The sequence below is a fragment of the Cytobacillus pseudoceanisediminis genome (genome assembly GCF_023516215.1).
Classification (GTDB): domain Bacteria; phylum Bacillota; class Bacilli; order Bacillales; family Cytobacillaceae; genus Cytobacillus; species Cytobacillus pseudoceanisediminis.
On record NZ_CP097349.1, the window covers coordinates 1,441,018 to 1,671,703 of the forward strand.

The following is a 230,686-nucleotide window of genomic DNA, read 5'->3' on the forward strand; positions in this document are numbered from 1 at the left end:
TGAATCCGTGCTGGGGTTATCGATTGAAAAGCATTGCGTAATTGTACCTGAGGAAGCTGAAGCAGCTGTCGAGGCTCTCAGCAAAAAAGAGATAGATGTCCTGATTGGGAAAAGTATTTTTACGAACAAAGTCAAAAATAATTCGATAAAAACAGTGATATTAACGTCTGGAGTGGAATCGGTCATCCAGGCCATTCATGAAGCAAGAAGCCTGATTGAAGTAAGGCGCACAGAATTGAAACGAACCAAGGAACTCCAGGCAATTCTTGATTTTATTGCTGATGGTGTAATTGCTGTGGATGAAAAAGGGGTTATTACAGTATGCAATCCTTCCGTTTACAGTATCTTGAACCTGCCATATGATTCTGTAATCGGTAAGCAGATTGATGATATCCTCGTTAATTCACAAATGAAAAAGTTCTTTCGACTGGTAAGGAAGAACTGAACCGCATTCAGGATGCCAATGGTGTAAAAGTGGTTGCAAATCGAATACCCATCAGGCACGAGCAAAAGGTGTTTGGAGCTGTCTGTACGTTTCAGGAGGTTCATAGACTTCAGCAGCAGGAGCAGGAAATCCGTAAAAAGCTCCTTCACCGCGGCCATGTCACAAAATACAGTCTAAATAATATTGTCGGGGAAAGTGAGATGTATCAGAAAGCGATCGAAAAGGTGAAGAAATATTCTCAGGTGGATTCTACTATTCTCCTGACGGGTGAAACAGGTGTGGGAAAAGAGGTATTCGCCCATTTAATCCATAGCTTCAGCAAGCGAACGGAAGGGCCATTCGTTGCAGTGAATTGTGCGGCTATCCCTGAAAACCTGCTGGAAAGCGAATTATTCGGCTACGTCGAAGGAGCCTTTACGGGAGCGAAAAAGGAGGAAAAACCGGGTTATTTGAATTGGCTCATCAGGGAACCATCTTCCTTGATGAAATTGGCGAACTCGCTGAATCCCTCCAGGCCCAGCTCCTCAGGGTTTTGCAGGAAGGGGAAGTGATGCGGCTAGGGGATGAAAGAGTGATCCCCATTAATATTCGGGTAATCGCTGCCTCGAACCGTGATTTTGAGAAGATGGTCGAAGATGGGAGCTTCCGGGCTGATTTGTATTATCGCCTCAATATTCTTGATATCCCAATTCCGTCCTTGCGTGAAAGGATCCTTGATATTCCATTGTTATGCGATTTTTTCATAAAAGAATTGGAACCGGGCATTCGGAGAAATATTAAGGGCTTCACTGCTGAAGCTATGAAGATTATGCAAAGCTATCATTGGCCGGGTAATATACGCCAGCTCAGGAACATTGTTGAAAGAGCGATGATTCTTTCCCCTGAGAAATTGATTGATTCAGAAACTGTTTTAGCTGCAGGCGGGAAAGACTTTTCCAAATTGCATGTGCTGAAACAACACAGCATTAATGAAGTAGATGAAGAAACGAAGCTTCAAAACTATGAGAAAGAGTATATACTGAACGTGCTGAAGCAGGTAAACGGCAATAAAACAGAAGCCGCAAAGATTCTGGGGATCGGCAGGACGACCCCTCTGGCGAAAAATAAATAGTTTGTAAGGAGGAGAAAGAATGAATGAAACAATGACACCGCCTCCGCTGGATGAAAACGTGATATCCCGATTAAGAAATATCTTCGGAGACGACCGGCTATTAACCAATTGCACTGATATGATGACCTACTCCTATGATGCATCCTTTGAAACACAGCTCCGTCCGAAACTGCCTCAAGTGGCCGTTATTGCTCTGTCAACTGAAGAGGTCAGTGAATGTGTCCGGCTGGCCAACGAATTTAAAATACCGTTATACCCGAGAGGGGCAGCCACCGGGCAAACAGGCGGAGCCGTCCCGGTTAAAGGCGGCATTATGCTGGATTTATCGAAAATGAACCGAATCCTGGAGATTGATCACAGGAATATGCAGGCAGTGATTGAGCCGGGAGTCATCCAAAATGATTTAAATGAGGCTTTGAAGTCTTATGGACTAAGATTCCCTCCTGACCCGGGAAGCGCAAATATGTGCACAGTGGGAGGAATGGTTTCCAACAATTCAAGCGGGCTGAGGGCAGTCAAATACGGTGTTACCCGCCATTATGTCCTGGGAATGGAAGTCGTACTGCCCACCGGTGACATCATTGTGACTGGCGGAGCAAAATCGAAGGCGCTTAAATCGGTCTCCGGCTACGACCTTGCCCATTTAATGATTGGTTCAGAAGGCACTCTTGGAATTGTAACGCGCCTTCGTCTGAAATTATTGCCGCTCCCTGTCACACGAGGTATTGTTTTATGCTCATTTGAAAGATTGGAAGATGCGGGAGAGGCGGTTAACGCTGTTTTTTCTTCAGGCCTGCAGCCATCAGCCATCGAAATCATGGACTTCAATTGTACGAAGGCTGTCAACATGATGAAGCCTGAGCTGAATCTTCCCCTGGATAATGAAGCTATTCTTGTTTTTGAAGTGGATGGTGCCAAAGAGGAGGTAACCTCCCAGGTGAACCGGCTCAGGAAGGTAGTCGAAAAATTTACGAATTATATAAAGTTCAGCGATGAGCCGGATGAGTGTGAAAAGCTCTGGCAGGCAAGGAAGCTTGTTGGTGCTGCGGTTGGACTTTTAAAGCCGGGCGGTTTCCGGGTGTATGGCGGCGAAGACATCTGTGTGCCAATTTCGAGACTCCCTGAAACACTCCGGGAGATTCATAATATCGCAGAACGATATGGCATCATCTGCGGAATATACGGTCATGTTGGTGATGGAAATATGCATACCGGACCGGTAGTGAACATGAATAATGAAATTGAAATGGAAAATGTGCAGAAACTGATCGACGATATTCATGAACTGGCAATCAAAATGGAAGGAACGACGACAGCCGAGCATGGAGTTGGAATTGTCCGTGCCAAATATATGGATGTAGAGCATGGTCCTGCCATGGAAGTGATGCGGGCCATTAAAAGGACGCTTGATCCAAATAATATTTTAAATCCAGGCAAGATGGCATTGCCTAACTAGGTTGGAGGTGAATGTAATGAAATTGCTGACGGCGAAGGAATCCATGCAAACATGCGTGCGCTGCGGTGCCTGCCGCAATGTTTGTCCTACCTTAGATATCACAGGCAGGGAAGCTGATGGTCCCAGGGGCAGAGTATTGATGGCAAGAAGTCTGATTGAGGGCAATATCCCCGTAAATCAGGAAATCAAAGATCAGCTTGATCGCTGCCTGCTTTGCTCAGCCTGTGTGGATGCATGCCCTATTGATGTTCAGGTCCCTGATATCGTCATGCTCGCCAAGGAGCGAATAGCAGCAGCCGCTGAAGCACCTGTACAAACAGATATTAAAAAACCTGCATATCCGGTAAGGACTTTTAAAGATTACTTCTTTGACCATGTTCTTGCCAACCAAAAAAGGCTTAATACTGTTGGCAATCTTCTGTGGTTTTATCAAAAAAGCGGGCTTCAGTATATAACTAGAGGACTGGGCATTTTGAAATTCTTCCCAGAGCAGATGAGGCAAATGGAAAGAATCACGCCTTCCATTTTACCGCCTTCAGGGAGGAAACATCATGCTGAGTTTACTCCGAGGGCTGATGAAGAAAAGGCAGCAAGGGGCCGGGTAGCCTTTTTCCATGGCTGCATCATGGATGTCATGTTCAGAGAAACAAACGATAATTCCATTAAACTGCTGTCGAAGACTGGATTTGATGTGGTAACCCCTAAAGCGCAGATGTGCTGTGGAGCACTCCACCATCATAGCGGAAAAAGACAGGGCCATTGAAATGGCCAAAGCGAATATTCAGGCTTTTGAAAAAGCAAATGTGGATTATATTATTACCAATGCCGGAGGATGCGGTGCTGCACTTGCGGAATATGCAGATTTATTCAGGGGGATCAACATTGGCTGGAGAGGGCTAAAGTATTTTCTGCCAAAATAAGGGATATCAGTGAGATCATATATGAAAAAGGAGAAATGCCTGAAACTGCCGGCAGAGGTGAAAGAGTAACCTATCAGCCTTCCTGCCATCTGCAATATGTAATGAAGGTGAAGGATGCTCCAGCTAAATTGGTGAAGGAAATTCCAAACTCGGAATATGTGGATCTCCCTGAAAAGAAATATTGCTGCGGGTCTGCCGGAATTTATAATTTATTGCAGCCAAAACTTGCGAATGAAATACTGGATAAGAAAATGTCCAGAGTCAAAGAAACTGAATCAGCTGTTCTAATAACAGCCAATCCAGGCTGTTTCCTCCAAATGAAACTGGGGGTTCATCGTGAAGGAATGGAGGATCAGATTGAAACAAAGCATGTTGCCGACTATCTGATGGAGTCAATTGAAAGGGCAGAATCTGCAGGAAAACAATAAAAGTTTCAAATTGAAACAGAAGAGTGGACAATTTGTTTCAAAAGAGAACAAAAATGATTGATAAGTGTATTGGAAGGAATTCAGAATTTAAATTCATTAAAAGTGTGAATGTCCCATTTAATTTGAAACCGCTTACGATTTTGGTTCCCGGTAAAAAAGTTAATCGAGTTATTTGCTTTTCGGCACAAAAATTGCATTGAAGTTTAATGAAACATGACATAAACAGGGAGGTGACGATCCAGATCGAGGAATAGGTCCATGTCTGATTAAGTAATCTTCATTCTAAGTTGTTTTATAGGAAATAATACGCTTTTAATTTACAGAAATTTAAAACTTTTCTTAATATGGGGGAAAATTAACATGAAATTAAAGAGGATTTCGTTTTTGTCTCTGGCAATTGCATTGGTATTCTTTTTGCAGGCATGTAATTCTTCACCTCAGGGAGCAAGCTCGGAGGAAAAGAAAAGCAGCGGCAACTTTCCCGAGCGGCAGATTGAAATTATTGTTGGCTTTGGCGCGGGCGGCGGGAGTGACAATTTTGCCAGGGCCATTGCAAAAGAACTTAAAGATATTCTTGGTGTAAACATAAATGTTGTGAATATGCCTGGTGCGGCGGGGATTAATTCGGCTGACCATGTGGCAAGGCAGCCGGCTGATGGTTATACCATCTGGTCTGCAACATCCAATCATCCCGTAAATATTGCAGCAGGAGTGGAAAAAAATGATTTGAGCAAATTAACTTCTGTCGGAAGGGTCCAAAATGATACCATGACCCTCCAAGTAAAAAGCGATGGCAAGTTCAAGGATATTGATGATCTTATCGCAAAGGCAAAGGAAAAACCTGGTGAGATCACAATTGGCGGTACAGGTTCAGCCGGCTTTGATGAACTGGTAGTCAAACAGTTTGAAAAAGCCACTGGAACAAAGTTTAATTATATCTCATTTGAAGGTTCTGGAGAGATGACAGCAGCACTGCTCGGGGGACATATCGATGTCATTGCAGAGGAGCCTGGACCATCGATTGCGCAGCTGGAAAGCGGAGATATTAAGATGCTGATTGCCTTTACTGAAGAGAAAATGGAAGGTTTTGAGGACGTTCCGATATCAACTGAAATGGGGATAGATGTAACAGACGGCCAGGGCAGAGGCTTCATGGTCCATAAGGATACGCCGCCTGAAATCATTTCAGCGCTTGAAAAAGCCCTTGAGGAAGCGAAAAATCGCCCGGACTATAAAGAGTATGAAAAAGCCAATTACTTGCACCTTCGGGATGGCTGGCTAAATTCAGAAGAGTATAATGCCGAATTTGAAAAGCTAATCGACACTTACGGTTCTCTATTAAAAGAATGATTGAATAAAATTGCCGAAAGGCAGAATATCTGCCTTTTTGCCTCCTGCAAGCTTCATGATAGATTTTCATAGATTTGCTCGATAGGCTGCTGAAGATTTTTGTCGAAGTAAAACTAGTTTTATATAATCTTGAGAGATTTTGTTCAGGTTATTGACTGCCATTCCGACTGGCAGATATGATCGCCCTTGAAGCTGTATCCAGGATACAGCACACAGTATACAGCAACAGGCAGAGATAATTCATTTAAAGGAGGATAGGCAAAGATGGTGCAGGGCCTGAAATTTACGCAGCCGCTTTATCAGCAAATCTATGACATTATAAAAAAATCCATTTTGTCAGGACAATTAAAGCCTGGTGAGAAGGTCAATGTTTCCCATCTGGCGGAAAAATATAATATAAGCCGGACCCCGTTAAGAGAAGCACTGCGCCAGCTGCAAATAGAAGGACTGCTGGTTCAGGATCAGCTGGGGCTATCTATTGTAATACTGGATGAAACTGATTTTAAGGATTTATATGAAACTCGCATTATGCTGGAACCTCAAATAATGGGACTTGTTTTGAAAGCGATTACAGAAGAGCAGCTGAATTGCATTGAAGAAATTCTTGAAAGAGCTGAAGATGCCTTTTTGGAAGGAAACCATCTACTTTTACTTGAATGGAATGCTAAGTTTCATGATCGGCTCTTGGATGCAAGCCCAAACAGGCGGGCAGTGCACTTGCTTAAGCAAGTACGTTCATTTCTTTTGCTATACCGGGCCAATATCCTAAAAAACAACGAGCATAATAGAGAAATTCTTAAGGAACATAGCCAAATCCTTCATGCTCTTAAAGCCCGGGACGAGATAGCTGTCTACCAATCTGCAGCGAATCATCTGCGCAACGATCTGGAACGCGGAATGAATATGATCTGCGAATAAAAAAAGAGCATCTCCACTCGCCAAAATAGAAATGCTCCATTCTCATGAAAATCGATTTTATTATAACATGCACAGATTATGAATGTATAGAAATGAACAGCTGCCGGTCACATCGGGCTCACTTCTGAGACAATATTTTCAAAATGGGGTGTTCTGAGTGGGACCATTACAAGGAATGAAAGTCCTTGATGCATCGCAAATCATGGCTGGTCCGTATTGCACTATGGTCCTTGCGGATCTCGGTGCGGAAGTCATGAAAGTGGAGAAAGTGAATGGCGGAGACGATTCCCGCCAAATGGGCCCTTATGTAAACGGGGAATCTACCTGCTTTTTTCAGATAAACCGAAATAAAAAAAGCATAGCATTAAACCTTAAAACAAATGAAGGAAAAGAAATTTTCTATCAATTGGCTAAAGAAGCAGATGTTGTTGTTGAAAATTACCGCCCGGGAGTAACAAAATCACTTGGCATTGACTTTGAAAGCCTAAAGAAGATTAATCCTGGGCTAGTCTACTGTTCTATTTCAGGTTATGGCCAGACTGGCCCTTATTCCCATAAGGGCGGGTTCGATCTGGTAGCCCAGGGGATGACAGGGCTTATGAGCATGACCGGAGAAAAAGGAATGCGGCCAATGAAATCAGGCATCGCCGTTTATGATATCGGGGCAGGCATAACTGCAGCCTATTCGATATTGGCAGCTTTTATCCATAAGATGAAGACAGGGGAAGGACAGCATGTGGATATTGCCCTGGCTGAGATCGGGCTTCCATGGTTTACGTGGGAGGCAGGGGCCTATTTTGCAGAAGGAACGATACCGGAAGCAACCGGCTGGAGGCACCGTGTGTCTGCTCCATACCAGGCGGTTAAAACAAAATCGGGTTATATGATGCTTGGATGTGCCAATCAAAGGACATGGGAAAGATTTTGCGAAGATGTTGCCGAAAAGCCTGAATGGCTGACAGATCCGCGCTATAAAACCAATTTATTGAGAAACAAACATGTGAGTGAACTGGAAGAAGATATTGAGGCTGTATTAATGCATCAAGATACCAGACATTGGATTGATCTCTGTGAAAAAGCAGGGGTGCCTGCGGGACCAATCAACAACTTTGCAGAGGCGGTTCAGGATCCGCATTATGAAGCAAGAGGCATGATTCAGGAAGTGGAGCATCCATTAATCGGAAAAATGAAGATGATTGGCATTCCCGCAAAATTTTCAAAAACTCCAGGTGAGGTGAAAACCCCCTCTCCTCTCTTCGGACAGGACACGATTGAAGTGTTGAATGGTTTGGGCTATGACGAAGATTCCATAAGAAATTTAACAAAATCAGGAGCTGTGAAGACCTTGGAAGAAAAGCCCATCCTGAATAAAAAATAACAGAAAGGTCGTTAGTGATATGTCTAAGAATCTGGAAGCATTCAGCAGGGAGAAGACGTACAGTGAACCGGTTTATCTTCAGGTTGAAGGAGAAATTGCATTCATATGCTTCAACCGGCCGGATAAAAGGAATGCCCTCAGTTATGAAATCTGGTTAAGGATTCCGCAGCTTATTGAGGAATGCGAAAATGATGCCAATGTAAAAGTAATCATTTTTAAAGGGACTGGATCTGCTGCTTTTTCGGCAGGCGCAGATATCAGCGAATTTAAGACATTAAGGTATACAGCAGAAGGCGCTGAAAAGTATAACAAGGCTACGATGATAGCAGAAAAGTCAATCATGAATGCATCTAAGCCAACGATTGCCATGATACAGGGCTTTTGTGTTGGCGGCGGATGTGAAATTGCGGTTGCCTGTGATTTTAGATTCTCTGATGAACAGGGCAATTTCGGCATTACTCCAGCAAAGCTTGGCCTAGTATACAATACACCGGGAACCAAAAATGTTGTAGATCTTGTCGGCCCGGCGAAAGCCAAGGACATTCTTTACACAGGAAGGCTCCTGGATGCCCGGGAAGCGTATCAGATTGGTCTCATCGATCGGATATATCCTGCAGAAGCCATTAAAGAGGAAACGGTCAGATATGCAGAGTTAATTTGCAGAAATGCTCAGCTGTCAGTCAGGGGTTCAAAAAAATCATTAATGAAGTGCTTGCCGGGGCCATTGAAGATTCACCTGAAACAGCCGAGCTTGTGATTGAATCGTTTCTTTCAGAGGATTATCGGGAAGGCGTGCGTTCATTTTTGGAAAAACGGAAGCCTGACTTTAAATATTCTTAAGTGGATAGGAAATAAAGTGTGATTAAAATGGCAGGGAGGCTCACAGCCTCCTCCAATTAACTTACTGAATTTTGGGGGCTAAGAGATGCAGCTGGAACGAAATCTTTCGATTATCATGATAGTCTTTTCGTCTTTTTTTCTGGTTATGTCACTCCAGGTGGAAAATAGGACAGGGAATTTCATTTCTGCAGGAACATGGCCGGCAGCTTTAATGATCCTGATGCTAATTCTATCAGTTATCCTGCTGATGAGGGCTCTAAAGGTGAAAAATGTTGAGAATATAAAGGGAGATGACATTGATTCAGCAGATGCAGATAATGAGGAGCAGCTCGTTCATCCGAAAAAGTTCTTCCTCTTGTTTGCAGTTCTTGCCACCTATATTTTTATTCTTGGCTATGTTGGTTTTATTGCTGCAACGATTCTGGGGATTTTTGTGATGGCGCTTTTGTTCGGTATGAAAAGCTATATTCGGGCTCTGCTGACAGGTATTCTGGCAACTGCCGGTTCTATCGTGCTGTTTCCCATTTTATTGAATCTGCCTTTCCCGCGGGGAACAGGGATTTTTTATTCACTTAGCTTGCTGTTTTATTAATAGCCAACTTTAATAAAAGAGGTGAACTTAATGATAGAAGGACTTTTAGGCGGTTTTGGGAATCTTTTTCAGCCTTTTAATTTTTTCATTCTTATGGTCGGTGTCCTGCTTGGTTTCATTGGAGGAGGGATACCGGGTATAAGCGGAACCATGCTGGTCATTATTCTTCTTCCTGTCAGTTATGCAATGGATCCGGCTGCAGCATTTTTGCTGCTGACCTCCATTTATGCCACATCTGTTTTTTCAGGGTCTATAAGCGCTATTCTGTTTAGAACCCCAGGCACACCTGAAGCGGTAGCAACCGTTTTCGACGGGTATCCCATGGCGAAGAAGGGTGAAGGGGGAAAGCCCTCGGCATTTCCATCTTCAGTTCCGCCACAGGGGGTGTTTTTGGAACGCTGGTATTAATCTTTTTGACGCCGCTTCTCGCCTCTTTTGCGCTTAGATTTTCGTCCCCGGAGTATTTTGCGCTTGCTCTAATGGGTCTGACGGTAGTAGCTTCCTTGAGTGCAGGCAACCTGGTTAAAGGATTCATTGGTGTTTCCTTCGGTTTGTTTATTGCCACTATTGGCATCGATACAATGACTGGTGTGCCAAGATTTACATTCGGTTCAGGCCAGTTAATGTCGGGTATTGACTTCATTCCTGTTCTGATTGGATTATTCGCTATATCAGAGGTGCTGAGAAGAGTTCAGCAGGTCCACAAGGTGAATGCAAAGCAAAAAGTGAGTTCCGAACTTCCAAACTGGAATGTCATGAAACGAATTTCTGGGGTCATTGGACGTTCCTCCTTATTAGGTGTATTTATTGGAATCCTTCCGGGAATAGGTGCAACTACTGCAGCCATGCTCAGCTACAGTGAAGCTGCCAGGTGGTCAAAAAGATCAAAGGAATTTGGAACTGGAATTCCAGAAGGGGTAGCTGCACCAGAGTCTGCCAATAATGCAGCAGCAATGGGTGCCATGGTTCCTTTGCTTTCCCTGGGAATTCCGGGAAGCGCCACAACCGCCATACTGCTTGGCGCCTTTATTCTGCATGGAATCCAGCCGGGGCCTTTGATGTTTACCACACAGGGTTCGCTCATTTATACCATCCTGATGGGTCTTCTTGTTGCCAACTTGCTGATTTTAGTCATTGCCAAGCCGTTTATTTCGGTATTCTCTAAAATTTTGCAAGTGCCCTACACAATCATTGGACCACTTATCGTTCTCTTTTGTATTGTTGGCACTTTCGCAGTCAGGAATTCGATTTTTGATGTGGCTATGATGCTGGTATTCGGAATTATCGGCTACTATCTGGAAAATGCCAAATTTCCGCTGGCACCTATCGTGCTTGGCGTTGTGCTCGGTCCCATTGCTGAAGAACAGTTCAGAAGGGCCATGCAGATGTCGAACAATGATATTTCCATCTTCTTCACAAGGCCGATTGCCTTAACCTTCATTGTATTATCCATCATCAGTATATTGTATCCATTCATTAATAAGTGGATTAAGAAGCGCAAAAACAATGCGAGCGATTCAGATCAAACTGTAGCTTCATAAGAAGGAGGCGTTCCGGAATTGATCTTAGATTTTGAAGGACTGAAGCCAGACGTTCATGAAACCGTCTATTTGGCACCTAACACCTATATTATCGGCAATGTAAAACTGGAGGCTGATGTGTCCGTTTGGTTCAATTCTGTCCTGCGCGGGGACAATGATTCCATCAGAATCGGAAGGGGCACCAATATTCAGGAGGGAACGATGATTCATGTCGATGAAGGTTACCCTGTGAGCATTGGACAGAATGTCACAATCGGCCATAATTGTGTGATTCATGGATGTACCATTGAAGATGGTGCCCTGATCGGCATGGGAGCGATTATACTTAACGGTGCCATCATTAAGAATGGTGCAGTCATTGCGGCAGGAGCAGTAGTAGGGGAAAATAAAGTGATTGAGAAAAACATCCTTGCAGCAGGTGTTCCTGCGAAAGCCTTAAAGCCGGTGAAGGAGGAACTGCAGGAGCGTATCATAGCAGGGGCAGAATTTTATCAAAAAAACGCTGTAAAGTTTCGCCGGGCTGGTATTGCTTCCGGGATGATTGATGCAGAAAATAAGTAATTTTTAAAAGGATGAGCTGAGACACAGGATTTCCAGCAGGTGCTATGGAAGTCTTTACTGTCTTCAGCTCTATTTAGTTTTAAGGTTTTTGGGCCGTTATAAAAGGATAAGGAGGATATGAATGAGTTATGTGAAGAGCAGCAATATTATTTCACTGGATGAGATAAGCTGGAAAAGAAACGGAAAGCAGATACTGAACAAAGTTTCATGGCATGTCAGAAAAGGAGAACATTGGGCCTTATTAGGCTTGAATGGATCAGGGAAAACAACGATTCTGAAGATGATTACCGGCTATCTGTGGCCAAATGGCGGGCAAGTTTCAGTATTAGGAAATCTTTATGGCAAGACAAATATACCGGAGCTTAGAAAATCCATCGGCTGGGTTAGCACATCCCTGGACGATAAATTTCAATTCCGTCCATCAGAAACTGCCCTGGAAATTGTCTTGAGCGGGAGATTTGCCTCTATAGGCCTTTATCAAGAAATAACACTGCAGGACCTGGAAAAAGCAAAGGACTTAATGCATCAGTTCAATATTAGCCATGTCCAGGATCAAAACCTCACATCCCTCTCACAGGGTGAAAAACGAAAAGCCATGATTGCAAGAGCCTTAATGGCTTCACCAAGGCTGCTTATTCTCGATGAACCATGCAATGGGCTTGATATCTATTCGCAGGAAGAATTGCTTCGCTCGATTGAGAAAATGGCTGCTCATCAAGATGGTCCCACAATAATTTATGTTACCCATCATATCGAGGAAATTGTTCCTTCGATAACCCATGCCATGCTGCTGAAGAAAGGAAACGTCATTTCACAAGGCAAAAAAAGAGACACGCTGACAGATTCGCTCCTTGAAGAAACATTCCGTGTACCAATAACAGTAGATTGGGAAAATGGGCGTCCTTGGGTACGGGTAAAAGCCGCATCCCAGTTTACCGAGGCTGGACACCGATGAAAACTATTTGCCTGGAAGAATGGCAAACCGTTGATTTTTAGCAAATTGTCCTTCATTATATGAAGATATCTTATACAAAAAAATGGAGGAATAGAATTGGTTCGTTTCGGTATAGTAGGCACTAATTGGATTACAGAAAGATTTTTAAAAGCGGCACTGCAGGTTGAAGATTTTCAGCTGACAGCTGTTTATTCACGAACAGAAGAGAAAGCAAAAGAATTTGCAGCCAAGTACGGTGTGGAGAGGACTTTTACTGATTTAAAGACGATGGCCGCAAGCGGCGAAATCGACGCGGTCTATATTGCGAGCCCGAATTCCCTGCATGCTGAGCAGTCCATCCTATTTATGAAAAATAATGTTCATGTCTTATGCGAAAAGCCGGTTGCTTCAAATACAAAGGAACTTAAATCTATGATAGCTGCTGCCAGGGAAAACAATGTTCTTCTCATGGAAGCCCTAAAGTCTGCCTTTATGCCTAATTTTTTGGCTGTAAAAGAAAATCTTCATAAAATCGGACAGGTGCGCAGGTATTTTGCAAGCTATTGCCAATACTCTTCACGTTATGATGCATACAGGCAGGGAACTGTGCTGAATGCATTCAATCCGGATTTTTCTAATGGTTCACTAATGGACATCGGGATTTACTGTGTGTATCCGCTTGTAGCTTTATTCGGTAAACCTGTGGAGATTAAAGCAGCAGGCTATGTGCTGGAATCTGGAGTCGACGGGGAAGGAAGCATGGTCCTTAAATACCCTGACATGGATGCGGTCATCATGTACAGTAAAATAACCGATTCCAGTCTGCCTGCAGAAATTCAAGGGGAAGAGGGAAATATCGTTATAGATAGAATAAGTTCACCTGAAAAGGTTGAATTGCATTATCGGAATGGAGAGAGGGAGGACCTCACTCAGGACCAATTAAGTGATTCTATGTATTACGAAACTAAGGAATTCATCCGTTTGGTTCAGGCTGGAAAGACTGAATCTGATATCAACTCCTACGCTAACTCGATGATAACAATGGAGGTTATTGAAGAAGCTCGGAGGCAAATTGGTGTAGTCTACCCGGCAGACCTGAATTAGAACGAAGGATCGGACATTTTATGTTCGGTCCTTTTTAGTTCTTTTTACACCTGGAAAAAAGGGATTTTTTGTAATCTAGTCTCTCAAGTGGTAATTTTGGATTAATTTTACACGATAATTTGTTAGTAAACTCCTCATTTTATACTTATTTCGGAATGCGAAATTTGTCAAAAGAATAGGCATCATACTCTATTATCACTCTTAAATTAGTTCACTAGAATTAATAGTGAAAGATAACTATTAATTTGGGGGTATGTATTTATGACTTTGAAGAAAAAGTTCTTTCTGTATCACTATCCGGTTTAATGGCTTTAGGTGCAGTTACAGCAGTGGGGATGCCTGCAGGTGCCGTTGGAAATGGTCCAGGCGCAGGCAATGGATCCATTCAGACTTCCATTCTGCATACATATGATAGTTTAACAGAATATTTGAAGACGCAGGATGCCAAGCAGGAGGCCATGCAGCTTGAAGTAATCGGCCAGACAGTAAAGGGCCGTGATATTTACATGGCAAAATACATATCCAATCCTGAAAATCCGACCATTCTATTTCTGACTCAGCAGCACGGGAATGAGCAGCTGACAACTGAAGGAGCGTTGGAGTTTATTAAGCACCTTGGCACCGGCAAGTCAGGCGGAGTCCTTAAAGATGTCAATATTCTTGTGATACCTATGCTGAACGCGGATGGAGCAATGGGAGATGTGAACTTCTCACTTGACGATTATCTTGCCGATGGCGATCGCCATTTAACCCGCTATAATGCAAATCGTGTGGACTTGAACCGGGAACATGATAAAGAGACAAGCGAAATGGAGCCTGAGGCACGTGTACTCCATGAAAACGTGTTCCAAAAATACAAAATTGATTACATGATCGATCTTCATCATCAGGGTACCTTAAGTGAAACAGAAGGAAAGCTGGTATCGGGATCCATTCTTTATCCAACTAACAGCAACGTAAAACCTGAGGTTCTTGAAAAATCCAAAAAGCTGGGTTCAGTAGTGTTTAATGCACTTCACCATACAGGCTGGGGCCATATTGGAAAATATGTCGGCGGAACAGGTGAAAACATTGGCCGAAACGGGGCTGCTGTCCGTTACGACATTTCTACCCTGCTTTTTGAAATGCGCGGAATGTCCGACCACAACTATGAGCCTTATGCCCTTGGACAAAAGAGCAACGGTTATCTCATCAAGCAAACAATCACGACACTCGATGCGGCAGTAAAAGCCATAGCAGATGGTTCAATCAATTCTGCTGACACAAGCTTCTGGGATACTTTGCCTGAACAGACAACAAGACAAAGTGAAGAAGCTGATGAGTAAAAGTGATTCACCTCCGGCCATTGCCGGGGGTGTTTTTTATGCAAAAACCAGCCTAAGGGAAGCCTTAATGAGCTGAATGGCGTATCTCTGGTTAAAGCAATAGCAACCAGCGTCAACCTAAAGCATCTTTATCAAAAGTAAAAAATATGCGTCAACCCTCAGGATATACAAAACATTTTGGACAAAGTCCAAAAGAAACTGGGTCAATCTTCAAGTTATAGCCGCTTCTCCAGTAAAAGTTATAAAATGATGCACCATCCCCATAATAGATATCACATCTCAAACAAGAACCAAAATAACTAGCGTCAATCGCTAAGTTCGATGCAGCTTCTCCAGCAAAAGTTCAAAGAAACTGCATCAATCCCCATAATAGATACTACATCTCAAACAAGAACCAAAAGATCCTGCATAATAGCCATTTCAAAACGAATATCTCAAATAACCAAGGGTGATTCAGCGTGGATAGTTCCATAAAGACCTGGTACTTTACCAAAAAATCAAGTAAGTTTAACAGTTTTCAGTGAAGAAAAGCCCATTTATCAGATTTTTATAATTTTATTTAAATAAGTTGTTGACAATTCCTATGGGTATGGTAGGATTAATCTCAACATCACCAAAAATAAACTAATAAACTTATAATTTCCTAGACTAAATAAAGGAGGCGAGCCTCACTGAAACAGGCTGACTGGGAAGAGTTATCTGCTCACTTGAAGCAGATGCTAGGGAGCATTAAATTCGGATCGATCACATTGGTCGTCCAGGATGGCAAAGTCATACAACTTGAGAAGAACGAAAAGGTTCGTCTTCAACCAAATAAGCGCGCTGACTAGACAAACTAGAGGCTGTTTTTCCTCCTGAAGGATTTTTTCAGGCGGGAAGACTGCCTTTTTTGGTTGAGAAAAAATTTTCAAGAAAGTGAAAGGAGTACTGCAAGATGAGCACTGCAGTGACATATGAAAATTGGAATCAGATCTCTGATGCATTCCGAATTGATGATAAATCAAAAGGCGCCCGAGATGTATTGGAATGGGCCTATAAAAATTATCCTGACGACAAGATTGTCTATGCATCGAGTTTCGGGGCAGAAGCCATTGTGCTGATTGACTTAATACACGAAATCAAACCTGATGCACATATTGTCTTTTTGGATACAGGGCTCCACTTCCTTGAAACCTATGAAGTCATTGATAAAATCGAGGCCCGTTTCCCAACGCTTCGGATTGAGCGGAAAGAGCCCAAGCTGACACTGGACCAGCAGGCTGCAGAATATGGTTCAGCCCTTTGGAAAAGGGAGCCCAATTCATGCTGCCAGATCCGCAAAGTGATTCCATTAAGAGAAGCATTAACACCAAAGCAGGCCTGGATTTCTGGCCTTCGGAGGGAGCAGTCGCCGACAAGAGCGAATACTCAATTCCTTAACAGGGATGAAAAGTTCAAGAATATCAAAATCTGCCCGCTGATTCACTGGACATGGGATGAAGTTTGGGGCTATATCAGGGAAAAAAACCTGCCATACAACACCCTGCATGACAATGGATATCCAAGCATCGGTTGTTTTCCCTGTACACAGGCAGTCGATGAAAATGGCGATTCCCGTGCCGGACGATGGTCCGGGACTGGCAAAACGGAATGTGGCCTTCACACGAGCTAGAGGGAGGATGATACCATGCTTACGATTATAGCGGTCACAGTCGGTTTATTTTTCGCCATGAATATCGGGGCAAGCGGAGCAGCAGCATCCATGGGGATCGCGTATGGTTCAGGTGTCCTAAAAAACCGCATTTTAGCTCTTGTTCTTTGCGGATTGGCCGTTTTCTTCGGAGCATGGCTTGGCGGAGGAGAAGTGGTAAAAACAATGGGAAGCGGTATTGTCCCTAAAGAAACCTTCACAGTTGCCATCGCGCTGATTGTGATTGCATCTGCCGCATTATCGCTGTTTCTTGCAAATGTTTTCGGCATCCCGCTGTCTACCAGTGAGGTGACAGTCGGTTCTGTTGTTGGTGCTGGAATCGTCTACCAATCCGTATTTGCCGGAAAGCTTGCCTGGATCGTCATGTTCTGGCTGATTACTCCATTTGCTGCTTTTTTAATTGCCATAGCGGCAGCCGCATTTTTAAAGAGAAACTTTGTACAGAACCTGATTAAAAAGCCTAAGGCTGCTCCGATTTTAGCCATGCTCGTCATTTTTATGGGCGTGTTTGAAGCATTCTCGGCAGGCATGAATAATGTTGCCAATGCAGTCGGCCCGCTTGTTGGTGCAGGCATTATGAGCACTGGCAGCGGAATCTTCTGGGGAGGGCTGTTTGTTGCTTTAGGAGCCATTTTACTGGGGAAAAATGTCCTCGAAACAAATGGCAAAAAAATTACAAAAATCCGTCTTGAAGAAGGCTGCGTCATTTCAGGAACAGGAGCAGGAATTGTTACGATCGCTTCCGTTTTTGGAATCCCTGTCCCTTTAACGCAAATCACCACTTCCTCCATCATCGGAATTGGATTTGTAAAGCAGGGAAGATCAGTCTTCAAGAAGGACATCGTCATTCAGCTATTAGTTGTATGGGTTGTTTCACCGGTATTATCGATGGTCCTATCCTATACGCTCATCCAGCTGCTCATTGAACAAAATGTATATCCGGTGATTGCTATGGCCGGTGTTCTAATCTCCGTATTCGGAGTGAAATTCTTAATGAATCAGGCACCAGCTGCTGCAAGTCCGATTACTGAAAAAAGTAAATCCGAAAAAGAAAGGTTGATGAAGAATGGCTCTGCCGAAACCTCATGGAGGAAAATTAATTCAAAACTATAATCCAAATTATGACCTGACAGGAATTGAAAAAGAAATTTTAATAGACGCCATAGCACTGAGTGATCTGGAACTTATAGGTGTTGGCTTATTCAGTCCTCTGACAGGTTTCCTTGGAAAAGCAGACTATGAATCTGTTGTTGAAAAAATGAGATTAGCAGACGGAACCATTTGGTCCATTCCGGTTACACTGCCGGTTTCAGCGGAAAAAGCCAAAGAGCTCACAGCCGGTGAAAAGTTTAAGCTGGTAAACGAAGGTGAAGTGTACGGAGTCATCACTGTATCAGAATGGTATGAGCCTGACTTAACCAAGGAAGCGAGCGAAGTCTACAAGACGGAAGAGCTGGCACACCCAGGAGTGAAAAGGCTTTTTGAACGCGGTCCGGTTTATGCTGCAGGCGAGGTAACGCTGATTAAAAAACCTGGTAAAGGCGTAGCGGAGGATGTATGGTTTGAGCCTAAAGAAACAAGGGCACTATTTGAAGAAAAAGGCTGGAAAACAGTGGTTGGCTTCCAGACAAGGAACCCTGTACACCGGGCACACGAATACATCCAAAAAGCTGCTTTGGAAACGGTGGATGGACTGTTTTTGAACCCGCTTGTAGGGGAAACAAAATCAGATGATATCCCTGCTGATGTCCGTCTTAAGAGCTACCGGGTCCTATTGGAAAATTACTATCCAAAAGAGCGCACCCAGCTGGCTGTCTATCCCGCAGCAATGAGATATGCGGGGCCGCGTGAAGCAATCTTCCATGCCATTGCAAGGAAAAACTTCGGCTGCACACACTTCATCGTCGGCAGAGACCATGCCGGTGTCGGCAATTATTATGGCACATATGAAGCGCAGCATATTTTCAGCCATTTTACAGAAGAGGAGCTTGGCATCAAACCGCTGTTCTTTGAGCACAGCTTTTACTGCAATAAGTGCGAAGGCATGGCATCTGATAAAACCTGCCCTCACAGCAAAGAAGACCGTGTCATTCTATCCGGCACAAAGGTAAGGGAAATGCTCCGGAACGGGGAGCTGCCGCCTTCCACTTTCAGCCGCAAAGAGGTAGTCGAAGTATTAATTGAAGGCATGAGAGAAAAAGAAACGGTATAAGGGGCGGATATAATGACAAAGGCAACAAACATCACCTGGCATGACTCTGCGATTACGAAGGAAGACAGGCGGGCTCAGAACGGCCATGGAAGTGTGGTCCTGTGGTTTACCGGGCTATCAGGCTCAGGCAAATCAACAATTGCAAATGCTGTATCCCACGAACTGTTTCGCCAGGGAATCAATGAATATGTACTGGATGGCGACAATGTCAGACACGGCTTAAATAAAGATCTTGGCTTTTCAGAAGCCGACAGAAATGAAAATATCAGGCGTATTGGGGAAGTCGCGAAGCTGTTTGTGGACAGCGGCAAGATCGTCACAACTGCCTTTATCTCTCCATTCCGTTCGGACAGAGAAACGGTTAGGGCGCTGTTTGAAGAAGGAGAATTTATTGAAGTCTTCATCGACTGTCCGCTCGAAGAATGTGAACGGCGGGACCCAAAGAAATTATATGCCAAAGCACGGCGCGGGGAAATAAAGAATTTTACAGGAATCGATTCCCCGTATGAAGCACCTGAAAACCCTGAAATCACGGTCCGATCTGACCAGTACACAGTAGAAGAAGCAGTCGGGCAGATATTAACACATTTGCGTGAGAAGAATATCCTATAAAAACCGGGAGTCTCTTTTTAATAGGAGACTCCTTTTCTGAAAAAATAATTCCTACTATTTCACCCCGAAAAATGGTATTATAGAAAACAACTAGATTATTAGCTTAGGAAAAGCATTAAAAGGCATATATTATAAGATATTACAGAAAGGGCGGTCATGAGAATGACGGGAAAAGTTTTTTTAGTAGGTGCCGGCCCGGGAGATCCGGAACTTATGACTGTTAAGGGAATGCGCTGCCTGCAGGAGGCAGATGTCATTCTATATGATCGTCTAGTGAACCGGGAGCTGTTAAATCATGCAAAAAAAGAAGCGCAGCTCGTTTATTGCGGCAAGCTTCCCAATCATCACGTCATGAAGCAGGAAACCATCAATCACTTGCTTGTTAAATATGCAAAAAAAGGTTTGCTGGTTTGCCGGCTAAAAGGCGGTGATCCATTTGTTTTCGGCAGGGGCGGGGAAGAGGCAGAAGAGTGTGCCAATAATGATGTGCCATTTGAAATTGTACCTGGAGTGACTGCAGGAATCGCGGCATCTGCTTATGCGGGAATTCCTGTAACACACCGTACCTTAAGCAAAAGTTTCGCTTTTGTCACCGGACATCAGGCCGGAAACGAAGAAGCTGAACACCAGTGGGCCCACCTGGCACATGCAGTTGACACGATTTGTGTGTATATGGGTGTTTCCCACTTGCCTAATATTGTTAAAAATCTCATTCAAAACGGAAAATCCACTCAAACACCAATTGCACTCGTACACTGGGGAACTCTTTCAAATCAGCGGACAGTTACGGGCACGCTTGCCAATATCGAGAGCAAAATAAAAGAAGCAAAAATTTCGAATCCAAGCATGATTGTCATTGGGGAAGTTGTAAAAATGCATCATAAAATTAATTGGTTCGAAGAGGAAATTGCGCCTCATCTGCCTGTGGTGCATGGATAGGTTACGATTAAGCAGTATGAAGAAAGTCCATCAAGGAAAGGAGGCGCCAAATGAAAGCTGTCCTATACATCGGCCATGGCACACGTTCTAAAAAAGGCGCTGCCGAAGCATCTCTTTTTATCAGGAGTGTCATGAAAAAGGTAGACGCTCCTATACAAAAGCTTTGTTTCCTTGAATTAACAGAGCCAGACATTGAGGCTGGATTTGAATACTGTGTCCATGAGGGCGCGGAAGAAATTGTGATTGTGCCTCTATTTTTGCTGGCTGCGGGTCATATTAAGCAGGATATCCCTGAAGCGGTTGCCCCTTTAATAAAAAAGCATCCGGCCATAACTGTAAGGATGGCGGATCCGTTTGGAGTCCGGGACAGCATTCTTGACGCAATTGCAGAACTTGCGGCAGATGAAGCACAGCCAATCCGTTCTAATGATTCGCTTTTAATTGTAGGGAGAGGAAGCAGTGACCCTTCAATTCTTAAATCCTTTGACTCAATCAAAAGGGGAATCAGCCAGCGGCTTGGTATAAGGAATGTGCAAGTCTGCTATTTGGCAGCTGCTGCGCCGTCCTTCAAGGATGGACTTGATTCCATTTGCAATGAGGCCAGAGGGAGGATCATCGTCATTCCTTATCTATTATTCTCGGGGCTTTTATTAAGTGAGGTAGTAAGAGAGGTCAATAAGAAAATAAAAGCAGGATCCTCTGTGAACCTTACTGATACTTTAGGAAAACATGTGGCCATCCAGAATCTAGTCGCTGAAAAAGCGAATGGAGAGGTGAATGTGAATGCAGCCGTTATTCATTAATTTAACCAACAAGAAGATCGTTATTGCAGGCGGCGGCAGAATTGCCTTTCGAAAAGCGAAAACACTTGATGGAGAACGGGCCAATATCACTTTTGTTGCTCCTGATTTTACCGACGATATCATTTGTCTTGCCCATCAAAGAGGGTATGAGCTCATTCAGCGGGAGGCGCATCCTGAAGATTTTAAAGATGCTTTTTTATCGATTCTGGCCACAAATATTCGTGAAACCAACCAGCAGCTGGCGAGGTCGCTTGATTTATATCAGCTTGTCTGTGTTGTCGATGAAGCAGGAGAAGGAAATGCAATCTTTCCGGCAGCTGTAAGGCGCGGTCCGCTGCAAATCGCAGTCACCTCGAATGGCGCAAGCCCCAAGCTGACCCGGATGCTAAAAAAACAGCTGGATGAACAATTTGATGAAAGCTGGACGGGATATTCAGAATTTCTGGCAAAATGCCGTGAACATATTAAAAAACTTTCTATTCATTCAGCTGAGAAAAATGAGCTTCTCGCCGAATTGCTGGATGACCGCTATCGCCTGTCGGAGGATGAGCGGGAAAGTAAATGGGCATATCTGTCCTCATTAAAATAATCAACTCCTCAACCGTGTCCTGACACACGGTTTTTTTATTTTGTTTTATTGTGCAAATCTACTATGGTACATTGATAGTAACGAAGCAGGAAGGCGGCGGGGAATGTGCATTTTTTATCTTATGAACTCGCTCAGGGAATAGTGGAGCGGACTATGAAAATTCTGAAAAAAACATAAATGTTATGAATGAAGAAGGGGTTATTATCGGTTCTGGTGAAAAGGAAAGGATCAATCAGGTTCATGATGGAGCTCTGCTGGTCCTAAAAAAGGGGAAAGTGTGGAGATTGATGAAAGAAGTGCCGCCGAGCTTAAGGGGGCCAAGCCTGGAATCAATCTGCCGATCCGTTTTCATAATCAAATTATTGGTGTTGTCGGTATAACGGGGGAACCTGAGCAAATCAGGAATTTCGCAGAGCTTGTTAAAATGGCAGCAGAACTGGTTTTGGAGCAATCGTTTCTTTTGGAGAGAGTACAATGGAAGCAGCGGCTCCAAAGTGAGATAGTGAACCTCCTTATTTCTGAAGAACCATTGAATGAAGCGTGGTTAGAAGAGAGGGCCGGCTTCCTGGGATATGACCTGAAAATCCCGAGAACCGTGATTGTGCTCAAGCTGCACGAAGACCTTGGAACCATGAATCAAAAGCTGATCACTGACATCCTTTTTGAATTGGGAAAACAGGATTTAACAGGGGTTACGTTCAATAATGAAATTGTCATATTGAAAGCAGGGGAGCCCACGGAACAAATCGCTGCTTTAAAGAGGATCGCCGGCCTTTCAAAGAGGAAGGCGGCAGTTGCTATTGGAAACACATCGGAGAACATAAGCGGATTGAAGTCCTCCTATCGGCATGCGCAGCAGCTGACTGTCCTTGGTCCAAAGATTCATCGTGACGCCGATTATTACAGTTATGAAACGTACTGGCTGGATATTAAGCTATCCATGCTCGCCCAAAAGGAAGAACATACATTTTCTTTCTATGACCGGCTCCTTGCTCAGGATAAAAAAGGGGAACTGGCACATACGCTTGATGTTTTCATAAAAGAAGGAGGCGATCTTGGCAAAATAGCGGATCACTTATTTATCCACCGCAACACCCTGAGATACCGTCTGGATAAGATAACAGAACTTACGGGAAAAGACCCGCGTAATGTAAAGATGCTATTCGAACTTTATGTGGCAAAATTAGTAAACGACTTAAATTAATTGTGCGATTGCACAATTAATAGAGAAATCTATCCGTTTTTTTCATCATCATTCACGATGTAATAGAAAAGGCAAACGCTTACAATAGATTTATAAGCTAATCATCATGGGAGGGCTAAATGTGGATGTAACTGTAAGCGCTTTAGGAGCAATAACTGCCTTAGTCATTGCCATACTATTAATCTTGAAAAAGTTCCGCCTGCTTATGGAATGGTTGCAGGTGCTTTAATAGGCGGTTTAGTCGGCGGAGCAGATATTGCAAGCACTGTTAATTTAATGATGGAAGGAGCAAAAGGCATCATACCGGCGGTGCTCAGAATCCTGGCTGCGGGTATATTGGCAGGAGTACTGATAGAATCTGGCGCAGCTTCCTCGATTGCCGAAACAATAGTTAAAAAATTGGGAGAAACCCGAGCGCTGCTAGCCTTAGCAGTGGCAACAATGATCCTGACAACGGTCGGTGTATTTGTTGATGTGGCAGTCATTACCGTATCACCTATTGCCTTAGCTATCGCGAAACGGGCAAAACTTTCCAAAACAGCCATTTTGCTGGCGATGATTGGTGGAGGGAAAGCAGGGAACATCATGTCACCCAACCCAAATGCCATTGCAGCTTCAGACGCATTCGGTGTTCCGCTTACTTCGGTTATGGCTGCTGGAATCATCCCGGCCATATTCGGACTTGCTGTTACGTATTTCATTGCAAAGAAACTTGTAAATAAGGGTTCAGCTATCTCAGATGGGGAAGTGGAAGTGAACAGTAATACAAAGCTTCCATTATTTATCACTGCCATGATTGCGCCGCTGGTTACGATTGTTTTGTTGGCGCTTCGCCCATTATTTGATATCAATATTGATCCGATGGTGGCACTTCCAGCCGGGGGAATTATCGGAGCCATTGCGATGAAGAAGACAAGAAAAATCAATGAGTATGCTATTTCAGGTTTAAACAAGATGTCAGGCGTTGCCATTATGCTTCTTGGAACAGGAACCCTGGCTGGAATCATAGCAAACTCAAGCTTAAAAGATGTGATCATTAATGGATTAACCTCTTCAGGTCTTCCAGCCTATCTGCTGGCGCCTGTCTCTGGTATTTTCATGTCAGCTGCTACAGCATCCACAACTGCAGGTACAGCAGTGGCAAGCGGTGTGTTTGGCAGTACCATTTTAGGATTGGGAGTATCAGCGCTTGCAGGCGCTGCCATGATCCATGCAGGTGCAACCGTACTGGATCATTTGCCGCACGGAAGCTTTTTCCACGCAACGGCAGGAAGTGTCAATATGGATATTAAAGAACGCCTGAAGCTGATGCCATATGAATCGCTTATCGGTTTAACTCTTGCAGTCATTTCTACACTTATATTTGGAGTCTTTAAGCTTTTTGGCTAATAGAAAGGGAGAGGATCAAATATGAAAATCGTGATTGCCCCGGATTCATTTAAGGAAAGTTTATCGGCACTTGAGGCTGCGAATGCCATTGAAAGAGGTTTTAAATTCATATTTCCCGAAGCTGATTATAAAAAAATGCCGATGGCTGACGGCGGAGAAGGAACAGTCCAATCGCTTGTTGATGCAACGGAAGGTTCGATCATAGAGCGAACTGTTACAGGACCTCTCGGGGAACCTGTTAAAGCATTCTTTGGATTAATGGGGGATGGAAAGACAGCAGTCATTGAAATGGCAGCTGCGTCAGGCTTGCATTTGGTTCCTTCAGAAAAACGGAACCCCTTAATTACTTCAACCAGGGGAACAGGAGAGTTAATCACAGCTGCATTGGACTTAGGAGTTCAGCACATTATTATTGGAATTGGCGGTAGTGCTACCAATGATGCAGGAGCTGGAATGATTCAAGCCTTAGGCGGTAAACTCCTTGACAAAACCGGCAGTGAAATCGGACAAGGCGGAGGGTCGCTTGTGCAGCTGGAAGCAATAGACATGTCAGGCCTTGATTCAAGGATCCGAGATGTCCATTTCAAAGTGGCCTGTGACGTTGATAACCCTTTAACCGGTCCAAGAGGTGCCTCGGCTATCTTTGGCCCTCAAAAAGGAGCGACACCTGAGATGGTCGAGCTGCTGGATCAGAATTTAGGGCATTTCGCAGATGTGGTCGAAAACACCCTCGGCAAATCATTTCGCCATATTGAGGGAGCAGGCGCTGCCGGAGGAATAGGCGGAAGTTTGCTTGCCCTTTTAAATGCAGACTTAAAAAAAGGGATTGAAATCGTCCTTCATGCCGTAGACTTTGAAAATGAGGTAAAGGATGCGGACCTTGTCATTACTGGAGAAGGAAAAATTGACAGCCAAACCATATATGGAAAAACGCCAATCGGTGTGGCTAGAGCGGCAAAGAAACATGGGATACCGGTAATCGGTCTTGCAGGTTCTTTATCTGACGACAGCGATATTGTTCATGAACACGGAATCGATGCTCTATTCAGCATTGTTCCAGGTGTTGTAACCCTTCCTGAAGCTTTGGAAAAGGCAGCAATATATATGGAAAGAACAGCGAGAAACATAGCTGCCAGTATGAAAATGAATGGGTCATTATAATGAGAGGCTGCGAAATGCAGCTTCTTTTTTATAGCCTTAATTCGAGTAGTCAGATTTAGCAAAAAGAGGCTTATTCTTCGCAAATATCGAATATGTTAAAGGATTACATAAATGGAGGCCAATCATATGAAAGCAATTGCAGTCACACAATACGGTAGTCCGGACGTACTAATTTACACAGAAATGGAAATTCCAAAAATAAAGCGGGATCAAGTATTGATTAAAGTGGAAAATGCAAGCGTCAATTTTGCGGATGTGAAAGCGAGAATTGGGCAGGGAGGAACTGGCCGATTTCCGTTTATTCCCGGCCTTGATGCAGCAGGGGTAGTAGTGGAAATAGGGAGTGAAATTACAAAATTCAAAATTGGAGATCGCGTCGCAGCGTTCCCTTCTGAAGGATCTTATGGTGAGTACGCTGCAGCTGAAGAAAACCTGACGTTTGCAGTGCCGGATGAAGTAGCGTTGGATAAGGCTGCAGCATCCCTGACTGTTTCTTTCTTATCTTATAAATTGCTTGCAGATATTGCAAGAATCCAAAATGGGGAAACCGTTCTGGTTCATTCAGCAGCAGGTGGGGTAGGCACTACTGCAATCCAAATGGCAAAGATATTAGGAGCAGATCTGGTTATCGGAACTGTTGGCAATGAAACGAAAGTGCCTGCTGCTGTGGAAGCAGGTTCAGATCATGTCATTGTATACGAAGAGATTGATTTTGCAAAAAGGGTAATTGAAATAACCGGTGGAAAAGGTGCGGATATTATCCTGGATTCCCTTGCCGGCAGCATAACGCAGAAAAGTTTCAGTTGTCTGGCTGAATATGGCCGACTTATCCAATTCGGCAATTCGAGCGGCAAACCAGGGATCATAAACACGAATGACCTGCATAAGAGCTGCCGTTCTGCCTTGGGCTACAGCCTCGGGACAACAAGAAAGAAGCGTCCGGAATCACTCAGGGAAACAGCACAAAAAGTCATGCAGTTTTTAAAAGAAGAGAGACTGAATATTAGAATTGGGAACAGGTTTCCTTTGGAAGAAGCAGCTGAAGCCCATAAACTGATCGAAAGCCGAATGAGTACCGGAAAAATATTGTTGGATATACAATAATAATATTATGTGAACAAGATTGAAAGGGAAATTGAAACGGGCCGCCAATCCCCTTTCAATTTCCCGTGACCAATATAAGCACAAAATACCCAATCATCGTGACCAACCCAAAAGGAACACCAAATACTGCCCACTCTTTACTCGTAATCTGCAGTTTACCCGCAGCAATAATATTGGGAATATTGCCTGGAATAAGCATTCCTCCGCTGATCAGCAGTCCAAGGAGGATGGATTGAACCGTAAAATGGTCCATTGATGGGCTAATTTCAGCAGCTGCAAGTGTTGCATTATCCAGTACGGCAGAGATCATATTGATCCAATATAATAAAAGCGGATTTAAACCTATTAAAAAGTGATTGATTAACGGTTCAAACCCGGCCCCAAGCATTGTCAGGCCCATGACAAAGAAATATATTTTCAAAGCCCTGACAAAGATTTCTTCATAGTTTTCACTAGCAGGCTTTTTAGTAAAGGACGCTTTCCCTGAAATAGGCGGCTTAACAGCAAGTGCGGCCATAATTCCGAAAAATAGGAGGGCAACGGTAATTTGCGGTCCAACCAATTCCATCAAAAAGAAGAAGTCTTCTTTCATTTTACTGATTGCAATGGTGGAAAGCGGCTCGCCAATCGGCGTCAAGGCTGCACCCAGGCCAATCGAAAAACAGGCGAGTACGGTCAGCCTGATTTCAGAGCTTCTTTCCAGCCGAAGCGCACTGACGATTAATACAAGAACTAACGCAGCGATAATAGCTGTAATAACACTTGAAATTAACCCAAGAAAAATCACAGTCAAAGCTGCAAATAATCGAAAAGGCATAATCCGGCTTACGGATAGGATGCTTCTTTCCAAATTTGCCTGAAACCATTTAAACAGCAGACCTGCAATAAAGACAGCAAGCGTAATTTTTACTGGTTCCTGTGCTGCTTTTACAAAAAGTCCGCTATTTAGAACTCCGCTTGCCAGTGCAGCTGAAAGCCCCATCACAAACAAAAACATCTCCAGATTTTTTTCCACGAACTCAGAAAGAAAAGGCATGACAAGAACAATAATGAAAATAACCACTAACAAATAAATCATAAATCCTGCTCCATTTGGTTATTTTCCAAGTTAAACACAAGGAATACTACATGCATATGCTGCGAATCGGACAAACTTGCCAAAAGAAAAGCGGAAGCGCCTTGCCCACGAAGGAACGCAGTCTAAGAACGCCGCGTCCTGTGGCAACGTCTGCATGACCCCCATCCTCCCAAAAGCTGCCGCTTTTGGTCGTGCGATGATTATGCTGACGAAGCCTTCCTTGTCCTGGGGGCATCACCTCGAGGGGGTAGGCTGCTTGCGCTAGACAGTTATCAAAGTACAAAAATAAATCCCTGCAGGAGACCCGCAGGGATTTTCACTTAGTTATAGTCATTTAATACTGTTCCGGAAAGATCAAATTCAGGTTCGATGCTTTTTATGGTATTTGTGTCAGCAGGAGTTGTACCGGCAGGCTGTATTTCGTCAACAGCAGATGATACTAGAGGGGATAAACTGCGCTCTTTCTTTGCTTGATTGTCCAACAAATGAATCAACTCCTTTACAGTATTTGTTATTTACATTCCTATTTAATTGTTATATTCAAACATGTAATTTATGGAAGTTGTTTTAGTAAGGTATTTATATTTTATCCCAATAAAGAAAATATATTTACAAAGCAGCATTTATTATTTTTAGATTATTCTATCCTTTGAGCTTAATCTATTTGGTATGTTAAGATGTTATTTTATTAAAATTTTTGAACAGCTTGATACTAGAGAGGAAGTTCAGCTTGGATAAACGCATCTATTTATTAGCAATCATATCGTTTGTTGTTGGAATGGTGGAATTGATTATAGGCGGGCTGCTGGATCTTGTAGCATCAGATCTGGGTGTCAGTTTGGGCAGGCAGGTCTGTTAATTACTGTATTCTCGCTCGCCTTTGCCATCGCTGCGCCCGTCCTGCTTACGATTACGGTTAAAATGGAACGCAGCCGTTTAATGATGATATCATTGGCTGTATTTTTGGCCGGTAATATTGTTGCCGTACTTAGCCCCTTTTACAGTGTATTATTAATTGGCCGGGTTTTAGCGGCAGCAAGCGGCTCACTGCTTATCGCATTATGTATGACAATGGCTTCCTACATCGTCACAGAAGAATATCGTGCACGTGCCATCGGCATCGTCTTTATGGGAATCAGTGCATCCCTTGTGCTGGGTGTGCCCATTGGCTTGATGCTTGGAAATGTTTTTGGCTGGCGCGCTCCGTTTGTTCTCATATCTGCACTGACAGTCATATCAATGGCAGGCGTTCATTTCTTTATGGGCAAAGTTGCTCCAAAGCCCGCTGTTCCAATAGGCAACCAGCTTAAAACCCTGAAAAGCCGCAAAATCGCTCTAACACAGATAACATCGTTCCTGTTAATGACTGGCCATTTAACTTTTTACGGTTACCTTACTCCATTCCTGAAGATGAAAATGGAGCTTGACGGCAATTGGGTCAGCATTGTTTACCTGATTTTCGGAATTGCGGCTGTCATCGGAGGAGGAATCGGCGGCCTCCTGGCAGACCGTTTTGGTGCAAAATCTGTCATTTTGACGCTTCTTGCCATGTTTGGCATTACCCTTTTCTCATTGCCGTTTGCCGCTTTTTCTCTGCCCGTTTTCCTGATTACGGTAGTCATTTGGAGTATGCTCAGCTGGGCGGTCACACCGGCCATACACAGCTATTTAATTGAAGTGACACCCGAAACTTCTGATATCCAGCAAACATTGAACAACTCCGCAGTTCATATGGGAATGGCATTCGGAAGCATGATCGGCGGCATCATGATCGAGACAACCTCAGTAGAATATAATGCGGCTGCAGGCAGTATTTTTATTATTATTGCTCTTGGCACTGCAGTTCTTTCCATGGCTAAAAAAGAGAGAAGGACTGCTGCAGCTGAATAGATATGAGTAAAATGCCAGCTTCTTGGAAGGCTGGCATTTCTATTTGCGGAAAACTGACGAACTATTTCAATTATTTTAAAAATAATCTTTCGAAATATATTGATATATTTTCCTTTCATCCACTATAATCAAATTGTCAGATGGTAAAAGAAGATAGTTGAGGAGGAATTTGTAAATCATTTTTTTATAATAATAAATGATAGAAAAAGGGGTCCGTTTCATGAGTCAACTAAGCTATATGCTCCGTACTTTAATCGTTATTATCCCGACTGTATTGATCATAAGCGTTGCAGTATGCGTTGGTAATGGATTGAAAGGCAATGCGTTTTGGATTACCATTGCTTTTATTATGATTCTCGGTTCGCTTGCTGGAATATTATCCGCATTTATGAACTACCGAAAGTTTATTGCACCCATCAGCAAAATTAATGCCTTTATCGATGAACTTGCAGATGGAAATATGTCCACAAGACTTGACGAAAAATCAGTGGGACAGCTTGGATCGATTGCTTCAGCTTTGAATCATACTGCAGCTGCCTGGCAGGAAGTGCTGAATAAAGTGGTTATAGCTTCTAACGAAGTCACACAATATGCACAGCAGCTATCATCAGGTGCCCAGCAGACAAATATGGCAACAAGCCACATAGCTGAGGTCATTGAAGAAGTAGCAGCAGGTGCCGATAATCAGGTCAAGGGGGTCGGAACTGCTTCCCATGTCATCATGCAGATGTCCGAAAGCCTGACACAGGTTGCGGCAAATTCAGAACAGGTTACAGAGCAAATCAACGATTCACTGGAAAAGGCAAATCATGGTTCTGCATCCATTTCAACAGCAGCATGCCAAATGAACTCCATTCATGTAAATGTACAGGATTTATCCAAAGTAGTAAAAGGCCTTGGCCAGCGGTCACAGGAGATCGGAAAGATTATCGAAGTGATTACAGGCATTGCCGCTCAAACAAATCTTCTGGCTTTAAATGCTGCTATTGAAGCGGCCCGCGCAGGAGAGCAGGGAAAAGGCTTTGCCGTTGTAGCAAACGAGGTTAGAAACCTCGCTGAAAAGTCTGCAGAATCCACCCTGCAAATCAGCCAGCTGATATCAAAAATCCAGGAAGAAACCAATCAGGTTGTCCAGACAATGGACTTGGTTAATCATGAAGTAACTGAAGGAATGGAAGTCATGAAGGATGCAGGTGATTCTTTCGCACAAATCCAGCAGTCAGTCAGCACGGTGACGAATCAAATGGAGGAAGTCGCTTCAGCCATTCAGCAAATGTCTGTCGGTTCGCAGAAAATGGTTCAGTCCATGGACGAAATTTCCCATGTGGCAAATGAATCAGCCATGGCCACACAAAGTGTACTTGCTTCAACGGAAGAACAGGCTGCATCAATGGAGGAAATTTCACTCTCTGCTGACCAGCTTACGAGCATGGCGGAGGATTTGAAAGGGTTGATCAGCAGATTTAAGTTATAGAGTTTAGGTCAAAAACCTAAACTCTTTTTATTATTATTGTGTATAGGAGAAGTTTTATTTGATCGAAAAAGAAAGGAGGGTACCAGAAATCATTATGCAGCTTCATGCACTTTTAAGGCGTATTCCAGAAATGGAACATGGGAGGGAGAAAGCTGCATCTGAATTAAACAAGCGCAAAGCTGGATTTATAGGTGAACAAAAGCTGGATTATTATTTAGATTTTCTGGATGAAAAGAAATATAGAATCTTTCATGGGCTGCGTCTTTCAAATAGAAAACAATTTTTTCATATGGATACTTTACTCCTTACAAAAAGATTTGCCATGATCCTTAAGGTAAAAAACTGGAACGGAACCTTCATCCTTGAACCCAATTTCCACCAGCTCATCCGAATCCATAACGAAAAGGAGGAAGCTTTCCACGACCCGATTTCCAAAGCTGAACACCAAAGCCGGCAATTAAAAAAGAGGCTGGCTGCAAATGGTTTCCCGGATATCCCGATAGAATTTGACGTCTTTATCAGCAGTCCTTCCACCATCAAAAAATCACCTTCTAAACAAACCTCCAGTAAAGTTCTTCATGCACACCGACTATTAAGTAAACTGACCTCTATTGAAAAATCATATTCTATTGAGAGATTAAATGAAAAACAAATAAAAAAATTAGCCATACACTATTGAAAAAACATGTCAGAGCATGAAATGGATGTAATGAAATTTATAAAAATAAATCCAGATACAATTCTTACTGGTGTGCACTGTCCTCAATGTGGCTCACTGCCAATGATTTATCATTGGGGATTGTGGAGATGTCCAGTATGTAAAACCACTTCCGATACGGCACATCATCAAGCTGTAGAGGATTATATTTATCTGATTAAACCGTCAATTACAAATGCTGAATTTCGCAAGTTTCCCCATTTAACATCTGTTTTTTCTGCACCAAGACTACTTGGCCAGATGAATCTTCAGCATGGCGGTGAAAAGAAGAATAGGTATTATATAAAACCTTGATTGGAGACCTCTAATTGTGAACTTTGCAAATAAAAACCTTAAACTTGCAAATAAATTTAAAAATTTGCAAATAAAAACACCAAACTAACAAACAAACCTAAAATTCAGCAAACAAATCAGTAAAACTTGCAAACAAAACTTTCAGCCGCCATCTCAGACCCAAAAAAGCCACCCGCAAAGATGGCTTTTCCTGCAATTAAGCTATTCCCGCCTTCATCAACATCCCATCAAGCGGCCGTTCCATCACTGTTTCCATCCACTTTGCTGTTTCCAGTACTGAAGGAAGGTCTGTCCCTGTATTAACACCCATTCCGTGGAACATATTGATCATATCTTCTGTACAAACATTTCCGACTGCTTTTGGGGCAAATGGACATCCGCCAAGCCCGGCAATGGAGGAATCAAAGCGGCGGACACCTGCCTGATATCCCGCCAAAACATTTGCCAGTCCCAAACCGCGTGTATTATGGAAATGGAGGCCAAGCGAAAGGTCCTTTCCAAAGGCATCAAAAAATGACTCTGCTATTTTTTGGACCTGGATGGGATAAGCCATACCCGTTGTATCAGCGAGGGTGATTTCCGTACAGCCGGCTTCTATAAATCTCTCTGCCACTTTCAGGACGTTTTCCAAAGGTACATCACCTTCAAAAGGGCAGCCGAATGCCGTTCCCAACACCCCTGCCACACCCTTTCCTGATGCAGCTCCTTCCTTAATCACTAAAGAGAGTTCTCCAACAGCCTGCTCAACAGTCCTTTTCACATTCCGTAAATTGAATGAATCACTTGTTGTTGTAACAACATGAAGAAAATCCACATCGGTCTTGAGTGCCCGTTCAAGACCAGAGCGGCTTAAAACCAGGCCGCCGAACCGGACGCCATTTCTTTTAGGAAGCGATTTCAAAACTTCCTCTGCATCAGCCATGGGAGGAACAACCTTCGGATTGACAAAAGAAACAGCTTCTATATTGCGGATGCCGGAATCAATTAATCTTGTAATCAAATCAACTTTTGTTTCCGTTGGAACAATTTTGCACTCATTTTGCAATCCATCGCGCGGACCAACTTCACAAATTTCAATCATTTTACTTCCTCCTTTAGCAGATGAATGTTTTTAATTTGTTCCAGGTGCTTCAAAACATGATCACGGCCTTGATAAATATGCTCATGCATGGCAATGCGGGCACGCTCGGGTTCCCGATTTTTGATTGCTTCCAAAATGGTTTTATGTACCTCTAGGGATTGTTTAAGCTGAAAGCTGTTATACCAATAGAAGGATCTGAACACGATTGGAACCACGACAACCTTTGAAATATGGAAATGTATATGCTCATTTTTTGAAGCAGCCACTATCGTTTCATGAAACTTCTGGTTTACCTGAACAATATCTTTCAGGCTGTCCATATCAGATTCCACATATCGGCTAATGGCTTCTTCATATAAAATATTAGCTCTTTCCATTTCCAGCAGATCATTTTCTGTCCGGTGTATCGCCGCCTGACTGGCAGCGTACCCTTCCAGAAGAGTGCGCAGGTCATAGATTTGCCGGATATCATCTTTTGTAAAATGCCTTACGCTGACACCGCGCTTTAATGGAATGACGAGGCCTTCTGCTTCAAGCTGCTTAATAGCCTCTCTAATAGGAGTGCGGCTAAGATTCATTTCTTTAGCCAATGATTCCTCAGCAAGCCGCATGCCAGGGACAAATTTCCCTTCAATAATGGCATCTCTAATAAATTCGTATGCATCCATATCAACACCTCAATTGTATTGTATACAAACAGAAGTATTATTACAACAAATATTCTGAATATTTATTATAAAACATGATTATATAAGGCTTTTTAATGAAATTTCAGAAAAATAATAAAATTTACATTGACTTATTGTATACAAACAATTAAATTTGTATACAAGATTAAGAAAATTAAAACTTAACAGTGCATTCAAGAAATATCAGGGAGGGAAATCCATGTCAGAAAAACAGCTTCCACTGGAAGATATCAGAGTCATCGAGCTGGGCACGCTTTTAGCAGGACCATTCTCCGGACGGCTTCTAGGTGACTTCGGTGCTGAAATTATTAAAGTCGAGCCTCCGGGTAAATCAGATCCCATGAGAAATTGGGGAAAATCAAAAGATGGAATAGGGCTTTGGTGGCCTATTCAATCGCGGAATAAAAAATCGATTTCGTTAAATCTCAGGGAGGAAGAAGGACAGCAGGTTTTAAGGGAGCTTATTAAAGAAGCCGATGTTGTCATTGAGAATTTCCGCCCGGGGACAATGGAAAAATGGAATCTATCCTATGAAGCACTTTCCGAAATCAACCCTAAATTAATCATGGTACGGACTTCGGGCTATGGACAGACAGGACCCTATAAGCATCGAGCAGGATTTGGCAGCGTCGGTGAAGCAATGGGCGGGCTCAGAAATGTAACCGGTTTCCCTGACAGGCCGCCATCAAGAATTGGTGTATCAATGGGTGATACGCTGGCTGCACTTTTTGCTACAATTGGCTGTCTTGTTGCATTACACGAGAGGGAGCGCTCCGGAAAGGGACAGGTTGTCGATACGGCCCTCTATGAATCTGTATTCTCCGTAATGGAAAGCATTATTCCGGATTATCTTTTAGCAGGATACATAAGGGAAAGGATGGGCAATATCCTGCCAGGTGTAGCTCCCTCCAACATTTACTTCACGCAGGACAAAACTTACATCGTTATAGGAGCCAATGCAGATGGAGTGTTCCGCAGGTTATGCGAGGCCATGGAGCAGCCGGAATTGGCAGATGACACAAGATTCGCGACCCACCATGCAAGAGGAGAAAACATGAAGCTTCTTGATTCCATGATCGAGGAATGGACAAAGACTCTCCCTGCTAAAGAAGCGCTTAAAATTCTTGAAGATAAGGGCGTTCCATCAGGGCTCATTTATACAGCTAAAGATATTCTGGAAGATCCGCATTATAAGGAACGCGACATGATTATTAAAGTAGATCATCCGCAGCTGGGAGAATTCCCGATGCCTGGCATTGTGCCAAAATTAAGCAGGACACCAGGGGAAGTGAAGCATGCCGGCCCGGAAGAAATGGGCAAGCATAATCATGAAATATACACTGGCCTTCTTGGGTTCGATGAAGAGAGATTAGAAGAATTGAAGAAAAATAATATCATTTAGGAGGGCTTCAAAATGGGGCGGACCTTATATGAGAAAATCTGGGAAAAACATGTAGTCGTGGATGAACAGGATCAGCCTTCCCTTTTGTACATTGATCTTCATTTAGTGCATGAGGTCACATCACCACAGGCATTTGAAGGCTTAAGAATTAAGAATCGCAAAGTGAGAAGGCCGGATCTGACTGTGGCTACCATGGATCACAGCATCCCAACAACCGACCGTTCTCTTCCTTTTAAAGACCAAATCGCCAAAAAGCAAGTTGACGCTCTGGCAAACAACTGCAGGGAGTTTGGCATACAGCTTTTTGACCTGGATAGCCGAAATCAGGGTATTGTACACGTCATTGCCCCGGAGCTTGGCTTAACACAGCCCGGGATGACCATTGTCTGCGGTGACAGCCATACCTCTACACATGGAGCTTTCGGGGCACTTGCCTTTGGCATTGGCACAAGTGAAGTAGAACATGTCCTTGCCACTCAGACATTAAAGCAATTTAAATCCAAAACATTAGCAATTAATATACATGGCACTTTGCCGCAAGGAACTACTGCCAAAGATCTTATACTTTCAATCATTGGAAATTATGGCCACGATTTTGCTACTGGCTATGTTGTGGAGTATCGCGGTGAAGCGATTCGTAATTTAACAATGGAAGAGCGAATGACCATTTGCAATATGAGCATTGAAATGGGAGCAAGGGCAGGACTGATTCAGCCTGACGAAAAAACCTTCAATTATTTGAAAGGGAAACAAGCATTTCCTGATGGAATGGAGTGGGAAGAGGCTCTTGCAGAATGGAAGAAATATTATACTGACGAAGATGCCGAATTTGATCTGACTGCTGACTTTAATGCAGATGAAATAATCCCGCAGGTTACCTGGGGGACAAATCCAGGCCAGGTGGCAGGTATTACAGAAGTTATACCGCTAATGGAAGATCTGCCTGCAGATCAAATAGGACCAGCTAAAAAAGCATTAAAGTACATGGGCCTTCAGCCAGGAACACCCATTACAGAAATAGGAATCAATAAAGTCTTTATCGGCTCCTGTACAAACAGCCGAATAGAAGATCTTCGAAAAGCGGCAAAAATCGTAAACGGTTACAAAGTTGCTGAACAGGTGGAAGCGCTAGTTGTTCCTGGTTCACAGCTTGTAAAAATGCAGGCAGAAGCTGAAGGTCTAGATCAAATTTTTATCAGCGCCGGTTTTCAATGGAGAGAAGCAGGATGCAGCATGTGCCTCGGTATGAATGAGGATTTGGTTCTTCCGGAAGAACGCTGTGCATCGACCTCCAACCGGAATTTTGAAGGCAGGCAGGGAAGAAATGCGAGGACCCATTTGGTCAGTCCTGAAATGGCTGCTGCTGCAGCGATTGCCGGCCGGTTTATAGATGTAAGGGAGTGGCCTGTTAAATATAGCAAGGAGGTCAGTGTACAATGAAGTCTTTTACCAGATCTACAGGCATAGTTGCTCCACTTGATGCTGCAAATGTTGATACAGATGCCATCATTCCAAAACAGTTTTTAAAAAGAATTGAAAGAACTGGGTTTGGCGAATTCCTCTTCTACGAATGGCGATACGAAGATGGCAGGGAAAAACCGGATTTCATTCTAAATCGGGAACCTTACCGGAATGCACCGATTCTGCTGGCAAGGAAAAACTTTGGCTGCGGCTCATCCAGAGAGCACGCACCCTGGGCGATTGCAGAATATGGGATTAGAGTGATCCTGGCATCATCATTCGCAGATATTTTCTATAATAATTGTTTTAAAAATGGCATCCTGCCAATAGTCTTGCCTGAAAAGGATATTGAAGTTTTGTTTCAAAAAAGCAATGAATCACCTGGTTATCAGCTGAGCGTAGATTTAGAGAATCAAAGAATTGAGGACTCCTTCGGGTACATGGTCGAATTCGATATCGTTTCTTATCGAAAAGATCAGCTGTTAAAGGGGCTGGACGAAATCGGGGCCACGCTTCAATCAGCTGAATTAATTGACTCCTATGAATCGGCACATAAGATTTTCTATAAGCTGGAGGTTTAAAATTTCAGCAAAAGGGAGGAAGCCATATGGAAAACAGAACGATAAAAGAACCTATTCGAAAAAAATGGATTTGGATAGTCCTCGCCATCATTACACTTGGAGTAGTACCCTGGTATTTTCCGGATGCAGCAGCTGAGCCCTATATTCTAGGGTTTCCGTTATGGGCATTTATTTCGACAGCTTTTTCCATTATCATGTGCGGATATTTAAGCTGGCTTTGTGTGAATGAGTGGAATATCGTAGAGGAACAGGAAGAAGCCGAAAAAGCAAAGGGGGATAAATCATGAATGATTTAGCTTTTGCAGGCACAGATGGGATCATTATTTTATCAGCCTTTGCCATAATCATGCTGTTAATTGGATACTTATCGGGCAGAGGTGAGAAGAACCTTCATCACAGTCTTTCAGGGTACTATCTTGCCGGAAGGAATCTCGGTTTTATCGCACTCTTTTTCACCTTATATGCGACGCAATATAGCGGGAATACCATTGTCGGATATGCCCCAACAGCATATAGGACAGGTTTCTCGTGGATTCAGTCCATTTCATTTATGACAATCATTATCGGAATCTATTTACTGTTTGCACCAAGATTATATGTCATTGCAAAGAAAAGAAACTTTGTTACACCTACTGACTGGATCGATCACCGCTTCAAATCGAAAGCAGTCACATTGCTTAGTATTTTTCTTATGCTTTGGGGGCTTGGAAACTATCTTTTAGAACAGCTTGTAGCAATCGGCCAGGCTGTATCAGGGATGACAGGCGGAACAATCCCATACCAAATAGCTGTTATCGTCTTTGTAGCTGTTATGCTTGCCTATGAGTGGATGGGCGGAATGAAGGCAGTTGCTTTTACGGATGTTATGCAGGGTATTGTTCTTATGATCGGAATCATTGTCTTCCTCATCGGCGGCTTGTATCTCGTCGGAGGCAATTTTTCTGATGTTACAAGGTATGTAGCAGATCTGGAGCCTGCAAAAACGGCAGTCCCTCCAATGGAAGTGAATATCAACTGGCTGAGTATGCTCCTGCTTGTTGGACTGGGAGCAAGTATTTATCCGCATGCTGTTCAAAGAATATATTCTGCGCAAAGCGAGAAAACCCTGAAGAAATCATTTGCCCGCATGGCATGGATGCCGCCAATTACAACTGGGCTTGTATTTATGGTAGGCATTATTGGAATTATGCTTTTTCCTGGACTGGATAAGACTGGGTCTGAACAGCTCGTAGGACTGATGGCCAATGAGATCGCTGCCATTAATCCATTTTATTACTGGATTATGATCATCTTCTTTGGCGGGATTGTTGCTGCCATTATTTCTACAGCCGACTCAGTTTTGCTCAGCTTTTCATCCATGCTCTCAAATGACGTATATGGAAAATTCATCAATCCTAAAGCAACTGAACATAAGAAGGTCATGGTCGGAAAAGTGTGCGGAATCATTGCCATCATCTTTCTTCTGTGGATTGCCTGGAATCCACCGGGAACGCTATATGAAATTTTCGTCCTAAAATTCGAATTGCTTGTTCAGGTTTTCCCGGCTTTTGTACTGGGCTTATATTGGCAGCGTTTATCAGGAAAGGCTGTCTTCTGGGGGATGCTGGCAGGCGCTATATTAGCAGGATTGCTTACTCTTACAGGCTATAAAACCATCTATGGAATTCACGGCGGCGTCATTGGATTAGGATTGAACTTCTTTATCTGTATTGCAGGTTCTCTATTAGGTCCTGCTGTTTCAAAGAGCAAAGTTCTGGAGGAAGATTTGTCTGCACTCAATTTAAAGGCATAAAAGCCAAAAAAGAGATGATAAATTATGAGTAATTCACTGGCAGAAAAGCAATTTGCCAGCAATGAAAATCCATGGAAAATGCTATTATTTCTTCTGCTGGCACAGCTGATGGTAGCATTTGTTGGCAGAAGCATTGGACCCTTGGGAGTTTTAATCGGGGAGGATCTTTCCCTGACCAAGTCGCAAATCGGCATGCTCCCGGCGGCTCTCTTTTGGGCCAGGCGATCATTTCAGTTCCAGCCGGCTTTCTGACTGACCTTGCAGGATCCCGTAAATTATTGGTCCTGGCGTCGGCCTTAATGGGGTTAGGCTTTCTGTTCATGACATTGCTTCATGATTTCTGGCTTGTCCTGTTATTAATTGTTATCGGCGGAATTGGGTATGGATCCATGCACCCGATCACAAATAGAGGCATCATTTATTGGTTCCCGCTCAAACAGCGGGGCACAGCAATGGGAATAAAACAAACTGGCATCACAGCAGGATCAGCTCTGGCCAGTTTGATACTGCTTCCGCTTAGTGTAACTTTTGGCTGGAGATTTGTACTTCTTACGGCTTGCCTTCTATTATTGGCGGGCGGCTTCGTCTCCTATCATTTTTACCGGGATCCGCCTGAATTGGAGCAAGCGAAAGGCAGCAGCATGAGTTTGCTCCAATTTTACAAATCAATGTTTAAAATGTTTAAAAATAAAGCTTTGATGCTGATAAGCTTTAGTGCTCTCGGTTTGAATGGCACACAAATGTGCTTAAATACGTATATTGTTTTATTTGCCTATGAACAGCTGAATATTTCCATCTTTTTATCAGGTATTCTCCTGGTTATATCTGAAATATCCGGAACTATTGGCAGGGTTGCCTGGGGAATCATTAGCGACAGGCTATTTGAAGGAAAGCGTGTTGTGATCCTAATGATCATTACCATAATGACCGCTTTGGCCAGTACGTCAGCTGCGGTCATTACTTCAGCCCCTTTTTGGGTAATGGCTCCCATTACAGCTCTCTTTGGATTTGCAGCTTCAGGCTTCAATGGAATCTGGATGAATCTTGCAAGTGAATTGGTGCCGAAAGAACAAGCTGGCATCTCAAGCGGGATCAGTATCACTCTAGGGTCAGCCGGGGCCATTATCATTCCGCCATTATTTGGTTTAATCGTGGATCAGACGGGGCAATTTTCTTCCGGGTGGTTTTTAATCACAGGTATGATGTTTATAGTTTTTACTTTACTGACAACATTAATGATTATGAATAAAAAGAATAACTTTGTTATTTAAAAATGGAAGGAGTGATCCGAATGGAATTTAATCCCTCGGAACTTGGAGAAAAAGAAGTGTACAAATTATTAACCGGATCTGTCGTCCCAAGGCCGATTGCCTGGGTTTCCACAGTATCTGAGGATGGCAGCCAGAATCTCGCACCTTTCAGTTTTTTCAGTGTTGCTTCAAGAAATCCTCCTATGCTCTGTTTTTCTATTGGTCCCGGGGTTGGCGAGAGGGAAGGTACAGAAAAAGATACATTGGTCAATATCCGGGCGACAAAAGAGTTTGTCATCAATGTAGTTCCCGCGCCATTAGGAAACCAAATGCAAAAAAGTGCAGAGAATCTCCCGAGTAATGCTGATGAGTTTGAAACAGCAGGGCTTTCCGCTGCTGAAAGTCATTTAGTCGCCCCTAAGAGGGTAAAAGAAGCACCAATCCATATGGAATGCAAACTCGAACAAATTATTAAGCTGGGAAGCGATCACCTTATTATTGGGAGAATGGTACATTATCATATTGACGATGATTACTACCTCGGTAATTATAAAGTGAATTTAGAAAAACTGCAGCCTCTTGGAAGGCTGGCAGGAAACTATAGTGAAAGCAGTGAATTCTTCAAGCTGCCGAGATAAATTTTCAAAAGCCGGACCTTATGGCCGGCATTTTTTTTGCAATGGGAGTATACCTATTTATGTATTTCCTCCAGCCAAGATGATAATATAACCTTAAAACATAGCCCCATCTGGAGGTATTCCATGGAAAACTACGCGGATCTCATTCAAAAACAAAGAAATTTCTTCACCCAGGGTAAAACAAAGGATGTCACATTCCGAATGGAAGCGCTCGGCAAGCTTCGTTCGGTCATTAAGCAGCATGAGCAGGAATTGATGGATGCGTTAAAGGCGGATCTCAATAAAAGTGAGTTCGATGCGTACTTGACTGAGATTGGAATCCTCCTGGAGGAAATCCGTTTTACCTTGAAACATTTAAAAAAATGGGCCAAACCCAGAAAAGTGAAGTCATCGATTGCACAATTCGGTTCGAAAAGCTGCATATATCCTGAACCATATGGAGTTGCGCTAATCATAGCTCCTTGGAATTATCCTTTCCAGCTGGCGATTGCACCCCTGATCGGAGCGATAGCCGCAGGGAATTGCGCCATCCTGAAGCCATCGGAATTGACCCCGCAGACTTCGGCATTGCTTTCAAAAATGATCAGCAATCATTTCCCTCAAGAATTTATTTCAGTTGTTGAAGGCGGCGCAGCAACAAGCACAGCCCTATTAAATGAAAAGGTCGATTATATTTTCTTCACAGGCAGTGTCCCTGTCGGAAAAATCATCATGGAAGCAGCATCCAGGCACCTTACTCCTGTTACCCTTGAATTGGGAGGGAAGAGCCCGTGCATCGTGCATGAAGATGCCAACTTGAAACTTGCTGCGAAGAGAATTGCCTGGGGAAAATATATTAATGCCGGCCAAACTTGTGTGGCTCCGGATTATATTTATGTTCACAGCAGAATTAAAGATGAATTCCTGAAAGAATTAAAACAATCTATTCAGGAGTTTTATGGAAAGAACCCGATTGCATCCGGCCAATTCACGAGAATCGTCAGTGAGAAGCACTTCAGCCGTCTCACCAAATTTTTAACCGATGGCACCACTGTTCACGGGGGAAGGCATGATTGGTGCTCTCTCACCATAGAACCAACTGTACTTGGGGATATTACATGGGCTGATGAGGTCATGCAGGATGAAATATTTGGACCAATTCTGCCGGTGCTGGAATATGATGACTTGTCCGGAATGATTTCAGAGGTTACAGCACGCCCGAAACCTTTAGCGCTATATATCTTCACTGAAAGTGAGGATGTCCAAAACCAGATTCTAAGCAGCATTTCCTTTGGAGGGGGATGCATTAATGATACCGTTTATCATCTTAGTTCACCGTATCTGCCTTTCGGGGGAGTAGGGGAGAGCGGGATTGGAGCTTATCATGGCAAGGGAAGCTTTGATGTGTTCTCACATGAAAAAAGCATACTGAAGCAAACCACCAAATTCGATTTGCCATTCCGATATCCGACTACAAAAGATGCATTGAAAAAAGTGAAGCTTTTTATAAAATAACCGTCTTATTTTGCAAGGCGGTTTTTTTATGCATTATTTTTCGGAGGTTTGAGCCCCTTGTTTAAATCCTGTATGGCGGCCTCTGTTTTTTTTGAGAGGTTTTTGGTATATGGCGAAACCGAGAATGTGGGGAAGTTAATATTTTTCACTTTCTTGGTCAGTTTTTTCATTGGAATCAGCCCTTTTTATCTTTATTATATGTCCCCTTCAATTGAACATGAATAGGGCGCGGAAGAAATTTCCTTCCACGCCATATAGTATGCTCAAGCCTTTGTTTTGGTATAAACGCTTATTAATCTTTTGTTCTTTTTTAATATCCGTTCGGTGTGGGGACTTACTTCAAATCCCGGCAGGCTGATCCGGGATTTTTTTGAGCGTTTTCATAGTGTTTTTAGAATGTATCTCATGATTCTCCGTTTTTTTATCCGCTGGATCCTTCATGGTCTTCGTCCTCCTGTTCGGCAGGGAGCATTAGATCGTATATTGAAATGAGTGAAGTGAAAAGCAAGTAGTCGAATTCTGTAACAAATTGATCGGAGGTAAGTTTAATTACATAGTCATCTTCAAGAATGGAAAAAGGAATCAGCGCCAGCTTTTCTTCAGCATCATAATACACTTCTCTGCGGTCCAGACGGCTATGAATCAAAGCTTTTTCGGTGTAGTGCTCAAGCAGATAGTCCTTTTCTTCCTCTGTTGTGTATTTGCATAAGGATATCTTCATATCCACTTTTTCCGCAAAGTCTGCCAGAAGTTTTTCAATGCCGGCGAGATATGCTTCCTTGTTTCCATAATAAATCTCAATGGGCTCATTTTTCAATAAATACTGAAACGATTTAAGCTTATTCATGTGTGAATTCAGCAAATCACTGTTTTCTTCGAGCAATTCCCTTGTGTCAGTAGCCAACTCGTTATTTCCAACTCTTTTCAGATAGGAACCCAGAAAAACAAAGGCATCAACCAGAGCAAATATAACCGCGACAATGAGGTAGTTCTGCCAATCAGTAAAAATGGAATCTGGTTTGTTCGTCCAATAAACAACTGCACCAAGTACATAAATGATATACCAGGTTTTCCGAATGACGGGCATTCTTTCTTTTACTTTCTTTTCCCACAACCAGACAGAAATAACATAAAAACCGAGACAAGCGACAATAATCCAAACTGCAACCTTGAAGAATATCAGCAAAAAAATCGCCTCGTCCACTCAATATTTAGTTAGAATATTCGCATATTTATTCTTGAATCCATTATACCAGAAAATATGCCAATAATTTGAATTTAAAACAAGGAATAAGAAAAAACATGATAAAATACCTAACTGGCGTCAGGCGAGATTGCATTAGTGCAGGTATAACTTCTTTTATTTGGAGAATATGATCTTTAATTACGAAAAGTAATCTTCTCCGCATTTGCTTATTTTTTTATAGAACGACAAATTGATTAATTATCCTACTATACTTGTCCATTCCAAGTCATCACTCATACATATATATATAGTAAGTCAAATGAAAGCAGACTTATGGAATCATTTAAAGCTTGTTTGTATTTGGCTGAATAATCTTTATAAGGAGTGTAAAATATGAGAAAAAACCATGGTTGTAGCAGTGGCAAAGGCCATTCTTCAAGAAAATGTCCACCAATGCCAGCATGCGATACAGCTAAATCACATGATCATTTTTGCGAAGTTTCAGGTGACGTAGTAGCAGGTACTGAAGTAGATGTTGTTATCGGACAAGTCCCTATTCAAGCTCTTACTGAATCGGAAATTCATCTTCCTGATTATGCCTCAGATATTAAAGTAATCAGAAAAAACATCTTTCTTACTCAATGCGAAGCGATTCCTTTTCGCCCTGTAGAGGGTACAACAACAACTGACGTAAAATTGTTTGTAGAAGGATATATTCATAAAAATATCCAATATGTTGAAGACTGTGACGGATATGTTAAAGACTATATGGTAAATGTTCCATTCAAGTGCTTTACACGAGTTACTTTGCCAACTCCAATCGCAATCCCAGCTTTTAGCTCTAAGAATAGTGATGCTCGTGAAATCAGAGAATTGGCCAAAGACGGTATGGGCGCTGACCGCTGTACTTTTGGTTCCAATACTTTTGAATTCTTGAATGAGCCTATTCGCTGTAAATTGGTAAGCTGGAATTTAACTGAAGCTAACTTTTTAAGTAACTTTGATAAATGGGGAAGATTCAACAAAATTACTGAAAAAGATGATATTAATCTTGTACTCAGATTATCGCAGACTCAATTTACTGCAAATGGGGCTTAATTGCAGAGGTTGGTCATAAACTTATAAAGAAAAAGGCACCGATTTCCGGTGTCTTTTTCTTTGAAGGACTGCGGGATATATCTGGTAATTGCTAACTAATGATTAGCTAAAAAAAGGGAAACGGTCTTTTTTGGAGTTACCCCCATTTTAAATAGCTTCCGGTGATAATCAACTGTTAAGTCAGCTTTCCACAATTATTCTCAAGCCCTCATCTTTCGATAAATCTCCATACCTGAGTAACCAGGATCGTTTTCAATTTACAAGTAATATCATACAAAGGTTGTTGATAGTATTCTATACCTAATCGAGTTATTTTCACATAATGGAAGCGGCAATTCAGGGTCACAAATCGCATCCAGCTTGATGGACTCTCTATTTAAGATTGCTCTTCTAATGCTTTACGCCGTTTATCCTCATGGAACATAATATTAATAGAGAAGGGAAGGAGAAAGATATGGCGGCGTGTGTGGAAATGGACATATGTTTGACGCTCGATTGTTAGGAGTGAAATAAGATGTGAAAAATCAGCCTTCTCCGCATATGCTGTTTTTATTGCAAAAATGATAAATTGATTATTTGACCTAATGAACTTGTCCATTCAAATCCATTACTCCTTACATATATAAGTAGTAAGTCAGAAGATATTAAGCTTTCTGAAACAGAACAGAGCTTAATTGAATTTGACTAAATAAAATGATAAGGAGTTTATAATATGAAAAAATAATAGTTGCGGCTGTGGCAAAGGGCATTCTCATGGTAAATGTCCAGATATGCCAGTTTGCGATACAGCTAAATCACATGATCACTTTTGCGAAGTTTCAGGTGCGGTAGTAGCAGGTACAGAAGTAGATGTTGTAATCGGACAAGTCCCTATTCAAGCTCTTACTGAATCCGATATTCATCTTCCGGATTATGCATCAGAGATTAAAGTGATCAGAAAAAATATTTTCCTTACTCAATGTGAAGCCATTCCTCTTCGCCCTGCAGAGGGTACAACAACAACTGACGTAAAATTGTTTATAGAAGGATATATTCATAAAAATATCCAATATGTTGAAGACTGTGACGGATATGTTAAAGACTATATGGTAAATGTTCCATTCAAGTGTTTCACTCGTGTAACTTTGCCTGTTGCTATTCCGATTCCTGCTTTAAGTTCAAAGAATAGTGATGCCAGAGAAATCAGGGAACTTGCAAAAGATGGTATGGGAGCTGACAGATGCACCTTTGGTTCCAATACGTTTGAGTTCCTGAATGAACCAATTCGCTGCAAATTAGTCAGCTGGAATTTAACAGAAGGCAACTTCTTAGCGAACTTTGATAAATGGGGTAAATTTAACAAATTTACTGAAAAAGATGACATTAACCTTGTAATCAGATTATCGCAGACTCAATTCACTGCAGCTCCCGCCCCAGTTACAGAGGAAGAGTAATAACTTAAAAGGAGAAAAGGTACCGATTACAGGTGCCTTTTTTCTATGAAAAGCAGACAGGGTAATCAGTTAACATGAATTGCTAAGAATGAGGCTGAAAAAAGGAAAGGGTCTCTTTTGAGATACCCTCTTTTAAATTTGTATAAATTGCTTCTGAAAAAAATCGACTGATAAAATAGCTTTACCCAGTATTTCTATACCCGCATCTCCCGATATATCTCCGTGCCAGAGAATATGGATTTTATTCAGGTTACATGTGATTTCCTCGGAAAATTGCTGAAAGTACTCTATATGGTAATCGTGTGCATTTCCATGTTGAAATATGAACTCATTTATACGCGAAGGAAGCGGTAATTCTGGAGTGCAAATCCAATCCAGCTTGATGGATTCATCTATTGAGAGTGGTATCCTGATGCTTTTCAACTGTTTATCAGCAGCGAACATAATATCAGCTATGAGTATCCCTTTAACAAAAACCGTTTGTGAGGGAAGAAGAACCTTACAGCTCAATGATTCTACTGACCATTCCATTTTAGTTATATGCTTTGCATGTATGTTCATTGGAAAGCAATCAAAGATTTGAACCTCCATATCTGTTTTGCCAATTAAAACAGGAAGTTTAACAATAACCCCTTTCCGGAAAGATTCTTTAGTAGATCGCGTGTTTTCTTCTATAATGCTGCTGGAAGAGGACTCCTCCAAATGATCATAGAGCGCATCACTGAGTCGATTTGTACTTTCGCATTCGGCTGAAAATTCATTTTTGCTTACTTCTTCACTCCCAGATTCTGATGGGAGTGAAGTGGGTTCGGCCTTTTCAGAATTGGGAATTTCATTTGAAATAACATCTTGAAGCATAGCCGAAAAGTGTTCAAGCAAAGATGATACTTTATTATATTTCACTTCCTCTCTGTCATAAGGTGATTCGGATTCTCCGCATTCACTGGATGAGAAAAACTCCTCATTTAATAATTCAAGAAACTTATGATTACTATCAGATGACTCCTCCAATAAAGCCAAAAACCTCTCCTGTAGTGGTATTGTGTCTGCGCACTTCTCATCAAGTAAGCTACAGGCTTTTTTCAGAAGGAGGGAGAATTCTCCTTCATAACTGGATGACTCTTCACTGAAATTTCCTTGCCATTTAGGGTTAAGTGAATCTTCTAAAGTTGGATGTGAATCATCTGGTTCAAGTGAATCAACTTCAATTTTATGGCGGTCATAGTCCATGTTTTTATGATTATAGGAGGAAGATTCGCTATGGTTATAAGAGGCATCTAAAAGCAGCGCAAATGCTTCATCTTGACGGTAAGGAATGTTAACTGACTCATTATCCGAAGAAGAAGACTCTTCCAGCATCGCTGCAAAGTCCTCCTCAAAGAAATTCGCGGGTTCTGATAAAATATTGCCGTTTTTAGCAAGAGTACTTACTTCAAGTTTCCCATCTTCTGATTTAAATTTTTCCATTTCAAAGCCGAATGAGAGATCATCCGTGGATTCAGCTTTCTGGAGAGTCTCTGAGGATTCTAGCATACTGATAAATTCCTGAGTCAGGTCCGTGTCTTCTATTAGAGCATTCTCATTTGTTAAATTTTCATGGTTTAATGATGATTTGCTTTCGTTTTCAGATTGTATCAATTCCTGATGAAAACGCATGATTGTTTCTTCAGCTTGAACTGCCTCAGCAGATGATATATTACCTTTTCTTTGAGTGGATTTTGTATCGTTAAGAAAAATATTATGGTTAGTATACGTACTTGGTAAAGAAGGGGTCCAGCTCAGCATAGGTGAAAAGGGCGTCAGCATTTCATTTAGGTATTTAGGCAGTTTTAATTTTTTTCTTGGCCATCCTTGCTTCTTCTTTAGCAGGTACAATATTCTTCCCTACATTACCCTTATCGGATGTTTTTTCAGGCAGTATATTAGTTTGGCTTATTTGGCGGGCTTCCACTGCAGGAGGCGGTAAAATTAATGGAAATGATTTTGGTTTTTTTTCGGAAATAGACGTACCATATCCTTTTTGGTTTTCTTCAAAGTCCATTTCTTTTATAGGTTTTTCTAAATTTGGGCTTTTTGATTTATTCCTTGAAAGAAAGATTAACTGCTGATCCGACAAATTTTCTGATTCTGTATCAATACGAAAAATTCGGTTATATGCACTTCTCATATCACTCATCTTCTTAGGAAGGTGCTGCAAATTAAGAGCATCCTCACCAGTCCCCTCCTTACCATGAATCTAGAAAGCTTTATCAATTTTAATTAGGTTTATCAGTATACACTTATGGGCAGATGTCCGGGAGTCTTGTTAACACTGAGAGATTGTGGTTCTCCCGCGACGTTTTTAGAAATTAATGGCTGCTTCATGGGATTAACCGTACTAATATATTTTTAATCGCAGTCGTAACAGTCATCGTGATCATTCGTAGTTGAAGAAACTCGTATTTGCTGTTTTTGAAGGACTTTTATGACTAATTCTAAAACCATTTTTTCTTCCAATTTTGTGAAGACACCTTCACCAATCGGTGAGCAGTTAGGCAGAGGACGGCGATCTATCGCCTCATCCCATTCAATTATTCTGCTTGAAATCAGTTCACAGAAGGGCAATTTGTTGTAGTGCTGCATGCTCTCCTGATGAAATTTGGAAAGGTCATTCGATTGAAGCTCATCTTTTTCAGGAAACCCGCAGTGCATTGGCTTTGATACATGAAAATCGAAATTGTATCGCTTGTTTATTTCCGGCATGATTGGGCAGGTAAGGAATTTCTTTATTTCAGTAACGCATTGAAAAGGCACATCGACTGTATAAGAATGTATATCAGATGCTACACTTTTATCAGAATGCATTTCAATTTCTGGACAAGGGGCAGCATATTGAATATTTTTTCGAACGAATCCTTTGACAAATAACTGGTTTGCAGGGAGTAATAGCCTGCATTGTGTCAACTTTACTGATTTTTTTATATCTTTAATTTCTAATACAGGTTCCGGAAACTTTATAATGGCATTTACGTTTAGGTGGAGTGAAAGTTCAGCTAGCACTACAGGAACCTCAGCTGTGATTTTTCCAATACTTACATGAGGATGATGGAAGGTACTCTCACACTCACAGTTTTGAGCAGAAATCTGGCATTCCGCTATATCTCGATCTTTTTGTTCTTCTGACATTTGGGCTCCTCCTGAAATCATGATAATCCCATCCTATGCATGATAATCGTCTATGTTTGGGCGTTTACCTATAAAAATCGGAAGAACTGAAAATACGAAAAATGGGTATTTAGATTTTGTTATATATGGATGAGGCAAATGAGGATAAAGTGAAATCTTTTTCAGCGTTTTTTTCACACTGCTATTTAGTTCAACTCAGGTATTTGAGTCCTTCAAATCCTCTGTTCCCTGCAATAAAGCTCTTACTGACTTGTAAAACGAGATAAAAACTAAATAGTACGGGCACAATTGGACTTCTATCACGCATAAGATTCAAAAGGAGGAGTGAGGAGAAATGGATAGACACAATTTTCTTGCTGTAGATATCGGAAACAGCTGGTATAAGGCATTAGCTTCTGAAAATGGTATTCTGTCAGAATATCAAATTCCAAATGCTATTGCTCTTTTTGATGAAGAATTTTACGAAAAGCCATACGATGATGATGATATAGTGTTTGAAGATAATTTAATTGTGGAGGTAAAGAGCCAGGCCGTTGTGGATAGAAGGGAAATTTTCTATATCGGAAAAGCAGCGGCTAAACAGCGGGACGTGAGCCTGACTGCATTCAATAACCAGAAAGTTGATGAAGACAGAACCTATTTGCTGCTGTTCGGCCTGGCAGGCTATCATGCAGTTCTTCAGCATCCGGAAGAAACAGAAATCACTTATTCTATTGATCAATTAGCTGTTTCTCTTCCGACAACACAGTATAAAGAAAGAAAAACCCGCCTAAAAGACAAACTGGCTGGAACACATACGATCATCTTTCATAAAGTTCCCGGGCTTTCTGAGCCTAAGGAGTTAACCGTTAAAGTTATAATCAATGATGTCATTGTCGGTGCAGAAGGTGCTTGTGCCTATTTGGGATTAACAAGAGATCAGGAAACTTTGGGAATCAAGGATGAAGAACTTGTTAAAGAATCACAAAAAGGGATTATCATCGGAGACCTTGGGGGAGACTCTGTCGACTTTGTCGGAATAAAAAATAATAAGCCTGTCGCATCTGTAGAGGGCGAGCCTTTCGGGATCAATCAGTTTCTTGATCACATCATTCAAAGGGTGAGTAAAAAGGAAATGTACCGATTTGACTCCCGTGCCGAACTGGAGGAAAAGTTGGCAGAAGGACCCGCAGGGTGGTATGTCGAGCCTTTTGCAGGGGTCAGAAAGGATATCAGCAAATACATTTTGCCGCAGCTGAAGTCAATGGCAATTAAATACCTGGAGCATTTTGATCGGGTGAGGAGCAGTTCATCAGAGATTAAAGGAGCTGTCCGTTATATTGCTGTTGGAGGAGCAGCCAAACTCGCCCAAAAGCAAATTCAGGAAGCTGCAGCAAAATGGTCGGATAGAGGAAGGCCAATTGAATTAACGTTTCCTGAAAATATGGAGAAATTAAATGTCCTTGGTCTTATGATTCTGGCAAAAATGAATCAGCTAAAAAGAGATAAAGGAAGTAATCATATTATGACAACCAAAGGTTAAGGATGATGGAAATGTTCAGAACCTATACCGACTATGTTAATAAGACCGCATTAACAATCCCAGATCAGTTCATTGATGTCAAAACTGGGGCATCTGTAAAAGTCTCAAAGAAGATACAGGATCAAGTCGACTATCATTCCAATAATAATACGCTGATCCATTTAGTTTTATCAGCTTTAAACAGCTATCTCCATCCCAAAAATATGAACAGCGACATCATACTCGCAGAAATTAATGAAATTAAGAAAATGATGCAATCAGGCTATGTTCCAGTCCAGACGCCAGCATATAAAGAGAAGAAGGCTCTTCATGAGTCAATTTCAGATGAGGTTGATATAAAAGAAGTAGAGGATGTGCTGGAGGCTTTTGGAGGCTAATCTGCTTAATGCAAAAAAGGTGCGCCATGCCAGAATGGTGCACCTTTTTTACTGGGCTATTCATAGTGTTAGGAATCGGCGAATCATTTAGCAAAGCCCATAATACAAGCAGGAATAGTAAAGTTCTATAAGCGGATGGCAGGCAGACAGGTTACAGCACAAAAACAGGAAAGATCCACATTTATGCATATACCTGTAGGAATGAGATCTTCTACGTTTTCACAATCGATTTGGCTGCAAGGTGAACAAAAATCTTTTGTATGTGATTTAAACGGGTCTTTAGAAGATTTACATTGCTTGAAAGTCAACAATTCCAATACAGCACATTTGCCATCAAATTCTTTAATTCTAAAAATGAATGATGTTATACAAGCAAATTTCTTTTCCTTGGAATGATGAGTGAATGTGGTCACACCTGTAGCTTTAAATGGTTCACAGCTCCCGCAATATAAAAGGAATGGAATTGTATTCTTTTTTGGTTTCTTTTGTCCTCCCATGAGGTCATCAATGGATTCCCGGCAGGAACTTCTGCATTCATCATCTAACCCTGCTTTTTTCTGGGCTTTAAAAATGGCCTCCAAAACCTCTTCAACACAATTTTCATAGAAATTTTTCCGGTGTTTACCTTCGTCCCAGTCTGGTTTTATATGACATTCACAGTCGCAATCATGCTCATGGCAAAAATCATGCCTCTCAAACTCTTTATTGTTTTTCTTCCCGCACAAACCCATGATTTTTCACTCCCCGAAAAATTAGTTCCACCATTAGCATACGGCTGCACCTAAGTTTTTGAATGAGAATGTCGCCTATTAAAAGACAATTTTTTATGATTCCTGCTATGGAAATCAATATTGCCTGGTCATGCGTACAAGCCATTTCTGCTTTTAAACATACACTATTACATGCAAGTACTTGCTGTGTTAAATTGATTTATAATGAACTGGGAAGCTCCAAACTTTGAAATATAAGAATTCAATAATAAAGGAGTGAGGACCATGAAGCTTTATTTAGACCCTGGACACGGAGGTACTGATCCAGGAGCACAGGGAAACGGAATAAGAGAGAAAGATATTGCGCTTGATATCGCAAAAAATATAAAAAATATCTTATTGGCCGGCTATCAGAATATAGAAGTTAGAATGAGCCGTGAAAATGATACAACTAAGAGTTTGAGCCAAAGGACATCTGAAGCTAATAGCTGGGGGGCTGATTTTTACCTCTCCATACACTGTAATGCCGCGAATGGTGCAGCGAGGGGCTATGAAGATTTTATTCATAACAGCCTTGGCAGCACTTCCCAGACAGCCAGCTATCAGAATATTATCCATGCTGAAGTCACTAAACTGAATAAGCTCATCGATAGAGGTAAGAAGAAAGCTGACTTTCATGTACTGCGTGAATCAGCCATGCCAGCCCTTTTAACAGAAAATGGGTTTATTGATAATTCTGCAGATGCCGCATTAATGAAAGATCCGCTGTGGAGACAAAGGGTGGCACAGGGACATGTTAATGGAATTGCAAAAGCCTTTAGCCTTAAAGCGAAACCGGCAGTCCCGCCGCAGCCGCCAAAGCCAGTCGATCCCAGTAATCTATACAGAGTGATTGCCGGTTCATTTACAAATAGAAAAAATGCTGAGGAAAGGTCTGCCGCTCTAAAAAATAAAAGCATTGAAACGGTTATAGCCACTGCTGAAATTTCAGGCACGGTCTGGTACAGGGTACAGGCCGGTGCTTTCAGTACGAAGGAAAATGCAGAAAAACAACTGGAAACAGTAAAAAAAGCGGGAATAACAGATGCCTATATACTGTCAGACGCTCCGCCGGCAGTGCCTTCTGAACCCAAAGGCTATTCCATTCTGGGAGTAACGCATTTGTCACCAGAGCATATGAATCAATATGCAAAACAGGTAAACCCGAATGCTGCCAATTTAGGTTCATTCTATTCGGCTATTGGGGAATATTATGGTATCAGAGGGGATATAGCTTTTGCACAGGCCATGCATGAAACCAACTTTCTCCGATTCACTGGTGATGTTAAACCTGGCCAGAATAATTATGCAGGAATCGGCGCAACAGGGAATGGTGCGGCAGGAGCAAGCTTTTCCACACAGGAAGAAGGCGTTTTAGCACATATTCAGCATTTATATGCCTATGCTTCTACACAGCCGCTACCTCCTAAATATCCACTGGCGGATCCGCGTTTCAGCCTTGTGAAAAGAGGTTCGGCAAAGCTATGGCAGGAACTGAATGGCAAATGGGCTGTGCCTGGAACCAATTATGCTCAATCTATCCTGAACATCTACAAAAACATGGTTAGATTTTCTGATCAGAAATTAGAAGCTGTTGTGAAGGATGTAGAAGGCAGCTAATCAAAAAAAGCGGACATGAGGGTGTCCGCTTTTTTAACTATCTGTCAGATCACATACATGAACACACAAAGAAAGTGTGCCATGCTTCCCATCATAATGAAAATATGAAAAATCTCATGAAAACCCAAATGTTTGAACTCCAGGAACTTTGGTTTAATCGCATAAATCACTCCGCCTATCGTGTATAGGATGCCTCCCAGCAAAAGAAGCATTACACCATTACTGCTTAAAGACTCAGAAAGCGGCGAAAAGGCAAAAACAATAATCCATCCCATTGCAATGTAAAAGGCTGTTGATAGCCAGCGGGGAGATCTGAACCAGATCATTTTAAACAGAATCCCCGATAAAGCAACAGCAGAAACAATGGAAAACAGAACCCAGCCGGTCACACCATTTAAAGTAATAAGGCAAAAAGGTGTATAGGAACCTGCAATCAATACATAAATCATGGAATGATCAAGCTTTCTTAAAAAGGCAATGACTTTATCTTTAGCTATCACCATATGATAGGTAGCTGAAGCTGAATAGAGCAGCATCAAACTGATTCCAAAAATAGCAACAGCAGTAATGGCAAGCGGTGAAGATGTCGTCAGTGAGGCTTTGATAACCATGGCAAGCAATCCGGCAAAGGATAAAATGGCTCCTGCTAAATGGGTCAGTCCATTTATGGGCTCCCGGATGTATGAATTCATAATATCTCCTCCTAATGTTATTGTATGTAGTTTTAATAACTACTTAATATAATATATACAAAACGTCATCTAGTCAATATTTACAACTTATGCTTTTTTAAGTAGAATTTATATAATAACAGGTGAGGATTTGAGGGATAAATATGGAAATGGGAAAACTCATTGCGGATAATCAAATTCAATTGGAAGATATCCCGCAGATAGATTTATATATGGATCAGGTAATCCAGCTATTTGAAAATACTTTTGGCAGCACGACGAGAAACGAAGAGGAAAAAGTGCTAACTAAGACAATGATAAATAACTATGCAAAAGGGAAATTGTTTTTTCCTGTCAAAAATAAAAAATATTCAAAGGAGCATCTTATTTTAATTGCTTTCATTTATCAGCTTAAAGGGGCTCTATCCATAAACGATATTAAAAGCCTATTAAATGGCGTCAACACCCGAACTGCAGAAGGAAAGATGGATCTGGACCATTTTTATCAGCTATATCTCGATTTAACTAAACTTAATGTTGATGCATTTGTGAACGATCTGGAAAATCAGGCATCCAGGGCAGCAGAGGAAGCAAAAGAGCTTAATGAAGATCAGCCAGCTGAGCTTGAAAAAGTCCTGCTGGCAACATCACTGGTTCACATGAGCAACTTATACAGAAAAGCAGCTGAACGCATTGTAGACGATGTAAAAAATGAAGCGGATTAAAAATAGGAAGGCGGGAAACACCATCAAGAAAAGAGAAAAAGAAAACCAGGGCTGCTGCGTGAGATTTTGAATGAATTCCTGGATTCCATTGTGATCTCATTACTTATTCGGATCGTACTGTGGATTCCGAGGGTAATTTTCAGCTTCTTTAAAAATTTGTTTTAATAACAAGCAATTGGTTTGGACAGGAGAAAACGACATGACGCTCATAGAGTCCGTACCTGCCACAACTTCATGTGCCAGAGTCCGAACCTGCCTTGACCTCGGACAGAAAAAGGAGAAAACCCCTTGCCAGAGTCCGAACCCGCTACGACTTCGGACAGAAAAAGGAAAAATCCCTGTGCCAGAGTCCGAACCTGCCACGACTTCGGACAGAAAAAGGGAAAATCCCTGTGCCAGAGTCCGAACCTGCCACGACTTCGACAGAAAAAGGGAAAATCCCTGTGCCAGAGTCCGAACCTGCCACGACTTCGGACAGAAAAAGGGAAAATCCCTGTGCCAGAGTCCGAACCTGCCACGACTTCGGACAGTAAAAGGAGAAACTCCCGGGCCAGAGTCCGAACCTGCCACGACTTCGGACAGAAAAGTAGTCAACCCCGGGCCAGAGTCCAAACCACTCCCGTCTTCGTCCTATAAACCAAAACAAAACCCGGGCTGTAAAGGCCCGGGTTCATTTTTTAAAAGAATATGAAATATATAACCCCTGCAAGTACAATTCTGTAAATGGCAAAAGGAATAAGTTTAACTTTATTGATCATTTTCAAAAAGAAGCGGATTGAAATCAAGGCAAAAACAAATGCACTGATGAAGCCTGCAATAAAGAAAGGAAGCGCATCGACTGAAAAGTACTCAAGATTTTTTATTAAGGATAGAAAGCTCGCGCCAGCCATGATGGGCACAGCCATGATAAAAGTAAAATCAGCTGCAGCACGGTGTGACAGGCCGAGCAGCACGCCGCCTGAAATGGTTGAACCTGAACGTGAGAACCCGGGCCAAAGTGAGAAGCACTGAATCAATCCAATAGATAGAGCCTGTTTATAGGTGATTTGATCAACTGAAACTGTTTTCGGGTCTTTGCCTCCAAAAATATCAGCAAAAATCATCAGAAATGCACCAATTACCAAGCCAATCAGTACTGTCTCAGTTGAAAACAGGTGTTCATCAATATAATCCTCAAATAAAACGCCAAGAATCCCGGCAGGAATTAATCCGACAATCACTTGAGACAATTTCAGACGGCTCTGTTTTTCTTCAGAGTTTTTGCTCCTTCCCCCAAGACCGAGCATTTCCATGAACCGTTCCTTAAAAATAATTACAACCGCTAAAATGGAACCGAGCTGAATGACAACTTTAAAAGTATTAGCTTCATATTTTGACAAAAACTCTTTTGTATTGAGCCACATATCATCCACAATAATCATATGTCCAGTAGATGACACTGGAGCAAACTCCGTCATTCCTTCAACAAATCCCAAAATAATCGCTTTTAAAATCATAATAAAATCCATCTTTTAATTAATTCTCCTTCTATTCTATCTGATTCAACTAAACTCCATTTAATGATTATAAACCATTTAAGATAGATAGGAACAATTTTTTACAAAGTAATATAGATGTAAAGTGTCCATTAATTAGCTGAGACGCACTTATGGAGCCGGCATGATTGAAACACCTGGCGATTAAAGTAATAACTCTTCTATCCTTTTAAACAATAGAAAAGTGATCACTAATTCACAAACTCTTCACAGAATTTCAAAGTCTTGTGAGAAAAATCACCAAAATCGGTCCATATTTACCATATGATAAAAGCAGATAAACCAATCGATTATAAGGAGGAAATCAAGATGAAAAAAGGAGTAAAATATCTGCTTACTTCGGCTATAGGCATAGGGTTAATATCGGGATGCAGCCAGGGGGCATCACCGGAAAGTTCCCTTCAGCCTGAGGAAAAGGTTCTGGCAGCAGTAACAGCTCAGCCCGAGGCAATCGCACCGCATAAAGACTTAAATCAGGAGCCCATTCCATTGAAAATTGATAGAGTCGGGCCAAAAGAAGTAAATGTAGAAATGACTTCCCAAATCACGGATATTGAAATCGACAAAGGCAAATTCTATAAAGCATGGACGTTTAATGGTGAAGCGCCAGGTCCTGTAGTTGTCGTTAATGAAGGGGACACACTCAATTTCACCTTAAAAAACATGGATCCGGCAATACCGCACAGCATGGACTTTCACGCTGTACACGCAGCTCCTTCAAAAGACTTCTCCAACGTTCAGCCAGATGAAACGGGAACATTCAGTTATCCTGCAAATAAACCAGGAGTGTTTATGTATCATTGCGGAACTTCACCGGTATTATCACATATAGCAAATGGAATGCACGGAACTATAATTGTAAAGCCTAAAGACGGCTATCCGACTGATAAAGAGATTGATAGAGAATATACAATTATTCAAAACGAGTGGTATAAGTACAACGATCTGGAGGATTTTACAAACGGCGTTCCCAGTCATGTGGTTTTCTCCACAAAAGCTTTAAAAAAAGGAGACCCTAATACTAATGGGGATACGTTCACACTTAAGGATAATCCGCTTCTGGCTAAAGTAGGGGATAAGGTGAGGATATATATAAATAATGTAGGGCCAAATGAAGTTAGCTCTTTCCATGTGGTGGGTACTGTGTTCGATGATGTTTACATTGATGGCAACCCTTATAACCGCTATAAAGGTCTCCAAACGGTCATGCTCCCGGCAAGCGGCGGTGCAGTAGTGGAATTTACAGTTACCAAGGCAGGCAGCTATCCAATTGTTACTCATCAGTTTAACCATGCACAAAAAGGAGCCGTCGCCATCCTGAAGGTAACTGAGACCGGACAAGACGACGGTAAGGCTACAATGAGCCATTAAATATAAATAAAAACTCAACTTAAAATAAATTATACAAGATACAAATTAAAAATGGAATCCTTTTTCCGGCGGTCTATTTAGAATTAATAGGCGGCGGCCAGAGATCATATTTCCGGGCAGGTGAGCGCTGAGTGTATAAAAAAATCGGATGGTTCCTATTATTTTTAAGTTTGATCCTTGCCGGAAAAGCTTCCGCTCAGGAAATGACAGCAGCTTCATCAAAAGAGCTGAAAGCGGCCTTGTCAGACCCACAGGTATCAGTCATAAAATTACAATCCGGAATATATGAAGGAAACATACTTATAGAGAGAAAGGTTCACATAATTGGGGATAAAGGAACAAGAATATTGGGAACAGAAAAAGGCCATGTGCTGACGATTGCAGCAGATGATGTCATTGTGGAAAATCTGGAAGTGGAGGGAAGCGGATCACAGAATGCTGGAATATATGTGAAAGGAGACCGTGCCTATCTCCATCATATTGCCCTAAGAAATGTATTTCACGGCATCTATGCAAGGAATTCCTATGGACATAGGTTTGAAAATAACCTCATTACCAGCTTCCATGGCAGGAATCGGCACAGCGGCTTTGGCATTTATTTAGTTGAAGCACCCAATACTGCAGTAAAGGAGAATTACTTCTATCACACACAGGATGGTGTTTATGTGTCCTATTCAGATTTTTGTGAAGTCACAGGGAACATCATGTTTAAAGCACGGTATGGCGTTCACACCATGGATTCGCGAAATATATTAATAGCTGACAATCAGGTAACCGAAAGTATCAACGGCCTTATGATCATGCAAAGCTATGAAGTTTTTATACTTGAAAACTACTTCTTTAAAAATACAGAGATTGACGGAGCAGGAATTTTTATTTATGACACATTCGATTCCAAAATATCCTCCAATATTGTAAAAGGCAATTTCAGAGGGATTATTCTTGAACATGCAAAAAGAAACAGACTTGAATTTAACAATGTTCTGAGAAATGATACCGGACTTGAAATTGGGAAGAATTCAAATGATAATACCATTTATTTAAATAATTTTTCAGGGAATACAAGACAAGTCATCTCGGAAAAAGATAACAGGAATCTATTCAGTAAAAACAATTATGGAAACTATTTTGATGATCATCATTTATTAAATTTGGATAATGACCATAAAGTGGACTTTGCCTATAAAAGCGGAGATGTATTTTATCAGATGGCAGATGATGAGCCTTTATTGCAGGTCTTTTATCAAAGTCCATCCGTAGAGCTATGGAATATGATTGAACAATACACCCCAATTCCATCACAAGCATTTATCATAGATGAATCGCCGCTTGCTGAACCTGTGCCTGTGAAACAGAAAAATTCATTTCAGAAAAAAATCATATCAATCATAGCCGTGAATTTCCTATAATCCTATTCTTTTTCCTGATCACTTTGGCAAGTTTGCTTATATTTAATTTTGGGAGGAAGCACAATGAAATATAGAACTATTCTCCTAATGGCGATTCTGGTGATATTGTTAAGTGCCTGCTCATCATCAGCGACGGAACCGACAGAAATTAAACAGAATCGTGATAGCTGCGATAACTGCAATATGGGTATTGCAGAGCTGGAGTCAGCAGCACAGCTCATTTTGAAAAGCGGGGAGCCTGTTTTGTTCGATGACATTGGCTGCATGACTCAATATATACAGACTGAGAATCCTGAATATGATGCTGCCTTTGTGCATGATTATCTCAGCAGGGAATGGATATCGTTTGAAACAAGCTCTTTTATACAGAACGGCCATATAGAAAGTCCCATGAGCTATGGAATTGCAGCCTTTGAATCATTAGAAAAAGCCGAGGAATTTCAGAAAAAAACGGAGGTACAGCGTATTCGAAAGATGAGATTCTAAAAGCAGATATTAAGAGCTTTAAAGGAGAAGGAATGAAACACAGCCATTAAAGCTTAATTTTCCCTCAGCATGAGGAGGAAACGATATGAATCCCAAACTATTGTATTCTATGACTAAATATGAGCTTCGGCTACTGTTAAGAAGCAGGTGGCTTTTAAATTTTATGATTCTTTTTTCTTTCTGGCAGGCCTTCTTTACTTGTATGGTCTTCAATCTGTCAAATCAGAACCCGCTGAAGTTTCATATGGACTGGAAGGTGTGAATACCAATATCGAAACCATGGGTGTTAACCCGGAATATTACGGCCTCAAAGAAATAAAGCCGGAAGAGGGGGATACGGCCGATTTTAGCCAGTCTGCCTACAATCGTTCAATTGCCATGCTGATGAATCTTTCTCTTTGGATGCTGCCCATTATATGTATGATCCTTGGCGGCAGTTCCATTATTGCCGATAAAGAAAATGGAAGATTATCCTTATACAGAACCTATCATGAATCTTCAGGATATTACCTGATCAGCAAATTCCTTTCTTTGGTTCTCTCATTATTCTTTGTGATAGGCCTATCATATGGTCTCTTCGGCTTCATTTACTCTTTGGCGGGCAGTTCCTTTGCAGCACATATTTTTCAAGTATTTTTATTGGTTAATATGTTTTTAATCCTTGTATTCTCAGCAGTATCTTTACTGATAGGAGCAATTTCCAAATCAAGGATGCAAGGACTGTCAGCAGCAATCATTTTCTGGATCATTATGGTGTTTGTATATGAATTCATCATCTTTTCAGTCACCGGGTGGATTCCTTATTCATTGAAGCAAATCAGTCTATTCTTTTTAATCCTTCTAAACCCTGTGGAATCTGTTCGCGTCTGGTCGATTTCAAAACTGAATTCCGAATATGTATTTGGTCCGGAATACTTAATGATCGAGAAGTGGGGAGCAAATGGATCTCTCACACTTGCCCTGACATTATCCATTATCCTCATTATTTTTATAACTTTCATAACATCAGCCCGGCTTTTAACGAAGAGAGGTGTGTAAAATGATTTTGGAATTGAAGGATTTATCCAAATCATATAAAAAAGACAGCATTGGCACCGTTGAATCTCCACATTGAAAAGGGGGAATGTATTGTTTTGTGCGGAGGGAATGGAGCCGGAAAAAGTACGATGATTAAAATGCTTACAGGCGTTGATAGTCCTACCAAAGGAGGTGTCGTATTCCATTCGAAACAGCAAAAAACATTTGCTTACATGCCTGACCAATTGATTTTCCCATCTGAACTTACACCTTACGAAATCCTTGATTATTACAGGCGATTTCTAAATAAAAACAAGGAATCCATCAAATGGGTATTACAAAAAACAGGCCTGTGGAGCGAACGGAACCAAAAAGCTGGAGGATTCTCAAAAGGGATGTCCCAGCGGCTTAATCTTGCTCAGTGTCTGCTTGCGGAAACGGACATTTATATCCTCGATGAACCGACAGACGGATTGGACCCCTATTGGGTAATTCAGCTAAAAAAAATAATAAAGGAACTGAAAGAGCAGAATAAAACAATCATTGTCAGCAGTCATATTATGAGAGACGCCATTGAGATCGCAGACAAGGTAATCATTTTATTTAATGGGAAGTTAAAATTCTATGGAGCACTTAAACAGGTGTATAAAGAATACGGATGCACCTCATTGGAGGAAATATTCCTTTTCATTCACAAGAATGAACAGCTATCATGATAAGTCCAAAAGGCGATTCCAATTAGGAACCGCTTTTTGGCCAGCTTTTTATTTTACATAAAACGAATATTGTTCAACATCCTTTGCCCACACCTTCGCATTTTTACCGTTGAGATCTGCAATCCATAAATCTCCTTTTTGCTGGGCAAGCTTTTTTCGGACCCATATTAATTTACGGGCATCCTTAATATAAAGAGGTTCATAATCCCCAATTGTTTTTTTGGGATAGGTAATTCTGGTTTGCTGGGTCTTGTTTAGCTGAATCAAACAAAGTGTTGGTTCGGGCCGCCTCTGAGGATCATTGGACCATTCACTTTCATCCACCCGTGATGCAACCAGCCTCTCATTATCCACCCAGGTAAAGCCCATTTCCGCAGATTTTGCTGGTGTAAGGTTCATGGTTTTAAAAGCAGGCAATTCAGTCACCTTCAATTTTTTGTTTTTAAAGCCCATCACAATTCTGCCCCCGCCAGCAATATAGCCCAATAAATTTCTGCCGGGTGCCCATTTAGGGACGTCCAAATGAAGGATCATCTCATCAAGAACTTCAAAATTTTTTCCATTTGCAGAGATGACACAGACCATATCACTGTCCATGGACCATGATGCAGTTGGATTAACAATGAATGAGATCCATTTTCCATCTGGTGAAAATTTAAATGTGGTTGCATTAATGGACATAATGGAAGCTTTGCCGTTGCCAATTTCCTTAGGAATCGTGAAAAGAGGTTCAACGTAATCGGTCAAATTTAGCTTTTCAAGATCGTTCGGCAGCTGAACCTTATATAGGATGGGACTTGTCCAGCCATCAGGCCTTAAGACAGCGCTTGAAGACACAATAAAGCCTTTTCCGTCAGGATACCAATTAAAATCATCTACTCCTAAAGCTACGTTATGGAATTCTTTCAAATCTGAAATATTTAAAACACTGTTGCTGGTAAAAGCAATCTTATTATCGGACGGTGCCCATTTAGCATTCCCGCCACCTTGAAAGATCTTTATATGCTTTTTTGCCTTTACATTGTATACCCATATCTCAGTGCTTTTTTCAATCGAAGGCAGTTCTTTCGCTTCCTTTTCATATAAAAGCCATTGTCCGTCATAGGACCACTTTGGCGTATGATTGAACTTAGCAGGGTCAGCTGTAATCTGTTCTTCGATATTTCCTGTTTTTAACCACAAATAGCCATTGCGTATAAAAGCTGCCTGCACATTATTTTCTCCCGTATCTCCCCATGCAGCTGACGGAATAATAAACAGGAAGCACCAAAGAATCAAAAAACCTTGCGCATATCTTATCCTTCTTCCTTTAGGTGATTTGCTCAAAGTATATTATGGGCAAAGAGACTTATTTTATTGAAATAGGTTCAGCCTATTCGAAAATGCTTATTATTTTCGATAAGCTTTCATTTACCTTATAATGAATGGATAATTATTCAATTTTGCAAGGCACAGTTTTTGCGTGTGCAAATTGGGTAAAAACAATTACAAATGAATGTATATAAAAAATGGAGGAAACCAAATTTGTTTATTGCTATTATGTTTTTTATGTTTATGTCTTTTTTCCTGTCAGGAAGTGAAACGGCACTGACTGCCGTTAACAAAATGAAATTAAAATCCAGAGCTGATAACAACGATAAGAAATCGCAAAGAATATTAGAGGTTGTCTCGAAACCTGATGAGATGATTACTTCAATTTTAATCGGCAATAATATTGCAAATATCATGCTGCCTACACTGGTTACCATCATTGCGCTTGATTACGGATTTAACGTGGGTGTGGCAACAGGTATTTTGACTGTAGCACTTATCTTATTTGCAGAAGTTCTGCCAAAATCAGTTGCTGCAAGCTTTGCCGATAAAATTGCCTATCTAGTGTTTCCTGTAATTCGAGTCCTCATGATTATCTTAAAGCCGGTCACTTTTTTAATATCCAAATTCACTAGAGGCATCATTAAATTCCTTTCTAAAAATCAGGCAGATTCTGTTTCTGTATCAAAAGAAGAGCTCATTACCATGGTTGATATCGCTACAAGCGAAGGGACCTTCCATGAAGAAGAAACACAACGAATTAAAGGGGTCATTGATTTTTATAACTTAGATGTCAGCGACGCACTGAAAACCCCTCGAATGGAAATTGAAGGAATTCCTTATGACGCGACAATAGAAGAGGCAAAGGATATTGTAATGAATAACCGTTTTACAAGGTATCCAGTATATAAAGACAATATGGATAATATTGTCGGAGTATTTCATTCAAAAATATTGCTCGCCTGGTCCAGTCAGCCTGAAAAAACATTGAAAGATTTTACTGACCTGGAGCCCTTGTTTGTATATGAATTTCATAGCATAGACAAGGTCTTCAAAATGATGATGAAAGAAAGGAAGCACCTCGCAATCGTTCTTGATGAATATGGCGGAACAAAAGGGATCATCTCACATGAAGATATTCTTGAAGCCATGCTGGGGCAGGAAATAGAGGATGAAACGGATGAAGGCAGCGAAATCCTTATTGATGAATTAACTGAAAACCATATTATTGTACACGCAAAACTCTCAATCCGCAGAATTAATGAAGCTTTTAAAACAAAAATCCCTGAAGATGAGGATATCCTTGCCGGATTCTTATTGAAAGAAATAGGTCATTTTCCTGCAGAAGGGGAAACGCTGGATTATCATCACCTGCATTTTGAAATAAAATCAATTGAAGACAACAGGCTTAAACTGGTGGAAATCCAGAAAAAGACGCCCTGATGAAATTTGAGCATTATTTCCTTTTGGAAATAATGCTTTTTTATATTTTAAGAAATCAGAATAAAAATGGATGTTCAATGGGGACAATAGAACCAGGAAAATAAAAATATAATTTTTATATTTTTCTGACAAAATAGGTCCTTTTCAGTATATAATAAATTAAAACAAACTATTAGGAGTGATCTTCGCATGGAAAATAAGCCATTCCATTATGATGGAAGTGTGCAAATCAATTATGAAAAAGATGATAAAGCAAGTTTAAGCATTCCTTTTGAACTGACAGACGAAATGAGAAAAAATATCGGAACCAATCCATACTCAACTGAAGAACAAGAATAATGGGAGGACCCGTAGTGGGTCTTTTTTATTTTTGATGGATAAGCATGAGCAGATAATTTGAATTTCTTTTTTATTTTGAATATGATTATCTCGGATTAAGAATAAAAATGTTCATACTGCAGATGAATACATACTTTATTTCTGATTCAAACTAAAATGTCAACTCAAAATGGAAAGGTGATTGAATTATGGCTCAAGTTTTGTATATTACAGCACACCCTCATGACGATAAGGTGTCATATAGTATGGCAGCAGGAAAGGCTTTTATTGATTCCTACAAGGAAGCCAATCCAAATGATGAAGTAGTTCATATTGATTTATACAAGGAAAATATCCCGCAAATTGATGTGGATGTATTCAGCGGATGGGGTAAACTTCAGTCCGGCAAAGGTTTTGAGGAACTATCAGAAGATGAAAAGGCGAAAGTCGGCCGCTTATCTGAATTAAGCGAACAATTCGTTGCAGCCGATAAATATGTTTTCGTTACACCGCTTTGGAACTTCTCGTTCCCTCCAGTAATGAAAGCGTATCTTGATTCTGTAGCAGTAGCCGGCAAAGCTTTTAAGTATACGGCAGAAGGTCCAATTGGATTATTGTCTGATAAAAAAGCGATTCACATCCAGGCTCGCGGAGGCATTTATTCCGAAGGACCTGCAGCAGAGATGGAAATGGGTCACCGCTATTTGACAGTATTAATGCAATTCTTCGGTGTCCCTTCATTTGAAGGACTTTTTGTGGAAGGGCACAACGCAATGCCTGATAAAGCCGAAGAAATCAAAGCAGATGCTATTGCACGTGCAAAAGACAAAGCGAAAACATTCTAAACTAAAAGCAGCGGATTCCGCTGCTTTTTTTTTCTAGGCATGTGTATGAAGAGCTCTTGTCCGTGATGAATAGTATAATAAAGGTAAATATTAGCTAGGGTGAAAGGGAGGGAGATGTGTGAAAATCTCAGAATTCAGCCCCAGTCATTTAAGTGAAAATGATATATCCAGGCTTCTGTACTATGGCATTGAGGATAATCTTCAAAAAGGGGATTTGATCTTTGTGCCAGGAAGCAGCAAGGCAGCAGAATATCGTCTTCCTGAAGCCATCAGACTTTATCAAAAAGGCAGGGCAAATAAATTACTTTTCTCCGGCGGTGTAAAGTGGTCTGGACATGAATTGACTGAAGCAGAAATGCTAATGAAAAAAGCAATAGGTTTCGGAATTCCTCCAAAAGACCTTTTCATTGAAAATATCTCTCTTCATACAAAAGAAAATGTACTTGCCTCGATGCTGGTTATGGATCGGATGTGCGGGCTGGAGAATATCTCCAATATTATCATTGTGACTGCTCCTTTTCATATGAGAAGGCTGCACATGACATTGTTGACGTATATGCCGAAGTGGATTCACTATTCTCTTGTATGTTCTGATGATGGTGCAACAGGGAAGGAACAATGGATGCAGGATCCTTATGGGAGAAAAAGAGCATTTGATGAAGCCCGGAAAATAATTGACTACGTGAAAAAGGGCATTCTAATGGATTTGGAAATCTAATCTCCCGGACTAACCCCCGCCAAAATCAAGTAGCAGTGATAATTTTTAAACGTCGATAACATACTAGCACCTTGCCCACCCCCTCGAGGAGGCCCCCAGGATGGGGGTCATGCTGATGTTGCCACAGGACGTGGCGTTCTTAGTCTGCGATCCTTTAGTGGGCAAGGCGCTTCCGCTTTTCTTAAAAAGTATTGTAAATGTTCTCGCATTCTTCCGCTGTTGGCTCATAAAAGCAATGAAGCTTGAATCTTCCTACTAAAGGCTGATTATACCATGTAGCTGGACAATCCCCAGGTGGCCTGAAATACCATAGAGCAAATTTGGCGGGCCAAATCCGTTCCCCTCTTACTGCCCTCCGTGCGAGTCTTCTTTCCACTTCTCTTGGCCTCTGATAAAAATAGCCTTTCTGGACAGCTTCAAAAGCATGCGGCTGATAAATCATTTCAGGTATAGTACGAATTCCAATGAAATCCGAACAATTGCCCCTGACTCTGTTAATTCCCACATTACCCACCATTAACATGCCCTGCTGGCCTTCCCCTTCTGCTTCAGCCCGAAGGAGGCGGGCCAGCAAATCTATATCTTGTTCACGTGCCTTCACAACTGCCATCTGTATCACCCTCGTCTCCCTAATTTTATATAGGCTGATATATGGTATGCACTCAAGGGGGAAAGGTTAAATGCGGGATTTTGCCATAAGGCTGAGGAACATAATAATTTAGAGGGGAACAACTATAACAGACACGAAAAAAAGCTCCTGCAGAAGCGGGAGCTTTTATTTTGCATAAAAGTTTTCTGTATAATAAGGCTGTGACTTTGAATTAAAAGCAACGCCAACACCTAAAAATTCATAATCGGCACGCAGAATATTTTTGCGGTGGCCAAGTGAGTTCATTAATCCTTCATGAGCAAAGATACTGCTGAATTGACCGGAAGCAAGGTTTTCCCCGGCGACCATAAATGAAACTTCATCCGCCTGCATTCTGTCAAAAGGTGATAGGCCCTGCAGGTTGGTATGATCAAAATAATTGTTCTGCGCCATGTCGCTGCTGTGCTTTCGCGCCGTTTCCTTAACAGTATCATCCCATTCCATAACGGGAACTCCGTGATTTACTCTCTCGGCATTTGTAATATCGAAAAGCTGATATTCAAATCCTTCCTTTAGAGAGCTGCTGGCATTGGCATAAAAGGAATCTTTTTGCTCTTCAAGTGCTTTACTGATTATTTGTATTGAAGTTACCGTATTGTCACGATGCTTATCATAGAATATGGTTACATAATTCCCATCCAATTCGTATAGATCATAATCCCGATTCTCTTCGAGCTGATAGATAACAAATCCCTTTCTCATTTTGTCCAGCGGTTCTCCAAGCTGCTCCCTAACTGAAGACTTTGGCGTTCCATAGGCAATCTCTTTTGATGAAGAAATCAAATCCTGATTTGTATAGATGCCGGCAGCTTTCTCTTGCTTGTCATAAGCGACCATTACAAAATTTTGATATTGATCATGATAAGCATGCCAGTCTGTTCCAAATTCATTTGCAGAGGAACGTTTCGAGGAGCCAAGCTTGCTCTCGATTTCAGACTTGTCATCGCCTATTTCTATATTATGAATAGAAAAGGTTTGCTCTTCTGGGGCTTCTAAAACCGGCTTTTCGGCTTTATCCTCTGGTGTATGATTTTTATCGCCGGTATATTGCCTGATTGTAAGAAGGAATTCATCTGCCCAGTTTTGTGCCTCTTCCATCACACCGTTTATTATAGCCAGCACTTCTTCACTGTCTTTAAAAAGCTGAATATCAGATTTTATGTTATCAATTACAGTTCCTGAACTAGATTCATCTGCCAATTTCCCTTCAGGCTGTGAAAAGGCGAAACCGATAAATAACAGGATAAAAATAAATAAAAACTTCCTCAATAAATCTCCTCCCATATACCTTTCAACCCCTATCAAAGGTATGCCCATTCATTATAAGATTTAAAAATGCGGAATTGCAAAATATTGATGCCTTCCTTATTTTTCTACCCTGTTTACCATATTCTCTAACTCTTTTGGCTGCGTGATTAGATATTTTCCGTTTTTAAAAGGATAGTTTGGGTAACATAATTATAAAAATGAACAGATGCATAGCTGCTGCAAAGGGGGAAGCATGTTGAAATTAACACCGGAACAAAGAATTGAACTCCATGGTTTTAATAATTTGACGAAATCACTAAGCTTTAATATGTATGATGTCTGTTATACAAAGACGAGGGAAGAGCGTGAAGCCTATATAGATTATATTGATGAGCAATACAGTGCGGAGCGGCTTACAAAAATATTAAAAAATGTTTCCGACATCATTGGTGCCCATGTCTTAAATGTGGCACAGCAGGATTATGTCCCACAAGGTGCAAGTGTGACCGTCCTGGTATCTGAAGGACCGGTAGTGGAAGTCCCGGATGAATCCTATGATGAATCTCCTGGCCCGCTGCCTGATAATGTAGTCATGCAGCTGGATAAAAGCCATATTACCGTCCATACCTATCCTGAATATCATCCGGACGAAGGAATCAGCACATTCAGGGCCGATATTGATGTATCCACATGCGGTGAAATCTCCCCGCTAAAAGCCCTTAATTACCTCATCCATTCCTTTGATACGGACATCATGACAATCGACTACAGAGTCAGGGGATTTACACGGGACACGGACGGAAGAAAACTTTATATCGACCATGACATCAGTTCAATCCAAAATTATATTCCTGAAGAAGTAAAAGAAGATTTTGATATGATCGATGTGAATATTTATCAGGCACATACCTTTCACACAAAGTGTAAAATAAGGGATTTTGACTTAGATAATTATTTATTCGGATACACGAAGGAAAAGCTTGATCCTAAGGAAGCTGAAGAGATCACTGAGCGGCTTACAACGGAGATGGACGAAATTTTTTACGGGAAAAATATTAACCCCGGATCTTTATCAGAGTGATCCTGAAGGCTCTCAGTTAATCGGCCTCTATTAAACCAAAACCAAATAGTACCAGATGGCGGGGAACATTAAAAGAACCAGGAGAAGTTTATATTCTCCTGGTTCTTTTAATAAATGTACCTACATTAACGGCACAAACTTAAAAATAATTACATAATCTATTTCCAGAACTCCCACCATTTTTTCTCGGGTTCCTGTGCTGCAGCCGCGCTTCGGAAGGAGACGATCATATCCTGAAAAATCTCTTCCCGCTGCTTTACTTCATGCCAGTATTGTTCCCGTTCTTTATTAATGGTATCGATATAAATTTCTCTGTCTGTGTTTAACGTTTCTATCAGCGAGCTGATTTCGGTGCTGGTCACCTCAGCTGAAGATGAAATGTAATGAATCATGGTTTTGAACTCTTCAGAAGACGCTTCCGAGGATTCTGCCAGCTTGTTTGTCAAATGGTGAATTTGATCAGAAGTACGCTTCGTACTTTTCGCCACCCTTTTGAAAGGGTTCCGAACGCTTCGGAAGTATTCTCAGAAGACTGCTCAATCCTTGCGCCAAGTGATTCAATTTCCGCTTTGGTTTTTTCTCCTGATTTATAGATCGAATCCGACAGGCTTTTAACAGTATGCAATGATCCTTTGCTAATTTCTTTCTTCACTTCGTCTAAAACTTCCTTTCGAACACCGCTGCGAATTTCATTTCTGACATCTGCAATTAAACTGTCCCTGAAACCATCCATCAATGCCATGAACTGTTCGGCGTCCATGACAGCCTGTTGCTCTGTATGTAATGATCTTTCCTGATTGACTGCCGCCAAGGATGTTTCATTTGCTTCAATACCAGTTTCAGAAGCAAAGTCCATATGTTTTTGCATTAATTCGCGGATCATATCCTTGCTTAAATTTTTATCGCGCATCTGCTTTACCTTTTCAAGCAATGCGATTTCATGGTCTGTATAAAAGCGGGCTCCCTGTTTTGAACGGGGAATAAGCAGAAGTCCGCTTAAATCCTTTTCCCATTGCCTTAATGTTCCAGGAGGCACATTCAGCATTTTCGAAACCTCTTTGATTGTATAAGCTTTCATATATTGCGTATCCATATTACTCAGCCCTTTCATAAAAAATAGATTCTGAAACATTCGGATGCCAGTTCCGAAACAACTTCTAACTAACTATTCAGCATGATATCCCGTGTTTTCCTGCCGCTTGACAAAAGCTATCAAAAGAAGACGATATTCATCAGAAAAAAGCAAAAAGGAGCCATTCTGACAAAAAACATGAAGAATTTGACAGCCAGCAAGTTATTTGTCATATACGGACGTGTATGTCACAATGAAAGCTGTGTTTAGCAAACTAGAATATTGAAAAACTGCAAGTGTTTAAAGGGAGTAGGTAAAGTGGCTAATAGAATTATTGCTTTGTCTGTTGCTACAGGGGTTGGTTTGACGCTGACCTTTGGAAGCATAAAGATGGGTAGCAGTGAACCTTCAAAAAAATGAAATACACTATAGTGCAATTCCGCATGCGGAGGCAAACCATGTACCGATTGTGAAGCAGGAAATTCAGAAAAAATCCGTTCTCCTGAATGTGCCATTGTACAATCAAATGGATAGTCCCCGTCTGTATAATGGATGTGAGATTACTAGTTTAGCAATGATTATAAATTATGAAGGCATTCAAGTATCTAAAAATAAATTAGCACAGGAAATTAACCGGGTGCCGCTTAGATATAGCGGAGGTGAATACGGGAATCCAAATGAAGGCTTTGTCGGCAACATGGAGGATGGACCAGGATTAGGCGTTTATCAGGGGCCAATTTTCGAACTGGCGAAAAAGTATTTTCCTGAACGTGCTGAGAATCTGACTGGCAAGCCCTTTAAAGTGCTGCTCGAAAAAATTGCAGAAGGTTCGCCGGTCTGGATTATAACAACTGCAAGCCTATCACCCGCAGCATCCTTCGAAACCTGGAATACACCGGGCGGACCAGTTGATGTGACATTCCAGATGCATAGTGTTGCAATTACCGGATATGACGAGGAATATATCTATATTAACGACCCGTATGGCACAAAAAATAAAAAGGTGCCCAAACAGCAGTTTATTGATGCCTGGGAGCTGATGGGTTCACAGGCCATTGTCATTAACTAGAATAATAGCAAAAGAAGGGGCTGCCGCTTGCAGTCCCTTCTTTTTAGCTTGAGGATGCTAATTTCTTAAACTTTACAAAGATCCATTTTAAAAATGGAGGTACTACAAAGAATATAAAAAACAGCCGAAATAGTTGATAGCCTGTTACTATGGCTAAGTCTGCGCCGGTTTCATGGGCGATTATGGCCATTTGGTCCATGCCTCCGGGTGCAAGACTCAAAAAGCTGGTGGCAGGGGAAAGGTGAAAAAAGTGCATAATCATAAAACTAAGCAGCACCGAACCCGTAATGAGAAGCAGGCCGCTTAAGGCAGCCAGTGAAATGGTTTTAAATTTATTTGCCAGCTTTTCAGGCTTCATCATCATGCCGATGTGAGCCCCGATTAATAGCTGTGATAAATCCAAAACAAGTGGCGGGAGTTCGGGTCCGTTTATACCGGAAATGACAAGGGCCGCTGTTCCCATAATCGGACCAAGAAGGTACGGGGTAGGGAGCTTCAGGCGTTTGCTTAGGATAATGCCGGTAAAAGAAACGAAGACAAAGAGTAAAATACCAGGGAATAAATCACCCCATAAAGGTTCTGCAGCTTCAAAACCGGGACCGACAGAGACATTCAGCCAAGGTCCGAATACTAGGATAGGGACGATGAAGATAATCATGGTCAGCCGTGCGACCTGCATAAAGGTAACAACCGTGATATCGATTCCTTTGACTTCCTCTGCCAGAAGAATCATTTGGGACAGACCTCCGGGAATACTGCCGATCAAAACTGTGGGATAGTCGATGCCCATTAATTTCGCAATAAGAAGTGCAGATATGGCGCTAAAGAGAACCATGCAAACGGTAATGAGCAAAATAAAAGGGAGCTTCTGCAGGATAAGCAGGACCGCTTCCTGTGTAAAAGAAAGGCCGATGCTGTATCCGACGATGATAATCCCGGCATCGCGAAATCCTGCTGGCCAATAAAACGGAATCCTGCTGAGCCGGCTCCCAATCATAACGGCAGTCAATGCACCAAGCAAAAAGGCGACCGGAATATGCAATAAAGAAAATAATACTGCACCAAATACAGCAGATAGTAAGGTGATCAATAAATTCTTATTCACAAAACAACCTTCTTTTTATTTAGTATACCTAAAGATATTTATACCATATAAAAACAATGAATGAATTACAAGTTTTATATAATCAAATGTTTTCATACAATTTATTAAAGAGAAGATCATTTTAGAGAAGGGGGACTAACCATGCCGGAAAAATTAAGCCATTTTGTTTTCATCTTATCGTTTATATGTCTCGGGTTATTTTTGATGCTGGGTTTTTCGCCTCTGTATGATATTTATCTGAATAAAATAGGCCATCGTCCATTTACGCTCCTCCTGCTCCTGACAGTCCTTGTCTTCTTCGTGAGTGTTTTTGTCTTAAAGAAAGTCCAAAACTGGCAGGCGGGCTTTCATGTATTATTTTCCATTATCCTCACCCTGTTTCTTTCATCCGTATTAGCCATCATCGTATTCTTTGGAGGCCTATTTAGGTAAATGTAAAGAGCCTGCACCATCAGAGGTACAAGCTCAGCAAATTTATTGGATTGGCATCCAGTTTACTTTCCATATTCCTTCCCTGTTTTTGCTTAGGCCGAAGCCAAACCCATCCTCTTCAGATATGGAAATATAAGCTGAAGAGTCATCGATAATGACTTCTTCTAAACGGGCGTTCTTCACTCGATGCAATAATGTCTGTTTTTCTGGGATAGATGAAGACTCGTTTATAGCATCAAGGTAATGATTCAGGGAAGGAAACGGTTTTCCGATATCCTGATCATGGTTAAACAATGCATATTGAGTATAATAATCCTCAATTTCCTCTGCAAACAGATAGAGCTGGAATACTTCTGCCGGGCTTAAACCTCTTAAGATTTCATCCGTTCCTCTTAAAGAAAATTCTTTAAACACATGGTTTAATGGCTCCCGAAGGACCAGTTCCATATTATTATTTAGGGCCAGCTGAAATGGAACAGCTTCCACTTGAGGATCTTTTGGAGTTGCCACCTCTAAGACTTCAGCCTGATGAACAGAGCCTTCCCCAGCGCGATATCCACCTATAATTAAAGAAGCATTCTCTTCTGTAATTGGTTCGGTTACACCGAACACCTTTTTTAGCTTCTCCTGATCCGTCTCATTAAAAGTTATTTTTATGTTCTTGCCATCCATGAGCGGCAGTACTTTTAAGGAATCATGATCAGGCAGAAAGTATACAATTTCTTCCTGGAAATCCAGAGTGCCTGTGACCTCTGCCTTCCCAGTAAAAGCTGCAGAAAGGTGCCCGTATGAGTCCTTCTCGAAATTATTCAATTTCCAGTTGTTTAGCATAGCGCCATCTGCAAGGCCGGGATAAAAACCTTTATCTGCAATGGCGGTCTCCTGTCCATTTTGCTTGTTCAATACATCTGTCTGAATCCCGGCAATCCCGCCTATCAGTATGACAAACCCGGCAGCGGCAGCTGCAGAAAGAAGTTTTGGAACATAGTCTTTTTTCTGGTTCTAACAGCAAAAGTGCCGATCCGGTTTCTAACTCTCTGTTTTTCCTCTTCTGTGAAAACAGATTCTTTCGTCCATGCAGCCTTCAATACTTTCTTCACTTCCTGATTCAGTTCAGCCATGCTGTTCACCTCTTTCTGAAGCAGATAGTATCTTCTTCACTTTTTCCTGTCCTCTGTACAGCCTTGTTTTAACAGTAGAAATAGGGATATTAAGGGTCTCACTTATTTCTGCCAGACTGAGATCCTGGTAATAATGGAGAAGGAAGACTTCCCGGTATTTTACTGTGAGGGATTCAATCGTTTTCAGCAATTCTTGATGTTCATCCCGTTCAAGAAATGATGCTTCCGGATCTTTTTCTCTAGCCTTTTTCAGGAAAAAACCTTTTCATTCATGACCATATTGCGGTAATGCCAGCTTTTAAGATAGTCTTTGCTTTTATTAATAGCAATTGTGAAAATCCATGTTTTAAAAGAAGATCTTTGCTGGAAACTTTCCAGCTTTTCATAAACAGTAATAAAGGTATCCTGTGTTAAATCACTGGCCGCATTCCAATCATTCACATAGCTGTATATCAATCTTTTCAAAACGGTACCATACTCATCCATGATCATTTCAAGAACGAGAGCACGGTCTACTTGATCAGCAATTGACCGCTTTACATACTCATCAGAGCTCACATGACTGCCTCCTTGCTAAAATGCCAGCTGCCTATTCCGGCTGCCTTTTGTTTGACTGACAGTTAGACGACAGATGCAAGAAAATCGCTTCAACTTTTTGGCATTTATTAAGCTTATTCAAAAAAAGCGGAGACCATTTAGGAGGCTCCTATATAAATAAATCTACATCAATGCATAGGTTAAGAACAGTAGGAGCAAAAATAATATGGGAGGCATTCATCAACACCTCATTTATTGAGTAATTCCAGCCTTTACATTTAGATTGGGAATAATAATCCCTATATTGAAAAAATGATTCTGCCCAAGTGCTTTGTTTTTGATGGGAGGATTGTTTATTTATATAATGGCTATATTGTGCAAGAAAGAAGGGAGATTATTATGTCACAATCAAATATTGCTCCACAGATCAAATTAATCGCTCTTGATATGGATGGAACCTTGTTGAATTCCAGAGGGGAAATTCCTGATGAAAACCGTAAGGCCATACGAGAGGCAAAGGAAAAAGGAATTGAAGTTATTTTGAGCACTGGAAGATCCAGGCTTACGGCAGGCGACCATTCCGATTCTTTGGAATTGAACTCCTACTTGATCACAGTCAACGGCAGTGAAATATTTGGCCCTGATGGTGAATCAATCTCAAGGACTCCAGTTGATTCAAAAATAATGGAGTGGATGTGGAACCTATCCCAGTCACATAAGACTAATTTCTGGGCAACAAGCTGCGAACGGGTTTGGACGAATGAAATGCCTGAAAATATTCATGACCATGAATGGCTTAAATTTGGATTTGATATATCAGATGATGAAATCAGGGAACTCATTCATAAAGAGCTTCAAACAAAAGGGGATCTGGAGATTACAAATTCCAGTTTAACTAATATTGAGGTAAATGCTCTTGGAATCAATAAAGCTAAAGGTATCCAGAAGGTAACAGAGCTTCTTGGCATTTCGATGGAAAATGTAATGGCGATGGGTGACAGCTTAAATGATATTGCCATGATCGAGGAATCAGGCTGGGGTGTAGCAATGGGAAATGCGCAGGATATTGTGAAAGAAACAGCGAATGCTATTACGGGAACTAATGATGAAGCTGGTGTTGCACAGGCAATCCGAAAGTGGGCTCTTTAAAGAATAAAAACCGGCAATCATGCCGGTTTTTGGTTATTTCGAAGGATTTTTGGCAGTTAGAATCGTTTCTTCTAATTCTACCTCTACATTACCTTTAATCGCCCTGGAAATCATACAGGATGCTTCAGCTTTTTGCGCCAGCTTGCGCGCAAGTGAATGATCCTTTTCAGTCGCATCCGCCTGTAACAAAATAACAGGGCGATGAATAATTTTCTTGTATGTAATCACACCTTTAGTTACATCTACAATACCGGTTGATTCCATCGTAAGGTTTTCTTTCTCGAGTTTACTTCGTTCCATCATAGCTGCCAGGGTAATAATATAACAAGTTGCCGCTGCCCCCAGCAGCATTTCATCCGGATTTGTTCCGATTCCGGGTCCTTCCATTTCTGGCGGAATGGAAACCTTTGTTTTAAGCCCGCCTGTTTCAATTTCTCCAACATCATTCCGAAGTCCTGGCCAATATGCTTTTAATTGGAATTGGTGTTCAGCCATTCTTTAATTCCTCCAAGTTATGTATTTCTATTTACACCTTAAAGAGGAACAGGCAGAATTGCAAGACTTTACAGATTTAACGTTTCAGGCTAAGATGAAAACAGCCAACTTAATAGTTTTACTGCTAGGGGTGCCCGATGCGCGGGCTGAGAAAGAAACCGGACTGTTTTTTACCCTTCGGACCTGATCTGGATCATACCAGCGTAGGAAAGTAGTAATTGCGGGGAACGACTAATTCTCTTAGATTATTCAGCCAGGTCCAATTGCGGATCTGGTTTTTATTTTGTTCTCTAAAACAGATGAATTGGCTATCAATAAGGAGGATTTTCTATGAATCTTAACGATCAGATTGTCATTATTACAGGCAGCAGCAGAGGGCTGGGCAAAGAAACCGCAAAAGCATTCGCGAGAGAAGGAGCGAAAGTTGTCATTAACTATTTCCATAGCGAGGAAAAAGCCCATGCTCTGCAGAAGGAAATTGGCGAAAAAGCCATTGCCATTCGTGCTGATATTCGGGACAGTGTTCAAGTGAACTCCATGTTTCAAGAGACGAAGGAACACTTTGGAGCTCCCATTACAACTATAGTCAATAATGCACTGGTAAACTTTCAATTTGACCCTATTTCGAAAAAAGATGCAGAAACAATTAAATGGGACGATTACAAAAGCCAGCTGGAAGGTGCAATTCTGGGAGCATTGAACACAGTTCAGGCAGGTCTTGAAGATATGAAAAAACTGGAGTTTGGCAGGGTAATCTCGGTCGGCACCAATCTATTCCAGCATCCAGTTGTACCCTATCATGACTATACGACCAGCAAAGCTGCTTTATTAGGCTTCACCAGAAATATGGCGAATGAGCTGGGCCAATATGGAATTACGGCAAATATGGTATCGGGAGGTTTGTTAAAAACGACAGATGCCAGTGCTTCGACCTCTAAGGAAGTCTTTAAAATTATCGAAAACTCGACTGCATTAAGAAAAGTCACAGATCCTCAAGAAGTGGCTGATGCGATAGTCTTCTTCGCTTCTCCATGGGCAAGGGCAGTTACTGGACAAAATCTGGTTGTAGATGGCGGATTAGTTATGAATTAAAGGAGGATATTAGATGAACATTCAGGAGTTTAGCAGTCTATTGGAAAAAGTAAGAGTGTCAAACCCTCTTGTACATAACATTACAAATGTGGTGGTAACAAACTTTACTGCAAATGGCCTGCTGGCAATTGGGGCATCACCAGTAATGGCATATGCACATGAAGAGGCAGCTGAAATGGCTAAAATAGCTGGTGCATTGGTTCTCAATATGGGAACACTGACAGAAAAAGAAGTAAAAAGTATGCTCATAGCGGGTAAATCAGCAAATCAGCATGGGGTTCCAGTCATTTTCGACCCGGTTGGTGTCGGCGCCACGGCTTATCGCACAGATACAGCTAAAAGAATATTAGAAGAGTTAGATATTACCATCATAAGAGGGAATGCTGCAGAAATTGCCAACGCGGCAGGACAGAAATGGAGTATAAAGGGCGTAGATGCAATTGAAGCAGCAGGTAACACTTCAGAGCTTGCTAAGTCGGCAGCAAAAGAACTTGGTGCAGTAACCGTTATTACAGGAAAACAGGATATCGTTTCAGATGGAAAATCCACTTTTGCCATTAACAATGGCCATCCTCTTCTAACGAAAGTAACGGGTGCCGGATGTCTTCTTACTTCAATAATAGGAGCTTTCGCTGCTATTGAAAAGGATCCTGTAAAAGCGGCAGTAACTTCATTGGTCGTTTATGGCTCTGCAGCCGAAATCGCAGCAGAAAAATCGGATGGCAAAGGACCAGGCACTTTCCAAATAGAGTTTTTGAATAGCTTATATAACATTTCAGCTGCAGATGTTGAATCATATGGCTCTTTTGAAAAACGACCAGTTAGGAGGCAATATAAATGAAAGTGAACAAAGCTTTAACCATAGCGGGTTCTGATAGCGGCGGCGGCGCGGGCATTCAAGCTGACTTAAAAACATTTCAGGAACTCGGTGTTTTCGGCATGTCTGCTTTAACTGCGGTAACGGCTCAAAACACCAAGGGTGTTCAAGGAGTTTATCCAATGACAGCAGAGGCAGTTTCTGCTCAAATTCAGTCGATAGGAGAAGACCTCAGACCTGACGCTGTGAAGACAGGAATGCTTTTTAGTGCAGATATAATCGAGAGTGTTTCCAATGAAATTGTGAGATACGGCTGGAAAAATGTCGTCATAGATCCAGTAATGATAGCAAAGGGAGGAGCAAGTCTTCTTCAGAATGAAGCGATATTAGCGATGAAAAAGCATCTTATCCCTCTCTCTCTGGTGATTACCCCGAATATTCCAGAAGCAGAGGTTTTAACGGACATAAGAATTCGTTCACTAGAGGATAAAAGAGAAGCAGCAAAAAAACTGCATCACCTTGGAGCGAAAAATGTCATCATAAAAGGCGGCCATGATGAAGCAAAAGACATAGCAGCAGACCTTCTTTTTGACGGAGAAAGTTTTTCGGAATTTAAAAGCAGCAGAATACAAACAGCCAACACACATGGAACAGGCTGCACTTACTCGGCTGCCATCACCGCTGGCCTCGCTGACGGTCTTACCGTGCCAGAGGCTGTTGATCGGGCAAAAAAATTCATCCAGGCAGCAATTGAAAATGATTTAGGAATTGGCAGCGGTCATGGACCTACCAATCACTGGGCGTTCAATAAAAGGAAGAAGGAGGCTGAAGTATATGGCTGTTAATCCGCAGGCAATGAGAAGCTTATTAAAAGTATACTTCATAATGGGCAGCACAAATTGCTGCCAGAATCCTGAAAATGTCCTTCAAGCAGCCATCAAGGGAGGCATTACGTTATTTCAATTCCGTGAAAAAGGAGCAGGATGCCTTCATGGTAAAGAAAAGGAATCGCTCGCAAAAAAGCTTCAAGCAATCTGCAAACAGAGCAATATCCCTTTTATTGTCAATGATGATATTGAATTGGCAGTTAAAATAAATGCAGATGGTGTCCATATAGGCCAGGACGATGAAGCAGCCGATGTGGTCCGCAGGAAAATTGGCAGCAAAATCCTGGGAGTCTCAGTGCACAGCATGCAGGAAGCGGAAACAGCGATCCGTCAAGGCGCAGATTACATTGGCATAGGGCCTATTTATCCGACATCCACAAAGGCAGATGCCAAAGCAGTACAGGGACTTACTTTTTTGACAGAATTAAGATCTGCCGACATCCAAATTCCTGTTGTAGGAATAGGCGGAATTACTTCTGAAAATGCATCTCCCCTAATTGAGGCAGGAGCAGACGGTGTTTCTGTCATTTCTGCAATCAGCCAGGCGGATTCACCAGAAAAAGCAGCCGCCAAGTTATATGATTCAGTAAATAGAATAATGAGAAATGCCCATTGATTTGGGCATTTTTTATTGTATGCATGTTTGAAATTCTAAGGTTTATCCCAATCTATTGAGGATAGCTCACTAACAAACAATAGAAACAGAGGGATGAACAATTGAAAAAGTGGATGGAATCAGGCCTCTATGTTCAAGTGGCAGCTTTCATGCTGGTCGTCTATTATGGCTTCATTTCAGGTCTTGTGGCTGAGGAAACTCATATCGCAGAATTCGAAGGTAGAATAGAGGAAAAATATCGGCAGACCTCGGTTGATAATTACTTGAGCAACTTCAGCACGCATGAAGAATATTGGATTCGGCTGGATAATGGCAAAGCCTTTGAGCTGACGGCATCATTATATGAAAGTATTAAGCGGGGTGAAAAGGTCAAATTAGTGCAAATGAATGCCGGTACCATGATATTCAGGCAATAGAGCACCGCTAATTAAAGTATGCTGCATTTGCCAGTAATTTTTGTTGTTTGCCATTCCCGTTACAGTACTTTAACTGTGCAAGTATTGAATATCCGTGGTAATGTTGTATTCAGACAGATTTTTTAACATAAGGAGATATAATAGCAATGAAACTCGTTTCATGGAATGTGAATGGCATAAGGGCATGTGTGAAAAAAGGATTCATGGATTACTTCAAAGAAGTGGATGCAGACATATTTTGCATTCAGGAATCCAAACTGCAGGAAGGACAGATCGAGCTCATACTGGAAGGCTATCACCAATACTGGAATTATGCGATAAAAAAAGGATATTCCGGTACAGCTGTATTTACAAAAAAAGAGCCGCTCTCTGTTCGCTATGGATTGGGCGATGACGAAACAGAACCTGAAGGCAGGATTCTCACGCTTGAGTATGAAGGCTTTTATCTTGTTAATGTCTATACTCCGAATTCACAGCGTGACCTGGCCCGGCTTCCATACCGTCTTGAGTGGGAAGAGCGGATCCGGGAGTATTTACTCGGCCTGGATCAGATTAAGCCTGTGATCATGTGCGGGGACTTAAACGTGGCTCATTTCGAAATAGATTTAAAAAATGCTAAATCCAACAGGGGCAACTCAGGCTTTACTGATGAAGAACGTGGAAAAATGACCAGACTGCTTGGATCCGGGTTTGTTGATGCATTCCGCTATAAATATCCCGAAGCGGAAGGAGCATATACCTGGTGGTCCTACATGGCCAAGGTAAGAGAGCGGAATATCGGCTGGCGGATTGATTATTTTATTGTGTCCGAAAAGCTAAAAGAAAGAATACTAGATTCACAGATCCACTGCGACATTATGGGCAGCGATCATTGCCCGGTAGCTCTTGAATTGGAAATATAAAGCGAAACCCCTGCCAGTTGCAGGGGTATTGTTTTAGTAAAAAAGGCAATAATTGAATTAACGTTAATCATAAAGGATGGGGTAAATGAACAAAACAGAGATGCTGAAGCTTTTTGTTCTTATTGAAAGAATATATCCGCCTTTTCGGATCAAAAACGAAATCGTTAATTATTATTTTAATTATTGCCAGCAATTCGACTATGAGATGGCTCTGAGCTGCATAATAGGTCATATAAGAAAAAGCCCCTATCCGCCATCACTCAGTCATATTGCATCGAGATGCTCATTGCATTCTTTATCAGCTGAAATATCAGACAGCCGGAATTGGGAAAAAGAATATGTCCTTGCTAATCATGTGTCTTGATATCTATTTCCATTCATTATTATGGAAAAGGGGCTTTTATTTTGTTATAATGCCAGTAAATCTAATAAAAAGGTTTTCTAGGGTTCCGCAGCAGCTGCTGGCCTGGTCCGAGAGAAAACTCATAGCTATAAAAGCTATGCCACGGAAGGATAAAAGCCTGGGAGATACTGTTCATCAGATATCTTCCGGGCTTTTTCTTTTTCCGGGAATAATATTCGTAAAAAAGGGGCTGATTTCATGCAGTGGCTGAAGGTATTTATAGCCGCATTTTTTGAAGTGTTTTGGGTGATTGGGTTAAAGCATGCGGATGATCCATTATCATGGGCAGGGACCATCCTATGCATAGCAGTCAGTTTTTATTTGATGATAATGGCTGGCAAAGTCCTGCCTGTGGGAACGGTATATGCGGTCTTTGTGGGCTTGGGCACTGCTGGTACAGTTTTATCTGAAATTGTATTTTTCGGAGAGCCTTTGAAATTATCTAAAATAATTCTTGTTCTTATTTTGTTATTAGGTGTTTTAGGCTTAAAGCTGGTGACAAACGAAGATAAAGGAGCTGAAGCTTCATGAGCTGGGTGTTTCTTATTCTGGCTGGGCTTTTTGAAATGACAGGTGTCACCATGATTAACAGCTGGCACAAAAAAGGAATTGGCAATCATTTTTCCTGCTGATTGGCGGTTTTGGCGCCAGCTTCATATTTCTTGCGCTGGCCATGAAAGAACTGCCGATGGGGACAGCCTATGCGGTCTGGACTGGAATTGGTGCCGCTGGAGGAGCCATTCTTGGCATGATTCTGTACGGAGAGCCCAAAGATGTAAAACGGATATTTTTTATTGCAATGGTATTAAGTGCTGCAATCGGACTTAAACTTGTATCTTAGATGTATAATGTAATTAAAATTGGTTTAGGCAGGTAGGAAATGAAAAAAATACAATTGTTTTTACAGGGGCGGCTCTGCCGGCCATGTGACTCCAAATATCGCCATAATAAATGAACTTTCCCAAGGAGAATGGGATATTCACTATATCGGCTCAATAAAGGGAATCGAAAAAGAATTGATTTCTGAAATGAACATACCTTATTACGGAATTAACAGCGGAAAACTCCGCCGCTACATGGATAAAGAAAATATAAAAGATCTTTTTCGTGTATTAAAAGGGATTATCGAAGCACGAAAGCTGCTTAAAAAGCTGAAGCCAAAGCTTGTATTTTCAAAAGGCGGATTTGTATCGGTCCCTGTTATAATTGCGGCAAGCTCATTAAAAATACCAATATATATTCATGAAAGTGACCTGACTCCAGGACTTGCAAACAAAATTTCTCAGCGGTTTGCAGACAGGATTTTTACTTCATTCGATGAAGCTGCGTCGCATTTTCCTGCAAGAAAGACTACGGCTATAGGATCTCCGATCAGAAGGGAAATCTTCTCCGGTGAAAAGGAGAGGGGAAGGGCGCTTCTAGGGTTCACGGATGAAAGGCCAATCTTGACTGTAATGGGCGGCAGTCTGGGGGCTAAGAAAATGAATGAAACGATCCGGGAATCCCTTCAGGAGCTGACTTCTATATACCAAATTGTTCATCTATGCGGCAAAGGTCAAAAGGATGAGAGTTTAATAAACATTAAAGGCTACAGACAATTTGAGTACATCAGCAACGAGCTTGCTGATATCCTCGCTGCTACAGATACAGTCGTCACCAGAGGAGGATCCAATGCCATTTTTGAATTTCTTGCTTTGAAGCTTCCTATGCTCATCATCCCGCTAACCAAAAAACAAAGCAGGGGGACCAAATACAAAATGCAGAATCCTTCTTAAAAAAGGATTCTCCCTTACATTGGAAGAGGAGAAATTAACAAAAGAAAGCCTTCTTGAATCCCTGGATAAACTTGAAAAAAGACGAGGACAAATCATCAATAACATGCAAGCCTCGCCAATGAGCGATGCACTAACGGTTTTGATAAAGGAAATTAACAAACACCGCAGATAATTTTGAGTGCAGGCTTTTATATGATCTTGGCGACGAAAATTCAGTGGCTTATTACTGAATGGGCGACATAGAACCTTCATGAAGACGAAAATTCAGTGACGCACCTTAAAATGGTTCACATAGAGCGTTTATGAAGACGAAAATTCAGTGGCTCATTAAAAAATGGGCGACATAGAACCTTCATGAAGACGAAAATTCAATGGCTTATCAAAAAATGGTCGACATGGACCATTCATAAAGACGAAAATTCAATGGCTCACCAACAAATGGGACCATAGAGCCTTTATGAAGACGAAAATTCAGTGGCTCACCAACAAATGGTCGCCATAGAGCTTTCATGAAGACGAAAATTTAATGCTTCACCAACAAATGGTCGCCATAGAGCCTTCATGAAGACGAAAATTCAGTGGTGCACCAACAATTGGGCGCATAGAGCGTTCATAAAGACGAAAATTCAATGGCTCACCTTAAAAAGGTCTCAATGAAGTGTTCAAAAAAACAATATTTAGTCCCCACACATAAAAAGGTCGACATAGTACGTTTATGGCGACAAAAACTGGTGGGCTCACCAAAAAGCTATTAATATCCAAGACAATTTCCCATAAAAAAATTCAGCAATAAAATAAACCTCTTCCAAACGACAAACAGTTAATAATGCTGTTTGTTTTTCTTTTTATGCATTACAATAGAATGCGAATTCTAAATATTGTGAAGGTGATTCGATGGATACAAAATTAATTTTAATCGAGGGTCTGCCTGGTTCAGGCAAATCTACTACTGCAAGATTGGTTCATGAAATTTTGATGCAAAACGGTATTGAGTCAGAGCTGTACTGCGAAGGGGATCTGAATCATCCGGCAGATTATGAGAGCGTCGCCTATTTTGAAAATGACCAGTGGCATCGATTACTGGAAGAATATAGTGCATTCAGAGACCAAATTATCGAAAATTGCATTCCGGAAGATAATGGCTATTTATTGCCTTATAAAAAGCTTGTACCTGACATTCCAGACACATTTTATGAGAAAGTATCTAAAAAGGATATCTATGAGCTTCCTTTGGATCAAAATATGAAACTTATAATCAATAATTGGGAACGATTTTCAACGCGAGCTGCCAGCGGCAAAAAGTACATATTTTTGAATGCTGTTTTATACAGAATCCTGTTACAGTCGGTATGATTAAATATGGAGCTCCGCTTACAAAGGTTCGGAATTATGTATTGGCATTGGAAAATTCCGTGAAAAAGCTGAATCCGATATTAATTTATATCAGTCAGGATAACCTTGACTACTCTTTCAGGAAAGCGATAAAAGAACGGCCACAATCCTGGTCTGAAGGTTTTATCAATTATTATACCGATCAAGGATATGGAAAGAAAAATCATTTAAGCGGGGAAGAAGGCACTTTAAAGGTTCTTAAAGCCAGGAGGCAGGCTGAAGAGGAAATCTTGAAGAAGCTGTCCATTCGAAAGGCTGTAATCAATAACTCTGCATTTGATGAGCATTCACATAAAGCCGCTTTGGAGAAGTTGTTGATAAATCACCCCGCAAAGAAAGGAAAAAATTAAATGCCGCATCAGGATCATTGTCCTTTTTGCAGTCCGCACAAGGACCCTCTTCAAAATATCATTTTTGAAAACAGCACTTGTTATTTTCTTCAGCACGATAAAGAACAGGACGTATTGGAGGGCTGTGGGGTCATAGTGCCAAAAGCGCACCATTCCGATGCTTTTCACCTGACAGCGGAAGAATGGAATGATACATATGTACTTTTGCAAAAAGCTAAGGATTATTTAGATAAAAAGTATGCACCAGATGGATATACGCTTGGCTGGAATGTGGGCGATGCTTCAAATCAATCCATTCTTCACAGCCATCTGCACGTCATTCCAAGATATAATGATGAACCACACGCAGGAAAAGGGCTCAGGCATTGGCTGAAGCAGCCCGATAATAAAAGGGGATTCTGAAAAGATGAAAAAACACACAGTGGGACTGTGTGTTTTTAAATTACTGAATTTTCGGCGGATTGCTCTTGACTTCAAGAACATCCAGCATAAATACAAACACTGGTATACCGACGATTAATCCCCAAACACCGAAGAAATGTTCAGAGAAAATCAGGACAATAAAGGTATAAAAGACCGGCAAATCCGTTTTGGAAGACATAAGCTTCGGATTTAAAATATACGCTTCAATTGCGTGGATCACCATAATGACCAGTACTATATAAAATACTTGGATGAATCCGCCGAGAGAATAGGCGATTGTACAGAGCGGGACAAGCGAAATAATGACACCTGCTACAGGAATTAATCCCAGCAGGAAAATCAGAATTGACAATCCCATCAGCTGTGGAAAGTCCATGATCCATAGAGCAAGTGTTGTCAGGATGCAATTGACTGTGGCAATGACAAACTGCGCCTCGATTACTTTCCCGAATGTTTGCACAAATTTACTTCCAAAATACTCGATTTCATTATAAAAGTCAGCGATTTTGCTGTGCTTAAATTTCAAGGTGAATTCAATCAGTTTCGGTTTTTCAAGCAGGAAAAACAAGCTAAGGATTAGAGACAGCAATACCTGTACGGCAATATGACTAATATCGGAAAAATATTGAAGCAGGAACGCAAAGCCCTGTTCAAGATATTTCGTAATTTCATTTGTTTCGAGCATTTGAACAATATATGTAATTACGATATTGTCATGTTTTTGGGTGTAAAAGCTTTCAACCTGTTTAAACAGCTGTGATATTTCAGATACAATTAAAGGGAGGTACTTGATAATCCCTATAGAAAGCAGGCCGATAATTCCCATATAAAGGGTTATGACCGTCAGTTTCCTATTCAGTTTAAATCTCGAGAGGACAAGCTTCACAAGCCTATCCATCAAAAATGAAAATATAAATGTAATCAGAATTAAATTAATCATGCTCCTCAGCAGGTAAAGAGCCAGGACAATAATTCCAAAAATAATGAATCGTTTGATGCTGTTATTATTTAAAAATGATTTTATCGTTTCCAATTTCATTCCTCCACACTTTTTAAGTTTCTTTAAAATTTCATGAAATGCGGAGATAGTTACTCTGGAACATATATGGGATCATGTATTCATTGCTTCTGTGAATTGCATGGGAGTTTAGCGCCTGAAAATGGATCCGGTATTCTTTATAATAGGTCAGCTTCGCCGTAAATTTTACTGCAGCTGCTAATGTGCTGCTCAATGCAGGGCTTTTAAGGGCAGGTGAATCAATAACAATGGCATTTCCCTTCAAATGCACATTGAAATCAATCGGCTCCTGGCTTTGCTGCAATGATGAAGACAAACCGGATACAAGCAGGAAAATGCTGAAAAATATGTGTGCCACCTTGTTCATCCTCTTATTATCAATATATTTACTATTTTATAATACTTTTTCATTTAATTATATATCTATTTACAGTCGAATTGGAAAAAATCATTACGAAGAAAGGATGATGATAGTTGGATAGGAAATATGCTGCCGTTACAGGCTGTTCCAGCGGGTTTGGAACCTTGATGGCCATTGAGCTGGCTAAGAATGATTTTCAAGTTATTGCAACAATGAGAAATACGAATAAAAGCAAATTATTAATGGAGAAAGCTAGACGAGAGGGAGTTCATGAACAGATATCCATTCACGAATTGGATGTCACCTCGTCCTCATCCATAGAAGGTTTTAAAAACCTGATCCTTCAATTGCCTTCAATTGATGTTTTAATCAATAATGCAGGCTATGCAGGAGCAGGATTTGCGGAAGAAATACCGCTGGAGGAGTATAGAAATCAATTTGAGACAAACGTTTTTGGAACGTTTGCAGTAACACAAGCGGTTCTGCCATTTATGCGAAAACAAAGAACAGGAACCATCTTAAATGTAAGTTCCATCAGCGGAAGAATCGGGTTTCCAGGCTTATCGCCATATGCCGCATCAAAATTTGCTGTAGAAGGGTGGAGTGAATCACTTAGACTTGAAATGAAACCGTTTGGCGTAAATGTTGTCCTGATTGAGCCAGGATCTTTCAGGACTGGCATCTGGACAACAGGGAAAAAGATAGCGGAACCATCCTTGAAAAAAGATTCACCTTATTATCCATATATGACAAAAATTCAAAATTACCTTGAACAAGGCGAGCCCTTTTATGAAGATCCGCTAATCGTAGCGAAAAAAGCAGTGAGCATTCTCAGGGAAAAAGAACCTTCACTCAGGTACCCGGTAGGAAAGGGTGTACGCACAAGAATACGCCTGAAAAACGTACTGAACTGGAAAAGCTGGGAGAAAATCATAATAAAAACTCTTTACAAAAAATAGAAGTTTTTTTCAAAGTTTGTTGTTTTTTACTCCAAATTTTATTTAATCTGCTGAGTTGATCTTCGCTGTGGGCACTTGATCCTTGAAAATGCATACGCATTTTCTTCGTGCGGTGATGATTCAAGGAAGACAATTCAAAGTCCTTCGGGAGGAGAGGGAGTAAGAGACCCCACAAGCGAAGCAAAGGAGTCTCTCATGCCTCCCCGCGGAAAGCAACGGACATCATTAAACACTAAAACAACAACAAATTAACTTATAAACAAATACACCGTAATTATTATCCCAACGATAAAAAAAGCAAATGTCCCTGAAAGAAACGGATTGATATGAATGAAAAATTCAGCTCTTTCTTCTTCATTCATATGAGTCATCATATTTAGCTTAATCAGCAATCACATTATTTGTCCAGGCATCATCCTGTGAAAAAGCAAATAGGCTTAATGCAAAAAGAATAAAGCTGCTGTAGGCAATGGTATCAAGCAGAGGGAAGTGAAGAAAAAACGAAATACCCGCTGCTAAAATTGATTCTAAAATAAAGAACAACAATGCCCAAACCCAGAATTTTTTTTGTCTAACCATGCAGGACCTCCTATTTTTGTTTTCTTTTATAACGAATAGGATGATAAAAAGTTTCAAAATTTTCCTTTTTTCTTCTTTTTTCTTAAGCCCCCAATCTCTGATTAATTTTCATGTATCGAGAGAAAATAAGAAAACTTATCTTAGATCATCTGGGGGAGATGGAATGAAAAAGGGAATGAAAAAATACTTAATCACGCTGTTATTATTCATAGCCCTGCTGATTGTCTGGAACCAGACGGAAGCTGAAGTCTCCGGACCGCCAACCATCCATCTGCGCCTGATGGAAACAACGGATTTGCATGGAAATATGATTGGTTATGATTACGAAGACCGCAAGAAAACAGTGGAGTTTGGGCTTTCAAGAACGGCCAGCTTGATTAAACAGGCAAGAAATGAGTCTCCTAATTCCCTTCTATTTGATAATGGGGACATTCTTGAAGGCAACGGACTCGATGAGTATGCCTATAGAAGCCATCCGCTTGACATGGCTAATGTCCATCCTGTTTTTAAAGCCATGAATACTCTGCTTTATGATGCTGCTACGGTGGGAAATCATGAATTTAATTACGGAATTGATTTTATGGAAGAAAGCCTCAGGGGGGCTAACTTTCCTTATGTCAATGCCAATATATATGTTGAAGACAGCAATCAGCTCGATGAGGATGATTTGAATTATTTTAATCCCTATACCATTATAGAGAAAGAAGTGACAGATACAGCCGGGGAGAAGCATAAGCTGAAAGTTGGAGTCATCGGCTTTATCACACCGATTGTTGCGGAATGGAATAAGGAGTATTTTCACGGAAACCTTAAAGTGAAAAATATAAAGGAAACTGCCGAGCATTTTATCCCTATTATGAAAAGCAAAGGGGCAGATATTATTGTGGCTCTTGCCCATACAGGTCTAGAGTCCGATAAAGGACTGGATGAAAAAAAGGGCAACTCAGTTCATGCCCTCAGCAAGGTTAAAGGATTAGATGCCATTCTATTCGGGCACAGCCATTCTGTTTTTCCTGTCAAAGATGAACTGCAAAAGCTGCCTGGAATCGACTTAAAGACTGGCACCATTAACGGAACTGCTGCAGTCCAAGCTGGATATTGGGGCAATCATCTTGGTCTCATCGATTTGAAAATTGTTTTCCAGGATAGCGAATGGAAAGTTAAAAGCAGTCTTTCGTCGATCAGGCCCGTTTACCGGACAATCAATAAAAAAGCAGGGAAGTAATACCCGCAGACCCAATAATTGAGCAGATTATGAAAAAAGATCATCATGATGCCCTGAATTATTTGAAAAATAAAAAGTAAAAGGCGCCCATGGGACGCCTTTTTCCTATAAAACCGAAAACTCCTCATTTTTCAAATCAGTAATAAACATATGTCCCGGAGCATGTGTAATCATAATTTCCGGCTTCACATGCATGGCAACTGCCTGGGGTGTTACCCCGCAGGCCCAGAAAACCGGTACCTCTCCATCTTTAATGGTCACAGGGTCCCCAAAATCTGGGCGTTGGATATTGCTAATGCCGATTGCTTCTGGATTTCCAATATGGACAGGGGCCCCATGGACAGATGGGAAGCGGCTTGTCACCTGTACAGCCCTAATGGCTTCCTTTTCTGTCATCGGACGCATACTCACTACCATCGGGCCTTCAAACCGGCCTGCACCCACACAGCCAATATTGGTTTTATACATCGGGACATTCCGATTTTCCTCAATATGGCGGATAGGGATATTATTTTTGAGCAATGCGTCTTCGAATGTAAAACTGCATCCGAGCAGAAATGCTACCATATCATCATTCCAATAAGATGTTATATCTGAAAGTTCCTCAGCGAGCTCTCCGTTTTTATATACCCTGTATTTTGGCAGGTCGGTTCTAATATCAGCATTTGGAGCTGACAGCATTGGCACTGGTGAACCTGGTTCAGTCACATCAATGATTGGACATGATTTAGGATTACGCTGGCAGAAGAGCAGAAATTCAAAGGCCAGCTCCTTTGGCAATATAGCCAGATTAGCTTGAATAAAGCCATTAGCCATTCCTGCAGTTGGATCATCCCAATCCTTTACACGGATTAATTTGCGCGCCTCTTCGGGATTCAATTGAGAAGGGGTGATCATATGAAAATCTCCTTTCATGCTTATTTAAATAGCTCGGGGATACCATTGATTAATGAATAAACCCCCATGTAAGACATGGCTATCACGATAATGACTCCGAAAATCGTCATCCAAAGGGGATGTTTATAATCACCGACAATTTTGGTTTTATAGGCAGCAATCAGCATTACACCTAGTGCAATCGGCAGGATAAGCCCGTTTAATGAACCAACTAAAACCAATATTTTTACCGGTTTTCCAATCAAAACAAAAACAAATGTAGAAATGGCGATAAAACCGACAATGACCCATTTATGATATTTCTCGACAGCAGGGCTCAATGTCCGAATGAATGAGACCGATGTATAAGCTGCACCGACAACAGAAGTTATGGCAGCTGCCCACATAACTACTCCAAACATCTTATATCCAATATTCCCCGCTGCCAGCTGGAAGACAGAAGCAGGAGGGTTGGATGGATCGAGTGCAAGGCCCTGTGAAACCACACCCAGTGCGGCAAGGAACAGGAAGATACGCATAATGGAAGCAATCCCGATTGCACTGACAGAGCTCTTTGTGACTTCCGGCAGAGCTTCTTTTCCTTTGACTCCAGCATCAATTAAACGATGCCCGCCAGCGAAGGTAATATAACCGCCAACCGTTCCGCCGACTAGTGTAATAATGGCCAGAATATCAATTTTATCCGGCACGAACGTTTTGACAACAGCTTCACCAACAGGAGGCTGTGCAGTAAACATTACATAAAGAGTTAATCCAATCATGACAAATCCTAAAATCTGTGTGAAACGGTCCATTAATCTGCCCGCTTCTTTTACAAGAAAGATGCCGATTGCCAAAATTCCGCTTAGAAGGGCGCCCAATTCAGGGGATATACCGAAAATAACATTTGTACCTAACCCGGCACCGGCAATATTCCCAATATTAAAAGCAAGACCGCCCATGACAATCAGGGCAGCAAGGAAATATCCCAGTCCCGGAAGGACATCGTTGGCAATATCCTGTGCGCGCTTTTCAGAAACGGCTATGATTCGCCAGATATTCATCTGTGCCCCAATATCGATAATAATAGAAATTAAAATTACAAATCCAAAACTCGCAAGCAGGGTTTCTGTAAATACTGTCGTTTGTGTCAGAAAGCCTGGTCCAATGGCAGAAGTGGCCATAAGGAATGCGGCACCCAGCAAAAGACTGGCATTAGATTGCTTTTTCATTCATTTTCCCCCAATAATTCTATTTGTGGTTATCTTTCGTGCTTCTTTTACCTTGCATCAGCACTATTTGTAATGATTGAGTTCCATTCGCGCTAGAGTATTCTTCTTCAACAGAACTATTCCCGACAATCGCCCCTAAAAGCCTGCACGCTATTTTTTAAAACCTCATATGCACTATTTCAACCCGATGAGAACATCGGAATCCCCGCAAGATAAATAAGTCTCCTTAAAGGGGCACCAACTTTTCATTACTTCCACGAATATCGGTTTTATTTCAAAAACTCGCTGATTTTCGCTACCTGGATTCCTGCTTCATTCAGTGCCTTCGGAATATATTGGGCAAATTCAAGTGCGCTTTCCCCGTCACCATGGATGCATATCGTATTGGCCTCAATGGAAACGTCAGTACCCTGGACAGAATGAACCTTTCCTTCCTTGACCATGCGGATTACCTGATTTACAGCTTCGCTATGATCTGTAATAAGTGCATTGTGTTCCCTTCTTGAAGTAAGAGTTCCATCCTCCTGGTACGTGCGGTCTGAGAACACCTCATTTGCAGAGCGGAGTCCAATTTTCCTGCCGGCTTTTACTAATTCGCTTCCTGAGAGCCCGAAAAGAATCAGTTCAGGATCCACTTTATAAACCGCTTCTGCGATTGCTTCTGATAATGGTGCGCTTTTTGAGGCCATGTTGAATAATGCACCGTGCGGTTTTACATGCTGAAGCTTTCCGCCTTCAGATTTAACAAAGGCATACAAAGCACCAATTTGATAGACCACTAAGTCATAAGCTTCCTGAGGGGTTATGTTTATATCCCTCCGGCCGAATCCATGCAGATCCTGGAGTCCCGGATGGACACCCAGGCCAACATTCTTCTCAAGTGCCATCTTAACTGTTTTTCGCATGGTCGCAGGGTCGCCGGCATGAAAGCCGCATGCAATATTGGCAGAAGTAATATAATCAAGTATTTCCTCATCGCTCCCCATCTTGTATGAACCAAAGCTTTCTCCCATATCACAATTAATGTCTACAATGTGCATCTTAATTTCCTCCTCTTGTTTTTAAAAATATGCCTTGCTTTAATTCCCTTAATTTCATTTCTCTATTAATTAATAACTGCTGCGCCTGTTCATTTGATATTTCTGCAAAACTTAAGGAGTCTCCGGGTTTGGCCTGCGCCAGAAGGGGAGGTCGACAGCAGCAACCTGTCCAATTTTTGGATAACCTCCAGTTGTTTGCCGGTCAGCCAGCAATACAATCGGATTTCCATCCGGAGGAACTTGAATGGAACCAAAATTTACGGCTTCAGATATTTGCTCAGCATGTTCTGACAGCGAAAGAGCAGGGCCTTTCAGTCTATATCCCATCCTGTCCGATTGTGAGGTAACTTCAAAGGCATGTTTGAAAAGCTGAACCTGGCTTGCTTCGGAAAATAAATCAAATTGGCGGCCCCTTGTTATTCTGATTTCTGGATTTGCCGCTGTGTCCGGTATGAGTTCTGATGCAATACCCCAGTCGTTTTCAACAAAAGTCCTATCAAGAATCTGTTTTGTCAAATACTCCGTTATTTTCAATGATTGGAGAGAAGGTTTGCCGGTTTCCAGCAGGTCTCCTGACTTTAATGCTCTGCCTTTATAACCGCCAATTCCTGCACGCAGGTAGGTGGATTTGCTGTTCATTACATCAGGTACGGCAAATCCGCCCGCAGCAGCCAGATAGGCTCGGCACCCTTTACGGCACCGGCCGAATTTAAGTTCACTGCCTTTTTTCACAAAAACGGATCTCCATGTCCGAACAGGCTGGCCATTGATGGAAGGGGAAAGGTCACCGCCGCAAATCGAAATGAGGGTATCTTTTTCAAATGTTAAAATTGGACCCATCATCGTTATTTCTAAAACAGGATCATTTTCTTCGTTTCCAGCCAGCAGATTGGCCATCCGGTGTGAAAATGGGTCCATGGCCCCGCTGGAAATCACGCCAAACTTTTGATAGCCGGTTCTCCCCAGGTCCTGAATGCTAGAAAGGAGTCCAGGCTTTAAAACGTTAATCATTGTTCCGTCTCCTCCCAATGATGGTATTCTTCCAGACTGATTGGCTTGAATTTGATTTGGTCGCCTGCTTTGAGTAGGGTAGGGGAGTCATCCGTCGGCCGAAACAATTTAACAGGAGTACGCCCAATCAGCTGCCAGCCGCCTGGCGTCTCGATGGGGTAAATACCCGTCTGCATCCCGGCAATCCCCACTGTTCTCTCGGGAATCTTTAGACGCGGCGTATCCCGTCTTGGTGCGGCAATTTGTTCTGACATTCCGCCAATAAAAGGGAATCCTGGTGCAAATCCAATCATATAGACCAGGTAGCTGCCTGAGGAGTGAATTTCAATAACTTCTTCGGGGGTAATCCCATTATGCTCTGCCACAAAATCAAGATCCGGCCCAAATTCTCCTCCATAGCATACCGGGATTTCAACAATTTCAGGTTCCGGCATATTATTTTCCGTCATCTCTTCAATAAGCGGTTTAATCAGTGAACACACGAAATTAAACGGGAGCTGGCCATTTGAAAGCTGATAGGCCTTAAATGGATTATAAAAAATGGTTACAGTTGTGTAAGCAGGTATGTATTCAATCATCCATTCGGGAGGGTACTTTTCAAGAAAGGCAGTCAGCGACTGAACTTTCTGATGAGTTTCCTTGCTGATTTCTTTCCCAAGCTCAACAAGAACAGCATCATCCCCTAATGGGTGAAGGGTGTATCTCATCATTTCACCAGCTTTCGCAGTAAATTTGTTTGTACTGAGGAATAAAATATTATTTGGTAATAATAAATCTTCATTTTTATTCAAAAAAATTTCATTCATTATTCTTTCTGAAAAAAGGGAAAATCATGTCTTCTAATGCTTGAATGAAAAACATTTATTAGTAATGTTATATATTTATGCAATGTCCTTAGCAGAAGAATATAATATTATATAATAGACTGAAAATTCTATTTGTGCAAATTATTCTGCTAGAAGGCGTACCAATATCTTCAAAGTTTAGTTTGTCCATCATTTTGGGAATAGAGGAGGTACATCACCATTTAGGGAGAGATCATATTGGAAGCAGATTTAGAAATGAACTTATCAGAAAGATTTGAGGCTGCCTTTAACCGTATTCACAAAGCCTTAAAACAATCTGCTAAAAACGCCAGAACAGATAGATTTTATAAACTTATAGAAATACAGAAAAATCATTCGCTGATTCGATTATATGAAGATGATTTGCATCAGTTTGCCAAGCTGCGAAATGCCATTGTCCATGAAAAAATAGACCTTGATTATTATATTGCGGAGCCTCATCTCGAGACGGTAGAAAAGATTGAAAGGATTGCCGGCCATTTTGAAAAGCCAAAAACCGCACTTTCCATAGCTGCAACTCCGGTATTTTATTTTTATGAAGATGGCAAGCTAACGGATGTACTGGCCATAATTAATAAATTTTCACACTCCCAATTCCCCATTTACTCGAGAAAAGAGGAATACTCATGGCTATTAACTTCGGCAGATATCGTGAAATGGATGGCAGAGCACTTTACAGAAGAAACAATCCAGTTGAAAAAGGTGAGAATTAAAGAGCTTTTCAGCAAGAAATCAAAGCATCAAATCTCGTTTGCAGGCAAACATACATCTATCTTTGAATTAGAGGATATGTTTGAGGACTGCCGAAATAAAAATGAAAAGCTTGAAGGGATCATAGTTACCGAGAACGGAAAGCCGACTGAAAAACCAAAAGGCATCATAACAGCGTGGGACCTCCTGGAAGCCGATTCAGAAAATTAAAACGCAAAAAAGGTGCAAGCAATAGCTGCACCTTTTTTGCCGGTTCCGATTATTGCAGCAGTCCCAGACGCATCAGAGTAGACCTATCCTGAATATTCATTCCTGCAGACCTTCTTATAAATGTCCCTTTTTTTGCAATGCCAAAGGAATAGCGTGAAGTCGATGTAAACCTGATCATGGCTTCAGTCCCTCCTTATGAAATTGGCGCTGCATTATTACTTTCCCGCGATTTTGAATAATAAAACTTTTTTACTGTATAAATTTAAGCCTTCTAAAAAGCCAATAAAGATGATAATATAAACTGATAGTTCAATAGCTAAATCCGTGTACACGGTAGAGGTTCTAGCTACCCTCTTTAAAAAACTAAGGAAAACAGGTCTGCTTTCTTAGTGGTCCTGTTTTTCTATTTAAAGGAGAATTTTTATATGAAAAATGATAAAGCACTCGTTGTGTTCAGTGGCGGTCAGGATAGTACAACTTGCTTATTCTGGGCAAAGGAACGTTTTGAAGAAGTGGAAGCCGTCACTTTTAATTATAATCAGCGTCATAAGCTGGAGATCGAATGTGCACAGCAAATAGCAAAAGAACTGGGGATCAGGCACCACATTCTAGATATGTCCCTATTGAATCAGCTGGCACCAAATGCACTAACCCGTGATGAGATTAAAGTAAAGGATGGGGAGGAAGGCGGGCTTCCATCCACATTTGTGCCTGGGAGAAACCTTTTATTCCTGTCATTTGCTGGTGTGCTGGCCAGTCAGATTAATGCAAAGCATATTATAACCGGGGTGTGTGAAACAGATTTCAGCGGCTACCCAGACTGCAGGGATATTTTTATAAAATCATTGAATGTCACCCTTAATCTATCAATGGATGAACAGTTTGTGATCCATACACCATTAATGTGGCTCAACAAAGCAGAGACATGGAAGCTGGCAGATGAATTAAATGCCCTTGATTATGTGCGTGAGAAAACACTGACATGCTATAACGGAATTCCGGCTGATGGCTGCGGTGAGTGTCCAGCATGCCATTTAAGGAAAAATGGCCTTGAAGAATACCTCAAGGAAAAGGAGGAGCTTTAAGCCATGTACGGTTTCAGGATTGTTGATAAACTGCAGAAGATAAATGAGGATATCAAACCCGATCAGCTGAAATACCACCATAAGCGTGTAATGGTCAGCAAGGAATTCACTTTTGATTCAGCCCATCATCTGCATTGCTATGAAGGCAAATGCAAAAACCTGCATGGGCACACCTACAAGGTGATTTTTGGCATAAGCGGATTCGTGGATGACAGAGGATTAATGATTGATTTCGGCGACATTAAAAAAATTTGGAAAAACGAAATTGAAATATTCCTTGACCACAAGTATCTGAATGAAACGCTGCCGCCAATGAATACGACAGCAGAGAATATGGTTGTCTGGATTTATGAAAAAATGGCACAAAGCCTCCAAAACAGAAAAGAGCAATATGTTGGTGCAAGAGTAGAATTTGTGCGCCTTTTTGAAACTCCTACAAGCTATGCGGAAGCAAGAAGGGAGTGGATGGAGGTTGAGTAAGATTCCTGTTCTCGAAATATTCGGACCAACCATTCAGGGTGAAGGAATGGTGATCGGCCAGAAAACGATGTTCGTCCGTACAGCAGGATGTGATTATTCATGCAGCTGGTGTGATTCATCCTTTACCTGGGATGGAAGTGCGAAAGACAGCATCCGCCAAATGGAACCGGATGAAATTTGGAAAGAGCTTAAAGAGCTGGGTGGGGATGGATTTTCCTTTGTGACCATATCCGGGGGTAATCCTGCACTTTTAAAAAATTTGAGTGAACTCATTTCTTTGCTCAAAGCAGAAAAAATTAAGATCTGCCTGGAAACACAGGGGAGCCGCTGGCAGGATTGGTTTTATGAAATTGATGAACTGACCCTATCCCCAAAACCGCCGAGCTCAGGCATGAAAACAGACTTCGATGTGCTCGGTTATATTGTGAATAATCTTCAGACCAAAAGAAAGGCAGAACAGCAGGTCTCACTGAAGATTGTTGTTTTTGATGATAAGGATTATGAATACGCTAAAAACATTCATAAGCGCTATCCCGGTGTTCCGTTTTATCTGCAGGTGGGAAATGATGACACTGTTACAGCTGACGACCGAAATTTATTGCAGAAACTGCTTGACAAATATGATTGGCTCATTGAAAAAACGATACATGACAATGATTTGACAGATGTTAAAGTACTTCCGCAGCTGCATACATATGTATGGGGCAATAAGCGGGGAGTGTAGTATCTGCTAATCCCGCACCAATTGGTGCGGTTTTTTTGTAAAGGATGTTCAACAATTTATGACAGATTCCGAGAAATTTATGATATTATACGTTTGAACTTAACAATACATTAGTGCTGTAAATTTCTATAGATAGGGAGAGTTAGATGACAGATAACACCATTATTCGATTTAATTCCGTTACAAAAAGATATGATAATGATCCGCCAGTTTTAAAAAATGTCAGCTTTGAAATTGAGCGCGGGAAGTTCTATACCCTTTTAGGGCCATCGGGCTGCGGGAAAACGACCATATTGCGATTGATTGCCGGATTTACTGAACCTTCCGAAGGGGACATTTATTTTAATGGGCGAATAATAAATAATGTTCCAGCCAACAAAAGGCAAGTAAACACCGTTTTTCAGGATTACGCTCTATTTCCGCATTTGAATGTGTATGAAAATATTGCATTCGGTTTAAAAATCAAAAAAATGAAGAATGCCGATATTGAGAGGAAAGTAAAGGAAGCGCTAAGATTTGTAAACCTTGAAGGCTACGAAAATCGTGAAATCAAAGAAATGTCAGGTGGACAGCGCCAGCGTGTTGCCATCGCGCGTGCCATTGTCAATGAACCAGAGGTTATTCTCCTTGATGAACCTTTATCCGCACTTGATTTAAAGCTGCGGACCGAAATGCAATATGAGCTGAGGGAACTGCAGAGAAATCTGGGCATTACGTTTATTTTCGTCACACATGACCAGGAAGAAGCATTAGCCATGTCAGATGAAATTTTCGTACTTAACAGCGGAAGCATCGAGCAAAGCGGAACTCCTACTGATATTTATGATGAGCCGATCAATCGTTTCGTAGCAGATTTTATTGGGGAATCAAATATCGTTGCTGGAACGATGATCCAAGACTATCTGGTGAAGTTTGCCGGCAAATTATTTGAGTGTGTTGATGGGGGCTTTGAGCCAAACGAAGATGTTGAGATCGTCATCCGCCCTGAAGACCTGGCTATTACCGCACCGGAAGATGGGAAACTGAAGGTACAAGTTGACTCCCAGCTCTTTAGGGGAGTCCATTATGAAATCAGCTGCTATGACAGCGATGGCAATGAGTGGCTGGTCCATTCAACGAAAAAGGCGACAGTCGGGGATCAAATTGGCCTTCATTTCGATCCCGAAGCAATACACGTCATGAGGCACGGGGAAACAGAAGAGGAATTTGATAAGCGTCTTGAAGCTTATGAAGAGGAAAGCCATGAGAACTAATTCCCGCAACTTTTATTTAATTCCTTATGTCCTTTGGATTGCTCTCTTTGTAGTAGCGCCATTGCTTCTTGTTCTGTATTATTCGTTTTTTGATATTGAAGGGCACTTCACTTTGGAGAATTATAGAAAGTTCTTTACACCCGTTTATTTAAAAATGACTTTAAGCTCCTTTTGGTATGCCTTTTTAATAACGTTATTTTCATTGCTGATCGCTTATCCGACAGCTTATTTGCTTACTAAGACGAAACATAAGCAGCTGTGGCTCTTATTAATTATACTGCCATCGTGGATTAATTTGCTTTTAAAAGCCTATGCATTCCTGGGTATCTTTGGAACATATGGTGCAGCGAATAGCTTTTTGGATGCAATGGGAATAGGGGGCAGGCAAATTCTGTTCACTGATTTCAGCTTTATCTTTGTGTCAGTATACATCTTTCTTCCTTTCATGATTTTGCCGATATTTAATTCTCTGAATGAACTGAATCCAACCCTTCTTGATGCCAGCAATGATTTAGGCGGGTCTTCCTGGGTAACATTTAAACGCGTAATTTTTCCTTTGACACTTGATGGCGTGAAATCGGGATGCCAGATCGTCTTTATCCCTGCACTGTCATTATTCATGCTGACAAGGCTGATTGCAGGAAACCGTGTCATCACTCTTGGAACAGCCATTGAACAGCATTTCCTTGTGACACAGGACTGGGGAATGGGCTCGACCATTGCCGTATTTCTGATTATCGCAATGGTGTTCATTATGGTGCTGACAGGCAGAAGAAAGCGGGGGATCCTATAATGAAAAAGAACAGGAAATGGCCGGCGATTTATTTGGCACTTATCTTTATCATCCTGTACGCCCCGATCTTTTACTTGATATTTTATTCATTCAACAGCGGAGGGACCATGTATCAATTCGAAGGTTTCACCCTGGATTGGTATCGGGAGCTGTTTGCTGATGCCCGATTACTCATCATTGTCCTTAACACCATTATTATTGCCCTTTTATCTGCAGCGATTTCGACCATTATTGGAGTGGCTGGAGGACTAGCCATTGCCTATGCTAGAAAACGCAGAGTGAAAAATACGCTCCTGTCACTGAATAATGTGCTGATTGTCAGTCCGGATGTCATTATAGGCGCCTCGTTTTTGATTCTGTTTACAATGATCGGACTTAAGCTTGGATTTGTATCTGTTTTGCTTGCTCACATAGCCTTTAGTGTACCGATTGTTGTGCTGATGGTTTTGCCTAAAATAGAAGAAATGAGCACGTCCATGATTTATGCAGCCATGGATCTTGGGGCAAGCAGATTCGATGTGCTGACCAAAGTCATTCTCCCTTATATTACTCCTGGAATTTTCGCTGGCTTTTTTATGGCCCTGACGTATTCCCTGGATGATTTTGCGGTAACTTTCTTTGTTACAGGCAACGGCTTTACCACTTTGTCTGTTGAGATTTATTCACTGGCAAGACGGGGAGTTTCTTTAAATATTAATGCTTTATCTGCTTTGCTTTTCCTATTTACAATCATTCTGGTAATAGGCTATTACTTTATTACGAAACGAAATGATAAGCCGAATGGAATGGGGGTAAGGCAATGAAGAAGCTTGTTCAGGCACTCGCCGCGGTATTAATTGTTTCATTTGCCTTATTGTACATCGCTTCAGGGCTGAATTCCTCCCAGGGCTACACAAGCGGAAATACTTTGACCATTTTTAATTGGGGCGACTATATAGATGCAGACTTGGTGGACAAATTCGAACAGGAAACAGGCATAAAAGTCATCTATGAGACATTCGATTCCAATGAAGCGATGATGACGAAAATTGAACAGGGCGGCACAGCTTATGATATTGCTGTTCCATCTGAATATGCGATTGAAAAAATGAAAGAGGAAGACCTGCTTTTGCCGGTTGATCATTCAAAAATTCCGAACCTGAAATATATCGATCAGCGTTTTATGGACCTGCCTTTTGATCCCGGGAATGAATATTCAATTCCCTATTTCTGGGGTACTGTCGGAATTCTTTATAACACCGATATTTTAGGAGATAAAAAAATCACAAGCTGGAATGATTTATGGGACCCTGAATTAAAGAACCAGATCCTGCTGATAGATGGGGCAAGGGAAGTAATGGGCATGGGTCTCAACAGTCTCCATTATTCGCTGAATGACAAAAATAGAGACCATTTGGTCGAAGCTAAACAAAAGCTCGATAGTCTTACTCCTAACATTAAAGCCATTGTCGGTGATGAAATCAGAATGCTGATGGAAAATGATGAAGCCGGCATTGGGGTGGTCTGGTCCGGCACGGCTCAGGAACTCATGTGGGAGAAGGATAATCTGGAATATGTACTTCCGGAAGAAGGCTCCAATCTTTGGTTTGATAATATGGTCATCCCTAAGACTGCCAAAAACCCGGAAGCAGCCCACCAGTTTATGAATTTCATCCTTGACCCGGAAAATGCGGCACAAAATACAGAATACGTTGGATATTCAACGCCGAATAAAGAAGCGCTGAAATATATGGACGAAGAAACAATTTCAGATGAACGATTCTATCCGGATGAAGAAATGACAGCTCGGCTGGAGGTTTATGAGAACCTGGGAAAAAGAATGCTTGCTTATTATAACGAGCTTTTCCTTGAATTTAAAATGCATAAAAAATAAAGTGCTGCCAGGATCAATTCCTGGCAGTTTTTGCATTGGAACTGTTTTAAAGAATCAGGGAATGCTAGCTCAAAGGAGGATGGAAAATGAAAATATTCATCAGTATATTTTTATTGATTTTTTCATTCGCAAGTATAGGGAATTCCATAAGTGCTGCCCCGCTAAAACCTGAATTGGCGATTGTCATTGACGATCTGGGAAACAACATGAAGGGAACAGCAGAAATGATGGAGCTTCCGGTGACCTTAACAGTTGCCATCATGCCTTTCATGCCAACGACAAAAGAAGATGCAGAACTGGCAAGTGAAAATGGACATGAAGTGATCGTTCATATGCCAATGGAGCCGAAAAGAGGAAAGAGGAGCTGGCTTGGTCCGGGGGCAATCACAACAGATTTAACTGATGAAGAAATCCGCAGCAGGGTAGAGAGTGCCATCAAAGAAGTGCCGCATGCGGTCGGGATGAATCACCATATGGGTTCAAGAGCCACTGAGAATGAGCGGGTCATGAGAATTGTCCTTAAAGTATGCAAAGAACACGGATTATTTTATCTTGACAGCAAAACAACCGGCAAAAGCGTCGTCGGCAAACTGGCAAAAGAAATCGGTGTACCATATGTAGAAAACAATATTTTCTTCGATGACATATACACTACTGCCCATATTACAAAACAGGCTGACAGACTTGCAGAAAAACTGGTGAAAAATGAACGCATTATCGCAATTGGCCATGTCGGCATCACAGGTACAAAGATGGTTAATGTGCTTAAAGAGTATATACCTGTTTATAAAGAGAAAGCAGAAATAGTGCCGCTCTCAGAACTGATTCCAGGCTATGAACTTATTGACGAAGGTCCTTGAACTAAAGCGGAAGCTCCTTGATCAGGGTAAACGTCAACTAAAAACCGCCACGTCCTGTGGCGAACGTTGAAGCCGGCACATCCTGTGCAAGTCCGACAGGCATATGACGAATCACGCAGGAAACCTTCCAAAGCAGCTTTGGTCGGGCGATGTATCCGATGACGAAGCGTTCCTTGTCCTGATTTCTGGAGTGATTTGGCTTATGACCCGAGGGGCTAGGCGCTGGAGGTAGATGCAATCTTTCCACAGAGTGATTCACACAGTTCCATTTTATAATTTACTATAAATAAAAGCTGCAAGCCTGGTGTGGTTTGCAGCTTTGTTCATGGTGTGTAATAAAACGGTGCAATGGTGAAATACGGCTTAAATCCTAAAAGGTGGCCGCCCACATTCCGGTCTGGTTAGTCCCGCAACGAAGCGATGTTAGAAGAGGTGGGCGACCGTGAATATAGTATATGCAGTGATGCAAAAAGGATGCAGCAAAACTTCCCTGAATACAGGAAGGTTTTGTATGATCTTACTGAACTTGTGTGGCATGGGTGTCCGGCACCTTTTTAAAAGAGATACATCATTGTAACAATGATAAGGGTTAGAATGACCGAGAAAAAAGATGCCTGAGATGTTAATGGATTTTGCTGTTGAAATGGCAAAGATGGTGCATTTATTTCTTTTGAGAAAAGGGAGCAGGCATGGAAAACGTTTTATCACGAGCTTAAGGATTTGAAAAAGGTGAAGCATCCTCATTAAAAGAAATTGCCAATCGGGGCTGCTGCAAAAGAATTGGAAAATGCAATACTCTCTGAATAAAAATATCCATCCACTGCAAAACATAACATTGTCAGAACTGTAAAAAGTGCGGCAATGTTTTTTTCATTTACTCATGATTTTGTCCCGGTTGTTAGGGGTATGTAAATATTAAATTAACAGGAAGGGGTGAATTGCATGCTTTGGACTATAGCAGGTATTTTGCTTGTATTATGGATACTCGGATTAATATTTAAAGTAGCAGGAGGCATCATTCATATACTGCTGGTAATAGCAGCGATCATCTTTGTTGTAAACTTTATAAGAGGCCGTGCATCCGGCAGGGGATAAATGAAAAAGCCTTCAGATTTTGGAGGCTTTTTTAAAGTTAATGTATTTGATCCATCACGATTAAGCTACCCTGTGCTGGCGATCATTTATTTTCGGAAAGATTCCCATTCAATGAATATGGAGTTAACTCTCATTCATACGCTGACCTCCAGACATGTTCTGGAAAGAAGGCTGCCGTATCTCTTCAGGCGAGTAATATAGAGGCAGCGAAATAGTAAAGCTGGTTCCTTTATTCTGTGTGCTCTCTATTAAATATTTTCCTTTCAAACGATTGATGATGTCAAAAGATATCATTAATCCTAAGCCGGTTCCTTTTGTTTTCGTTGAGTAATAGGGCTGACCGAGCATTTGAAGCTTTTCTTTCGACATTCCGACACCTTCATCTTTAATTTGTATATCTGCTGTAGTATTTCTTTTGAATGCTGAAACCTCTAGAATACCGCCATCAGGCATGGCTTCTATACTATTTTTCATTAAGTTTATAAATAATTGCTTTATTTCATTCGGATTACCCATGATAAAAATGCCTTCAAAAATACTTGTCCTTATTTCAACCTTTGTCATCAGTCCATATGGCCGCATAAAATCAGCCACCTCCAATAATAATCCGGAAAGTGAAACTTTACTGGTAACAGAAGTTTCCGGGCGTGCAAGTAAGAGGAAATCACTAATAATATGATTGGTTCTGTCCAGCTCTTCCAAAGAAACTTTAATAAATGTCTTTTGATCTGCAGTCAGGTTTTTTTCATTTTTAAGCATTTGCAGAAAACCTCTTACAGTAGTCATTGGATTCCTAATTTCATGGGCGACTGACGCAGCCAGCTGACTGATTGCATTGATTTTTTCGGCATTTCTCAGTTTTTCCATCATATTTTCCTGAACCAGATTCATTTCAATCAAATAGATGATTATAGAAAGCGTCATAATGGAAACTGCTGAAAACAATAGTAAGTATACAGCGTCTTCGTTTATATCCTTTTGGAGGAAAATAACATACCTGGTTATCGTAATGGGAAGATAAAATAAAACTGCTATACTGAGTTTTTGCCTAAATGTACATTTTTTATAGATTTTTGACGCATAGAAAAAAAGCACAGAAATTATTGTGTAATTTACAAGCGCAATCCAAATATCTCCTGGTGAAAAAAGCCCTTAAAAGAAATCAATGCAAAAATAGTCAGGAAGCCTGCACGGGGCTTAATGTAAAAATAGGCGACAAAAACAGGAATAAATTTCAAGTCAAAAAACTGACCGCCTGCAATTTCCACAGGAAAAGTCATAGTGAGGAAAAGTGCTAAAAAAAGAACAGATAAAAGCGGGGCAGAAGTCTTCCAGTAATCCCCCGATAAGAAGAGATTTTATGGATAAAAGGGATCATGATCATAATCAGAAAGTGAAAAATCAAGTCAGCTGTAAAATCATACAAAAGAACCATTCCTCCATTATGTAGGTAATATTAGTAATTAAACAAAAGAAAGGAAGAATCCTTTATATGGGAACATTTATTTATTCTGGTTATATGAAAGAACCATTTGTTTACATAACATTATTATGGGTTAATTTGATTATTTACAAATGACCCGCAGTTCCATTATAAAAAACCGGCCCATAGTGGGCCGGTTTCTCATCATGCCAGTACCATTTCAGTCTTCAATTCTCCAACAATCTTCTGGACTTCACTGCCTTCAAGAGTTTCTTTTTCAAGAAGGGCCTCTACCAGCGTTTCAAATTGAGGCTGATGATTTGCGATGATCAATTCGCATCTTTCCAGTGCTTTCTGGAAAAGATCCTGCATTTTTGCTTCTTTTTGACCTTTGTTAAAAGTAAGCTCAAAGCCGTTATCCAGTAACCCGGTATCAACCATTTGCTCAATGATATGCTTGGCTTGTTTTACGTCACCGCTTACTCCAATGCTATGCTCGCCAAGAATCATTCGTTCTGATACACCGCCAGCGAGAATCATGGCAACTTGATCAAGCAATTCACTTGTTGTCGATAAGTGAAGTTCTTTTTGAATGGGGGCCACGTAACCAAGAGCTTCACCTCGGGGAATGATGGTTGCTTTTCGGACGGATCCTGGTTTTGTTAAAGCAGCCACTAAAGCATGGCCAGCTTCGTGTATGGCCACCCGCTGCTTCGTGCCGGGATCCTGCAATGCACGGGTGGTAGTTCCCAAAATGGTCCGATCCAGCGCATAATCCAAATCATCCTTAGAGATAATTTCCTGGCCGTTACGGACAGCTCTGCGGCTTGCCGTTTCAAAAAGGGAATGAAGATCTGCTCCCGAGAATCCAGAAGTGCTTTCTGCCAGATCGCCAAGTGTTGTCATGACATCCTCAGCAAGTAATCTATTTTTCGTGTGAATATTGATAATCTCTCTTCGGCCCTTTGTATCCGGAAGAGGGACATTGAAGGAGAAGTCAATACGCCCAGGACGGAGGAAGGCTTCATCGAGCATATCCTTCCTGTTTGTCGCTGCAATAAATAGTATTCCATCATTGGAATATCCGCCGTCAAGCTGAACTAGCAGCTCAGTTAATGTTTTTTCACTTTCTTCCCCGCCATGCTGCTTTCTTCTGCCTGCCAGTGCATCTACTTCGTCAATGAAGACAACAGCAGGGGCATGCTTTCTTGCATTTTGGAAAAGATTTCTTACACGGGATGCTCCCACACCAACGAACAATTCATTAAAACCGGAACCGCTGGTTGAGAAAAAGTAGCTCCAAGCTCTTTAGCGATTGCCTGAGCCAGCAACGTTTTCCCCGTTCCAGGAGGCCCGTATAACAGAATTCCCTTTGGCGGCTTAATCCCCATCTTCAGGGAGCGCTCAGGTTCTTTTAAAATTGAAAGAGTCTGCATGATTTCCTCTTTCATTTCTTCCTGAATTCCGCCAACATCCTCAAGTGAAATGGAAGGAAGGGCCTTTGGCTTAGATACACTTTGCTTCATAGTATTTGTAGCGCCCATTCCGCCTTTTCCTGACTTAAACAGGTAAATGCCAATGGCTATAAACAAAAGGACTACACCGCCCAGAATCCAAGGGGTATAAGGTCCTGTGTTTGCGAACGTATATTGTATATTATAGGTTTCTACTAATTTATCAACCATCTCACTGTTGGGGGGCACATGGGAGATGTACTCGCCATCAGGGGCTGTGATCAGCAGTTTCCCATTTTTATATTCCTGTACTGCAACAGTCTTCCCATCCTGGGAGGCAATAATTTTTTCCACAGAAGAAAACGGGACTGTCACATCCTTTTTTCCTGCTTGTACGGTCCAAATAACCGCCGCCAAAATCACCGTGATCACCAATGCAATAGAAACAATCGTCGAAGGCTTCTTAAGACGTGATTTCAACTATTTCCCTCCTCATTAAACATACCTACATTATAAGGAAAAAGAATTGTTAATTACAGGGTTTTACACTTTTTAAACGTTGTAAATTATGGAAAAATAATATCTCCTTAGAGGAATTGTGCTATAACAGCATTCCAGGTGCATCATTTTATGATAAAAATGTGACAGAGATGAAGCAAATAAAATTATAAAACATAATAACAATCAAAACTATAAAATTGGAAACTGGATATGAAATAGTGAATAATAGAAACTGTGAAAAAAATATGGGAAAAAGGTGTAAAGATGGCACAGCAGGATTTTACAAAAGGAAATATATTCAAACAGCTCTTGGTGTTCTCAACTCCAATCATGCTCACTAATTTTCTGCAGGTTTCCTATCAATTTATTGATAGTCTGTGGGTTGGGAATCTGCTTGGGGCCGACGCATTGGGAGCTGTGGCGGTGTCCGGCACTGTAATCTTTACAGTTCTTTCTTTTATCATTGGAATAAACAATGCGGCGTTAACGATTTTATCCCAGCAAAAGGGTGGGGATCATGAAGAGGGGCTGAAACAATATTTGAATGCCTTTACCGTCATTCAGACAATTATGTCAGTTGCTCTTGGAATAGCCGGATTCCTGTTTGCAGAAAGAATTTTGGCCATAATGGGCACACCTGCAGGAATGGCTGAAGGTGCAGCATCCTATTTGCAGATTAACTTCATTGGTATTCTGTTTTTATTTGGATACAATTTTATAGGAACCGTACTCAGGGCGCTCGGAGACAGCAAGAGTCCACTGTACTTTGTCCTGATAGCAGTCGTATTAAATGCAATCCTGGACCCTCTTTTTATATCTGTATTCCAGCTTGGTATTGATGGGGCAGCTTGTGCTACGATCCTTTCACAGGGGTTCGCATTTATGATCGGAATGATATTCATACTCCGCAAAAAGCTGGCGCCGTTCACTATTCCTTCTTGGCCGCATAAAGAGGAAGCGGCATTAATTTTCAAGCTCGGCATCCCTTCTGGACTTCAAATGACCGTTATATCGGCTGGTGTTATGGCTATTATGTCTGTCGTCACCTCTTTTGGCGATGACGTGGTTGCGGGATTTGGTGCAGCTCAGCGTATTGACAGCATCATTATGCTTCCTGCGATGGCATTGGGGACTGCAGTCAACAGTATGGCCGGTCAAAATATAGGGAGAAATCAATGGGAACGGGTTCATCAAATCGCCTTGTACGGAGTCATTTACAATCTTGGAATCATGTTTATCATCGCTTTTGGTACGGTCCTATTTGCAGAACACGGGGTGCGCCTGTTTATACAGGATAAAGAATCAGTTCAGTATGGCACTGACTATTTAAAGATCATTGCCTTTTTTTATCCGCTCCTGGGCATTAATTTTATATTGAATGGTGTGGTAAGAGCTTCCGGTGCGATGTTTCAAGTGCTCATACTGAATATCATTTCATTCTGGATCCTGCGCTATCCTTTAACATTCCTATTTTCAAAGTTTATGGGTGATAAAGGAATTGCTGCAGGCATGGGGATAAGCTTTGCTATAAGCAGTGTCATCGCCTTTATGTATTACCGTATCGGAAAGTGGGATAAACAGGCTATATTTGGAGAGGGAAAATAATCCTTTTCACTTTCATTTATTTCATTTATACTAAAATTGGATAATACAATAACGTGCCACAAGGGGAGCATTCTGCTGAGAGTGAATAGTTCGCTGTTCTGACCCTTTGAACCTGTTAGATAATGCTAGCGCAGGAATGTGGAATAAAAGGCGGAAGGGGTTTTTCTGCCTGCTTGTTCTCCCTTGGGGTATCGTCATACGATTATAGGGGGATTTTTTTATGAAAAAATTAAGCCTGACGGCGATGATTGAAGCTTCATTTTTTGCAGCATTTGCTATTATTTTGGATTTCCTTCCATCTATTAAGCTGTCGCCTTCCATTTCGATTTCTGCTGCGATGATTCCCATATTCATTTTGGCATTCAGATGGGGCTTTAAAGTCAGCTTCATTGCCGGTCTATTATGGGGAATATTGCAGATTGCCATGGGTGATGCCTGGATTGCGACTCCGCTTCAGGCATTTATTGAGTACTTTGTGGCATTTGCCTGTATCGGTTTTGCCGGTTTGTTTTTCCGACCAATTCAAAATCAGCTGCGCAGCGGAAACAAGAAAAAGGCATTGGGCTGGGTTGTTTTAGCTGTGTTTGCCGGAAGCCTTGCCCGGTATTTCTGGCATTTCATAGCAGGTGTCCTTTTCTTTGGGAGCTATGCGCCGGAAGGGATGTCACCGGTTCTCTTTTCCTTCCTGGCAAACGGTGCAACCATGCTCGGAGCAGCTATTCTCTGCTCGATTTTAGCAGTATTAATTATATCTTCAGCTCCAAGATTGATCATAAGAAAAACGGATGAAGTTATTCAATCACAAAAACGCGCTTCCTAATATAATCAGCCTCTTTGGAAATTTCCAAAGAGGTTTTTTCTTATTTTAGGAAACTGCTCCTGAAAAATGGGTATATTACTCAAAAAGGGGAGTGATTGTTTGTCAAACACATTGCAGGGCAATATTATTACAGGTGTATATGATGCAGAAACCAGTGCCTTTGAGATCCAGAAGGTTAAAAATTTCAGCACCCAGTCTGTCCTTAACAAAAATCAATGTGAAAATTTGTATAACTATTTATCCCTTCATGAAGAGGATGAGGGAGGACAGATTATTACACTTTACGATCAAATGCCATTAATGCTGACCAGGCAGGAAATAGGCAATTTAAAGAAAGATTTGGAGAACATTAAAAAGCTATATCAGTAGAAAATTGCTTTGCACCTTTGCAAAGCTTTTTTTGCATAAATAAATTTGACAATTTTGTGACAAAAGTTTGACAAATTTGTGAACATAGTTAGAATATTAAATAAAAGGGGATGAAAATATGACTTTAAAACAGCAAAAGGTGCTGCATTTTTTTAGAAATGTTACTGCGGCCGGTATTCTTTTAGGGTTAATTGTCTTTATTTCAAGCTTTTTTGTAAGCGGTCTCACGGGTGAGTATGTTTTATCAATCGGTTTAAGCATTATGGTATCATCCATGCTAATTTTTGGATTCGGATTTTTTATTAATGTGATGGAAGAAATGACAAAGGGCAGCAAGGGAATCAGACAATACAAATAAAACCGGCCTCCAAAAGGGAGACCGGTTTTATTATCTGGCTCATGGGATGGACAAGGCGATTCCGCTTTTCTTGAATTAATGAGCCGCGTGCCCAGAAGTGAGAACCCAAATAGAACCTACTACAATTACAATAACCATAAATACGGCATAAATCATATTAACTAAGTTCGTTTTGCCGTCTTCTCCTTCTCTTAAGTGCATGAACATGAACAGCTGCATGCCTGCCTGAATGACAGCCAGCGAGCCGATGATCCACATGATCACTTTAAAAGAGAGGTTCGTTTTTAGGGCAATACCTGCTGCTGCAAATGTCAGCACAAGGGAAACAACAAATCCAATGACATGGCTTATAGGGAAGCTTTTTGATTGATGATGTTCCATTTAAGCCACCAGTCCTTTCAAATACACGAATGTGAAAATAAAGATCCAGACCACATCAAGGAAGTGCCAGTAAAGGCCGATAATAAACGTTTTTCTTGCTGTAGTAGGGGTAAGGCCTCTTTTTAAAAGCTGGATAATGACCATAGTTGCCCAGCCAATTCCCAATGTAACATGGGCTCCGTGTGTACCCAGCAGGACAAATAAGCTGGATAGGAACGCACTTGTCTGCATCGTTGCACCTTCATGGGCATAATGGATAAACTCATTAATCTCCATGAATAGGAATCCTGCGCCAAGTGCAAGGGTAATCACCAGCCAGGTGATTAGCCCTTTCAGGTTATGGCGGCGCATTTCAAAAATGGCGATGCCCATTGTAAAGCTGCTTGTCAAAAGGAGGACTGTCTGAATCATGACATCCTTGATCACAAAAATGTCTTTATGTGTTGGCCCTCCAGCAAAGCGTTCATATAAAACTCCATATACTCCGAACAGAGTGGCAAATAGAACGATTTCAGCGCCAAGGAAAACCCAGAAGCCAAGAATATTCATCCGGTCCTGTTCAGTTTGATATTCAAGGGGCAAAGAAGTATCCACTTTAGCTGACATGATCGTGCACCTCTCCTTCTGTTTTTCTCCACGCATTTTCAATTCTGTGGATTTCATCTTTTGTAACATGGAAGCCTTCATTGTAATCGAATGAACGAATGATCAATCCAGCAAAAATGCCGATGGCAGCTACAGCTGCAGCGATGTGCCATTCAAATACAAGGAGGAAGCCTGCGATGCCAAAGATGACACCCATATAAATCGGAAGCCAGGAATTGCTTGGCATATGAATCTCTTCGATTTCACTGTCATATAACGTTAAGCCTTCATTCTTTTTTTCATGTGCCAGAAAGGATCAAGGGATTTAACTTCCGGCAGTTTTGCAAAGTTATAGAATTGAACAGGTGACGCAGTAGACCATTCCAATGTTCTTGCGTCCCATGGGTCGCTTGAAATGTTTCTGTCGGCATAGCGGATGCTCCAGTAAATGTTGTAGCAGAACACCGCGAATCCGGCTGCCAGAATGATGGAACCAATTGCCGAAAGCATAAAGAGTGGTGCAAATCCAGACTCGGCAGAGTATGTGTATGCACGTCTTACAGCTCCGTTTAATCCAAGGAAGAACATAGGCATGAATGTTACGTTAAAGCCGATAACAAATAGCCAGAAATGCCATTTACCGATTTTTTCATTCAGCATGAAGCCGAACATTTTTGGCCACCAGTAGTAAAGACCTGCAAATACCGCAAATACGACACCTGGAATTAATACATAGTGGAAGTGGGCAACCAGGAATAATGTATTGTGATACTGATAATCCGCTGCACCCATTGCAAGCATTACGCCAGTAACCCCGCCTATGACGAAGCATGGGACGAATGCAAGTGCCCAAAGCATGGCGGAAGTAATTTTTATGCGGCCTTTACGCATCGTAAACAGCCAGTTAAACATCTTGACTCCAGTCGGTATGGCTATCGCCATCGTCGTGATGGAGAAGAAAGAGTTTACAGCAGGGCCTGATCCCATTGTATAGAAATGGTGGACCCAGACAACCATACTTAAAAGGGCAATTCCAAGGATGGAAAATACCATTGATTTATATCCAAACAATGATTTTCTTGAGAAAGTGGCAATAACTTCTGAGAAAATCCCGAATGCAGGAAGGGCAACAATGTAAACTTCAGGATGTCCCCAAAGCCAGAACAGGTTAGCCCAAAGCATATCCATTCCTCCGCCTGATACTGTAAAGAAGTGTGTTCCATACAGACGGTCGAATGTCATCAATGCCAATGCAACTGTGAAAATAGGGAAAGCTGCCACAATCAGAATGGATGTTACAAAGGTAGTCCAAGTGAACATCGGCATTTTCATTAGTGTCATGCCTTTTGTTCTCATTTTCAAAATCGTGACGATAAAGTTTATACCTGTCATCAGTGTCCCGATACCAGCAATTTGCAGCGCGACTGCGTAAAAATTATTGCCGATTCCAGGGCTGAATTCCTTGCCTGCAAGAGGGAAGTAAGATGTCCAGCCTGCATCAGGCGATCCCCCGATAACAAAAGAAATATTAAATAGCATAGCTCCGCTGAAGAACAGCCAGAAGCTAAGTGCATTCAGCTGCGGAAAGGCAACGTCACGCGCACCAATTTGAAGCGGAATGACAACGTTCATTAATCCAATCAAGAATGGCATTGCCATGAAAAGAATCATAATAACGCCGTGTGTTGTAAAAATTTCATTATAGTGCTGTGAATTCAGAAATTCCATTTCAGGGCGTGCTGTCTGAGCTTTCATCAGCAAGCCGTCCATCCCGCCGCGGAAAAACATCAATACTGCGGAGATGATATACATGATACCGATTTTTTTATGATCAACTGTAGTCAGCCATTCGGTCCATAGGTATTTCCACTTTTTTAAATACGTGATGGCAGCGACTGCACCAATCATCGTTAATAAAATAGCAATCTGTGAACCTAGTATAAGGGGGTCCCCAGTAATAAAAAACTCATCCCATTTAATGCCCATGATGGCCACCTCCATGGTTTTCTTGACTATCATGGCTCTCTTCTTCACCATGACCTTCAATTACGTTTGGATTCTCATTTTTATAATTGTCATCTTCTTCGAATGTTTTACCTTGATATCCATGGCCTCTGTAGAGCTCAGGATTTGTATAAGCCTTCGAATTTGGATCAGCATGGTTAACCCATTCTAAATGAGTATTGGAATATGTCAGTCTTCCTAAATGCGTAGGCTTCAGCAGCCCTTCATACTCTTTCTCAGTCAGTTTAGGTGCTGTTTCTTTAACGTCGTCAACCCATTGGTCAAAATCTTCCTGTGTTTGAGCAAGAACCTCAAACTTCATATCCGCATAGCCGCGGCCGTTAAAGTTCGTGTTCTGTCCTTCATATGATCCAGGGTTATCAGCGACAAGATACATTTCAGTTTCCATTTTGGGCATCGTATATTTCTGTCCGCCAAGTGCAGGCACCCAGAAAGATTGCATAGTGCTGGCAGATGTCATTTTAAAGAGAACCGGCGTATCTTCAGGAATATTGACATAGTTCACTGTTTCAATGCCTTCTTCAGGATAGCTGAAGATCCATTTCCAGTCAGCAGATGTTACATGTATTGTAATAGGTTCTTTTTCTTCATAGCCCTTAGGTGTTTCTTCCAGCGCATAAAGTGTTTTTACTGTCGGGATTGTTAGGGCGATGACAATTAAAATCGGAATCCCGGTCCAAATAATTTCAAGTAGTGTACTTCCATGCTCCTCAGGGGGTTCATAATCTTTATTCTCAGGTCGTTCACGGTATTTCCAGACAATGTAGCCGAATAATCCAAACACGACTGCAACGACAAGAAGCATCCAGATAAGGGACCAGTTAATTAATTCGGTAATGCTTCTTGCAACGGGGCCCTGAGGTTCAAATACAACCATATTGCAGCCGCTTAAAACCATTAAGGGCAATAGGGCTGTTAAAGAGAGCAGCATTTTCTTCATCTGATGTTTCATCTCCTTTTGACAAAAACTATTGTTAAATAATTCACAAATAATGTGCGGGTTTTCACAAAGATGCCAAAAAAATATATAGCTGGTAAACATAAGCATCCTTAAAAACCTTTATTTAACTTAGTTATCACTGTGTAAATGATATTAACATAAGCAAATGTGAAAAGTTGTGACAAAAGTGGGAAGGAAATAAATGTAAGCTATTTGGACAGCTTATATTTTTGTTCAAATAGCATTATTACAGGGTTTTGGTCATCAAAACAACTTTTGAACAAATTTTGAACTTTAATGCGACACCCTAATTATCTTATGTTACATCCATATTCAAGCAAAAAACCACCAAATAAAATTCTCCATACAAGAATTAATTAAATGAATTCTCTCTTTGTTGAAAAATACTGAATAGTACAGTAACATGGACTAATAATAGAGAAGGACAGGGTGAGGAAATGACTGATTTAAGAAGTGATACGGTTACAAAGCCAACTGAAGAAATGAGGAAAGCTGCTTATGAAGCTGAAGTTGGGGATGACGTATACGGAGAGGATCCATCAATAAATAAATTGGAAGAGACAGCTGCTGAGGTGCTTGGTAAGGAGGCAGCTCTGTTTGTAACGAGCGGCACACAGGGAAACCAGATTGCCATCTTAACACATTGCCGTCCGGGCAATGAAATTATTCTTGAAGCAGAAAGCCATATTTTTTATTATGAAAGCGGCGCTTCATCGGCCTTTGCCGGAGTCCAGACAAGGACGCTAAGTGGGATAAGAGGTGCAATGAATCCTTCAGAAGTGGAGTATGCCATTAGGGGAGAAGATCAGCATTATCCGGAAACAGGATTGATTTGTCTGGAAAATACCCATAACAGAGCTGGCGGTGCCGTAATACCTATTGATAATATGGAAGAAATATACAGAATTGCCAAAACGAATAATATTCCCGTACATATTGATGGGGCAAGACTGTTTAATGCAGCCGCAGCCTTAAACCTGCCGGCTTCTGAAATGGCCAATCATTGCGACACTGTGCAAGTATGCCTCTCTAAGGGGCTCGGAGCACCTGTTGGTTCCATTCTTGCAGGCAGCAGAGAATTTATTGCTGCAGCAAGAAAATGGCGCAAAAGATTGGGAGGGGGACTCCGCCAGGCTGGGATCATAGCAGCCCCGGGAATTGTTGCATTAACGAATATGAGAGAGCGTTTAGCCGAGGATCACGAAAATGCTCAATATCTTGCACAGCAGCTTGGACAAATCAAAGGGATTGAAATCGTAAATCAAGTAGATACAAATATCATTGTGGCTGATGTAAAAAACCTTAAAATGAACTCATCGGAATTTGTTGAAAAGTTAAAAGCTGGGGGAGTGCTTTCAGGAACTTTCGGACCTTCTTATGTGCGTTTTGTCACTCACTATGATGTTACTAAAAAGCAGCTTGAAGATGCAGTCATAGCCATACACAGAACAGCTGGTCAAATGATCTAACTGCAAATAAAAACGCATGTTTTCTGCAGCAAGCGTTTTTCCGTTTCAAATGAATCGCATATCTCAGCTTAGATGGCTCAAAAAGCACACAAATGGTTATAAGAAAATAAAAGGAAATCGGCGCATTAGCCGATTTCCTTTTTGTTGATTAAAGGTTCAAGCTGATTTTTTATATCATCAAGCAATTCATGAATGGTCACTTCATTATCTGTTTGTCCTTTATCAAGAGCGGATTCCAAAAGCTTTGCAAAATCATTAAAGTTAGTTTTCATAATAGACACCTTCAAATTGCAATGTATTTTATGACTCTATTCCCTGATAAGATTTTTAAAACTCATTATATATTATTAATTTTCCGGCTGAGGTGTGACGAATAGTGAACAGCCATTCAATCTTGTTCTTTGTATGAATGTTTAGGTCCTAAGAAATCTGGGTAATTAATACTGATAAATTTCTCAGCTGCCCCCATACCTGTCTAATACAAAGCGAATAGTATAGCAGAAAGAGATTATAGATTCATTCATTCATTAATTAAATCAGGAGGTCTGGTTATGAGATTGGTGCAAATGGATATTGATCAGCTATTGGAAGCCACATCGGAAATTGCCGAAGAAGATCTTGGCTATATGATCAGACATGTAGAAATTGATCATTTATTAGAACGAACCCAGGATTGGTAATATATATGGAAAATCCCCGCAGTCAGGAACTGAGGGGATTTTTTATGCTGAAGACTTATTTTCTTGAACATGGTTCTTAAATCGCAAAGTTTTTTTAGAAGATATAACTACCCCCAAGGTGACAATGCCTCCGCCGATTATCTGATACAAATACAATTTTTCCTCCGTAAAACACAATGCGAAAATGATAGCGAAAATAGGGAGAAGATTCAGGAAAACCCCTGCTTTGGCTGCTCCTATTAAGGAAACTCCAAAATTCCAGGATAGAAAAGCCATAATTGAAGCCAGAAAACCAACATACAGCAAGATTCCTGCGGAAGTTAAGGTGAAGACAGGGGTTTTTTCCATCACTAGATATTCAATAAGGCTTAAAGGCACCAATAGTAAAATGCCGATATATGTTGATGCATAAAAAGAAGTTAGCACAGGCAAAACGTTTGAATATTTTTTGCCAATTACCGAATACGATGCCCACATAATGACTGCTGCCAATACGTATAGATCTCCGGCATTTATTTTCCATGAAAGAAACATTTCAATCGATCCCTTTGAAATAATATATAAAATTCCAAAGACTGACAGGAGAATTCCTGCTGCCTGGTGGGCTAGAAGTTTTTCTCTTAAAATAAATATGGCTAGAATGGCGATAAAAAGCGGTGTAGTACTATTTACCACAGATGCATTAATTGATGTGGTGTATTGCAGCGCAAAATAAATGATTGTGTTGTAACCGGCAACACCTGTCACCGCCAATAGCAAAAGTATCCGCTTATGCTCCCAAATTATGTTCCAATCTCTTTTTAGCTTCTTGACCATAAAAGGAGTTAAAAGCAAGAATGCAATGATCCATCGCATTAGGGAAAAGAGCAGCGGCGGAAAATAATCGACACCAATTCTCCCTATAACAAAATTCCCTCCCCAAATCATGTTCGCTAAAATCAGCATTAAAAAACCATACTTTTTGTTTGTCCCATCCAGCATTTGAGAAAACCTTCTTCCTGCACTGTAATAAATTAAATTTTACCTTTACCGCCAGGAAAATTCATTAATTTCAGAAATTTTATAAAAATTAATTTGTAACTATTGGAAGATTCAACCCGTCAACTTACTTAAAAAGGGGTGTCTTTCATGAAGAAGAAATGGATTTTTCTGGGCGGAATCACACTGATCATTATTTTATTGGCGTACTTCTCGTTTCTTAACAGGTTAAAAATTGTCAGTAACCTGGCAGAAAATAATGAAGAAGTGACAGTTTTAAAGAATAAGGTGTGGGAAGTTACGTTTTCAAAAGAACTTAATCCAGATAGTGTGAACAACAGCTCCGTTTATATTTTGAATGAGGAGGGCGGAAAAGAGCAGGTTAAAGTCTCACTGGAAAATAATAATAAATCCATCGAAATTCAACCGCCTGATGAAGGATATAATCTAAATTCTCCAAACTATACATTGGTCCTTACTAAAGATATCAAAACAAAGGGCGGACAAAACCTGAATCAATCAGTAAAAACTGCTTTCAAAGTTATAGATACTCTGCCGGCAATCGGCTCAAGAAATAAATTGAACGATTACTTTTCAAAAATGCTCAATGAAGAAAGGACATTCCTTGCTGGAAGGGATATGGCAGTGAGCGAGGAGAGCAGCAGTGAAAAGAGCTCAGCAGATTCTGCAGGTGCAGACTTTTCCGCAACAAATGTTCAAGTAGCCGGTATAGATGAAGCTGATCTGATAAAAACGGATGGTACGCATATATACAAAATTACTGATAATAAAGTCCAGATTATTAAGGCCATCCCGGCTGACAAAATGAAGATGGAATCTGAATTATCATTTAATCAGGAATTCTCTCCCTATCAGCTATTTATAGAAGGCAATCAATTAATTGTTATGGGCCACAGCTATAAAGATGCTCCTGTTCACATAGGAAAACCTGCTTCAGAAAAAAAGATTGCACCTGCATTTCATTCCACAAAAACGATTGTTTTCAATATCGATAATAAACAAAATCCAGCACAAATCAGAGAAGCAGATATCGAAGGCAGTTTGCTTGCTTCCAGGCTAATGGATGGAAAGGTATATTTGATTACAAGTCATTTTCCCGAATATTGGATTTTGGAAAGAAATAAAAATGCAGATATGCGTCCCCGTTATTTTGATACTGCCGAGAGCAGGGAGCAGCAGATCGTCGATTATAATGAGATAAAATATTTTCCAGGTTCCCAAAACGCAAATTATATTAATGTAGCTGTATTGAATTTAAGAGCCGACAAAGAGCCACTATCAGTCACAAGCTACTTAGGCAGCGGAAATGAATTCTATATGTCCCATAATAATCTATATTTATCAGCAGCCAATTACAATAATGAAACAATCGGAGACAGACAGATGCCCCATCCGGATACGAGCATCTATAAATTCAATATAAAAGACGGAAAAGTAGAGTTCCAGACATCAACTGAAATAAAAGGCACCGTTTTAAACCAGTTTTCAATGGATGAATATAATGAAAACTTCAGAGTGGTAACAACCAAAGGAGAGGCCTGGGACGAAAGAACCCCTTCTTCCAACAGCCTTTATATTCTGGATAAGAATTTAAAAAAGATTGGACAGCTGGAAAACCTGGCTAGAGGAGAACGGATTTATTCTGCAAGGTTTATGAATGACCGTATTTATATGGTTACTTTTAAGGAAACGGACCCGCTCTTTGTCATTGATGGATCAAATCCGGAAAAACCTTCTGTTCTGGGTGAGTTAAAAATTCCCGGCTTCAGCAATTACCTGCACCCATTAGACGAAAACCACCTCATTGGCTTCGGACATGATACGAAGATAACAGGAGGCAAAGGAGCAGGCAGCCAGCCTGTTATTACAACAGACGGTGTAAAAATATCTTTATTCGATGTAAGCAATACCAATAAGCCAGTTGAAAAAGATACAGAAATAATAGGAGGACGCGGAACATATTCACCTTTAAATCACGATCACAAAGCTCTGTTTATCCATAAAAAGAAAAATCTATATGGATTTCCGATTTCAATCTATCAAAATAAAGAAGGAAGCCAGTTTGAATCAAATTTCGACTACCAGGGTGCGTTAATATACAAAATTACTGCCCAAAATGGAATCGAGCTTCAAAGACAAATAACCCATCAGACAGAAAATGCAATTTATGAAGAATGGGAAGATACAATTGAAAGGCTTATCTATATCGGCGACCACATATATAGCATTTCCCCTAAAAAAGTGGATGCCTACCATATAGATGGATTCAAAAAAGCAGGAGAACTTGAGTTAAATTAATTGGAGGAACCAGCCATTTTCTGGCCGGTTCTTTTTTATGCGCACACTGAAAAACAATAATGGAAATGAATTACCACATATTAGAATGAAAATGTCGAATAAAGGCTAATATAAAGCTGATAGTATATAAATATAATTTTACTAAAACGGCTGGTGAGAATATGAAAGGCGGGAGTACCCCTAAATTAATATCTTCTGAAATGGCCATGCTCTGGAACACCTATGTAGCTGATACAGCAGCAGTCTGCTGCATAAAACACTATATAAAAACAAATGAAGATCCGGATGTCTTGCCGGTTTTGAAATATGCGCTATCCATCGCCAAGGATCACATAGACGACATTTCCTCACTCTTTCAAAAAGAAGATTTTCCCATACCTGATGGATTCAATGAAAAAGACCTGCACAATGACACACCCAGGTTATTTTCAGACGTAACCTATATTAGATTCATGCATCATTTAGGAAGAACCGGATTGAATGCCTATTCACTTGCTAAATCAGTTTCTGCAAGAAAAGACATTCGCAGCATGTTTAAAAAATACTATGAGCAAACAGAGAAACTTTTTGATATGGCCGCTGAGGCCATGGAGGAAAAGGGAATATTCATTCGATCACCATATATAGATTATCCTAAAAAAGTAGAATATGTATCAAACCATCGTTTCCTTGGCGGAATTGCAGGCAAAAAGAGGCAGCTGCTGGCCATCGAAATCGCCCATTTGGGTACGAATATCGAGTTATCCAATATTGCTAAAACTATGCTTTTGGCATTCAGCCAGGTAGCTAAACAAAAAGTCATAAGCGATTATTTCAAAAGAGGCTATGATATGAGCCTGGAGCATGCGGAATATTTTCTCAATGTCTTAAAAAATGACGATGTGGCATATCCAAGCACATGGGATGGGTCTATTACAGACTCAACCATCTCACCTTTTTCGGATAGATTAATGATGTTTCTGATCGCCAGCATAACTGCGGTCGGCGTAATGGACTTTGGAATAGCCATCGGGGCAAGCATTCGAAAAGACCTGGCTATTCAATATGCTAAAATGATGATCAAAGTCGGAAATTTTGCAGATGAAGGAGCAAAAATTATGATTGACAACGGCTGGCTGGAAAAGCCGCCTCAATCACTTGATAGAGAAAAGCTCAGAAATAAGTAGCTGAAGCACCTTTTTGCGGGTGCTTTATTTTTTTTATGATGAATGCAGACCAAAAATTGGGGTAATAGATTACTAGCTTAGAAGAATTAAAAAAGGAGATGAACTCTTATGCGAAAATGGATGCTTGTTTTTACCGCCTGCATACTGATGACAGCATGCAGTGCAGAGGAAGAAAATAAGGAAGGAGCAAAGAATGATTCAACTAATAGCCAGGAATATAATGAAGCTGTGAATACAGAAGGTGAAGAAAAGCCTCTCTCAGTTGCTGAATTGGATGACCGCATTGATGAGGGAATGAATATTGATACTTACTCGGCCGAAGTTCAATCTTGGGCGGAAAAAGGGCAGCTTGAAATGGAAGAAACAGTTACCGTCGAAGATGAAAACACATCATCTGCTGATATCCTGCAGCTTGCGGATGGATTTCTCGGAGTAGCATATGATGAAAAAGAGGTGACAGAAGTTAAAATGTTCCAGTCGGTAGAACATGCAAAAGAATATTTTGAATCTCTGTAACTGGAAAAGTGCTGGAGCTTACCTAACAAAATAATAATTTCTAACCCAACTGATAGTAGACCTTCCGGATGGAAGGTCTTTTCTCATTCTGGACTATTTACCATAATGGCCGCCACCTGCAAAAGCCGATCATAGAATAGAGCGGATGAAGGGTTTTGATCCAGCTCCGTTTCCTTGAAAGCATCTTTCATGCAGGCAAGCCATCTTTGTGCTCTTAAAGGTGTAATATCAAATGGCAGATGCCTTTGTTTCATGGCCGGCGGTCCAAACTCCTGGCTGTAAAGTGGCGGTCCTCCAAGAAATTGCGTAAGAAACATTTTTTGCTTTCTCTTAATTTCCTCTATATCACCTTCAAAAAGGGGACTTAATACAGGATCTGCATAAACCCGGGGATAAAACGCCTCCACTAGCTTCTCAATGGTTTCAGTTCCGCCTATTTCTTCAAAAAGTGTCTTAAAATCATTCACGATTCTCACCTGACTGAATTACATTTTTTTAATTTCATTATATAGAAGTTATACTAACTTAAATGTGATTTAAATCACAGTATGATTATTGGCGAAACTTTTTTCAGCTGTGAACGTAAATTAAAGTAAGAAGTCGAAAGGGTGAGAAGATGGGCAAAAAAGGCTGTATTAAATGCGGCAGCAGTGATGCCGGCCAAAAAGAAGTTGCCATGACTGGTACAGGACTTTCCAAAATGTTTGATATTCAGCATAACCGTTTTCTGGTAGTTTACTGTAAAAAATGCGGATACTCAGAATTCTATAATAAAACTCTTCCACTGCAGGAAATGTTCTGGATTTTTTCTTCGGCGGATAAAAGTAACGGATCATGCATTGCCCATCATGCGGCAATGTTTTTCTTTTTAGGCAAAAAATTTTGTTAGCTGAATGGAATGTGAGAAAATTATCCAGTACCCTAATTAATAAAAAGAGGTGAAAAAAGAATGGAAAATTTACAATCTGCTGTATCATTACATAACGGTGTCAAAATGCCGTGGCTGGGACTGGGTGTTTTTAAAGTTAAGGACGGAGACGAAGTGGTTCAGTCAGTGAAATCAGCCCTTAAAGCAGGATATAAAAGCATTGATACGGCTGCAGTCTATCAGAATGAAGAAGGTGTAGGCCAGGCAATCAAGGAAGCAGGCGTACCTCGTGAAGAACTTTTTATTACCACAAAAGTTTGGAATTCTGACCAGGGCTATGATTCTACAATCAATGCATTTGAAACCAGCCTTGAAAAGCTGGGCCTCGATTATATCGACCTTTACCTGATCCATTGGCCTGTGAAGGGGAAATATAAAGAAACATGGAAAGCCCTTGAAACTCTTTATAAAGAAAAAAGAGTAAAGGCAATTGGTGTGAGCAACTTCCAGATCCATCACCTCGAAGATCTGATGCAGGATGCTGAAATAAATCCTATGGTTAACCAGGTTGAGCTTCATCCTTTGCTGAACCAGGCAGAGCTTAGGGACTTCTGCAAGAAGCAGGACATTCAAATAGAAGCATGGTCACCGCTGGCACAGGGAGAGCTTCTTGAAAACGAAGCATTGAAGGAAATTGCCCAAAAGTACAGCAAATCGGTGGCACAAGTGATCTTAAGATGGGATCTTCAGAACGAAATTGTAACAATACCCAAGTCAGTGAAAGAACATCGCATCATTGAAAATGCTGATGTATTTGACTTTGAGCTTTCTTCAGAAGATATGGACAAAATCAGCAGCTTAAATGAAAATAGACGAGTAGGTCCGGACCCTGACAACTTCGATTTCTAAATAATGCAGGAAACCGGCAGGCAAAAAGCCTGCCGGTTTCCTTTACTCCTCAAAATAATCCCGAAATTCTTCTGTATCCGTTTCGGCTTTATTCTTAAAGTAAGGGTTATCTTCAGTCGAATTTTCCGGATCGAGATTTGTCTTTATCACAAGTGTTGGCCCCGAAGTATGCCCGGCAATCATCCGATCATCCAGTTCTTCGAAATCCGGCAGCTTTTTGCTTCCTGGTTTTATTGGATCCATGGCTGCACCTCCCATCAATAGCGTGCAATGAGCAGGCGGAATTTATTCACATACGTTCCTTAAAAGCTAAAGAATGTTTGCATAGAGGAAAAAAGGTTATTAGGGAAGAAAACATTCTTAGGCAGATATAACGACCGTGTTTTGATGGAGGAAGAAACAATGAGTATTTTCGAGAATATTTTGGATATTTTGGAGAAAAAGGGAGCTATATCAATCCCTTCTTTGCTTGATGAAATGAATAAACTAAGTAACTCTCAGAATACCAGCCGAAAACCGCTTGAATTATCACATGTAAAATCTGTCATCAGCAGAAAAAGAGAAATTTTCCATATAAAAAATAATATTGTCACGATTGACCCTGATAAAGAGCCCATCCTTTTGAGTGTCAGCCTCGGCGGTTATCCCGGACCCTGGTACAAAGTCGAAGTGGATTTTATCAATGGACGTTTTGTATACTTTGAATGGCATTTAAGCTCGTTCTCACATAGAACTGAACTGCCTGCAGCATCAGGCAGCATTGAGGAATTTAAGAAGGAATTATATCGGCTGAAAATTTGGAAGTGGCAGAAGGAATACCAAAACCCTGGAATCATATTGGATAGTGTGACGTGGTCCATAAAGCTGATTACAAAGGAGAATATTTTTGAGAGTCAGGGGATACAGGCATTCCCTGAGGGCTGGGAAAAGTTTTGTAAGGCACTTTCAAAGCTGACAGGAAAATATATATGCTAAAAAGCTGCTGCTAAGGAATAGCTGCAGCTTTTTTAGCGTTCTGAAATCATCTTAAGGACAAAACTCTTATCCTCCTCATCAATGAAAAGGCAATATTCTTCTTCCTCTGTTATGTCAAGAAGATGCTGAAGTTCTTTTGGAATATGGATAGAGCCATTTTCAGATATAAGTCTTTTATTATGGGTTGATTCCAAATCAGCCTTCTCAATAATAATTTGATCCTGGTCGAAGCGAAGATCAGCCAGTTTTCCCGGCATAAGCCCAAATTGGCTGCGCCACTTGCTTGGGAGCAGAATTTTACCAGTTTTATTGAAATTTTTGCATTTATACATTGTTAACATGCTGATCAGCTCCTTCTATGCTTGTTAATCTATTACACATATTGGAATGTTCAAAACACATATTTTAAGCAAATTTAAAAATATCTGCCGTTCTTGCGGAAAGAATGAATAATTTTCCTTTAAATACAAAACCTTTAAAAAAAGGTGGGGTAAGATGAAAAAGAAGCTATATTTGGTGCTTATAATTCTCCTTTCCTGGCTGACTGTTCCATTCATAGGCAAAAGGGATTTTAAACGTTTTTATCCAGCAGCCATTTTTATGTGCCTTTATGTTCTGATAGAAGGGTTTATCGCTGAAAAAAACAAATGGTGGACTATTAAGGAAAGATTACTTCCAAAGCTCAGTGGTGAACTCCCATTGATATTAGGGCCGTTTTTTGCGGGATCTATATGGATATTAAAATTAACTTATGGCAGGCCCTTGCTGTATATCCTTTTGAATTCAGTTGTTGATGCCTTTTTCGCCTACCCTTTTTATACTTGGTTCAAAAAGATTGGGATTTGGAGGCTTCTCCGTTTTACACAGCTGAAGCTATTTATGCTTTTCATGATGAAGTCAATATTCATGTATGTTTTTCATATGGCATTTGTGGATAAAAAAATATTATCGGCGGCAGTTGGCGGATATAGGAATTATTTTAATAAATTCCGAATGAATGAGAGAGAGGAGAGGGGATAATGGAAAAAAGAAGAGACATGTCCTGTACAGATGATAAAGATATTCTCCATCATCTAATGGAAGAACAAATTGCTTATATCTGTGTAGAGGAAGAAGAAGAACGAATGAAGGAAGAAACCATGAATAACGGGAATAACGATTAAGATCTTTTACTGAACGAGGTGGAAAATGAAAAAAATAATTGTCAGCCTTATGGTTTTGATTGCTTTATCAGAATACATTCCCATTCGGGCATTGTCCGTAGAAGCGCATGCTGAAAGACCAGAACCAGCCTATGCTAAATGGGGCAGACTTGCTATGGAAACAGCAAAAAAGAAATATCCTAAAGCTAAAATTCTTGACTACTTGCATATCGGCAGAGAAAGGAGACAAACAACAGACATCGAAAAGTTCAAGCTATGGATAGAAGATGAGGGCAAAGAATTCGGTCTATACATTGATATTGAATTTGATTCAAAAACTGACAGAGTCATCAGGATCAATACGCGAAGATCAGCTAATTAACTTGATCAGAATAAAACCAGGGGCTTTATGATATTATAAAGTCCCTGGTTTCTTATTCTCAAATTCAAATTTTGAATAACAATCAATCGCGAAGTCTGCATAGGGGTTAGGGTTGCGGAATGCACAGGTGCTGATGCCGATCTGTCTGGCAGGCATTAAATCTGTATCCTGGTCGCCAATGGCCAGATCAATATGATAACGCCGATGAAGATATTCATAGGATTCCGGATGCGGCTTTAAGGAGAAACCATCAAATTCAGGGCAGATAACTTCTTCAAAATGGGAAGTGAGTTTCCAATACTCGAGCAGCTCCTCAGTTGATTGCCGGTTCCGATGGGTTACCAGCACGTTTACATTATTTTGCTCTAATATTTCCCTTACATATGGGAATAATGGCTTCTCATCATGCTTAAAAGTAGCTTCCATTTGACGGAAATCCGCAATTTTATCCGGAGAAACATTAAATTTCTGATAGGCTGTCCCGTTTTTAAGAGGCATAAGTACTTCATGAGGATTCAGCTCTTTACCGGATATGCGAATAAAAGCCTGAACCAATGTGGGCCATGTATCTAGAATGGTGCCATCTAAATCCCAGAGAACATTCATAAAAATCTCACCTCCTTGCTATGTAACCATTGTATAGGTATTTAAAGGGGAAAGGCAAATACCCGGCAATCTTTTAATTGCCGGGTTTAATACTATCTTAATACATTAAAATATCTTGCTTCCGGATGAGCAAAGACCATTGCAGAGACAGATGCTTCCGGTTCCATCATGCATTCTTCTGTTAGCTTAACCCCGATATCCTCAGGCTGTATAAGCTTAAATAGCTTCTTCTGGTCCTCTAGATCAGGGCACGCAGGATATCCATAAGAAAAGCGTTGTCCCTGGTACTTCGCCGCAAAACGGTCCTTCATAGTCATTTCAACTGGATCAGGGAATCCCCAGCGATCCCGTATCTGACGATGGATCAGCTCGGCAAGCCCTTCAGCTGTCTCCAAAGCGAGCGACTGCAGGGCATGGCTTTCCAGGAATCTGCCTTCGGCTTTTAAACGGTCTGCTATACCGCGTATACCTTTTCCGGCAGTCACAGTAAAGAAGGCAGCATAATCCATTTGACCGCTTTCTTTTGATCTAAGGAAGTCCGCCAGACATAGGAATGGCTCCGTTTCCTGACGCGGGAACTCAAACGTTTCAATGATCGTTTTTTCATCTTCATCATAGATATACACCTTATCGCCATCTGACTGGGCAGGGAAGAATTGATAAACTGCTTTTGGTTCAATCCAGTTTTTCTCTTTTGCTTCAGCAATCAGTTCATCAACCATTGTGTTAATCTTAATCGCTTTTTCATCTTTTTCTGCAAGCAGCTTTTGCAAGTTTCCTTTTAAGCCAAGGTGATGGCCAATCAGCATTTGCTTATTTATATACGGCTCAATATGTGAGAGGGAATATGTTTTCAGCAAATGCCGCTTTAAGTCTTTTGGAACAAAAACTGGCACTTTTGTGCTGACTGTTGGTTTAGGCTTTACTGCAACTGCAACCGATCCGCGGTCAAAAGGGACTGCATTCAGGACCGCTGCCTGTTTTTCTGCCTGCTGAATCCGCAGTTTCTCCACTTCTTCTGGCTCCTGAAGCTGATTGGCTAGAGAAAGTCCATTCATGGCATCCTTGGCATATAGCACGAGTCCATCATATTCTTTGGAAATTTTAGTATCTGTAAACTTTCTCGACAATGCAGCGCCGCCTACTAATATCGGAATATCGATTCCTGCCTGTTTCATGTCATGTGCCGTAATGACCATCTGCTGTGCGGATTTAACAAGCAGACCTGAAAGGCCGACCATATCCGGATTCTCACGCCTGATTTTTTCAATCAATTCAGCAGGGAGACCTTGATTCCCAGGTCTATCACTTCATATCCATTATTGCTTAAAATAATATCCACAAGGTTTTTCCCTATATCATGGACATCCCCTTTAACGGTTGCCAGGATGATTTTCCCCTTGGATGAAGATTGTGCAGCATCCTTTTCCATATATGGCTCCAGATATGCAACAGATGCTTTCATAACCTCTGCACTTTGAAGGACTTCTGCAACAATCAGCTGGTTATCATTGAACAATCTTCCTACTTCCTTCATTCCATTCATTAATGGCCCATTAATGATATCAAGCGGAGCAGGGTATGCTTGCAGAGCCAGTTCAAGATCAGGCAGCAGCCCTTCTTTTGTTCCCTCCAGAATATAATAGGCGAGGCGTTCCTCAAGCGTCATATCCGGGAGGACACTTTTACTTTCTTTCTTCTTATCCCGGTAAAAATCAGTGAAAATGGCAAGTGATTCATCAGTAGTTTCGAAAAGAAGCTTTTCAGCCATTAAGACCTCTTCCTTTGAAATGGAGGCAAATCTTTCGAGCTTTTCCGTATTCACTATCGCATAATCGAGTCCTGCTTGAGTACAGTGATAAAGGAATACTGAATTTAATATCTCCCTGCCGACAGGAGGGAGGCCAAATGAAACATTACTGATTCCCAATATGGTTTGAACCTCCGGTAAAGCCTCTTTAATAAGTCTTATCCCATCTACCGTTGCCTTTGCAGACCCGATGTATTGCTCATCCCCTGTGCCGACAGGAAAGACGAGGGGGTCAAAAATAAGATCCTCAGGCGGAATTTGATACTTATTTACAAGCAAATCATACGAACGCTTTGCAATTTCCAGTTTTCTTTCAGCCGTAACACCCATTCCGGCTTCATCTATAGTACCTACTACCACAGCTGCACCATATCGATGGATCAGTGGGGCAATAGCTTCGAATCTTTCTTCGCCATCCTCCAGATTAATGGAATTTATGATGGCTTTACCCTGTGAATAGGTGAGGGCCTTCTCGATAACCGTTTCATCAGTTGAATCAATGACCAGCGGAACCTTAATTTTTTTACTAATTCCTTGATAAAGTTTTCAACATCCTGCATTTCTTCACGGTCAGGATCTGCAAGGCAAATATCAATTACGTGGGCTCCGCCTTTTACTTGCGCCCGGCCTATTTCAGCAGCTTCCTCGAACTTTCCTTCAGCAATCAGTCTTTTAAACTTGCGTGAGCCAATTACATTTGTGCGCTCGCCGACCATAATGGGCCTTAATGTCGGGTCATCATAAATCAGAGGTTCAATTCCGGAAACTTTATGCACTGAATTCCCCTCATAATTTCTGGGTTTATAATCTTTAACCGATTCAGCAATCGCCTGAATATGTTCAGGGGTGGTTCCGCAGCAGCCGCCTACGATATTCAGCCAGCCTTCCTTGGCAAAGCCCTCAAGCTTGCTCGCCAGTGATTCCGGAGTTTCATGGTACTGTCCTTCTTCATCAGGCAATCCTGCATTGGGATAGCAGCTGACTGCAGTAGATGCCAATCCTGACAGAGAACGGATATGGTCCTGCATGAATTCGGGCCCTGTCGCACAGTTGAGTCCGACTGCCAGTGGTTTCATATGTTCCAGCGAAATATAAAATGCTTCAATCGATTGGCCAGCAAGAGTCGTGCCCATCGGTTCAATCGTTCCCGAAACGATAAGCGGAAGTTTTATTCCCGTCTTTTTTGATGCATTTTCAATGCCGATAAAACCAGCCTTCACATTCAGCATGTCCTGGCTGGTTTCCAGGAGAAGAAGATCGGCTCCACCGTCAATTAACCCTCTGGCTTGTTCTTCATAAGCCGCAATCATTTCTTCAAATGTAGACCCGCCGGTTACACTCAGCGTCTTCGTCGTAGGACCCATGGCACCAGCCACATATCTTGGCCATTCAGGAGTTGAAATGCGGTCTGCAGCTTCCCTGGCAATTTCAACAGCAATTTTATTTAGTTCATAAGCTTTTTCTTCCAGATCGTAATCTGCCAGAACAATGCTGGTTGCGCCAAAGGTATTGGTTTCAATAATATCTGCGCCGGCTTTTAAATATTCAAGGTGAATATGTTCGATCACCGAAGGAGCTGTTATATTTAAATTCTCGTTGCAGCCTTCATATTCTTCGCCGCCAAAGTCAGCAGCGGTAAGATCGGCCCTCTGCAGCATGGTGCCCATTGCTCCATCCATAATCAGGATTTTCTTTTTTATCTGCTCCTGCAGTGATGGTTTATGCATGTTGTTTCCTCCTTGAAAGCCGTTCGGTTGTCTCACGGGCATAGTTTGATAGTTCAACAGTCATTTCATAGCGCATAAATGGAGTGATGAGGTAAATGCCATTAAACAGCTCTGCCGCGGCATCGATCAGCGACTTGGCAATAGCTATGCCTTCAGCTCCAGCCTGTGCAGGATCATCCTTTAATGAAGCCATCCGGTTTCTAATGCTGTCGGAAATTTTGATTCCAGGAACTTCATTATGCAGAAACTCAGCATTCCGGCTGCCGGTAAGAGGCATTAGGCCTATATAAACAGGTGCTTTTAAATCTTTCACAGCCTCATGAACTTCCAGCAGCTTCTCTTCAGAAAAAACAGGCTGCGAGATGAAATAGTCCGCACCATGTTCAATTTTCTTTTCAAGCCGTCCAACAGCTTTTTCCAATGAGCGGACATTGGGATTAAAAGCCCCTGCAACTGAAAAGGCAGCTTTCTGGCCGAGATCTTTCCCTGAAAAAGATAACCCTTCATTTAACTGCTTGATCATACTGATCAATTCAAATGATGAGACATCATATACAGAAGATGCTCCTGGAAAATCACCGACACGTGCAGGATCACCCGTTACGGCAAGAATATCATTTAATCCAAGTGCGTGCAGACCCATTAAATGGGATTGCAGTCCAATAATATTCCTATCCCTGCAGGTCACATGAACAAGCGGGCGCAATCCTGTCTGCTGCTTGACGAGATATCCAAGCGCAGAGTTGCATACCCGGGGGAAGCAAGGGAGTTATCTGCAAGTGTAATAGAATCTATTCCGGCTTCTTTCAATGCTTTTGCACCTTCGAAAAAGCGTGAAGTATCAAGCTTCCTTGGAGGATCCAATTCAACAATGACAGAAGGCCTTTCCCTGACAATATCTTGAAGAGGAGGGAGCTCTCTTGATGATGATGGCTTTTCAGAAACCATGACTTTATTGATTGCCTTTGTCTCTTTTTCCTCTATTGGCGGAAGTCCTTTTAAAACGTCAGAAAACGCCTTGATATGGTCAGGTGTTGTTCCACAGCAGCCTCCAAGCAGGCGGACACCCTGATTTCGGAATTCAATCGCTGACTGCCGGAAATATTCTGCATCTCCTTCATAATGAAATTTGCCATCCGTATAGGCTGGAATACTGGCATTTGGATAAGCAGAAAGATAGGCATGCTTTGGCAAAGGCACACTTTCGAGAGTTTTCAGCATATGATGCGGACCAAGCCTGCAATTGATTCCCACAACATCCGCACCAATTCCTTCAAGCTTTGCTAAAGCATCAGCGATAGAAGTCTGGTTCTGAAGAACACCCGCTTCCTGAAGAGACACCTGTGCGATAATCGGCAAATCAGTTTCTTTCCTGGCTATGGCAAGGACAGTCTCAAGCTCTTCCAGGTCATAATAGGTTTCAAGCAAAATACCATCTACATTCTCAAGCAGCAGGCAATAAAGCTGCTCCCTGAAGCTTCTTTTTATTTCTTCAAGTGTAATCATGTTGGGCTTGAATCCCCTGATCCCGCCGATTGTACCAGCAACATATGCGCGTTCCTTGGCAGCTTTTTTGGCAATCCTTGCTGCAGCACTGTTAATCTCCTTAACGGAGTCTTCCAGTCCATATCGCTGAAGCTTCAAATAATTCGCCGCATACGTATTTGTTTGGATCAATTCAGCCCCTGCGCCTATGTATGCTTCATGGATGTGCTGGATCTGTTCAGATTGTGATAAATTTAATTCCTCAAAACAGCTGTCGGTACCATAGGAGTACAGAAGAGTTCCCATCGCGCCATCTGCTATGATGATTTCATTCTTTAATTTATTTAGGAAACTCAAAATATCACCCCCGCTGTAAAATCGAATGTTTTGTTTTTCCGGCAGCAGATAAAGCTGCCTTGAAATCTTCTATAATATCATCTGCGCTCTCCAGGCCAACAGATAGACGAAGAAGACTGTCCGTTATTCCGCGCTGCTCCCGTTCGGATGCTGGCATGGCTGCATGTGACATTTTTGCAGGGTAGGAGAGGATGGATTCAACAGCTCCCAGACTTACTGCAAAAACAGGTATTTTCGCATTTTCAACAAATGTTCTCATCGATAGCTCATCTTCAAGCTCAAAAGATAGGACGGCACCTGCGTTCACAGCCTGCATTTTCTGGATTTTATATCCGGGATGATCTGCAAAACCTGGATAATGCACCTTCTTAACAGATGGGTGATCATTAAGGAAACCAGCAATTTTCTTAGCTGATTTCACAGACTGATCAAGCCTGACCTGCAGCGTTTTAATGCCTCTCAGCACAAGCCACGCATCCTGAACACCCAAAACGGCTCCAAAGGAGTTCTGGAGAAAAGCAAGTCTTGCACCTAAATCCGGATCTTTCACAACCGCTAGGCCAGCCACGACGTCGCTGTGTCCGGATAAAAATTTGGTTGCGCTGTGCAGCACTATATCTGCACCTAAAGAAAGCGGTTTTTGAAGGGCAGGGGTCAGGAAGGTATTATCCACAAATGTCAAGGCTCCATGCTGTCTTGCAAGTGAACTGATGGCCTGTATATCTGTCACTTTCAGCAGCGGGTTGGAAGGAGTCTCTACATAGAAAACTTTCGTGTTGGGACGGATTGCTTCTTTTACTTCCTCAAGATTTGTCATATCAACAAATGTGTGCTCAATGCCAAAGCGGGACAGGACTTCTGTTGTCATTCGATAGGTTCCGCCATATACATCTTCTGTAATGACAACATGATCTCCCTGAGATAAGAGGAGGAATGCTGTAGAAATGGCAGCCATTCCAGAAGAAAAGGCAAACCCTCTAATACCTTCTTCAAGCTCCGCGATGACTTCTTCAAGTGCTTCCCTTGTTGGATTCAGGCTGCGGCTGTAATCATATTTTCCGAACACATCAATATCTTTTTGATGAAAAGTGGAGGCATGCTGGATCGGTACACTGACAGCTCCTGTTTCCGGGTCGAATTTTTGATTATTGTGAAGTAATTTCGTTTGGAATGTGTAATTCGAACTCATCGTACTGCCTCCTTAACAACCTTAGCAAAAGCATGTTCAAGATCCGCCTTCAAATCTTCTGCATTTTCTATTCCAACCGAGAAACGCAGAAGCCTATTACAGACACCGGTTTCAATACGGATTTCTTCAGGAATGTCCGCATGTGTCTGGGTTGCTGGATAAGTTATGAAACTCTCGACTCCTCCAAGGCTTTCAGCAAAGGAGATAAGGGAGAGGCTCTGCAGAAATGGATTCACCCAGGATTCATCCTTGATTCGGAATGATATCATTCCGCCCTTGCCGGGATAAAGGACATCTGTTACTGCATCGTGGCCCGATAAAAATTCTGCTAATTCCTTCGCATTTTCTTCATGACGTTCCATGCGGAGAGAGAGTGTCTTCATCCCTCTGATCAACAGCCATGAATCAAAAGGGCTAAGGACAGCACCTGCGGCATTGTGGTTCATCGCCAGTGCCTCACATAACTCTTTGCCTTTTGCAACAATTAATCCGGCAAGGACATCATTATGCCCGCCAAGATACTTGGTTGCACTATGGATCACAATATCAGCTCCAAGCTTTAACGGCTGCTGAAGGAGAGGGGTATAAAACGTGTTATCAACTATAAGGAGGATATTATGCTTTTGGGCAATGTCTGCTATCAATTGAATGTCAGTCTGTTCCATAAGCGGATTAGTTGGAGTCTCCAGAAATATTGCCTTGGTCTTTTCCGTGATTAATAGTTCAACATCTTCGGAATTGCTGGTATTTACATATTTGCACTGAAGTCCCCACTTCTTGAAGCCCTGTTCAAGCAGACGATATGTACCGCCATATAAATCCTTTGATACAATCCATTCATCTCCGGATTTAAAAAGAGAAAGAATGGTAAGAATTGCGGCCATTCCAGAACTGCAGGCATAGCCTTGGTCGCCTTCTTCCAGATCGGCGATTGCCTCCTCAAGCAGCTGGCGGGTAGGGTTGCCTGTTCTGCTATAGTCAAAGCCAGTTGACTGGCCAATGCCTTCATGGCGATATGCCGTGGAAAAATATACGGGCGGGTTGACAGCACCTGTTGCTGACTCGCTCCTGTTTCCGATTTGCGCTAATCTGGTGTCAATATTATACATGCTTGTAACCACTCCTTATAAAAAATAAAAAAAGCCTTCTATAAGAAGAAGACTTTTTAATGTGATCAGCCATTCTTCTTATCTTTCAAGTTTTAGAAACTTGCAGGAATTAGCACCTTTTCAATCAAAAAAATGATTGCTGGTTGCTGAGGCGTCGTCGGGCCTTACCCTCGACCTCTCTGGATAAGAAATCAAATATTAAATTTTCTCTAAACTTTACTACAGTAAACCGCTAATCGTCAACACTTTTTTGAATATTTTATGTTATAAAAAATATCCGACCAGGTATCTTGGGTCCTTTTGCCCTCAGTCTCCATTTTTTAGGGGGAATGAGGAAAATTTTGAACAAAAAAACTTCCCATCAGATTCTGGAAAGTTTTTTTGGGGTATTCATTCTTCAATCAAATCGTTAACCGGCACATCCATTTCTTTTTCAGAATCTGCTTTTGTGTAAACACGTGCTGTCTTAGTCTGCTCATCTACATGCTGAATGATGATCGGGATGCCATTCAAAGTAACACTGTGCATTTCAGCAGACTCAGCAATCTCTTTTGCTCTGCCAATATTCATGGAAAAACCTCCTGAATTTGAATAATTTTAATGTGTCTTAAAAATACACAAATTATTCTTTTGAAAAAAACCTGGCATAAAATGTTAGAAGGGGATCACTTTAAAGTTCAGAATATTTGTTTTATAATGAACGTAAATGAAATTTTTCTTGGAGGGGAGCTAATATGCGTGAACATAGCCACTGCCGCCACCGGTTTGCGGAATCCGAGGGTCCAGCAGTATTCCAGACCATGGATGGCATTGAAGTAAATGTTTCTGGTTCCATGTTCGAAAAATGTACAACTTGCGGCCATTTTGATTTTCCTGTGGAAACGAGAGAAGCAATTGAATCTTCCCTAAAAGAAAACAGAAAAAATGCGAATGCAGTGAAACAAATCTATATTAACTTAGTTGAGACTTTTTAAAGCCGGACGACTGCCGGCTTTTTTATTTTGTCTTCTATATAAGAAAGTGCTTTTACAAAATGTTTTTGAATTTTTGCTTGAACTTAGTTATTAACCTGAACTGATCATCGCTATGGGCACATGATTCTCGAAAATTCATCCGCATTTTCGTCGTGCGGTATTAGTCAAGGAAGCCTTTTTAAATGTCCTGCGGCAGGAGAGGGAGCGGGAGACCGCGCAGGCGGAGCTGAGGACCTCTGTTCCTCCCGGCGGAAAGAAGGTCCCGTGCTGAAATCAGCGGGCAACATTTTAAGTATAATAACAATCTAAAATGAACCCCTAAAAACCACCCAGTTATTTCTTATTTATAATTGTTTAACATTTAACAAAACATTTTATTAGAATAAGTAATTACTAAAAAAAAATTTTTAATAGTTTTCCACTATATTCATGTTTTTATCTTTGTACAACTAGATTTTCCGTGTTAGAATAACTGTGGAAACGTTTTATCCTCTGAAAAATATTATTATTCGTAAAAATAAAACGTTAATGCATCATATAGACGGGTATTGTATTTTCAGGGGAGAAAAATGTATTTGAATTATTTACTTAAAAACAGTTATGGAGGTAATTTTCCATGAAAAAGCCATCGAATGGTGAGGGACCTTTTGAACAAGGATTTCATGGCCCCAACCTTGGCTACGTTATTGAACTATATGAAAGATACTTAGAGGATCCATCTTCTATCGATCCTGAAATGAAAGACTACTTTGAAAGAAATGGTTCCCCTCTAGCGAGTGAAGGAACTCCGCAAATGGCTTCATCAGCAAATCAGCCAATGAATGCCGGACAGCTTGAAAAAACACTTGCTGCGATTCGCCTTGCTGATAATATTCGCACATATGGCCACTTGGCTGCAGATATTTATCCGCTGGGTAACAATAAATCTGAAAGTGCATTATTCGAACTGAGCAAATATGGCTTAACTGAAAATGATTTAAAAGAGATTCCTGCCGGTGTTATTACTAAAGACGCCACCTATCCATTACGCAACGGACTTGAAGCAATTGAATTCCTGAAAAGCGCTTATATGGGACCAATTGCGTTTGAATTCCAGCATATATTTGATGAAAACGAAAAAGACTGGCTTCGCCGTAAAATAGGGGCCAACAGCCATAAACTGTCAATGCAGAAGGCAGAAAAACTGAAAGTTTTAAGAAGACTGACTGAAGTTGAGGAATTTGAAAAGTTCCTTCATAAAACATTCGTTGGCCAGAAAAGATTCTCAATTGAGGGTCTTGATACAATGGTTCCTTTACTGGATGAAATTGTTTCTGAATCCGTTTCTGATGGAGCCAAAACGATTAACATCGGCATGGCCCACCGCGGAAGATTAAATGTTCTTGCCCATGTGCTTGGAAAGCCGTATGAAATGATCTTCGCGGAATTCCAGCATGCGCCAAATAAAGAACTGGTTCCTTCCGAAGGATCGATCGGAATCAATTACGGCTGGACAGGCGACGTTAAATATCACCTTGGTCTTGATAAACAGATCAAAGATGAGAATACGACCATAGCCAGACTGACATTAGCTAACAATCCGAGCCATCTTGAATTTGTAGGTTCACTGGTTGAGGGCTATACCAGAGCTTCACAGGATAATAGAACAAAGGCCGGTTATCCTGAAGTAGATCCAAAAGCTGCTTTAGCCATTATCATTCATGGAGACGCAGCATTCCCAGGACAGGGAATTGTAGCAGAAACACTGAACCTTGGACAGCTGACTGGCTACAATACGGGCGGTTCGATCCATATCATTGCCAATAATACAATTGGTTTCACAACAGAATCACATGATTCACGTTCTACCAGATATGCAAGTGATCTTGCCAAAGGTTATGAAATGCCAATTCTGCATGTGAATGCAGATGAACCTGAAGCAGTAGTTGCAGCGGCAAGAATTGCTTGTGAATATCGTGCGAAATTCCAAAAGGATATCCTTATCGACTTAATCGGATACCGAAGATTTGGGCACAACGAGATGGACGAGCCTATGACGACTAATCCTCTTATGTATAACATTATTCGCAAGCGTCCAACCGTGAAAGCGCTGTATGCTGATAAGCTTCTAAATGAAAAGATCATTTCCAAAGAGGAAGCAGAGGGCATTCATCATGAAGTACTGGAAAAAATGAAGGCTGCCTATGAAAAGGTTCCAAAAGAAAAGAAAGAGGCGGAGTTAACCAATCCACCTGAAACAGTCGAAAAGGGTCTGCCAAAAATTAAAACAGCTGTGTCTGTCGATAAATTAAAGCAAATTAACGAAGAATTATTAAAATGGCCAGAGGATTTCAAAGTGTTTGATAAACTCGGCAAAATCCTGCAGCGCAGATTGGAAGCGCTTGAAGGAGACGGCAAGATTGATTGGGGACTTGCCGAAACACTGGCTTTTGCAACCATTTTATCTGATGGTACCCCTGTCAGACTGACTGGCCAGGATTCCGAGAGAGGTACATTTGCACAAAGAAACGTTGTTCTGCACGATCATACAACTGGAAAAGCGTATTCACCTTTGCACAAGCTTTCAACAGCTAAAGCATCATTCGCTGTCCATAATAGCCCATTATCTGAAGCTGCTGTCGTAGGCTTTGAATATGGATATAATGTATTCGCTCCGGAAACGCTTGTTCTATGGGAAGCTCAGTATGGTGATTTTGCCAATGCGGCACAGGTAATGTTTGACCAGTTTATTGCTGCTGGCCGTGCGAAATGGGGCCAAAAATCAGGTCTTGTCATGCTTCTTCCACATGGCTATGAAGGACAGGGACCTGAACATTCAAGTGCCCGCCTGGAAAGATTCCTGACTCTTGCAGCAGAAAACAACTGGACAGTTGCTAATCTATCTTCTTCAGCACAGTACTTCCATATCTTAAGAAGACAGGCTGCCATTCTCGGAAAAGAGGAAGTTCGCCCGTTGGTGATCATGTCTCCTAAGAGTCTGCTGCGCAATCCGAATGTCGCTTCAAATGGACTCGAATTGAGCGAAGGAGAATTCAAGTCTGTTATTGAACAGCCTGGCTTAGGCCAAAATCACGAAAAAGTGAAACGCATCATTCTTGGAACAGGTAAGATCACAATTGATTTATCCGAAAACCTGAAAAACTACCAGGATCAGGATTGGTTCCATATTTTACGAGTGGAAGAAATCTATCCGTTCCCAATGAATCAAATTAAAGAAATTTTAACCCGCTATCCTAATGTAGAAGAAATCGTTTGGATTCAGGAAGAACCAAAAAATATGGGTGCATGGAATTTCGTTGAACCTAGACTGAAAGAAATCGCAGGCAGCGATATCGATGTCAGCTACATTGGAAGAAGACGCCGTTCAAGCCCGGCTGAAGGTGACCCGACTGTTCATAAGAAAGAACAAGCACGTATAATAGATGAGACCCTAACACGGAAGCAAGAAGGAGGAAATTAAGGTGGCAGAAATCAAAGTTCCAGAATTGGCGGAATCCATTACAGAAGGTACGGTGGCACAGTGGCTAAAACAGCCTGGTGATACAGTAAATAAAGGGGATTATGTTGTAGAACTTGAAACAGATAAAGTAAATGTTGAAATCATTTCTGAACATAGCGGTGTTTTACAGGAAATTAAAGCACAGGAAGGCGACACGGTTAATGTTGGTGAAACCATTGCTATCGTTAATGAAAGCGGACAAGCTGCACCTGCTCCAGAAAAAACGGAAGAAAAACCTGAGGCTCCTAAAGCTGAACAGCCTAAAGCAGAGGATCAGCCCGAACAGCCAGCAGCTGAAGAAAAAGCTGGCGGACAGCGTCCGATCGCTTCTCCGGCAGCACGCAAGCTGGCAAGAGAAAAAGGGATTGACCTAAGCCAGGTGCCGACAGCTGATCCACTGGGAAGAATCAGAACCCAGGATGTTGAATCCTTCAATCCAAATCAAGCAAAACAGCAAGCTCAGGCACCAAAACCGGCAGCAGCTTCTAAACCTGCTGAACAGCCAGCCGCCGGAAAAGAAGTGGAACGAATCAAAATGTCACGCCGCCGCCAGACCATTGCAAACCGCCTTGTAGAAGTTCAGCAAACTGCAGCGATGCTGACAACGTTCAATGAAGTGGACATGACAAATGTGATGAACCTTCGTAAGAACCGCAAAGATAAATTCTTTGAAGAAAATGATGTTAAGCTTGGCTTCATGTCATTTTTCACAAAAGCGGTAGTAGCAGCCCTTAAGAAAAATCCTTATTTAAATGCTGAAATTCAAGGCAATGAAATTGTCCTTAAGAAATTCTATGACATTGGTATTGCCGTGTCAGCACCAGAAGGTCTTGTCGTGCCGGTTGTACGTGATGCAGACCGCAAAAACTTTGCTGAAATCGAAAAGGATATCATGGACCTTGCGGTTAAGGCGAGAGACAATAAACTTGCTTTATCAGATCTGCAGGGTGGAAGCTTCACTATCACTAATGGCGGTGTATTTGGCTCCATGATGTCTACTCCAATCCTGAACGGACCACAGGTTGGTATTCTTGGAATGCATTCCATCCAATTGCGCCCGGTTGCAATTGATGCTGAAAGAATGGAAAACCGCCCAATGATGTATATCGCACTTTCCTATGACCACAGAATTGTTGACGGTAAAGAAGCTGTCACATTCCTGAAACGCGTCAAGGAACTGATCGAAGATCCTGAAAGCCTTCTTTTTGAAGCATAATAAAATAGAAACCAGAGCGGAATCGGCTCTGGTTTTATTTTTTCTTTATTGAAAATTATTTGCATTAAGGAAACATTGTACTTGTTATGCATAATATATTAAAAAGCAGGTGATGAGCTTGAGACGAAGACAAATGAAGATACTGCAATACAGTACGGTTTTAAAGAAACTCGGTGTTCTCAGTGAACAGGAATATGAAAATATTAAAAAGGCTAATAATCTTTCAGCATACTTGCGGAAATATTAAAAAAAGCGGGAATAGCTCCCGCTCCTACATATTTACTAAGTATTTGGCAAATTACTATTAAGTTGAAACTTACTCTTTAAACGGCTTCAATCCCCGTTTTTGAATTTCAGTTTTTAATATCCTAATCCATTCCTTTTCAGACCCTGACTTCAATGCATCACGATACGAGACGACCAGCTGTTCATTACTCATAATTTTCATTATGCATACCTCCTGGTTAAATGGATTGAATATTCTATTTTTAATTATTGTAAAGGTTTTTTAAGTTTTTGTGAACCCTTTATAAAGAAAAGATTTATTTCATTATGATGACATTTTTTGCGGCGCATTTCAGCAGCTGATAGTGGACTCGAATACAAACCGAAGGTAAGATTTATATAAATAGATTGCTGAAAGGAGGAAGCCGCTAATGAATCTGGCACTAGACCATCTCGTACACTTTATTAAAGCTGAACCATCTGAACCAGTGAAGAAATGGGGGAATGTGGGATATAAAGCAGTATTGGGAGGAAGCCATGAGAACTGGGGGACATATAACAGCCTTTTATATATCGGGCAGTCATACATTGAATTTTTATCAATTGAATCAAATCATATTGCCGCTGCTGCTGAAAACCCGCTCATTAAACAGCTGACAGATGAACTCCCGTCAGGGGAAGGCATCGGGCAGCTCTGCTTCCGAACCAGTAATATTGAAGAGCTAAAGGCTGAATTAAAGAGGAAAGGCTTTGAGTCCCTTCCAATTTTTGAAGGAAGCAGAAAGAGGCAGGATGGAAGCTTGCTTTCGTGGAAGATGCTGTTCTTTAAAGAAAACCCACATTATAAATATCCTTTCTTTATTGACTGGGGCGTGGAAGACGATAGAAGATTTGAAGAACTGCGACATCTTGGCTTTATTGATGAAAACCTTGAAAATAAAAAAATCGAAGAAGTGTTTATAGCCTCCAATGACTGTGAAAAGTCTGCGGAGTCATGGAAGGCGATTATGCCGAATTTCATGGCTGATGTTTACATAAACAGCAATGGAAAAGAGAAGAGAGCATCCATTGGAATTGGATCAGTAAAACTCACCTTTTGCCAGCCATTACTGGATGAAGGAAGGGTTTTGGAAGTTCTGAAAAAAGAGGAGAGAAGCCCTTTGCTGTTCAGCTATCGCCTGGCCTTGAAAAAGAAATAACCCTATTTGAAGCTGTTTATTTTTAAAGGAGGAAGCCCATTGTTAAGGAAATTCACTGTAAACACTTCTGAACGAGACCAGTTTCTCGAAATAACTTCAGAAGTACAGGCATACATTAACCAGTGCGGAATCGCTGAAGGAGCAGCAATCGTCTATTGCCCGCATACAACTGCCGGCATCACCATAAATGAGAATGCAGATCCGGATGTTAAGACAGATTTGATCCGCCGATTCGATGAAATATATCCTTGGGATCAGCAAAAGACCTTCATATGGAAGGGAATACCGCAGCGCATATGAAAGCGGTCACTGTCGGTTCCTCACAGCATATCGTCATTACAGAAGGACAGCTGCTTCTGGGCACCTGGCAGGGTATTTACTTTTGTGAATTTGACGGACCAAGGACGAGGACATTTTATGTAAAAATTTAAGATTGAACATAAAAGAAGCTGCTCCTATATTAAAGGGCAGTTTTTTTATTATGGAGAATCCACATTAGATGAATCTATAGTTATGAGAATTGAGCCGGAAAAATTTATAAGTTATCAATATATGAAAATATTGAATATTCAGCAATATATGATAACATAAAATGTAAGCGTTTTAGATCAGCATCTTAGGGAACTCTTTACACAATGAATAGATCATCATATACCAAGGAGGATTTCTGGATGACGGAATTATTGAACCTAACAGTAGGGAAGCTCCTGGAGGAGAAAGCCGGCCTTCACCCGAATCACGAAGCAGTAGTTTACGCAGATCGCGGGCTCCGAATGAGTTATAAGGAGTTTAATGAATATTGCAGGCTTGCTGCCAAAGGGTTTATGAAGCTGGGTCTTGAAAAAGGAGAGCATATTGCCGCATGGTCAACCAATACGCCCGAGTGGCTTACATGCCAGTTCTCAACAGGCAAAATGGGGGCTGTCCTTGTAACAGTTAATACAAACTATCAAGCTGCTGAGCTTGAATATCTATTAAAGCAATCTGACAGTACAACCATTGTTCTGATGGAAAAGTTCAGAGAAACCTCCTACATAGAAATGCTATACAGTATCGTCCCGGAACTTAAGGATTCTGAGCCAGGGCAGCTGAAAAGCAAAAGACTTCCTTTTTTAAAAAATGTTATCGTGATGGGAGAAAAACGTTTTCCCGGAACTTACAGCTGGGAAGATATGATCAGGATGGGCGAATCAGTTCCAGACGCAGAACTCAATGAGCGTATGGAGAGCCTGGATCCGGACGATGCCATCAATATGCAATACACATCAGGGACGACAGGCTTTCCAAAAGGGGTTATGCTAACCCATAACAACATTGTTAATAATGGCTATAATATTGCAAATTGCATGCGTTTAACAAAAGATGACCGCTTATGTATTCCTGTTCCGTTTTTCCATTGTTTCGGGTGCGTGCTGGGAACGATGGCATGCATATCCGTCGGCGCAACCATTGTGCCGGTCCAGGAGTTCAGTCCTAAAGCCGTTCTGAAGACGGTCCAGGATGAGAAATGTACAGGCCTGCATGGGGTGCCGACAATGTTTATTGCAGAGCTGAATGATCCCGACTTCTCAAAGTATGATCTATCGACTCTCCGCACTGGCATAATGGCTGGATCCAATTGCCCTATTGAAGTCATGAAAGGCGTTATTGAAAGAATGGGTGCAAGCGAAATAACCATTGCTTATGGACAAACAGAATCCTCTCCCGTTATTACGCAGACACGGACGGATGATCCGATTGAGCTGAGAGTGGAATCTGTGGGAAGAGCACTGCCGAATGTGGAAGTAAAAATTGTGGAACCAGGCACCAATAATGAAGTACCTACTGGAGAACAAGGGGAATTGTGTACAAGGGGCTATCATGTCATGAAGGGATATTATAAAAATCCTGATGCTACGAAAGAAGCCATTGATGAAGAAGGCTGGCTCCATACAGGTGATCTCGCTGTAATGGATGAGAACGGGTACTGTAAAATCACTGGAAGACTAAAGGATATGATCATTCGCGGAGGAGAGAATATATATCCCCGCGAAATTGAAGAATTTCTTTATACGCATCCAGCGATCCTGGACGTTCAGGTAGTTGGAGTCCCAGATGCCGTATATGGTGAGGAAGTGGTCGCCTGGATAATCCTTAAAGAAGACGCTGAATTAACACCAGCCGACCTTCGGGAATACTGCAAAGGGAAAATTTCACGCCATAAAATCCCCCGCTATATTGAGTTTACTAAGCAGTATCCAATGACAGCATCCGGAAAAATCCAGAAATTCAAATTGCGTGAACAGGCTAAAGAAGTCATTGAAAAAGCAAATACATTGAAATAAAGGACATTTAACCTGTTGGGACTTTTCCAGCAGGTTTTTTTATGGAACTCCGCCTTCCCTCATTCATAAGTCTTAATAAATCTCAATCTCCCAGCCAATGTTTTACTGCGTGAAAGTATATAAAATGAGATTAAAGATAAAGTGAAGGGAGAAATGGAAAATGTATGAGGACATCTATGTCATAGAAATTTTAAATAAAGCTAAGCTTAAGGAAATTGCTGAACTAAACACGGCTGATCCATTTCAGGAAAATACGAAGGAAAAATTGTGCTGCAGGCTTCCTTTAGCAAAAAAGTTCACAGTATGCCAATGCAGCTAGGACGGGGAATATTCTCCGTCCTATTTTTTTGAAAAGAATCTTCTGAAAATGATAGTATAATAAACAAAAGAGAATAAAAAGGGGGAGCAAGTGCTAATGACAACACAAAAGCTGTTTGTTTATGGAACCTTAAGAAAACATGAGTCAAATCACTTTGTTTTAAAAGGCAGTCCCTGCATTGCCGAGCAGGCATGGGTATATGGGGAGTTATATGATACTGGACTCGGCTATCCCTCTATGAAACCATCACTTGACCAAAAAGTATATGGAGAGCTTTATGAAGTGCATTTAGATCATTTCACTGACCTGGATGAACTTGAAGATTTTATCCCGGGCAGGAAAGATAATTTATATGATCGGGTGGAACAGACTGTTCATACTGATGCAGGAGAGGCAAATGCACTAGTATACGTCTCTTGCCGGGATGATCTTTTAGCCGAACCCATTCTTTATGGAGATTGGAAGCTCTACCGTTTAATGAAGGATAAGCCCGAAAAGACCTTTTATTTTGCATACGGTTCCTGCATGGATGATGAGCGGTTTTGTGTGGCAAAGGTAGATCATCATTTTAAAAGCATTGTCGGCGGGGGACGCTCACCGGTTATTCGATGCAATACCTATTTTCCAGGGATGATGGAGGAAGGGCGGACATTATAGAAAATGGCGGCGTCACAGAAGGAGTTCTATATGAACTTCCTTATGAAGGAGTTGAATACCTGTTCCATAGAGAAGGTTTTTATGGTCAATGGTATCGTCCTGCCTTTGTGAATGTCAAAGTTGGAGATAAGTTATATGAAGATGTCCTGACTTTTCATGTCTACAATAAAAAGGGCGAGCTTCCCCGCCAGATCATTACGCTCTTGAAATTCTCCGGGGGCAAGAGGCAGAGTAAGTGACGATTATTACCGGAAGCTTGAACAGCAGCTGGAAACACTGGGTGTTCAAATTAGATTGGATGCATAGCAGCATAAGACTTAAGGATGAGCATATGTTCATCCTTTTTTCTATATTGTATGGCTGCTGATTCTTCTACAATAAAGGCAGTTAATATGGAATAGGAGGACCATACCATGCATGGAGCAAAATTATATGAAGCACATCTTGATTCAGCCAACTTGGAACGAAGCATCGAGTTTTATGAAAACCTTGGCTTTAAAGCAGCGTACAGAATAGAAGACAGGAAAGCAGCATTTTTCTTTTTGGGGGAAAATAAAGAAACATGCTGGGCATCTGGGAAACAAAAGACTCCCCGATTAAGAGAAGTCATATTGCGTTTTCCGTTTCGCCAGCCAAGCTGCGGGGAACTATGCCTTTTTTAAGGAAAAAGGAATCGAGGCGAGGGAATGCTTTGGCCTACCACCGAAAGAGCCGATTGTCCATACTTGGATGCCAGCTGCTTCGGTATATTTTTATGATCCAGACGGCCATTCATTAGAATATATAGCTGTCTTAGAAGGGGAAGCAAGACCTTACTTGAATCCAACGTACTTAAGTGAATGGGAAGGAATAAAATATGCAAAATTTTTAATTGGTGGTTTGAAACAGGCTAAGCGGGTGGTATATTACCTTTGCCATCATCTTAGAAAGAAGGTCATCAAAATGAAAATTATAGCAGATAATGGCTTTTATGAAGTGGAATATGATAACGAACATTATGACAATTTAGAGTTTGTACGAATAGACCAAATCTGTGAAATTAACTATGTAACAATGAAAAACACAATAACGGGAGAAGTGTATACCTTTGAAGCGGATAAAATCAGGAGATTCCGGAAATTAATGAAGTTAATGCCAGAAGTTAAAGAGAATCTTATTGCAGACAGCAGTTCGTATTCTTTATAATAAATACTAATCAATAAAGTATGCAGACTGTGAAGGAGTGGCAATTATGATTCATTTAAAATGGCATGAACGAGAAACATTGAAAAAGTAAAATGCGTGCATACAGATGCAGCAAAATACATTGTAAACCGGGCTTTAACAGCAGGGAATATCTATAACGTAAAAAATGAAACTGAAGAATTCTATTTCATCGAAGACAATTCCGGAAAAGTAAGCGGATTTTATAAAGACTATTTCCAGGATGCTTAATTCATTAAAGAAAACGGCCTTATGAAGGCCGTTTTCTTTTTTACCTTTGTGCAGGGAAAATTCTGCGGACAGTTTCTGTAAATTCATCAAAAAATCCTTCGATTGGCTGACCAGCTCGAATGTCCTCTGTATATCCTGTCATTCGATCATAAAAGTCGGGGTTAACAGAAACGTATACATTATCAATATCCTGATCGACTGCTTTAACCTGATCTGAAATCTTCCCCTCGACATCCTTAGTCAAATCTCCATTTCCATCACTCAAGCGTGCGGCAACATAGGCATTATTATCTGTCACGATTACATTCGCAGTCTCAACCTCTGGAATGGAAGTAATTTTATCGGCAGCTTTATCAGCAACCTTCATTCGCGGGGATTCATTTTGATTTTCATTGTCCGTTCCTGTGCGGGTAAGATCAATCCCCGGTTCAGTTGTGCGTCCATTTTCGCCATAGTTGCTGTCGTTTACTTTTGTAGGCTCTGTCAAGTCTCTGTTTCTTTGAGCTGTTTCATTCATATCCGCGTCATTCATGCCGCAGCCTGCAAGCAATGCAGCTGACAAGGCCCCTGCCAAAAATAATTTCCTCTTGATCATTCACTTTCCTCCTTCCGTTTTCCCCCTTATCTTTCCATGAATAGGTGCTCTTATACAGATTCTTTAATAAAATAAACAAAAAAGGAGCAGGGCATTAAGCCCGCTCCTCATATAATTATGATTCTGACATGATCTGCACAGCATCAGGTTTATCTTTTGTATATAATCTTCTGCCAAGCCATGATTGAAAAACTAAAAATATTCCGCCCGCAGTCCAATATAGCGGCAAAGCTGCAGGTGCATTTAAAGAAACCAGCATAATCATTACAGGAGATAATAAACCAATCAATTTCATTTGCTTTGGCGTTTGAGCAGTCATATTAGTTAGAGTGAACCGGTACTGAAGATAGTACACAATTCCTGCAATGATTGTGATCCAAATATCAGAATGACCAAGATTGAACCAGAGAAACGAATGTGCAGCAATTTCCTGATTTCCTCTTATGGCATAATAGAACCCCATCAGAATGGGCATTTGTATAAAGATTGGCAGACATCCTGCAGCATTCAAAGGATTTACTCCATGAGATTGATACAAACCGAACATTTCCTGCTGCAGCTTTTGCTGCTCCTGTGGTTTTTTCGCTGTTTTCAGCTTTTGCTGGATTTTTTCAAGTTCAGGTTTTAACTTATCCATTTTTTCTTTCATTAAGCTTTGATTTTTATATTGTTTGAGCATTAATGGCATTAATATCAGCCTAATCATTATGGTAATGAAGATAATAGCCAGGCCGAAATTGCCATGAAAGAAAACAGCTGTTCCATGTATTGCCAATGCAAACGGATCGACAAAATAATGATGGAAAAAGCCTGTTCCTTCTCCTCCTTGTGCCTGACAGGCAGATAAGAATATAGGCAGTACAGTAATCATGGTAATGGCTAGCAACAGTTTAATTTTTCTCATACAGGTCAAACCTCCCGCTATAATTTTTTTAAAATAGGGGAGAGACCTTCTGGCTCATCACTTTGTTCACCTTTTTTCAGTATAAGTTTTGCAATCCAGGACTGAATCGAATCGCAAATAAAGCCCCGATCCATGCGGAACTCTGGAAGGCTTTCATATTCTCTTTGTTCATTCTCAATATATCTGCTACTGTATAAAGTCGGCTCTATTTTCCAAATGATTAACAGCTTGGCAGCTAAACCAATGATATATGTTAAATACAGAGTATATTCTGATGAAATAAAAGACGATTCAGTTATTATTTCAAAGATATTATTTCACCTCTATTCACAGATTTAAGTATAATTGAATGCTCTATTGAAAACAATTGCAGATGTAACCAATTGCAAAAAGTTATCGTTTGTCCATTCTATTGTACCTATACAGGAATATAATAGGAGAAAGTATATATATTATCGGCTTAGTTTGATACACTCTATCAGGGAGATTAATTAATCATTATCTCTAGTTCAATACATGAATGGTGGGGTATTTTGTCTTTGTTAAAACAAAAAACAATTATAACACTTTCCAAACTCCTCGTACCCTTATTCATTTTGCTGATTGTCATGGTGGAGGCAAAAGGGATATTCATTGATTTTAATTGGGCTCTCCTTGAGCTTTATATTGACCGGCTAACCTTCCAAAGGCTATTTTTTATCGTTTTATTGGGACTGGCTGCACTTTTTCCAATGTATTTTTATGATGAAATACTCCAAAGGCTTTTCAGAATTAGAGTGCCTAAAAAAAGCTATTATTTTATTCTTTATCTGCCAATGCATTCTCTAACTTTCTCGGATTTGGGGGTGTGGCCGGAGCTACACTCAGGTCCTATTTTTATAAGGATTACCTGACTGCCAATACTCCGTATATCAAAATAATTGCCAAGCTGTCGCTTTTTTACCTAACCGGCTTGTCCATATTGTCATGGATCGTCCTTTTTACAGATTTACATTTATACGATGATGTTAAACTTATAAAGATTGCAGTCTGGGCCGTTGCAGCTTATACACCTCTGCTGCTGTGCGTTTACTTTTTTAAGTCGTCTTTTTGGAATACGAAGCACATCAAAAAAGGATTTGCAGGGGAATTGCTGGCTGTTTCTTTATCAGAGTGGCTATTTATCATCATTTGTATCTGGGGAATAGCCCGGGCACTTGAAGTATCGATTTCATTTTTTGTTCTGTTTCCCATTGTCATCATTTCAGCTTGCGCTGGCATTGCGAGTATGATCCCTGGAGGAATTGGTTCATTTGATTTTGTATTTTTGATCGGACTGGAATCACAAGGTGTTCCCACCGAATTGGGGCTCTTGATTCTCATGTTCTACCGTCTCAGCTATTATGTAGTTCCTGTGTTTATTGGCACTCCCTTTGTCATGAACCAGTTTTGGAATAACAGAATGCCGAAAAACAGCTTCAAAATATAAAAGAGCCTTTGTGGGCTCTTTTTTGCTGTCTAGCTCCAGCGGCTCCTAGAAACTCGGGATCATAAGCCGATTCCTTTCAGAAGGAAAAACGCCTTCTCACAGGGAGCGGCTTATGCCTGAGGCACGCAGGACAAGGAAGGCTTCGTCAGCATAAACATCGCACAACCGAAAGCGGCAGCTTTTGGGAGGACGTCGCGATCTTAGTCTGCATTCCTTCGTGGGCAAGGCGCTTCCGCTTTTCTTACTCACCAAAGAACATCAAGTATATCTTTGTTGAATAAATTTGTATCAATATTGCATGCCTTCGCATCAATTCCGTACTGCCAGCCTGCAATCAATGAATTTGCAGGAGCTTCTGGTTTATATCCAGGCGCCTGTTCCTGCTTAGTAATTCCTGCATTTGGCGCAGCTGTCCATATGAATGTATTTTCAAGAAGGGAAGAATTTTCGGCTGCTGCTTGACTGAAAGATTTAGTCAGGTCCTGTTCCTTATCAAAAATCCCATATATGCCAGGATGATAGGGTGACTCCTCCATTGCTTGATACCAGCCTTCAATGAAGGCAGAATCAACAGGATAATCGGGCTCAAAATCCGCGAAAATCGCTACACCCTCCGGGATTCCCAGCTCCTTTGCCAATTGGACAGCTGCATTCGCCTCACTCTGTCCATTTTCCAGGCCAGTTGCCTCATTAAATCGATTCCAAATCACGAGTAATTTAATATCATTCCTTTGCAGAAGTTCAGCCTCTTGGGGTGTAATGCCTGCAGATACACCTTCTTTTTCACCTAAATAGCGTCCCCACACTTTAGGTGACCCGAAGTTTTCCCGAACGCATGAAAGCAAGTCGCTTGTGGTGAGACTTGCAGAGTCTACACCCCAAACGACTTCATCATCCTCTGACTTGCCATCCTGGTCATTTTTCGCACCTTTATCTCCGCTGCTGTCTTTGGTGCCGCTATTTTCATTTCCATTACCTGTTTGATTGGAGTCCTGATTTTTATCAGCCTTATTTTTGATTGTATTTGTTACATTAACATCCACATTTACCTCAATGTCATTCGTAACATTATTGTCGATTTGACTATCTTCACCATTATTCAAATCGTTGTCGATTGAGTTATTTACATTAGCTTTATTTCCTTTTATATTATTTTTTACTTGATTACTGATATCACTGTCATTGCTTTTGCTTTGGCCATCTGTAGTAGTCTGGGTTTTTGGCGCGTCATCCTTTGAATCCATGAGGGAGAAAGCAAAGAGCGAAATCATTACGGCAAAAAATGCGGTCACAACGAAAGGCAAAAGGCCCCGTCTTTCCATATCCCACAGTCCTCCTTGTCAGTTCATGACATCCTATGCGGAGGGCAGAAAGTTGGTGATTGCCGTAATAGGCAAGTGCAGTCCGAGGGAATATTCCTGCATCTTATCTCAATATAATATCCCAGCATGTGACACTCGGGAAATAATTTCAAAGCGTTATAACAGGATAATATCATCATTCAATATAACGAACAGCCGCAGAAGAATGTGTAAAAAAATCCTTAACGGGTAAATAACCGTATGCCTGGAGGTTGAAAAATTTGATAAAGACGGTAAACTTCACTACTATAAAAATAATAGCCAAATTTTTCATCCATTTAAGAGGATAAAAAATTGAATGGGGGAAAATGGGGATAATAGCAGATAACAGATTTTTAAAAGGAATTGTTATATTTGTCACAGGAGGTTTTCGATAATGCAGAGGGAATTTGCGGATGATAGTATAGCCTTGCATACTGATCTGTACCAAATAAATATGGCCCAGACCTACTGGGAAGACAACATACATAATAAAAAGGCGGTCTTTGAAGTGTTCTTCAGGAAGCTGCCCTTTGGCAACGGCTATGGAATTTTTGCCGGCCTGGAAAGAGTTATAGAGTATATAGAAAACTTTAGATTTACAAACAGTGATCTGCAGTACTTAAAAAACGAATTGAATTATGAAGAAGGTTTCCTCGAATACTTGAAAAATATGAGGTTTTCAGGGACCATCAAATCAATGGAAGAAGGTGAGCTTGTATTCGGCAATGAGCCCATTTTGCGTGTAGAAGCCCCGCTGGCTGAAGCACAGATTATTGAGACAGCTATTTTGAATATCATTAACTACCAGACATTAATTGCTACAAAAGCAACCCGAATCAGAGAAGTAATTGGCGATGGAACAGCCATGGAATTCGGTTCAAGAAGAGCCCATGAAATGGACGCAGCTATCTGGGGAACAAGAGCTGCCTATATCGGCGGCTTTGACGCAACATCTAATGTTAGAGCAGGCAAGAAGTTTGGCATTCCTGTTGCAGGGACACATGCCCATTCATTTGTACAGGCTTACCGGGACGAGTATACAGCTTTTAAGAAATATGCCCAGACCCATAAGGATTGTGTTTTTCTCGTCGATACGTATGACACTCTTAAATCCGGAGTCCCGAATGCAATTAAAGTGGCGAAGGAAATGCAGGGTCAAATTAACTTTAAAGGTATAAGGCTTGATAGCGGGGACTTGGCTTATCTTTCTAAAAAAGCAAGAAAAATGCTGGATGATGCGGGTTTTCCTGAAGCAAAGATTATCGCTTCAAATGATCTGGATGAATACACCATCATAAACCTGAAAGCTCAAGGAGCGAAAATCGATATTTGGGGCATTGGCACAAAACTCATTACAGCGTACGAACAGGCTGCATTAGGGGCTGTTTATAAACTCGTTTCAATAGAAGATGAAAATGGCAAAATGGCTGACACCATAAAAATAAGCGGCAACCCAGAGAAAGTGACAACTCCCGGATTAAAGAGGGTTTATCGGATTATTAACAGAGATAACCATAAATCAGAAGGGGACTACATTGCTCTGGATCATGAAAATCCTCAAGCTGAGCCAAAGCTTAAGATGTTCCATCCTGTTCACACATTTATAAGCAAGTTTGTTACAAATTTCGAAGCCAGGGAACTGCATAAAGTGATATTTCAGGAAGGCAAGCTTACCTATAAAATTCCATCTTTAAAAGACATGCAAAGCTTTGCAAAGGATAATCTCAATGTATTATGGGATGAGTACCGCCGTTCCTTAAATCCAGAGGAATACCCAGTCGACCTTAGCCAGGAGTGCTGGGATAATAAGATGAAAATGATCAGCCAGGTGAAAGAAAATATAAAAGGCTGAAGCTTTAAGAAGAGGGAGGAACCTGCAATGAATCTGCAAAAAGAAATTATGGAAAGTTTAAATGTAAATCCGAATATCAATCCAAAGGAAGAAATAAAGAAAAGAATTGAGTTTCTAAAGGATTATCTTGTTAAAACAAATTCAAAAGGTTATGTACTAGGCATAAGCGGCGGCCAGGATTCCACTCTTGCCGGAAGACTTGCGCAGCTTGCGGTTGAAGAGCTTCGAAAAGAAGGGAAGGAGGCAACATTCATAGCAGTCCGCCTTCCGTACGGCGTTCAGCAGGATGAGAAGGATGCACAGCTTGCCCTTTCCTTTATTCAGGCCGACAAAGAAGTGGTCTTTAATATTAAAAATGCAGTCGATGAAGTGAAAACCGAGTATGATCGTATAATTCCGGAAGAACCCCTGAAGGATTATCATAAAGGCAATGTTAAAGCCCGCATGAGAATGATTGCCCAATATGCAATTGGCGGCCAATACGGCTTGCTGGTCATTGGCACGGATCATGCTGCAGAAGCAGTGACTGGATTCTTCACAAAATACGGCGATGGCGGAGCAGATGTCCTGCCGCTGTCCGGACTGACAAAAAGACAGGGAAAAAACTTCTTAAAGAGCTTGGGGCAGAAGAAAGACTATACTTAAAAGTACCTACAGCCGATCTTCTTGACCAGAAACCCGGACAGGCTGATGAAACTGAATTAGGTATCTCATACGATGAATTGGATGACTACCTTGAAGGGAAATCAGTAAGTCCGGAAGCTGCAAAAAAATCGAAAAACGCTATATGGTTTCTGAACACAAGCGCCAGCTGCCTGCATCGATGCACGATAACTGGTGGAAATAAGCACACTTAAAAAGGAAAATCCATTTAGGGATTTTCCTTTTATTTTTGGTTCAGCCTATTCAGCATTTCCCGATAAAACCGTTCTGGTTCATCCACATTCAGCACGATGCGGCTGGCCTTTCTTTTTAAGCCATACATTAATTCATAAACCTGGGGATCTTTCAGCAGAATTTCTAACATCGGCTTTTCTTGAATTAAATCAGGCACTCTGGCATCAAATAGATCATTCATTTCTTGTCTGCTGAACTTTTCAGGGCCATCATAGTACATGATTTCTTTAACATTTTCCAATGGAAGGTACATGCTTTTTGAGAATCCGGACTGCAGCAGCAAGTGAGAATCAGTAAGCACGAAAGGTGTTAAGCGAGTGGCGTTTATCTCGGCCAGAAAGTACAAAATACCATAAATATTTGCTATTAATACGATATATGCTGCAATAGCATTCCATGAATGAAGCCAATAATGCAGTCCGATTGATTCAATTGCAATCGCATGGATCAGCATGATATAAACGGCATTCACACTTGTTTTTTGATGGTAGGTAAAAGAATCGCCATACTTTATCGAAGTTTTCTTTTTCCATGAAAACAGGGCGTAATTTACCATGGCGAATTCAGTCACAAAAACAGACCCTATTTTATGGTTGGGTAAATGCTTTTCCGCAGATCTCTTGGCATTAAAGAGAAAAAGTGAATTGTTTCCACTCAGCCTGCGATATTCTCTTAAAAGTCCTGGCAGCTTAGTTAGAATCTTATAGGCAATAAACAGCTCCAACCCAATAAAAAGCATATCGGAAAAAACAATTAAATAGGGCAAAAAGGGAAATTGCGGGAAATGCCTGGCAGGGATAATAAGATAAGCGGCAGCGTATCCTGCTAAAATGACTGCTCCTAAATACTTCAACGAATATCTCTTGCGCAGTACGAGGAAATACGCCAATAGCGGTACAACGACCAGAAAATCAAGCAGGGAGCCCAACGCCGCTACGTCTGGAACCGGATCAAAAAGGGTGGTTCTATATAGAGTATAGTTGGAAAGCAGAATCAAGCATGTAAGTACACCAAACCATAGCCATTTAGGCCTTTCCAAGGAATTTGTCATAATTATCCACCTCAATTAAATTATAGCTTAGAAAGAGGATGAAATGATACTGAAATCAAGCTAAATTCGGACTCAGCGTGTATCTGATTACGATTTTGTGTCCGAACACCAGTCAATTTCGGACTCAACGACCAGCCGTTTGCGGTTTTGTGTCCGAACACCAGTCAACTTCGGACACTACGACCATCCCTTCGCGATTTTGAGTCCGAACACCAGTCAACTTCGGACTCAACGACCAGCCGTTCGCGGTTTTGTGTCCGAACCCATGCCAACTTCGGACTCAGCGAGCATCCGTTCGTGATTTTGAGTCCGAACACCAGTCAACTTCGGACTCAACGACCATCCGTTCGCGGTTTTGAGTTCAAACACCAATCAACTTCGGACTCAAAGACCATCTGTTCGCGATTTTGAGTCCGAACACCAGTCAACTTCGGACACTACGACTATCCCTTCGCGGTTTTGAGTCCGAACCCATGCCAACTTCGGACACTACGACCATCCCTTCGCGATTTTGTGTCCGAACACCAGTCAACTTCGGACACTACGACCTTCCGTTCGCGCTTTTGAGTCCGAACCCATGCCAACTTCGGACACTACGACCATCCCTTCGCGGTTTTGAGTCCGAACACCAGTCAACTTCGGACTCAACGACCATCCCTTCGCGATTTTGTGTCCGAACACCAGTCAACTTCGGACACTACGACTATCCCTTCGCGGTTTTGAGTCCGAACCCATGCCAACTTCGGACACTACGACCATCCCTTCGCGATTTTGTGTCCGAACACCAGTCAATTTCGGACTCAACGACCAGCCGTTTGCGGTTTTGTGTCCGAACACCAGTCAACTTCGGACACTACGACCATCCCTTCGCGATTTTGAGTCCAAACACCAGTCAACTTCGGACTCAACGACCATCCGTTTTGTGTCCGAACCCATGCCAACTTCGGACTCAGCGAGCATCCGTTCGCGATTTTGTGTCCGAACACCAGTCAACTTCGGACTCAACGACCATCCGTTCGCGGTTTTGAGTTCAAACACCAATCAACTTCGGACTCAAAGACCATCCGTTCGCGATTTTGAGTCCGAACCCGACACCTATACTGCAAAAACCAACAAATACAAGATACAAACAAAGCCCCAACAGCAATTGGGGCAAACCACGTAAAACGCTGTATCTAAAATCATAAATCAAAACCAACTTTTTAAAACCCAGTCAAAAGCTGATATGCCCATTCTGCCATTTCCTCACTTGGCGGCTGAATCTCCTTCAGCGGATATTCCAATCCGAGTGCTTACCATTTGTATACACCAAGCTTGTGATAGGGAAGGACCTCAATTTTTTTACATTCTTCAGCTTTTTAATGAACCCCCCAGCTGTTCCAGATCACTATGATCATCAGATATTGCAGGCACAAGAAACGTGCCGGATCCATACAGGCACCTAATGAAGAAATTCTTACAATCAGCGCCAACAATTACCTGTTTAATAGAATAAGAGATTTTGATTAAATATAAATATGAAAACATTATCAAAAATTTCATTCATTCTAATGTTGTCTGTCGCACTTGTCTTTGGATTCAATTTCGATGCAAAAGCATCAACAGTACATACCGTTCAGCCAGGGGATACAATGTGGAAGATCGCCCTGAAGTATCAGGTGGGAGTTCCTGAAATCATTAATGCCAATGGGCAGATTTCGAATCCGAACTTCATTTATCCTGGGCAAAAGGTGAATATCCCTGCATTATCAAAAGCTACCACAAGTGTGGAAGAGCAGGTAGTTCAGCTTGTAAACCAGGAAAGGGCAAAGTATGGATTAAAGCCCTTAAAATCAAATTGGGAGCTTGCGAGAGTGGCAAGATACAAATCTCAGGATATGATCAATAAGAAGTATTTCGATCACAACTCTCCTACATACGGAAGCCCGTTTGATATGATGAAGAGCTTTGGAATTACTTACAGAACCGCTGGAGAAAACATTGCTGCAGGTCAAAAAACACCTCAGGAAGTTGTAACAGCATGGATGAACAGCGAGGGCCACCGCAAGAACATCCTATCAGCCAATTTCACAGAAATCGGAGTGGGATATGCACAGGGCGGTTATTATGGACATTATTGGACACAGATGTTTATTGGGAGGTAAGAGAAGAAGAAAAGCGGAAGCGCCTTGCTCACGAAGGAACGCAGACTAAGAACGCCACGTCCTCCCAAAAGCTGCCGCTTTTGGTCGTGCGATGATTATGCTGACGAAGCCTTCCTTGTCCTGGGACCTCATCCCGAGGGGACAGGCTGCTTGCGCTAGAAAGTTTTCGAAGTAAAAAGTTTTCTTTTTATTTAGAAAAGCACCGGATTATCCGGTGCTTTCCCTTTTCCCATTAGTTAGTCTACTACAATATAAGCAATCATTGGTCCGCTATTATCCTTATCCGGATGAGTAAGACACACTAGACGGTAAACGCCCTCCTTATCAAATTGAAGTGGGACAACCGTTTCTTCTGCTTTTTTTACCACACCTTTAATATCAGTCCCTTCTATGATGTATGGATGCTCCATTCCATTAACTCCCCAAATCTTCAAATTTACCTTTTCATCTTTTTCCAGAAAAATAGTTCCCGGATCCCAGCGATAAGCTTCAAATTCTTTGCCATCAGGCAGCTTGGCTTTAAATTCTCCTGTAACCATATGAATTTCCCGGACTTTTTCGCCCTCCGTCTGGTTGAATACTGTCAAACTATCAGATTTTGAAAAAAACCATACTGATGCAGAAACGATGACTGAAAATATGATGACAAATGCAATGATGCTGCGTTTCTTTAATACAAGAAAAGGCATGCTCATACTCCTTCCTAATTGGTTGTCCATATATAGATATGCAGGAAGGGCATCATAACTTGTCTAATATTTCTGAGATTTTTACGATAATTTCTTTACAACTGTCAAAATATTATTTCATAATAGAATTAAAAAAGGATGTGGCAGCATGTACAAAGTACTTGTGGCCAATCGGGATGAGTACGATACGAAAGGCATAGAGTGGCTTCTTAAATCTTCTATGAACGCATGGCAGGTAGAGTCAGCACAAAATGAATCAGGGCTTATTAAGAAGCTTGAAACTTTTCAGCCAGACCTATTGATTTTTGAACTTGATCTGATAAATGAAGAAAGTTATGGTTCATTTTTAAAAACCACTCAGATCATAGGGCCGGATTTGATTGCCTTAACAATGGAAGCGACCTTTTCACAAGCAAAAAGAGCCATCGACATGGGTGTATCTGATTTAATACTTAAGCCGATTTCAGCAGATATTTTATTAAAATCAGCGCGAAAGATTCATAGGCGCAATCAGATGATTAGTCGGACTGCAGCACAAAAATCCAGTCAGAAAGCTGAAAAAGACTTCAATTACCAGGATTTATTTATAGAAGAATCTAATTCGGCTGAACCACTTGTATCTATCGGAATTAAGACCAAAAATCCTCTGGAGCTTCCAAAGCTGTTTAAATTTCTTGAAAGCTATACTTTCCAAAAAACAGTTCACTATTTTATTTTGAATGATATGATTTTGATTATTGCTGAGAAATCTGATGTGGTCTGGAAAGAGGAGAGCCTGAGATTTATGAGAGATTGGCAGGAAACGTCGGCAGAACAAATTGCGATCAGCATTTATACTGGTAAGGAGGGCAGCGGAACCGTCAGAAGCCACTATCTTGCGAACAGGAAGCTGATGGAGTTAACTTTTTACAGGGGATTTAATCAGGTAATTGAGGAGAGCTCATTGCCTAAATGGCTATCAATTGATCCATTCTTAACCCCCGAGGAACAGAGCAGGTGGATTGATTTCCTGAATCAGTCTGATTTAGAAGCACTGAAGTCATGGTTTTACGAGGAGTTTCTTATTTTGGCAGACCCTTATCCGGAACCAGGACTCATCAGAATTCGGCTGACCAGTATTCTTGCGCAAATTCGCAGGCATATGAAGACTTTCCGGCTGGCAGACGGGGATATGGAGAAAGAATATCTTCGTTTATTCCAGACTATCCTATATTCCCCCTTGATCTACCAGGTCATTAACGAAATGATTAGCTTCATTTCCTTTGTTTTTGAAACCATACGCTCTGATAAAAAGCTGAAGCTGGAACTTACTGACAGAGTCCTATTCTTTATTGAGACGAATTACTGGGACCCTAAGGTTACTCTTGAAAGGGCAGCTGAATATGCAGATCGAAACCCGAATTATATCAGCTCCATGCTCGCAAAAAAATGCGGCAAGTCGTTCCGGGAGCTGCTTAATGAAACCCGGATTAGGCAATCTGCGAAGCTTTTGATGGAATCAGAAATAAGCATTAAGGAAATCGCATCTGTCTGCGGTTTTCGCAATCAGCAATATTTCAATAAAGTTTTCAGTAAGATTAAAGGAATGCCGCCAAATCAATTTAGAAAGAGCATGCATAAAACCTCCGTGTAACCGGAGGTTTATTTTTTTGTTCTAATTATAAAAATACTAATATTTATATAAGATTCATAAAAATACACTATAAAAATATAACAAAATTATAAAAAATCAAACTTAATTATTATACTTTTCAGATAGTTCTCGTTATAAAATCTAAATATGAGATAACATTGGAGGGATAACAATGAAAGCGGAAACAAAAAGAGAAATAAAAAACTATCAAGGCAGTGAGCTTCATGCTAAGGGCTGGATTCAGGAAGCAGCACTCCGCATGCTTATGAATAACTTAGACAAAGAAGTTGCAGAGATTCCTGAAGAGCTGGTTGTTTACGGTGGGATTGGGAAGGCAGCACGAAATTGGGACTGCTATAACGCGATTGTCAAAACATTGCATGAATTAGAAGACGATGAAACACTTCTTGTCCAATCCGGCAAGCCGGTTGCGGTCTTTAAATCACATAAAGATGCACCGAAGGTATTGATCGCCAATTCGAATCTTGTGCCTGCCTGGGCGAATTGGGATACCTTCCATGAGCTTGATAAGAAAGGCTTGATGATGTACGGCCAAATGACAGCTGGAAGCTGGATTTATATCGGAAGTCAGGGAATCGTGCAAGGAACCTATGAAACCTTTGCTGAGCTTGGCAGACAGCACTTCTCCGGTTCACTGAAACAGACCATTACTTTAACAGCAGGACTTGGAGGAATGGGGGCGCTCAGCCGCTTGCAGTAACAATGAATGATGGTGTCTGCATTGCTATTGATGTAGATGAACACCGCATTGACCGCAGACTTGAAACCAAATATCTGGATACAAAAGTTTATTCAATTGAAGAGGCTATTAAATTAGCAACAGAGGCAAAACACGAGGGCCGCCCGCTTTCTATCGGCCTCTTAGGCAATGCAGCTGAAATTCTGCCAAAAATGCTGGAAATGAACTTCATCCCGGATGTCCTGACTGACCAGACTTCTGCACATGATCCTTTAAATGGCTATGTTCCAATCGGCTATTCTTTAGAAAATGCAGCTGTTCTGCGAAAGGAAAATGCTGCTGAATATGTTCAGAAGTCAAAGGCCAGCATGGCTGTCCATGTTCAGGCTATGCTGGACATGCAAAAGAAAGGTGCAGTCACATTTGATTACGGAAACAATATCCGTCAGGTGGCAAAAGATGAAGGTGTTGAGAAAGCATTTGATTTCCCTGGATTCGTGCCTGCCTATATCCGGCCGCTATTCTGTGAAGGAAAGGGACCTTTCCGCTGGGTAGCACTATCGGGAGATCCTGAAGATATCTATAAAACCGATGAAGTGATCCTGCGCGAATTTGCTGATAACGAACACCTTTGCAAATGGATCAGGATGGCACAGGAGAAAATCCAATTCCAGGGCCTGCCTTCAAGAATTTGCTGGCTTGGATATGGGGAGCGCGCCCGATTTGGAAAAATAATTAATGATATGGTGGCAAAAGGTGAATTGAAAGCACCTATCGTTATTGGCCGCGACCACCTCGATTCTGGTTCCGTTGCATCACCGAACCGTGAGACAGAAAGCATGAAGGACGGCAGTGATGCAGTGGCAGACTGGCCGATCCTGAATGCACTGATCAATGCGGTCGGCGGTGCAAGCTGGGTATCCGTCCACCATGGAGGCGGTGTAGGAATGGGCTACTCACTTCATGCAGGAATGGTCATCGTGGCAGACGGCACAAAGGAAGCAGAACAGCGCCTTGAACGGGTGCTTACATCTGATCCGGGCATGGGAATTGTGCGCCATGTTGATGCGGGCTATGACCTTGCTATCAAAACAGCAAAAGAAAAAGGCGTAAACATTCCGATGATGAAATAAAGATTTTTTAATGTATTTTATAAACTTTGCAAATGATGGCGGAAAACAAGCAAAGAAAACCCAAATCAGCAAATAAGCCATGCAATTTGCAAATAAGCCAGTCAATTCAGCAAAGAAAACTCTTAAACTGGCAAATAGCCTTTTATATTTTCTAATAGGAAGCACTCCAATCCGTTATTATTTCGGATTGGAACTTCCATTTTTTAAGGAGGAGCACATTATGCACTCAAAACCTATTTTTATCAAACATGCAAATCAAATGATTACATTAAAGGGCAGCTCCGCACAGCCCTTGACGAAAGAAAAAATGAGTGAACTTCACATCATAGAAGACGGGGCGGTATGGATCGAAGAAGATATTATCAAATCAGCAGGTACAACAGCGGAACTGGAAGCTGACTATCAAAGCCGGCTTCATGATGCTGAAATCATTGATGCCTCAGGGAAAATTCTTCTCCCAGGACTTGTTGATCCGCATACACATCTAGTTTATGCAGGCAGCAGGGAAGAGGAGTTCAATATGCGCCTGAACGGGGCGACGTATATGGAAATTATGAACAATGGCGGCGGAATTCACGCCACCACTTCAATGACCAGAAAAGCATCTGAAGAGGAATTGGTAGAAGCGAGTCTTGTCCGTCTGGATCGCTTTCTTAAACACGGAGTAACAACAATAGAGGCAAAAAGCGGATATGGCCTGGATTGGGAAACGGAGCGCAAGCAGCTGACTGCAGCCCGGAAAGCGGATGAACTGCATCCGGTGGATATTGTCCGCACCTTTATGGGTGCACATGCGGTTCCTGCAGAATACAAAGAGAATCCAGACGCTTTTGTTGATTTGGTCATTGAAGAAATGCTTCCGAAAGTAGCGGAAGAAAAGCTTGCCGAATTCAACGATATTTTCTGTGAAAGGGGCGTATTCACTCCAGAACAGTCCAGAAAGCTGCTTGAAGCAGGGAAGAAGCTTGGCCTGATTCCAAAAATCCATGCTGATGAAATCGAACCATATGAGGGAGCGGAACTTGCCGCGGAAGTCGGTGCCATTTCTGCAGATCATTTGCTTAGAGCATCTGATAAAGGCATGGAAATGATGGCTGAAAAGAGAGTAATCGGTGTGCTTCTTCCAGGCACAGCTTTCTTCTTGATGGCCGAAGCCGCCAGAGGACGCCGGATGATCGATAAAGGTGTGCCGGTTGCTTTATCAACGGATTGCAACCCCGGCTCTTCTCCAACCTGCTCCATGCCTTTTATGATGAATCTTGCTTGTATGCACATGGGTTTAACGCCTGCAGAAGCCATTACTGCCGCTACAATTAATGCAGCACATGCCATCAATCGGGCAAAAGAAGTGGGAAGCATTGAAGCGGGGAAAAAGGCTGATCTGCTGCTGCTCAATGTACCAAACTACATGCAAATGCAATACCACTACGGAATGAACCATACAGACACCGTGATTAAAAATGGGAAAGTGGTCGTTAAAGGAGGAAGCTTATGCTGCCAACAATAAATCCTCCCGGGTTCTTTTGGCCACAAGCCGAATTAGGAACTGACGTTAAGGTTAATGAATGGATACGCCAAATCCAGAGGGAAGAGGAGTTGAAAAAGAAAAATGGGATGTCGTGCTATTTGGTGTCCCTCTTTCCCGCTCATCCATAAGCCCATCAGGAGCATCTGAATTCCCTGAATCATTCAGGAGATCCTGGAAAGGCTTTTCCACATACAATCTGGATTTTGAAAGTGATCTTCAAAAGATGAAGGTTGCAGATCTTGGCGATGTAAAAATGCATTTCACGGATATTCCTCAATGCCATTCCAATATCAAACAGACAATGAAAGATATAAGAAAACAGTTTCCTGATTCATTTCCAATTGCGATTGGAGGAGATCACTCCATTACAGCCATGCTTGTCAGCGGTCTGAAAGAACTGGAGCCAGAAAAAGAAATCGGCATACTTCAGCTCGATACTCACCTTGATCTCAGAAGCCTTGAAGACCATGGGCCGACTAATGGGACACCAATCCGCAACCTGATTCAGAACAGCATGATTAAAGGGGAAAATGTCTATAATATTGGCCTTCATGGCTTTTTTAACAGCCAGTCACTTATCAGTTATGCAAAAGAGCACAAACTCAATTATATTACGCTGAAAGAAGCCAGAAGACGGGGAATTGAAGAAACGGTTAAAGAAGCACTTTTACAGCTGGAGTCAAAAGTGGATAAAATTTACGTCACGATTGACATGGACGTGCTTGATATAGGCTTTGCTCCTGGGGTTCCTGCATCCACACCAGGCGGCATGAGCACCGAAGAATTATTCAGTGCGGTATATGCTGCAGGACTTTCTTCCAAAACTGCAGCCATGGATATAGTTTGCCTCGATCCAACAAGAGATCACCAGGCACAGCCAACGGTGAAAGCAGGCACTTACACTTTTCTGACCTTTTTGACAGCATTAATGAACAGGAGGTAAGGGGCTGATTTTGCTCCTTACCGCTAAATTACTAGGGGGAATGAGAATGGAAAAAGAAACTGCAGTGAATCAATCTCACCAGCCTGAGCTCAAGAATCCAAATGCAGCTTTGAAAAATAAGGTTAAATTTTTTCTTTTCAGCGCAATTGGCCTATTTATGTTTTTTGTTCCCGTCACCGTTAATGAGAAATCCTCCATTATGCTTGACCATATTGTCACAGCCATTCAGACTTCCATACCTGCAGCTGTCCCTTATTATGCCTTACTCGTCATCCTGCTTGGCGCCATTTATCCTTTCTATACAAAATCCTGGAACAAGAACAAGGTAAATATTGTATTTTCCATTTTTAAAGTGAGTGGGTTATTTGTCGCCATAATGATCGTCTCCGGCTATGGCCCTGACTGGCTATATGACCCGAGTATGGGGCCGTTTTTGTTTGACAAACTCGTCGTGCCTGTCGGGCTGCTCGTTCCAATCGGCTCCGTTTTTCTTGCACTGCTGGTTGGATATGGTCTCCTTGAATTTTTCGGTGTCATAATGCAGCCGATTATGAAGCCGATCTGGAAAACACCCGGGAAATCTGCAATCGATGCAGTGGCTTCTTTTGTAGGAAGCTATTCAATCGGGCTGCTCATTACAAACAGGGTATTCAAAGAAGGAAAATACAGTATTAAGGAAGCTGCCATTATAGCTACCGGATTCTCAACGGTCTCCGCAACGTTCATGATTGTTGTTGCCAAAACACTTGGATTGATGGAAATCTGGAACACATATTTTTGGACGACCTTTGCTGTAACCTTCATCGTAACGGCTATTACGGTAAGAATCTGGCCTCTTAGATCAATGAGCGAAGAATATTACAATGGACAGCTGCCTCCAAAGGAAACCTTTTCAGGGAGCCGTCTGCAGGCAGCCTGGAAAGAAGCGATGGATACAGCCGCTCAGTCCCCTGGATTATGGAAAAACATCAGAGATAATTTAAAAGATGGGTTTGTCATGACGATGTCCATTTTGCCATCCATTATGTCAGTAGGTTTATTAGGCTTGGTTCTTGCAGAATTCACTCCTGTTTTCGACTGGCTTGGATATATCTTTTATCCTTTTACGGCTCTAGTGCAGCTGCCTGAGCCATTATTAGCAGCAAAAGCAAGTGCAGTGGGGATTGCTGAAATGTTTTTGCCGGCATTGCTTGCAGCAGAGGCAGCACTGGCCACTAAATTTGTTATCGGAGTCGTTTCAGTATCAGCTATCATTTTCTTTTCTGCACTTGTCCCGTGTATTTTATCAACAGAGATCCCGATCACCATTCCTCAGCTGCTTGTCATCTGGGCAGAAAGAACAATTCTAACGATACTGATTGCTGCGCCTCTAGCCTATATATTGCTTTAACTGGAAAATCCCCGACTAATGCAGCGGGGATTTTCCGCATAGAATTTTCCTGCACAACCAAACTAGTAGAGGAATGAGTCTAAGAATAGCAGGTGATTGATATTGTACAGGCTGTATACACATAATGACCTTGATGGCGTCGGATGCGGCATCGTTGCAAAGATTGCTTTTGGAAAAGATGTCGAGGTACGCTATAACTCTGTAATGGGACTTGATCATCAGATTGAAAAATTGTTTGAAAATGAAAAGAAATTGAAGGATGACTTTTTAATTATCACGGATTTATCTGTTAATGATGAAAACTTGATAAGGCTTGATGATCTGGAAAAAGGCGGCGGCAAAGTCAGATTAATTGACCATCACAAAACAGCCCTGCACTTTAATGATTACAACTGGGGCAGAGTGAAGGTTCAATATGATGATGGCAGGCTCACAGCTGCAACCTCTTTGCTGTATGAATATCTCTTAGAACATGAACTGATTAAATCATCCCAGGCCCTGGACGAATTCGTTGAACTTGTCCGCCAGTATGATACTTGGGAATGGGACCAAAATGATAATATTAAAGCAAAGAATCTGAACGATCTATTCTTTATGGTTTCCATTGAAGAATTCGAAGAAAAAATGACGGAAAGAATCATAAACTCAGATCATTTCGAATTTGATGATTTTGAACAAAAATTACTGGAAATGGAAGAGGAAAAGATTGAGCGTTATGTTAGACGGAAGAAGCGGGAAATTGTCCAAACGTTCATTGGTGAATATTGTGCTGGCATCGTCCATGCTGAATCCTATCATTCTGAATTAGGAAACGAACTTGGCAAAGATTTTCCCCATTTGGATTATATCGCTATCTTAAACCTTGGGGGCAAAAAAATCAGTTTCAGGACAATTCATGACCACGTTGATGTATCTGCCGTCGCCGGAAAGTTTGGAGGAGGAGGACATGCAAAAGCGTCAGGCTGTTCGATGGGAAAAGATGCTTATAAACTATTCGTTCAGGATATTTTCCCTCTGGATCCCATGAGGCAGGATGCATTCAGGAACAAATACAATAATAAAAGTTCTATGCAGGGATCACTTTACGAAAATAAGAAAGGAGACAAATTTTTTATTTTTGCTGCAGGCGAGGACAATTGGATTCTGGAAATGAACGGAAAGCCCGTCCGCGAACCCTATCAGAACTTTCAGCAGGCAGAAAATTATATTAAAAGAAAATACCAGGCATGGCTTGTTCATGATGATATTTATGTAGAATTTTTAAAGCGTTATTATATAAAGACAAAAAATTAGCTATCCCGCCTTATTTGGCGGTTTTTTTGAAAACTACCCCTGCTAAATATTGTAAATTTCATATATAATTGAAACATATATATAGATTGGGGGAGGTTCTATGGAAATATTTTTGTTTATTTTTGGTGTGATTTTTGCTGCCATTTTCATTAAAGTTATAGTTACTGGTTCGAAAAGAGATCCATTTATTAAAGATGAGCCATTTCCTGAACATTTGGGAATTCAGTCCGACGACTATCTTCCAATGATTCAAAATTTAGAAAAATCATTACCTGAAGGGTACAGGGAGAATATAAAAAATCGTGTACTGAGGGAGCACCCCAAATGGAAAGACTACGCATATGATTGGACATTTTTTGAACTAAAAAGATATTTTGTGATGAATGCCATACTGAAAACAGTGCCTATGTTCAGCAGTAAAGCGGATGATATTTGGCATGAAATGCTCATGTTCACCCGTGATTATGAGCATTTTTCAAAAACTTCTTTGGTGAATACCTGCACCATTCCCCAAATATGGACAGCACCCCTATACCAGGTGAAAGGGCTTTTTTTGACTGGGTGTATTTAAGTCTTTTTGAAGCAGGCCATAATAGCAGAAGAATTTGGGGAAGCTTTTTGCAAAATCCGATTAAAAAGGAAATACTTGATGATTTTAGAAGCATGAATGAGACTGAACTGTTAAATAAGTATTTCAGGGCAGGAAATGATTGGCTTGAACTGAAAAAGAAAATGATAGAAAAACTGAAGCATGAAATTTCTGAATCAGAATCAATGAAGCTTGGGAAGAAGGCGCTGGAATTTACGAAGCCCGCATCTGTCAGCCAATATTCCTATCTGTTGTTTCCAGCCGTGTATTTTTCGGTTTATGAACCAGATGGGTTCGAGGACAATATGAACGAACTTCTTCCCCCGAACTCGCAAAAGACAGTGCTTCCGGAATGGTTTACTGCTCCGGCTTCTCTTGCAGCAGCCATAGTGATCATGATTCAGGAGGAGGACATGATTCAGGCGGCTCCAGCTGTTCGAGCTGCGGAGGCGGATGCTCTAGCTAAAAAGCAGTCCAATTGGATTGCTTTTTTGTTTTTCAAAATTTTAAGTTCTTGTTGTTTTGGAAAAGATAAAAGCAGGTCATTTCCTTTCATTATCAATCTTCTCAAATTACGGCATTAAATTTTCAATTATGTAACAATTGATAAACACCATATAAGTATGCATGAATTGTCTGGTACAATCAGTAATGATTATCGGTTTGAATAGGATGTGTATTCATGAAGAAATTGCTTGTATTCATCCTGCTTTTATTCAGTTTTCCAACTGCATATGCAGCAGCAGAGGAACCAAAAGACCCTGCAATTATCAGTGAAGCCGCAATTGTAACAGATTCTGAATCAGGTGCAGTTCTGTATGCAAAAAATGCGGATAAAAAGATGTACCCGGCCAGTTTGACGAAAATAGCAACTGCCATATATGCCATTGAAAATGGAGACTTAAAGGACATAGCAACTATAAGCAAAAAAGCAGCAGAGGTTGAAGGAACACGAGTTTATTTGGAGGAAGGAGAAAAATTGCCTTTAATAAAACTCGTTCAGGGAATGCTGATTAATTCAGGAAATGATGCTGCATGGAGCATTGCTGAGCATCTGGACGGCAATATGAAAGCATTCTCAGAGAACCTTAATCACTATCTTGAAGAGAGTGCAGGCTTAAAAAATACTCACTTTGTTAATCCTCACGGTTTGTTTGATGAAAACCACTATACAACGGCAGGGGACCTTGCAAAATTAACTAATTACGCCCTGAAAAATGAGACCTTCCGAGAAATCTACGGAACAAAGGAAATGAAGTGGGCAGGAAAGTCATGGGACACCACCATCTTTACTCATCACAGGATGCTTAAAGGTGAGGTTCCATTCGAAGGAGTGACAGGGGGAAAAACCGGTTTCGTAGATGAAGCTAAGCAGACCCTCGCCACTTCTGCCGAAAACGATTCAATAAAGTTAACGGCCATTGTATTAAAAGCTGAATTCAAGCGGGATATTTATAATGATACAAAAAACCTTTTGAACTATGGGTTCAGCAACTTTGAAACCTCGACACTGAGCAGCACTGACGTTTTTCCTTCTGATGGAAAAACCTATACAACTGGCGGTGAAAATGTAGCCATAACATTGCCAAAAGGAATCTACGAAGAAGACATTACATCAAAAGGAAAGCTGCAGATTAAGAATGAAAACGGAAGGATCATTCAATCTGTAAAGCTTCTGGAAGACAAACAGGATGAAGTGGTTTCCAGCCAGCTGAAAACAGAAAAGGAGACTGGGAAAGAGACAACTGGATACTATGGCAGAGCAGGCTTAATAATATTTTTATTTGTAATCTTTATACTAATATTAAGGAAAAATCTAAAAGCAAAAGCCAGAAGAAGAAGACGGGTTTAATGCACGTCTTTTTTTATGAAAAAAGACTAAAGAAATTCTCTTTAGTCTTTGGACAATCTTTTATTGCATTCTTTGCTCCACCTGACGGCATACCTCATCAGCCGATAGGCCGCTAGCTTCAATGACAGAAGCTTTTGTAGAAACATCCTGCATACCCATCACATTTGAATCAACACCGCTCACTACACAGCAGGAGCAGTTCTCAGCATCATGCGCCGTCTTCATATCAACCACTTCATAACCTTTTTCGCGAAGCGCTTCCGAAACATTTGTTAAGGATTGTTCAACCGCTACTCTTTTCGTCAATGTTAACACCTCCTCCGTTTGTTAGATTGGCTTTTGTACTCCATTTTTATTCCATGGATAAAATTAGCCATAACACGAAACAGTAAGAAAGGAGGTGTTTAACATGAGCAAACGCAAAAAAGACCCTTCAAAGGCTGGACTAAGTTCCCCAAACATCGAAGGTCAAGGTACAACCAATATGGAAACGGGCAGCAGAACAGCTTCTTCTGCACGCCATAAAAAGAAAAAACAAGACTTTTAACAAAAATTAAAAGCAGGAGGTTATTCCTCCTGCTTTTACTGTCTACTGATACATATCAGCAACTTGTTTTTGAATGGATGAATCTTCTAAATACTCATCATAAGTCATTTGCTTATCGACGATGCCAGCCGGTGTAATTTCAATAATGCGGTTGGCAATGGTTTGAATGAACTGATGGTCATGTGATGCAAAAATCATAGACCCTTTGAAGTTAATTAGCCCATTGTTCAATGCTGTAATGGATTCCAAATCAAGGTGGTTGGTTGGCTCATCCAGCATAAGTACATTTGCACCGCTAAGCATCATTTTGGAAAGCATGCAGCGGACTTTTTCTCCACCTGAGAGAACGCTTGCTTTCTTTAGAACTTCCTCACCAGAGAATAGCATTCTTCCAAGGAAACCTCTCAGGAAGCTTTCACTATCATCAGCAGGTGAGAATTGGCGCAGCCAGTCTACAAGATTCAAATCAGAGTTTTCGAAGAACTCCGAGTTATCTTTCGGGAAATAGGATTGAGATGTTGTAACACCCCACTTATACGTTCCTTCATCCGGCTCCATTTCACCAGTCAATATTTTAAATAATGTAGTCTTCGCCAATTCGTTTGGGCCAACTAACGCAATTTTATCATCTTTGTTCATGATAAAGCTGACATTATTCAGAACCTTTACGCCATCAATTGTTTTGCTGATGCCGTCTACTCTTAGCAAATCATTCCCGATTTCACGGTCAGGCGAAAATCCGACATACGGATATTTTCTGGAAGACGGTTTGATGTCGTCCAAAGAAATCTTATCAAGAAGCTTTTTACGTGAAGTTGCCTGCTTGGATTTTGATGCGTTCGCACTAAAGCGGGCAATAAAGCTTTGAAGTTCCTTGATTTTTTCTTCCTTTTTCTTATTGGCATCCTGAGCCATCCTTTGTGCAAGCTGGCTCGACTCATACCAGAAGTCATAGTTCCCGACGTAAATCTGAATTTTCCCAAAGTCAAGGTCGGCAATATGAGTACATACTTTGTTTAAGAAGTGACGGTCATGGGATACAACAATAACAGTATTTTCAAAGTTGATCAGAAATTCCTCAAGCCATTGAATTGCTTTGATATCCAAGTGGTTTGTCGGCTCATCCAGCAAAAGAACATCCGGCTTGCCGAAAAGGGCTTGCGCAAGAAGAACTTTCACTTTTTCAGAACCGGAAAGGTCAGCCATTTTTTTGTCATGAAGTTCTTCTTCGATGCCCAGCCCTTTCAGCAAAATAGCTGCTTCAGATTCCGCTTCCCATCCGTTCAGTTCTGCAAACTCACCTTCAAGTTCAGCAGCCTTCATTCCATCTTCATCAGTGAAATCGGCTTTCATATAAATCGCATCTTTTTCCTGCATTACTTCATACAGGCGGGCATGTCCCATGATGACTACTTTTAATGCTTCAAACTCTTCGTATTCAAAATGATTCTGTTTCAGGACAGCAAGGCGCTCGCCGGGACCTAAATGAACACTTCCCGATTGTGCCTCGATTTCACCGGATAAAATCTTTAGAAAAGTTGATTTACCGGCACCATTTGCTCCAATCAAACCATAGCAATTGCCAGGTGTGAATTTAATATTAACATCTTCGAATAGTTTGCGGTCGCCGTATCGAAGACCTACATTACTGACAGTTATCATATTATTTTTATTCCTCCAAATACATAATCCTTAAAAGTATACCACTTTTAGCGCTTAATCGCGAATTCTTCATAATGCAATTTGCCGTCTTCTTAAAAGTTCAGAAAATTAAAAGGAAGCAGAAGGTAAAAGTCGAATACATAAAGATTATAAACATGATGAGAGGAAGTGCTTTTTGTAATGGAATCTCTTTTAAAAGAAGATGTAAAACTAAAACCTTTCCGCTTCACAATTGAGAGGGGGAAAATCAAGGAATTTGCTATGGCAATTGGAGACAGAAATCCTATTTATTTTGATGCGGACATCGCGAGAAAAGAGGGATACCGTGACATCCCCATTCCGCCTACATTTCCGACGGCCATAGAGATGTGGGGAGGATTGGATTTCGAAACCCTAATCAGCCTATTCGGCCTTGACCCGCTTAAGGTTCTTCACGGAGGACAGGAATATCGCTATATGGGGGAATTATGCGCCGGCGATACAATAACTGCCGCTCCTCAGTTAATCTCAGCATTTGAAAAGAGGAATCTGCGTTTTATCACTATAGGAATTCATTATAAAAACAGTGAAGGAATCAAGGTTCTATATTCGGAATCTACCATTATCGAAAGAAGGAGAACAGAATAATGAGCGAATTAACAGTGATTCATAAACCCGAGATCACACATACACAGCTGGTCAAGTATGCAGGCGCATCCGGGGACTTTAATCCAATTCATACAGTAGTACCGATTGGGGAAAAAGCGGGATTGGACGGTGTGATTGCCCATGGGATGCTCATTATGGGAATGGCAGGCGAAGCACTGGCTGATTGGTTTCCGAGAAAAACCTGAAAAAGTTCAAAGTGCGCTTCAGCAAAATGACGCGTCCTGGCGAGAAACTGACAATAGAAGGAAAAGTGACAGGGGAGAGAATGGAAAAAGATGAGAAGAGACTGACAGGAGAAGTTTCAGTTAAAAATGAAGCTGGTGAAGTGAAGCTTTCCGGACAGTTCGAAGTAAAAATATAATATAAAGGAAGGATTTCTATGGGAGGTCATATTGGGGTCCAGCTCAAGCCAAAATCAAAGTGGAAGAAATATTCACTATGGACCTTTGCAATCATATTAGTGTTATTGGCTGCGGCATTTTTCGTTATGTTTGGTTATTTATCGCGCTCAATCCCTAAAACTGAAGGAGAGATCAAAATTGGATCCATCTCTGCTGATGTCAGGGTGAATCGCGACGGCAATGGCGTTCCCCACATACTTGCGGATAATGAACGAGACCTTTTTATTGCACAGGGATATGTGCAGGCTCAGGATCGCCTATTTCAAATGGATTTAAGCAGGCGGCAGGCATCTGGCAGATTAAGTGAAGTGATCGGGGAAGGGGCGGTTGAAAATGATAAATACTTTAGGACACTTGGACTGAGAAGGGCCGCAGAAGCATCCTATGAAGCATATTCCCCGGAAGCAAAAAAGATTTTAGGCTGGTTTGCGGAAGGAGTAAATCTTTATATTAAAGAGGTGAAAGATACCGGAAAATGGCCGCCTGAATTTTCCATACTTGGCTATAAGCCTGAAGAATGGACTCCCGTGGATTCACTTACTATCGGCAAATATATGGCATATGATCTTGGAGGACACTGGGAAAGCCAGGCATTCCGATATTATCTCCTTCAGCATTTTCCGGAAGATAAAGCGTATGAATTATTCCCCTCATATCCGGAAGAAGCCCCTTACATAATAGGAAAACACAACTTAAATATTGAAGAAAGCTTTGCAAATGCAATCACTCCACCGGAATTCAACGGAAGCAATAACTGGGCTGCAGCAGGCAGCAAAACGGCATCCGGGAAGCCAATTCTTGCGGATGATCCGCATTTATCACTCAGCACACCTTCCATCTGGTATCAGATGCATTTGCAATCCCCGGAGATGAACGTCAGCGGAGTCATTTTTGCCGGTATTCCGGGCATTATTCTCGGTCACAATGAGAACATTGCATGGGGAGTAACCAATACAGGACCAGATGTCCAGGATTTGTATATTGAAAAAAGGAATCCTGCCAATAAAAATGAGTTTCTATTCAATGAAAAATGGGAAAAGGCAGAAATAATTGAAGAACCAATTAAGGTAAAAGACAAGGAGACAATTAGCTATCAAGTAACGATTACACGCCACGGACCTGTAATTTCGGAATTTGCTGCAGACAGCGGCAAAGATACAGTTCTTTCTTTGCAATGGACTGCCCTTGAACCTTCAAAAGAACTGGAAGCCATTCTAAAAATGAATAAATCATCGGACTGGCATCAATTTGAAGAAGCATTGGAGTTATTTCATACACCCGCACAGAACTTTGTATTTGCCTCGCCAGATGGAACAATAGCTTATAAAGCAAACGGTAAAATCCCCATCAGAAAGAAAGGAGACGGGCTACTGCCAGTACCTGGCTGGTCGGATGAATACGGCTGGGAAAGCTATATACCTTATGATCAACTGCCAAAAGCGATTAATCCAAGAGAAGGATACATCTCAACTGCAAACAATAAGGTTATGGATGACAGCTACCCTTACCATATAAGTCATGATTGGGCACAGCCGTATAGGCAAATGCGCATCCAGGAATTCCTGAAAAGCAAGGATGAACTTACAGCAGAAGACATGATGTCTCTGCAGATGGATCAGAAAAACCTGCAGGCCGAGGAATTTATACCCATTTTCCTGTCTAAAATTAGAGAACCATCTTCCAATCTTGAAAAGGAAGCTTTATCCGCCCTGAGTAAATGGGATTATAACGACAGCAAAGATGGAGCAGCCCCTCTCATTTTCAATCTTTGGATGAAAAGCATATCCGATGTTCTTTTTGAAGATGAGATAACACCAGAAATGAGGAAGCTCTTTAAAGGACAAAAGCAGGCAGTGGATGAATTATTGAGAAATGCAGCAAAAGGCAGGGTAAGCCGCTGGATAGAAGAAAAGGGAGGACTGGAGGAAGTCCTTTCACGATCATTGAGTTCAGCCGTAAAGAAAGCTGCAGATCTTCAAGGAAACAACCTGTCTGAGTGGAAATGGGGAGACTATCACCAATTAGCCTTTTCCCATCCGCTTTCAAGTGTAAAACCTTTAAACTTCTTGTTTAATAGAGAAGGGCGGATTCCTGTTGGAGGAAGCTCAGTCACTGTCCAGGCAGCAGCTAATAAAGAAGATGGCACAGTAAATCATGGGGGCTCGTGGAGATTTGTAATGGATACGCAAAACATGAATACTGCCTATCACCTTGTGGGACCAGGACAATCAGGACATCCTCTAAGCCAGTGGTATCATGACCAGATGAACGGCTGGGCAGAAGGGAACTATCATAAGACAGCTCTCAATGAAGAGAGGACCAAGCATACACTTTTATTAAAACCTTGAAAAAGCTTCCCAAAAATCATAAAATGTTTCTTTTTGTTCATAGTTTTTTCATATTTTTCATGTACAATATTAATCATACAGGCAGGGAAAAAGGAGTTTTTCAAATGGCTAAAAAGCAGCTGGTTGATTTGGTAAACAGATTAAAGAAATCCGGTATTAAAGTAAGCTTTTCAAAGCCAAGATCAAAAACTTTAATACTCATTAACCAAAACAAAAATTTATCTTCTTCTGCGAATTAGGTTAAAAAAGTGGCGGATCCAGAGTCCGCCACTTTTTTATTATATTTGCTTCATAATCTTATTGAAAACATCATTCTTATCAAAATCTTCTCCCATTGGGAACTTCTTAATAAACTTATTATTTTCGTCAAGCAAATAGACAAAGGTGCTATGAACGTAGAAACCATCACCGGGATCACGGTATTGAAATTGAAACGTGTTAGCGAGCTCCTGAATTTCAGACTGATCTTTTTTCAGTTTATCAGGCTCTGCAGTAAGAAAGACCCAATCCCCATCATTTTCGACTTCAAAGGTATTTCTATATTTTCGAAGGACCTCTGCGGTGTCTCTATAGGGGTCGATCGTTACAGTAATGAATTGAACCTTCTCCCCAAAAACACCCTCTTTGCTAAGATCACCTTTCAGCAGATTCATCCTTTGTGTAGTAGTCGGACAGATATCCGGACAGTGCGTATAAATAAATTCAACAAGCTTCAGCTTTTTATCCGATTCCGCAAAGTCATATAACTTCTCATCATCGGTTAAAAGTGTAATATGATCAGGAATCTTGGCTGTCATATCACGAATAATAAAAAAGAAATTCCGGCTGCTATGCCTAATATTACAATAATCGCGGATATAATATAAACTTTTTTCATTATTTCCCCTCCCAATATAAGGATAAATAATATCCATCAAAATTCCTATGGATAATCTGTGAACTTATTCTTAATACAGGGGAAATTAAAGTGAAGCAACCAAAAAAGGAACCCCGCAAGGTTCCTTTTTTGGTTCGGCTATTATTTCATTGAAATCCAAACACTCTTAACTTCTGTATAGTTATCCAGAGCGTATGATCCCATCTCACGGCCGATTCCGGATTGCTTGTAGCCGCCAAATGGAGATGCAGCGTCAAAGGCGTTGTAGCAGTTCACCCAAACTGTACCTGCGCGGAGTTTGTTGGCCACATAGTGTGCATTTGCCACATCACGAGTCCAAACACCTGCAGCTAAACCATATTCACTGTTATTTGCCCGGTTAATTAATTCGTCTAAGTCATCATAAGGCATGGCCGAAATAACCGGTCCGAATATTTCTTCCTTCGCAATCGTCATTTCGTCACGAACATCAGCAAAAATAGTAGGGGAGACGAAGTAACCTTGCTCTTGCGGTTTGTCGCCTCCTGCTACAAGCTGGGCACCTTCGCTAAGGCCTTTTTCAATGTACCCAAGAACGCGGTTTTGCTGCTCAGCAGAAACAAGCGGGCCAATTTCTGTGTCAGCATGAATACCGGCACCTTGTTTAATTTTTTTGGCATGTGAAGCCATGTCAGCTACAACATTATCAAACTGCTTTTTTTGTATGAAAACACGGGAGCCGGCACAGCACACCTGACCCTGGTTGAACATAACACCGTTCAGAGCTCCTGGAATAGCCTTTGATAAATCAGCGTCTGGCAGAATGATATTTGGAGACTTACCGCCAAGCTCAAGCGTAACGCGCTTTAAGGTTTTTGAAGCATTGGACATAATCAGTTTGCCTACTTCAGTAGAACCAGTAAACGCTATTTTATCTACTAAGGGATGATCGACAAGCGGCTGGCCAGCTGTTTCACCGAAACCTGGTACAATATTGACAACCCCTGGAGGGAAGCCGGCTTCATCCATTAGTTCAGCAAGATATAGAGCAGAAAGAGGTGTTTGCTCTGCTGGCTTAAGAACAACCGTACATCCTGTTGCAAGGGCAGCACCCAGCTTCCACATTGCCATAAGAAGAGGGAAGTTCCAAGGGATGATTTGTCCCACCACACCAACTGCCTCATGGCGAGTATAGTTGAAGAATGGCCCGCTGACAGGAATAGTCTGGCCGACAATCTTCGTAGACCAGCCTGCATAATAGCGCATATGTTCAACAGCCAGAGGAATATCGGCATTAGTTGTTTCACGAATCGGCTTACCATTATCCAACGTCTCAAGCTGTGCTAATTCTTCACTGTTTTCTTCCATAAGATCAGCAAGCTTATACATCAGGCGGCTGCGCTTAGAGGCGCTCATTTTTGACCATTTGCCTTCATCAAAAGCCTTTCGGGCTGCTTTTACTGCAAGATCAATATCTTCTGCACCGGCTTCAAAAACAGAAGCAAGAACTTCCCCTGTAGCCGGGTTATACGTATCAAACGTTTTCTGTGATTTGCTTTCAACAAATTCACCATTGATATATAATTTCTTCTTTCCGCTTAAAAACTTTTCCACCTTTTCTTTTAAACCTGCAGTTAGCTGACTCATATAATTCCTCCTTAAAATAGTAGTCTATGTATTTCCATGGTGCAAAACTTTTAGAAGAATACTTATGGTAACGCTTACAACAATACTTTAACATTAACAAAAATATAAAATCAACTCTGAATTAAAATAATTTTCAGATAATGTTCGACAATTCTCGCCTGTTCCCAAATTTTATCAATAAAAAAGCATACCGGATTAATCCAGTATGCTATAAAACTATTAAATTAACATTCCTGCAATTGCTGCACTTAATAGAGAAGCAAGTGCTCCAGCTATTACTGAACGAATTCCAAGCTTAGCTATATCGTTCCTGCGGTCAGGGGCAAGGTTGCCCAGTCCGCCCAGAAGAATGGCCATAGAGGAAATGTTGGCAAATCCGCAAAGCGCGAAACTCACTACTGCAACAGTCTTAGGAGACAGGCTGCTGATTTCCGGTGCGAAAGCTGAATAAGCAACAAATTCATTCAATACGAGCTTTTGGCCGATATACCCGCCAGCCTGTACAGCTTCAGCCCATGGAACACCTACTGCAAATGCAAGAGGGGCAAAAACAAAACCAAGAATGGTTTCCAGTGTAAGATTTTCAAATCCGAAAAGCCCGCCTGCAAATCCGATAATTCCATTGATAAGAGCAACCAGAGCGATAAAAGCTAGAAGCATAGCACCGATGTTTAATGCAAGCTGAAGTCCCACACTTGCACCGCGTGCCGCAGCGTCTACCACATTTACAGATTCAGTATCTTTTTCAATAGTTATGTCGTTTGTTGTCTCTGATACTTCTGTTTCAGGTATCATAATTTTAGCGAGGACAAGGCCGGCAGGTGCAGCCATGAAGCTTGCAGCAAGCAAGTATTCCAATGGTACCCCAAGAAGGGAGTATCCTATAAGTACTGAACCGGCAACTGATGCAAGGCCTCCGGTCATAACAGCAAACAGTTCAGATTTCGTCATTTTATTCAGGAAAGGGCGGACAATTAATGGAGCTTCCGTTTGTCCGACAAAAATATTGGCTGCTGCAGACATGGACTCTGCCTTGCTTGTTCCAAGCAGCTTGGACAAACCTCCGCCAATGACCTTTATAATTATCTGCATAATCCCGGTATAATAAAGAACAGAGATAAGGGAAGAAAAGAAGATAACTGTAGTCAGCACCTGGAAGGCAAATACCATTCCTACTCCTGAACCTTCCTGGAACAAGCCTCCGAATAAGAAATTTATTCCTTCATTGGCAAATCCGACAATATCATTTACTGCAAATGTCATTTTTTCTAATACTTTTTTCCAAGTTCCCATTTGAGAACTGCAAAGGCAAATGCAAACTGGATAGCCAATCCGCCTAAAATTGTACGGAGATTGATTGCCTTTCGATTTGATGAAAGGAGGAAAGCAATCCCCAATACAGTAAGAACTCCTAATAAACCCCATATAAAACTCATGTTGACACCTCATTTGTTGAATTTAGAATAATGAAAACGTTTTTACGAAACGCCAAAAATATAGACCTCTCTTCTAAGAGGTTTGTGAATAGACGTCAGACATCTAACTTGATTACATGTCCATTTTACCATGAATCCGTTTGCAGTAAAGAGTTTTTTTCCTGCTAATTAAAATTTGTTGAATAACCTCCTATTTTTGTTCAGATTTTAAATGATTTAATCTCTTCCAAGAGGGCAATAACTGAAAAACATCTTATAGAGCCAAATTAAATAAATGAATCTTCGATTTTATTTTCATCCCTCCGTTATAATTGCCCATTCGGGACAAACATCATTTTCATACACTGTCACTAGATGTCAGGAGGTGTTGGAATGGGTGCAGGAGCAGGGTATGGCGGCGGTTTTGCTTTAATCGTTGTCCTGTTTATACTTCTAATCATTGTTGGTGCTGCTTTCGTTGGCGGAGGCTACTAATTATCTAAAAAAATGACAGCGCAAAAGATCTGCCCGTATTTGGGCAGATTTTTTGTTTTCAGCCTTCCTGTTTGCAATGGAACAGTATGATAATCAGTTAAATGTCCAAAATAAAGATAGTTCTAAATTAGAAGGAGGGATCCCATATGAATAAAAAGGACAAAAATGATGGCACAGATATTGCCGGCAGATATTATGAGACTGAAGATTATAACAGGAATGATCAGCTTTCATCCGGCCTGGCGACAACACATGAACAAGTGAGTGACGCATACATGGAAGGACAGGCAGATGCGGTAATTGAAGACGTTGTCGGGGTGGATATTTCCATTCCGCGCAAAGGGTATGATGAATAACACAATAGCAAGGAGGCAATGCAATGGCACCAAAAGATGCTCAAGATGATCTGGGCCAGTACAAAATGCCAGAAGTTCTCAGAAAAAGAGGACTTCCTCCTATCGGGTGGGATACCAGGCTACAACAGGGAACCAGACGCCTGGTGAACCTGAAGCAGGTAAGAGAACAGATCAAGAAAATTAAAATCTGGTCCGCATGGATTGCTGATTGAGGATTGCAGCGGTGATAAAATTTAAAATTAAAAAGAGAGGATGCCAGGTCATCTTCTCTTTTGTTTATGACTATATTTGGGGCCTGCACCTGAAAAAAGATTATTCCACTCGAATTTTTATTTTTTGCACAGCATTATATCCATAACCTTTTCTGTTCCAGTAAGGCTTTATTGGCTGGATATTGCCCTCTGAATCACTGGCCCTCACAAGAATGGTATGCTCACCCTTATATGCCTCCCAATCAAAATGCCACTTAACCCAGGAAAACTTCTCGTTTTCCCTGTGTTTGAGTGAGGTCTTTCTCCATGTATCCCCATGATCAATGCTTATTGCCACCTCATTAATTGCTCCAGTGCCAGTCCAGGCAATCCCTCTTATTGTGTGAAATCCTTCTTTAATAATGGAATAATTCAATGGCTGCTGGATTGTGCTATTAACATTAATGGCTGTAACAGGCCTTTTATCCAGATCGCTGTCTTTATAAGGATAATATACATAATCTTTTGATTGAAAAGGCCCATTAAATTCATGCTGAATAATAAAAATATTCCTAAGCCACTTAACGGAGGCCATTGCATACCATTGGGGCACGATTAGCCTGAATGGATAACCTTGCTTATACGGTAGGGGCTTGCCGTTAAACTCATAAGCTACTATCGTATCTTCGTGGAGTGCCTTTTCAATTGGTAGGCTTCTGGCAAAGTAAAAGGATTCATTCAAATCTTTTCGCTCACCAAAATCCAATCCTGCGAACACAGCTTCTTTGCTTCCATCCAAAAGTCCGGCTTTATTCAGCAGTTCCTTCAAAGGCACTCCCTTCCATTTCCCCTGACTGACTGCTCCTTCTTCCCATTGCTCACCAAAAACCTTTGGTTTAAATTTCGCTCTGTTATTGCCAGCGCATTCCAGAGGGATCAGAATGGTTTTGGATGGGAAGCGGTAAAGTTCACTTAAAGATATTTCCATCGCTTTATTCACGTTCCCGCTAATGGACAAAAATAAATTCTGAGGGTTAATTAGCGGGTAGGAAAAATGGTTTCTTAAATAAAAATATTCTTGCGGTGTTTTCCAGCACTCCAAAAAATGAATGGGAGACTCCTGATTTTCAGGAGACAGACTTAGTGTTTTCAGATAAGGTGCTGAAAGCTGATTATTCATGAACCATCACCTCCATTCATAAATACAATGCAATCCCCAAGGATAGAACTATAAACATCAACAATTCATTTATACCAGCTAAGTTTAATACTCGCATTATGAGGAATAATCATTTATATAACATACTGAAGGGCGGTAAGGGAATGAAAGAAGAATTGAAGATAACAGGACACAGGCCATTTCCGCTGCCTGATAAACCCTGGGTTATGGAACAAATATGGAATGATGTTTTATTTGCTCATTGGCCAGTGCCAGCAGAAATATTGGAAAAACACATCCCTTCACAGTTAACATTAGATACATACAATGGTACAGCATGGATGGGGGTAGTACCTTTCTGGATCAGTAAAATGAGGGTGCGCGGCTTTCCGCCATTGCCGATTATGAAATCAATGAATGAATTGAATGTAAGGACTTATGTGGAATATGAGGGCATGAAAGGCGTATATTTTTTAGCCTGGATGCAGACAACTTTTTAGCCGTAACAGGGGCCAGAATGTTGTATTACCTTCCGTATATGAATGCCGAAATGCAAGTTAGTAAGTCTCAAGGACTAGTTAATTATGAAAGCAGGCGAACACACGGCCATTCAGAGAACGGCCAATTCAAAGCAAATTATAAGTCAATATCAAGCCCCTTCAACTCAAAACCCGGAACACTTGATGAATGGCTGACTGAAAGGTATTGCTTATGGGTAACAAAAGGTGAAAAGGTTTTTCGCGGGGATATTCATCATACAAAATGGCAGCTGCATGAAGCTTCTTGCACGATACATCAAAACACTTTAGCTTCATTTTTGCCCCGAATTTACTTTAAAGGCGAACCGATCTTACACTACTCTCCGGAAAAACATGCTTATTTCTGGCCTTTAATAAAGGTTTCTTCATCATAACTAAAGAGTAATCCTATTAATGATGTAACCCATTCACTACCTCATTTCTTAAAGTAAATTTCTGCAAGCAGTTTTTTTGCTTCGTTATATGAAAGCCCTGATTGACTGTTCAGCCTTTTTACTTCATCAATATCAGTTCCTGCTATAGTAAGGTTTCTCTTTTTCTCTCGGCGGTCCATTGAATCACCTCCTATTCAAAATTGTTTAAAACATTTTCAATAATTTTTACCTTTCTTGTCCATACTAAGAAAAAAGGGGGCGTTTCCTATTTTTTTCAATAAAAAAGGCCAAGATGACAAGCCGGAAGTTGTAATGCTGGATACAGAGGTGTATTCCTGCAATAGCTGCAATGGCTGGATGAGAAAAGATTTTGCCTCTTCAGATTTAAAATGCCCATTATGCGGTGATGAAACAACTGCCGAGATGCGGGAATTGCCGCAAATTTTGTGATAATTAATTTTAGAAAGACTGTTGTCACCTGATAACAGTCTTTCTTATTTAATGATCTAAAAGTCTCCATACAATTCATGAAAGGCCTGTTCTGCATCATGTTCAGACGAAAACAACGCATCATCTTCTTCTATTAAATGGAAGGATTCATTAAGGAAGAGGGCCACTGCATTAGGGTCTTTAGGATGCGGTACAATTTCTGCCGGCCTGACATTTGCAACACTTGGAGTATGAGGGTTATGATAAATAACAAAAACCTCATCACCAGATTTAACCTTTTTAGGATCGATTGTCTCCATTCCATTCACTCCTTTTATTACAGGTTTTCGTTTTGCTGTCCAATTTCTTTCGCACCTATAATAGCATTTGCCGTTTCCTGCTGTTCATGTTCATCAACTGAATCCCCAGCTGCATGTTTTAAATTTGGAAAACTGCCACCCGTTTCAATGGTTACCATCTCTTCTTTTGGTGCATATGTCAGGTATTTTTCATCGTTATCTTTCATTATTAAAACTCCTTTTGTTATAGATATTCGAGCACCTTTCTTTAAAGTTTTCTCTCCGCATAGGTCTTATATTCAACCATATTAATCCTAATTCAAATGGGCAAAGTAACTATATAGGTCTTAAATGAGGTGATAAAAATAAAAGAAAATAAGGACTTGATAACAGCTATTCAAAAAGAAGCATTCTCTTTCACCGATTCATCCGGGCTTGACCGGATTATTCAAGCAGCCGGGGAAGCGAAATTTGTTTTATTGGGGGAAGCTTCTCATGGAACATCAGAATTTTATACAGTAAGAGCAGAAATATCCAAAAGACTGATTGAACAAAAAGGGTTCAACTGTATCTCTGTTGAAGGAGACTGGCCTTCCTGCTTTACCATCAACAGGTATGTTAAGGGTTATGTGCATCTGAATCCCCTTGATGCACTCAAAAATTTTAACAGGTGGCCGACATGGATGTGGGCAAATGAGGAAATTAAAGATCTAATAACCTGGCTTAATAATCACAATCAGCTGATTGATAAACATGGCCTAAAGGCTGGTTTCTATGGCATCGATATATATAGCTTATGGGAATCGATGGATGAAATAATAAAACTTCTGGAGACAAAGGAAGCTGCAGAACTGGAAGCTGCTAAAAAAGCATTTGCCTGCTTTGAGCCTTTTCATCGGACACCTGAAAATTATGCAGTTTCTGCGGCATTTTATGGGGAAGGCTGTGAAAAAGAAGTAGCCGAACTTTTACTTAAAATAAAAAACAAGTGGGGGCATACCAGGAGCTACGAAGAAGAATCACTGAACCTTATGCTAAATAGCCTTGTTGCTGTAAATGCAGAAAACTATTATCGAGCAATGGTAAAAGGCGGGCCTGATGACTGGAATATTAGGGATCATCACATGGTAAGTGCCATAGAGGAGATCTCCAAATATTATGGAGAAGATGCCAAGGTCATCGTATGGGAACACAATACTCATATCGGAGATGCAAGAGCAACAGATATGAAAGAAGAGGGACTTGTTAACGTTGGGCAAATCCTTCGCGAGAAATATGGGGAAGATCAGGTTTTCGCACTCGGGTTTGGTACACACTCAGGCACTGTTATCGCAGCGGAACAATGGGGGAATGAGCTACAAGTTATGGAAGTACCTCCAGCACAGACAGGAAGCTGGGAGGATACGCTTCGCAAGGCTGGCCCTGGAGATAAAATTTTGTTGTTCACCGATGATAACAGGGAATTATTTAATGAATCTATCGGTCATCGAGCCATTGGAGTCGTATATAACCCTGAATATGAACAATACGGGAATTATGTGCCTACGAAAGTCTCACTCAGATATGACGGTTTCATTTATATAGAGAAAACCCGTGCCTTAAAGCCAATTAATATACCAGTAACAATATTATAATTGCAATTACAAACAAAAAGACCCACTATCTCATATTTACCCTCCATGAATTCGAGGATGTGCTTAGAGGTTACTGATCCTCATATAAACCGATTATTTCTATATAGCCAGAGATCAAAAAAAGCCTCTAATGGAGTATGTATATTTAACCTGAAAACCCCTCCGGAATATCGGAGGGGCTTATTGCTACATGTAGCTGTTTTCCAATTCATCCACTAAGGTCCCCACATAGCTTACGGCTTTGCGGATTGGATCTGGCTTGGACATATCAATGCCTGCGCTCTTAAGGAGATCGAGCGGCTTTTTCGTTCCGCCAGCTTTTAAAACATCAAGCCAGCGTTCAATGGCAGGCTGGCCTTCCTCTTGAATGCTCTGTGCCATAGCTGTGGAAGCAGTCAAACCAGCTGAATAAGTATATGGATAGAGTCCCATATAATAATGAGGCTGTCTCATCCAGGTTAAAGCCGCCTTATCATCCAGTTCAACCGTATCACCCCAGAATTCAGCAAGTGTTTCCATCTTTTGATCTGAAAGTGTTTTTGCCGTTAACGGAATCCCTTGATCAGCAAGATTATATATTCTTCGCTGATATTCTCCCTCGAGAAGGTGTGTGACAAAGTTGTGATAATAAGTTCCCAGCAGCTGAAGAATTACCCAGCGCTTCATTCTCATATCCTCAGTGCCTGCCATTAAATGCTGTCCAAGCAGCAATTCGTTAAGTGTTGAGGGAGCTTCTACAAAGTAGGTTGATGGGCGGGTATTCATTATACGCTGATATTTATTGGCCAAATAGAAATGACCCGCATGCCCAAGCTCATGAGCGAGAACAAAAGCACCGCGCATCGTGTCTGTCCATGTAATCAGGATGAATGGATGCGATCCATATGGACTTGAACAAAATGCACCTGTAGATTTCCCTACATTGTCAGCCAAATCAACCCAGCGTTCAGTCAAGCCTTTCTTCATTATATCCGTATACTCAGGTCCCATTACTTTGAGAGCCTCTAATATGACTTTTGATGCTTCTTCAAATGTTGTTTCAGGATTGAACTCCGGATCAAGAGGAGCCTTCAGGTCACAAAAAAGCATCTTATCCAATCCCAGAACTTTTCTCTTTAACTGAGCATATCTGCGCATATGGGGGGCAAGCTCTTTTTGGATAATATTCAGCTGATTGTTGTACATTTCCTCTGTAACATGCTGGGAATCCAGGAGCATTTGTGTGGCTGAACTGTACTTCCTCAGCTTAGCAAGTGTTACCTGTTTTTTCACCTCGGCAGAATAGGCAGAGGCAAATGTATTCTTATAGTTTTCCAGTGAATCTGTAAATGAGACATAGGCATTCCTTCTGATGGCAGTATCTGACGAAAACTCATAACGATCTTCGTAAAGAGCAAAAGAGTTTGGCAAATCGTTTCCTTTACTGTCTTTAAAAAAGGAAAATGGCATGTCAGCAAGTTTTGCAGCCTGATACATATTATACGGAGCTCCAAATACTTCCCCCAATGCTGCCAGGGCTTCTTCCGTCTCTGGAGAAAGCCTGTGCGTCTTCGATTTAAGAAGATCTGTCAGCTGTTTTCTGAAAGGTTCAAGGCCGCTTTCATCGTCTATGTATTTTTCAATCGTGCCTTCAGGTAAGGACATTAATTCAGAGTCAATAAACGAAAGAGCAGAGGCTGCTTTTGCTTTTAAAGATGCAAGTATGGATGAATTTGCCTGATTGCGCGGATTTGTTCCATCCTCCGACTGGCGCAAGCTAGCATACGTTCCAGCTTGAACCAAACGGATGGAGAGCTTTTCCTGAGCGGAAAGGCAGCCCAGTAATATTTGCGGGCCTTCATGGAGCTTTCCCTTGTACTGCTCAAAAACAGCAAGGTCTTCATCTATACTTCTCACTTCTTTATGCCAATCTTCCTCTAAAGCAAATAAATCCTCCACTTTCCATGTACGATCTTCCGGTACTTCAACACGCTTTAATCTGGTTACTGCTGTTTGAACCATTTAGCGATCCCTCCTATTTCGATTCTCTAAATATAGAGTTTATGGAACAATTATACAGGATGGCCTTGTAAATTTATAGACTTTTCAAACATTTTAAGTTTCACTGTACTATAACATCCTGAGTTTTCTTGTTAGTGGCCATATAGCAGTAAATAAAAAAGCGGAGGGCCTGAAGCCTTCCGCTGATTGTGCTATTCCATTTTTTTTGAAAGACAGCGATCACATTCCATCAGATAAGATTCGGCCTGTTCCTTGACTGTTTGGCCGCACTCCGGACATACCTTTTTGGGAAGAGTTCTAAAAAATTCAACTGGACTTTTAATCATGAAATTTCCTCCTTTTTATAATACAGTTAATCGTGTTTTCATCTGTTGTAGTACAGTATATACCAAACAAAATTAAATGTGAAGTGGTTTGATTAAATTTTTTAAAAATTTTATCTATTATATTTATTGGTGCAAATTAAGATTTTGGATCGATTTGGACAGAGGGGATATGAATGACGAGTCCGAAGTTGATCATCATTCAGACAGAAGAAGGGGTAATCCGGAGGTATGAGTCCGAAGTCAGTAACCATTCGGACAGGAAAAGCGAAAATCGGAGGTACGAGTCCGAAGTCGGTCCCTATTCGGACAGGAAAAACGGAAATTCGGAAGTATGAGTCCGAAGTTAGTAACCATTCGGACAGAAGAAGCGGAAGGCTGGAGGTACAAGTCCGAAGTCGCCACCCATTCGGACAGAAGAAGGGGTAATCCGGATGAGCAAGTCCGTAGTTGGTCATCTTTCGGACAGGAAAAGTGGATATCCATTGGGGAGAGTCCGAAGCATGAGGTAAAGTCATCTAATAATTTCTAGCCATACAGCAAAAGGTCTATCTGTACTAATGAACTTCTGACTTTATTTCGCCGGGCCTCTTCCAAGGCTGTAATGATTGCATTACAATCATATTTAATACAGTAATAATGAGGAGGCTAACAGCCTGCGATGACTGAGATAATTGAATCTTTTAATCCAATATTAATATTTGTAGCGGTTATACTGACCATTATGGCTTCCTATACAGCATTAGATTTATTTACATTGATTAAATCATCTGAGAGAAACCAGAAGTTTTTGTTCTTAGGCGGAACTTTTTCCCTTGGAATCGGGATATGGATTATGAACTTTATTGGCATGATCGCCATCAACATAAACGCTTCAGGAAGTTATAATATTCCGCTTACCTTATTGTCCATGATTTTTGGCATTTCATTTACCGGTATGGCCTTTAATAGAGTAATCGACAGGCAGCTGAAAACAGGCAATCTATTTGCGGGAAGCTTCTTTTTAACTATGGCAGTCCTATCTATCCATGTAACAGGTATGTTTGCTGTGGGGATGAATGTGCAGTTTTCCCCCAGCATATTCCTCATTTCAGCACTGATCATTTTTGTTTCTTTTTTATTTTCACTATGGATGCTCTTTTATTCGAAAAGTCTTTCGTACTCCAGACCTATCTGGATCAAGCCCTTAAGTGCACTCATATTCACCGGAGCCATTGTGGAGGGTTATTTTCTGCTGATCCGATCGTCATCATTCTATTCAAATGGGGAAATTAGCAGGGGAGGCTCTCCGGAGACTTCTCTGATTTATCTTGTATTTTTTGCAGGGATTCTTATCCTGAGCGGGCTTATTGCTTCAAGCACTTTAATCAGCAAGAGGCTGGAAGCAAGCGACACCCATTTACATGATATTCAGGCTGCTCTTGATGAATCATCTATAGTGGCTATTACAGATCCAAAGGGCGTTATCACTTATGTGAATGATAAATTTGTTGAGATATCTAAATATGAAGAACATGAACTGCTTGGCAAAAATCACAATATCTTAAATTCGGGTTTTCATCCGCCGGAATTTTTCAAGATCTATGGAAAACAATTGGATCAGGGGAAATATGGAAAGGGGAAATACGCAATAAAGCGAAAGACGGAAGCTTTTATTGGGTTGATACTACAATTGTCCCTTTTCTCAATAAAAAGAATAAACCCTATCAGTATGTTTCCATCCGGACAGATATATCGGCATTGAAATCTGCTGCAGCCAGCCTTAAAAGTTCCCTGAAAGATGTAAACGATATTAAATTTGCGCTTGATCAGTCTTCTATTATTGCCTTTACAGATGAAAAAGGAACAATAACCAATGTAAATGAGAAGTTTTGTGAAATCTCCCAGTACAGCAGGGAAGAACTGATAGGACAGAATCATTCCATCTTAAATTCAGGACTTCATTCAAAAGAATTCTTTAAGAACTTATGGAAAACAATTGGCCAGGGAGAAGTCTGGAAAGGAGAAATACGCAATAAAGCAAAAGACGGATCTTATTACTGGGTTCATACTACGATTGTGCCGTTCCTGAATGCAAACGGAAAACCTTATCAATACTTATCAATAAGAAACGATATAACTGAGAGGAAAAAACTGAAGAAGTATTGCATCAACAGGATAAACTGGCAGCAGTGGGCCAGCTTGCTGCAGGGGTTGCACATGAAATCCGCAATCCGCTCACAACCATGAAAGGATATACAGAATTCCTGAAGCTGGAAGAGACACATGAAGAGCGGCAGGAATACTTAAGCATCATTTTGGATGAAATTGACCGGGTAAATAATATAGTAGAAGATTTTATGGTTCTCGCTAAGCCGAAAGCCGCAGAACTGGAAGAAAGAGATATCATACCCATTATAAAAAATGTCGTTTCTTTTTGGAATTTGAAGCCCGAAATAGAAACGTGAAAATTGGTTTCGAATATCAACAGGATATCATTCAAATTGAATGTGACGAAAATCGGCTAAAACAAGTCTTGCTTAATTTTATCAAAAATGGAATTGAAGCGATGCCTGATGGAGGGAACATCACCGTTAGAGCTGGTATCATAAATAACCAGGTTCAAATTGCAATAAAGGATACAGGAGTAGGAATCCCGCAGGAAAAACTGAAAAATATCGGAGAACCTTTTTTACAACCAAAAATGGGAACGGCTTAGGCCTGATGGTCAGCTTTAAAATTATCGAAAGCCATAACGGAAAAGTATTTATCGAGAGTGAATTAAATAAAGGTACAACATTCAATATTGTTCTGCCTGCGAAATCTGCATAGCCAATCCCAAAAGGATTGGCTTTTTTGTTAGAAAATAATTCCTGTCCTGTTTAATAATTGATTTTCCAATATATAGGAAAAATATCATAACATTGGAGAGATTCCCATGATATCAAGGAAAAACATGAATTTGGCTTTATAGTGCCCTTTTCTCTGAAATATGTTTGTTATCGTTCTGTTATGTGCGTAACGGGATTATTATCTGTTTGTTCTTTTTTAGTAAAGATTCCATGTTATTATTAATCCCGTTAGCTAAAAACGAGCTATACGGGAGGTTTTAACAACATGAAAAAATCAATTTTATCTTTTGTAGCTGCTGCGGCAATCACCGGAACAGCAGGTGCTAATGTACAAGCAGAAGAAGTGACAGTCAAAAAAGGCGATACTCTTTGGGATTTTTCCCAAACATATAATACACCAGTTGATATGATAAAAGAATGGAATGGGTTGTCTTCTCATATCATCCATCCAGAAGATGTACTTAATGTATATCCGGAAAAGAAATACATAGTATCAAAAGGCGATACTCTTTGGGATATAGCAAGAGAACATAACGTCACAGCAGAGGCAATCAAAGAATGGAACAACTTAAGCTCTGATTTAATTCTGCCTGACAATGAATTAATCCTTTACCCGAATGCTAAAGCTGTTAACGCTGCAGTTGCTGAGGCTCCATCAACATCAGCTAAACCTGCAAAAACGGTTTCAGCTCCTGTGCAAAAGTCTGAACAGACTGTAGCAAAAGAAACACAGCCAGCTGAAAAAGCTGCACAGCCGGCGCCAGAAGCAAAGCCACAAGCAAAGTCAAATCCAGAACCAGAGCCTGCGAAACCTGCTGCGGAAGCTAAGCCTGCAACAGAGCCGGCCAAGGCTGAAGCGGAATCCAAGCCTGCTGCCGAAGCTGAAGCAGAAGCACCCGCTGAAACTGCAAATAATGAAACAGCTCAAAATGTGCTGAATATGGAAGCAACAGCCTACACAGCCGATTGTGAAGGCTGCTCAGGAATTACTGCTACAGGAATCAATTTAAAAGAGAATCCGGATCAAAAAGTAATCTCTGTGGATCCTAATGTGATACCACTGGGAACTAAAGTCCATGTTGAAGGTTATGGTAATGCTGTAGCAGGTGATACTGGCGGAGCCATTAAAGGCAACAAGATCGATATCTTCATGCCATCTCAGGAAGACGCAATCAATTTCGGCAGAAAAACAGTTAAAGTTACAATTCTAGATTAATACTAGAAAAGAAGGCACCTTTTTGGGTGCCTTCTTCAGACTGTCGACAAACTCGATGAAAATCGTGCTTGTCTGCAGTCTTTTTTATTTTAAAATAGAAGTAATACAATGCTTGAGGTGATTTAAATGCTTTCAAAACATAATCCAATTCAACGGGATCAAATTGAAATGGTTGCTTTAGACGAACTTGTACCGGCGGACCATTTGGTCCGCAAAATTGAAGCGGCGATTAATTTCTCATTCATCTATGACTTGGTAAAAGATAAGTATTCAGAAAAAGGCCGCCCAAGTATTGACCCTGTAATATTAATTAAACTCACATTTATTCAATATACCTTCGGTATTCGCTCCATGCGTCAAACAATTGAAGAATTGAAAACGAATATGGCTTATCGATGGTTTTTAGGATATGGCTTTCACGATAAAGTTCCTCACTTCTCAACTTTCGGTAAAAATTATGAGCGCCGATTTAAAGACACCGATCTCTTTGAACAAATATTTTACCGAATCTTAAAAACCGCAGCTGAAAAGAATTTAATTAGTGCTGAACACGTTTTTGTAGATTCTACTCATGTAAAAGCGAGTGCAAATAAACGCAAATTTGAAAAGAAAGTTGTTCGAAAAGAAACCCGTGCTTATCAAGAACGCCTTCAAGAGGAGATTAACCAAGACCGCGAGGATCATGGAAAAAGCCGTTTCCACCTGATAAGTTTGATAAAGAAGAATACAAAGAAATCAAGGAAAGTACAACAGATCCAGAGAGTGGCTACTATGTAAAAGATGAGCGTACAAAACAGTTCGCTTATTCTTTCCATGCGGCTGCAGACCGCAACGGCTTCGTGTTAGGCGCAATTGTAACCCCTGGTAACACGCATGATAGTCATATTTTAGAGCCATTGGTAGAACAAGTCATTGAGAAAGTTAGTAAACCAAAAGCTGTTGCGGCAGACGCAGCCTATAAAACACCTGCTATCACGAGCTACTTATTGAAAAACGACATCACACCTGCTTTACCTTACACACGACCTCGCACAAAAGAGGGTTTCTTCAGAAAACATGAGTATGTTTATGATGAGCATTTTGACTGTTACATTTGCCCAACTGGTGAGATATTAAAATATACTACAACTACAAAGGAAGGCTATCGTCAATATAAATCAGATCCTCGAATTTGTGCTGGATGCCCTTTCTTGTCTCAATGCACACAGAGTCAAGCACATCAAAAACTGATTCAACGTCATGTGTGGGAGGAACATGTGGAAGAAGCAGATCATCTTCGCCACCATCAAGACGTCAAACCGATCTATGAAAAACGCAAAGAAACAATTGAACGAGTATTCGCAGATGCAAAAGAAAAGCATGGCATGCGTTGGACAACCCTCAGGGGACTTAAAAAAATGTCGATGCAGGCGATGCTTACTTTCGCTGCCATGAATTTGAAGAAAATGGCCAACTGGACTTGGCAAGGTCCAGAAATGGCCTAAATGATAACCTCGGAGAGGTCTGCAATTCTCTGTAACTACTTGAAGTCCTACAAAAAATCAAAAAAAGAGTTCGGAATGAGACTATTCCGAACTCTTTTTGTCTACAAACTGAAGAAGGCACCTTTTTGGGTGCCTTCTTTTCTTTACTCTTTATCATTACTTCCTCTTGCTTTTTCCTCCTGATTTACAAAGAAACTATGGACTGGTTTTGCCAGCTGTTTAAAGCTTTTTTCAAATCGTTCAGAAAGGTGAGAGGCCCGCTCGTAAACAACCGATTTAAGATTGTCTAATTGCCTGCTGATTTTTTCTGTGATTGCTTCCTGGATTGCTTCCTGCCGGTTTAAGCGTTCCATTATCGACTTGCTGGCCTGTTCCTGTACACCAAGCTTCTTGTTTAATTCTTCTTTCATTTGCTCCTGTGTATTTAACTTTTTCTCAGCTTCCTCTGAAAATGCTGCAAACTGCTGCTCTAGACGTTCTATAACCTTATTATGATAAACTTCCTGTAAACCAAAGTTTTTATTTATTTCTTCTTTTATTTGCTCCTGTATTCCATAATTCTCAGCTTTTTCCTCCGAAAATGCAGAGAACTGCTGTTCTAAACGTTCCATTACTGTATTATGAAATACTTCCTGAACATCAAGCTTTTTGCTTAATTCTTCTTTCAGTTCTTCCTGAGCTTTAAAATTTGAAACAGCTTCCTCAGTAAAAGCGTCAAATTTATCAAACTTCCGGGAAAGTGCCTGAGTTGCCGCTTCCTGGAATGATACTTGTTCTAGTATCTTCTGATTTACCTGCTCTTCATTTTCAAGAGTTTCCATTATTGCTTTATTTAGTTCCTCCAGTGCAGCCAGCCTTTTATTCAAAGTATCATTTTCCTTTTCGCACTTGTTCATCATTTCCATAAAACTTATTAAAAAAGCATCCTGCTTTTCAAGCTTAGCTGTCAAATGCTCAATATGATAATTTTGTTTTCCAGCTGCTTTTTTTACAAGTTTACTCAAGTCAGAAAAGGAATCATCGAGCTGATTTTTCATATTTTCATATGTTTCGGATATACGGGTATTAACAGTTTGCTGTTCTTTCAGTACTTCCTGGAGAAAGTTCAGCCGATAAGTACCCTGATTGGAAACAGTGTCAGAATGGCTTAGATAAAGCTTAGGGTTTCCATCCGCATTTGATTGTTTGGCCATAGGAACACTCCTCAGTTTTAACTTTTATAATAGCCTATGCCAGCCCTTTTGAGAGGGATGGGCACTATCCTATAAAACCTGAACAATTCAAATTTGATGCTGATAAGCATAGTGAGCATGAGGGTCCCGATTCCACGAAATTTCGCAAATCGTACTAAAAAGTGTTGCAAAAAATTGAAAAAATAGGTAAATTATTAATTGTCAGTAAATTGGCAGGCGATGTCATGGATCTGAATACATAGGGAGTCAACCAAAACTACCTCTAAAACAAAAAGAAAGAGAGGACCATCACATGAAGAAATTATCTTTCTTGATTTCAGCAGCTGCACTGACATTAATGCTTGGAGCATGCTCAAACGAAGAGGCTTCTAAAGGGGATGAAAAGGAAGAGGCCACAGCTGAGACGACTGAGGCCGCTGATGAAGGCAAAGAAGTGCGCTCAGCTCTTTTAAGCTATCAGGGAGAAGTGACAAAGGTAATTCGAAACACAGATGCAAACTTGACCGCTGAAGGTCAGGATCCAGCTGAAGCAGCTGCAGCTTTTGAAAAGGAAGCGAAAGCCGTGTCTGTACCAGAAGAATTAACAGACTACACTAAGGATATTGAGGCGGCGGTTGATAGCCTTTCTCAATACTATGCTAAAAAAGCTGAGCTGGTAAAAGCAGGATCCCAGGATATGTCGGAAGCAGAGCCATTTAAAGAGGAATATATCAATTCAATGACTAAAGTTTTTGAAGAAGTGGAACTATCTGCTCCAGCTTTTAACAGCGTTTTCCAATAAATGCCCAGCAAACAGCCCTATTCGATTTTGAATAGGGCTGTTTGTATATATTAAGGCACATCATGCCCCATTGAACTTTGAAAAATCTCAAACCACTGATCCCTGTTAAGTTTGTAAGACAATGAACCGGCTGCACGTTCAATTCTTTCAATCTTGCCGGACCCGACAATTGGCATGATTCGGGCAGGATGATTTAAGAGCCAAGCAAATAAAACTTCATCAATATCACTTGCCCCGATTTCCTCTGCGACTTTATGTAATGCCGCTTTAAGGCGTTCCGGTTTTTCTTCAGTACCGCTGAAAATTTTCCCGCCAGCCAAAGGGGACCAGGCCATCGGTGCGATTCTTTTTTCCATGCACAGATTTAATGTGCCATCCTCATAGTTCTCCAGATGATAGGCAGAAAGTTCAATTTGATTTGTAATCAGATCCATATCAAGATATGACTGAAGCATCGTAAACTGATGGCGTTTAAAATTGGATACCCCAAAATGCTTTACCTTACCAGCAGCCTTTAAAACTGAAAATGCCTCAGCAACTTCTTCCGGATCCATAAAAGGATCAGGACGATGAATGAGCAGGGTATCTATGTAATCTGTTCTCAGATTTTGCAAAGATTTCTCAACCGAAGCAATAATATGTTTTTTTCCTGTATTGTAATGATGGGATTTATGCTCAGGGCGATTTGGTGACTGGAGTACAATCCCGCATTTCGTTACAATCTCCATTTTTTTGCGGAGCTCCGGCTTTTTCTCAAGAGCCCTTCCAAACAGGCTTTCACATGTATAGCTGCCATATATATCGGCATGATCAAATGTCGTTATTCCCAGCTCCAAACACTTTTCTATTAAGGTGATTAATTCTTCATCTGATAATTTCCATTCATCCAGTCTCCATAGACCATGTACGATTCTTGAAAACGACAGATCCTCTGCCATCTGCACTCTATCCAAAAGTATCATCTCCCAATTTTTTTCGCACTGTTATTATCTCTGAAAATGCAAAGAATACCAAGTTAAACGTTCTTCGGCATTGCAAAGGGTGCTGGATCATCATAAATTAGAGGCATAAAAATAAGAGGCAACTGTTTTGTCACCTCATTTTTATCCGCATATTTTCTGCAGCGGTTCAACCATTTGTTCATGCAGAATCATAATTTTTGATGGGTATGAACAATGCTCTCTATAAGCTGTTTGAAGTTCGTGATAAAAAGTGGTTAATTCCTCAACATTGGAAATCAATTCTTTATCAAAAACGCCTGACCGGCTGAGAAGGATATTCTCATATTTTTCAACAAGCTTTTTAGTTTTCTTTATCAATTTCCAAGCATCTTTCATACGAAAAGCATCATTTAAATGGGAATAGAATTCTATCAAGTCTTTTTGGAAAATATTCTTAAGTTCCTGGCTGAGCCTTTCAATAGGAGGAAGTTCAGCTTCCTGAAATATAAACTGCTGCAGCATAATGAAATCGGTCTTTACATTCTGTTCTTCAAATGACTGATATATCCGTAAAGTATTATAGGCGTCATACATGGGATGATGGGGTTCTCCAATAAAAGAAAGGTCATAGAAAGACAATGCTTTTTCCACTGAAGCTGCAGTCCGGGAAGCTCTTTTTGTGAAAATAGCCTGAAAATCGACATATCTTTTGGTAATCTTATCAATCGTAGCTTGGGGAAGATTATGCCTGAAAGCATCGGCTTTTAATCTTAAGATGTCACTGGTCGACCAGGAATAGAATCTTGCTTTTTTAACTCCGCCGACCCAAAAGAGAAAATCTTTAAACACCTCAGAAAAGTCATCTGCTGTTTTTAAATCAGAATCGGATATCCCCGTCAATTCTTTGCAGAATGGGCTAAGCGGCGAGTCCTGCTGCGGACGAATGAACCTGTCAAATCCAGTTACCTTACCTGTTTCAAGTTCAACTTTTACAGCACCAAGGCGAATGGCTTCCATATCTTCAAAAAGCATACCATTTTTGCTGCATAGCATTTCAAAATCAAAGAATATCAGCTGTTTTAGCTCGGCCATACGCCTTCCCCCTTTATAATATCCAGCTATCCAACAAGATATTATAAAGAATGACGGGCAAAAAAGGAAGGAACAGAATTATCCATCAAGATATTTGGCAGGAATGAAACTTTTTCCCAGTGCAATGGCAAATCGGTTTACGATTTCTTTTGAAACGTTTACACTTAAAGGGTACATAGTTTTCAGTCGCAAATATGATAGCGATTTCTCTAAAAATTATTGAACTTGAAAGGATGGATGAAGGATGGGTATTTCTTTATCGAAAGGGCAAAAAATTGATTTAACAAAAACTAACCCCGGGTTGTCTAAAGTAATAGTAGGACTCGGCTGGGATACGAATAAATATGATGGTGGCTTGGATTTCGACCTCGATGCCAGTGTGTTTTTATTAGATGCAAATGGCAAGTGTGCATCTGATAAAGATTTTATTTTCTACAACCAGCTTGAAGGCGGCGATGGCTCAGTCCTGCATACAGGTGATAACAGAACAGGTGAGGGCGATGGCGATGACGAGCAGGTTAAAGTTAACCTTAGTGCTGTTCCTGCCTCCATTGAGAAGATTTCTTTTGTCATTACGATCCATGATGGGGAAGGCCGCGGTCAAAACTTTGGTCAGGTCTCAAATGCATTTGTAAGAATCATTAATGAAGAAACAAATGAAGAATTAATCCGTTATGATTTAGGAGAAGATTTCTCCATTGAAACTGCCATTGTTGTAGGAGAATTATACCGTCATAATGGCGAATGGAAATTTTCTGCCGTGGGTTCAGGCTATCAGGGAGGACTTGCCCGTATTGCGACAGACTTCGGTTTGCAGGTAGGTTAACTTCCATTATTCCAGGCAGAGCAGCAGCTTTTCCCTGGCTTTCTCTTTAGGGTGTATTCCCCTCATATTGATGACCTGCCTAAAAAAAGGACCTGTGTTATGAAGGAGTGATGATCTTGGGTATACAATTATCAAAAGGTCAAAGAATTGATCTGACTAAAACAAATCCTGGCCTGACTAGAGCCATTATCGGGCTGGGCTGGGACACGAACAAATATAGCGGCGGTCATGATTTTGACCTTGACGCATCTGCATTTCTTGCAGATGAAACCAGTAAATGTGTAAATGACCATGATTTTATTTTCTATAATAATCTGCAGCATCCAAGCGGAGCAGTTATACATACAGGAGACAATCGTACAGGTGAAGGAGACGGAGACGATGAGCAGCTTGTTGTCGACTTTACCAAAATACCTTCACATGTTCATCGTATTGGCATAACTGTAACTATTCATGATGCAGAATTAAGGCAGCAAAATTTCGGCCAGGTTTCCAATGCATTCGTAAGATTAGTGGATGAATCCAATAATCAGGAGCTGCTGCGTTTTGATCTAGGAGAAGATTTTTCAATTGAAACAGCAGTCGTTTTCTGTGAATTATACCGCCACGGGAATGACTGGAAGTTCAATGCCATTGGCAGCGGCTTCTCAGGCGGCTTGGCAGCTCTTTGCCGCAACTATGGACTGCAGGTTTAATTTTCCTTCATGGCACCCAAATGGTTTGGGTGCCTATTTTGTTTGTCAAGTGAGAACCCTCAGCCAATGCTGATGGTTATTAATCCCATACTTAAAAAATTGCGAATGGGCAAAATAGGTGTGAGAAAAACCTTGAGAGGAAGGGATGCAGTATGTCACTTGAATGGTTTGACAGGGTAAGCGGTGAGTTGCAGGACCATCTTGAATCGATTTGCAGTAAATATGATCAGATTGGCCATATGTCGATTGACCGGGGTGCCAAGCATCCCAGAATGGAGTTTTTTATTGAAACCAGTGATAATGACAGAGAGTATTTTTGCACTCTATTCTTTGATCCGCATAATGAAGAATTCTATGTAGAAGACTTTGATTTTGAGCTGGGACATACTTCTAAAACCATGCTTTTTGATATTGAAGACATAATCGATACAGTCCACGAAAGCCTTCACGATTATATGAATGGCGAGGATGAAGATCATTTTGCATTTGAAGATGATGAAGAAATATATGTTTCAGAAGAGGAAGATTTCGACATTGACGACGAATATGACCTTGATGGCGAAGATGATATCTTTGAAGAAGTAGATGTAGAGTGGGAAACTCCTGAAGTAACTGCCTTTTTCAAGGAAGACGAAGTGGAGGTATCCTATCAGTTTGGAGTGGTCCAGGAAACCGGTGATGGAGTCCTTCGCAGGGTTAACCGCATTTGGACAGATGACGAAGAAATGATCAAAGATGAAGATCACTTTATCTTCAGCAAAGAAGAGGCAAGCACAATCATTGCCATGATCGCCAGCCACATGGATTCCCTGAGCGGGCATGAGGCTGATTATCAGTAATTATTCATACCGAAATGAACAAGTGGCTATCAAGAATTCTTGAAGCCACTTGTTTTTGTCATCAGCAGAAAAAGAAAAAACTCGTTCACCCTTCAGCCAGCACCGAATCACTCCCCTAATAAAAATCTTTTAAAATTTTACAATTGACTGTATTTCTCTGTTGGTACTAATCAGGCTTGACTCCCCCATAAACTGATTAAAAGCAGGTGAAAAGAGGTGCATCATGGGGATTCATATCGTTCAGGCAGGCGATAGCCTTTGGGCCATTTCTCAAAAGTATAATGTTCCTACCCTGGATATAAGAACGGCTAATGGCCTTGAGAACGGACCTGGTATCATCCCTGGTTTAGCGCTGTACATTCCTGAAAGCGGACCAGTTATCAGGTCTTATCTGGTAAAGCCGGGAGATACATTATGGAGCATTTCCCAGCGTTTTCAAACTACAATTAATCTTATCCTGTCAGCAAACCCGGAAATAAGGCCGGAGGGTCTATATATCGGGCAGAAGTTAAATATTCCATCACCAAGCAGATTAGTCATGAAAACATTAGGGTTCATAGTCCCGTATTCTCCTGATACTTTTTTACCCGCTTTCAGGGAAACAGCAAAGAACTTAACCTACATCGCCATTTCTGCCTATTCTTTAACAAGGGAAGGTTACGCATATATTGAACTTGACGATTCAGCCATATTGGCAGAAAGCCGCCGGCTGGATGTCATTCCGCTGCTGATGATCAGAAATCTTGCACAAGGTGAATTTAATGCAGAACTGATTGGCGGGGTGCTTGAAAGTCCGGCAAATAGGAGGAACTTAATCTTAAGCCTGATGAATTTTGTCACTCAAAAAGGTTATGGAGGCATCAGCCTGGATTTTGAATTTATCCCGCCGCCAAGGCGCCAGGATTTCAATTCATTCATTAGAGAATTAAAAAATGCCTTAGGTCCAAAAGTGCTTCATGTCAATGTACATGCTAAGACAGAAGATCTCCCGGCAAACCGGATAATAGGGGCATATGATTATAAAGCAATTGGGGAGGGCGCCGATATTGTTGCAGTCATGACCATGGACTATGGTTATCCCACTGGTCCTCCTAATCCCGTCGCTCCACTATGGTGGGTTGAAGAAGTCATTCAATATTCGATCACCCAGATTGACCCGAAAAAACTGCAAATAGCTTTGCCGTTATATGGATATGACTGGAGAACTGCGGATAATCTAACCCGCTCATTTTCCATGCAAGCCATTCAGAATTTAGCACTAAGCAGAGGAGCAGTTATTCAATTCGATGCTTATGCAGCATCCCCATGGTTCCGATATTGGAACGGAGAAGAAGAACATGTAGTCTGGTTTGAAGATATCCGCAGCATTACTGAAAAATATAAATTAATTGACCAGTATAATCTTTTAGGGATGACATACTGGCAATTAAGCTTGCGATTTCCTCAGAACTGGGCATTTGCGGATAAAAATTTTACTATTCTATAGCCCTTTTTAAAGAAGCTCCTTCATTTCTTCTTCAAAATAAAACATTTTTGGTTTTTCTTTAATCGTATATGTGTATTTCTTCATTTTCGCCACATAACAGGTTTTGTTGATCGTAACTTTCTCTCCCGTGTCAATCAGAATAACAATATCATTATGCTCAAACTTATTTCTGCGCTTCACACTGATCCCTCTTTCTTTACACATATAAAGTGTTATTAACACATTATCTCATACTTTTGTGGAATTAACCCTATTGATGTTAATGGAATCATTCAGGTTCCATTATTTTTTTTGCATATCGCCAAGTAAATGATATATTAGTCTAATTGAATACCATAGTGAACAAAGGAAGATACAAAATGACATCAACACTTGGCTTTATAAGAGAGTGGCAAAAAGCCATCCAGGCTGAGATCTTACATTTAAAAAAATATGGGAGTTCCCGCTACTTAATAATAAATGGACGGCAGCTTTCAAAATCAGATGCATATACCTATTTTTTTGATACACTTTCTGCCATTAAAATTCCAACTGGATCGTCCATAAAAATCGAATGGGGAAGAAAGAGAGTGGAAGGAAGAGTCCTATCTGCGGAAGGAAATAATGTCATAGTGGCATTAGAAGAGGATATTGGAATCGAGCTATCGGAAGCATATTTGCTTCATGATCCCTGGGAGCTATTGGATCAGCTTTTTCAGCGCTTAGAGGACATAAAAGACAGTAAAAGAAAAAGAAATAGGATAAAAAAATTGATGAATCCTTCCATGCCACCAAAGCACCCTGCCGATAAGGTAAAGACTGGTGCCCATGAATTGATTTTGCGTTCTAAGTACAATCCAGCCACTTATGTCTGGGGACCGCCAGGCACAGGAAAAACCTATACACTGGCACGTGTGGCCGCTAACAAATACTTTAAAGGACAAAGTGTTCTCATTCTGGCCCACTCAAATCAGGCAATAGATGTCCTAATGGCAGAAATTTCATCCTTTGCATCATGCAAACGAAAAATTCCTGATGGAGATCTGCTTCGTTACGGGTCACAAGTCGGTCCAGCACTATTCGATCATCATTCATTAACAGCCGAATATCTTTTAAATAAGCAGCATACAAATCTCTCGGAGCAAAAAGCTGCTCTATTTGAGGAACGCCGCCTGCTTAAACAGGATTTATCCCGATCCTTCAGCAAGAGAGATTCCGACCATCTTATTGAAATAGAAAAGAAGCTATCTGGAGTACTTGAAAAGATCAGGCAAAAAGAAATAGAGTTTGTAAAAAATGCTTCTATTATTGGAACAACACTGGCAAAAGCCGCAAGTGATCCGTCAATTTACGAGAAAAATTTTGATTTAGTCATCATCGATGAAGCCAGCATGGCTTATGTTCCACAGGCTGCCTTTGCAGCTTCACTTGGCAAAAGAGTCATCATTTGCGGGGATTTCAAACAGCTTCCTCCTATTGCTGCATCAAGACATAAATTGTCCGAAAAATGGCTAAGGGAGGATATCTTTCATCACTCTGGCGTGTCAGACGCAGTTAAGGATGGACACTTGCATCCGCACCTTTTTCTATTAAAAGAGCAGCGCCGTATGCACCCGGACATTTCAGCATTTTCGAATAAACATATCTATCATTCTCTTGTTGGTGACCATCCGGATGTTTTGGCTGCAAGAGCTGATATCGCTGCCTGCACGCCTTTTCCCGCCAAAGCCTCGATCCTGCTCAATACAGCCGGATCAGGTGAATATGGCATGAAAGATGGCAGTTCGAATTCAAGAATCAATTTATGGGATCTTTTGCTGGGATTTCAGTTAATACATGAAGCTTATACAGGAGGAAGCAGGTCCATAGGTTATGTCACCCCGTATCGGGCACAGGCATTATTAATGGAACAGCTTCTGGGTGAGCTATACGAGCAGGAAAGGTCTGCAGCTGATATTATCGCTGCAACAGTTCACCGTTTTCAGGGAAGTGAACGGGATGTCATGATTTTTGACTCTGTAGATGCTCCGACCCATGAGAGAGCTGGAATGCTATTAATCGGGAAAGAAAGCGAAAGATTATTGAATGTTGCCATAACTAGAACCAAGGGGAAATTTATTCATATTTGCGATTTGGAATTTATACACAACAACGTATTTAAAAACAAAACGTGGCGGAAGCTGGCAGACCACCAGCTGCACAATGGACAGGCCATTCATCCTGATCAGATTGGCAGATGGATCAAAAATCAGCATCCACGCCTCCAATGGGTGCATGCAAGAAAGCTGGAAAAAGTGTTTGAGGATATTTCTAAAGCTAAAAAGGAGATTATTATTTCCCTGCCTGATGGCAAGGAACTGGGGAATGAGTGGGGTCAGGCACTTTCAGGGAGGCCTCCGCAAACGAAGCTTACCATGCTTGCCGAGCATTCTATCCCTTCCGCTGCTCCTGATGAAATATTGCCAAACGGCATTCCATTTCCCTGCGTCATAATTGACGGACATATTTTGTGGCTGGGCATGCCGGCAGAGAGCCATAATAGCGCACGGCCCCCATATGTAGCTGCAAGGCTTCAATCAACAGCTGTATGCTCGTATCTTACATCTCAATTAAAATAAAAAAGACGCCCCAGAGAGGCGTCTTTTTATACGTATTGCGGCGACCCGACTGCACTCCACATAGTGCATTGCCAGTTAGGCTTGTCAGTCGTCTTATGCAATTAGCTCATCGCTTTACTAATATAGCATTATTCTATAAAAGAAACAAGAGTTTTTTGTGCTCTTCCGTTGCATTCCTTTCATTGTTCAATCAAAATATACCTAAAATACATTGATTAGGGTTGTGATCATATGAATATGAAACCATTAAAAGGCCAGCATCATGTCTCTGCCATAACAGCCAATGCTCAGAAGAACTATGAATTTTTCACCAGAATCCTTGGAATGCGGCTTGTTAAGAAGACAGTAAACCAGGATGATACCACGATGTATCATTTATTTTATGCGGATGAAAGGGGTAACCCTGGCACTGACTTAACGTTTTTTGAAATCAAAAATGCTGGCCGCACTTACAGGGGGACTGACAGTATAACTTGTACATTTCTGCGTGTGCCATCTGATGAATCGCTTCTTTATTGGAAAAAGAGACTATCAGAACAAGAAGTTTTACATGGAGAAATAAGAGAAGCAAACGGAAAGAAGATGCTGTTCTTTGAAGATTTCGAAGGGCAGCGTTTGGCCCTGATTTCCGATCAAAATAATAAAGGAGTAAAAGGCGGGAAGCCATGGGATCGAGCTGCTGTTCCTCCAAACCACGGTATAATCGGGCTTGGACCCGTAATGCTCACCGTCTCTGAACTCGGACCCACCGCAAATCTGCTTACAGAAGTAATGGAATATCGGAGAATAGGAGAATATTCTTTGGATGAAGATACTGTAGTTGTATTTGAAACCGGTGAAGGAGGAAACGGGGCAGAAATTCATATTAAAGAAAGCCATGACTTGCCCAAGCAGCGTCCAGGCCGCGGAAGTGTCCACCATGTTGCTTTTCGGGTGGAAAATGAAGATGAATTAAGAAACTGGGTACGAAAACTGAAAGAATTACGGATTGCAAGCTCCGGTTTTGTGGAGAGGTATTATTTCAAATCTTTATATTTCCGGGAACCAAACGGTATTCTTTTTGAACTGGCAACAGACGGACCTGGATTCGAAGCAGATGAACCTTTCGAGCAATTGGGAGAAAAGCTGGCACTACCCCCATATATTGAAGACAGCCGGGAGGAAATCGAGGCAAAGATTACACCACTGGACACGAAAAGTGAATAGAATAGTGTTTAGGGATGAACAAAAGTGTTCGTCCCTTCCTTTTGAAGTTGAAACTTTTTATGGAGTTTGTTCGTTTAATATATAATAAGGGGATATAATAATGGAACTTAAAGAATAGAGAAGGAGTCATCATGGAAAAATTTCAGCGTTTCAAAGAAGCTTTTGCTGGGTTTTGGCGAAAAAAACACCTGACACAAATCCTGCTTCTTTTAACACTAACAATAATACTTTTAACCATTCTATTTTTTGCATTTCTGGCAGCTACAGCAAACGTGGAGACCTTAAAAGAAGGTTTAAGGCAGTCAACTGTTATTTACGATAAAGATGGCGATGCTGCTGCAGGACTTGCCGAGAATAGGGCAGAGGGTGCAAATATTGAAGAATTGCCGGATCATGTAGGCAATGCCGTAATTGCGATTGAAGATGAACGCTTTTATAAGCATAACGGATTTGATATTAAAGGAATTGCCAGAGCCTTTTTTGGCAATTTATTTGCTGGTGGCATAACGGGCGGGGGAAGTACGATTACTCAGCAGCTGGCCAAAAATGCTTTGCTTTCCCCTGAACAGACGTATAAGCGAAAAGCTGAAGAGCTGTTTCTGGCCGTAGAAATCGAAAAAATTATAAAAAAGATGAAATCCTGCAAATGTATTTAAATCAGGTATACTTCGGAAGCGGTTCATGGGGAATCGAACAAGCATCCAATAAATATTTCAGCAAAACCCCAAAGGAACTGAGCATAAGCGAAAGCGCACTGCTTGCAGGGCTGCTCCAATCGCCTTCTGCGCTCGATCCTTACAATCATTACGAACGGGCAATGAAAAGAAGAAATGTTGTACTTGGAAAGATGAAAGAGCACAAGATGATTTCAGCCGAAGAGTATAAGGACGCTGTAAATGAAAAGATCCAATTAAAGGAAGGGACACGAAGCAAGCAAGAAAGAAAATACCCCTACTATGTTGATGCCGTACTGGATGAAGCTATAAATAAGTACGGATTAACCCAGGAAGAAATCTTTACTAGAGGATACAAAATATATACGGAAATGGATCAAAATCTGCAATCAAGCCTGGAAAATGTTTATGAAAAGGACTCAATCTTCCCTCCAGGAATGAACGGAGAGATCGTCCAGAGTGGAGCTGTCCTTCTTGATCCTGCTTCAGGGGGTGTCAGAGGGCTTGTCGGAGGCAGAGGTGAACATGTATTCAGAGGATTCAACAGGGCCACACACATCAAGGCCCAGCCTGGATCAACACTTAAGCCACTAGCTGTCTACACACCAGCACTTGAAGAAGGCTACTCACCAACATCCATGCTTAAAGATGAAAAAGTGACATATGGAGATTACACACCAGCTAATGCATCCGGACAATACGCGGGCAAAGTGTCCATGTATAAAGCTGTGGAAGACTCTATCAATGTCCCAGCGGTTTGGCTCCTTAATGAAATTGGACTTGATAAAGGTCTGGATGCACTTGACAGGTTCGGCATACCGCTTGAAAAAGAAGATGAATATTTAGGGATTGCCTTAGGCGGGATGAGAAAAGGCGTCTCACCCTTAAAGATGGCAGAAGCATATGCTGCATTTCCAAATGGCGGAAAGCGGCAGGATGCCCATTTAATTACGAAAATAGTAGGCCCAACAGGCAGCATCATTGCCGAACGCGACAAAGAAACAGTTAAGGTTACGACAAAAACAGTATCGAATCAAATGACTTCCATGCTGTTAAATGTGGTTGAAACGGGTACAGGAAGCGCAACAAAGATAGAAGGAGTTCAAATTGCCGGAAAAACGGGATCAACCCAGCTCCCATATAAAGACATTAACGGAACGAAAGATCAGTGGTTTGTTGGCTATACGCCGAATTTGGTTGGCGCCGTTTGGCTGGGGTATGACCAGACTGACAGGGAACATTATCTGTCAAAAAGCAGCTCTGAAACAGCAGTACCTGTATTTAGAGCGATTATGGAATCAAGCCTGCCATATATGCAGGAAGAGGAATTTACTACTAAATCGATAAATGAAAAGCTGGAAAAAAAGGAATTAACAGAGGAAATTGGACAAACCATTAAAGAACAGGCCGAAAAATTTGAAGGCAAATTGAGGGAGGATCTTCCCATTTGGAAGGAAAAATTGAGCGAAGGCAAGCAGGAACTTGAGGAATTCGGCAGATACCTGAAAGACAAATGGGATCAATTCAGCAATTAAAAGAAAAGAGAGAATGGCCAAAATAGCCATTCTCTCTTTTTGTGCCTCAAGTAAACTTTATACTGGAATAATTCAGGAAAACAGTGTAATCTAAATATTTATAGCACACACTAACAAAACGACAGCATATGCTAGCGCGTTGCTAGCTTTCAGATATTAATGGCTAGGAGGATTCAAATGAGTGGAGAAACCCGTATTCAGCTTAACGTCCGCATAACAAGAGAGACTTCAAATATGCTCGATGAAATTGTTGATTATTATCAGGAAAACACGAAACTCGGCAGGATTTATAAAGGCGACGTTTTAACAGATATTATTGAAAAATCATATGAAGTAATGAATAAGCAAAAAAGCTCAATAAGAAATTTTAATCCTGATTGGAGGGGGATTACATGAGAGATGTAAAACTAACCGACATATATCAGCATCGGATCGCACAGAAATATATTACACGCTCCGGCATCGCTCATGCTATTGCAGTTGCCTATCATGCTTTCCAGCTCGCACAAGAATCCGGAGAAGACGTTGATTCTGCGGCTAAAGCAGGTTTCATGCATGACATTGGCCATTATACCTGGTACAAAAATGGAAAGTGGGATTACGACCTTTACCGGCTGAATGACATTCATGCCATTAAAGGTGCTGAGCGGGCACACAAACTCCTAATCAGGCTTGGAGAAAACCCGATTAAAGCTAAAGAAATAGCCTTAGCCATCCTTTTTCACACGGATTCATTTCTGCCTGGCGGTGAGGTTGTAAGAACTCCGCTGCAATCCATAGTCAAATTGGCAGATGAAAAAGATGAAGAACCCGGAGGAGCGCATCATTATCGTGAACTCGATTTTGGGCGGGCTATGAAAAGCCTCGAAATACTCGATAATAAGATTGATGATTACCTTAAGAAAAAGAAGAATAACCTAAATTTCTGTCATGTTATGCGCTTCCCCAGGAAATCCGTTACTTATGAACTGTTATTTTTTGAAGGGAAGCGCCTATTTCATGAAGAAATATAATTTATGATAGAAATAATCCGATTATCAATATTATTATGTCCAGGGATGGTGTTGCGGCAGTGAGAGCAAGGACTCGAAGACAACAGTCATTTAATGTGGAAGAAATCAAATTTAAATTAACAACTGTATTTCTGCATCTCTCATTTTATGCATTTATCATATTTATCCTAATATTATTCTTGGAGCTATTTGGTTAAGTACATACAAACATGCCAGGGCAATAAAAGCGGATTTGCCCTGGCGTGAAGATTATGGATTTGGCAATATGCCTTTTTCCTTTAAATAATTTTCCACTTCTCTAAATTCTTCTACCGGCACAAATGCTATGTCTTTTTTCCGAAGAAGATCCTGAAGCCCATTTTTGGCAAAAGTAATGTCAGCATACTCCGCCGGGTGGGAATCCGGTTCACTGTCCCCAATAAAAAACACAGTTTCATATTCCTTCTTTAAGTCCTGAATGACCTTCGATTTATCAATGCCATATCTTTCAGAGTAATGCTGATGATTCTCATCTATATTCATGTGCACATTCTTCTCATGATAATGCCCTTCATTCGAAAAAACCTTTACATGTTCCACTCCATATTTTTTTAATAGGTGATAAATATAATAGTCTGTGCCAGCACTCAAAATATAAAAATCTCCGCCGTTCTGCTGAACCTTTTTGATAAAGTCAGGTACATATTCATCAATTTCTATTGAATAAATATCGTTTATAATTTGTTCTTCATCCTGATTGATGGAAGTGAAGACTTTATTCAAAAAGTCGATATCCTTTATCTCCCCAGCCTTCCATTTGGGCATCAGCTTGCGCCCCTCCGGAAAATATTTATCCATCATAATCAAATAGAAGTCTCTTTTTGATATTGTTCCGTCAAAATCTGAGACAAAAGCCCACTTTTTCATTCTATAAACCTCCAATAAGACATTTCTGCTTTTTATGCTGCTATGCTATTTTAACTTTACCCTTTGTTATTTATTTTCAATCAGTGAAAAAACGTCTTTTAATTTTATTCCTGGAGAGATTAATGGTATTATTAATTTGATTTTTACATAAGGAGATGATTAGTATGGCAGAAAAAGGATACATATTAATGAAAAACGGTGAAAAGGTTGAATTTGAACTATATCCTGAAGCGGCACCAGGGACAGTTGAAAATTTCAAAAAGCTTGCGAACGAAGGCTTTTATAATGGTTTGTCTTTCCATCGTGTAATTCCTGGGTTTGTAAGCCAAGGAGGCTGCCCTAATGGAACAGGAACTGGCGGACCTGGATATACAATCAAATGTGAAACAGAAGGCAACCCTCATAAGCATGAAGAAGGTTCACTATCTATGGCACACGCGGGCCGCGATACAGGCGGAAGCCAGTTCTTTATCGTTCATGAGCCACAGCCTCATCTAAACGGTGTTCACACTGTTTTTGGAAAAGTAACTTCAGGCATTGAAGCAGTCAAAGCGATGAGAAATGGCGATGTTATGGAGAAAGTTGAAATTTTTGAAGGATAAATAGTTCAGCAAAAAGAGCCGAAATGGCTCTTTTTTGTTTTATACCCAGGTGATTTTATATAATATAAAAGTACCTTGCCAATAATGAAAGGATGATTATATGGAGCCTATAAAAGATCATTTAAAAGAAAATCTTGATTTGCTTTTTGTCGGCTTCAATCCGAGTATCCGTTCAGGAGAAACAGGTCATCATTTTGCAAATCCTAATAACCGGTTTTGGAAAATTCTCCATGAATCGGGGTTAACTCCCAGAAGATACAGCGCAGCGGAGGACTATAAATTATTGGATCTGGGATATGGGATGACAAATATTGTTTCCAGGCCAACTAAAGCAGCGGACGAAATAACAAAGGAAGAATATAAAGAAGGCAGAGAAGAACTGATTAAAAAAGTAGTTGAACTTAAGCCAAAAGTCATTTGCTTTGTTGGAAAAGGAGTATATCAGGAATACAGCCGCAAAAAGAAGCTGCCATGGGGAGTACAGGAGGAATCTGTGGTTCCCGGAACAATTGATTTTGCTGCTCCTTCGTCTTCTGGACTGGTCCGAATGAAAATGGATGAAATCATTCAAATCTATGCGGAGATTCCGAAGCTATTAAAAACTCTCATATAAAACCAGTTACTTGAATGGTTTGCCGCCTGGTCAGCCTAATGCCATTTCATAGGGCAAATAGCACACATTCTTCCTTTTTCACAAACATTATTCTAGTAATTTCCCCTACCAACGGTACTGTTAATTAATATTCAGAATTGTTAAAATAGATTCAACAGCAAGAACCAGCTTCAATTTAATCTCTTAAGGAGGGAAAGAAATGGAGCAATATGTTCGTGTTATTCCTTTTAAGGTGATTCGTCAGGAAGAGGAAGTTTTGGAAGTTCCAAAAGGCGTGGATTTAATACAGGCGCCAAAAATGTGGAACGAAACAAAAGGAAAAGGAATTAAAATTGCTGTTTTGGACACCGGATGCGACCTAAGCCATGCTGATCTGAAGGATCGAATAACAGGAGGACGGAATTTTACAGATGACGATAACAGCGATCCAAATATTTTCAAAGACTATAATGGCCACGGCACACATGTTGCTGGAACTATCGCTGCGCATGAAAACGATGCTGGTGTCATTGGGGTAGCTCCTGAAGCAGATCTCCTTATTGTGAAGGTCTTAAATAAGGATGGTTCCGGCCAATATGAATGGATCATCAATGGCATTCATTATGCCATCGAACAAAATGCTGATATCATTTCCATGTCACTTGGCGGACCAGCCGATGTTCCTGAACTGCATGATGCGATAAAAGCGGCTGTTAAAAAGAATATCCTTGTCGTCTGCGCAGCAGGAAATGAAGGGGATGGGGACGATTCTACAGACGAGTTTGCTTATCCTGGCTGCTACAATGAGGTGATTAGTGTGGGTGCTGTAAACCTTGAGAGGGATTCTTCCGAATTTACAAACTCACATAATGAAATTGATTTGGTGGCACCTGGTGAAGAGATATTATCTACCTTCTTAAACGGGAAATACGCAACGCTTAGCGGCACTTCAATGGCAGCACCACACGTTTCAGGTGCGCTGGCCCTAATCAAAGATTTAGCAAACAAGCAATTTGAAAGAAAGCTTTCAGAACCAGAACTATATGCACAATTAATCAGAAGGACAGTTCCATTAGGCAATTCGCCTAAACTGGAAGGAAACGGTCTTGTTTATTTAACCGTACCTGAGCATTTAGCCGGGATCTTTGTCCAAAAATTCAAATCCATGGTCCATAATGCTATATGATTAAAGTGAACAATATTTCAGCCGCATGGGCAGAGGCTCAGTCAAAGTATATTGAAAATGCTCAGAATGAACCCTATTACGATGCTCAGAAGGATAAAATCAATCTGGAGGATTACTACAGCACCCTTGATTTAGAAAAAGAAGACATCCCAGAACAAATCCATACTCTGGTGGTTCGTACCCATAACCGGCAATTGGATTACTCACCCCACCAGTATGTATATCCATGGGTGGATCTGCAGGAAAATCTCAAGCTAAAAAGTTTATATTCCGGGAAAGGGATGGACCCGCTTAAAGCCATTGACCAGGATCTCAAGCTTCTGCAGTCGATTCAGGAAAGCGGCTATAGCAGCATTGAAAGAGTAATTTTTAATACCGAACATGTCGTTCCACAATCCTGGTTTGAGGAAAGGCAGCCAATGAGAGGGGATCTCCATCACCTGTTTGCCTGTGAACCGGCATGCAACAGTATGAGAAGCAACTTCCCCTACTTTGATTTTGAAACCTATGCTCCGGATTTCGAGGCTGAGAGTATCAGGAACGGATGCGGAATGGCAGAACAGGAAAAGTTTGAGCCTGAATATGGAAAGGGTATTGCCGCAAGAGCAGTATTCTATTTTGCTGTCAGATATAAAAAAGTAATTAAAATCGAAGAAAAGATGGATATGCAGATTTTACTGAGATGGCATGCAGAATATCCAGTGACTGTATATGAAAAGCATAGAAACGCTGCCATTCAAGAACTCCAGGGAAACCGCAACCCATTTATTGATTTTCCGGAACATGCTAAGAAAATGTTAGGATAATAAGAGAGCCCGCCTGAAACTCAGGCGGGTTTGTTTTATAATATAAAATAAAAAAGGAGCAATCATGTGCAGGCATTCACAGAAAAAGTTATAAAAATCATTAAAAACATCCCAAGAGGAAAAGTCATGACATACGGGCAAATCGCAAGGCTGGCCGGGAGCCCCCGAGGAGCTAGACAGGTGGTCCGGATCCTTCATACCCAAAGTGAAAAGCATCAGCTTCCGTGGCATCGGGTTGTGAATGGGAAAGGGGAAATTGGGTTTAAAGACGGAGATTTGCATGACATTCAGAGAGAACTATTAGAAAATGAGGGGATACATTTTAATATAAATAAAAGACTTGATTTGCAGGAATTTGCCCACGAATCCTCACAGCAAAAATAAAGAAGCGTGCATTCAATTAGAAGTCACGCTTCTTTATGATCATAAATACCTATTTTGTCTTTGATGCATATTCCTCAATCATCTCAATTGTTACATACTTTCTAGCAGGTATAATTCCCTGTTTAGAAAGTTCATTGATTTCAGCGGTTACTTCATTTATCTTATCCGCAGAAAAAGGAAGTCCTCGCCTGCATAGATCCAATGCTTGCTCAATATAGTATTCGCGCTGCTGTTCCAGGGCAGCAAATTTCGTTATAATCTTATTCTGCTTTCCTACATGTTCTGAAATTGCTTTATGTACACTCATACTTTCCACCCCTTAAAAAATTCACCTGCTTTTATCATACCATTTTCTAATACCATTTTAAGAATAAATCTTCTTAGTAGCATAATATTTATTTTAGAAAAAATTAGAAATAATAGCCAGTCCTCATAACTTCTGCAGTGGAGAATAAAATAGTTAAGTAAATTAAAAATTGATTCTTTTTCCTCATTATGGAAATAAAGGAAACACACCTTTCTAAGGAGAAAAGGTTAAGAAACAAAAATGGAAGGTGGTTTAATACATATGAAAAAGAGTGTAAAAATAAATATCAGTTTATTGCTGGTATTTATGCTGGCACTTGTTCCTTTTGCTCAGCCTGAATCGCCTCAAGTCCAAGCAACGGAAGAAGGCAGCGAACTTGTACAGCAGTTAAACCAAATGCTTAATAATGATCCAATTCTTCAGGGGGCTTGCAGGAGTCAGTATCCGCAATGCAGAAACAGGCGAGCTGGTATACGACCATATCGGGGATATACGTTTAAGACCGGCTTCTAATATGAAGCTTCTGACAGCAGCAGCGGCTCTAGAAACATTGGGAGAAAATTATCAGTTCACAACAGAACTTCTTCATACAGGTTCAATAAAGGGAAAGACACTTCAAGGTGACTTGATCTTAAAAGGAAAAGGAGACCCAACCCTTTTAAAGAAGGATTTTGATTCATTTGCCGTTAAAGTAAAAGAAGCAGGCATTAAAGTTATTCATGGCAGCCTGATCGGTGATGACACGTGGTATGATGATATACGCTATTCCACCGATCTATCATGGAGCGATGAATCATGGTATTATGGCGGACAAGTTTCGGCACTTACAGCCTCCCCCAACGAGGACTATGACGCAGGCACAGTAATTGTAGAGGTTTATCCCGGAGAAAAAGCCGGGCAGGAACCGATTGTAAAAATGGAGCCGGAAACAGATTACATAAAGATCGTCAATAAGGCTAAAACCGTCTCTAAAGACGAAAAGAAGGATATCCATATTGAAAGAGATCACGGTACGAACACAGTTACAATTGAAGGAGAAATTCCAGTTGAAGGCAGCCGTTCAAGGGAATGGATCGCTGTATGGGAGCCTACTGGCTACGCATTGGATCTATTGAAGCGCTCTCTCGCTGAACAAGGCATTAAAATCAAAGGGAAAACAGAAGCTGGCACTGCTCCAGAAGGCGCAAAACTATTTGCTGAGCATAAATCCATGCCTATCAAAGATTTGCTCATACCATTTATGAAATTAAGCAATAACGGCCATGCGGAAACATTAATCAAGGAAATGGGCAAAGCTGTAAAAGGAGAAGGCAGCTGGGAAAAAGGGCTCGAGGTATTAGAAGAACAAGCTGAAGCCCTTGGAATGAATAAGGAAACCCTCGTGCTCCGGGACGGTTCCGGAATCTCACATGTAAACTTAATTCCGGCAAATGAAATCTCAAAACTTCTTTTCGAAGTCCAGGACGAAGAATGGTTCAGCTCCTATTTGAACTCATTGCCGATTGCCGGCAATACAGACCGGATGGTGGGGGAACTCTTAGAAATCGCATGAAAAACACCAATGCCGACGGAAATGTCAAAGCAAAAACAGGTTCCATCTCAACAGTCAGTTCATTATCAGGATATGTTAAGACGGCCAGCGGGGAAGAACTTATCTTTTCTGTTATTCTGAATAACTTAACTGATGGCGGTCAAGGTAAGGTTATAGAAGACAAAATTGCCACGTTATTAGCCGATCAATAAACAGTATAGAAAAGCTGAAGCCGTCCGCCTACCGGCTTATGACCTCAAGCTTTTAAGAGCCCGAAACTAGACACGCTTAGACCCGGGAGCCGAGACAATTATCTAACTTCAGAATTTGCACATTCTTAACTATTAAGAAAAAGGGCAGGTTACCATTTCGCCGGTTTACCTGCCCTTTTTCTGTCTTATTCTGCTTTTGCTGCCTGTATCTGCAGGTCAATTTTCACTTTATCTCCAACAAGTACTCCGCCTGTTTCTAGGGCTGAATTCCAGGTTAAGCCATAATCGCTTCGTTTGATTGCTCCAGCAGCAGTAAAGCCGACTTTTTCATTACCCCATGGATCTTTGCCTGATCCTTCATATGTCACAGTGAAGGTTTCTGTTTTTGTTGCACCATGAATTGTAAGATCGCCGGTAACATCATATTCATCATCACCCTTGCTTACAATGCTTGTTGATTTAAAGGTCATTTTCGGGTGGTTCTCAACATCAAAGAAGTCCGCAGAACGCAGGTGGTTGTCACGATCTTCATTGCGTGTATCAACACTTGAAAGTGAAACATTGAATGTAATATCAGCAGTTGTTAAATCTGCAGGATCTGCAGTTATTTCTGCATCAAAGCTATTAAAGCTGCCTTTCACGTTTGCGATCATCATATGCTTGATAGAAAAATCCACACTGCTGTGCGCAGGATCAACTGCCCATTTTGTTTTAGCCATATTTTTCTCCTCCAATAGTTCGAATTCATTTGTTTTGAATTCAAGATATTTTAATTCTAGATAAATTATATGCCGGTTTAAGTTTTATGTCAATGATATTTTTTCAAAAGATGGTAAAATGAAGACTACTTAAATTATCAATATCATACATAACCTAAGTCATAATCATTACATTACGGTTTAGTGATGTTTAAAGGGGAACGAACCATGAATCAGCTTGAACAGATTTACAATAATGCTGCAGAGCATACAAAAATAAAAATCCTGGAGGATGCCGACCGCTATCTGGGCAGTAAAGAGTCGATGCCCTCCTATAAGGAATATCTTTCTGAAAGATTTCATTATATCGATCAAATCTGGGTAAATGTATGGCTGAATAAAATCACTGCCAAAATATCCAAGCATGAAAAAGAAATATCTAAGTGAAAAAGGGTACGACACCGAAAATGTTGACAGGAAAATAATCAATCACTTATTCCGGACTGAAATGAGGGATTATCAGCCTTTTAACAGTTTGGACTGGCTTAATGACCTCTTTGAAAACAATAATGAAGCATGGGCTGGGCGCTATGAGAATGCACGGGCTCATTATCTGCATAAAGCAGAAGAGGAGCTGCTTCAGCGAAAGAAGTATCGAATCCGCGAAGATATTGAAAAGAATATTGATGAAATTATTGAAAGAGATTATAGCCTTCTTTATCTTCATGTCAGACATATGGCTTCAAAGCAGCTGGTTTCCGATTTTAGAAACAAGATAAGATATCAAAAAGCGGATACCTTTGCTCTGGAGGAAAAGCTTGAAGAGACAGGCAGCTTTGATGCAGGTGATTATACTGTAATGGGGGAATTCCTTGATGAGCTGACAGGAAATATCCATAAAGCATTGTATGGAGGTAAAGGTTACTTTGAATATGAAGCCTATTACTATGTCTATAAGAACCATATATCAGGATATCTGTCCGATTCTCTGCAATCGCTCGTCCTGCAGAACCTTCCGCATCATTTATTCGAGGAATATGAAGACGCTTATCAGAAACCGCTGACCGGTAAGTCGGTGAAGAAGTTAATGGCCCATACCCTTCAGGATCTTGATGAAAGCTTTTTGAAAGCATTCAGGAGGAATATATTGAAGATCTGCTGAGGCTTGCGGATATACCGTTTGACCCTGAAGTCCATAAAGATCTGCTCGAGAAGGATATTGCTGACAGAGAAAGAAAAATAGCAGAAGAATTGGCTGAGCAGCAGCGGAAGAAAGAAGAAGAGGAACGCATGCTCGAATATATATTCGGGCAGGAATACAGCCCCTCTGTGGAACGGGCCAAAAGGTATGTACTTCATATTGGTGAAACCAATACAGGGAAAACACATCATGCCCTTGAAGGAATGAAATCAGCCCAAAGCGGCATGTATCTGGCACCTTTAAGGCTGTTGGCACTGGAAGTATATGATAAACTGAACCGCGAAGGTATACCCTGTTCTTTGAAAACCGGTGAAGAGGAAAAGGCAGTTGCCGGTTCTGAGCATCTTTCCAGCACGGTTGAAATGTTCTACGAAAAGGACTATTACGACGTCATTGTCATTGATGAAGCCCAAATGATCACGGATAAGGACAGAGGCTTCTCTTGGTATAAAGCCATTACCAAGGCAAATGCAAATGAAGTCCATATCATTGGCAGCCGCAGCGCTAAAAGCATGATGCTCCAGCTTCTTGGCGAAGCAGATATTGAATTGAATGAATACAGCCGGGATATACCTCTTGAAGTCGAAGCAAAGGAATTCAAATTCAGTCATGTACGAAAAGGCGATGCACTCATCTGTTTTTCAAGAAAGAGAGTGCTTGAAACTGCCTCAAGGCTTCAGCAGGAAGGGCACTCAGTAAGCATGATTTATGGAGCGATGCCTCCTGAAACCAGAAAAAAACAAGTCCAGCGTTTTACAAAGGGAGAAACTTCCGTCATTGTATCCACTGATGCCATTGGGATGGGACTCAACCTGCCTATCCGGAGAATTGTTTTTTGGAAAATGATAAGTTTGACGGAACAAAAAGGAGAACCCTTACTTCACAGGAGGTTAAGCAAATTGCTGGAAGGGCAGGGCGAAAAGGGCTTTATAACATTGGAAAAGTTGCTTTTACAAAAGATATCAAAAGAATGAAGGCCTTGCTTGAAATGGAGGATGCCCCGGTCCACAGCTTTGCCATAGCCCCAACAAATACAGTATTTGAAAGATTCCAAAGGTATTACCGCGATCTCGGATCATTCTTTGAGCTTTGGGATAAGTTTGAGAGCCCCAGAGGAACCAAAAAAGCGGCATTAACAGAGGAGAGAGACCTATATGAAAGGATACGCGGAACAGAAATTGAAGCAAAGCTTGGACTAATGGACCTGTATGGTTTTCTCCATCTGCCATTCTCAAAAAAGAACATGATCTTGTCCGTCAATGGGAAGAGACCATGTATGCCATTATTGATGGCGAGGAGCTTCCAGAGCCCAGAATTAAGAACCGTAATCTGGAAGAGCTGGAATTGACTTATAAAGCAATAGGCCTGCATTTGCTGTTCCTGTATCGTCTTGAGCAGAGAACAGAAGCGTTATATTGGGAAAGATTAAGGGAAGAAATCAGCGATCATGTTCACGAAAGACTAAAAACCGATATAAAAGAGCTCTCAAGAAAATGCAGAAAGTGCGGCAAAAAACTGCCCTGGGAACACGAATATCAAATCTGTGATGAATGTCATTCTTCACGTTCAAGGAGAAGATATAATTATTATAGAAGGTAATGAATGGATGGGATCAGGATGTTATTTGGCTGTCACGTAAGCATAAGGGAAGGATATTTAGGAGCTGCAAAAGCTGCAAAGGCCATGAATGCTTCTGCCTTTCAGTACTTTCCGAAGAATCCAAGAAGCTTGAGTGTAAAGGATTTTAATCGGGAGGATGCAGCTCTTTGCAGGGCGTTTTGCAAAGAGCATGAAATCTTTTCGATTGCACATACTCCATATCCAACCAGCCTCACACCGCAGCCGGAGAAGCAAGAGCTGACGATTAAGTCTTTGCTGAATGATCTGGAAATTGCCAGTGCCTGTGGCTCGGCAGGAGTGGTTGTACATTTCGGAAACCCAATCAACAAAAAGGATCCGCTTGCAGGATATCATTTAATGATCGAGATGCTTAATCAAATCCTCTCTCACTGGGAAGACCCTTGCTTGATCCTGCTTGAAAACACTGCTGGCCACCCCGGGTCAATGGGTACAACGATGGAGGAGCTTGTTCAGGTTCGGAGCCTGTGTGAACACCGGGATCAGATTGGTTTTTGTCTGGATACTTGCCATGCCTTTGCCAGCAATCTCTGGAATGGAGAAAATCTAAATGATTTTCTTAAAAAAGGGAAGAGTTGGGCTATTTCAATCATCTTAAAGCCATTCACTTAAATAACTCCAAATATCCTGCAGGCTCAGGTAAAGACAGACATGCCAATATATTTAACAAAGGTCATATTACTGCGAAACAATTTGATCAGGTTGTCAATACCGAACCATTTCAAAGATTGCCATTAATTCTGGAAACACCTTCTGGTGAAGGAATTGAACATCATGAAGAAGTTGAACTTCTAATTAAAAGATGGGGAAAACAGCCATGACTAAAAAAGCCTGCTATTATACAGCAGGCTTTTTAGTCGTGTCAATTAAGGCTTTAATACTACCTTGATGCAGTCGTCCTCATGTCCATTGAAAATTTTGTAGCCATGGCTCGCCTCTTCCAGGTTAATCTTATGAGTAATAATGTCTTTCGGATCAAATTCTTTATTAACAATTTTCTCATAGAGCATTGGCAAAAATGGTATGACAGGTGCCTGTCCCATCTTAAGTGTAATGTTTCTGGTGAAGAAGGCACCGAGAGGGAACATATTATAGTTTGCTCCATAGACACCGGTTATTTGGACTGTTCCTGTTTTTCTTACAGCCTTTGTCGCAATTTGAATGGGACCAAGAGTGCCGCCTTGAAGCTTTAATTTTTGCTCTATAAACTCAAGGGGCGACTTTTTCCCGTCCATGCCTACACAATCGATTATTACATCAGCGCCTCCATGGGTAATTTCCTTTAAATGCTCCCCCATATCAGGATATTTGGTGAACTCGAAGACTTCCACTTTGTTTGCTGCCTTTGCGTGATTGATCCGATAATCAAGGTAATCAACTGCAATAACACGCTCCGCGCCTTCCATCCATGCAAACTTCTGCGCCATTAACCCAACAGGGCCACAGCCAAGGACAATTACTGTATCACCCTTTTTAACACCGGCGTTAACAACACTCCAATAGGCAGTCGGAAGTACATCTGACAAAAATAATAGAGATTCATCTTCCAATTCACAGGATTCAGGAACCAGAAACGGCGTATAATTGCCAAAAGGGACTTTTAAATATTCCGCCTGCCCGCCTGGATGATTTCCGAATTTCTCTGTGTATCCAAAGTATCCCCCTGAATCATAATGGGGGTTGGAATTATCACATTGGCTGGTTTGATTCTGCTGACAATAAATGCACTGGCCGCAGGATACATTGAAAGGGATTACGACTCTGTCCCCTTTCTTTACTTTTGTTACATCCGGTCCTGTTTCCTCCACAATGCCCATTGGTTCATGGCCAATAATATAACCCTCTGGAAGAGGCATGTTGCCCTGATATAAATGCAGGTCAGAACCGCAGATCGCTGTGGATGTAATTTTAACGATAATATCATCTTTCTTTTCTAGCTTAGGGTCATCCACATTGGTAACAGCTACACGATTAGGGCCCTGATAGGTGACCGCCTTCATATTCAACACTCCATTAATTAAGATTTTTTAGCAGTATAAAATATCAATAAAACGATAAAGAAAATTTGGTTTGTTATACTTTTTAAAGATTCATCTTATACAAAGAGGCCATAATATAAGTTTCACTCATCAGCATTTTATTATTCGTTTTACATTTTAAAATGGCCGCAGTCTTAGGAAACAAGCACATTTGAAAGAGGGGATAAACCTTGAAAATAAGCATTTTGGATCAGGCTCCCATTTCATCGGGATATTCACCCAAAGAAGCATTGGAAGCCTCTGTACAGCTGGCACAGTCAGCAGAGAGGCTGGGCTACACAAGATATTGGATTGCAGAACATCATGATTTATCAGGCTTTGCCTGTTCAGCTCCTGAAATCATGTTGAGCTATATCGGTGCTAAAACAAAAAATATACGGATTGGTGCAGGTGCCATATTGCTGCCGCATTATAAACCATACAAAATTGCGGAGTCGTTCAATATGCTTGCTACATTATTTCCTAACAGAGTGGATCTGGGAATCGGAAGGGCACCAGGAGGATCAGCAGAAGCGTCTATGGCACTTTCCGATAATTTCTTGGAAGGTGTCCGCAAAATGCCGGATAAGGTGATGGAACTTCTTCAATTTTTATATAATCATTTTCCTGAGGATCACATGTTTGCTAAAATATCCGCTTCACCTCTACCTGCAATTAGCCCGGAACCATGGTTATTGGGAACAAGCAGGAAAAGTGCTTTAATGGCTGCTGAGTCTGGAACTGCTTATGCATTTGGCCAATTCATGAGTGAAAAAGATGGGGACGACATCATAAAACAATATAGGGAAAACTTCATTGAAAGGGGAATTATACAGAAACCAAAAGTCATTTTAACAGTCTCTGCTATATGCGCTGACTCAACACAGGAAGCTAAGGAGCTGGCACTCAGCAGTATGCTTTGGAAGATAAGAGCAGAAAGCAGGGTACGCAATGAGGGGATTCCTTCGATTGAAGAAGCAAAACACTATTTCCGCAGCCTGGATGTGGAGCCATTTAACAATAGAAACCGCGTTATTATTGGAAATCCGAAAGAAGTCTCCGAGCAGCTGAAAGATATGAAGCAGCGGTACCAAGCAGATGAGATTATGATTGTTACCATTGTTCACCGTTATGAGGACCGTTTGCGTTCATATGAATTGATCGCCAAAGAATTGATCAAATAAATATAAAATTAATGAATCTTGCCCTATAAATTTGAATACATATTCATGGAAACCAACTATGAAATTTTTCAAAAGGGGCGGTAAAAATGGCAAGCTGCACACATCAGGCAGAAGTGAACGTTCCAATAACGGCAATATGGAATTTTGTCAGTAATATTGGAAACTGGGCTCCCTTAGTACCCGGTTATATTACACATGAGGTACTAAGTGAAAAAGAGTCTACCTGGAGCTTTAAAAGCGATATGGGGATCATTAAGAAAAAATCGAATTGAAGGTGGATATAACAAGCTGGCAGGAACCAACCAAGGTAACCTTTCAATTAACAGGGCTTAATGAGAAATTTACCGGCGATGGGTATTTTCTTGCTTCCAAAGGAAGGAATAATACTAACTTGATGACAGGCGCTCTTCAAATTACCGCTGAGGGTATGATGGCTAAAGTGGCCAATTCATTGCTTAATACATCTCTTCCGGAAATTACTGCTGAGCTTACAGAAGCTGTTGCTTTGAAGCTGGAACAGAATTATAAAGAGCATGCAGGCGTATAGTTTTAAGTGCAATGCAAAGAACTCATTAACTTGAGTTCTTTTTTCCTTATTTCGTATATCGATTGGCATAGCTGGATGCAACGAATGCTTCCGGCTTAATTTTTGGCTCGAGACCGATCGATTCTATTCTCGATACCATTTCACTTACAAATTCCCTGGTCTTATTCCTTTTCCCAGAACCGATATCCATATGTCCTTCCATGGAGAAGGAACCGCCTTTATAAAGAAATGGAAGTACGATATCAAACATTTTATCTTTGCATTCCTCAGTAAATAAAGAGACGACTTCTTCCGTCAGCGAGGTTTCAAATGAGATTCTCTCATGCAGATGCACCATTTTCCTTGGAATGATGGTTTTCCTAATACATGCCCAGGCGCCCTTCCGTTCATTTTGAATAACTATTCCGGTTATGAACACTGTTCGATTGCAATGAACCTGTGAATCAGTCCCAATCATTAAACGGAAGTTCCCATCAGGATTTCGCCTCATAAAAAGTAAAATACGATCGAATACCTGCTCAAACGTCAAATTGCGCTCCTGGAGATTTTGAAATTTATATTCAGCACTCACTTATTATCACCACATTAAGTAATTTGTCTGGGAGTAACACTCTTCCACAACCTTTAACTTAAGATGTTAGACTTTTACTACCATTATATTGAGAGGCTCCGAACAAGTTGTTTATTTTTTGAAAAAATTATACTTAGCATTGTTTAAAGGCTGGATGAATGGGAATGCGCAGATTGATAAAAACTATGGGCAAAGGAGGATCACATATGAATAAAACATTAATTTTTGTACTTAAATTTGTATCAAGCATGATTGCTTTTGCCATAGCACTTGATTTATTTTTCGATGCAGCATTTGCCGATATTGTTTCTTTCAGCCTGCTGGTAACGGTTATGTCATATATGCTTGGTGATCGGATTATTCTCCCCGCCTGGGAAACCGGAATGCCCTCATTGCTGACTTTTTCCTGGTTTATGCATCTGTATGGGTTTTTGGGAGTGTATTGCTTAACAGTTACTTGCAAATAGCGTGGGGAAGTGTCATTGCAGCAGGAATTATCACTCTTTCCGAAGTCTTTGTGCACCGCTATCTGCAGAAAGGGGCCGATGTCAGCCAGGAGGAAAATCGCAAAGAAGCGGCCTTGAATCCGCGTCTGGCGTATGGAATGGAAATGGCCGAAGAAAAAGAGCCAACAAGGGACTGGGATTGACTGAATAATAAGCAACTAAACCCAATGCAGACTTATCCGTCGGTATTGGGTTTTTTAAAACAGAATAAGAATACCTTGCTATTTTGCCATCAAACATCCAATATTAATAAGGGTGAAATTTCTTTAAAACTTCACCTGAGCCTCTAATAAAGAAAGTGAAGAAAGCAGGGAATTATTTGCAGGATTTTTTAACACTGGGTATTTCAAAAAAACTAACAAATATATTGCTGAGCCATGGCATTGGAAAACCAACTCCTATTCAGGAGCAGGCAATACCCGCCGTGATGGAGGGCAGGGATATTATTGCACAGGCACAGACTGGAACTGGCAAAACATTTGCCTTTATTCTGCCGATTCTTGAGAAGCTTGACCCGGATGCTGTCCATATTCAAGCTCTCATTGTGACACCGACAAGAGAATTAGCTCTGCAGATTACAGATGAAGTTCAAAAACTGACTGCAGGCGATGATGATTTAGAGGTATTAGCCGTTTATGGGGGCCAAGATGTGGACAAGCAGCTTAATAAGCTTAAGAAAAAGGTTCAAATTGTCGTTGGTACGCCTGGCCGGCTTCTCGATCATATTAAGAGGAAAACAATTGATTTATCACAAGCAGATTTTTTAGTATTGGATGAAGCCGATCAAATGCTCCATATTGGCTTTTTGGATGAAGTGGAAGATATTATTAAAGAAACACCAGGCAAAAGGCAGACCATGTTATTTTCTGCAACGATTCCAGCAGAGATCAGGAATCTGGCAAGGAAACATATGAAAGAACCAGAGTATATGCAAATCGAAAAAACACAAGGGCCAGCACAATCAGTCAAGCAAATCGCCATACATACGATCGACCGTGCCAAGCAGGCCACACTCATGCAATTAATTCAAACTCATAGACCTTATTTAGCCGTCATCTTTTGCCGGACCAAACGCAGGGTCAGCAAGCTTAATGACGTACTAAAATCAAATGGCTTCCAATGTGATGAGCTTCACGGAGATTTGTCTCAGTCCAAACGGGAACAAGTGATGAAACGATTCAGGGATGCCGAATTACAGCTATTAGTAGCAACTGATGTAGCAGCAAGGGGACTTGATGTGGAAGGTGTCACACATGTATTTAATTATGATATTCCACTGGATCCGGAAAGCTATGTTCACCGAATCGGAAGAACGGGAAGGGCTGGCATGAAGGGGATGGCAATCACTTTTTATTCATCCGCAGACAAACCGCTTCTTGAAGCAATTGAAAAAGGACTGAACATTACGATCTCCAAGCAGAACCTTGGCAATAGCCAGGAAAGGCAAAAGCCTTCCAGGTCATCAGAAAAAACTCTCAAGTGCAAAAAATCCCAGCTTCATCCGGAAGAAAGAAAAATGATAATCGGGAAGATGCAGACAGAAAAAAGACTGAAGGCAAAACCTCCCCAGCAAAGGGCAGAAAAGGGCAAAGGAAAAACTCAAAACCATTGAATTCAGCTGGTCATGTAAACCGCAGTAAATCACCATCAAAAAAGAAGACTTCAGCGCCTAAATCTGTGAGTAATAGGTCAAAAAGACGCGGAAGGTAACCATAATTAAAGGAGTAGCGAAATGTTAAAAGAACGGATTGAAAACCATCTCAAGGAACCAGGAAACGAAATATACAAAGAAGAAAAAGAATTTGCTGAAAAGCATCAGCTATTATCAAATGCTGAATCTTTAATAGTCAAAAATCCTGAAACCCGCTTTGCAAATGCTTATATAGAGAGAGGAAACAAGGAAACAGAAGAAGTCCTCTCACAGGAGACACCCGAATTTCTAAACCAGCCTATTGATTATTTTGTGAAAAATATTAAAGAGTTTATGTACCTTGAGTCTGAATGGTTTGGGATTATTGGTGCAGACGCCATCTCTTTTGAATTCGATGATCTGTTCCGAACCTATGATGTCATGCTTGGACTTAAATTGCCTAAAAAGAAAGCAGAAACAATAAGGTCATATTTAAAAAGAACATTACAAGGTGATTCAGCAACATTTGACCTAATGTTTAACCAGCAAGATGGGTTATGGGAACTCAATTTTGCTTTGGATGACTTGGAGGGCTTTAAAGAAGACATGACCATAAACGATGCTTACATTCTAATTTACAGATATCTATTCTTACTGGCAGAAACGATTGAGGAAGTCAACTAAAAAAGCAGTTCAATCGAACTGCTTTTTTTATTTATTTTTTTTACCATCCCATGGATATTTCTATTTAAAAATCTGCATGATAAAGATTGTTATTAAAAAAGGAGGAATCGAAATGGAAAATCAGCCTAACCAGATGCATCAATATGCATACAGGAAATATACCCCAGCAGCTCAACCATGGAGCACATGAAGTTCTTGATGTTCAAGAGGTTTTATCAGGTACAGTCGGCACCTTAAACACATACTCATTATTGCGGCAGCACGTACAAGATCAGGAACTGGCAGGTATAATGGACCGCCAATATCAATTTGTGCAAGAGGAATACAATACTACACTGGAATGCTTCCAGACAGGTAAAGATCCTTCTAAACCAACACAGAGCTATAAAATGAACCAGGATAATGATTTTATTTATGGCTTAAAGCCTTCTCAGCCAAAAAAGCCAATCCAATCTGTCTCCGAAATGAATGAAGAAACAGTTTCCGGCTGCCTTCTGGGAGCATTAAAATCGGCCGCTTCCATGAAAACAATGGCTGCACTCGAAACAACAAATCCAGTTGTCCGGAGAGTACTGGCTGATTCTGTCCCAAATTGCATTGAGATGGCTTATGAACTTTCGATTTATCAAAACAAACATCATTATTACCAGGTACCTCAGTTTACACAGCAGGATATGCAGCAAATGTTAAATGCATATGCTCCTGCACAGGGGCAAATGCCAAATGCTGCTCAAGGGCAAATGCCAAATTCTAATATTCCTCATTAAAAGAGAGCCCCTTGGTAATATGCCAAGGGGCTCTTGCATTCTTTTGCATATGTGGTTATTTAAAGGTCTCATTCGATAATGGAGAGCCAGCAGCTGTATGCTGATTCATCCAATCAAGAGACACTCTGGAAACCGCCTGCCAATCCGGAATCTTATCTTTATATTTCTCAACCCAGCTCATTGCGAATTGGGAATCAATGCCTTTTTCCTCACATTGACTTAAGAAATCCAGTACGGCTGATTGATTGAATTGATCCCAGCCTCTGCATATATTCTGCCAAATCTGCTCAATTGAAGCTTGGATGGGTGAATCGATATCTGTTTTGCCGTGTTGATTCATACAAAACTCTCCTTTTAATTTAATATCAATTTCATGATGTCCTAAGGAATTAGAAGTCATGTGTAAGGCAAAATAATCCTATAAAATAAAAAAATTTTTAGGGAAACATAAAAATTATAGCCTGTTTATAGGATCTCATCTTAATTTTTTCTGCAAACCATGACATTTATCATGGTTTGGACATGACACTCATGTCTACAAAACCTTCTGAAAACCCTTTATCATAAAGTTAACGTCATGAAGAAGGGAATTAAAAAATGACTTCTAAACAAAAACAACTCAACTTAAAAAAACAAATGGCACCCTATGAAAAATCCGATTTAACACGCAGCATCATGCAGCTGGTCAATACTCTGGGACCTTTTTTCCTGCTATGGTTCCTTGCTTATAAGAGCCTGAGCTTTTCTTACCTGCTGACGCTTGGCATATCTGTCATTGCAGCTGGCTTCCTGGTCAGGATCTTCATCATTTTCCATGATTGCTGCCACCATTCCTTTTTCAAAAATCGCAAAGCAAACAAAATTGTTGGCACATTCACAGGGATACTTACCATTTTCCCTTATCACCAATGGCAGCATGACCACAATGTTCACCATGCAACAAGCGGTAATCTGGACAAGCGTGGTACAGGAGATATCTGGACACTGACAGTGAAAGAATACCAGGATGCGGCTTGGTCGACACGCGCAGCCTATCGCATCTACCGCAATCCGTTCGTCATGTTAGGTTTAGGCCCGATTTATGTATTTTTGTTAAAAAATCGATTTAACAGAAAAGGGGCAAGAAAGAATGAACGCATCAATACTTATCTTACAAACGCAGCCATCGCTGGTTTGTATGCGTTCATGTGCTGGGCCATCGGATGGGAAGCATTCCTGATGGTGCAGGGACCTATCTTTTTAATTTCCGGAGCAGCGGGGATTTGGCTTTTCTATGTACAGCATACATTTGAAGACTCCTATTTTGAAGAAGATGATAAGTGGGAGTATGTAAAAGCGGCAGTAGAAGGAAGCTCCTTTTACAAGCTTCCAAAAGTACTTCAGTGGCTAACCGGGAACATCGGGTTCCATCATATTCATCACTTAAGCCCGCGCGTGCCTAACTATAATCTCGAAAGCGCACATTATAATACAGCTGAGCTTCAGAATGTACCGACGATTACTTTTTCGACCAGTCTAAAGTCACTTCGATTCCGCTTATGGGATGAAGATGCCCAGGACTTCACTGGATATGGAGCAGCCAGGCAGTCTGCCCTCAGCAAAAAACAGAGCAGAGCGAAAACGGCATCTGTGAAGCCATAAACTAAGTCTATAATCTACTGAAGAACAGCTCCTTTGTGATATGATAACAAAGGAGCTGTTTCATTATTTTACGAATAAAAAAGAGGGTACCTCACATGTTTAAAAAGTATTTCACCACATTGAAAAGTTCAGGCATTTCTCCTTATATATGGAGTGTATTCAGCATTTTGCCGTTTTATTTCATCTTCAGGTCCACCTCTAAAATCGCCATAGCCGTAGGCATTATCCTGACCATTTTATTTTTTATATCATTGCGTTTTGCCTTTATATCGCGGAAGTGGCCTGTCTATCTATGGACTGGCATCTTAATCAGCATATCGATTACGATGACCATTCTGTTTTCGTTTATTTATTTTGCTTTTTATATTGCTTATTACAATGGCCATATCAAAAACAGGATTGCATTTTTAACGTTATATGTCATCCATCTTGTTGCAACCACCATCTCAATAAACATTAATTTTGTCACACAGAAGCCATTATTTCTCGAGCAGATACCTTTTATCATTATCATCTGGATCAGTGTGATTTTGCTTCCTTTTAACATTCACAATAAGAAAAAGCAGGAAATGCTTGAAGAACAGCTCGAAGATGCCAACAAAAGGATTGCGGAGCTTGTCAAACAGGAAGAAAGGCAGCGGATTGCCCGAGATCTTCATGATACACTCGGACAAAAATTGTCTCTGATCGGGTTAAAAAGCGATCTGGCCCGTAAGCTTATCAGCAAGGATCCTGACCAGGCAAAGGAAGAACTTATAGACGTTCAGCAAACGGCCAGAACAGCATTAAACGAAGTAAGAAAAATGGTTTCCCAGATGAGAGGAATCAGGCTGAAGGAAGAAATTATACTTGTTAAGCAAATCTTAAAGGCAGCCTCAATCGAATTCATCGGGGAAGAAGATATCAAATTAAAGAACGTGTCGCTATTCCTTGAGAATATTCTAAGCATGTGCATGAAAGAAGCTGTGACAAATGTAGTAAAACACAGTAATGCTACAGAATGCCGCATCAGCATTGAACAAACCTGGAATGAAGTTAGCATTACTGTCCAGGATAACGGGGTCGGCATGAATCCCGCAACAGATGTCGGCAAGGGGTCAGGACTGCTTGGATTAGGAGAGCGGCTCGACTTTGTCAATGGAAGTCTTGATATCGAATCTGAAAATGGAACAACGATTACAATGAAGGTGCCAACAGTCGTAAAAGAAACAAATAAGGAGGAAAAGGCATGATTAAAATCGTCATAGCTGAAGACCAGCGGATGGTGCTTGGTGCTTTAGGATCCCTGTTAAATCTCGAAGACGATATGGAGGTCATTGGCAAAGCATCGAATGGCAAGGAAGCCATATCTCTTGTCCAAACGCTCAAACCGGATGTATGCATCATGGATATTGAAATGCCGGAAAAGAGCGGCTTGGAGGCGGCGGAAGAATTGAAGGGCATAGGCTGCAAAGTTATTATTCTGACAACCTTTGCAAGGTCAGGGTATTTTCAGCGTGCCCTTAAGGCCGGTGTAAGGGGGTACTTATTAAAAGACAGCCCAAGTGAAGAGCTCGCCAGCTCAATCAGAAACGTCGTAGAAGGAAAGCGCATCTATGCACCTGAATTAATGGATGATGTATATGGAGAAGAAAACCCGCTGACCGACCGTGAAAAAGAGGTGCTTGAGCTGATTGCCGACGGCAAAAACACCAGAGAAATTGCCGACCAGCTCAGCATTAAAACAGGAACCGTCCGTAACTATATCTCTGCTATTCTAGACAAGCTCGAAGTTACGAACAGGATTGAAGCCATTACCCAGTCCAAAGAGAAGGGCTGGTTTAAATAAAAGTGTTTCTTGCATAAAAGGGCAGCAGCCAATTGGCTTAGCTGTCCTTTTTCATTTTCTTTAATTCTTCCATAACGACGAAGGCCAAATCATCATTTCCGAACATTGAGAGAACACCAAGCAATGTCTCATCAGGCACATCGCCCGCTTCTTCTTTTGGAACTGTCAGCTCCAGCGCTTCCTGCAGTGAATTATTTTTGCTTTGATCAGGATATGCCTTTAAATAGATTTCCTCGGGATCTAAATTGTGATTAATGCACCACTGGGCAAAAACGAGAATCATCATTTTTTCTTCGCCCTGATAGTTTTGAATAATTCTTTCTTCTAGCTCTTTGCTGTTCATCTTCATAAATCTCCTTATGTATTTATATATTGATTATAGATTTAAATCCATGATTTTTCATCTAAATTGCCATTTCTTTTGCAAATAGAATTTTCAGTAATTCGAATTAATTCTAAATTTATTGTTAATTCATATTGACAATTAAATAGGAGAATATCATAATATTAGAAAAACTTATAAAAACTTTAACAGATAACTGCACTACTGCCTTGAAGTAGAAAAGAGCGAATGGCAACCTTTTCAAAAACAGCATATGAGTCTTAATATAATGACTATAAGCAGCTGTTGAACATCCATATTGGTTGTTGCCGGGAAGCAAGCCCTTTCGTCCACGCTCGGAGGATGACTGGGCGTTTTTATTTATCCTCTATTAAGAGCAGCAGGAAAAGCAGGCATGAGGTTTTTAAATCATCTACAGATAGGGAGTTTTGACAATGAATGAATTTAAAATTGAAATCAATCGCACACCTGAGAAAAAACAAAAACCTGCATTTGATAACCTGGAGTTTGGCAAAAATTTTACCGATCATATGTTTGAAATGGATTATACTGCCGGCAGGGGATGGCATGATCCAAGAATTGTACCTTATCAGCCGCTTTCACTTGATCCCGCTGCAATGATTTTCCATTATGGGCAAAGTGTCTTCGAAGGGTTAAAAGCATATCTTACAATCGATAATGAGGTATTGCTGTTCAGGCCAGAAAAGAATATGGAGAGATTGAATAAATCCAACTCCAGATTATGCATTCCTGAAATTGATGAAGAGCTTGCTCTTTATGCCTTAAAAGAATTAATATCACTCGATCGTGACTGGATTCCCAATGTTGAAGGAACTTCACTGTACATCCGTCCATTTGTCATTTCAACTGAGCCATACCTTGGAGTGGCACCATCAAAGAAATACAAATTCATCATTATTCTTTCTCCAGTAGGCGCCTACTATAAGGAAGGCATCAACCCTGTTAAAATTGCTGTTCAAAACGAATATGTCCGTGCCGTAAAAGGGGGAACAGGCACCGCTAAAACCGGAGGAAACTATGCAGCGAGTCTGAAAGCACAGGAGCTTGCCAGCTTAACTGGATATTCACAGGTTCTATGGCTGGACGGAAAAGAAAATAAATATATTGAAGAAGTGGGAAGCATGAACATTTTCTTCAAAATTAACGGTGAAGTTGTAACACCTGAGCTTAATGGAAGCATCCTAGAAGGAATCACCAGAAACTCTGTACTCGAGTTGCTGAAATACTGGAATATCCCAGTGGCAGAGCGCAGAATCTCCATTGAAGAAATCTACCAGGCACATGCGGATGGACAGCTTGAAGAAGCATTTGGAACTGGCACTGCTGCTGTTATCTCTCCAATTGGCGAATTTTTCTGGGACAATAAGAAAATTGAAATCAGCGGCGGGATCACCGGCGAATTATCTAAGAAAATCTATGATACTTTGACAGGCATCCAAAAAGGAACCGCGCCAGACCCGTTTGGATGGAGTGTAAAAGTGGAAAAAAGAGGCAGCAGGCATTAAGTAATCCTCAATGCAGGCAAGGATCGGCACATAAAGCCGATCCTATTTTTATTTTAGGCATGAAAATCTGCTAAAACGGGAAAATATAGAAAGAACCTACTATAGAGAGGAGATAAAAAATGGACAAGATAGAAGTTGGAGAAGTATTTACAATCAGTGATGAAAATGATCAGGAAATGGAAGTGGAGGTCCTCGCTTCTGCAGAGGTGGATGGCCATCAATATGCTGCTGTCAGCTTCGTAGAAGATCTTGAAGAAGACACAGAAGAAGATATCGACGTGTTCTTCTTAAAACTGGATGAAGACGGCGACTTTACCCCCATTGAAAGCGACGAAGAATTTAACAAGATCTCTGCTGTATTCGAGGAAATGATAAACGAGGAATAGAAGAGAAGGAATCATTCCTTCTCTTTTTTTACATAGGAAGAGGCATTAGCTCCTAATCTTCAGATAACGTAATTTCCCCAATAGTAATGGGCAAATATCACAAAAGGAATGAAACAGCAGGTGATCCAATGAAAATATTATGCATCGATGGCGGTGGAATACGCGGTGTCTTTGCTGTCAGCATTTTAAAAGCTCTCGAAGAGGAACTGAATCTGCAAGCCGGCGACTATTTTGATATGATTGCTGGCACAAGCACCGGATCTATAATTGCCGCTTCACTGATCCTGAAGAAAGATATGAGCGAGGTCTTGAAAGGATACGAGTCATTCGGGAAAAAAATATTTGTAAAACAGGCAAAGGTTGGCCTCTTTAAAAGTGTATACAGTGATAAGTACCTGCGGCGTTTTATCCGCAAAGCTTTTGGTGAAACAGAGCTTTCCGATATTAAAAAGCCGCTTTTAATTCCTGCTGTCGATGTGACCCATGGCAAGCCATTTATCCACCGTTCCAATTACGGCAGTACTGGAAATGAAAGTTTATCAATGAAGCTTTGGGACGCAGTACTATCCTCCTGTTCAGCACCTGTATATTTCCCTCCTAATAACATCAGCAACAGTTATTTATCGATAGACGGAGGGCTTTGGGCGAATAATCCATCACTCGTCTGCATTACGGAGGCTATGCATCACTTCAAGGAGGAGCTGCAAAAAATAAAAATCCTTTCCCTTGGAACCGGTCTTCAAAAAATTGACTTTACGATTGACAATAATAAATACTGGGGTGTAAAACATTGGCTGCCTTTCCAGCTCCCGTCCATGAAAGTGACGCCGAAGCTTTTGGACCTGGCCCTTCATTTATCCTCCGAATCTGTTACCTACCATTGCAAGCATCTGCTCGGAGAAAATTACTTGCGCATAAATGAAGAACTGGGGGAAGAAATGCCATTTGATGAAATAAAGTTTGTGGAGGAATTGGTTATGCTTGGAGAGAAGGTCTATCAGGACCGGCGGGAGGAAATAAAAAAGTTTATACTATCGTGATTTGAAATAAGAAAAAAGAGCATGGGTGCTGCCCATGCTCTTTTTTCTTATTTGGTATTTTTCAAGGAATAATACTTCACGGGTTCTTCTGTATTTTGGAGAGCTTCAGCAATCGTTCCCATAAGGCTGTATGGTCCTTTGGCGTCATGGCCCACTTCCCAGATCATCATTCCGCCGAATCCGTGATTGAGAGCCAGGGCTGTTTTCTTTTTCATCGTTTTGGCACCATTATAGTAGTAGTCGGTGCCATTTAGGCTGATCTTATCCTTTTCTGCGTTTTCAGGGTTATCGTTTATGACTGCATTATATGATACCGGCTTAATAGCAGGATCTGCTGGCTGAGCATAAAGCGGAACCCCCAGAACCAGCTTATCTTTTGGAATACCCTGTGAATCAAATAATTGTCCCCAATAGTTTGCTATATTCTCTGTAAAGGAGTACGGAGAAAGATTGCGAGCATTGTAACCGCCATCCCACTGGCCATCATAAGCCATAATATTTACATAATCAACCTTCATGAACATAGAAGGCTCATATACGACATAGCCCGTCTCTGTCCCGGTTACACTATGAATTTTGGCATGGACCGCAACAGACAGCACTTTGCCGTTTGCATGAAGCATTTCGCTAAGCTTATGGATAAAGACTGCCAGGTATTTTGCATCCTCTTTAGAACGCGGATGCTCAAAATCAATGTCAATGCCATCAAGGTTTTCGTTTTGAGCCAGTCCCGCCAGTTCTTTTACCAGCCTATCTCTCGAGGATTCATCAGCTA

226 protein-coding genes, 30 pseudogenes and 5 riboswitches (2 of these 261 running past the window's edge) are annotated in these 230,686 nt (G+C 41.1%); of the genes and pseudogenes, 176 read left to right on the top strand and 80 right to left on the bottom strand.

Annotated elements, in window-relative coordinates:
- The 28 genes and pseudogenes from M5V91_RS07650 to M5V91_RS07785 form a co-directional block, all read left to right on the top strand.
- On the top strand, nt 1-445 hold the 3' portion of the coding sequence (locus M5V91_RS07650) for a PrpR N-terminal domain-containing protein (RefSeq protein WP_284521966.1). The gene continues 332 nt to the left of window position 1, outside the view; 445 of the gene's 777 nt are visible here — the last part of the coding sequence; its start codon lies off the left edge, out of view; it ends in the stop codon at nt 443-445.
- A 200-nt stretch (nt 446-645) separates the two neighbouring features.
- A pseudogene (locus M5V91_RS07655) lies at nt 646-1,292 on the top strand (sigma-54 interaction domain-containing protein); the annotation flags it as partial.
- A 21-nt stretch (nt 1,293-1,313) separates the two neighbouring features.
- Nucleotides 1,314-1,556, top strand: coding sequence for a helix-turn-helix domain-containing protein (locus M5V91_RS07660; protein ID WP_284522262.1), 243 nt, complete (start codon nt 1,314-1,316; stop codon nt 1,554-1,556).
- A gap of 19 nt (nt 1,557-1,575) precedes the next feature.
- Nucleotides 1,576-3,012: an FAD-binding oxidoreductase gene (locus M5V91_RS07665; RefSeq protein ID WP_019383109.1), complete on the top strand. Its 1,437-nt coding sequence runs from the start codon at nt 1,576-1,578 to the stop codon at nt 3,010-3,012.
- A 43-nt stretch (nt 3,013-3,055) separates the two neighbouring features.
- Nucleotides 3,056-3,932 (top strand): annotated as a pseudogene (locus M5V91_RS07670) ((Fe-S)-binding protein).
- Between the two features lie 35 nt (nt 3,933-3,967).
- Nucleotides 3,968-4,360, top strand: coding sequence for a (Fe-S)-binding protein (locus M5V91_RS07675; RefSeq protein WP_284521967.1), 393 nt, complete (start codon nt 3,968-3,970; stop codon nt 4,358-4,360).
- 360 nt (nt 4,361-4,720) lie between these two features.
- Nucleotides 4,721-5,710: a tripartite tricarboxylate transporter substrate binding protein gene (locus tag M5V91_RS07680; RefSeq protein ID WP_019383107.1), complete on the top strand. Its 990-nt coding sequence runs from the start codon at nt 4,721-4,723 to the stop codon at nt 5,708-5,710.
- 264 nt (nt 5,711-5,974) lie between these two features.
- Nucleotides 5,975-6,628, top strand: a complete 654-nt coding sequence (locus M5V91_RS07685; RefSeq protein WP_019383106.1) for a GntR family transcriptional regulator — start codon at nt 5,975-5,977, stop codon at nt 6,626-6,628.
- A gap of 157 nt (nt 6,629-6,785) precedes the next feature.
- Nucleotides 6,786-8,006, top strand: a complete 1,221-nt coding sequence (locus M5V91_RS07690) for a CaiB/BaiF CoA transferase family protein (protein WP_019383105.1) — start codon at nt 6,786-6,788, stop codon at nt 8,004-8,006.
- A 19-nt stretch (nt 8,007-8,025) separates the two neighbouring features.
- Complete coding sequence (locus M5V91_RS07695; protein ID WP_284521968.1) at nt 8,026-8,763, top strand: enoyl-CoA hydratase-related protein; 738 nt, start codon at nt 8,026-8,028, stop codon at nt 8,761-8,763.
- 168 nt (nt 8,764-8,931) lie between these two features.
- Nucleotides 8,932-9,438 carry a tripartite tricarboxylate transporter TctB family protein gene (locus M5V91_RS07700; protein ID WP_009334402.1) on the top strand — a complete coding sequence of 169 codons (507 nt, stop codon included), beginning with the start codon at nt 8,932-8,934 and terminating at the stop codon, nt 9,436-9,438.
- Between the two features lie 93 nt (nt 9,439-9,531).
- Nucleotides 9,532-10,979: pseudogene (locus M5V91_RS07705) on the top strand (tripartite tricarboxylate transporter permease).
- A gap of 18 nt (nt 10,980-10,997) precedes the next feature.
- Nucleotides 10,998-11,540: a gamma carbonic anhydrase family protein gene (locus tag M5V91_RS07710; RefSeq protein WP_019383102.1), complete on the top strand. Its 543-nt coding sequence runs from the start codon at nt 10,998-11,000 to the stop codon at nt 11,538-11,540.
- 121 nt (nt 11,541-11,661) lie between these two features.
- Nucleotides 11,662-12,495, top strand: coding sequence for an ABC transporter ATP-binding protein (locus M5V91_RS07715; RefSeq protein WP_019383101.1), 834 nt, complete (start codon nt 11,662-11,664; stop codon nt 12,493-12,495).
- A 96-nt stretch (nt 12,496-12,591) separates the two neighbouring features.
- The gene (locus tag M5V91_RS07720; protein ID WP_009334406.1) at nt 12,592-13,578 is read left to right on the top strand and encodes a Gfo/Idh/MocA family protein; all 987 of its coding nucleotides are present in this window, start codon (nt 12,592-12,594) and stop codon (nt 13,576-13,578) included.
- A gap of 305 nt (nt 13,579-13,883) precedes the next feature.
- Complete coding sequence (locus M5V91_RS07725; protein WP_284522263.1) at nt 13,884-14,903, top strand: M14 family zinc carboxypeptidase; 1,020 nt, start codon at nt 13,884-13,886, stop codon at nt 14,901-14,903.
- Between the two features lie 716 nt (nt 14,904-15,619).
- The gene (locus M5V91_RS07730; protein WP_064497444.1) at nt 15,620-15,733 is read left to right on the top strand and encodes a YezD family protein; all 114 of its coding nucleotides are present in this window, start codon (nt 15,620-15,622) and stop codon (nt 15,731-15,733) included.
- A gap of 104 nt (nt 15,734-15,837) precedes the next feature.
- The gene (locus M5V91_RS07735; RefSeq protein WP_009334408.1) at nt 15,838-16,554 is read left to right on the top strand and encodes a phosphoadenylyl-sulfate reductase; all 717 of its coding nucleotides are present in this window, start codon (nt 15,838-15,840) and stop codon (nt 16,552-16,554) included.
- Between the two features lie 15 nt (nt 16,555-16,569).
- Nucleotides 16,570-17,706 carry a sulfate permease gene (gene cysP / locus M5V91_RS07740; RefSeq protein ID WP_284521969.1) on the top strand — a complete coding sequence of 379 codons (1,137 nt, stop codon included), beginning with the start codon at nt 16,570-16,572 and terminating at the stop codon, nt 17,704-17,706.
- Nucleotides 17,660-18,805 (top strand): sulfate adenylyltransferase, encoded by a 1,146-nt coding sequence (gene sat, locus M5V91_RS07745; protein ID WP_019382736.1) that lies wholly within the window; start codon nt 17,660-17,662, stop codon nt 18,803-18,805. The genes cysP and sat overlap by 47 nt, the downstream gene beginning before the upstream one ends.
- Before the next feature lie 12 nt (nt 18,806-18,817).
- A complete protein-coding gene (gene cysC / locus M5V91_RS07750; protein WP_009334411.1) occupies nt 18,818-19,417 on the top strand; it encodes an adenylyl-sulfate kinase in 600 nt (199 codons plus the stop codon).
- A gap of 162 nt (nt 19,418-19,579) precedes the next feature.
- The gene (gene cobA / locus M5V91_RS07755; RefSeq protein ID WP_019382737.1) at nt 19,580-20,356 is read left to right on the top strand and encodes a uroporphyrinogen-III C-methyltransferase; all 777 of its coding nucleotides are present in this window, start codon (nt 19,580-19,582) and stop codon (nt 20,354-20,356) included.
- 29 nt (nt 20,357-20,385) lie between these two features.
- A complete protein-coding gene (locus M5V91_RS07760) occupies nt 20,386-21,159 on the top strand; it encodes a sirohydrochlorin chelatase (protein WP_284522264.1) in 774 nt (257 codons plus the stop codon).
- Nucleotides 21,140-21,748, top strand: a complete 609-nt coding sequence (locus M5V91_RS07765; RefSeq protein ID WP_251174539.1) for a precorrin-2 dehydrogenase/sirohydrochlorin ferrochelatase family protein — start codon at nt 21,140-21,142, stop codon at nt 21,746-21,748. The genes M5V91_RS07760 and M5V91_RS07765 overlap by 20 nt, the downstream gene beginning before the upstream one ends.
- A 105-nt stretch (nt 21,749-21,853) precedes the next feature.
- Nucleotides 21,854-22,952, top strand: a pseudogene (locus M5V91_RS07770) (CdaR family transcriptional regulator).
- A 106-nt stretch (nt 22,953-23,058) separates the two neighbouring features.
- Nucleotides 23,059-24,341: pseudogene (locus M5V91_RS07775) on the top strand (GntP family permease).
- A gap of 21 nt (nt 24,342-24,362) precedes the next feature.
- Complete coding sequence (locus M5V91_RS07780; protein ID WP_251174540.1) at nt 24,363-25,502, top strand: glycerate kinase; 1,140 nt, start codon at nt 24,363-24,365, stop codon at nt 25,500-25,502.
- A gap of 126 nt (nt 25,503-25,628) precedes the next feature.
- Entirely contained in the window at nt 25,629-26,606 is a 978-nt protein-coding gene (locus M5V91_RS07785) for a quinone oxidoreductase family protein (RefSeq protein ID WP_251174541.1), read from the top strand.
- 55 nt (nt 26,607-26,661) lie between these two features.
- Here M5V91_RS07785 and M5V91_RS07790 read toward each other — a convergent pair whose 3' ends face one another.
- Both M5V91_RS07790 and M5V91_RS07795 read right to left on the bottom strand, forming a co-directional pair.
- A complete protein-coding gene (locus M5V91_RS07790) occupies nt 26,662-27,684 on the bottom strand; it encodes a DUF1646 family protein (RefSeq protein WP_251174542.1) in 1,023 nt (340 codons plus the stop codon).
- 320 nt (nt 27,685-28,004) lie between these two features.
- Nucleotides 28,005-28,169 (bottom strand): hypothetical protein, encoded by a 165-nt coding sequence (locus M5V91_RS07795; RefSeq protein WP_217024701.1) that lies wholly within the window; start codon nt 28,167-28,169, stop codon nt 28,005-28,007.
- A gap of 245 nt (nt 28,170-28,414) precedes the next feature.
- Between M5V91_RS07795 and M5V91_RS07800 the strand changes: the two are divergent.
- From M5V91_RS07800 to M5V91_RS07815, 4 genes and pseudogenes are all read left to right on the top strand, one after another.
- Nucleotides 28,415-29,574 (top strand): annotated as a pseudogene (locus M5V91_RS07800) (MFS transporter).
- A gap of 220 nt (nt 29,575-29,794) precedes the next feature.
- Nucleotides 29,795-31,048 (top strand): methyl-accepting chemotaxis protein, encoded by a 1,254-nt coding sequence (locus M5V91_RS07805; RefSeq protein ID WP_251174544.1) that lies wholly within the window; start codon nt 29,795-29,797, stop codon nt 31,046-31,048.
- Nucleotides 31,049-31,106: 58 nt separating this feature from the next.
- The gene (locus tag M5V91_RS07810) at nt 31,107-31,727 is read left to right on the top strand and encodes a nuclease-related domain-containing protein (protein WP_009334423.1); all 621 of its coding nucleotides are present in this window, start codon (nt 31,107-31,109) and stop codon (nt 31,725-31,727) included.
- Nucleotides 31,728-31,748: 21 nt separating this feature from the next.
- Complete coding sequence (locus M5V91_RS07815) at nt 31,749-32,060, top strand: hypothetical protein (protein ID WP_232292520.1); 312 nt, start codon at nt 31,749-31,751, stop codon at nt 32,058-32,060.
- Between the two features lie 196 nt (nt 32,061-32,256).
- Here M5V91_RS07815 and M5V91_RS07820 read toward each other — a convergent pair whose 3' ends face one another.
- Together M5V91_RS07820 and M5V91_RS07825 are read right to left on the bottom strand one after the other, a co-directional pair.
- On the bottom strand, nt 32,257-33,141 hold the full coding sequence (locus M5V91_RS07820) for a hydroxymethylglutaryl-CoA lyase (protein ID WP_251174545.1): 885 nt from the start codon (nt 33,139-33,141) through the stop codon (nt 32,257-32,259).
- Nucleotides 33,138-33,809, bottom strand: coding sequence for a GntR family transcriptional regulator (locus tag M5V91_RS07825; RefSeq protein WP_009334426.1), 672 nt, complete (start codon nt 33,807-33,809; stop codon nt 33,138-33,140). The genes M5V91_RS07820 and M5V91_RS07825 overlap by 4 nt, the downstream gene beginning before the upstream one ends.
- A gap of 220 nt (nt 33,810-34,029) precedes the next feature.
- Here M5V91_RS07825 and M5V91_RS07830 point away from each other — a divergent pair, with 220 nt between their 5' ends.
- The 9 genes from M5V91_RS07830 (at nt 34,030) to M5V91_RS07870 (ending at nt 42,448) form a co-directional block, all read left to right on the top strand.
- Nucleotides 34,030-35,232, top strand: coding sequence for a CaiB/BaiF CoA transferase family protein (locus tag M5V91_RS07830; RefSeq protein ID WP_009334427.1), 1,203 nt, complete (start codon nt 34,030-34,032; stop codon nt 35,230-35,232).
- A 12-nt stretch (nt 35,233-35,244) separates the two neighbouring features.
- Nucleotides 35,245-36,672, top strand: a complete 1,428-nt coding sequence (gene leuC / locus M5V91_RS07835; protein WP_251174546.1) for a 3-isopropylmalate dehydratase large subunit — start codon at nt 35,245-35,247, stop codon at nt 36,670-36,672.
- Complete coding sequence (gene leuD / locus M5V91_RS07840; protein WP_251174547.1) at nt 36,669-37,274, top strand: 3-isopropylmalate dehydratase small subunit; 606 nt, start codon at nt 36,669-36,671, stop codon at nt 37,272-37,274. The genes leuC and leuD overlap by 4 nt, the downstream gene beginning before the upstream one ends.
- Before the next feature lie 26 nt (nt 37,275-37,300).
- Entirely contained in the window at nt 37,301-37,561 is a 261-nt protein-coding gene (locus tag M5V91_RS07845) for a hypothetical protein (protein WP_019383158.1), read from the top strand.
- Entirely contained in the window at nt 37,558-39,066 is a 1,509-nt protein-coding gene (locus tag M5V91_RS07850; protein ID WP_009334431.1) for a sodium:solute symporter family protein, read from the top strand. The genes M5V91_RS07845 and M5V91_RS07850 overlap by 4 nt, the downstream gene beginning before the upstream one ends.
- Nucleotides 39,067-39,090: 24 nt before the next feature.
- A complete protein-coding gene (locus M5V91_RS07855; protein WP_284521970.1) occupies nt 39,091-39,318 on the top strand; it encodes a hypothetical protein in 228 nt (75 codons plus the stop codon).
- The gene (locus M5V91_RS07860) at nt 39,279-40,337 is read left to right on the top strand and encodes an MFS transporter (protein WP_284521971.1); all 1,059 of its coding nucleotides are present in this window, start codon (nt 39,279-39,281) and stop codon (nt 40,335-40,337) included. Before M5V91_RS07855 ends, M5V91_RS07860 begins: the two co-directional genes overlap by 40 nt.
- A gap of 20 nt (nt 40,338-40,357) precedes the next feature.
- Nucleotides 40,358-40,954 carry a flavin reductase family protein gene (locus M5V91_RS07865; RefSeq protein WP_009334433.1) on the top strand — a complete coding sequence of 199 codons (597 nt, stop codon included), beginning with the start codon at nt 40,358-40,360 and terminating at the stop codon, nt 40,952-40,954.
- A gap of 123 nt (nt 40,955-41,077) precedes the next feature.
- Complete coding sequence (locus M5V91_RS07870; protein ID WP_251174549.1) at nt 41,078-42,448, top strand: aldehyde dehydrogenase; 1,371 nt, start codon at nt 41,078-41,080, stop codon at nt 42,446-42,448.
- A 263-nt stretch (nt 42,449-42,711) separates the two neighbouring features.
- Here the strand turns inward: M5V91_RS07870 and M5V91_RS30360 are convergent, their stop codons facing one another.
- On the bottom strand, nt 42,712-42,807 hold the full coding sequence (locus M5V91_RS30360) for a type II toxin-antitoxin system SpoIISB family antitoxin (protein ID WP_369425983.1): 96 nt from the start codon (nt 42,805-42,807) through the stop codon (nt 42,712-42,714).
- A gap of 62 nt (nt 42,808-42,869) precedes the next feature.
- On the bottom strand, nt 42,870-43,634 hold the full coding sequence (locus tag M5V91_RS07875; protein WP_284521972.1) for a type II toxin-antitoxin system SpoIISA family toxin: 765 nt from the start codon (nt 43,632-43,634) through the stop codon (nt 42,870-42,872).
- A 393-nt stretch (nt 43,635-44,027) separates the two neighbouring features.
- Here M5V91_RS07875 and M5V91_RS07880 point away from each other — a divergent pair, with 393 nt between their 5' ends.
- Nucleotides 44,028-44,732 carry a CsxC family protein gene (locus M5V91_RS07880; protein WP_284521973.1) on the top strand — a complete coding sequence of 235 codons (705 nt, stop codon included), beginning with the start codon at nt 44,028-44,030 and terminating at the stop codon, nt 44,730-44,732.
- Nucleotides 44,733-45,108: 376 nt separating this feature from the next.
- Here the strand turns inward: M5V91_RS07880 and M5V91_RS07885 are convergent, their stop codons facing one another.
- A complete protein-coding gene (locus M5V91_RS07885) occupies nt 45,109-45,330 on the bottom strand; it encodes a hypothetical protein (RefSeq protein ID WP_019381059.1) in 222 nt (73 codons plus the stop codon).
- Between the two features lie 172 nt (nt 45,331-45,502).
- Here M5V91_RS07885 and M5V91_RS07890 point away from each other — a divergent pair, with 172 nt between their 5' ends.
- A complete protein-coding gene (locus M5V91_RS07890; protein ID WP_284521974.1) occupies nt 45,503-46,165 on the top strand; it encodes a CsxC family protein in 663 nt (220 codons plus the stop codon).
- A 132-nt stretch (nt 46,166-46,297) separates the two neighbouring features.
- Here the strand turns inward: M5V91_RS07890 and M5V91_RS07895 are convergent, their stop codons facing one another.
- From M5V91_RS07895 to M5V91_RS07905, 3 genes are all read right to left on the bottom strand, one after another.
- Nucleotides 46,298-48,040 carry a hypothetical protein gene (locus tag M5V91_RS07895; RefSeq protein ID WP_284521975.1) on the bottom strand — a complete coding sequence of 581 codons (1,743 nt, stop codon included), beginning with the start codon at nt 48,038-48,040 and terminating at the stop codon, nt 46,298-46,300.
- Nucleotides 47,985-48,362, bottom strand: a complete 378-nt coding sequence (locus M5V91_RS07900; protein WP_284521976.1) for a hypothetical protein — start codon at nt 48,360-48,362, stop codon at nt 47,985-47,987. The genes M5V91_RS07895 and M5V91_RS07900 overlap by 56 nt, the downstream gene beginning before the upstream one ends.
- Nucleotides 48,363-48,553: 191 nt before the next feature.
- Entirely contained in the window at nt 48,554-49,330 is a 777-nt protein-coding gene (locus M5V91_RS07905; RefSeq protein ID WP_019381057.1) for a CsxC family protein, read from the bottom strand.
- Between the two features lie 334 nt (nt 49,331-49,664).
- On the opposite strand from M5V91_RS07905, the gene M5V91_RS07910 reads away from it, so the two are divergent.
- Nucleotides 49,665-50,852: a ParM/StbA family protein gene (locus M5V91_RS07910; RefSeq protein WP_217024716.1), complete on the top strand. Its 1,188-nt coding sequence runs from the start codon at nt 49,665-49,667 to the stop codon at nt 50,850-50,852.
- Nucleotides 50,853-50,863: 11 nt separating this feature from the next.
- A complete protein-coding gene (locus M5V91_RS07915) occupies nt 50,864-51,229 on the top strand; it encodes a hypothetical protein (RefSeq protein ID WP_019381055.1) in 366 nt (121 codons plus the stop codon).
- Nucleotides 51,230-51,354: 125 nt separating this feature from the next.
- Here M5V91_RS07915 and M5V91_RS07920 read toward each other — a convergent pair whose 3' ends face one another.
- Nucleotides 51,355-51,960 (bottom strand): CotY/CotZ family spore coat protein, encoded by a 606-nt coding sequence (locus tag M5V91_RS07920; protein ID WP_009334444.1) that lies wholly within the window; start codon nt 51,958-51,960, stop codon nt 51,355-51,357.
- Between the two features lie 264 nt (nt 51,961-52,224).
- On the opposite strand from M5V91_RS07920, the gene M5V91_RS07925 reads away from it, so the two are divergent.
- Nucleotides 52,225-53,598 (top strand): N-acetylmuramoyl-L-alanine amidase, encoded by a 1,374-nt coding sequence (locus tag M5V91_RS07925; protein ID WP_284521977.1) that lies wholly within the window; start codon nt 52,225-52,227, stop codon nt 53,596-53,598.
- A gap of 44 nt (nt 53,599-53,642) precedes the next feature.
- Here the strand turns inward: M5V91_RS07925 and trhA are convergent, their stop codons facing one another.
- Entirely contained in the window at nt 53,643-54,290 is a 648-nt protein-coding gene (gene trhA / locus M5V91_RS07930; RefSeq protein WP_284521978.1) for a PAQR family membrane homeostasis protein TrhA, read from the bottom strand.
- A gap of 143 nt (nt 54,291-54,433) precedes the next feature.
- Here trhA and M5V91_RS07935 point away from each other — a divergent pair, with 143 nt between their 5' ends.
- Entirely contained in the window at nt 54,434-54,994 is a 561-nt protein-coding gene (locus M5V91_RS07935) for a DUF1836 domain-containing protein (protein WP_071155971.1), read from the top strand.
- Between the two features lie 677 nt (nt 54,995-55,671).
- Here the strand turns inward: M5V91_RS07935 and M5V91_RS07940 are convergent.
- The gene (locus M5V91_RS07940; protein WP_217024726.1) at nt 55,672-56,502 is read right to left on the bottom strand and encodes an undecaprenyl-diphosphate phosphatase; all 831 of its coding nucleotides are present in this window, start codon (nt 56,500-56,502) and stop codon (nt 55,672-55,674) included.
- 336 nt (nt 56,503-56,838) lie between these two features.
- Here M5V91_RS07940 and M5V91_RS07945 point away from each other — a divergent pair, with 336 nt between their 5' ends.
- The 5 genes from M5V91_RS07945 to M5V91_RS07965 all read left to right on the top strand — a co-directional run bounded on the left by M5V91_RS07945 (nt 56,839) and on the right by M5V91_RS07965 (nt 61,528).
- Entirely contained in the window at nt 56,839-57,900 is a 1,062-nt protein-coding gene (locus M5V91_RS07945) for a multicopper oxidase domain-containing protein (RefSeq protein WP_284521979.1), read from the top strand.
- 131 nt (nt 57,901-58,031) lie between these two features.
- Nucleotides 58,032-59,309, top strand: a complete 1,278-nt coding sequence (locus M5V91_RS07950; protein WP_284521980.1) for a right-handed parallel beta-helix repeat-containing protein — start codon at nt 58,032-58,034, stop codon at nt 59,307-59,309.
- A 63-nt stretch (nt 59,310-59,372) separates the two neighbouring features.
- Nucleotides 59,373-59,795, top strand: coding sequence for a nitrous oxide reductase accessory protein NosL (locus M5V91_RS07955; protein WP_284521981.1), 423 nt, complete (start codon nt 59,373-59,375; stop codon nt 59,793-59,795).
- Between the two features lie 198 nt (nt 59,796-59,993).
- On the top strand, nt 59,994-60,833 hold the full coding sequence (locus M5V91_RS07960) for an ABC transporter permease (RefSeq protein WP_284521982.1): 840 nt from the start codon (nt 59,994-59,996) through the stop codon (nt 60,831-60,833).
- 95 nt (nt 60,834-60,928) lie between these two features.
- Nucleotides 60,929-61,528, top strand: a complete 600-nt coding sequence (locus tag M5V91_RS07965; protein ID WP_284521983.1) for an ABC transporter ATP-binding protein — start codon at nt 60,929-60,931, stop codon at nt 61,526-61,528.
- Nucleotides 61,529-61,576: 48 nt separating this feature from the next.
- On the opposite strand, the gene M5V91_RS07970 is transcribed toward M5V91_RS07965, so the two are convergent.
- Complete coding sequence (locus M5V91_RS07970; RefSeq protein WP_284521984.1) at nt 61,577-62,740, bottom strand: TolB-like translocation protein; 1,164 nt, start codon at nt 62,738-62,740, stop codon at nt 61,577-61,579.
- A 312-nt stretch (nt 62,741-63,052) separates the two neighbouring features.
- On the opposite strand from M5V91_RS07970, the gene M5V91_RS07975 reads away from it, so the two are divergent.
- From M5V91_RS07975 to M5V91_RS07990, 4 genes are all read left to right on the top strand, one after another.
- The gene (locus M5V91_RS07975) at nt 63,053-64,282 is read left to right on the top strand and encodes a CNNM domain-containing protein (RefSeq protein WP_251174556.1); all 1,230 of its coding nucleotides are present in this window, start codon (nt 63,053-63,055) and stop codon (nt 64,280-64,282) included.
- Nucleotides 64,283-64,471: 189 nt separating this feature from the next.
- A complete protein-coding gene (locus M5V91_RS07980; protein WP_009334457.1) occupies nt 64,472-64,621 on the top strand; it encodes a hypothetical protein in 150 nt (49 codons plus the stop codon).
- Nucleotides 64,622-64,809: 188 nt separating this feature from the next.
- Entirely contained in the window at nt 64,810-65,445 is a 636-nt protein-coding gene (locus tag M5V91_RS07985; protein WP_009334459.1) for an FMN-dependent NADH-azoreductase, read from the top strand.
- Between the two features lie 118 nt (nt 65,446-65,563).
- The gene (locus M5V91_RS07990; RefSeq protein WP_217024747.1) at nt 65,564-66,163 is read left to right on the top strand and encodes a YdcF family protein; all 600 of its coding nucleotides are present in this window, start codon (nt 65,564-65,566) and stop codon (nt 66,161-66,163) included.
- Between the two features lie 181 nt (nt 66,164-66,344).
- Here M5V91_RS07990 and M5V91_RS07995 read toward each other — a convergent pair whose 3' ends face one another.
- Together M5V91_RS07995 and M5V91_RS08000 are read right to left on the bottom strand one after the other, a co-directional pair.
- A complete protein-coding gene (locus M5V91_RS07995) occupies nt 66,345-66,773 on the bottom strand; it encodes a cell wall hydrolase (RefSeq protein WP_019379782.1) in 429 nt (142 codons plus the stop codon).
- 165 nt (nt 66,774-66,938) lie between these two features.
- Nucleotides 66,939-68,081, bottom strand: coding sequence for a CAP domain-containing protein (locus M5V91_RS08000; RefSeq protein ID WP_284521985.1), 1,143 nt, complete (start codon nt 68,079-68,081; stop codon nt 66,939-66,941).
- Nucleotides 68,082-68,316: 235 nt separating this feature from the next.
- Between M5V91_RS08000 and speD the strand changes: the two genes are divergently transcribed.
- Nucleotides 68,317-69,141 (top strand): adenosylmethionine decarboxylase, encoded by an 825-nt coding sequence (speD, locus tag M5V91_RS08005; RefSeq protein WP_019379784.1) that lies wholly within the window; start codon nt 68,317-68,319, stop codon nt 69,139-69,141.
- A gap of 158 nt (nt 69,142-69,299) precedes the next feature.
- Here the strand turns inward: speD and M5V91_RS08010 are convergent, their stop codons facing one another.
- Complete coding sequence (locus M5V91_RS08010) at nt 69,300-69,533, bottom strand: hypothetical protein (RefSeq protein WP_284521986.1); 234 nt, start codon at nt 69,531-69,533, stop codon at nt 69,300-69,302.
- Nucleotides 69,534-69,583: 50 nt separating this feature from the next.
- A complete protein-coding gene (locus M5V91_RS08015; protein ID WP_284521987.1) occupies nt 69,584-70,234 on the bottom strand; it encodes a MerR family transcriptional regulator in 651 nt (216 codons plus the stop codon).
- A gap of 379 nt (nt 70,235-70,613) precedes the next feature.
- Here M5V91_RS08015 and M5V91_RS08020 point away from each other — a divergent pair, with 379 nt between their 5' ends.
- Nucleotides 70,614-71,282, top strand: a complete 669-nt coding sequence (locus M5V91_RS08020; RefSeq protein WP_284521988.1) for a C39 family peptidase — start codon at nt 70,614-70,616, stop codon at nt 71,280-71,282.
- A gap of 43 nt (nt 71,283-71,325) precedes the next feature.
- Here the strand turns inward: M5V91_RS08020 and M5V91_RS08025 are convergent, their stop codons facing one another.
- Complete coding sequence (locus M5V91_RS08025; RefSeq protein WP_252246442.1) at nt 71,326-72,387, bottom strand: AbrB family transcriptional regulator; 1,062 nt, start codon at nt 72,385-72,387, stop codon at nt 71,326-71,328.
- Between the two features lie 141 nt (nt 72,388-72,528).
- Here M5V91_RS08025 and M5V91_RS08030 point away from each other — a divergent pair, with 141 nt between their 5' ends.
- Nucleotides 72,529-72,819, top strand: a complete 291-nt coding sequence (locus M5V91_RS08030) for a hypothetical protein (RefSeq protein WP_009334472.1) — start codon at nt 72,529-72,531, stop codon at nt 72,817-72,819.
- 42 nt (nt 72,820-72,861) lie between these two features.
- Here the strand turns inward: M5V91_RS08030 and M5V91_RS08035 are convergent, their stop codons facing one another.
- The 4 genes from M5V91_RS08035 to M5V91_RS08050 are packed head-to-tail and all read right to left on the bottom strand — an operon-like array spanning nt 72,862 to nt 74,498.
- Nucleotides 72,862-73,722, bottom strand: a complete 861-nt coding sequence (locus M5V91_RS08035) for a hypothetical protein (protein ID WP_284521989.1) — start codon at nt 73,720-73,722, stop codon at nt 72,862-72,864.
- 32 nt (nt 73,723-73,754) lie between these two features.
- Nucleotides 73,755-73,940, bottom strand: coding sequence for a hypothetical protein (locus M5V91_RS08040; RefSeq protein ID WP_284521990.1), 186 nt, complete (start codon nt 73,938-73,940; stop codon nt 73,755-73,757).
- A complete protein-coding gene (locus M5V91_RS08045) occupies nt 73,933-74,130 on the bottom strand; it encodes an RNA polymerase sigma factor (RefSeq protein WP_284521991.1) in 198 nt (65 codons plus the stop codon). Before M5V91_RS08045 ends, M5V91_RS08040 begins: the two co-directional genes overlap by 8 nt.
- Before the next feature lie 59 nt (nt 74,131-74,189).
- On the bottom strand, nt 74,190-74,498 hold the full coding sequence (locus M5V91_RS08050) for a sigma-70 family RNA polymerase sigma factor (protein ID WP_284521992.1): 309 nt from the start codon (nt 74,496-74,498) through the stop codon (nt 74,190-74,192).
- A gap of 378 nt (nt 74,499-74,876) precedes the next feature.
- On the opposite strand from M5V91_RS08050, the gene M5V91_RS08055 reads away from it, so the two are divergent.
- On the top strand, nt 74,877-75,626 hold the full coding sequence (locus tag M5V91_RS08055; protein WP_217024763.1) for a Cof-type HAD-IIB family hydrolase: 750 nt from the start codon (nt 74,877-74,879) through the stop codon (nt 75,624-75,626).
- 33 nt (nt 75,627-75,659) lie between these two features.
- Here the strand turns inward: M5V91_RS08055 and M5V91_RS08060 are convergent, their stop codons facing one another.
- On the bottom strand, nt 75,660-76,121 hold the full coding sequence (locus tag M5V91_RS08060) for an OsmC family protein (protein WP_009334476.1): 462 nt from the start codon (nt 76,119-76,121) through the stop codon (nt 75,660-75,662).
- Nucleotides 76,122-76,237: 116 nt separating this feature from the next.
- Nucleotides 76,238-76,348: riboswitch (TPP riboswitch) on the top strand.
- 103 nt (nt 76,349-76,451) lie between these two features.
- Here M5V91_RS08060 and M5V91_RS08065 point away from each other — a divergent pair.
- From M5V91_RS08065 to M5V91_RS08125, 13 genes and pseudogenes are all read left to right on the top strand, one after another.
- The gene (locus M5V91_RS08065) at nt 76,452-77,213 is read left to right on the top strand and encodes a 3-oxoacyl-ACP reductase (RefSeq protein WP_217024768.1); all 762 of its coding nucleotides are present in this window, start codon (nt 76,452-76,454) and stop codon (nt 77,211-77,213) included.
- 13 nt (nt 77,214-77,226) lie between these two features.
- Nucleotides 77,227-78,054: a hydroxyethylthiazole kinase gene (gene thiM, locus M5V91_RS08070; RefSeq protein ID WP_019379792.1), complete on the top strand. Its 828-nt coding sequence runs from the start codon at nt 77,227-77,229 to the stop codon at nt 78,052-78,054.
- A complete protein-coding gene (gene thiD / locus M5V91_RS08075) occupies nt 78,051-78,875 on the top strand; it encodes a bifunctional hydroxymethylpyrimidine kinase/phosphomethylpyrimidine kinase (protein ID WP_019379793.1) in 825 nt (274 codons plus the stop codon). The genes thiM and thiD overlap by 4 nt, the downstream gene beginning before the upstream one ends.
- The gene (gene thiE, locus M5V91_RS08080; protein WP_251174565.1) at nt 78,865-79,533 is read left to right on the top strand and encodes a thiamine phosphate synthase; all 669 of its coding nucleotides are present in this window, start codon (nt 78,865-78,867) and stop codon (nt 79,531-79,533) included. The genes thiD and thiE overlap by 11 nt, the downstream gene beginning before the upstream one ends.
- 101 nt (nt 79,534-79,634) lie before the next feature.
- On the top strand, nt 79,635-79,949 hold the full coding sequence (locus tag M5V91_RS08085; RefSeq protein WP_019379795.1) for a hypothetical protein: 315 nt from the start codon (nt 79,635-79,637) through the stop codon (nt 79,947-79,949).
- Between the two features lie 146 nt (nt 79,950-80,095).
- A complete protein-coding gene (xth, locus tag M5V91_RS08090; RefSeq protein WP_251174566.1) occupies nt 80,096-80,851 on the top strand; it encodes an exodeoxyribonuclease III in 756 nt (251 codons plus the stop codon).
- 85 nt (nt 80,852-80,936) lie between these two features.
- Nucleotides 80,937-81,215 carry a replicative helicase loader/inhibitor gene (locus M5V91_RS08095; RefSeq protein ID WP_217031096.1) on the top strand — a complete coding sequence of 93 codons (279 nt, stop codon included), beginning with the start codon at nt 80,937-80,939 and terminating at the stop codon, nt 81,213-81,215.
- Nucleotides 81,216-81,281: 66 nt separating this feature from the next.
- Nucleotides 81,282-81,381, top strand: a riboswitch (guanidine-I (ykkC/yxkD leader).
- 71 nt (nt 81,382-81,452) lie between these two features.
- Nucleotides 81,453-81,785: a DMT family transporter gene (locus M5V91_RS08100; RefSeq protein WP_009334485.1), complete on the top strand. Its 333-nt coding sequence runs from the start codon at nt 81,453-81,455 to the stop codon at nt 81,783-81,785.
- A pseudogene (locus M5V91_RS08105) lies at nt 81,782-82,095 on the top strand (DMT family transporter). The gene M5V91_RS08100 and the pseudogene M5V91_RS08105 overlap by 4 nt, the downstream one beginning before the upstream one ends.
- Nucleotides 82,096-82,180: 85 nt before the next feature.
- Nucleotides 82,181-83,029: an undecaprenyldiphospho-muramoylpentapeptide beta-N-acetylglucosaminyltransferase gene (murG, locus tag M5V91_RS08110; RefSeq protein ID WP_439649963.1), complete on the top strand. Its 849-nt coding sequence runs from the start codon at nt 82,181-82,183 to the stop codon at nt 83,027-83,029.
- Nucleotides 83,030-83,923: 894 nt separating this feature from the next.
- Nucleotides 83,924-84,382, top strand: a complete 459-nt coding sequence (locus M5V91_RS08115; protein WP_284521993.1) for a P-loop NTPase family protein — start codon at nt 83,924-83,926, stop codon at nt 84,380-84,382.
- Between the two features lie 41 nt (nt 84,383-84,423).
- Nucleotides 84,424-84,771: a P-loop NTPase family protein gene (locus tag M5V91_RS08120; protein WP_284521994.1), complete on the top strand. Its 348-nt coding sequence runs from the start codon at nt 84,424-84,426 to the stop codon at nt 84,769-84,771.
- The gene (locus M5V91_RS08125) at nt 84,772-85,173 is read left to right on the top strand and encodes an HIT family protein (protein WP_284521995.1); all 402 of its coding nucleotides are present in this window, start codon (nt 84,772-84,774) and stop codon (nt 85,171-85,173) included.
- 40 nt (nt 85,174-85,213) lie between these two features.
- On the opposite strand, the gene M5V91_RS08130 is transcribed toward M5V91_RS08125, so the two are convergent.
- On the bottom strand, nt 85,214-86,227 hold the full coding sequence (locus tag M5V91_RS08130; protein WP_009334490.1) for an AI-2E family transporter: 1,014 nt from the start codon (nt 86,225-86,227) through the stop codon (nt 85,214-85,216).
- Nucleotides 86,228-86,264: 37 nt separating this feature from the next.
- A complete protein-coding gene (locus tag M5V91_RS08135) occupies nt 86,265-86,570 on the bottom strand; it encodes a hypothetical protein (RefSeq protein ID WP_009334491.1) in 306 nt (101 codons plus the stop codon).
- A 116-nt stretch (nt 86,571-86,686) separates the two neighbouring features.
- Between M5V91_RS08135 and M5V91_RS08140 the strand changes: the two genes are divergently transcribed.
- Nucleotides 86,687-87,532 carry an SDR family oxidoreductase gene (locus tag M5V91_RS08140; protein ID WP_009334492.1) on the top strand — a complete coding sequence of 282 codons (846 nt, stop codon included), beginning with the start codon at nt 86,687-86,689 and terminating at the stop codon, nt 87,530-87,532.
- A gap of 381 nt (nt 87,533-87,913) precedes the next feature.
- On the opposite strand, the gene M5V91_RS08145 is transcribed toward M5V91_RS08140, so the two are convergent.
- Nucleotides 87,914-88,111, bottom strand: coding sequence for a hypothetical protein (locus M5V91_RS08145; protein ID WP_009334494.1), 198 nt, complete (start codon nt 88,109-88,111; stop codon nt 87,914-87,916).
- Between the two features lie 163 nt (nt 88,112-88,274).
- On the opposite strand from M5V91_RS08145, the gene M5V91_RS08150 reads away from it, so the two are divergent.
- Nucleotides 88,275-89,336 (top strand): metallophosphoesterase, encoded by a 1,062-nt coding sequence (locus tag M5V91_RS08150; protein ID WP_284521996.1) that lies wholly within the window; start codon nt 88,275-88,277, stop codon nt 89,334-89,336.
- A 105-nt stretch (nt 89,337-89,441) separates the two neighbouring features.
- Here the strand turns inward: M5V91_RS08150 and M5V91_RS08155 are convergent, their stop codons facing one another.
- The 5 genes and pseudogenes from M5V91_RS08155 to pxpB form a co-directional block, all read right to left on the bottom strand.
- Nucleotides 89,442-90,233: a putative hydro-lyase gene (locus M5V91_RS08155; protein WP_009334496.1), complete on the bottom strand. Its 792-nt coding sequence runs from the start codon at nt 90,231-90,233 to the stop codon at nt 89,442-89,444.
- A 20-nt stretch (nt 90,234-90,253) separates the two neighbouring features.
- On the bottom strand, nt 90,254-91,444 hold the full coding sequence (locus M5V91_RS08160) for an NRAMP family divalent metal transporter (protein ID WP_009334497.1): 1,191 nt from the start codon (nt 91,442-91,444) through the stop codon (nt 90,254-90,256).
- Between the two features lie 269 nt (nt 91,445-91,713).
- A complete protein-coding gene (locus M5V91_RS08165; RefSeq protein WP_019379805.1) occupies nt 91,714-92,484 on the bottom strand; it encodes a LamB/YcsF family protein in 771 nt (256 codons plus the stop codon).
- Nucleotide 92,485: 1 nt separating this feature from the next.
- Nucleotides 92,486-93,495, bottom strand: a pseudogene (locus tag M5V91_RS08170) (5-oxoprolinase subunit C family protein).
- Nucleotides 93,492-94,202: a 5-oxoprolinase subunit PxpB gene (gene pxpB, locus M5V91_RS08175; RefSeq protein WP_026041557.1), complete on the bottom strand. Its 711-nt coding sequence runs from the start codon at nt 94,200-94,202 to the stop codon at nt 93,492-93,494. Before pxpB ends, M5V91_RS08170 begins: the two are co-directional and overlap by 4 nt.
- 336 nt (nt 94,203-94,538) lie before the next feature.
- Between pxpB and M5V91_RS08180 the strand changes: the two genes are divergently transcribed.
- The gene (locus M5V91_RS08180; RefSeq protein ID WP_157380238.1) at nt 94,539-95,261 is read left to right on the top strand and encodes a CBS domain-containing protein; all 723 of its coding nucleotides are present in this window, start codon (nt 94,539-94,541) and stop codon (nt 95,259-95,261) included.
- Nucleotides 95,262-95,310: 49 nt separating this feature from the next.
- Here M5V91_RS08180 and M5V91_RS08185 read toward each other — a convergent pair whose 3' ends face one another.
- The gene (locus M5V91_RS08185; RefSeq protein ID WP_019379809.1) at nt 95,311-95,439 is read right to left on the bottom strand and encodes a hypothetical protein; all 129 of its coding nucleotides are present in this window, start codon (nt 95,437-95,439) and stop codon (nt 95,311-95,313) included.
- A 152-nt stretch (nt 95,440-95,591) separates the two neighbouring features.
- A riboswitch (PreQ1 riboswitch) is annotated at nt 95,592-95,634 on the top strand.
- 52 nt (nt 95,635-95,686) lie between these two features.
- On the opposite strand from M5V91_RS08185, the gene queC reads away from it, so the two are divergent.
- The 9 genes from queC to M5V91_RS08230 all read left to right on the top strand — a co-directional run bounded on the left by queC (nt 95,687) and on the right by M5V91_RS08230 (nt 103,424).
- The gene (gene queC / locus M5V91_RS08190; protein WP_009334502.1) at nt 95,687-96,346 is read left to right on the top strand and encodes a 7-cyano-7-deazaguanine synthase QueC; all 660 of its coding nucleotides are present in this window, start codon (nt 95,687-95,689) and stop codon (nt 96,344-96,346) included.
- Nucleotides 96,347-96,349: 3 nt separating this feature from the next.
- Nucleotides 96,350-96,826, top strand: coding sequence for a 6-carboxytetrahydropterin synthase QueD (gene queD, locus M5V91_RS08195; RefSeq protein ID WP_009334503.1), 477 nt, complete (start codon nt 96,350-96,352; stop codon nt 96,824-96,826).
- Nucleotides 96,819-97,550: a 7-carboxy-7-deazaguanine synthase QueE gene (gene queE / locus M5V91_RS08200; RefSeq protein ID WP_009334504.1), complete on the top strand. Its 732-nt coding sequence runs from the start codon at nt 96,819-96,821 to the stop codon at nt 97,548-97,550. The genes queD and queE overlap by 8 nt, the downstream gene beginning before the upstream one ends.
- A 146-nt stretch (nt 97,551-97,696) precedes the next feature.
- A complete protein-coding gene (locus M5V91_RS08205) occupies nt 97,697-98,803 on the top strand; it encodes an ABC transporter ATP-binding protein (protein WP_009334505.1) in 1,107 nt (368 codons plus the stop codon).
- Nucleotides 98,793-99,596 (top strand): ABC transporter permease, encoded by an 804-nt coding sequence (locus M5V91_RS08210; RefSeq protein WP_009334506.1) that lies wholly within the window; start codon nt 98,793-98,795, stop codon nt 99,594-99,596. Before M5V91_RS08205 ends, M5V91_RS08210 begins: the two co-directional genes overlap by 11 nt.
- On the top strand, nt 99,596-100,399 hold the full coding sequence (locus M5V91_RS08215; RefSeq protein ID WP_019379810.1) for an ABC transporter permease: 804 nt from the start codon (nt 99,596-99,598) through the stop codon (nt 100,397-100,399). The genes M5V91_RS08210 and M5V91_RS08215 overlap by 1 nt, the downstream gene beginning before the upstream one ends.
- Nucleotides 100,396-101,469, top strand: a complete 1,074-nt coding sequence (locus M5V91_RS08220; RefSeq protein WP_009334508.1) for an ABC transporter substrate-binding protein — start codon at nt 100,396-100,398, stop codon at nt 101,467-101,469. Before M5V91_RS08215 ends, M5V91_RS08220 begins: the two co-directional genes overlap by 4 nt.
- A gap of 86 nt (nt 101,470-101,555) precedes the next feature.
- A complete protein-coding gene (locus tag M5V91_RS08225) occupies nt 101,556-102,329 on the top strand; it encodes a divergent polysaccharide deacetylase family protein (RefSeq protein WP_009334509.1) in 774 nt (257 codons plus the stop codon).
- Nucleotides 102,330-103,271: 942 nt separating this feature from the next.
- A complete protein-coding gene (locus M5V91_RS08230) occupies nt 103,272-103,424 on the top strand; it encodes a lmo0937 family membrane protein (RefSeq protein ID WP_019379812.1) in 153 nt (50 codons plus the stop codon).
- A 123-nt stretch (nt 103,425-103,547) separates the two neighbouring features.
- Here the strand turns inward: M5V91_RS08230 and M5V91_RS08235 are convergent, their stop codons facing one another.
- The 3 genes and pseudogenes from M5V91_RS08235 to M5V91_RS30370 form a co-directional block, all read right to left on the bottom strand.
- A complete protein-coding gene (locus M5V91_RS08235) occupies nt 103,548-104,348 on the bottom strand; it encodes an ATP-binding protein (protein WP_284521997.1) in 801 nt (266 codons plus the stop codon).
- Nucleotides 104,349-105,051: 703 nt separating this feature from the next.
- Complete coding sequence (locus tag M5V91_RS30365; RefSeq protein WP_369425984.1) at nt 105,052-105,882, bottom strand: ATP-dependent metallopeptidase FtsH/Yme1/Tma family protein; 831 nt, start codon at nt 105,880-105,882, stop codon at nt 105,052-105,054.
- Nucleotides 105,883-106,532: pseudogene (locus M5V91_RS30370) on the bottom strand (AAA family ATPase); the annotation flags it as partial.
- Between the two features lie 534 nt (nt 106,533-107,066).
- Here M5V91_RS30370 and M5V91_RS08245 point away from each other — a divergent pair.
- From M5V91_RS08245 to M5V91_RS08260, 4 genes are all read left to right on the top strand, one after another.
- Entirely contained in the window at nt 107,067-108,407 is a 1,341-nt protein-coding gene (locus tag M5V91_RS08245) for an MATE family efflux transporter (RefSeq protein WP_034297042.1), read from the top strand.
- A 51-nt stretch (nt 108,408-108,458) separates the two neighbouring features.
- Nucleotides 108,459-108,561, top strand: a riboswitch (TPP riboswitch).
- A 66-nt stretch (nt 108,562-108,627) separates the two neighbouring features.
- Nucleotides 108,628-109,227, top strand: coding sequence for an energy-coupled thiamine transporter ThiT (thiT, locus tag M5V91_RS08250; RefSeq protein WP_019379816.1), 600 nt, complete (start codon nt 108,628-108,630; stop codon nt 109,225-109,227).
- Between the two features lie 99 nt (nt 109,228-109,326).
- The gene (locus M5V91_RS08255; RefSeq protein WP_009334515.1) at nt 109,327-109,596 is read left to right on the top strand and encodes a hypothetical protein; all 270 of its coding nucleotides are present in this window, start codon (nt 109,327-109,329) and stop codon (nt 109,594-109,596) included.
- Between the two features lie 118 nt (nt 109,597-109,714).
- A complete protein-coding gene (locus M5V91_RS08260; RefSeq protein ID WP_009334516.1) occupies nt 109,715-109,954 on the top strand; it encodes a hypothetical protein in 240 nt (79 codons plus the stop codon).
- A 75-nt stretch (nt 109,955-110,029) separates the two neighbouring features.
- On the opposite strand, the gene qoxD is transcribed toward M5V91_RS08260, so the two are convergent.
- From qoxD to qoxA, 4 genes and pseudogenes are all read right to left on the bottom strand, one after another.
- A complete protein-coding gene (gene qoxD, locus M5V91_RS08265) occupies nt 110,030-110,335 on the bottom strand; it encodes a cytochrome aa3 quinol oxidase subunit IV (protein WP_019379818.1) in 306 nt (101 codons plus the stop codon).
- A complete protein-coding gene (qoxC, locus tag M5V91_RS08270; protein ID WP_009334518.1) occupies nt 110,336-110,941 on the bottom strand; it encodes a cytochrome aa3 quinol oxidase subunit III in 606 nt (201 codons plus the stop codon). It lies immediately after the preceding gene.
- Nucleotides 110,931-112,906: pseudogene (gene qoxB, locus M5V91_RS08275) on the bottom strand (cytochrome aa3 quinol oxidase subunit I). The gene qoxC and the pseudogene qoxB overlap by 11 nt, the downstream one beginning before the upstream one ends.
- Entirely contained in the window at nt 112,896-113,885 is a 990-nt protein-coding gene (qoxA, locus tag M5V91_RS08280; protein ID WP_009334520.1) for a cytochrome aa3 quinol oxidase subunit II, read from the bottom strand. The pseudogene qoxB and the gene qoxA overlap by 11 nt, the downstream one beginning before the upstream one ends.
- A 458-nt stretch (nt 113,886-114,343) precedes the next feature.
- Here qoxA and ltaE point away from each other — a divergent pair, with 458 nt between their 5' ends.
- Nucleotides 114,344-115,375 carry a low-specificity L-threonine aldolase gene (ltaE, locus tag M5V91_RS08285; RefSeq protein ID WP_251175629.1) on the top strand — a complete coding sequence of 344 codons (1,032 nt, stop codon included), beginning with the start codon at nt 114,344-114,346 and terminating at the stop codon, nt 115,373-115,375.
- A 125-nt stretch (nt 115,376-115,500) separates the two neighbouring features.
- On the opposite strand, the gene M5V91_RS08290 is transcribed toward ltaE, so the two are convergent.
- Nucleotides 115,501-115,647, bottom strand: coding sequence for a YwzD family small protein (locus M5V91_RS08290; protein ID WP_019379821.1), 147 nt, complete (start codon nt 115,645-115,647; stop codon nt 115,501-115,503).
- Between the two features lie 279 nt (nt 115,648-115,926).
- On the opposite strand from M5V91_RS08290, the gene M5V91_RS08295 reads away from it, so the two are divergent.
- Nucleotides 115,927-116,055: a hypothetical protein gene (locus tag M5V91_RS08295; RefSeq protein ID WP_019379822.1), complete on the top strand. Its 129-nt coding sequence runs from the start codon at nt 115,927-115,929 to the stop codon at nt 116,053-116,055.
- A 42-nt stretch (nt 116,056-116,097) separates the two neighbouring features.
- Here the strand turns inward: M5V91_RS08295 and M5V91_RS08300 are convergent, their stop codons facing one another.
- Nucleotides 116,098-117,036: a DMT family transporter gene (locus M5V91_RS08300; RefSeq protein ID WP_217024862.1), complete on the bottom strand. Its 939-nt coding sequence runs from the start codon at nt 117,034-117,036 to the stop codon at nt 116,098-116,100.
- 147 nt (nt 117,037-117,183) lie between these two features.
- Between M5V91_RS08300 and M5V91_RS08305 the strand changes: the two genes are divergently transcribed.
- The 3 genes from M5V91_RS08305 to M5V91_RS08315 all read left to right on the top strand — a co-directional run bounded on the left by M5V91_RS08305 (nt 117,184) and on the right by M5V91_RS08315 (nt 121,034).
- Nucleotides 117,184-119,352: a beta-propeller domain-containing protein gene (locus M5V91_RS08305; protein WP_251175630.1), complete on the top strand. Its 2,169-nt coding sequence runs from the start codon at nt 117,184-117,186 to the stop codon at nt 119,350-119,352.
- Between the two features lie 161 nt (nt 119,353-119,513).
- Nucleotides 119,514-120,518: a DUF3231 family protein gene (locus M5V91_RS08310; RefSeq protein WP_009334525.1), complete on the top strand. Its 1,005-nt coding sequence runs from the start codon at nt 119,514-119,516 to the stop codon at nt 120,516-120,518.
- A 108-nt stretch (nt 120,519-120,626) separates the two neighbouring features.
- Nucleotides 120,627-121,034 (top strand): hypothetical protein, encoded by a 408-nt coding sequence (locus tag M5V91_RS08315; RefSeq protein ID WP_019379826.1) that lies wholly within the window; start codon nt 120,627-120,629, stop codon nt 121,032-121,034.
- An 83-nt stretch (nt 121,035-121,117) separates the two neighbouring features.
- On the opposite strand, the gene M5V91_RS08320 is transcribed toward M5V91_RS08315, so the two are convergent.
- Nucleotides 121,118-121,504 carry a globin domain-containing protein gene (locus M5V91_RS08320; protein WP_251175649.1) on the bottom strand — a complete coding sequence of 129 codons (387 nt, stop codon included), beginning with the start codon at nt 121,502-121,504 and terminating at the stop codon, nt 121,118-121,120.
- Nucleotides 121,505-121,650: 146 nt separating this feature from the next.
- On the opposite strand from M5V91_RS08320, the pseudogene M5V91_RS08325 reads away from it, so the two are divergent.
- A pseudogene (locus M5V91_RS08325) lies at nt 121,651-121,856 on the top strand (zinc ribbon domain-containing protein).
- 127 nt (nt 121,857-121,983) lie between these two features.
- Nucleotides 121,984-122,811, top strand: coding sequence for a glyoxal/methylglyoxal reductase (gene pgoN / locus M5V91_RS08330; RefSeq protein WP_251156375.1), 828 nt, complete (start codon nt 121,984-121,986; stop codon nt 122,809-122,811).
- Between the two features lie 42 nt (nt 122,812-122,853).
- Here the strand turns inward: pgoN and M5V91_RS08335 are convergent, their stop codons facing one another.
- Nucleotides 122,854-123,054 (bottom strand): hypothetical protein, encoded by a 201-nt coding sequence (locus M5V91_RS08335; protein ID WP_009334530.1) that lies wholly within the window; start codon nt 123,052-123,054, stop codon nt 122,854-122,856.
- A 159-nt stretch (nt 123,055-123,213) separates the two neighbouring features.
- Here M5V91_RS08335 and M5V91_RS08340 point away from each other — a divergent pair, with 159 nt between their 5' ends.
- Nucleotides 123,214-123,786, top strand: coding sequence for a hypothetical protein (locus tag M5V91_RS08340; RefSeq protein ID WP_009334531.1), 573 nt, complete (start codon nt 123,214-123,216; stop codon nt 123,784-123,786).
- 32 nt (nt 123,787-123,818) lie between these two features.
- Here M5V91_RS08340 and M5V91_RS08345 read toward each other — a convergent pair whose 3' ends face one another.
- Nucleotides 123,819-124,127, bottom strand: a complete 309-nt coding sequence (locus M5V91_RS08345; protein WP_009334532.1) for a hypothetical protein — start codon at nt 124,125-124,127, stop codon at nt 123,819-123,821.
- Nucleotides 124,128-124,281: 154 nt separating this feature from the next.
- Here M5V91_RS08345 and M5V91_RS08350 point away from each other — a divergent pair, with 154 nt between their 5' ends.
- From M5V91_RS08350 to M5V91_RS08360, 3 genes are read left to right on the top strand one after another with little or no spacing between them, the layout of a single operon-like run.
- Entirely contained in the window at nt 124,282-124,806 is a 525-nt protein-coding gene (locus M5V91_RS08350; protein WP_009334533.1) for a hypothetical protein, read from the top strand.
- Nucleotides 124,806-124,949 (top strand): hypothetical protein, encoded by a 144-nt coding sequence (locus M5V91_RS08355; RefSeq protein WP_019379830.1) that lies wholly within the window; start codon nt 124,806-124,808, stop codon nt 124,947-124,949. The genes M5V91_RS08350 and M5V91_RS08355 overlap by 1 nt, the downstream gene beginning before the upstream one ends.
- Before the next feature lie 25 nt (nt 124,950-124,974).
- Complete coding sequence (locus M5V91_RS08360) at nt 124,975-125,310, top strand: DUF3889 domain-containing protein (RefSeq protein ID WP_009334534.1); 336 nt, start codon at nt 124,975-124,977, stop codon at nt 125,308-125,310.
- Nucleotides 125,311-125,343: 33 nt separating this feature from the next.
- Here the strand turns inward: M5V91_RS08360 and M5V91_RS08365 are convergent, their stop codons facing one another.
- The 6 genes and pseudogenes from M5V91_RS08365 to M5V91_RS08390 form a co-directional block, all read right to left on the bottom strand.
- Nucleotides 125,344-125,916 carry an HAD hydrolase-like protein gene (locus M5V91_RS08365; RefSeq protein WP_284521998.1) on the bottom strand — a complete coding sequence of 191 codons (573 nt, stop codon included), beginning with the start codon at nt 125,914-125,916 and terminating at the stop codon, nt 125,344-125,346.
- 92 nt (nt 125,917-126,008) lie between these two features.
- Nucleotides 126,009-129,453 (bottom strand): annotated as a pseudogene (gene metH, locus M5V91_RS08370) (methionine synthase).
- Nucleotides 129,446-131,295 (bottom strand): annotated as a pseudogene (locus M5V91_RS08375) (bifunctional homocysteine S-methyltransferase/methylenetetrahydrofolate reductase). The pseudogenes metH and M5V91_RS08375 overlap by 8 nt, the downstream one beginning before the upstream one ends.
- Nucleotides 131,296-131,299: 4 nt before the next feature.
- Nucleotides 131,300-132,484: a cystathionine beta-lyase gene (metC, locus tag M5V91_RS08380; RefSeq protein ID WP_009334539.1), complete on the bottom strand. Its 1,185-nt coding sequence runs from the start codon at nt 132,482-132,484 to the stop codon at nt 131,300-131,302.
- Entirely contained in the window at nt 132,481-133,593 is a 1,113-nt protein-coding gene (locus M5V91_RS08385) for a methionine biosynthesis PLP-dependent protein (protein WP_192908609.1), read from the bottom strand. Before M5V91_RS08385 ends, metC begins: the two co-directional genes overlap by 4 nt.
- Before the next feature lie 75 nt (nt 133,594-133,668).
- A riboswitch (SAM riboswitch) is annotated at nt 133,669-133,783 on the bottom strand.
- A gap of 200 nt (nt 133,784-133,983) precedes the next feature.
- On the bottom strand, nt 133,984-134,163 hold the full coding sequence (locus M5V91_RS08390; RefSeq protein WP_009334541.1) for an H-type small acid-soluble spore protein: 180 nt from the start codon (nt 134,161-134,163) through the stop codon (nt 133,984-133,986).
- A 164-nt stretch (nt 134,164-134,327) separates the two neighbouring features.
- Here M5V91_RS08390 and M5V91_RS08395 point away from each other — a divergent pair, with 164 nt between their 5' ends.
- From M5V91_RS08395 to M5V91_RS08410, 4 genes are all read left to right on the top strand, one after another.
- Nucleotides 134,328-134,567, top strand: coding sequence for a hypothetical protein (locus M5V91_RS08395; protein WP_009334542.1), 240 nt, complete (start codon nt 134,328-134,330; stop codon nt 134,565-134,567).
- Between the two features lie 616 nt (nt 134,568-135,183).
- On the top strand, nt 135,184-138,027 hold the full coding sequence (sucA, locus tag M5V91_RS08400; protein WP_217024875.1) for a 2-oxoglutarate dehydrogenase E1 component: 2,844 nt from the start codon (nt 135,184-135,186) through the stop codon (nt 138,025-138,027).
- Nucleotide 138,028: 1 nt separating this feature from the next.
- Entirely contained in the window at nt 138,029-139,282 is a 1,254-nt protein-coding gene (gene odhB, locus M5V91_RS08405; RefSeq protein WP_009334544.1) for a 2-oxoglutarate dehydrogenase complex dihydrolipoyllysine-residue succinyltransferase, read from the top strand.
- A gap of 118 nt (nt 139,283-139,400) precedes the next feature.
- The gene (locus tag M5V91_RS08410; RefSeq protein ID WP_257781262.1) at nt 139,401-139,529 is read left to right on the top strand and encodes a hypothetical protein; all 129 of its coding nucleotides are present in this window, start codon (nt 139,401-139,403) and stop codon (nt 139,527-139,529) included.
- A 69-nt stretch (nt 139,530-139,598) separates the two neighbouring features.
- Here M5V91_RS08410 and sda read toward each other — a convergent pair whose 3' ends face one another.
- Entirely contained in the window at nt 139,599-139,730 is a 132-nt protein-coding gene (gene sda / locus M5V91_RS08415) for a sporulation histidine kinase inhibitor Sda (protein ID WP_009334545.1), read from the bottom strand.
- Nucleotides 139,731-139,938: 208 nt separating this feature from the next.
- Between sda and M5V91_RS08420 the strand changes: the two genes are divergently transcribed.
- From M5V91_RS08420 to M5V91_RS08460, 9 genes and pseudogenes are all read left to right on the top strand, one after another.
- Complete coding sequence (locus M5V91_RS08420; RefSeq protein WP_284521999.1) at nt 139,939-140,706, top strand: VOC family protein; 768 nt, start codon at nt 139,939-139,941, stop codon at nt 140,704-140,706.
- Nucleotides 140,707-140,745: 39 nt separating this feature from the next.
- A pseudogene (locus M5V91_RS08425) lies at nt 140,746-141,137 on the top strand (secondary thiamine-phosphate synthase enzyme YjbQ).
- A 240-nt stretch (nt 141,138-141,377) separates the two neighbouring features.
- Nucleotides 141,378-143,030 carry an AMP-binding protein gene (locus M5V91_RS08430; protein WP_251175632.1) on the top strand — a complete coding sequence of 551 codons (1,653 nt, stop codon included), beginning with the start codon at nt 141,378-141,380 and terminating at the stop codon, nt 143,028-143,030.
- A gap of 160 nt (nt 143,031-143,190) precedes the next feature.
- Nucleotides 143,191-143,349: a hypothetical protein gene (locus tag M5V91_RS08435; protein ID WP_009334549.1), complete on the top strand. Its 159-nt coding sequence runs from the start codon at nt 143,191-143,193 to the stop codon at nt 143,347-143,349.
- Nucleotides 143,350-143,445: 96 nt separating this feature from the next.
- Entirely contained in the window at nt 143,446-144,006 is a 561-nt protein-coding gene (locus M5V91_RS08440; RefSeq protein ID WP_284522000.1) for a gamma-glutamylcyclotransferase family protein, read from the top strand.
- Nucleotides 143,958-144,245, top strand: a complete 288-nt coding sequence (locus M5V91_RS08445; protein WP_284522001.1) for a gamma-glutamylcyclotransferase family protein — start codon at nt 143,958-143,960, stop codon at nt 144,243-144,245. Before M5V91_RS08440 ends, M5V91_RS08445 begins: the two co-directional genes overlap by 49 nt.
- Before the next feature lie 174 nt (nt 144,246-144,419).
- The gene (locus tag M5V91_RS08450; protein ID WP_064328215.1) at nt 144,420-144,668 is read left to right on the top strand and encodes a hypothetical protein; all 249 of its coding nucleotides are present in this window, start codon (nt 144,420-144,422) and stop codon (nt 144,666-144,668) included.
- A 280-nt stretch (nt 144,669-144,948) separates the two neighbouring features.
- Entirely contained in the window at nt 144,949-145,191 is a 243-nt protein-coding gene (locus M5V91_RS08455) for a hypothetical protein (protein WP_026041563.1), read from the top strand.
- A gap of 46 nt (nt 145,192-145,237) precedes the next feature.
- Nucleotides 145,238-145,440 (top strand): annotated as a pseudogene (locus tag M5V91_RS08460) (DUF6501 family protein).
- A gap of 40 nt (nt 145,441-145,480) precedes the next feature.
- On the opposite strand, the gene M5V91_RS08465 reads toward M5V91_RS08460, so the two are convergent.
- Together M5V91_RS08465 and yidC are read right to left on the bottom strand one after the other, a co-directional pair.
- Nucleotides 145,481-146,035, bottom strand: coding sequence for a YhcN/YlaJ family sporulation lipoprotein (locus M5V91_RS08465; protein ID WP_019379843.1), 555 nt, complete (start codon nt 146,033-146,035; stop codon nt 145,481-145,483).
- A gap of 115 nt (nt 146,036-146,150) precedes the next feature.
- Nucleotides 146,151-146,939, bottom strand: coding sequence for a membrane protein insertase YidC (gene yidC, locus M5V91_RS08470; RefSeq protein ID WP_019379844.1), 789 nt, complete (start codon nt 146,937-146,939; stop codon nt 146,151-146,153).
- A gap of 847 nt (nt 146,940-147,786) precedes the next feature.
- Here yidC and M5V91_RS08475 point away from each other — a divergent pair.
- Complete coding sequence (locus M5V91_RS08475; protein ID WP_284522002.1) at nt 147,787-148,407, top strand: lysylphosphatidylglycerol synthase domain-containing protein; 621 nt, start codon at nt 147,787-147,789, stop codon at nt 148,405-148,407.
- A 245-nt stretch (nt 148,408-148,652) separates the two neighbouring features.
- On the opposite strand, the gene M5V91_RS08480 is transcribed toward M5V91_RS08475, so the two are convergent.
- The gene (locus M5V91_RS08480; protein WP_251175634.1) at nt 148,653-149,729 is read right to left on the bottom strand and encodes a glycoside hydrolase domain-containing protein; all 1,077 of its coding nucleotides are present in this window, start codon (nt 149,727-149,729) and stop codon (nt 148,653-148,655) included.
- A gap of 415 nt (nt 149,730-150,144) precedes the next feature.
- Here M5V91_RS08480 and M5V91_RS08485 point away from each other — a divergent pair, with 415 nt between their 5' ends.
- On the top strand, nt 150,145-151,602 hold the full coding sequence (locus M5V91_RS08485; protein WP_251175635.1) for a nicotinate phosphoribosyltransferase: 1,458 nt from the start codon (nt 150,145-150,147) through the stop codon (nt 151,600-151,602).
- A 27-nt stretch (nt 151,603-151,629) separates the two neighbouring features.
- Nucleotides 151,630-152,449: pseudogene (gene nadE, locus M5V91_RS08490) on the top strand (NAD(+) synthase).
- 39 nt (nt 152,450-152,488) lie between these two features.
- Here nadE and M5V91_RS08495 read toward each other — a convergent pair.
- Complete coding sequence (locus M5V91_RS08495) at nt 152,489-153,550, bottom strand: hypothetical protein (protein WP_284522003.1); 1,062 nt, start codon at nt 153,548-153,550, stop codon at nt 152,489-152,491.
- Nucleotides 153,551-155,067: 1,517 nt separating this feature from the next.
- On the opposite strand from M5V91_RS08495, the gene safA reads away from it, so the two are divergent.
- On the top strand, nt 155,068-155,694 hold the full coding sequence (safA, locus tag M5V91_RS08505) for a SafA/ExsA family spore coat assembly protein (protein WP_157380239.1): 627 nt from the start codon (nt 155,068-155,070) through the stop codon (nt 155,692-155,694).
- Between the two features lie 236 nt (nt 155,695-155,930).
- Here safA and M5V91_RS08510 read toward each other — a convergent pair whose 3' ends face one another.
- Nucleotides 155,931-156,383 (bottom strand): cupredoxin domain-containing protein, encoded by a 453-nt coding sequence (locus M5V91_RS08510; protein WP_019379850.1) that lies wholly within the window; start codon nt 156,381-156,383, stop codon nt 155,931-155,933.
- Nucleotides 156,384-156,531: 148 nt separating this feature from the next.
- On the opposite strand from M5V91_RS08510, the gene M5V91_RS08515 reads away from it, so the two are divergent.
- From M5V91_RS08515 to M5V91_RS08555, 9 genes and pseudogenes are all read left to right on the top strand, one after another.
- Nucleotides 156,532-158,016, top strand: a complete 1,485-nt coding sequence (locus tag M5V91_RS08515; RefSeq protein WP_251175637.1) for a response regulator transcription factor — start codon at nt 156,532-156,534, stop codon at nt 158,014-158,016.
- Between the two features lie 172 nt (nt 158,017-158,188).
- Nucleotides 158,189-159,849, top strand: a pseudogene (gene hutU, locus M5V91_RS08520) (urocanate hydratase).
- Nucleotides 159,850-160,069: 220 nt separating this feature from the next.
- Nucleotides 160,070-161,356: an imidazolonepropionase gene (hutI, locus tag M5V91_RS08525; RefSeq protein WP_217024909.1), complete on the top strand. Its 1,287-nt coding sequence runs from the start codon at nt 160,070-160,072 to the stop codon at nt 161,354-161,356.
- A gap of 58 nt (nt 161,357-161,414) precedes the next feature.
- Nucleotides 161,415-162,320 carry an agmatinase family protein gene (locus M5V91_RS08530; RefSeq protein ID WP_284522004.1) on the top strand — a complete coding sequence of 302 codons (906 nt, stop codon included), beginning with the start codon at nt 161,415-161,417 and terminating at the stop codon, nt 162,318-162,320.
- A 46-nt stretch (nt 162,321-162,366) separates the two neighbouring features.
- The gene (locus tag M5V91_RS08535) at nt 162,367-163,710 is read left to right on the top strand and encodes a YjiH family protein (RefSeq protein WP_217024913.1); all 1,344 of its coding nucleotides are present in this window, start codon (nt 162,367-162,369) and stop codon (nt 163,708-163,710) included.
- A 102-nt stretch (nt 163,711-163,812) separates the two neighbouring features.
- Nucleotides 163,813-165,003, top strand: a complete 1,191-nt coding sequence (locus M5V91_RS08540) for a DHH family phosphoesterase (protein ID WP_019379855.1) — start codon at nt 163,813-163,815, stop codon at nt 165,001-165,003.
- Nucleotides 165,004-165,103: 100 nt separating this feature from the next.
- A complete protein-coding gene (locus tag M5V91_RS08545) occupies nt 165,104-165,574 on the top strand; it encodes a UCP032817 domain-containing protein (protein WP_284522005.1) in 471 nt (156 codons plus the stop codon).
- Nucleotides 165,575-165,621: 47 nt separating this feature from the next.
- Nucleotides 165,622-166,176 (top strand): hypothetical protein, encoded by a 555-nt coding sequence (locus M5V91_RS08550; protein ID WP_284522006.1) that lies wholly within the window; start codon nt 165,622-165,624, stop codon nt 166,174-166,176.
- Nucleotides 166,177-166,274: 98 nt separating this feature from the next.
- On the top strand, nt 166,275-167,444 hold the full coding sequence (locus tag M5V91_RS08555; RefSeq protein WP_251175639.1) for a D-alanyl-D-alanine carboxypeptidase family protein: 1,170 nt from the start codon (nt 166,275-166,277) through the stop codon (nt 167,442-167,444).
- Between the two features lie 60 nt (nt 167,445-167,504).
- Here the strand turns inward: M5V91_RS08555 and M5V91_RS08560 are convergent, their stop codons facing one another.
- A complete protein-coding gene (locus M5V91_RS08560) occupies nt 167,505-167,750 on the bottom strand; it encodes a YkuS family protein (protein ID WP_009334572.1) in 246 nt (81 codons plus the stop codon).
- Between the two features lie 103 nt (nt 167,751-167,853).
- Between M5V91_RS08560 and M5V91_RS08565 the strand changes: the two genes are divergently transcribed.
- Nucleotides 167,854-167,991, top strand: a complete 138-nt coding sequence (locus tag M5V91_RS08565; protein WP_019379858.1) for a YuzL family protein — start codon at nt 167,854-167,856, stop codon at nt 167,989-167,991.
- 42 nt (nt 167,992-168,033) lie between these two features.
- Here the strand turns inward: M5V91_RS08565 and M5V91_RS08570 are convergent, their stop codons facing one another.
- Nucleotides 168,034-169,653, bottom strand: a complete 1,620-nt coding sequence (locus tag M5V91_RS08570; RefSeq protein WP_019379859.1) for an ABC-F family ATP-binding cassette domain-containing protein — start codon at nt 169,651-169,653, stop codon at nt 168,034-168,036.
- Nucleotides 169,654-169,833: 180 nt separating this feature from the next.
- Between M5V91_RS08570 and M5V91_RS08575 the strand changes: the two genes are divergently transcribed.
- From M5V91_RS08575 to M5V91_RS08595, 5 genes are all read left to right on the top strand, one after another.
- Entirely contained in the window at nt 169,834-170,280 is a 447-nt protein-coding gene (locus M5V91_RS08575) for an FAS1-like dehydratase domain-containing protein (RefSeq protein ID WP_251175640.1), read from the top strand.
- Complete coding sequence (locus M5V91_RS08580; protein WP_284522007.1) at nt 170,280-170,486, top strand: MaoC/PaaZ C-terminal domain-containing protein; 207 nt, start codon at nt 170,280-170,282, stop codon at nt 170,484-170,486. Before M5V91_RS08575 ends, M5V91_RS08580 begins: the two co-directional genes overlap by 1 nt.
- Nucleotides 170,487-170,512: 26 nt before the next feature.
- Entirely contained in the window at nt 170,513-170,662 is a 150-nt protein-coding gene (locus M5V91_RS08585) for a hotdog family protein (RefSeq protein ID WP_284522008.1), read from the top strand.
- A 30-nt stretch (nt 170,663-170,692) separates the two neighbouring features.
- Nucleotides 170,693-173,050, top strand: a complete 2,358-nt coding sequence (locus M5V91_RS08590) for a penicillin acylase family protein (RefSeq protein ID WP_251175650.1) — start codon at nt 170,693-170,695, stop codon at nt 173,048-173,050.
- Nucleotides 173,051-173,154: 104 nt separating this feature from the next.
- Nucleotides 173,155-173,289, top strand: coding sequence for a hypothetical protein (locus M5V91_RS08595; RefSeq protein ID WP_256816508.1), 135 nt, complete (start codon nt 173,155-173,157; stop codon nt 173,287-173,289).
- A gap of 39 nt (nt 173,290-173,328) precedes the next feature.
- Here the strand turns inward: M5V91_RS08595 and M5V91_RS08600 are convergent.
- The 3 genes and pseudogenes from M5V91_RS08600 to M5V91_RS08610 all read right to left on the bottom strand — a co-directional run bounded on the left by M5V91_RS08600 (nt 173,329) and on the right by M5V91_RS08610 (nt 176,989).
- A pseudogene (locus tag M5V91_RS08600) lies at nt 173,329-173,927 on the bottom strand (SCO family protein).
- 141 nt (nt 173,928-174,068) lie between these two features.
- Nucleotides 174,069-175,553, bottom strand: coding sequence for an aldehyde dehydrogenase family protein (locus tag M5V91_RS08605; protein ID WP_009334578.1), 1,485 nt, complete (start codon nt 175,551-175,553; stop codon nt 174,069-174,071).
- A 219-nt stretch (nt 175,554-175,772) separates the two neighbouring features.
- Nucleotides 175,773-176,989 (bottom strand): annotated as a pseudogene (locus tag M5V91_RS08610) (NupC/NupG family nucleoside CNT transporter).
- A 372-nt stretch (nt 176,990-177,361) separates the two neighbouring features.
- Between M5V91_RS08610 and M5V91_RS08615 the strand changes: the two are divergent.
- The 3 genes from M5V91_RS08615 (at nt 177,362) to M5V91_RS08625 (ending at nt 178,031) form a co-directional block, all read left to right on the top strand.
- Nucleotides 177,362-177,463: a YjcZ family sporulation protein gene (locus M5V91_RS08615; protein ID WP_019379865.1), complete on the top strand. Its 102-nt coding sequence runs from the start codon at nt 177,362-177,364 to the stop codon at nt 177,461-177,463.
- 146 nt (nt 177,464-177,609) lie between these two features.
- Nucleotides 177,610-177,819: a YozQ family protein gene (locus tag M5V91_RS08620; RefSeq protein ID WP_009334580.1), complete on the top strand. Its 210-nt coding sequence runs from the start codon at nt 177,610-177,612 to the stop codon at nt 177,817-177,819.
- Between the two features lie 23 nt (nt 177,820-177,842).
- Nucleotides 177,843-178,031 (top strand): hypothetical protein, encoded by a 189-nt coding sequence (locus tag M5V91_RS08625; protein WP_284522009.1) that lies wholly within the window; start codon nt 177,843-177,845, stop codon nt 178,029-178,031.
- A gap of 100 nt (nt 178,032-178,131) precedes the next feature.
- On the opposite strand, the gene M5V91_RS08630 is transcribed toward M5V91_RS08625, so the two are convergent.
- Nucleotides 178,132-179,190, bottom strand: a complete 1,059-nt coding sequence (locus M5V91_RS08630) for a sulfite oxidase (RefSeq protein ID WP_251175643.1) — start codon at nt 179,188-179,190, stop codon at nt 178,132-178,134.
- Between the two features lie 206 nt (nt 179,191-179,396).
- Between M5V91_RS08630 and M5V91_RS08635 the strand changes: the two are divergent.
- Nucleotides 179,397-180,082, top strand: a pseudogene (locus tag M5V91_RS08635) (YqjF family protein).
- A gap of 41 nt (nt 180,083-180,123) precedes the next feature.
- On the opposite strand, the gene M5V91_RS08640 reads toward M5V91_RS08635, so the two are convergent.
- Nucleotides 180,124-180,261 carry a hypothetical protein gene (locus tag M5V91_RS08640; RefSeq protein ID WP_019379869.1) on the bottom strand — a complete coding sequence of 46 codons (138 nt, stop codon included), beginning with the start codon at nt 180,259-180,261 and terminating at the stop codon, nt 180,124-180,126.
- A gap of 133 nt (nt 180,262-180,394) precedes the next feature.
- On the opposite strand from M5V91_RS08640, the gene M5V91_RS08645 reads away from it, so the two are divergent.
- Complete coding sequence (locus M5V91_RS08645; protein WP_019379870.1) at nt 180,395-180,532, top strand: cold-inducible protein YdjO-related protein; 138 nt, start codon at nt 180,395-180,397, stop codon at nt 180,530-180,532.
- A gap of 56 nt (nt 180,533-180,588) precedes the next feature.
- On the opposite strand, the gene M5V91_RS08650 is transcribed toward M5V91_RS08645, so the two are convergent.
- Nucleotides 180,589-180,831, bottom strand: coding sequence for a transcriptional regulator SplA domain-containing protein (locus M5V91_RS08650; protein ID WP_009334586.1), 243 nt, complete (start codon nt 180,829-180,831; stop codon nt 180,589-180,591).
- A 17-nt stretch (nt 180,832-180,848) separates the two neighbouring features.
- Nucleotides 180,849-181,037, bottom strand: coding sequence for a hypothetical protein (locus M5V91_RS08655; protein ID WP_019379871.1), 189 nt, complete (start codon nt 181,035-181,037; stop codon nt 180,849-180,851).
- A 129-nt stretch (nt 181,038-181,166) separates the two neighbouring features.
- Between M5V91_RS08655 and M5V91_RS08660 the strand changes: the two genes are divergently transcribed.
- On the top strand, nt 181,167-182,444 hold the full coding sequence (locus M5V91_RS08660) for an erythromycin esterase family protein (RefSeq protein ID WP_251175644.1): 1,278 nt from the start codon (nt 181,167-181,169) through the stop codon (nt 182,442-182,444).
- A 186-nt stretch (nt 182,445-182,630) separates the two neighbouring features.
- Here the strand turns inward: M5V91_RS08660 and pepF are convergent, their stop codons facing one another.
- Complete coding sequence (gene pepF / locus M5V91_RS08665) at nt 182,631-184,445, bottom strand: oligoendopeptidase F (protein ID WP_251175645.1); 1,815 nt, start codon at nt 184,443-184,445, stop codon at nt 182,631-182,633.
- Nucleotides 184,446-184,636: 191 nt separating this feature from the next.
- Entirely contained in the window at nt 184,637-184,771 is a 135-nt protein-coding gene (gene yhfH, locus M5V91_RS08670; RefSeq protein ID WP_009334590.1) for a protein YhfH, read from the bottom strand.
- 228 nt (nt 184,772-184,999) lie between these two features.
- Between yhfH and M5V91_RS08675 the strand changes: the two genes are divergently transcribed.
- From M5V91_RS08675 to M5V91_RS08690, 7 genes and pseudogenes are all read left to right on the top strand, one after another.
- Nucleotides 185,000-185,197 carry a hypothetical protein gene (locus tag M5V91_RS08675; RefSeq protein WP_284522010.1) on the top strand — a complete coding sequence of 66 codons (198 nt, stop codon included), beginning with the start codon at nt 185,000-185,002 and terminating at the stop codon, nt 185,195-185,197.
- A 421-nt stretch (nt 185,198-185,618) separates the two neighbouring features.
- Nucleotides 185,619-185,699: pseudogene (locus M5V91_RS30915) on the top strand (hypothetical protein); the annotation flags it as partial.
- 435 nt (nt 185,700-186,134) lie between these two features.
- Nucleotides 186,135-186,910 (top strand): annotated as a pseudogene (locus M5V91_RS30920) (PAS domain-containing protein); the annotation flags it as partial.
- 29 nt (nt 186,911-186,939) lie between these two features.
- A complete protein-coding gene (locus M5V91_RS30925; protein ID WP_439649964.1) occupies nt 186,940-187,215 on the top strand; it encodes a histidine kinase dimerization/phospho-acceptor domain-containing protein in 276 nt (91 codons plus the stop codon).
- A 101-nt stretch (nt 187,216-187,316) separates the two neighbouring features.
- Nucleotides 187,317-187,579 (top strand): annotated as a pseudogene (locus tag M5V91_RS30930) (ATP-binding protein).
- 285 nt (nt 187,580-187,864) lie between these two features.
- Nucleotides 187,865-188,815 carry a LysM peptidoglycan-binding and 3D domain-containing protein gene (locus tag M5V91_RS08685; RefSeq protein WP_009334592.1) on the top strand — a complete coding sequence of 317 codons (951 nt, stop codon included), beginning with the start codon at nt 187,865-187,867 and terminating at the stop codon, nt 188,813-188,815.
- 126 nt (nt 188,816-188,941) lie between these two features.
- A pseudogene (locus tag M5V91_RS08690) lies at nt 188,942-190,299 on the top strand (IS1182 family transposase).
- Nucleotides 190,300-190,442: 143 nt separating this feature from the next.
- Here the strand turns inward: M5V91_RS08690 and M5V91_RS08695 are convergent.
- A complete protein-coding gene (locus M5V91_RS08695) occupies nt 190,443-191,492 on the bottom strand; it encodes a coiled-coil domain-containing protein (RefSeq protein ID WP_284522011.1) in 1,050 nt (349 codons plus the stop codon).
- Nucleotides 191,493-191,784: 292 nt separating this feature from the next.
- Between M5V91_RS08695 and M5V91_RS08700 the strand changes: the two genes are divergently transcribed.
- Nucleotides 191,785-192,273 (top strand): hypothetical protein, encoded by a 489-nt coding sequence (locus M5V91_RS08700; RefSeq protein WP_019379879.1) that lies wholly within the window; start codon nt 191,785-191,787, stop codon nt 192,271-192,273.
- A gap of 50 nt (nt 192,274-192,323) precedes the next feature.
- On the opposite strand, the gene M5V91_RS08705 is transcribed toward M5V91_RS08700, so the two are convergent.
- Together M5V91_RS08705 and M5V91_RS08710 are read right to left on the bottom strand one after the other, a co-directional pair.
- Entirely contained in the window at nt 192,324-193,226 is a 903-nt protein-coding gene (locus tag M5V91_RS08705; RefSeq protein ID WP_251175494.1) for an aldo/keto reductase, read from the bottom strand.
- Nucleotides 193,227-193,376: 150 nt separating this feature from the next.
- Entirely contained in the window at nt 193,377-194,306 is a 930-nt protein-coding gene (locus M5V91_RS08710; protein WP_251175495.1) for a 3'-5' exonuclease, read from the bottom strand.
- A gap of 244 nt (nt 194,307-194,550) precedes the next feature.
- Between M5V91_RS08710 and M5V91_RS08715 the strand changes: the two genes are divergently transcribed.
- From M5V91_RS08715 to M5V91_RS08730, 4 genes are all read left to right on the top strand, one after another.
- Nucleotides 194,551-195,132 carry a TerD family protein gene (locus tag M5V91_RS08715; protein WP_009334597.1) on the top strand — a complete coding sequence of 194 codons (582 nt, stop codon included), beginning with the start codon at nt 194,551-194,553 and terminating at the stop codon, nt 195,130-195,132.
- A 116-nt stretch (nt 195,133-195,248) separates the two neighbouring features.
- Nucleotides 195,249-195,827 (top strand): TerD family protein, encoded by a 579-nt coding sequence (locus M5V91_RS08720; RefSeq protein ID WP_009334598.1) that lies wholly within the window; start codon nt 195,249-195,251, stop codon nt 195,825-195,827.
- 152 nt (nt 195,828-195,979) lie between these two features.
- Nucleotides 195,980-196,666: a hypothetical protein gene (locus M5V91_RS08725; protein ID WP_009334599.1), complete on the top strand. Its 687-nt coding sequence runs from the start codon at nt 195,980-195,982 to the stop codon at nt 196,664-196,666.
- A 223-nt stretch (nt 196,667-196,889) separates the two neighbouring features.
- Nucleotides 196,890-198,152, top strand: coding sequence for a glycoside hydrolase family 18 protein (locus tag M5V91_RS08730; RefSeq protein ID WP_019379881.1), 1,263 nt, complete (start codon nt 196,890-196,892; stop codon nt 198,150-198,152).
- Between the two features lie 6 nt (nt 198,153-198,158).
- Here M5V91_RS08730 and M5V91_RS08735 read toward each other — a convergent pair whose 3' ends face one another.
- On the bottom strand, nt 198,159-198,332 hold the full coding sequence (locus M5V91_RS08735; RefSeq protein WP_019379882.1) for a hypothetical protein: 174 nt from the start codon (nt 198,330-198,332) through the stop codon (nt 198,159-198,161).
- A 179-nt stretch (nt 198,333-198,511) separates the two neighbouring features.
- On the opposite strand from M5V91_RS08735, the gene M5V91_RS08740 reads away from it, so the two are divergent.
- From M5V91_RS08740 to M5V91_RS08760, 5 genes and pseudogenes are all read left to right on the top strand, one after another.
- Entirely contained in the window at nt 198,512-200,749 is a 2,238-nt protein-coding gene (locus tag M5V91_RS08740; protein ID WP_251175496.1) for an AAA domain-containing protein, read from the top strand.
- Nucleotides 200,750-200,980: 231 nt separating this feature from the next.
- The gene (locus M5V91_RS08745; protein WP_019379884.1) at nt 200,981-201,955 is read left to right on the top strand and encodes a ring-cleaving dioxygenase; all 975 of its coding nucleotides are present in this window, start codon (nt 200,981-200,983) and stop codon (nt 201,953-201,955) included.
- Between the two features lie 131 nt (nt 201,956-202,086).
- A pseudogene (locus M5V91_RS08750) lies at nt 202,087-204,164 on the top strand (transglycosylase domain-containing protein).
- A gap of 177 nt (nt 204,165-204,341) precedes the next feature.
- The gene (locus tag M5V91_RS08755; protein WP_284522012.1) at nt 204,342-204,560 is read left to right on the top strand and encodes a hypothetical protein; all 219 of its coding nucleotides are present in this window, start codon (nt 204,342-204,344) and stop codon (nt 204,558-204,560) included.
- Nucleotides 204,557-205,177 carry an HD domain-containing protein gene (locus tag M5V91_RS08760; RefSeq protein WP_284522013.1) on the top strand — a complete coding sequence of 207 codons (621 nt, stop codon included), beginning with the start codon at nt 204,557-204,559 and terminating at the stop codon, nt 205,175-205,177. Before M5V91_RS08755 ends, M5V91_RS08760 begins: the two co-directional genes overlap by 4 nt.
- 249 nt (nt 205,178-205,426) lie before the next feature.
- On the opposite strand, the gene M5V91_RS08765 is transcribed toward M5V91_RS08760, so the two are convergent.
- The gene (locus M5V91_RS08765; RefSeq protein ID WP_251175497.1) at nt 205,427-206,083 is read right to left on the bottom strand and encodes an MtnX-like HAD-IB family phosphatase; all 657 of its coding nucleotides are present in this window, start codon (nt 206,081-206,083) and stop codon (nt 205,427-205,429) included.
- Between the two features lie 164 nt (nt 206,084-206,247).
- On the opposite strand from M5V91_RS08765, the gene M5V91_RS08770 reads away from it, so the two are divergent.
- The 5 genes from M5V91_RS08770 to M5V91_RS08790 all read left to right on the top strand — a co-directional run bounded on the left by M5V91_RS08770 (nt 206,248) and on the right by M5V91_RS08790 (nt 209,653).
- The gene (locus M5V91_RS08770) at nt 206,248-206,685 is read left to right on the top strand and encodes a peptidylprolyl isomerase (protein ID WP_019379934.1); all 438 of its coding nucleotides are present in this window, start codon (nt 206,248-206,250) and stop codon (nt 206,683-206,685) included.
- A gap of 100 nt (nt 206,686-206,785) precedes the next feature.
- Nucleotides 206,786-207,298, top strand: coding sequence for a mismatch-specific DNA-glycosylase (locus M5V91_RS08775; RefSeq protein ID WP_019379935.1), 513 nt, complete (start codon nt 206,786-206,788; stop codon nt 207,296-207,298).
- A 199-nt stretch (nt 207,299-207,497) separates the two neighbouring features.
- Nucleotides 207,498-208,463: a S8 family peptidase gene (locus tag M5V91_RS08780; RefSeq protein ID WP_251175498.1), complete on the top strand. Its 966-nt coding sequence runs from the start codon at nt 207,498-207,500 to the stop codon at nt 208,461-208,463.
- Nucleotides 208,460-209,269: an endonuclease I family protein gene (locus M5V91_RS08785; protein ID WP_251175499.1), complete on the top strand. Its 810-nt coding sequence runs from the start codon at nt 208,460-208,462 to the stop codon at nt 209,267-209,269. Before M5V91_RS08780 ends, M5V91_RS08785 begins: the two co-directional genes overlap by 4 nt.
- A gap of 66 nt (nt 209,270-209,335) precedes the next feature.
- Nucleotides 209,336-209,653 carry an MGMT family protein gene (locus tag M5V91_RS08790; RefSeq protein WP_251175500.1) on the top strand — a complete coding sequence of 106 codons (318 nt, stop codon included), beginning with the start codon at nt 209,336-209,338 and terminating at the stop codon, nt 209,651-209,653.
- 49 nt (nt 209,654-209,702) lie between these two features.
- Here M5V91_RS08790 and M5V91_RS08795 read toward each other — a convergent pair whose 3' ends face one another.
- Nucleotides 209,703-209,960, bottom strand: a complete 258-nt coding sequence (locus M5V91_RS08795) for a YpbS family protein (RefSeq protein ID WP_009334613.1) — start codon at nt 209,958-209,960, stop codon at nt 209,703-209,705.
- Between the two features lie 261 nt (nt 209,961-210,221).
- Between M5V91_RS08795 and dacB the strand changes: the two are divergent.
- A pseudogene (gene dacB, locus M5V91_RS08800) lies at nt 210,222-211,703 on the top strand (D-alanyl-D-alanine carboxypeptidase/D-alanyl-D-alanine endopeptidase).
- Nucleotides 211,704-211,888: 185 nt separating this feature from the next.
- On the opposite strand, the gene M5V91_RS08805 reads toward dacB, so the two are convergent.
- A complete protein-coding gene (locus M5V91_RS08805; RefSeq protein WP_009334615.1) occupies nt 211,889-212,422 on the bottom strand; it encodes a YceI family protein in 534 nt (177 codons plus the stop codon).
- 207 nt (nt 212,423-212,629) lie between these two features.
- Here M5V91_RS08805 and M5V91_RS08810 point away from each other — a divergent pair.
- Nucleotides 212,630-215,201, top strand: a pseudogene (locus M5V91_RS08810) (helicase-related protein).
- Nucleotides 215,202-215,204: 3 nt separating this feature from the next.
- Nucleotides 215,205-216,061: pseudogene (locus M5V91_RS08815) on the top strand (deoxyribonuclease IV).
- Between the two features lie 45 nt (nt 216,062-216,106).
- Here the strand turns inward: M5V91_RS08815 and M5V91_RS08820 are convergent.
- Entirely contained in the window at nt 216,107-217,240 is a 1,134-nt protein-coding gene (locus tag M5V91_RS08820) for a zinc-dependent alcohol dehydrogenase (RefSeq protein WP_251267424.1), read from the bottom strand.
- 209 nt (nt 217,241-217,449) lie between these two features.
- On the opposite strand from M5V91_RS08820, the gene M5V91_RS08825 reads away from it, so the two are divergent.
- From M5V91_RS08825 to M5V91_RS30385, 3 genes are all read left to right on the top strand, one after another.
- Nucleotides 217,450-218,442 carry an LLM class flavin-dependent oxidoreductase gene (locus M5V91_RS08825; RefSeq protein ID WP_019379942.1) on the top strand — a complete coding sequence of 331 codons (993 nt, stop codon included), beginning with the start codon at nt 217,450-217,452 and terminating at the stop codon, nt 218,440-218,442.
- Between the two features lie 86 nt (nt 218,443-218,528).
- Entirely contained in the window at nt 218,529-218,714 is a 186-nt protein-coding gene (locus M5V91_RS30380; protein WP_369425945.1) for a hypothetical protein, read from the top strand.
- A complete protein-coding gene (locus M5V91_RS30385) occupies nt 218,711-218,989 on the top strand; it encodes a hypothetical protein (RefSeq protein WP_369425946.1) in 279 nt (92 codons plus the stop codon). The genes M5V91_RS30380 and M5V91_RS30385 overlap by 4 nt, the downstream gene beginning before the upstream one ends.
- A 46-nt stretch (nt 218,990-219,035) precedes the next feature.
- Here M5V91_RS30385 and M5V91_RS08835 read toward each other — a convergent pair whose 3' ends face one another.
- The gene (locus tag M5V91_RS08835) at nt 219,036-219,560 is read right to left on the bottom strand and encodes a ribonuclease H-like YkuK family protein (RefSeq protein WP_009334621.1); all 525 of its coding nucleotides are present in this window, start codon (nt 219,558-219,560) and stop codon (nt 219,036-219,038) included.
- A 206-nt stretch (nt 219,561-219,766) separates the two neighbouring features.
- Between M5V91_RS08835 and M5V91_RS08840 the strand changes: the two are divergent.
- The 4 genes and pseudogenes from M5V91_RS08840 to M5V91_RS08855 all read left to right on the top strand — a co-directional run bounded on the left by M5V91_RS08840 (nt 219,767) and on the right by M5V91_RS08855 (nt 223,147).
- A pseudogene (locus tag M5V91_RS08840) lies at nt 219,767-220,209 on the top strand (YndM family protein).
- Nucleotides 220,210-220,385: 176 nt separating this feature from the next.
- Entirely contained in the window at nt 220,386-221,678 is a 1,293-nt protein-coding gene (locus M5V91_RS08845) for a DEAD/DEAH box helicase (RefSeq protein ID WP_284522014.1), read from the top strand.
- A gap of 120 nt (nt 221,679-221,798) precedes the next feature.
- Nucleotides 221,799-222,380: a hypothetical protein gene (locus M5V91_RS08850; RefSeq protein ID WP_009334624.1), complete on the top strand. Its 582-nt coding sequence runs from the start codon at nt 221,799-221,801 to the stop codon at nt 222,378-222,380.
- Nucleotides 222,381-222,492: 112 nt separating this feature from the next.
- Nucleotides 222,493-223,147: pseudogene (locus M5V91_RS08855) on the top strand (spore coat protein).
- 55 nt (nt 223,148-223,202) lie between these two features.
- Here M5V91_RS08855 and M5V91_RS08860 read toward each other — a convergent pair.
- Complete coding sequence (locus M5V91_RS08860; protein WP_009334626.1) at nt 223,203-223,487, bottom strand: hypothetical protein; 285 nt, start codon at nt 223,485-223,487, stop codon at nt 223,203-223,205.
- Nucleotides 223,488-223,744: 257 nt separating this feature from the next.
- Here M5V91_RS08860 and desA point away from each other — a divergent pair, with 257 nt between their 5' ends.
- From desA to M5V91_RS08875, 3 genes are all read left to right on the top strand, one after another.
- Complete coding sequence (desA, locus tag M5V91_RS08865) at nt 223,745-224,788, top strand: Delta(5) desaturase DesA (RefSeq protein ID WP_019379944.1); 1,044 nt, start codon at nt 223,745-223,747, stop codon at nt 224,786-224,788.
- A gap of 95 nt (nt 224,789-224,883) precedes the next feature.
- Complete coding sequence (locus M5V91_RS08870; RefSeq protein WP_251157023.1) at nt 224,884-226,020, top strand: sensor histidine kinase; 1,137 nt, start codon at nt 224,884-224,886, stop codon at nt 226,018-226,020.
- On the top strand, nt 226,017-226,616 hold the full coding sequence (locus tag M5V91_RS08875; protein WP_009334629.1) for a response regulator transcription factor: 600 nt from the start codon (nt 226,017-226,019) through the stop codon (nt 226,614-226,616). The genes M5V91_RS08870 and M5V91_RS08875 overlap by 4 nt, the downstream gene beginning before the upstream one ends.
- A 37-nt stretch (nt 226,617-226,653) precedes the next feature.
- Here M5V91_RS08875 and yxiS read toward each other — a convergent pair whose 3' ends face one another.
- On the bottom strand, nt 226,654-226,959 hold the full coding sequence (gene yxiS / locus M5V91_RS08880) for a protein YxiS (RefSeq protein ID WP_009334630.1): 306 nt from the start codon (nt 226,957-226,959) through the stop codon (nt 226,654-226,656).
- A 434-nt stretch (nt 226,960-227,393) separates the two neighbouring features.
- On the opposite strand from yxiS, the gene M5V91_RS08885 reads away from it, so the two are divergent.
- From M5V91_RS08885 to M5V91_RS08895, 3 genes are all read left to right on the top strand, one after another.
- Nucleotides 227,394-228,485 carry a branched-chain amino acid aminotransferase gene (locus M5V91_RS08885; RefSeq protein WP_284522015.1) on the top strand — a complete coding sequence of 364 codons (1,092 nt, stop codon included), beginning with the start codon at nt 227,394-227,396 and terminating at the stop codon, nt 228,483-228,485.
- A gap of 119 nt (nt 228,486-228,604) precedes the next feature.
- The gene (locus M5V91_RS08890; protein WP_251175502.1) at nt 228,605-228,871 is read left to right on the top strand and encodes a DUF1292 domain-containing protein; all 267 of its coding nucleotides are present in this window, start codon (nt 228,605-228,607) and stop codon (nt 228,869-228,871) included.
- 128 nt (nt 228,872-228,999) lie between these two features.
- Complete coding sequence (locus M5V91_RS08895) at nt 229,000-229,911, top strand: CBASS cGAMP-activated phospholipase (protein WP_034297065.1); 912 nt, start codon at nt 229,000-229,002, stop codon at nt 229,909-229,911.
- Nucleotides 229,912-229,958: 47 nt separating this feature from the next.
- Here M5V91_RS08895 and M5V91_RS08900 read toward each other — a convergent pair whose 3' ends face one another.
- Nucleotides 229,959-230,686 carry the 3' portion of a glycosyl hydrolase family 18 protein gene (locus M5V91_RS08900; protein WP_251175503.1) on the bottom strand. Its footprint extends 436 nt past the window's final position, so only the last 728 of its 1,164 coding nucleotides appear in the window; its start codon lies beyond the right edge, outside the window — the gene reads right to left on this strand; its stop codon occupies nt 229,959-229,961.

Coding starts and splice junctions, on each gene's coding strand:
- M5V91_RS07660 (WP_284522262.1), top strand. CDS start 1,314: ATGATTCTTTCCCCTGAGAAATTGATTGATTCAGAAACTGTTTTAGCT.
- M5V91_RS07665 (WP_019383109.1), top strand. CDS start 1,576: ATGAATGAAACAATGACACCGCCTCCGCTGGATGAAAACGTGATATCC.
- M5V91_RS07675 (WP_284521967.1), top strand. CDS start 3,968: ATGCCTGAAACTGCCGGCAGAGGTGAAAGAGTAACCTATCAGCCTTCC.
- M5V91_RS07680 (WP_019383107.1), top strand. CDS start 4,721: ATGAAATTAAAGAGGATTTCGTTTTTGTCTCTGGCAATTGCATTGGTA.
- M5V91_RS07685 (WP_019383106.1), top strand. CDS start 5,975: ATGGTGCAGGGCCTGAAATTTACGCAGCCGCTTTATCAGCAAATCTAT.
- M5V91_RS07695 (WP_284521968.1), top strand. CDS start 8,026: ATGTCTAAGAATCTGGAAGCATTCAGCAGGGAGAAGACGTACAGTGAA.
- M5V91_RS07700 (WP_009334402.1), top strand. CDS start 8,932: ATGCAGCTGGAACGAAATCTTTCGATTATCATGATAGTCTTTTCGTCT.
- M5V91_RS07715 (WP_019383101.1), top strand. CDS start 11,662: ATGAGTTATGTGAAGAGCAGCAATATTATTTCACTGGATGAGATAAGC.
- M5V91_RS07725 (WP_284522263.1), top strand. CDS start 13,884: ATGGCTTTAGGTGCAGTTACAGCAGTGGGGATGCCTGCAGGTGCCGTT.
- M5V91_RS07730 (WP_064497444.1), top strand. CDS start 15,620: ATGCTAGGGAGCATTAAATTCGGATCGATCACATTGGTCGTCCAGGAT.
- M5V91_RS07735 (WP_009334408.1), top strand. CDS start 15,838: ATGAGCACTGCAGTGACATATGAAAATTGGAATCAGATCTCTGATGCA.
- cysP (WP_284521969.1), top strand. CDS start 16,570: ATGCTTACGATTATAGCGGTCACAGTCGGTTTATTTTTCGCCATGAAT.
- sat (WP_019382736.1), top strand. CDS start 17,660: ATGGCTCTGCCGAAACCTCATGGAGGAAAATTAATTCAAAACTATAAT.
- cysC (WP_009334411.1), top strand. CDS start 18,818: ATGACAAAGGCAACAAACATCACCTGGCATGACTCTGCGATTACGAAG.
- cobA (WP_019382737.1), top strand. CDS start 19,580: ATGACGGGAAAAGTTTTTTTAGTAGGTGCCGGCCCGGGAGATCCGGAA.
- M5V91_RS07765 (WP_251174539.1), top strand. CDS start 21,140: ATGCAGCCGTTATTCATTAATTTAACCAACAAGAAGATCGTTATTGCA.
- M5V91_RS07780 (WP_251174540.1), top strand. CDS start 24,363: ATGAAAATCGTGATTGCCCCGGATTCATTTAAGGAAAGTTTATCGGCA.
- M5V91_RS07785 (WP_251174541.1), top strand. CDS start 25,629: ATGAAAGCAATTGCAGTCACACAATACGGTAGTCCGGACGTACTAATT.
- M5V91_RS07790 (WP_251174542.1), bottom strand. CDS start 27,684: ATGATTTATTTGTTAGTGGTTATTTTCATTATTGTTCTTGTCATGCCT.
- M5V91_RS07805 (WP_251174544.1), top strand. CDS start 29,795: ATGAGTCAACTAAGCTATATGCTCCGTACTTTAATCGTTATTATCCCG.
- M5V91_RS07815 (WP_232292520.1), top strand. CDS start 31,749: ATGGATGTAATGAAATTTATAAAAATAAATCCAGATACAATTCTTACT.
- M5V91_RS07820 (WP_251174545.1), bottom strand. CDS start 33,141: ATGATTGAAATTTGTGAAGTTGGTCCGCGCGATGGATTGCAAAATGAG.
- M5V91_RS07825 (WP_009334426.1), bottom strand. CDS start 33,809: ATGGATGCATACGAATTTATTAGAGATGCCATTATTGAAGGGAAATTT.
- M5V91_RS07830 (WP_009334427.1), top strand. CDS start 34,030: ATGTCAGAAAAACAGCTTCCACTGGAAGATATCAGAGTCATCGAGCTG.
- leuC (WP_251174546.1), top strand. CDS start 35,245: ATGGGGCGGACCTTATATGAGAAAATCTGGGAAAAACATGTAGTCGTG.
- leuD (WP_251174547.1), top strand. CDS start 36,669: ATGAAGTCTTTTACCAGATCTACAGGCATAGTTGCTCCACTTGATGCT.
- M5V91_RS07845 (WP_019383158.1), top strand. CDS start 37,301: ATGGAAAACAGAACGATAAAAGAACCTATTCGAAAAAAATGGATTTGG.
- M5V91_RS07850 (WP_009334431.1), top strand. CDS start 37,558: ATGAATGATTTAGCTTTTGCAGGCACAGATGGGATCATTATTTTATCA.
- M5V91_RS07855 (WP_284521970.1), top strand. CDS start 39,091: ATGAGTAATTCACTGGCAGAAAAGCAATTTGCCAGCAATGAAAATCCA.
- M5V91_RS07865 (WP_009334433.1), top strand. CDS start 40,358: ATGGAATTTAATCCCTCGGAACTTGGAGAAAAAGAAGTGTACAAATTA.
- M5V91_RS07870 (WP_251174549.1), top strand. CDS start 41,078: ATGGAAAACTACGCGGATCTCATTCAAAAACAAAGAAATTTCTTCACC.
- M5V91_RS07880 (WP_284521973.1), top strand. CDS start 44,028: ATGAGAAAAAACCATGGTTGTAGCAGTGGCAAAGGCCATTCTTCAAGA.
- M5V91_RS07885 (WP_019381059.1), bottom strand. CDS start 45,330: ATGGACAAGTTCATTAGGTCAAATAATCAATTTATCATTTTTGCAATA.
- M5V91_RS07890 (WP_284521974.1), top strand. CDS start 45,503: ATGCCAGTTTGCGATACAGCTAAATCACATGATCACTTTTGCGAAGTT.
- M5V91_RS07905 (WP_019381057.1), bottom strand. CDS start 49,330: ATGTCAGAAGAACAAAAAGATCGAGATATAGCGGAATGCCAGATTTCT.
- M5V91_RS07910 (WP_217024716.1), top strand. CDS start 49,665: ATGGATAGACACAATTTTCTTGCTGTAGATATCGGAAACAGCTGGTAT.
- M5V91_RS07915 (WP_019381055.1), top strand. CDS start 50,864: ATGTTCAGAACCTATACCGACTATGTTAATAAGACCGCATTAACAATC.
- M5V91_RS07920 (WP_009334444.1), bottom strand. CDS start 51,960: ATGGGTTTGTGCGGGAAGAAAAACAATAAAGAGTTTGAGAGGCATGAT.
- M5V91_RS07925 (WP_284521977.1), top strand. CDS start 52,225: ATGAAGCTTTATTTAGACCCTGGACACGGAGGTACTGATCCAGGAGCA.
- trhA (WP_284521978.1), bottom strand. CDS start 54,290: ATGAATTCATACATCCGGGAGCCCATAAATGGACTGACCCATTTAGCA.
- M5V91_RS07935 (WP_071155971.1), top strand. CDS start 54,434: ATGGAAATGGGAAAACTCATTGCGGATAATCAAATTCAATTGGAAGAT.
- M5V91_RS07940 (WP_217024726.1), bottom strand. CDS start 56,502: ATGGATTTTATTATGATTTTAAAAGCGATTATTTTGGGATTTGTTGAA.
- M5V91_RS07945 (WP_284521979.1), top strand. CDS start 56,839: ATGAAAAAAGGAGTAAAATATCTGCTTACTTCGGCTATAGGCATAGGG.
- M5V91_RS07955 (WP_284521981.1), top strand. CDS start 59,373: ATGAAATATAGAACTATTCTCCTAATGGCGATTCTGGTGATATTGTTA.
- M5V91_RS07980 (WP_009334457.1), top strand. CDS start 64,472: ATGGAAAATAAGCCATTCCATTATGATGGAAGTGTGCAAATCAATTAT.
- M5V91_RS07985 (WP_009334459.1), top strand. CDS start 64,810: ATGGCTCAAGTTTTGTATATTACAGCACACCCTCATGACGATAAGGTG.
- M5V91_RS07995 (WP_019379782.1), bottom strand. CDS start 66,773: ATGGCAGTTGTGAAGGCACGTGAACAAGATATAGATTTGCTGGCCCGC.
- M5V91_RS08010 (WP_284521986.1), bottom strand. CDS start 69,533: ATGATTCATTACATTTCATCTTCAGCTGAGGTGACCAGCACCGAAATC.
- M5V91_RS08015 (WP_284521987.1), bottom strand. CDS start 70,234: ATGGATACGCAATATATGAAAGCTTATACAATCAAAGAGGTTTCGAAA.
- M5V91_RS08030 (WP_009334472.1), top strand. CDS start 72,529: ATGCCGGAAAAATTAAGCCATTTTGTTTTCATCTTATCGTTTATATGT.
- M5V91_RS08040 (WP_284521990.1), bottom strand. CDS start 73,940: ATGGCTGAACTGAATCAGGAAGTGAAGAAAGTATTGAAGGCTGCATGG.
- M5V91_RS08055 (WP_217024763.1), top strand. CDS start 74,877: ATGTCACAATCAAATATTGCTCCACAGATCAAATTAATCGCTCTTGAT.
- M5V91_RS08060 (WP_009334476.1), bottom strand. CDS start 76,121: ATGGCTGAACACCAATTCCAATTAAAAGCATATTGGCCAGGACTTCGG.
- M5V91_RS08065 (WP_217024768.1), top strand. CDS start 76,452: ATGAATCTTAACGATCAGATTGTCATTATTACAGGCAGCAGCAGAGGG.
- thiM (WP_019379792.1), top strand. CDS start 77,227: ATGAACATTCAGGAGTTTAGCAGTCTATTGGAAAAAGTAAGAGTGTCA.
- thiD (WP_019379793.1), top strand. CDS start 78,051: ATGAAAGTGAACAAAGCTTTAACCATAGCGGGTTCTGATAGCGGCGGC.
- thiE (WP_251174565.1), top strand. CDS start 78,865: ATGGCTGTTAATCCGCAGGCAATGAGAAGCTTATTAAAAGTATACTTC.
- xth (WP_251174566.1), top strand. CDS start 80,096: ATGAAACTCGTTTCATGGAATGTGAATGGCATAAGGGCATGTGTGAAA.
- M5V91_RS08095 (WP_217031096.1), top strand. CDS start 80,937: ATGAACAAAACAGAGATGCTGAAGCTTTTTGTTCTTATTGAAAGAATA.
- M5V91_RS08100 (WP_009334485.1), top strand. CDS start 81,453: ATGCAGTGGCTGAAGGTATTTATAGCCGCATTTTTTGAAGTGTTTTGG.
- M5V91_RS08115 (WP_284521993.1), top strand. CDS start 83,924: ATGGATACAAAATTAATTTTAATCGAGGGTCTGCCTGGTTCAGGCAAA.
- M5V91_RS08125 (WP_284521995.1), top strand. CDS start 84,772: ATGCCGCATCAGGATCATTGTCCTTTTTGCAGTCCGCACAAGGACCCT.
- M5V91_RS08145 (WP_009334494.1), bottom strand. CDS start 88,111: ATGGTTAGACAAAAAAAATTCTGGGTTTGGGCATTGTTGTTCTTTATT.
- M5V91_RS08150 (WP_284521996.1), top strand. CDS start 88,275: ATGAAAAAGGGAATGAAAAAATACTTAATCACGCTGTTATTATTCATA.
- M5V91_RS08155 (WP_009334496.1), bottom strand. CDS start 90,233: ATGATCACCCCTTCTCAATTGAATCCCGAAGAGGCGCGCAAATTAATC.
- M5V91_RS08160 (WP_009334497.1), bottom strand. CDS start 91,444: ATGAAAAAGCAATCTAATGCCAGTCTTTTGCTGGGTGCCGCATTCCTT.
- M5V91_RS08165 (WP_019379805.1), bottom strand. CDS start 92,484: ATGCACATTGTAGACATTAATTGTGATATGGGAGAAAGCTTTGGTTCA.
- pxpB (WP_026041557.1), bottom strand. CDS start 94,202: ATGAGATACACCCTTCACCCATTAGGGGATGATGCTGTTCTTGTTGAG.
- M5V91_RS08185 (WP_019379809.1), bottom strand. CDS start 95,439: ATGATCAGGTTTACATCGACTTCACGCTATTCCTTTGGCATTGCAAAA.
- queC (WP_009334502.1), top strand. CDS start 95,687: ATGAAAAATGATAAAGCACTCGTTGTGTTCAGTGGCGGTCAGGATAGT.
- queD (WP_009334503.1), top strand. CDS start 96,350: ATGTACGGTTTCAGGATTGTTGATAAACTGCAGAAGATAAATGAGGAT.
- M5V91_RS08205 (WP_009334505.1), top strand. CDS start 97,697: ATGACAGATAACACCATTATTCGATTTAATTCCGTTACAAAAAGATAT.
- M5V91_RS08210 (WP_009334506.1), top strand. CDS start 98,793: ATGAGAACTAATTCCCGCAACTTTTATTTAATTCCTTATGTCCTTTGG.
- M5V91_RS08215 (WP_019379810.1), top strand. CDS start 99,596: ATGAAAAAGAACAGGAAATGGCCGGCGATTTATTTGGCACTTATCTTT.
- M5V91_RS08220 (WP_009334508.1), top strand. CDS start 100,396: ATGAAGAAGCTTGTTCAGGCACTCGCCGCGGTATTAATTGTTTCATTT.
- M5V91_RS08225 (WP_009334509.1), top strand. CDS start 101,556: ATGAAAATATTCATCAGTATATTTTTATTGATTTTTTCATTCGCAAGT.
- M5V91_RS08230 (WP_019379812.1), top strand. CDS start 103,272: ATGCTTTGGACTATAGCAGGTATTTTGCTTGTATTATGGATACTCGGA.
- M5V91_RS08235 (WP_284521997.1), bottom strand. CDS start 104,348: ATGACGCTTTCTATAATCATCTATTTGATTGAAATGAATCTGGTTCAG.
- M5V91_RS30365 (WP_369425984.1), bottom strand. CDS start 105,882: ATGCTCGATGAAGCCTTCCTCCGTCCTGGGCGTATTGACTTCTCCTTC.
- M5V91_RS08245 (WP_034297042.1), top strand. CDS start 107,067: ATGGCACAGCAGGATTTTACAAAAGGAAATATATTCAAACAGCTCTTG.
- thiT (WP_019379816.1), top strand. CDS start 108,628: ATGAAAAAATTAAGCCTGACGGCGATGATTGAAGCTTCATTTTTTGCA.
- M5V91_RS08260 (WP_009334516.1), top strand. CDS start 109,715: ATGACTTTAAAACAGCAAAAGGTGCTGCATTTTTTTAGAAATGTTACT.
- qoxD (WP_019379818.1), bottom strand. CDS start 110,335: ATGGAACATCATCAATCAAAAAGCTTCCCTATAAGCCATGTCATTGGA.
- qoxC (WP_009334518.1), bottom strand. CDS start 110,941: ATGTCAGCTAAAGTGGATACTTCTTTGCCCCTTGAATATCAAACTGAA.
- qoxA (WP_009334520.1), bottom strand. CDS start 113,885: ATGAAGAAAATGCTGCTCTCTTTAACAGCCCTATTGCCCTTAATGGTT.
- ltaE (WP_251175629.1), top strand. CDS start 114,344: ATGACTGATTTAAGAAGTGATACGGTTACAAAGCCAACTGAAGAAATG.
- M5V91_RS08290 (WP_019379821.1), bottom strand. CDS start 115,647: ATGAAAACTAACTTTAATGATTTTGCAAAGCTTTTGGAATCCGCTCTT.
- M5V91_RS08295 (WP_019379822.1), top strand. CDS start 115,927: ATGAGATTGGTGCAAATGGATATTGATCAGCTATTGGAAGCCACATCG.
- M5V91_RS08300 (WP_217024862.1), bottom strand. CDS start 117,036: ATGCTGGATGGGACAAACAAAAAGTATGGTTTTTTAATGCTGATTTTA.
- M5V91_RS08305 (WP_251175630.1), top strand. CDS start 117,184: ATGAAGAAGAAATGGATTTTTCTGGGCGGAATCACACTGATCATTATT.
- M5V91_RS08310 (WP_009334525.1), top strand. CDS start 119,514: ATGAAAGGCGGGAGTACCCCTAAATTAATATCTTCTGAAATGGCCATG.
- M5V91_RS08315 (WP_019379826.1), top strand. CDS start 120,627: ATGCGAAAATGGATGCTTGTTTTTACCGCCTGCATACTGATGACAGCA.
- pgoN (WP_251156375.1), top strand. CDS start 121,984: ATGGAAAATTTACAATCTGCTGTATCATTACATAACGGTGTCAAAATG.
- M5V91_RS08335 (WP_009334530.1), bottom strand. CDS start 123,054: ATGGATCCAATAAAACCAGGAAGCAAAAAGCTGCCGGATTTCGAAGAA.
- M5V91_RS08340 (WP_009334531.1), top strand. CDS start 123,214: ATGAGTATTTTCGAGAATATTTTGGATATTTTGGAGAAAAAGGGAGCT.
- M5V91_RS08345 (WP_009334532.1), bottom strand. CDS start 124,127: ATGTTAACAATGTATAAATGCAAAAATTTCAATAAAACTGGTAAAATT.
- M5V91_RS08350 (WP_009334533.1), top strand. CDS start 124,282: ATGAAAAAGAAGCTATATTTGGTGCTTATAATTCTCCTTTCCTGGCTG.
- M5V91_RS08355 (WP_019379830.1), top strand. CDS start 124,806: ATGGAAAAAAGAAGAGACATGTCCTGTACAGATGATAAAGATATTCTC.
- M5V91_RS08360 (WP_009334534.1), top strand. CDS start 124,975: ATGAAAAAAATAATTGTCAGCCTTATGGTTTTGATTGCTTTATCAGAA.
- M5V91_RS08365 (WP_284521998.1), bottom strand. CDS start 125,916: ATGAATGTTCTCTGGGATTTAGATGGCACCATTCTAGATACATGGCCC.
- metC (WP_009334539.1), bottom strand. CDS start 132,484: ATGAGTTCGAATTACACATTCCAAACGAAATTACTTCACAATAATCAA.
- M5V91_RS08385 (WP_192908609.1), bottom strand. CDS start 133,593: ATGTATAATATTGACACCAGATTAGCGCAAATCGGAAACAGGAGCGAG.
- M5V91_RS08390 (WP_009334541.1), bottom strand. CDS start 134,163: ATGAATATTGGCAGAGCAAAAGAGATTGCTGAGTCTGCTGAAATGCAC.
- M5V91_RS08395 (WP_009334542.1), top strand. CDS start 134,328: ATGCGTGAACATAGCCACTGCCGCCACCGGTTTGCGGAATCCGAGGGT.
- sucA (WP_217024875.1), top strand. CDS start 135,184: ATGAAAAAGCCATCGAATGGTGAGGGACCTTTTGAACAAGGATTTCAT.
- sda (WP_009334545.1), bottom strand. CDS start 139,730: ATGAAAATTATGAGTAATGAACAGCTGGTCGTCTCGTATCGTGATGCA.
- M5V91_RS08420 (WP_284521999.1), top strand. CDS start 139,939: ATGAATCTGGCACTAGACCATCTCGTACACTTTATTAAAGCTGAACCA.
- M5V91_RS08430 (WP_251175632.1), top strand. CDS start 141,378: ATGACGGAATTATTGAACCTAACAGTAGGGAAGCTCCTGGAGGAGAAA.
- M5V91_RS08435 (WP_009334549.1), top strand. CDS start 143,191: ATGTATGAGGACATCTATGTCATAGAAATTTTAAATAAAGCTAAGCTT.
- M5V91_RS08440 (WP_284522000.1), top strand. CDS start 143,446: ATGACAACACAAAAGCTGTTTGTTTATGGAACCTTAAGAAAACATGAG.
- M5V91_RS08445 (WP_284522001.1), top strand. CDS start 143,958: ATGCAATACCTATTTTCCAGGGATGATGGAGGAAGGGCGGACATTATA.
- M5V91_RS08450 (WP_064328215.1), top strand. CDS start 144,420: ATGCATGGAGCAAAATTATATGAAGCACATCTTGATTCAGCCAACTTG.
- M5V91_RS08455 (WP_026041563.1), top strand. CDS start 144,949: ATGAAAATTATAGCAGATAATGGCTTTTATGAAGTGGAATATGATAAC.
- M5V91_RS08465 (WP_019379843.1), bottom strand. CDS start 146,035: ATGATCAAGAGGAAATTATTTTTGGCAGGGGCCTTGTCAGCTGCATTG.
- yidC (WP_019379844.1), bottom strand. CDS start 146,939: ATGAGAAAAATTAAACTGTTGCTAGCCATTACCATGATTACTGTACTG.
- M5V91_RS08480 (WP_251175634.1), bottom strand. CDS start 149,729: ATGGAAAGACGGGGCCTTTTGCCTTTCGTTGTGACCGCATTTTTTGCC.
- M5V91_RS08485 (WP_251175635.1), top strand. CDS start 150,145: ATGCAGAGGGAATTTGCGGATGATAGTATAGCCTTGCATACTGATCTG.
- M5V91_RS08495 (WP_284522003.1), bottom strand. CDS start 153,550: ATGACAAATTCCTTGGAAAGGCCTAAATGGCTATGGTTTGGTGTACTT.
- safA (WP_157380239.1), top strand. CDS start 155,068: ATGAAAACATTATCAAAAATTTCATTCATTCTAATGTTGTCTGTCGCA.
- M5V91_RS08510 (WP_019379850.1), bottom strand. CDS start 156,383: ATGCCTTTTCTTGTATTAAAGAAACGCAGCATCATTGCATTTGTCATC.
- M5V91_RS08515 (WP_251175637.1), top strand. CDS start 156,532: ATGTACAAAGTACTTGTGGCCAATCGGGATGAGTACGATACGAAAGGC.
- hutI (WP_217024909.1), top strand. CDS start 160,070: ATGCACTCAAAACCTATTTTTATCAAACATGCAAATCAAATGATTACA.
- M5V91_RS08530 (WP_284522004.1), top strand. CDS start 161,415: ATGGATACGCCAAATCCAGAGGGAAGAGGAGTTGAAAAAGAAAAATGG.
- M5V91_RS08535 (WP_217024913.1), top strand. CDS start 162,367: ATGGAAAAAGAAACTGCAGTGAATCAATCTCACCAGCCTGAGCTCAAG.
- M5V91_RS08545 (WP_284522005.1), top strand. CDS start 165,104: ATGGAAATATTTTTGTTTATTTTTGGTGTGATTTTTGCTGCCATTTTC.
- M5V91_RS08555 (WP_251175639.1), top strand. CDS start 166,275: ATGAAGAAATTGCTTGTATTCATCCTGCTTTTATTCAGTTTTCCAACT.
- M5V91_RS08565 (WP_019379858.1), top strand. CDS start 167,854: ATGAGCAAACGCAAAAAAGACCCTTCAAAGGCTGGACTAAGTTCCCCA.
- M5V91_RS08570 (WP_019379859.1), bottom strand. CDS start 169,653: ATGATAACTGTCAGTAATGTAGGTCTTCGATACGGCGACCGCAAACTA.
- M5V91_RS08575 (WP_251175640.1), top strand. CDS start 169,834: ATGGAATCTCTTTTAAAAGAAGATGTAAAACTAAAACCTTTCCGCTTC.
- M5V91_RS08580 (WP_284522007.1), top strand. CDS start 170,280: ATGAGCGAATTAACAGTGATTCATAAACCCGAGATCACACATACACAG.
- M5V91_RS08585 (WP_284522008.1), top strand. CDS start 170,513: ATGACGCGTCCTGGCGAGAAACTGACAATAGAAGGAAAAGTGACAGGG.
- M5V91_RS08595 (WP_256816508.1), top strand. CDS start 173,155: ATGGCTAAAAAGCAGCTGGTTGATTTGGTAAACAGATTAAAGAAATCC.
- M5V91_RS08605 (WP_009334578.1), bottom strand. CDS start 175,553: ATGAGTCAGCTAACTGCAGGTTTAAAAGAAAAGGTGGAAAAGTTTTTA.
- M5V91_RS08615 (WP_019379865.1), top strand. CDS start 177,362: ATGGGTGCAGGAGCAGGGTATGGCGGCGGTTTTGCTTTAATCGTTGTC.
- M5V91_RS08620 (WP_009334580.1), top strand. CDS start 177,610: ATGAATAAAAAGGACAAAAATGATGGCACAGATATTGCCGGCAGATAT.
- M5V91_RS08625 (WP_284522009.1), top strand. CDS start 177,843: ATGGCACCAAAAGATGCTCAAGATGATCTGGGCCAGTACAAAATGCCA.
- M5V91_RS08630 (WP_251175643.1), bottom strand. CDS start 179,190: ATGAATAATCAGCTTTCAGCACCTTATCTGAAAACACTAAGTCTGTCT.
- M5V91_RS08640 (WP_019379869.1), bottom strand. CDS start 180,261: ATGGACCGCCGAGAGAAAAAGAGAAACCTTACTATAGCAGGAACTGAT.
- M5V91_RS08645 (WP_019379870.1), top strand. CDS start 180,395: ATGCTGGATACAGAGGTGTATTCCTGCAATAGCTGCAATGGCTGGATG.
- M5V91_RS08650 (WP_009334586.1), bottom strand. CDS start 180,831: ATGGAGACAATCGATCCTAAAAAGGTTAAATCTGGTGATGAGGTTTTT.
- M5V91_RS08655 (WP_019379871.1), bottom strand. CDS start 181,037: ATGAAAGATAACGATGAAAAATACCTGACATATGCACCAAAAGAAGAG.
- pepF (WP_251175645.1), bottom strand. CDS start 184,445: ATGGTTCAAACAGCAGTAACCAGATTAAAGCGTGTTGAAGTACCGGAA.
- yhfH (WP_009334590.1), bottom strand. CDS start 184,771: ATGATTAAAAGTCCAGTTGAATTTTTTAGAACTCTTCCCAAAAAGGTA.
- M5V91_RS08675 (WP_284522010.1), top strand. CDS start 185,000: ATGAGTCCGAAGTCAGTAACCATTCGGACAGGAAAAGCGAAAATCGGA.
- M5V91_RS08685 (WP_009334592.1), top strand. CDS start 187,865: ATGAAAAAATCAATTTTATCTTTTGTAGCTGCTGCGGCAATCACCGGA.
- M5V91_RS08695 (WP_284522011.1), bottom strand. CDS start 191,492: ATGGCCAAACAATCAAATGCGGATGGAAACCCTAAGCTTTATCTAAGC.
- M5V91_RS08700 (WP_019379879.1), top strand. CDS start 191,785: ATGAAGAAATTATCTTTCTTGATTTCAGCAGCTGCACTGACATTAATG.
- M5V91_RS08710 (WP_251175495.1), bottom strand. CDS start 194,306: ATGGCCGAGCTAAAACAGCTGATATTCTTTGATTTTGAAATGCTATGC.
- M5V91_RS08715 (WP_009334597.1), top strand. CDS start 194,551: ATGGGTATTTCTTTATCGAAAGGGCAAAAAATTGATTTAACAAAAACT.
- M5V91_RS08725 (WP_009334599.1), top strand. CDS start 195,980: ATGTCACTTGAATGGTTTGACAGGGTAAGCGGTGAGTTGCAGGACCAT.
- M5V91_RS08730 (WP_019379881.1), top strand. CDS start 196,890: ATGGGGATTCATATCGTTCAGGCAGGCGATAGCCTTTGGGCCATTTCT.
- M5V91_RS08740 (WP_251175496.1), top strand. CDS start 198,512: ATGACATCAACACTTGGCTTTATAAGAGAGTGGCAAAAAGCCATCCAG.
- M5V91_RS08745 (WP_019379884.1), top strand. CDS start 200,981: ATGAATATGAAACCATTAAAAGGCCAGCATCATGTCTCTGCCATAACA.
- M5V91_RS08755 (WP_284522012.1), top strand. CDS start 204,342: ATGAGTGGAGAAACCCGTATTCAGCTTAACGTCCGCATAACAAGAGAG.
- M5V91_RS08760 (WP_284522013.1), top strand. CDS start 204,557: ATGAGAGATGTAAAACTAACCGACATATATCAGCATCGGATCGCACAG.
- M5V91_RS08765 (WP_251175497.1), bottom strand. CDS start 206,083: ATGAAAAAGTGGGCTTTTGTCTCAGATTTTGACGGAACAATATCAAAA.
- M5V91_RS08770 (WP_019379934.1), top strand. CDS start 206,248: ATGGCAGAAAAAGGATACATATTAATGAAAAACGGTGAAAAGGTTGAA.
- M5V91_RS08775 (WP_019379935.1), top strand. CDS start 206,786: ATGGAGCCTATAAAAGATCATTTAAAAGAAAATCTTGATTTGCTTTTT.
- M5V91_RS08780 (WP_251175498.1), top strand. CDS start 207,498: ATGGAGCAATATGTTCGTGTTATTCCTTTTAAGGTGATTCGTCAGGAA.
- M5V91_RS08785 (WP_251175499.1), top strand. CDS start 208,460: ATGATTAAAGTGAACAATATTTCAGCCGCATGGGCAGAGGCTCAGTCA.
- M5V91_RS08795 (WP_009334613.1), bottom strand. CDS start 209,960: ATGAGTGTACATAAAGCAATTTCAGAACATGTAGGAAAGCAGAATAAG.
- M5V91_RS08805 (WP_009334615.1), bottom strand. CDS start 212,422: ATGGCTAAAACAAAATGGGCAGTTGATCCTGCGCACAGCAGTGTGGAT.
- M5V91_RS08820 (WP_251267424.1), bottom strand. CDS start 217,240: ATGAAGGCGGTCACCTATCAGGGCCCTAATCGTGTAGCTGTTACCAAT.
- M5V91_RS30380 (WP_369425945.1), top strand. CDS start 218,529: ATGGCAAGCTGCACACATCAGGCAGAAGTGAACGTTCCAATAACGGCA.
- M5V91_RS08850 (WP_009334624.1), top strand. CDS start 221,799: ATGTTAAAAGAACGGATTGAAAACCATCTCAAGGAACCAGGAAACGAA.
- M5V91_RS08860 (WP_009334626.1), bottom strand. CDS start 223,487: ATGAATCAACACGGCAAAACAGATATCGATTCACCCATCCAAGCTTCA.
- desA (WP_019379944.1), top strand. CDS start 223,745: ATGACTTCTAAACAAAAACAACTCAACTTAAAAAAACAAATGGCACCC.
- M5V91_RS08870 (WP_251157023.1), top strand. CDS start 224,884: ATGTTTAAAAAGTATTTCACCACATTGAAAAGTTCAGGCATTTCTCCT.
- M5V91_RS08875 (WP_009334629.1), top strand. CDS start 226,017: ATGATTAAAATCGTCATAGCTGAAGACCAGCGGATGGTGCTTGGTGCT.
- yxiS (WP_009334630.1), bottom strand. CDS start 226,959: ATGAACAGCAAAGAGCTAGAAGAAAGAATTATTCAAAACTATCAGGGC.
- M5V91_RS08885 (WP_284522015.1), top strand. CDS start 227,394: ATGAATGAATTTAAAATTGAAATCAATCGCACACCTGAGAAAAAACAA.
- M5V91_RS08890 (WP_251175502.1), top strand. CDS start 228,605: ATGGACAAGATAGAAGTTGGAGAAGTATTTACAATCAGTGATGAAAAT.
- M5V91_RS08895 (WP_034297065.1), top strand. CDS start 229,000: ATGAAAATATTATGCATCGATGGCGGTGGAATACGCGGTGTCTTTGCT.